General features: G+C 52.0%; 170 protein-coding genes, 5 tRNA genes and 1 pseudogene (1 of these 176 cut by a window edge). 102 read left to right on the forward strand and 74 right to left on the reverse strand.

Annotated features, from left to right (window positions below):
• The 3 genes from serS to proS all read left to right on the forward strand — a co-directional run.
• Positions 1-127, forward strand: the 3' end of a protein-coding gene (gene serS / locus GZZ87_RS07860) for a serine--tRNA ligase (protein ID WP_162027647.1). 1,145 nt of this gene lie to the left of the window's left edge; 127 of the gene's 1,272 nt are visible here — the last part of the coding sequence; its start codon lies beyond the left edge, outside the window; it ends in the stop codon at positions 125-127.
• Positions 128-227: 100 nt separating this feature from the next.
• Positions 228-431, forward strand: a complete 204-nt coding sequence (locus tag GZZ87_RS07865; protein ID WP_162027646.1) for a hypothetical protein — start codon at positions 228-230, stop codon at positions 429-431.
• 61 nt (positions 432-492) lie between these two features.
• Positions 493-2,013: a proline--tRNA ligase gene (gene proS, locus GZZ87_RS07870; protein WP_162027645.1), complete on the forward strand. Its 1,521-nt coding sequence runs from the start codon at positions 493-495 to the stop codon at positions 2,011-2,013.
• An 82-nt stretch (positions 2,014-2,095) separates the two neighbouring features.
• On the opposite strand, the gene GZZ87_RS07875 is transcribed toward proS, so the two are convergent.
• The 4 genes from GZZ87_RS07875 to GZZ87_RS07890 all read right to left on the reverse strand — a co-directional run bounded on the left by GZZ87_RS07875 (position 2,096) and on the right by GZZ87_RS07890 (position 4,607).
• The gene (locus GZZ87_RS07875; RefSeq protein ID WP_162027644.1) at positions 2,096-2,455 is read right to left on the reverse strand and encodes a hypothetical protein; all 360 of its coding nucleotides are present in this window, start codon (positions 2,453-2,455) and stop codon (positions 2,096-2,098) included.
• A gap of 122 nt (positions 2,456-2,577) precedes the next feature.
• Positions 2,578-3,579 (reverse strand): DNA/RNA non-specific endonuclease, encoded by a 1,002-nt coding sequence (locus tag GZZ87_RS07880; RefSeq protein ID WP_162027643.1) that lies wholly within the window; start codon positions 3,577-3,579, stop codon positions 2,578-2,580.
• A 30-nt stretch (positions 3,580-3,609) separates the two neighbouring features.
• A complete protein-coding gene (gene msrA / locus GZZ87_RS07885; RefSeq protein WP_162027642.1) occupies positions 3,610-4,251 on the reverse strand; it encodes a peptide-methionine (S)-S-oxide reductase MsrA in 642 nt (213 codons plus the stop codon).
• Positions 4,252-4,331: 80 nt separating this feature from the next.
• A complete protein-coding gene (locus GZZ87_RS07890; RefSeq protein ID WP_162027641.1) occupies positions 4,332-4,607 on the reverse strand; it encodes a DUF493 family protein in 276 nt (91 codons plus the stop codon).
• 150 nt (positions 4,608-4,757) lie between these two features.
• Between GZZ87_RS07890 and GZZ87_RS07895 the strand changes: the two genes are divergently transcribed.
• From GZZ87_RS07895 to GZZ87_RS07920, 6 genes are all read left to right on the forward strand, one after another.
• Positions 4,758-5,243, forward strand: coding sequence for a MarR family transcriptional regulator (locus GZZ87_RS07895; RefSeq protein ID WP_244653998.1), 486 nt, complete (start codon positions 4,758-4,760; stop codon positions 5,241-5,243).
• Positions 5,244-5,258: 15 nt separating this feature from the next.
• Positions 5,259-5,624, forward strand: coding sequence for a hypothetical protein (locus GZZ87_RS07900; RefSeq protein ID WP_162027639.1), 366 nt, complete (start codon positions 5,259-5,261; stop codon positions 5,622-5,624).
• Between the two features lie 58 nt (positions 5,625-5,682).
• The gene (locus GZZ87_RS07905) at positions 5,683-6,480 is read left to right on the forward strand and encodes a hypothetical protein (RefSeq protein WP_162027638.1); all 798 of its coding nucleotides are present in this window, start codon (positions 5,683-5,685) and stop codon (positions 6,478-6,480) included.
• Complete coding sequence (locus tag GZZ87_RS07910; protein ID WP_162027637.1) at positions 6,477-6,653, forward strand: NAD-dependent epimerase/dehydratase family protein; 177 nt, start codon at positions 6,477-6,479, stop codon at positions 6,651-6,653. Before GZZ87_RS07905 ends, GZZ87_RS07910 begins: the two co-directional genes overlap by 4 nt.
• 115 nt (positions 6,654-6,768) lie before the next feature.
• Positions 6,769-6,954, forward strand: a complete 186-nt coding sequence (locus GZZ87_RS07915) for a DUF1731 domain-containing protein (RefSeq protein WP_162027636.1) — start codon at positions 6,769-6,771, stop codon at positions 6,952-6,954.
• Positions 6,955-7,178: 224 nt separating this feature from the next.
• Complete coding sequence (locus GZZ87_RS07920; RefSeq protein ID WP_162027635.1) at positions 7,179-7,487, forward strand: DUF1778 domain-containing protein; 309 nt, start codon at positions 7,179-7,181, stop codon at positions 7,485-7,487.
• On the opposite strand, the gene GZZ87_RS07925 is transcribed toward GZZ87_RS07920, so the two are convergent.
• The gene (locus tag GZZ87_RS07925; protein ID WP_162027634.1) at positions 7,462-8,061 is read right to left on the reverse strand and encodes a GNAT family N-acetyltransferase; all 600 of its coding nucleotides are present in this window, start codon (positions 8,059-8,061) and stop codon (positions 7,462-7,464) included. The genes GZZ87_RS07920 and GZZ87_RS07925 overlap by 26 nt on opposite strands.
• A 167-nt stretch (positions 8,062-8,228) precedes the next feature.
• Here GZZ87_RS07925 and GZZ87_RS07930 point away from each other — a divergent pair.
• Positions 8,229-8,304, forward strand: a tRNA-Ile gene (locus GZZ87_RS07930).
• Positions 8,305-8,934: 630 nt separating this feature from the next.
• On the opposite strand, the gene GZZ87_RS07935 is transcribed toward GZZ87_RS07930, so the two are convergent.
• Positions 8,935-10,233, reverse strand: coding sequence for a valine--pyruvate transaminase (locus GZZ87_RS07935; protein WP_162027633.1), 1,299 nt, complete (start codon positions 10,231-10,233; stop codon positions 8,935-8,937).
• A gap of 285 nt (positions 10,234-10,518) precedes the next feature.
• On the opposite strand from GZZ87_RS07935, the gene GZZ87_RS07940 reads away from it, so the two are divergent.
• The 5 genes from GZZ87_RS07940 (at position 10,519) to GZZ87_RS07960 (ending at position 14,111) form a co-directional block, all read left to right on the forward strand.
• Positions 10,519-11,292 carry a basic amino acid ABC transporter substrate-binding protein gene (locus tag GZZ87_RS07940; RefSeq protein WP_162027632.1) on the forward strand — a complete coding sequence of 258 codons (774 nt, stop codon included), beginning with the start codon at positions 10,519-10,521 and terminating at the stop codon, positions 11,290-11,292.
• 182 nt (positions 11,293-11,474) lie between these two features.
• Positions 11,475-12,143: an amino acid ABC transporter permease gene (locus GZZ87_RS07945; protein ID WP_162027714.1), complete on the forward strand. Its 669-nt coding sequence runs from the start codon at positions 11,475-11,477 to the stop codon at positions 12,141-12,143.
• Positions 12,140-12,862, forward strand: a complete 723-nt coding sequence (locus tag GZZ87_RS07950; protein ID WP_162027631.1) for an amino acid ABC transporter ATP-binding protein — start codon at positions 12,140-12,142, stop codon at positions 12,860-12,862. Before GZZ87_RS07945 ends, GZZ87_RS07950 begins: the two co-directional genes overlap by 4 nt.
• 313 nt (positions 12,863-13,175) lie before the next feature.
• On the forward strand, positions 13,176-13,460 hold the full coding sequence (locus tag GZZ87_RS07955; protein WP_162027630.1) for a hypothetical protein: 285 nt from the start codon (positions 13,176-13,178) through the stop codon (positions 13,458-13,460).
• A gap of 12 nt (positions 13,461-13,472) precedes the next feature.
• Positions 13,473-14,111 (forward strand): trimeric intracellular cation channel family protein, encoded by a 639-nt coding sequence (locus GZZ87_RS07960; protein WP_162027629.1) that lies wholly within the window; start codon positions 13,473-13,475, stop codon positions 14,109-14,111.
• A gap of 157 nt (positions 14,112-14,268) precedes the next feature.
• Here GZZ87_RS07960 and GZZ87_RS07965 read toward each other — a convergent pair whose 3' ends face one another.
• The 9 genes from GZZ87_RS07965 to GZZ87_RS08000 form a co-directional block, all read right to left on the reverse strand.
• Entirely contained in the window at positions 14,269-15,159 is an 891-nt protein-coding gene (locus GZZ87_RS07965) for a hypothetical protein (protein ID WP_244648001.1), read from the reverse strand.
• Positions 15,160-16,557 (reverse strand): glutamate decarboxylase, encoded by a 1,398-nt coding sequence (locus GZZ87_RS07970; protein WP_162027627.1) that lies wholly within the window; start codon positions 16,555-16,557, stop codon positions 15,160-15,162.
• A gap of 143 nt (positions 16,558-16,700) precedes the next feature.
• Positions 16,701-16,835, reverse strand: coding sequence for a hypothetical protein (locus GZZ87_RS19890; protein ID WP_280178262.1), 135 nt, complete (start codon positions 16,833-16,835; stop codon positions 16,701-16,703).
• 332 nt (positions 16,836-17,167) lie between these two features.
• The gene (locus GZZ87_RS07975) at positions 17,168-18,661 is read right to left on the reverse strand and encodes an efflux transporter outer membrane subunit (RefSeq protein ID WP_162027626.1); all 1,494 of its coding nucleotides are present in this window, start codon (positions 18,659-18,661) and stop codon (positions 17,168-17,170) included.
• The gene (locus tag GZZ87_RS07980) at positions 18,658-19,755 is read right to left on the reverse strand and encodes an HlyD family secretion protein (protein WP_162027625.1); all 1,098 of its coding nucleotides are present in this window, start codon (positions 19,753-19,755) and stop codon (positions 18,658-18,660) included. The genes GZZ87_RS07975 and GZZ87_RS07980 overlap by 4 nt, the downstream gene beginning before the upstream one ends.
• 6 nt (positions 19,756-19,761) lie before the next feature.
• Positions 19,762-19,974 carry a DUF1656 domain-containing protein gene (locus tag GZZ87_RS07985; protein ID WP_244648000.1) on the reverse strand — a complete coding sequence of 71 codons (213 nt, stop codon included), beginning with the start codon at positions 19,972-19,974 and terminating at the stop codon, positions 19,762-19,764.
• A gap of 216 nt (positions 19,975-20,190) precedes the next feature.
• The gene (locus GZZ87_RS07990) at positions 20,191-22,356 is read right to left on the reverse strand and encodes an FUSC family protein (protein ID WP_162027624.1); all 2,166 of its coding nucleotides are present in this window, start codon (positions 22,354-22,356) and stop codon (positions 20,191-20,193) included.
• Between the two features lie 19 nt (positions 22,357-22,375).
• The gene (locus GZZ87_RS07995) at positions 22,376-23,590 is read right to left on the reverse strand and encodes a cation:proton antiporter (RefSeq protein WP_162027623.1); all 1,215 of its coding nucleotides are present in this window, start codon (positions 23,588-23,590) and stop codon (positions 22,376-22,378) included.
• A 386-nt stretch (positions 23,591-23,976) separates the two neighbouring features.
• Positions 23,977-26,520 carry a plasma-membrane proton-efflux P-type ATPase gene (locus GZZ87_RS08000; protein WP_162027622.1) on the reverse strand — a complete coding sequence of 848 codons (2,544 nt, stop codon included), beginning with the start codon at positions 26,518-26,520 and terminating at the stop codon, positions 23,977-23,979.
• A gap of 424 nt (positions 26,521-26,944) precedes the next feature.
• On the opposite strand from GZZ87_RS08000, the gene GZZ87_RS08005 reads away from it, so the two are divergent.
• The 4 genes from GZZ87_RS08005 to GZZ87_RS08020 all read left to right on the forward strand — a co-directional run bounded on the left by GZZ87_RS08005 (position 26,945) and on the right by GZZ87_RS08020 (position 30,093).
• On the forward strand, positions 26,945-27,574 hold the full coding sequence (locus GZZ87_RS08005) for a PEP-CTERM sorting domain-containing protein (protein WP_162027621.1): 630 nt from the start codon (positions 26,945-26,947) through the stop codon (positions 27,572-27,574).
• 729 nt (positions 27,575-28,303) lie between these two features.
• Entirely contained in the window at positions 28,304-29,236 is a 933-nt protein-coding gene (locus tag GZZ87_RS08010; RefSeq protein ID WP_162027620.1) for a DnaJ C-terminal domain-containing protein, read from the forward strand.
• A 56-nt stretch (positions 29,237-29,292) separates the two neighbouring features.
• The gene (locus GZZ87_RS08015) at positions 29,293-29,604 is read left to right on the forward strand and encodes a chaperone modulator CbpM (protein ID WP_162027619.1); all 312 of its coding nucleotides are present in this window, start codon (positions 29,293-29,295) and stop codon (positions 29,602-29,604) included.
• 75 nt (positions 29,605-29,679) lie between these two features.
• Complete coding sequence (locus GZZ87_RS08020) at positions 29,680-30,093, forward strand: hypothetical protein (protein ID WP_162027618.1); 414 nt, start codon at positions 29,680-29,682, stop codon at positions 30,091-30,093.
• Between the two features lie 471 nt (positions 30,094-30,564).
• On the opposite strand, the gene GZZ87_RS08025 is transcribed toward GZZ87_RS08020, so the two are convergent.
• Entirely contained in the window at positions 30,565-31,176 is a 612-nt protein-coding gene (locus GZZ87_RS08025; RefSeq protein ID WP_162027617.1) for an OmpA family protein, read from the reverse strand.
• 107 nt (positions 31,177-31,283) lie between these two features.
• Between GZZ87_RS08025 and GZZ87_RS08030 the strand changes: the two genes are divergently transcribed.
• A complete protein-coding gene (locus GZZ87_RS08030; RefSeq protein WP_162027616.1) occupies positions 31,284-32,117 on the forward strand; it encodes a CbiX/SirB N-terminal domain-containing protein in 834 nt (277 codons plus the stop codon).
• Positions 32,118-32,276: 159 nt separating this feature from the next.
• Here the strand turns inward: GZZ87_RS08030 and GZZ87_RS08035 are convergent, their stop codons facing one another.
• The 3 genes from GZZ87_RS08035 to GZZ87_RS08045 all read right to left on the reverse strand — a co-directional run bounded on the left by GZZ87_RS08035 (position 32,277) and on the right by GZZ87_RS08045 (position 34,695).
• A complete protein-coding gene (locus tag GZZ87_RS08035) occupies positions 32,277-32,930 on the reverse strand; it encodes a response regulator transcription factor (protein ID WP_162027615.1) in 654 nt (217 codons plus the stop codon).
• Positions 32,931-32,943: 13 nt separating this feature from the next.
• A tRNA-Ser gene (locus tag GZZ87_RS08040) sits at positions 32,944-33,031 on the reverse strand.
• A gap of 116 nt (positions 33,032-33,147) precedes the next feature.
• Entirely contained in the window at positions 33,148-34,695 is a 1,548-nt protein-coding gene (locus GZZ87_RS08045; protein ID WP_162027614.1) for a YifB family Mg chelatase-like AAA ATPase, read from the reverse strand.
• A gap of 101 nt (positions 34,696-34,796) precedes the next feature.
• Between GZZ87_RS08045 and coaE the strand changes: the two genes are divergently transcribed.
• From coaE to GZZ87_RS08090, 9 genes are all read left to right on the forward strand, one after another.
• Positions 34,797-35,378, forward strand: coding sequence for a dephospho-CoA kinase (gene coaE, locus GZZ87_RS08050; protein ID WP_162027613.1), 582 nt, complete (start codon positions 34,797-34,799; stop codon positions 35,376-35,378).
• 80 nt (positions 35,379-35,458) lie between these two features.
• Positions 35,459-37,525, forward strand: coding sequence for a transcription termination factor Rho (gene rho, locus GZZ87_RS08055; protein WP_162027612.1), 2,067 nt, complete (start codon positions 35,459-35,461; stop codon positions 37,523-37,525).
• A gap of 39 nt (positions 37,526-37,564) precedes the next feature.
• Positions 37,565-39,289: an ATPase, T2SS/T4P/T4SS family gene (locus GZZ87_RS08060; RefSeq protein WP_162027611.1), complete on the forward strand. Its 1,725-nt coding sequence runs from the start codon at positions 37,565-37,567 to the stop codon at positions 39,287-39,289.
• Positions 39,290-39,331: 42 nt separating this feature from the next.
• The gene (locus GZZ87_RS08065; protein WP_162027610.1) at positions 39,332-40,414 is read left to right on the forward strand and encodes a type IV pilus twitching motility protein PilT; all 1,083 of its coding nucleotides are present in this window, start codon (positions 39,332-39,334) and stop codon (positions 40,412-40,414) included.
• A 32-nt stretch (positions 40,415-40,446) separates the two neighbouring features.
• Positions 40,447-42,135, forward strand: a complete 1,689-nt coding sequence (locus tag GZZ87_RS08070; protein ID WP_162027609.1) for a GspE/PulE family protein — start codon at positions 40,447-40,449, stop codon at positions 42,133-42,135.
• 24 nt (positions 42,136-42,159) lie between these two features.
• The gene (locus GZZ87_RS08075) at positions 42,160-43,413 is read left to right on the forward strand and encodes a type II secretion system F family protein (protein ID WP_162027608.1); all 1,254 of its coding nucleotides are present in this window, start codon (positions 42,160-42,162) and stop codon (positions 43,411-43,413) included.
• Between the two features lie 129 nt (positions 43,414-43,542).
• Positions 43,543-44,793, forward strand: a complete 1,251-nt coding sequence (locus tag GZZ87_RS08080) for a M48 family metallopeptidase (RefSeq protein WP_162027607.1) — start codon at positions 43,543-43,545, stop codon at positions 44,791-44,793.
• A gap of 31 nt (positions 44,794-44,824) precedes the next feature.
• Positions 44,825-45,754 (forward strand): endonuclease/exonuclease/phosphatase family protein, encoded by a 930-nt coding sequence (locus GZZ87_RS08085; RefSeq protein ID WP_162051172.1) that lies wholly within the window; start codon positions 44,825-44,827, stop codon positions 45,752-45,754.
• Between the two features lie 72 nt (positions 45,755-45,826).
• Positions 45,827-46,606 carry an MBL fold metallo-hydrolase gene (locus GZZ87_RS08090; RefSeq protein WP_162027605.1) on the forward strand — a complete coding sequence of 260 codons (780 nt, stop codon included), beginning with the start codon at positions 45,827-45,829 and terminating at the stop codon, positions 46,604-46,606.
• Between the two features lie 373 nt (positions 46,607-46,979).
• On the opposite strand, the gene GZZ87_RS08095 is transcribed toward GZZ87_RS08090, so the two are convergent.
• Positions 46,980-47,957, reverse strand: coding sequence for an acetyl-CoA carboxylase carboxyltransferase subunit alpha (locus GZZ87_RS08095; protein ID WP_162027604.1), 978 nt, complete (start codon positions 47,955-47,957; stop codon positions 46,980-46,982).
• Between the two features lie 54 nt (positions 47,958-48,011).
• Positions 48,012-48,371, reverse strand: coding sequence for a tetratricopeptide repeat protein (locus tag GZZ87_RS08100; RefSeq protein ID WP_162027603.1), 360 nt, complete (start codon positions 48,369-48,371; stop codon positions 48,012-48,014).
• A gap of 59 nt (positions 48,372-48,430) precedes the next feature.
• On the opposite strand from GZZ87_RS08100, the gene GZZ87_RS08105 reads away from it, so the two are divergent.
• The 9 genes from GZZ87_RS08105 (at position 48,431) to GZZ87_RS08145 (ending at position 55,576) form a co-directional block, all read left to right on the forward strand.
• Positions 48,431-49,135: a hypothetical protein gene (locus GZZ87_RS08105; RefSeq protein ID WP_162027602.1), complete on the forward strand. Its 705-nt coding sequence runs from the start codon at positions 48,431-48,433 to the stop codon at positions 49,133-49,135.
• A 137-nt stretch (positions 49,136-49,272) separates the two neighbouring features.
• Entirely contained in the window at positions 49,273-51,942 is a 2,670-nt protein-coding gene (locus GZZ87_RS08110; protein ID WP_162027601.1) for a tetratricopeptide repeat protein, read from the forward strand.
• 33 nt (positions 51,943-51,975) lie between these two features.
• A complete protein-coding gene (locus GZZ87_RS08115) occupies positions 51,976-52,626 on the forward strand; it encodes a MotA/TolQ/ExbB proton channel family protein (protein WP_162027600.1) in 651 nt (216 codons plus the stop codon).
• 3 nt (positions 52,627-52,629) lie between these two features.
• Positions 52,630-53,175 carry a biopolymer transporter ExbD gene (locus tag GZZ87_RS08120; protein WP_162027599.1) on the forward strand — a complete coding sequence of 182 codons (546 nt, stop codon included), beginning with the start codon at positions 52,630-52,632 and terminating at the stop codon, positions 53,173-53,175.
• Positions 53,175-53,945, forward strand: coding sequence for a hypothetical protein (locus GZZ87_RS08125; RefSeq protein WP_162027598.1), 771 nt, complete (start codon positions 53,175-53,177; stop codon positions 53,943-53,945). Before GZZ87_RS08120 ends, GZZ87_RS08125 begins: the two co-directional genes overlap by 1 nt.
• Before the next feature lie 114 nt (positions 53,946-54,059).
• Positions 54,060-54,515, forward strand: coding sequence for a cytidine/deoxycytidylate deaminase family protein (locus GZZ87_RS08130; protein WP_162027712.1), 456 nt, complete (start codon positions 54,060-54,062; stop codon positions 54,513-54,515).
• Positions 54,516-54,528: 13 nt separating this feature from the next.
• Positions 54,529-55,101, forward strand: a complete 573-nt coding sequence (locus GZZ87_RS08135) for a YqgE/AlgH family protein (RefSeq protein ID WP_162027597.1) — start codon at positions 54,529-54,531, stop codon at positions 55,099-55,101.
• An 81-nt stretch (positions 55,102-55,182) separates the two neighbouring features.
• On the forward strand, positions 55,183-55,308 hold the full coding sequence (gene ykgO / locus GZZ87_RS08140; protein ID WP_162027596.1) for a type B 50S ribosomal protein L36: 126 nt from the start codon (positions 55,183-55,185) through the stop codon (positions 55,306-55,308).
• Between the two features lie 22 nt (positions 55,309-55,330).
• Positions 55,331-55,576 carry a type B 50S ribosomal protein L31 gene (locus tag GZZ87_RS08145; protein WP_162027595.1) on the forward strand — a complete coding sequence of 82 codons (246 nt, stop codon included), beginning with the start codon at positions 55,331-55,333 and terminating at the stop codon, positions 55,574-55,576.
• A 275-nt stretch (positions 55,577-55,851) separates the two neighbouring features.
• Here the strand turns inward: GZZ87_RS08145 and GZZ87_RS08150 are convergent, their stop codons facing one another.
• The gene (locus GZZ87_RS08150) at positions 55,852-57,528 is read right to left on the reverse strand and encodes a ComEC/Rec2 family competence protein (protein WP_162027594.1); all 1,677 of its coding nucleotides are present in this window, start codon (positions 57,526-57,528) and stop codon (positions 55,852-55,854) included.
• A 93-nt stretch (positions 57,529-57,621) separates the two neighbouring features.
• Between GZZ87_RS08150 and GZZ87_RS08155 the strand changes: the two genes are divergently transcribed.
• The 4 genes from GZZ87_RS08155 (at position 57,622) to lpdA (ending at position 61,527) form a co-directional block, all read left to right on the forward strand.
• Positions 57,622-58,974, forward strand: a complete 1,353-nt coding sequence (locus GZZ87_RS08155; RefSeq protein WP_162027593.1) for a replication-associated recombination protein A — start codon at positions 57,622-57,624, stop codon at positions 58,972-58,974.
• 127 nt (positions 58,975-59,101) lie between these two features.
• Positions 59,102-59,512 carry a hypothetical protein gene (locus tag GZZ87_RS08160; RefSeq protein WP_162027592.1) on the forward strand — a complete coding sequence of 137 codons (411 nt, stop codon included), beginning with the start codon at positions 59,102-59,104 and terminating at the stop codon, positions 59,510-59,512.
• Between the two features lie 6 nt (positions 59,513-59,518).
• Positions 59,519-60,010, forward strand: coding sequence for a phage holin family protein (locus tag GZZ87_RS08165; protein WP_162027591.1), 492 nt, complete (start codon positions 59,519-59,521; stop codon positions 60,008-60,010).
• Between the two features lie 119 nt (positions 60,011-60,129).
• Positions 60,130-61,527: a dihydrolipoyl dehydrogenase gene (gene lpdA / locus GZZ87_RS08170; protein ID WP_162027590.1), complete on the forward strand. Its 1,398-nt coding sequence runs from the start codon at positions 60,130-60,132 to the stop codon at positions 61,525-61,527.
• A gap of 169 nt (positions 61,528-61,696) precedes the next feature.
• On the opposite strand, the gene GZZ87_RS08175 is transcribed toward lpdA, so the two are convergent.
• The 5 genes from GZZ87_RS08175 to cls all read right to left on the reverse strand — a co-directional run bounded on the left by GZZ87_RS08175 (position 61,697) and on the right by cls (position 67,309).
• Complete coding sequence (locus GZZ87_RS08175) at positions 61,697-62,221, reverse strand: hypothetical protein (protein WP_162027589.1); 525 nt, start codon at positions 62,219-62,221, stop codon at positions 61,697-61,699.
• A gap of 7 nt (positions 62,222-62,228) precedes the next feature.
• Entirely contained in the window at positions 62,229-63,116 is an 888-nt protein-coding gene (locus GZZ87_RS08180; protein ID WP_162027588.1) for an ABC transporter permease subunit, read from the reverse strand.
• Positions 63,109-64,026, reverse strand: coding sequence for an ABC transporter permease (locus GZZ87_RS08185; RefSeq protein WP_162027587.1), 918 nt, complete (start codon positions 64,024-64,026; stop codon positions 63,109-63,111). Before GZZ87_RS08185 ends, GZZ87_RS08180 begins: the two co-directional genes overlap by 8 nt.
• Positions 64,027-64,070: 44 nt before the next feature.
• On the reverse strand, positions 64,071-65,729 hold the full coding sequence (locus GZZ87_RS08190) for a peptide ABC transporter substrate-binding protein (RefSeq protein ID WP_162027586.1): 1,659 nt from the start codon (positions 65,727-65,729) through the stop codon (positions 64,071-64,073).
• A gap of 98 nt (positions 65,730-65,827) precedes the next feature.
• Positions 65,828-67,309, reverse strand: coding sequence for a cardiolipin synthase (cls, locus tag GZZ87_RS08195; RefSeq protein WP_162051170.1), 1,482 nt, complete (start codon positions 67,307-67,309; stop codon positions 65,828-65,830).
• A 137-nt stretch (positions 67,310-67,446) separates the two neighbouring features.
• Here cls and GZZ87_RS08200 point away from each other — a divergent pair, with 137 nt between their 5' ends.
• The 3 genes from GZZ87_RS08200 to GZZ87_RS08210 all read left to right on the forward strand — a co-directional run bounded on the left by GZZ87_RS08200 (position 67,447) and on the right by GZZ87_RS08210 (position 69,579).
• Positions 67,447-68,214: a hypothetical protein gene (locus GZZ87_RS08200; protein ID WP_162027584.1), complete on the forward strand. Its 768-nt coding sequence runs from the start codon at positions 67,447-67,449 to the stop codon at positions 68,212-68,214.
• 17 nt (positions 68,215-68,231) lie between these two features.
• On the forward strand, positions 68,232-69,017 hold the full coding sequence (locus GZZ87_RS08205; protein ID WP_162027583.1) for an endonuclease/exonuclease/phosphatase family protein: 786 nt from the start codon (positions 68,232-68,234) through the stop codon (positions 69,015-69,017).
• A 118-nt stretch (positions 69,018-69,135) separates the two neighbouring features.
• On the forward strand, positions 69,136-69,579 hold the full coding sequence (locus tag GZZ87_RS08210; protein ID WP_162027582.1) for a 23S rRNA (pseudouridine(1915)-N(3))-methyltransferase RlmH: 444 nt from the start codon (positions 69,136-69,138) through the stop codon (positions 69,577-69,579).
• Between the two features lie 203 nt (positions 69,580-69,782).
• Here GZZ87_RS08210 and GZZ87_RS08215 read toward each other — a convergent pair.
• From GZZ87_RS08215 to GZZ87_RS08230, 4 genes are all read right to left on the reverse strand, one after another.
• A tRNA-Ser gene (locus tag GZZ87_RS08215) sits at positions 69,783-69,873 on the reverse strand.
• Between the two features lie 94 nt (positions 69,874-69,967).
• Entirely contained in the window at positions 69,968-70,822 is an 855-nt protein-coding gene (locus GZZ87_RS08220) for a glycine betaine ABC transporter substrate-binding protein (RefSeq protein ID WP_162027581.1), read from the reverse strand.
• Positions 70,823-71,304: 482 nt separating this feature from the next.
• Positions 71,305-71,496 (reverse strand): DUF1289 domain-containing protein, encoded by a 192-nt coding sequence (locus tag GZZ87_RS08225; protein ID WP_162027580.1) that lies wholly within the window; start codon positions 71,494-71,496, stop codon positions 71,305-71,307.
• 186 nt (positions 71,497-71,682) lie between these two features.
• Positions 71,683-72,129 carry a DUF5069 domain-containing protein gene (locus GZZ87_RS08230; RefSeq protein ID WP_162027579.1) on the reverse strand — a complete coding sequence of 149 codons (447 nt, stop codon included), beginning with the start codon at positions 72,127-72,129 and terminating at the stop codon, positions 71,683-71,685.
• A 198-nt stretch (positions 72,130-72,327) separates the two neighbouring features.
• Between GZZ87_RS08230 and GZZ87_RS08235 the strand changes: the two genes are divergently transcribed.
• Both GZZ87_RS08235 and GZZ87_RS08240 read left to right on the forward strand, forming a co-directional pair.
• Entirely contained in the window at positions 72,328-72,756 is a 429-nt protein-coding gene (locus tag GZZ87_RS08235; protein WP_244647999.1) for a hypothetical protein, read from the forward strand.
• Positions 72,757-72,773: 17 nt separating this feature from the next.
• Positions 72,774-75,365 (forward strand): DUF4132 domain-containing protein, encoded by a 2,592-nt coding sequence (locus GZZ87_RS08240; RefSeq protein ID WP_162027578.1) that lies wholly within the window; start codon positions 72,774-72,776, stop codon positions 75,363-75,365.
• A 35-nt stretch (positions 75,366-75,400) separates the two neighbouring features.
• Here GZZ87_RS08240 and GZZ87_RS08245 read toward each other — a convergent pair whose 3' ends face one another.
• Both GZZ87_RS08245 and GZZ87_RS08250 read right to left on the reverse strand, forming a co-directional pair.
• Positions 75,401-76,255: a transglutaminase family protein gene (locus tag GZZ87_RS08245; RefSeq protein WP_162027577.1), complete on the reverse strand. Its 855-nt coding sequence runs from the start codon at positions 76,253-76,255 to the stop codon at positions 75,401-75,403.
• Positions 76,256-76,839: 584 nt separating this feature from the next.
• Positions 76,840-78,177, reverse strand: coding sequence for a PEP-CTERM sorting domain-containing protein (locus GZZ87_RS08250; protein WP_162027576.1), 1,338 nt, complete (start codon positions 78,175-78,177; stop codon positions 76,840-76,842).
• A 626-nt stretch (positions 78,178-78,803) separates the two neighbouring features.
• On the opposite strand from GZZ87_RS08250, the gene GZZ87_RS08255 reads away from it, so the two are divergent.
• Positions 78,804-79,283: a DUF1456 family protein gene (locus GZZ87_RS08255; protein WP_162027575.1), complete on the forward strand. Its 480-nt coding sequence runs from the start codon at positions 78,804-78,806 to the stop codon at positions 79,281-79,283.
• A gap of 179 nt (positions 79,284-79,462) precedes the next feature.
• Here the strand turns inward: GZZ87_RS08255 and uvrA are convergent, their stop codons facing one another.
• Positions 79,463-85,183 (reverse strand): excinuclease ABC subunit UvrA, encoded by a 5,721-nt coding sequence (gene uvrA / locus GZZ87_RS08260; protein WP_162027574.1) that lies wholly within the window; start codon positions 85,181-85,183, stop codon positions 79,463-79,465.
• Between the two features lie 205 nt (positions 85,184-85,388).
• Between uvrA and GZZ87_RS08265 the strand changes: the two genes are divergently transcribed.
• Positions 85,389-86,567, forward strand: a complete 1,179-nt coding sequence (locus GZZ87_RS08265) for an SIR2 family protein (RefSeq protein WP_162027573.1) — start codon at positions 85,389-85,391, stop codon at positions 86,565-86,567.
• Positions 86,568-86,669: 102 nt separating this feature from the next.
• Here the strand turns inward: GZZ87_RS08265 and GZZ87_RS08270 are convergent, their stop codons facing one another.
• Positions 86,670-88,994, reverse strand: coding sequence for an AAA family ATPase (locus GZZ87_RS08270; RefSeq protein WP_162027572.1), 2,325 nt, complete (start codon positions 88,992-88,994; stop codon positions 86,670-86,672).
• Positions 88,995-89,114: 120 nt separating this feature from the next.
• A complete protein-coding gene (locus tag GZZ87_RS08275; protein ID WP_162027571.1) occupies positions 89,115-90,500 on the reverse strand; it encodes a hypothetical protein in 1,386 nt (461 codons plus the stop codon).
• Positions 90,501-90,735: 235 nt separating this feature from the next.
• Between GZZ87_RS08275 and GZZ87_RS08280 the strand changes: the two genes are divergently transcribed.
• The 4 genes from GZZ87_RS08280 (at position 90,736) to GZZ87_RS08295 (ending at position 97,798) form a co-directional block, all read left to right on the forward strand.
• Positions 90,736-92,043, forward strand: a complete 1,308-nt coding sequence (locus GZZ87_RS08280; RefSeq protein WP_162027570.1) for an outer membrane beta-barrel protein — start codon at positions 90,736-90,738, stop codon at positions 92,041-92,043.
• A 17-nt stretch (positions 92,044-92,060) separates the two neighbouring features.
• Positions 92,061-93,017 carry an SLBB domain-containing protein gene (locus tag GZZ87_RS08285; RefSeq protein ID WP_162027569.1) on the forward strand — a complete coding sequence of 319 codons (957 nt, stop codon included), beginning with the start codon at positions 92,061-92,063 and terminating at the stop codon, positions 93,015-93,017.
• A gap of 50 nt (positions 93,018-93,067) precedes the next feature.
• The gene (locus GZZ87_RS08290; RefSeq protein ID WP_162027568.1) at positions 93,068-95,242 is read left to right on the forward strand and encodes a polysaccharide biosynthesis tyrosine autokinase; all 2,175 of its coding nucleotides are present in this window, start codon (positions 93,068-93,070) and stop codon (positions 95,240-95,242) included.
• Between the two features lie 210 nt (positions 95,243-95,452).
• Positions 95,453-97,798, forward strand: a complete 2,346-nt coding sequence (locus tag GZZ87_RS08295) for an O-antigen ligase family protein (RefSeq protein ID WP_162027567.1) — start codon at positions 95,453-95,455, stop codon at positions 97,796-97,798.
• 310 nt (positions 97,799-98,108) lie between these two features.
• On the opposite strand, the gene GZZ87_RS08300 is transcribed toward GZZ87_RS08295, so the two are convergent.
• From GZZ87_RS08300 to GZZ87_RS08310, 3 genes are all read right to left on the reverse strand, one after another.
• Entirely contained in the window at positions 98,109-98,582 is a 474-nt protein-coding gene (locus GZZ87_RS08300) for a glycine zipper 2TM domain-containing protein (protein ID WP_162027566.1), read from the reverse strand.
• A 64-nt stretch (positions 98,583-98,646) separates the two neighbouring features.
• Positions 98,647-99,843: a sodium/glutamate symporter gene (gene gltS, locus GZZ87_RS08305; RefSeq protein ID WP_162027565.1), complete on the reverse strand. Its 1,197-nt coding sequence runs from the start codon at positions 99,841-99,843 to the stop codon at positions 98,647-98,649.
• Between the two features lie 167 nt (positions 99,844-100,010).
• A tRNA-Lys gene (locus GZZ87_RS08310) sits at positions 100,011-100,086 on the reverse strand.
• 134 nt (positions 100,087-100,220) lie between these two features.
• Here GZZ87_RS08310 and GZZ87_RS08315 point away from each other — a divergent pair.
• Both GZZ87_RS08315 and GZZ87_RS08320 read left to right on the forward strand, forming a co-directional pair.
• The gene (locus GZZ87_RS08315) at positions 100,221-100,823 is read left to right on the forward strand and encodes a sigma-70 family RNA polymerase sigma factor (protein WP_162027564.1); all 603 of its coding nucleotides are present in this window, start codon (positions 100,221-100,223) and stop codon (positions 100,821-100,823) included.
• Positions 100,820-101,491 carry a hypothetical protein gene (locus GZZ87_RS08320; protein ID WP_162027563.1) on the forward strand — a complete coding sequence of 224 codons (672 nt, stop codon included), beginning with the start codon at positions 100,820-100,822 and terminating at the stop codon, positions 101,489-101,491. Before GZZ87_RS08315 ends, GZZ87_RS08320 begins: the two co-directional genes overlap by 4 nt.
• Positions 101,492-101,512: 21 nt before the next feature.
• On the opposite strand, the gene ruvA is transcribed toward GZZ87_RS08320, so the two are convergent.
• Genes ruvA through dapA form a run of 3 tightly spaced genes read right to left on the reverse strand, consistent with a single transcriptional unit; the run spans position 101,513 to position 103,803 of the window.
• Positions 101,513-102,112: a Holliday junction branch migration protein RuvA gene (gene ruvA / locus GZZ87_RS08325; RefSeq protein ID WP_162027562.1), complete on the reverse strand. Its 600-nt coding sequence runs from the start codon at positions 102,110-102,112 to the stop codon at positions 101,513-101,515.
• A 39-nt stretch (positions 102,113-102,151) separates the two neighbouring features.
• Positions 102,152-102,889: a 4-hydroxy-tetrahydrodipicolinate reductase gene (gene dapB / locus GZZ87_RS08330; RefSeq protein WP_162027561.1), complete on the reverse strand. Its 738-nt coding sequence runs from the start codon at positions 102,887-102,889 to the stop codon at positions 102,152-102,154.
• Positions 102,890-102,912: 23 nt separating this feature from the next.
• On the reverse strand, positions 102,913-103,803 hold the full coding sequence (dapA, locus tag GZZ87_RS08335) for a 4-hydroxy-tetrahydrodipicolinate synthase (protein WP_162027560.1): 891 nt from the start codon (positions 103,801-103,803) through the stop codon (positions 102,913-102,915).
• Positions 103,804-103,924: 121 nt separating this feature from the next.
• Here dapA and GZZ87_RS08340 point away from each other — a divergent pair, with 121 nt between their 5' ends.
• Together GZZ87_RS08340 and GZZ87_RS08345 are read left to right on the forward strand one after the other, a co-directional pair.
• Positions 103,925-105,025 (forward strand): PilT/PilU family type 4a pilus ATPase, encoded by a 1,101-nt coding sequence (locus GZZ87_RS08340; RefSeq protein WP_162027559.1) that lies wholly within the window; start codon positions 103,925-103,927, stop codon positions 105,023-105,025.
• 12 nt (positions 105,026-105,037) lie between these two features.
• On the forward strand, positions 105,038-106,243 hold the full coding sequence (locus GZZ87_RS08345; RefSeq protein ID WP_162027558.1) for a glycosyltransferase: 1,206 nt from the start codon (positions 105,038-105,040) through the stop codon (positions 106,241-106,243).
• 13 nt (positions 106,244-106,256) lie between these two features.
• Here GZZ87_RS08345 and GZZ87_RS08350 read toward each other — a convergent pair whose 3' ends face one another.
• The gene (locus tag GZZ87_RS08350) at positions 106,257-106,844 is read right to left on the reverse strand and encodes an ACP phosphodiesterase (RefSeq protein WP_162051169.1); all 588 of its coding nucleotides are present in this window, start codon (positions 106,842-106,844) and stop codon (positions 106,257-106,259) included.
• A gap of 52 nt (positions 106,845-106,896) precedes the next feature.
• Entirely contained in the window at positions 106,897-109,185 is a 2,289-nt protein-coding gene (locus tag GZZ87_RS08355; RefSeq protein WP_162027556.1) for a Tex family protein, read from the reverse strand.
• Positions 109,186-109,840: 655 nt separating this feature from the next.
• Between GZZ87_RS08355 and GZZ87_RS08360 the strand changes: the two genes are divergently transcribed.
• Genes GZZ87_RS08360 through GZZ87_RS08385 form a run of 6 tightly spaced genes read left to right on the forward strand, consistent with a single transcriptional unit; the run spans position 109,841 to position 139,337 of the window.
• Positions 109,841-110,773, forward strand: coding sequence for a hypothetical protein (locus tag GZZ87_RS08360; protein WP_162027555.1), 933 nt, complete (start codon positions 109,841-109,843; stop codon positions 110,771-110,773).
• A 10-nt stretch (positions 110,774-110,783) separates the two neighbouring features.
• On the forward strand, positions 110,784-113,153 hold the full coding sequence (locus GZZ87_RS08365; protein ID WP_162027554.1) for a hypothetical protein: 2,370 nt from the start codon (positions 110,784-110,786) through the stop codon (positions 113,151-113,153).
• A 20-nt stretch (positions 113,154-113,173) separates the two neighbouring features.
• Entirely contained in the window at positions 113,174-121,642 is an 8,469-nt protein-coding gene (locus GZZ87_RS08370) for a hypothetical protein (RefSeq protein ID WP_162027553.1), read from the forward strand.
• 54 nt (positions 121,643-121,696) lie between these two features.
• Positions 121,697-124,324, forward strand: coding sequence for a Calx-beta domain-containing protein (locus GZZ87_RS08375; protein WP_162027552.1), 2,628 nt, complete (start codon positions 121,697-121,699; stop codon positions 124,322-124,324).
• Positions 124,317-125,240, forward strand: coding sequence for a peptidyl-prolyl cis-trans isomerase (locus GZZ87_RS08380; RefSeq protein ID WP_162027551.1), 924 nt, complete (start codon positions 124,317-124,319; stop codon positions 125,238-125,240). The genes GZZ87_RS08375 and GZZ87_RS08380 overlap by 8 nt, the downstream gene beginning before the upstream one ends.
• Before the next feature lie 54 nt (positions 125,241-125,294).
• Entirely contained in the window at positions 125,295-139,337 is a 14,043-nt protein-coding gene (locus GZZ87_RS08385; protein ID WP_162027550.1) for an Ig-like domain-containing protein, read from the forward strand.
• A gap of 56 nt (positions 139,338-139,393) precedes the next feature.
• Here the strand turns inward: GZZ87_RS08385 and GZZ87_RS08390 are convergent, their stop codons facing one another.
• The 3 genes from GZZ87_RS08390 to GZZ87_RS08400 all read right to left on the reverse strand — a co-directional run bounded on the left by GZZ87_RS08390 (position 139,394) and on the right by GZZ87_RS08400 (position 142,075).
• The gene (locus tag GZZ87_RS08390; protein WP_162027549.1) at positions 139,394-140,683 is read right to left on the reverse strand and encodes an MFS transporter; all 1,290 of its coding nucleotides are present in this window, start codon (positions 140,681-140,683) and stop codon (positions 139,394-139,396) included.
• A gap of 97 nt (positions 140,684-140,780) precedes the next feature.
• On the reverse strand, positions 140,781-141,677 hold the full coding sequence (locus GZZ87_RS08395; RefSeq protein WP_162027548.1) for a 3-methyladenine DNA glycosylase: 897 nt from the start codon (positions 141,675-141,677) through the stop codon (positions 140,781-140,783).
• A gap of 5 nt (positions 141,678-141,682) precedes the next feature.
• On the reverse strand, positions 141,683-142,075 hold the full coding sequence (locus GZZ87_RS08400; RefSeq protein ID WP_162027547.1) for a DUF983 domain-containing protein: 393 nt from the start codon (positions 142,073-142,075) through the stop codon (positions 141,683-141,685).
• 170 nt (positions 142,076-142,245) lie between these two features.
• Between GZZ87_RS08400 and GZZ87_RS08405 the strand changes: the two genes are divergently transcribed.
• Positions 142,246-143,361: a DEAD/DEAH box helicase gene (locus GZZ87_RS08405; protein WP_162027546.1), complete on the forward strand. Its 1,116-nt coding sequence runs from the start codon at positions 142,246-142,248 to the stop codon at positions 143,359-143,361.
• 8 nt (positions 143,362-143,369) lie between these two features.
• Complete coding sequence (locus GZZ87_RS08410) at positions 143,370-143,852, forward strand: c-type cytochrome (protein ID WP_162027545.1); 483 nt, start codon at positions 143,370-143,372, stop codon at positions 143,850-143,852.
• 3 nt (positions 143,853-143,855) lie between these two features.
• Here the strand turns inward: GZZ87_RS08410 and GZZ87_RS08415 are convergent, their stop codons facing one another.
• From GZZ87_RS08415 to GZZ87_RS08430, 4 genes are read right to left on the reverse strand one after another with little or no spacing between them, the layout of a single operon-like run.
• Positions 143,856-144,542 carry a hypothetical protein gene (locus GZZ87_RS08415; RefSeq protein WP_162027544.1) on the reverse strand — a complete coding sequence of 229 codons (687 nt, stop codon included), beginning with the start codon at positions 144,540-144,542 and terminating at the stop codon, positions 143,856-143,858.
• Entirely contained in the window at positions 144,514-146,685 is a 2,172-nt protein-coding gene (locus GZZ87_RS08420) for a hypothetical protein (RefSeq protein WP_162027543.1), read from the reverse strand. The genes GZZ87_RS08415 and GZZ87_RS08420 overlap by 29 nt, the downstream gene beginning before the upstream one ends.
• A 2-nt stretch (positions 146,686-146,687) precedes the next feature.
• Complete coding sequence (locus GZZ87_RS08425; RefSeq protein WP_162027542.1) at positions 146,688-147,353, reverse strand: prepilin-type N-terminal cleavage/methylation domain-containing protein; 666 nt, start codon at positions 147,351-147,353, stop codon at positions 146,688-146,690.
• 4 nt (positions 147,354-147,357) lie between these two features.
• Positions 147,358-147,885 (reverse strand): hypothetical protein, encoded by a 528-nt coding sequence (locus GZZ87_RS08430; protein WP_162027541.1) that lies wholly within the window; start codon positions 147,883-147,885, stop codon positions 147,358-147,360.
• 764 nt (positions 147,886-148,649) lie between these two features.
• Here GZZ87_RS08430 and GZZ87_RS08435 point away from each other — a divergent pair.
• Genes GZZ87_RS08435 through GZZ87_RS08450 form a run of 4 tightly spaced genes read left to right on the forward strand, consistent with a single transcriptional unit; the run spans position 148,650 to position 154,978 of the window.
• Positions 148,650-150,227 (forward strand): DUF1553 domain-containing protein, encoded by a 1,578-nt coding sequence (locus tag GZZ87_RS08435; protein ID WP_162027540.1) that lies wholly within the window; start codon positions 148,650-148,652, stop codon positions 150,225-150,227.
• Positions 150,228-150,238: 11 nt separating this feature from the next.
• Complete coding sequence (locus GZZ87_RS08440) at positions 150,239-151,585, forward strand: DUF1501 domain-containing protein (protein WP_162027539.1); 1,347 nt, start codon at positions 150,239-150,241, stop codon at positions 151,583-151,585.
• Positions 151,586-151,589: 4 nt separating this feature from the next.
• Positions 151,590-153,788, forward strand: coding sequence for a hypothetical protein (locus tag GZZ87_RS08445; protein WP_162027538.1), 2,199 nt, complete (start codon positions 151,590-151,592; stop codon positions 153,786-153,788).
• Positions 153,785-154,978, forward strand: coding sequence for a Rid family hydrolase (locus GZZ87_RS08450; protein WP_162027537.1), 1,194 nt, complete (start codon positions 153,785-153,787; stop codon positions 154,976-154,978). The genes GZZ87_RS08445 and GZZ87_RS08450 overlap by 4 nt, the downstream gene beginning before the upstream one ends.
• 7 nt (positions 154,979-154,985) lie before the next feature.
• On the opposite strand, the gene GZZ87_RS08455 is transcribed toward GZZ87_RS08450, so the two are convergent.
• From GZZ87_RS08455 to yihA, 3 genes are all read right to left on the reverse strand, one after another.
• On the reverse strand, positions 154,986-155,951 hold the full coding sequence (locus GZZ87_RS08455) for a type II secretion system F family protein (protein ID WP_162027536.1): 966 nt from the start codon (positions 155,949-155,951) through the stop codon (positions 154,986-154,988).
• 71 nt (positions 155,952-156,022) lie between these two features.
• Positions 156,023-156,532 (reverse strand): hypothetical protein, encoded by a 510-nt coding sequence (locus GZZ87_RS08460; protein ID WP_162027535.1) that lies wholly within the window; start codon positions 156,530-156,532, stop codon positions 156,023-156,025.
• A 345-nt stretch (positions 156,533-156,877) separates the two neighbouring features.
• Positions 156,878-157,531 (reverse strand): ribosome biogenesis GTP-binding protein YihA/YsxC, encoded by a 654-nt coding sequence (gene yihA / locus GZZ87_RS08465; protein WP_162027534.1) that lies wholly within the window; start codon positions 157,529-157,531, stop codon positions 156,878-156,880.
• A 162-nt stretch (positions 157,532-157,693) separates the two neighbouring features.
• On the opposite strand from yihA, the gene GZZ87_RS08470 reads away from it, so the two are divergent.
• Complete coding sequence (locus GZZ87_RS08470; RefSeq protein ID WP_162027533.1) at positions 157,694-158,668, forward strand: bile acid:sodium symporter family protein; 975 nt, start codon at positions 157,694-157,696, stop codon at positions 158,666-158,668.
• A gap of 209 nt (positions 158,669-158,877) precedes the next feature.
• Here the strand turns inward: GZZ87_RS08470 and GZZ87_RS08475 are convergent, their stop codons facing one another.
• Entirely contained in the window at positions 158,878-159,216 is a 339-nt protein-coding gene (locus GZZ87_RS08475) for a DUF3127 domain-containing protein (protein WP_162027532.1), read from the reverse strand.
• A gap of 85 nt (positions 159,217-159,301) precedes the next feature.
• Positions 159,302-159,970, reverse strand: coding sequence for a hypothetical protein (locus tag GZZ87_RS08480; RefSeq protein WP_162027531.1), 669 nt, complete (start codon positions 159,968-159,970; stop codon positions 159,302-159,304).
• Between the two features lie 196 nt (positions 159,971-160,166).
• On the opposite strand from GZZ87_RS08480, the gene GZZ87_RS08485 reads away from it, so the two are divergent.
• Positions 160,167-160,805 carry a GPR1/FUN34/YaaH family transporter gene (locus tag GZZ87_RS08485; protein WP_162027530.1) on the forward strand — a complete coding sequence of 213 codons (639 nt, stop codon included), beginning with the start codon at positions 160,167-160,169 and terminating at the stop codon, positions 160,803-160,805.
• Positions 160,806-160,986: 181 nt separating this feature from the next.
• On the opposite strand, the gene GZZ87_RS08490 is transcribed toward GZZ87_RS08485, so the two are convergent.
• The 3 genes from GZZ87_RS08490 to GZZ87_RS08500 are packed head-to-tail and all read right to left on the reverse strand — an operon-like array spanning position 160,987 to position 165,607.
• Entirely contained in the window at positions 160,987-161,745 is a 759-nt protein-coding gene (locus tag GZZ87_RS08490) for a MotA/TolQ/ExbB proton channel family protein (protein ID WP_162027529.1), read from the reverse strand.
• Positions 161,742-162,809 carry a hypothetical protein gene (locus GZZ87_RS08495; protein WP_162027528.1) on the reverse strand — a complete coding sequence of 356 codons (1,068 nt, stop codon included), beginning with the start codon at positions 162,807-162,809 and terminating at the stop codon, positions 161,742-161,744. The genes GZZ87_RS08490 and GZZ87_RS08495 overlap by 4 nt, the downstream gene beginning before the upstream one ends.
• Before the next feature lie 2 nt (positions 162,810-162,811).
• Positions 162,812-165,607: a tetratricopeptide repeat protein gene (locus GZZ87_RS08500; RefSeq protein ID WP_162027527.1), complete on the reverse strand. Its 2,796-nt coding sequence runs from the start codon at positions 165,605-165,607 to the stop codon at positions 162,812-162,814.
• Between the two features lie 180 nt (positions 165,608-165,787).
• On the opposite strand from GZZ87_RS08500, the gene GZZ87_RS08505 reads away from it, so the two are divergent.
• A tRNA-Pro gene (locus GZZ87_RS08505) sits at positions 165,788-165,865 on the forward strand.
• Positions 165,866-165,983: 118 nt separating this feature from the next.
• Entirely contained in the window at positions 165,984-166,952 is a 969-nt protein-coding gene (locus GZZ87_RS08510) for a metallophosphoesterase (RefSeq protein WP_162027526.1), read from the forward strand.
• 15 nt (positions 166,953-166,967) lie between these two features.
• On the opposite strand, the gene GZZ87_RS08515 is transcribed toward GZZ87_RS08510, so the two are convergent.
• Positions 166,968-167,507, reverse strand: coding sequence for a Pycsar system effector family protein (locus tag GZZ87_RS08515; RefSeq protein WP_162027525.1), 540 nt, complete (start codon positions 167,505-167,507; stop codon positions 166,968-166,970).
• Between the two features lie 257 nt (positions 167,508-167,764).
• Here GZZ87_RS08515 and hrpB point away from each other — a divergent pair, with 257 nt between their 5' ends.
• Both hrpB and GZZ87_RS08525 read left to right on the forward strand, forming a co-directional pair.
• A complete protein-coding gene (gene hrpB / locus GZZ87_RS08520) occupies positions 167,765-170,320 on the forward strand; it encodes an ATP-dependent helicase HrpB (protein WP_162027524.1) in 2,556 nt (851 codons plus the stop codon).
• A 57-nt stretch (positions 170,321-170,377) separates the two neighbouring features.
• Positions 170,378-172,489, forward strand: a complete 2,112-nt coding sequence (locus GZZ87_RS08525) for a TonB-dependent receptor (protein WP_162027523.1) — start codon at positions 170,378-170,380, stop codon at positions 172,487-172,489.
• Between the two features lie 225 nt (positions 172,490-172,714).
• Here GZZ87_RS08525 and GZZ87_RS08530 read toward each other — a convergent pair whose 3' ends face one another.
• Both GZZ87_RS08530 and GZZ87_RS08535 read right to left on the reverse strand, forming a co-directional pair.
• Positions 172,715-173,686, reverse strand: coding sequence for a hypothetical protein (locus GZZ87_RS08530; RefSeq protein ID WP_162027522.1), 972 nt, complete (start codon positions 173,684-173,686; stop codon positions 172,715-172,717).
• A 63-nt stretch (positions 173,687-173,749) separates the two neighbouring features.
• The gene (locus tag GZZ87_RS08535; protein ID WP_162027521.1) at positions 173,750-174,766 is read right to left on the reverse strand and encodes an undecaprenyl-diphosphate phosphatase; all 1,017 of its coding nucleotides are present in this window, start codon (positions 174,764-174,766) and stop codon (positions 173,750-173,752) included.
• 133 nt (positions 174,767-174,899) lie between these two features.
• Between GZZ87_RS08535 and trpD the strand changes: the two genes are divergently transcribed.
• The 3 genes from trpD to GZZ87_RS08550 are packed head-to-tail and all read left to right on the forward strand — an operon-like array spanning position 174,900 to position 178,771.
• On the forward strand, positions 174,900-175,958 hold the full coding sequence (gene trpD, locus GZZ87_RS08540) for an anthranilate phosphoribosyltransferase (protein WP_162027520.1): 1,059 nt from the start codon (positions 174,900-174,902) through the stop codon (positions 175,956-175,958).
• A gap of 17 nt (positions 175,959-175,975) precedes the next feature.
• Positions 175,976-177,328 carry a phosphoglucosamine mutase gene (glmM, locus tag GZZ87_RS08545; protein ID WP_244647998.1) on the forward strand — a complete coding sequence of 451 codons (1,353 nt, stop codon included), beginning with the start codon at positions 175,976-175,978 and terminating at the stop codon, positions 177,326-177,328.
• A gap of 39 nt (positions 177,329-177,367) precedes the next feature.
• On the forward strand, positions 177,368-178,771 hold the full coding sequence (locus GZZ87_RS08550) for a tetratricopeptide repeat protein (RefSeq protein WP_162027519.1): 1,404 nt from the start codon (positions 177,368-177,370) through the stop codon (positions 178,769-178,771).
• Positions 178,772-178,856: 85 nt separating this feature from the next.
• Here the strand turns inward: GZZ87_RS08550 and GZZ87_RS08555 are convergent, their stop codons facing one another.
• On the reverse strand, positions 178,857-180,149 hold the full coding sequence (locus tag GZZ87_RS08555) for an RsmB/NOP family class I SAM-dependent RNA methyltransferase (protein ID WP_162027518.1): 1,293 nt from the start codon (positions 180,147-180,149) through the stop codon (positions 178,857-178,859).
• A gap of 136 nt (positions 180,150-180,285) precedes the next feature.
• Here GZZ87_RS08555 and GZZ87_RS08560 point away from each other — a divergent pair, with 136 nt between their 5' ends.
• The 6 genes from GZZ87_RS08560 (at position 180,286) to GZZ87_RS08585 (ending at position 185,627) form a co-directional block, all read left to right on the forward strand.
• Positions 180,286-182,070, forward strand: a complete 1,785-nt coding sequence (locus GZZ87_RS08560) for a GreA/GreB family elongation factor (RefSeq protein ID WP_244652056.1) — start codon at positions 180,286-180,288, stop codon at positions 182,068-182,070.
• A 162-nt stretch (positions 182,071-182,232) separates the two neighbouring features.
• Positions 182,233-183,009 (forward strand): ABC transporter permease, encoded by a 777-nt coding sequence (locus GZZ87_RS08565; protein WP_162027516.1) that lies wholly within the window; start codon positions 182,233-182,235, stop codon positions 183,007-183,009.
• Positions 183,009-183,788 (forward strand): ATP-binding cassette domain-containing protein, encoded by a 780-nt coding sequence (locus GZZ87_RS08570; RefSeq protein ID WP_162027515.1) that lies wholly within the window; start codon positions 183,009-183,011, stop codon positions 183,786-183,788. The genes GZZ87_RS08565 and GZZ87_RS08570 overlap by 1 nt, the downstream gene beginning before the upstream one ends.
• The gene (mlaD, locus tag GZZ87_RS08575) at positions 183,785-184,243 is read left to right on the forward strand and encodes an outer membrane lipid asymmetry maintenance protein MlaD (protein WP_162027514.1); all 459 of its coding nucleotides are present in this window, start codon (positions 183,785-183,787) and stop codon (positions 184,241-184,243) included. Before GZZ87_RS08570 ends, mlaD begins: the two co-directional genes overlap by 4 nt.
• Before the next feature lie 12 nt (positions 184,244-184,255).
• Positions 184,256-184,879: an ABC transporter substrate-binding protein gene (locus GZZ87_RS08580; protein ID WP_162027513.1), complete on the forward strand. Its 624-nt coding sequence runs from the start codon at positions 184,256-184,258 to the stop codon at positions 184,877-184,879.
• Entirely contained in the window at positions 184,860-185,627 is a 768-nt protein-coding gene (locus GZZ87_RS08585; RefSeq protein WP_162027512.1) for a VacJ family lipoprotein, read from the forward strand. Before GZZ87_RS08580 ends, GZZ87_RS08585 begins: the two co-directional genes overlap by 20 nt.
• Positions 185,628-185,630: 3 nt before the next feature.
• Here GZZ87_RS08585 and GZZ87_RS08590 read toward each other — a convergent pair whose 3' ends face one another.
• Both GZZ87_RS08590 and GZZ87_RS08595 read right to left on the reverse strand, forming a co-directional pair.
• Entirely contained in the window at positions 185,631-186,080 is a 450-nt protein-coding gene (locus tag GZZ87_RS08590; protein ID WP_162027511.1) for a DUF983 domain-containing protein, read from the reverse strand.
• A 16-nt stretch (positions 186,081-186,096) separates the two neighbouring features.
• Positions 186,097-186,888, reverse strand: coding sequence for a TatD family hydrolase (locus GZZ87_RS08595; protein ID WP_162027510.1), 792 nt, complete (start codon positions 186,886-186,888; stop codon positions 186,097-186,099).
• A 94-nt stretch (positions 186,889-186,982) separates the two neighbouring features.
• Here GZZ87_RS08595 and GZZ87_RS08600 point away from each other — a divergent pair, with 94 nt between their 5' ends.
• Genes GZZ87_RS08600 through GZZ87_RS08610 form a run of 3 tightly spaced genes read left to right on the forward strand, consistent with a single transcriptional unit; the run spans position 186,983 to position 189,258 of the window.
• Positions 186,983-187,996 (forward strand): zinc-binding alcohol dehydrogenase family protein, encoded by a 1,014-nt coding sequence (locus GZZ87_RS08600; protein ID WP_162027509.1) that lies wholly within the window; start codon positions 186,983-186,985, stop codon positions 187,994-187,996.
• Positions 187,997-188,051: 55 nt separating this feature from the next.
• On the forward strand, positions 188,052-188,342 hold the full coding sequence (locus GZZ87_RS08605) for a putative quinol monooxygenase (protein ID WP_162027508.1): 291 nt from the start codon (positions 188,052-188,054) through the stop codon (positions 188,340-188,342).
• A 40-nt stretch (positions 188,343-188,382) separates the two neighbouring features.
• A complete protein-coding gene (locus GZZ87_RS08610; RefSeq protein WP_162027507.1) occupies positions 188,383-189,258 on the forward strand; it encodes a DUF4437 domain-containing protein in 876 nt (291 codons plus the stop codon).
• 5 nt (positions 189,259-189,263) lie between these two features.
• Here GZZ87_RS08610 and GZZ87_RS08615 read toward each other — a convergent pair whose 3' ends face one another.
• Positions 189,264-189,683: a SufE family protein gene (locus GZZ87_RS08615; RefSeq protein WP_162027506.1), complete on the reverse strand. Its 420-nt coding sequence runs from the start codon at positions 189,681-189,683 to the stop codon at positions 189,264-189,266.
• 175 nt (positions 189,684-189,858) lie between these two features.
• Between GZZ87_RS08615 and GZZ87_RS08620 the strand changes: the two genes are divergently transcribed.
• A complete protein-coding gene (locus GZZ87_RS08620; protein WP_162027505.1) occupies positions 189,859-191,415 on the forward strand; it encodes a phospholipase D family protein in 1,557 nt (518 codons plus the stop codon).
• Between the two features lie 124 nt (positions 191,416-191,539).
• On the opposite strand, the gene eno is transcribed toward GZZ87_RS08620, so the two are convergent.
• The 4 genes from eno to purU form a co-directional block, all read right to left on the reverse strand.
• A complete protein-coding gene (gene eno / locus GZZ87_RS08625; protein WP_162027504.1) occupies positions 191,540-192,823 on the reverse strand; it encodes a phosphopyruvate hydratase in 1,284 nt (427 codons plus the stop codon).
• Positions 192,824-193,145: 322 nt separating this feature from the next.
• Positions 193,146-193,919, reverse strand: coding sequence for an SdiA-regulated domain-containing protein (locus GZZ87_RS08630; RefSeq protein ID WP_162027503.1), 774 nt, complete (start codon positions 193,917-193,919; stop codon positions 193,146-193,148).
• 155 nt (positions 193,920-194,074) lie between these two features.
• Complete coding sequence (locus GZZ87_RS08635) at positions 194,075-194,761, reverse strand: tetratricopeptide repeat protein (protein ID WP_162027502.1); 687 nt, start codon at positions 194,759-194,761, stop codon at positions 194,075-194,077.
• Between the two features lie 84 nt (positions 194,762-194,845).
• On the reverse strand, positions 194,846-195,697 hold the full coding sequence (gene purU, locus GZZ87_RS08640; protein WP_162027501.1) for a formyltetrahydrofolate deformylase: 852 nt from the start codon (positions 195,695-195,697) through the stop codon (positions 194,846-194,848).
• A gap of 212 nt (positions 195,698-195,909) precedes the next feature.
• On the opposite strand from purU, the gene GZZ87_RS08645 reads away from it, so the two are divergent.
• Positions 195,910-199,056, forward strand: a complete 3,147-nt coding sequence (locus tag GZZ87_RS08645) for an SUMF1/EgtB/PvdO family nonheme iron enzyme (RefSeq protein WP_162027500.1) — start codon at positions 195,910-195,912, stop codon at positions 199,054-199,056.
• Positions 199,057-199,130: 74 nt separating this feature from the next.
• Here GZZ87_RS08645 and GZZ87_RS19960 read toward each other — a convergent pair.
• A pseudogene (locus GZZ87_RS19960) lies at positions 199,131-199,356 on the reverse strand (DUF3160 domain-containing protein); the annotation flags it as partial.
• A gap of 295 nt (positions 199,357-199,651) precedes the next feature.
• Positions 199,652-202,888, reverse strand: a complete 3,237-nt coding sequence (gene carB / locus GZZ87_RS08660) for a carbamoyl-phosphate synthase large subunit (RefSeq protein WP_162027709.1) — start codon at positions 202,886-202,888, stop codon at positions 199,652-199,654.
• Between the two features lie 143 nt (positions 202,889-203,031).
• On the opposite strand from carB, the gene GZZ87_RS08665 reads away from it, so the two are divergent.
• The 10 genes from GZZ87_RS08665 (at position 203,032) to GZZ87_RS08710 (ending at position 215,571) form a co-directional block, all read left to right on the forward strand.
• Positions 203,032-204,630, forward strand: a complete 1,599-nt coding sequence (locus GZZ87_RS08665; protein ID WP_162027497.1) for a hypothetical protein — start codon at positions 203,032-203,034, stop codon at positions 204,628-204,630.
• Positions 204,627-205,370: a hypothetical protein gene (locus GZZ87_RS08670; protein ID WP_162027496.1), complete on the forward strand. Its 744-nt coding sequence runs from the start codon at positions 204,627-204,629 to the stop codon at positions 205,368-205,370. Before GZZ87_RS08665 ends, GZZ87_RS08670 begins: the two co-directional genes overlap by 4 nt.
• A 44-nt stretch (positions 205,371-205,414) precedes the next feature.
• Entirely contained in the window at positions 205,415-206,116 is a 702-nt protein-coding gene (locus tag GZZ87_RS08675) for a hypothetical protein (RefSeq protein ID WP_162027495.1), read from the forward strand.
• Between the two features lie 434 nt (positions 206,117-206,550).
• A complete protein-coding gene (locus GZZ87_RS08680; protein ID WP_244648132.1) occupies positions 206,551-207,714 on the forward strand; it encodes an efflux RND transporter periplasmic adaptor subunit in 1,164 nt (387 codons plus the stop codon).
• 3 nt (positions 207,715-207,717) lie between these two features.
• Positions 207,718-210,882 carry an efflux RND transporter permease subunit gene (locus GZZ87_RS08685; RefSeq protein ID WP_162028211.1) on the forward strand — a complete coding sequence of 1,055 codons (3,165 nt, stop codon included), beginning with the start codon at positions 207,718-207,720 and terminating at the stop codon, positions 210,880-210,882.
• Complete coding sequence (locus tag GZZ87_RS08690) at positions 210,872-212,284, forward strand: efflux transporter outer membrane subunit (RefSeq protein WP_162086475.1); 1,413 nt, start codon at positions 210,872-210,874, stop codon at positions 212,282-212,284. The genes GZZ87_RS08685 and GZZ87_RS08690 overlap by 11 nt, the downstream gene beginning before the upstream one ends.
• A 69-nt stretch (positions 212,285-212,353) precedes the next feature.
• Positions 212,354-212,608 carry a hypothetical protein gene (locus GZZ87_RS08695; RefSeq protein ID WP_162028213.1) on the forward strand — a complete coding sequence of 85 codons (255 nt, stop codon included), beginning with the start codon at positions 212,354-212,356 and terminating at the stop codon, positions 212,606-212,608.
• 156 nt (positions 212,609-212,764) lie between these two features.
• Positions 212,765-213,730: a D-2-hydroxyacid dehydrogenase gene (locus GZZ87_RS08700; protein WP_162028214.1), complete on the forward strand. Its 966-nt coding sequence runs from the start codon at positions 212,765-212,767 to the stop codon at positions 213,728-213,730.
• Between the two features lie 179 nt (positions 213,731-213,909).
• Positions 213,910-215,154: a glycosyltransferase family 4 protein gene (locus GZZ87_RS08705; protein ID WP_162028215.1), complete on the forward strand. Its 1,245-nt coding sequence runs from the start codon at positions 213,910-213,912 to the stop codon at positions 215,152-215,154.
• A 15-nt stretch (positions 215,155-215,169) separates the two neighbouring features.
• A complete protein-coding gene (locus GZZ87_RS08710) occupies positions 215,170-215,571 on the forward strand; it encodes an Hpt domain-containing protein (RefSeq protein WP_162028216.1) in 402 nt (133 codons plus the stop codon).
• Between the two features lie 32 nt (positions 215,572-215,603).
• Here the strand turns inward: GZZ87_RS08710 and GZZ87_RS19895 are convergent, their stop codons facing one another.
• Positions 215,604-215,726 (reverse strand): hypothetical protein, encoded by a 123-nt coding sequence (locus GZZ87_RS19895; RefSeq protein ID WP_280178267.1) that lies wholly within the window; start codon positions 215,724-215,726, stop codon positions 215,604-215,606.
• A gap of 27 nt (positions 215,727-215,753) precedes the next feature.
• Positions 215,754-217,472: a sodium-dependent transporter gene (locus GZZ87_RS08715; RefSeq protein WP_162028217.1), complete on the reverse strand. Its 1,719-nt coding sequence runs from the start codon at positions 217,470-217,472 to the stop codon at positions 215,754-215,756.
• A gap of 101 nt (positions 217,473-217,573) precedes the next feature.
• Here GZZ87_RS08715 and GZZ87_RS08720 point away from each other — a divergent pair, with 101 nt between their 5' ends.
• From GZZ87_RS08720 to GZZ87_RS08730, 3 genes are all read left to right on the forward strand, one after another.
• Positions 217,574-218,689, forward strand: a complete 1,116-nt coding sequence (locus GZZ87_RS08720; RefSeq protein ID WP_162028218.1) for an LptF/LptG family permease — start codon at positions 217,574-217,576, stop codon at positions 218,687-218,689.
• A gap of 11 nt (positions 218,690-218,700) precedes the next feature.
• Positions 218,701-219,849 (forward strand): RsmD family RNA methyltransferase, encoded by a 1,149-nt coding sequence (locus GZZ87_RS08725; protein WP_162028219.1) that lies wholly within the window; start codon positions 218,701-218,703, stop codon positions 219,847-219,849.
• 791 nt (positions 219,850-220,640) lie between these two features.
• The gene (locus tag GZZ87_RS08730; RefSeq protein ID WP_162028220.1) at positions 220,641-220,823 is read left to right on the forward strand and encodes a hypothetical protein; all 183 of its coding nucleotides are present in this window, start codon (positions 220,641-220,643) and stop codon (positions 220,821-220,823) included.
• The last annotated feature ends 958 nt before the right edge of the window (positions 220,824-221,781 follow it).

Here is a 221,781-nt window from a genome sequence, read left to right on the forward strand (position 1 = left end):
TGCGCTTGCGGTGCCACGTGTGCTTGCTGCGATTCTTGAGAACAACTTGCAGGCCGATGGCCGTGTGAAGGTGCCCGCATGTCTCCAGTATTGGATGCAGCAGGAGTTCATCGGCGTCGCTAAGTAGTGTTCGCTAATCTAAGGTCAATTTCGTAGCGGCGAAGGCTTGCTTAGTTATTCATCGATCATAAGTATCCTCCTTCATGGAAACGCTAAAACAAGCTCTCATGTCACAAAACATTTTAGCATGGGTCATTGTGATCGTGCTGTTTGTGCTTTGCTTGAAGTTTATCAAAAGCGCAGGTAAGGGGATCCTTATTTTTATCGGGATCATGATATTATGTGCCATACTGGGCAAATACTTCCCCGGTTTCGTGGCACCCATGGTTGATTTTGTGCAGGGCGGCTGGCTTGGCGAGAACCGCCCCTGAGTCATCTTGATGTAAATTTGGCATTGCAGGGGAGGGCGCGGACGATTTGCTTCCTTGCCTCATGGCTAAACAGGCAAAAACCGCAATTACTCCCACCCGCGAAGAAGACTATCCGGAATGGTATCAACAGGTCATTAAGGCCGCCGATCTCGCAGAGACCTCGCCCGTGCGCGGCTGTATGGTGATCAAGCCTTGGGGCTACGCCATCTGGGAAAACATTAAGGAGGATCTTGACCGTCGCTTTAAGGCCACCGGTCATAAGAACGCATATTTCCCGCTCTTCATTCCGATGAGCTACCTCCAGAAAGAGGCGGAGCACGTTGATGGCTTCGCTAAAGAATGCGCCGTCGTTACGCACTCTCGTCTAGAGGCCGATGCCGATGGCAAGCTCCAGCCTGCTGGTAAGCTCGAAGAGCCACTCATCGTGCGCCCGACCTCCGAGACCATTATTGGCGAGCTTTTCTCGAAATGGGTGAAATCCTATCGCGATCTACCACTTCTCATCAACCAGTGGGCCAATGTGGTGCGCTGGGAAATGCGCACGCGCCTCTTCCTCCGCACTGCAGAGTTCCTCTGGCAAGAAGGTCACACCGCGCATGCTACTTCTGAAGAAGCACTCTTTGAGACGCGTCAGATGTTGGATACCTACGCCGACTTTGCGGAAAACTTCATGGCGATGCCTGTCATCACTGGCGAGAAGACTGCTGCGGAGCGTTTCCCTGGAGCCGATGCAACCTACGCTATCGAAGCGATGATGCAGGATCGCAAGGCACTTCAAGCCGGCACCTCGCACTTCCTCGGTCAGAATTTCTCGAAATCCAGTGGTATCAAATATCTCAGTGCCGAGGGTAAAGAAGAGTTTGCTTGGACCACTTCTTGGGGTGTTTCGACACGCTTGATCGGTGGCTTGATTATGACGCACTCCGATGACGATGGCCTCGTGCTGCCGCCACGTATTGCGCCGTCACACTTGGTCATCATTCCATTTACTCCGAAGGAGGAGACTCGCGCCGAAGTGCTTGATTATTGCCATAAATTGAAGCAAGAGCTTGAAGGTCAAAGCTACATGGGTGCACCAGTGAAGGTGGAACTCGACGACCGCGATATGCGTGGTGGTGAGAAAGCGTGGGATTGGATTAAAAAGGGCATCCCACTTCGTGTTGAAGTCGGGCCACGCGATATCGCTAGCGATAGTATGATGGTCGGACGCCGCGACCGTGCGCCGAAGGATAAGCAAAGCGTTGGCAAAGATGCATTCGTATCAGGCATTGTTGATTTGTTGGATAATATCCAAGACGGGCTACTCGCGAAGGCGAAGAAGTTCCGCAAAGAGAATACACGCGATATCACAACTGAGGCAGAGTTTGTCGAATTCTTCACTCCGAAGAACAAAAACAACCCTGAAATTCACGGCGGTTTTGCCTCGATGGGCTTCTGCTGCGATCCTGAGCTCGAAGATAAAATTGCAAAGCAATATAAAGTCACCGTGCGCTGTATTCCAAATGCATCGCTCAAGGAAGAAGTGGCCTGCGTCTTTACCGGTAAGCCAGGTAAGCGCGTGATCTTCGCTAAGTCTTACTAGCAAACGGAGCGTGGGTGACTTGCCCACGCTCCTTTACTGTGACACGACTTTTTCTAGCCAAGCGCCATTTGCCCACGCTCCGTTATTTATCGTGCACCCATGCCAGTGCGGCTTCCATGCTATTAAAGTCTTGAGTCGGCCAGTGTGACTCGCAGGCATTGTCACTATAGATTTTATTGAGCTGTTCGCCGCCGATGACTGCTACGCGAATATGCGGATTCGTGTGTGCCGCTGCCATGTCAAGGTGGGTGATCTTACGCATGATCAGTGGTGTGACGGTTACTGACTTCACTTCCGATAGATCCACAATTTGATACCAGAGATCATCAAAGCGCTCATCGCCGTAGATATTAATATTCGATTGGAGCAGCTCTTCACCGGTCAGGTTTCCGGTGTATTTCCAAGTGACTCCATGCTGAGTCCATTGTGTGGTGTAAGGCATGACAGGGATGACAGGGATGTCGCGAGGTGTTAAAACGGTTAAGCAAAGGGGAGTGAATGCTTATCGTTCTTTAATAGTTATAACTGTTTACTGATAAAATTCGACCTAGAATTGCCTTTTTATTACCAGAGTTGTGGGCTCGCCGCTCCGCTGAGCACTTCACATGCATGATAATCCACTTCTGGTAGAAACTTAAGGCCTGTGACTTTTTCGATCTGGGCAATTGAGCTGATGTAATTCTGTAGTGCGGTGTCTTCAGCATCTTGAGGCGCTAGAAACGCAATCGCTCGCAGGGCTCCCGTATCGGTCAGATCAAATACGATCGCGTAAAAACTATCGGGAATGCGTATTCCAGATTCGAGCTTGAGGCTGTCTTTGCTTATGACTGACCCCACATAGACCCAGACCTCGCCAAAGCGATTGGGGTAGTTGACCGTGGTTTCCTGCATGAGTCGCTGCCATACGCCTTCGCTAAACTTCGCTGACATTGGAGCTAGGTTTGTCACCAGATGAGCCTCGTTTGCGCCCACTTCGCCAAACTCACCAGCCAACGCGGCGGGCGGTGCAATCGCTTTGGGCGTCCACTTGCCGAATTGCATGTCGCGGGCGCGTAGTTGTTTGATACGCGGATCTTCAAAGAAACCATCTGGCACCGCCGCGTCTTGGCGGTCGCTGTTGCTTAGTTTGAAGGCGATACAGGAGGCTTGGCGTTCCTTTTCGTTGAAGAGGTTGATATAGCTCTTGTTGTGGAGCACGCGAATCGGAGATTTTGATTGAGGCACGCCTGCGATTAGCGGCGACTCCTCATGCCCAAGTTCGCCACCTTCGACTGCCAGGCCCAGGCTGCCGGGAATGGCGTCGTAGCCTCGATTCAAGAGGCTCGTGATCGGGCGGGGCATCCACTCTGGAGTGCGCGCGGCGTTGATTGCTTGGATTGCGACGCGTTCCATCTGAGTGCGCAGTGCAAAGGAGCCGAAATAATAGGCTGCCGCCAATCCGCAGATCAGAAGTAGTAAGACGATGAATACGGTGCGTAAGTAAGAGCGACCCTCTGGTTTCGTCTTGCTGCGTGCCCGCTTGCGAGCGGTCGTCCGTTTTTTAGTTGCGCGTTTTTTTGCTGCCATTCGTCGTCTAGCAAAACGCACCCACCTGCCTTATTCAAGGTCGAGCTTCTTTAACTTTGGGCGGATCACCATTTGGCAATACGGTGCGGCCTTATTTAAGCGGTAGTAATCCTGATGATAGTCTTCGGCAGGGTAGTAGTCCGAGGCCTCAGTGATCTCGGTCACTATTGGGCGATCAAAGGCCTTTTGGGCTGCAGCTTTCGATGCCTCGGCGATTTCACGTTGAGCCTCGCTGTGGTAGAAAATAGCAGAGCGATATTGCGTGCCTTTGTCCGCGCCTTGCTGATTCAAAGTCGTCGGGTTATGTGAGCGCCAGAGCCAGTCGAGCAATGTCTCATAGGAAATGACCGCTGGATCAAAAGTGATTTGAGTGATCTCCGCGTGCCCCGTGGTGCCGGTGCAGACTTCGCGGTAGGTGGGATCTTTGACCTCGCCACCCATGTAGCCGGATTCGACATCCTGCACACCGTCGAGGTTTTCAAATACCGCTTCGACACACCAGAAGCAACCTGCCCCAAAAGTGGCGATTTCAAAAGAGGAGGGATCTGAATCTGTCATAGTTGTGTCGTTCGTGGTGGGAGCGGCTTTTTCAGCGCAAGCAATTAAGCTAAGTGCGCTGGCGAAGCAGAGGCATCCGGCTTGGATGAGACGGGGCAATGTTTTCTGGAGCATAGGAATAGGAGTCGTTCGCTGTGAAAATATTTCCCAATTTCCCTGCCTTTCAGCTTTTCAGTGTTCTAGCTTTTCAGAACTTACAGTGATATTACGTTCGGGACCTTTGCTACACGCTCGTAGACTTCGAGCACTTCGTCGCTCGATGCCACCTGGATTTCCATGGTGTAGGCCGTGAACCGACCACTAGAAGACTCTTTCGCGCGGATCGGTTCCACATCGAAGAGTGCGAGCACCTCTTCTGTTTTGTCCTTAGGCACAATAAATTTAAACGGAAAGAGGCAGGGCCATTCGTAGTTGGCGTCCAACGAGGAGCGAAAGGATTCGATCGATTTTTGGTCAGCAGTGTCTGTCATAGTCGCAGCACTGTGGTGACTGCGCCACAAATTGTCAAAAGTGGGGTGCTGAATACTTCAATTTTTATCCACTGTCATTTTTAACTTGCTAAACTTTCAGTAATTACTGAAAGTTTAATCATGAACGATACGGACTTTCAAAAAACTCGCATGGAATTTATCGCACAGTGGGGCACACTGGGCAGTAGTTGGGGGATCAATCGCACGATGGCGCAGATCCATGCCTTGCTAATGATCGCAGTGGAGCCCTTGCACACCAATGAGGTGATGGACGAGTTGAAGGTGAGCCGTGGCAATGCCAATGCGAATTTGCGAGACTTGGTAGGTTGGGGGCTCGTGCGCCGTGTGACCTATCCCGGTGACCGCAAAGAATACTTTGAAGCGGAGAAGGATGTGTGGACGATTTTCTGCACCGTGGCTCGCGAGCGTAAACGTCGTGAGATCGATCCGGTGCTGAAGCTGCTACAGGACTCGTCCTCGCAGTCACTCAATAAGAACGACGCCGCACAGAAGCTGTTCGCCGAGCAGCTCTCGGATCTAGCCGATTTTGTCGGCACTGCGGATCAGGTGCTTGGTAAGGTCGCTCGCTCAGAGAAGAGCAAGGTCATGCCATTTTTACTCAAAAAATTTATATGATAAGGAGATACTACAATGAATAATCTAATGCTATATACTTACGCGCTCTATGCGCTCGCAACCATTGCAATGACTGTCTGGGTCGCTCAGACACTTTACCGTGCAGGACATATCTTTCTGCGACACACGTTTCATGGAGATCAAGAGATGGCGGGTGCAGTGAATCACCTGCTGCGGGTCGGATTCTACCTAGTGAACCTCGGCTTTGTCCTGATGTTCTTAAAATATGGTCACCACCCAGAGACAGTGGTGGGAGCGGTCGAGTATTTGACGACTAAGGTCGGTATCGTGCTGATCGTGCTCGGTGCCATGCACTTCTTCAATATGTTCAACTTCGATAAGATGCGTAAGAAGGCGCGCCCACCTGCACTCAAAGCTTAAGGCTTCTTTTATTTGACCTTAAGTTTCACAAATTACTGAAAGTATAGGATTAATAGCTATGAAAACGCTCACTGCGCCTCTAAGTATTTACGATGCGAATACTGATACGACTTGGACGATTCCACGGCGGCATGTCAATGCGGTGGTGGCAGAGGTGAGTGAGCGTTGGGTGGCGAATGTGATCGTGCCGGAAGCGGTCTGCCGTGAATTGATACGCGTGCCATTTCTTGAACCGATTCGCACAGAGGCGGGCTACGTGCTCAGCCTCTGTGCAATCTTCATGAAACATGCGGCACCACTCTGGGCGCCACTGAATATGGGCCCTGCGAGTCAGACCTGCGCACTGCGTATCGCATGTGTGGATACACGTGATGGCAGCCAGGCTGTGTGGGTGGATCATCGTTACAGTGACAGCATTTTGGTGGAAGCGTTAGCGAAGCTAGGGTTTCCACAAGTGCACGCTCAGTTGCAAGTGGAGCGGGGACGCGATTTCTATCAGCATTGCCAGTTAGTCATGAGCACGGACGATAACATGATCGATCTACGCTTGATTGAATATCCGGAAGCGCCCACTGCAGAGCCGCAAGCATTTACCGATGTGCAGGCATTCGAGGATTACTTCATTGCCGGCGTTCGTAGTTATGGGCCTGGCGGTGAGGCGGGACGCGTGGCGATGGTGGACCTCCACAAACGCAGCGATAATCACTTTGAGGCGATGGACAATTACCATGGCTATTTACGAACCGCATGGGGCAACTGGCGAGTCGACGGCGTGTATCGCACGTGCAATGGACGCTATGAGTGGCGCTACGAGGGGGATGTGGCGGCTGAACGGGAGGAAGGTGTTACGCTATGAGCAAGCGTAAATTGATTTTGGCCGGAGGTGCTGGTTTTCTTGGTCAGGCATTGAGTCGGCATTTTGTGCGTGCGGGGTATGACGTGGTCGTGCTGACGCGGCGGACGAAAGCGGATTGTCGTGGGGTGCGCTATACCGAATGGGACGGTATGAACGTCGAACATCGAACGTGAAACGTCCAATTTTGAATAGAAATTCGCTTTTCATTCCAATGTGCATTGGACGTTCGATGTTAAAAGTTCAATGTTCGATGTTTGTAGCCAAGCCATAGGATTTGCGCAGTTTTGAATGTTACAGGCTACTGGTATTTGGTTGCCTAAATGGCTGCTCACAATCGGAGCCTGGATGATTCGCACAGAAACGGAGTTGGTGCTGAAGAGTCGTAAAGTCACTCCAGAGCGTTTGCTGCAAGCGGGGTATACCTTTCAACATGAGACCATTGAGTCGGCGTTGAAGTGCTGCAAAATAGTTTGAGAGACTCCCAGTGCAACTCATCGCGCAGTAGCGCTATCACAGGCTGCACGACAAGCTGATCTTTTGTGTCGGCGGAGGGCATGTTCGATCGTTCTTAGCTCCTAGTTCTGTGTTCTCTTTGATAAGCATGTAATCAGCGACGTGGCGCCGATTACATGCATCTCCGGCCAGATTTTACAGATTACAGCTTGAGTAATGTGTCACTCCGTGGCACACATTAACACATGGCAACAGTAATCGCACAACGCAGAACTGAGCGCTTAGTCGCTCGGATAAACCCTCAAGAAAAGGCACTGATTCAGAAAGCGGCCGAAATTGAAGGGCGTAACGTTGCGCGTTTTGTTGTTCAAAATGCGGTGGAAAGAGCCCGCAAGGTGATTCAGGAAGCAGAGACCATTCGCCTCAATGAAGCAGAATCTCGCGAATTCGTCGAAGCGCTCCTCGCCCCACCAAGAAAGCCAACGCCTGCATTCAAGCGAGCCTTCAAAGCTTACCGTGACACTGTCATTAGCGACGTGAATCCAGCTCGTTAAATCGGGCTTCCAATTCCAACAAAGTCACGGCCATACGACCTGCGGTCAGTGCTCGAAACCCGAATCGTCCATACCAGTCAGCTGCTTTTTTGTCTTTCGGGTCAACCACGATCACAACGACCGGAATCTCCATCACAAGGCAACGATGGAACGCATCCATTAACAATAATTCCCCGATTTCTTGCCCTTGTTGAGACCGCGCAACAGCAAGCCGTCCCAGCAAAGCTGCTCCAAAGCGGCGATAACCAGGAAGCTTTTTACTAATCGCCTTAGGCACCTCAGGTAGATCCACCGCATCAATCGCCTCTGCCGACAGAGTATAGTATCCCAATATCGTGCACTCGGCGACCGTTGAGGTCATCACCCAACAGCCAGCAGCCTTACGCTTAACGTCGAGTGCGGCTTGCTTCTCCAGATAATCGTTCAGTGGCGGCACCCCACAATCGAAATCTTTCCGATTATGACGCGCCTTTTCTAACTGCTGTATCTGTAGCCGCTCTGCCATCGACCATAAGTTTTGAACGGACGCTTTGGAGTGATCAAGAGTGAAGGCATTGAAACACTTTAGTTTCATTCACCCACGATTTATGAAAAGCCTGTATTTTTATGCCATCCGCGACTCATTGCCTGAAATGATCGAGTGTGGAGCTGTTTTTTTATAGAAGTATCGCTTTGGGGCAATCAAGACTTGCGATTCTGCTAGAGAGTCGATTTTTTCCCGCAATCCAGAACACAATTTCTGGGCCTGTAGCTCAGCGGTTAGAGCAGGGGACTCATAATCCCTTGGTCGTGGGTTCGAACCCCACCGGGCCCACCAACTCGAAGAGGTGCTGGTTATGAGCGAAGCGAAAGTGAAGGCTGTCACGCCGAAGCTTCGAATGAAGCGTAGGAGGATCTTGGCTTTTTTAGGAATCGCGCTCAAGCTACGGCTTGGCATGCTCGGACGTTTGAGTCGATGAGTTGAACCGTTAATCAACGTGAATGCACGTTATCAGAGATCCTAAATGCATATTTTTATCCACTTGAACGACGTCTCTAACTAGGAGTCGAGTGTTAGCTCATTCGCCATTTTTGCAGCGGATTGGATTAACGTAAATTAACGTCCATTAACGGTTTAACGTAGATTCAGGAGTTAGAAGTTAGTCCTTCGTGATGAAACTCTTACGAACGTATTCGCTGCTGCCAATTTGGCGAATCGGAGATTCTTCATAAAGCACTGATATTCAGCTTCTTACTGCTGGATTCTGACTTGCTTCGCCATCTACGGCAGACCTCCGTCTAACTACTCTTTTAAGCATAATATGATGTGTCTCAGTATAGTCTTCGGTCTCGTGAGAAAGCTGCTGTATTTGAAAAATACCTTCAGTCTGGCTCTGGTCGGGCATTCACAATCGAACACTTCTAAGTTCCTTCGCTTGACGCCTTCGCGGGTGCCGCAAGCAGCACCCTACTCGCCTTCGGCGTAGGCCTTTGAGACTTCTTCGCCGATGATGCGGATACCTATTTCAACATCCGCTGCGGGCATGGTGAAGTTGATGCGGATACACTCATCACTGTGTTTCCAATCGCTGTCGTCTTGGCCAAAGAAGAAATAACTGCCAGGCACGACGAGCACGCCGCGGGCTTTGAGGCGTTCATACAGTTCGCGAGAAGTGATCGGCAGTCCTTTGAACCATGCCCATAGGAAGAGTGCACCTTCGCTGCGGTGGATGTGATAGCTTAGAGCGGGATCAAAATATTGCTTCACCCATGCCTGTGCCTGCGCGGACTTTTCGCGGTAGAATGGCTGCACGACTTCGTTGCTGAGTCTTAGGATCTCACCGCTTTCGATGAGTGGTTGGGCGATGGCTTGCCCTGTATTGGTATTGGCTAAGCCCATGATCGAGGTCATCGATGCGACGGCCTTGATGATTTCTGGCTTGGCGATGACGATGCCGGTGCGGGTGCCGGGGAGGCCTATTTTTGATAGGCTCAGCGTAAGGATGATGTTCTCATTCCAAATCGGCTTTGCTTCAGTGAAAATGACATTGGGGAAGGGGGCGCCGTAGGCGTTGTCGATAATCAACGGGATACCGTTGGCTTCGGCTAGCTCCGCTAGGTGGGCGATTTCGTTGTCGGTGAGGACGTTGCCGGTTGGATTGGTGGGGCGGGAGACGCAGATCGCGGCGATGTCGTCGGTCACTTCTAAGTTTTCGAAGTCCACGCGGTATTTGAATTCGTGGTCGCCGGTATGCTCGATGCGCGGCTTGACACTGCGAAACATTGATCCGCTTACGGATTGGTCGGCGTAGCCGATGTATTCGGGCACGAGCGGGAGTAGGATCTTTTTTTGTTGCCCGTCGGTAGTGCGTCCTGCGAGTGCGTTGAATAAACAGAAAAACGCGGTTTGCCCGCCCATAGTGATGGCGACGTTGTCCGCGCTGAGATCCCATTCGAATTCTTTACGGAAGAGATCGGCGATGGCTTGGCGAAAGCTAGTGCGCCCAGCGGGCGGCTCGTAATTGCCGAGCATGTGCTCCAGTTCGCCGGGTGTGGCTGTGATCTCTTCGATGCGCTTGCGCCAGAGTGCATCCATTTCTGGGATGTGTGCGGGTTGGCCGCCACCGAGCATGTGAACTTTATCGCCGCCTGCTGCGAGCGCGTGTCCGAGGTCATCCATGAGCTCGCCGATGCCGCTGCCGCAGCAAAGACGCTGTCCGAATTCGGACCATTCTGAGGGAGTGGAAGCGTTGTCTTGGTCGGGCATTTTACGGATTAAAGAGGCTGTCGGGTGGTGCTTTCGTCAAGCATGGACGCATCGTAGTTGTTGAGAGAGCACAGTCAATGCGATGGTTGTTCAAGATGACGCTCTTAGCCTGGTGTGTCGCTCGTGGAGTGTTTCGTATGAGTGCGATTGATGTATTTGGGCTACTGCTTGTGAATCGTGCAGCTTATCAGATGTTGAATTTTATTACTTTTAGCTAGACGGCGATGGTGCAAGCAGGTCTTCTGGTGCCTTATTTATATTTGCAACAATATCACCATCAATATTATGAGAAAATTCAATCGTTTCACTTATCTCCTCCTTGCTGCACTCGTCTTTATCGTGGGTTGTGGGAAAAAAGCTACCATCAGTGAAGATGGTAAGCCGGTCATTACTGTGGCCTGCGAGCCGACTTTCCCTCCATTCGAAATGATTGACGAGCAGAGCGGAGAAATTATTGGCTTTGATATTGATTTGATCAAAGCGATCGCAGCCGAAGCGGGCTACGCGGTGCAGATTCAGAACCTTGGTTTTGATGGGCTCATTGCCGCGCTACATACAGGCTCGATTGACGTAATTGCATCTGGTATGACGATTACTGAAGAGCGTGCAAAGCAGGTCGCATTTACGAACCCATACATTGATGCAGGTATTTCTGTCGCAATTGGAGCTGACTCTACCGAGTTCACGACACTTGAGCAGCTCAAAGGCAAGAAGGTCGCTGTGCAGATTGGCACAAGTGGTGCCGAAGCTGCAGAAAAGCTAGGCGCCGAGATTGGCGGCTATGCCAAGTTAACGAACTATGAGAGTATCAGCCTTGCATTTCAGGAGCTTGCCAACGGCACTGTCGATGCGGTGATCAACGACACGCCTGTTAATCAAGCCTTCGCAGCGCGCTATCCTGGGAAAATTAAATTTCTAGGGGAGCCACTCAACAGCGAGACATACGGATTTGCCGTTAACCTCGAAGATGTCGAGTTGCTTGAAGCACTGAATGCTGGCTTAGAGAAAGTTAAAGCGAGTGGGCAGTATGATACGATCGCTGACAAGTATTTTAAGTAGTGGTCTTTCTCTGAACCTTTACGCCATTTGCGTGCACGAAGCGCATTCTATAGAAATCGCCTATGCTCAAATTCTTGCTCATCCTATGCGTCTTGTTACTTAGCACGACCAGCCCGTGCGAAGCCGCTGAGGCCGTGAGTGCTAGTGTCGTGGAGCAGGAGCCCAGCCTTATTGCTGAGTATATGCATCACATCACGACTGTGATGCCGAGCCTGATTAAAGGCGCTCGCATCACAGTGCTGGTGACCGGGATCTCCATATGCTTCGGGGTTTTCATTGGGCTCAGTATGAGCCTAATGAAGCTCTCTAGTCGTTGGTGGCTTCGGTTGCCCGGAGTGGTGTATGTCGACTGTGTGCGTGGCACCCCGTTACTGGTTCAGATTCTAATTGTTTATTTCGGTCTCCCTGGCCTCATCCTCGGGCTCACGGGGCAGCGCTTCCCCATTGATCCGATCCTTGCTGGTGTGATCGCATTTAGTTTAAATAGTGGAGCCTACGTGGCTGAGATCTTTCGCGCGGGCATCCAATCCATCGACCGTGGCCAGATGGAGGCAGCAAGGTCACTTGGCATGGGGCACGTGATGGCAATGCGCCTGATTATATTACCGCAAGCATTTCGCCGTATTATTCCACCATTGGGCAATGAGTTCATCGTTCTATTGAAAGACAGTTCACTGCTATCAGTGATCGGGGTATCCGAGCTTCTCATGGCTGGTAAGCTCTATGCGGCTCGCACCTTTGCTCCGTTTCCGACCTACATTGGTATCGCACTGGTCTATCTCGTTATGACGGTCACGCTTTCGAGACTGGTTGCTCTTTCTGAACGTAAACTGAGCCCAAAAAAATCATGATCAAAGTCGAAAATTTACATAAATCCTTCGGTGATCTCGAAGTGTTAAAGGGGGTGACGGCTCATGTGAGCGAAAGCGAAGTGATTTGTGTGATCGGGCCATCGGGATCTGGGAAAAGCACTTTTTTACGCTGTCTCAATGGCCTTGAAGAGGCCAGTCAGGGCGAGGTGCGGATCGGTCGGCATGCCGTCACTGCGCCTCAGGCGAATATTAATCAAATTCGCAGGGAGGTCGGTATGGTATTTCAGCACTTCAACCTGTTCCCGCACATGTCGGTGTTGAAGAATATTTACCTGTCCCCAGTTAAGGCCCTCGATGAGCCTCTCGAAGAGGCCAAGGCCAATGCCTATCGACTCCTGAAACAGGTCGGGCTAGAGGAAAAGGCCGATCACTTTCCAGATTCACTGTCGGGTGGGCAAAAGCAGCGTGTTGCGATCGCACGTGCTTTGGCGATGCGTCCGAAAGTGATGTTGTTTGATGAGCCTACTTCGGCGCTCGACCCTGAGATGGTCGGTGAAGTGCTCGCAGTCATGCAGCAGCTTGCTAAGGATGGCATGACAATGGTTGTCGTGACCCATGAGATGGGGTTTGCTCGTGAAGTGGCCGACCGCGTCTTGTTTATGGATGGTGGCGTCATTGTAGAAGATCGAGAGCCAAAGGGGCTGTTTGATGCCCCAGAGCATGCCCGCACCAAGAGTTTTCTACGCATGGTGCTTTAAGGCTATATTTAGGAGTTAGAAGTAGGGCGTCAGGGGGTAGTCTTTGGTTATGAGTCCCCTTACGGACTTATTTGCTGCCGCCTGCCGAGCGCAGCGACACTTTATTATGCCCTTGGGTGCAGCCAAAGGGCGAAGCCATTTGGCGAGACAAATGTTTTTTATAAAACACTGATATTCAGCTTCTAATTACTCTTTTAAGGTTAATGCGGCGTTGAAGCAGCTTTGATTCTGAATAGATGCTTTGCCGGTATAAACCACTGAATTGACAGGGTTTGATGTGCTTCGCATTGTATCCTCAATGCCCCGGTTCTTTATGATTTTGTTATTACCTGCTGCCTTGCTGTGTTCGGCATGTTCAGTCGTCAAAGCACCGATTGATTTGGCGGCGACTACGATTTCGACTACAGGTAAAGTGGCCTGCGCTGCATGTGATGCAACGGGTGCGGTGGCGTCGGCGGTTGGTAGCACTGCGAGCGGGGTGGCCACGGTCACTCGTTCGGTCGCAGATGTGGCAACGAGCCCTGCGGTGCAGGAGGTTGCGCTGGAGTCGCAGGGACACACGGCGAAGGAAATTGTTAGAGGTGTGGCGCGACGTTAGCGTTTATTGAGTATGAATTACGACTCACTCATTTATTGGATCGGGATGATTGGTATCGCAGCGTTTGCAGTGACGGGGGTGCTCGCTGTATTGCCTAAAGGGGTTGATATTTTAGGAGCCACTGTGATTGGCATGTTGACTGCGTTAGCTGGTGGCACATTGCGTGACCTAGTCTTAGATGTGCCCGTGTATTGGTCGATCGATTCGTTGTATATTTGGGTGGCATTGGTTGCCAGCGTGATTGCTTTCTGGGCAAAGGAGCTCTTGTCGCGTGCGGAGATTTTTCGATTGATGCTGTATTTAGACGGTTTGGGTGTCGCACTGTTTTCGATACAGGCGATGAGTAAGGTCTGGGATTTAGATTATGGACCACCTGTGACGCCTGTCGTGCTCGGTGTGGTGACTGCCATTGGGGGCGGCTTGATCCGTGATGTTTTATCCGGGCGCACCAATTTGTTAATGACTTCGCACGAATTGTATCTGACGCCTATCGCGTTTGGCTGTGTGTTATATTCGCTCGCGCGGCACTATGTGCCACAGCATGGATCGATGGCTGCGATCTTTTGTGTCGTCTTTATTTTTTGCTTTCGTGCTGCGGCGATACATTGGAACTTAGCTGTGCCGCGACGCTTAGTGTCGGAGGTGAAGTGAGTGGGGGATGGCTGCTTTAGCTGCCGAATATTTTTAGGTTTAAAAGGCAATCCTTTCGTATCGCGGATGGCAACGTGAGGAAGCTAAAGCAGACGGGAATTATGAATTTAAACGAGAGCGAGGCTCTACCTCAGAAAGCCATTCTGGAACTATGGCGTTACTGATCCGCATGTGCCACGATGGACTCTGGCCACATTAGATAGGAGCCTAGCAAGAAGCAGAGCGCTCCGGCCAAAGTAAAGACGATGGAGATTTCCACAGCATCGAAGCTGGGCGCATGCTCAGGCACAAAGGCGAAGCAGGCGGAAATCATGAAAGCGATACAGCCGAGTAGATTAATAAAGGTCACCCACCAGGAGATTTGTTTGGGTTTGATGGCCCAGTGGCGGTGACAGATTTCGATGAATGCGATGTAGCCGGAAAGTAAAAAGAGTATGGAACCGAGGACGTTAGGCGTCCAAATGAGTAGCAGTTCTGCTTCGCGGTTTAGATTCGAGAGGAGGGCGTCGAAGGTGTTGAAGTTAAACATCACCGTGCCGACAAATTGCAGCGCGCAACTGAGCCAACCAGCGTCCTTGGGCTTCCAGCCAAACCAGTGGCGTTTGCCATCCGTGCGTCCCGCATTGGCGGCTTGATACAGCTGCAGATAGCCTGCGGTAGTAAAGGGGATAGAGGCTGCGAAGAAGATCGCATTGATCTCAGTCTCGCTCAATCCCCAGGCTTTCGGCCAAGCTGGAATGAGGCAGAGTAGGCTGCCGAGTGCAAAGCCAGAGGCTCCGATGATGAAGACTAAGCCGATCCACCAATTCAATACCTTCGGTTGCCATAGGCTGCGTGCTAATACCGAGGCGATTGGATAACGCTCGCCGGCTTTCGGGAGGTTCAGTCCTTTGCGATGGTGGCGTGAATGCCACGCGCGTCGCGCGCCATCGACGTGCCGATAAATGCGGTGCGTGATAAAAGGCCAGGCACCCGCAGCTTTGATGAGCTGAGGTGCCTGGTGCTTGGATGGATTGGCTTCGGACATGTCGCGTGAGCGATGCTTCAATTAGTGATGGAAGCCTGAGCCTTCGTCACCCGTCATTGGGGTGCTAGACGGGTGTTTCTCTAAGTGAGCCATGGCTTGCTTCATGTCTTTTAAGAGTAGATCGCCGAGGTCACGGCTGACACCGTGGCGCACGAGGATACGCTGGATCGAAAGCTCTTCACGGTTCGCTGGCAGCGAATAGGCCGGGACTTGCCAGCCGCGCATGCTGAGGCGATCTGCTAGGTCGTAGAGGGTGAAGCCCGGATCGGTATTCTCTTTGATTTTCCAGCAAAGTGCTGGAATGCCCTTGTCGCGTTCACCGTTGTAAATGATCTCGAAGGGACCGAGCTTCTCGATTTCAGTAGCGAGGTAAGCGGCTGTATCGTAGCAGGCATTGTGAATCTTGGCGTAGCCTTCTTTGCCTAAGCGTAGGAAGTTGTAGTATTGGCAAGCGACCTGACCGCCCGGGCGTGAGAAGTTGAGCGCGATGTCACGCATGTTGCCGCCGAGGTAGTTGACCCAGAAGACCATTTCTTCAGGGAGATCGCTTTCTTCGCGCCAGATTGCCCAACCCACACCGAGTGGGGAGAGGCCAAATTTATGACCAGAGGCGTTGATGGATTTGACGCGCTCTAGACGGAAGTCCCATGTCAATTCAGGTGCACTGAACGGAGCGAGGAAGCCGCCGCTGGCGCCATCGACGTGGATGGGGATGTCGAGGCCGGTGTCGGCTTGGAGTTGGTCGAGTGCTTTGGAGACGGCTTCGACGGGTTCGTATTCGCCAGTAAAAGTCACGCCGAGGGTGGGCACGACGCCGATGGTATTCTCATCGCAACGTTTGAGTGCTTCTTCAGGGGTCATGATCAGGCGCGGATCATCCATTGGGATTTCGCGGTGCTCAATGTTCCAGTAGCGGGTGAATTTGTGCCAGCAGATTTGGACGGGGCCGGTGACGAGGTTGGGCTTATCGTAAGGTTTGCCTTCGGCTTTACGTTTGGCTTCCCAACGGCGCAGCATCGCCATGCCACCAAGCATGGCGGCTTCACTTGATCCGGTGGTGGAGGTGCCGACGGTATTCGCACCTGCTGGCGAGTTCCAGAGATCGGCGAGCATGTGCACGCAGCGAGATTCGATCTCGGCGATTTGAGGATACTCATCCTTATCGACGATGTTCTTGTCGATACACTCATCCATGAGCTTATGGATTTCAGGCTCTTCCCATGTTTGGCAGAATGTCGCTAAATTTTGACGGGCATTGCCGTCGAGCATCAGTTCGTCGTGCACGACAGTATATGCGTCGCGGGGGCTGTGCTCGTTGTTTGGGAATTTAAACTTCGGCATGGATACCGAGAGGTTGGTTGAAGCATAGACTGCATCGTCTATTTTACCTTCGATGGATTTCTTATCGTGAATGGCCATGGTGTGGTTTGGGTTTGTTGTGCTTGTAGGGTCGTGCTTGTCTCCTAACCATGAGTTTGTCGAATGGCGCGAACCGCGAAGGCAGGAGATGTTACGTAGATTTTTGAGTTTTGGTGTTGTCGCGGTCTTCGCAAGCAAAGCCCCTACGGGTGGGGAACAGTGTCGGCGTCGCGTGGGCTGTGCGCTTCGTCGTTGATGTTACCTTCGATGGATTTCTTGTCGTGAATGGCGATGGTGTGGTTTGTTAGTTGTAGGGGGCGTGCTTGTCTCCTAACCATGAGTTTGCCGAATGGCGCGAACCGCGAAGGCAGGAGACGTTACGTAGATTTTGCGGGGTTTGGTGTTGTCGCGGTCTTCGCGAGCAAAGCCCCTACGGGTGGGGAACAGGGTCGGCGCCGCGTGGGCTGTGTTTTTTATTCGGGAAGTGTTGTCGGAGGGCACTTTTAGTGTGGTGCTACAATGTTGTCAAAGGAGGTATACGTTACGTTTTTGCGGAGGCTCGGTCGGCTGTAGGGGCTCTGCTTGCGGAGCCCGCGGTAGGATTTAACTGTCTGGGGAATTTGATGAGGGTTGGTGTTGTCGCGGTCTTCGCGAGCAAAGCCCCTACGGCTTAGTCCAGGACGTCCTCCCAATACTTGGTGCGTTCTAGCATTTCTTGTTCGGTGGATGCTGGTAGGAGATCGACGGGGTCTTGGCCGTTGCGAATTTCCCAGGCGCCGCCGAGTGCTCGGTAAACTTGTATCAGGTTACTGGCTACAGTGCCTTTCGCTGTCGCGAGCAGGTCTTGCTGTTGGGCGTCGGAGGTGAGGGTGTTGATGACGGTGTTGAAGGGAATGAGTCCGTTGGTGTATTGCGTCTGCGAGATATTCACAGCGCGCTTTGAGGCGTCGGCGGCGAGCTGGTAAGATTCCAATTGCTCGTGTGACTTGAGATAAGCAACGATGGTGTTTTCCACATCGGCCTGTGCGTTGATCACGGTGCTTCGGTAGTCGGTGAGCAGTTGTTGGAAAGTCGCGTCTTGGAGACGAATGTTGCTCTGCAGGCGGCCGTAATTAAAAATGTTCCATTGAAACATGCCTGTGATATCCCAGAGCTCGCTGTCGCTTTCGAAGAGGTTGCCTTCATTTTGCGCGCTGGTGCCGACGCTGCCGCCTATGGATAGGTGCGGGTAGAGTTCTGTAATGGCGTAGTCGATCTCGGCGCTTTGCGCGGCGAGTCGGCGTTCTGCGGCACGAATGTCGGGGCGTTGACGAATCAAATCCTGTGGCATGCCGAGCGCGACTTCTGCTTGCACGCTTGGGATTTCGCTACTTTCGGTGACATAGCTTGAAAACGCTTGAGGTGGTTGTCCGAGCAGGACGGCCTGTGCATTCTTGAGCTGTTGTAGCGAGACTTCGTAGCTGGAGATCGTCGCTTTGGTATTGTTGAGCAGGCTCTGTGCTTGATTGACGTCGAGCTCACTGACCTCACCGGCATTAAATTTTGCCTGTGTGATGTCTAAGTTACTTTGCTGTAGTTCGATGTTGTCCTGTGCGACTTTCACGCGATTGCGGAAGGTGCGGATGAGCACATAGTTTTGAGCGACTTGGGATACGATGGAGACGAGAGCGCCATCATAGTCGGCGACGCTGGCATCCATGGCGGCCGAGGCGGATTCAACTTGGCTGCTGAAGCGCCCCCAGATGTCGGCTTCCCAGCTAAGGTTCATGCCCAGGCTGTAGTTGTTGGCGATGTTGTCGTTGGCCTTTGAGCGTGTCACGGCGCCGGTGGCTTGTTGCTGTTGCGGATATTGACTGCCGATCGCAATGGCGAGTTGTTGCTGCGACTGTAGGACGCGTAGGCTGGCAGAGCGCAGTGTTAAATTATCGTCGAGGGCGAGCTCGACTAGTCGGTTGAGCTCTGGGTCGTTAAACGCATTTTTCCACCATACCGTGTCATTGGGCATCGTGTAGTTCATGAGTTCGTTGGTCTCGGTATTCCAGCCCGTGGCGACGTTGGCGCTGGGGTCGACATATTCTGGGCCGACTTTGAGGCAGCCGCTGAGCGCAACGCTAGCTAGTAGCACTGTGCAAGCGATGGAAGTGTGTTGATATGCGCGCTTCATTTCGAGTTGCCTGCAGTGGTGTGCACGATGATGGACGCGGTGGTGCCGACGCGAAGGGAGACGCCGTTTGGAATGGTATCAATATGGATGCGCACGGGGATGCGTTGTGCGAGGCGTATCCACTCGAAGGTTGGGTTGACGTTGGGCAGTAGTTCAAAGCCGGTGCTGCCGTCCTGTTGTGCAATGCCCCAGCCGAGACTGTTGACGGTGCCCGTTAGTGGCTGGTCGGGGTAGGTCATCAAAGTGATCTTGGCGTCATCACCGGCTCGCATGTTGGCGATGGTGTTTTCTTTGAAGTAGCCGACCACCCAGTAGCTCTTGATGTCGACCAGCGCGAGCATCGGTTGATTGGCGACGGCTTGGGTGCCTTCTCGCAGATTGAGGTTGGTGATGAAGCCGTCGACGGGGGCTTTGACGGTGGTGAATTCGAGGTTGAGCTCGGCGGTGCGCACGGCGGCCTTGGCACTGCGTAGGCTGGCATTGGCCTCCCCGAGTGTGCCGCGGTTGGCGATGGCTTGGGCGAGTGCCGCTTCGGCTTGGCTGAGTCCGGCTTTTGCTTGAGCCAGGCTAGCGACGGCGCCTTTGCGCTCTTCGATGCCGACGTCGCGGTTGGCTTTGGCACGTTCAACGGATTTCTGCGAGGTGGCTTTGAGTGGTAGGAGTTCTTGTTGGCGCTTGTATTCGGCTTCGACTTGTTGGATCTGCGCGTCGACTTGCTTGATATAACTTTCGGCCTGCACCACAGCAGCGGTGGCGACTTCGATATCGGCCTGCGCGGACTCGACTTGTTTTTCGAGTGCGGTGTAGTTGTCCTTGGCCTTGTCGTATTGTGCTTGAGCCTGAGCGAGTGTGGCTTCGAAGGTGCGTGGGTCGATTTGGAAGAGCACGTCGCCGGCTGTGACGTGTTGGTTGTCCTTGAGCGGTAGGCTGACGATGGGGCCGGAGACACGTGGTGCGATTTGGATGATTTCGGCGCGCACTTGTCCGTCGCGGGTGCGTGGATTGATGGATTGATCCTTGACCATCCAGAGGACGGCGAGCACGGCAACCACGACAACGATGGCGGTAGTTAGATATTTTAGAATGTGTTTCATGTGTGTTTAGACTTTAATCACAAAGGTGCCGATCAGGACGGTATAGATGACGGTGAGTGCCATGAAGACCAGTGGCGGGTAGAAAAAATATTTGGAGAGTTGGCAGCGGTTGAGCACTTTCGATGTGATGACTGCGGCGAGGAGCCCGAGCGCGGCGGCAACGAGTAGCGAGGGCATATAGACCCCGCCTATACTGAATTCATGTGGCATGTGGTTCATCGTTGATTCAGAAGTTAGAAGTTAGAAGTTAGAAGTCAGAAGTTAGCCTGTGGTTGTGAGGTGCTTAGGATTAAGTATGTCGCCGACCATTGGCTTCGTTCTTCGATTGAGTGTCGGAAGGCGGGCTGCAATATATATAAGATTCTGATCATCAGTTTCTAACTTCTGTCTTCTACCTCCTAACTCCTTTTTTAAGGTTCATCGTGTATTCTACGCTTAATAAAAGCGCTCTTCCTTCCATGGTGTCCAGTTAATCGCGTCGGTTTGTTTGGCGTAATTGAGCAGTGCTTCAGACAGGCCTCGGTAAGTGCTTAGGCGACGATAGAAGGCCTCGATTTCGTGTAGTTCGGTGTTGGTTCCAGTGCTTTGGTTTGCAATCGTGCTCATGCGCGCCTCTAGATGCTTTTGGATAGCTGATAATTGATCTAGGACTTGTTGGTAATTCGCGGAAGCGGGGTCTCTCAATAAGTTCTGTGTGATGGATTGATTATAGTCGCGCCACTGGGTGAAGTCATCTTTGAGTTGCGCTTCCAGATGGTAGGATTGTCCTGCTTCGCGAATCTCAATGAGTTCGTTCATTCGGTCGCTGAGTCCTTGCACACTATTGATCGTCATTTGCACTTGTGCCTTATCGGTGCCCTCCAGAGGGGCTGGGTTTAAGAACTGTGCCCACGTGCCCATTTTTGCAGGTAAGGTGCTGACTTCGTAACGGTGGAAATTCTGGTGTAGTCGACGAAACGCGTTGGCGATGCAATTGCCTGAGGGTGGAGGTATTTCGACGAGGGTGTGGTAGCTTTTGAAAAAGCGGCGTAGTAGTCGAAGAATCATTCGCTCTGGGCGCGGCGAATACGGGATGTTCGCTGTGATGAGTAGAATAAAGAGGAGAATCGCAAACATCATTGCAGTGTTGGAGACGACCGCGAAGCTATAGCTTTGGTGGTTCGATACCGACGCGATGGCGAGGAGCATGGCGAGGCTGCAGGCTCGATTGAGCATTTGCTGAGGGGCTGCGAATAAGTAGCAAAACGCGAAGGTCGCGATGAAGAGGAGTATCCCGAGTTCTGCAAAGCCTGAAAGTCGTGGCATGATGCAGAGATAGATGAGGCTGGCGGCTGCGATACTCAGCATGAATGGTGCAACTAATTTTCGAACGGGTAGCTGTGGAGTGGAGGCACAGACCATACCAATAGAGGTTGCCATGGTGACTAGCCCGCTCCCGCCGGGGAGTGCTTCGATGTAGATTAGGCCTATGCAAGCGATCCAGAACGTTGTCATTGCTTTGACTGCACTGATGCCTCGGTCGATGTCGAAGGCCGCTGGGACTTTGCTGGTGGGAGTGCTGGTTGGCATGGGGCCGCAGTCAGTGATGCCTGCCATTTGTTCTAGTAGGGCTTGGCTAATCTGAGCAATAGAGTTGATGCGTTGATAGGCGATGACAACTGCCGCGCGTTGAAAGTGTGGGAGTGCTTTGAGCTGCTTTGGGTCCGGGGAGTATTCGATGGCTGGCTGAAGGGGCGCGTCAGGCGCGTGCCCTTTGACCATCTGTTCCATTGCGTCGAAGCGTTGTTCTGTCTCTTGGATGAGATGCTCGATGTCAGGGAGTTGCTTCGCGATCTCAGGCGTTTGGAGTTCGGCAAAACCATGGCTCAAGCGTTCAACCGCTTCGGTGAGTTGACCGACTAGGCTGGCGTAACTCTGCCATGCGGCACTCTTTTCTTTGACCTCAGTGGTATCTCTTAGCGCAGCTCCGAGTAGTTGCTTAAAGCGCGCTTGTGCTTGGGCTGTTTGCGTTTTGGCGGGGGCGTAATTCTCGTGGTTCCCTGTGCCGACAGTATGGAACGCGGCCAGTGATAGGTCACGTTGCTTGTTGATCTGATCGCCGACCGAGGCGATGAAGGCTGAGCGTGATGACACGGGCCAGAGTAGTAATGCGATGACGCTATAGACTAGAATTCCCAGAGCGGTTTCTTCGGTTCGTAGCACTGCAATATGAAAGGCATTGCTGGGGTCTGGCCCAGTGTCCATGCAGATGATGACGGCGACGACTCCCGTAATATTCCAAAAATACGGTTTATTGGGGCCGCTCATCATATAGGTGCAAAAGCCCACGAAGAGCGATAGTGTGCCCATGAAGAGCCAGCGCTCTTGTGGGAACATTGAGATCAATAGTAGCGAGAGAACCACTGCTACCAGTGTGCCAGACATACGGTAGGCTGCTTTGGTGAAGGATTGTCCGATCGTCGCTAGGCTGCAAAACGCTACGACGAAGCCCGCCCACAGTGGCCTTTCCCATCCGAACCCGAGCGCCAGCCCATAGGCAATGACCATCGCCAATGCGGTCTTGATCGATTCTTTGGCTCGTCTGGAGGGGAAGTCAGTCACAAGTGTCGAGCGCTAGCGCCTAGTTTACTTTAGCCTCCTCGCGCTTGGAGCGAGTGGCTAGCAGTGCGATGAACGGGTTGGCGCTGATTCCGTGGAGGATCACACTGAGTAAAATCGTGCAGACCGCGGTCATTGAAATGGTGTCGCCGTGTGGTAGCTTGTCGTTGAGCACGATGACTGCAAACACGATACTGGCCAAGCCGCGTGGGCCGAACCAGCCCATGAACAGCTTTTGATCGGTGCGGTAGTTCATGCCCGTGAGCACGAGGAAGACTGGCAGCATACGAATGACCGTGAGGCTGAGGATGGAATAGAGCAGCACTTGCCAAGTAAAGGCGCCGAGGCTCTGGCCGACCACGGCCGCACCGAAGCAGACCCATGTGATCAGTGAGAAAGTGTCGCCTGTGCTCTCTGCGGTGACTAAATAATCGTGTTTGTATTTTTTGGCCAATGCACCAAATAGCAGGCCACCGGTGAAGCAGGCAATGAAGCCACTGCCTCCGAGGAGCTGTGCGCCGGTGAAGCAGCAGATCGCCAGAGTGACAACCGGAAGTTGTTCCCAACTCTCGGTGATCCATTTTTTGACGGCAGCGAATTTGATCAAATAGGTCGCGATGAGTGTGAAGCTGATGCCGACACCCATGCCGATCCCGATTTCTTCAGCAAATAATTTTAAAGCCAATACATGTGGCCCTTGCTCGGTGCCTTCGCCACTGATCAATGCGAGAAACAAGAAGATGATCGGCACGCAGATGCCGTCGTTGAGTCCGCTTTCAACATTGAGACCTTCGCGAATGTCGGAGGGCACGGAAGGGTTTGAGACGACAGCCTTGCCCAGGGCGGCATCGGTGGGGGCGAGCATGGTGGCGATGACGGCGATTTCCAGCATCCCCAGTCCGTCAAAAAGTAAGACCCCCGCGCCGTATCCGAGAGCGATGGTGAGCGGCAGACCAATGAGTAATAGTCGGCGTGGCAGTTGCGCGTTTTTCTTGAGAATGGTTAAATTCGCGTTGGAAGCATCCGTGAACAGGACCAGCGCCAAGGTGACTTCCGCCAAAGTGCGCAGTGCCTCGGCGGTGATTGTCATCTTTAGCAGGCCGAGGCATTCGGGCCCCATGATAACCCCAAACGCTGTAAATACCACCGCGCCATTGATCGGGGTGCGCTCCAGCCCCCCGTTGAGTAGGCTGTAGATGAAGATGAATGCGCCAAAGATGGCTAAGTTTTCATACATAGCATTTTGTTGTTAGAACTGGGTAGACCTTGAAGTTTTAGTCTCTAACATCAATTCAAAACGAGTTATTCTACCTGTATTCTGCTTCGTTCATTTTACTTCTTTGAAAAGAGAACAGGTTGGTGTCGATTCTCCCCGCGATCTAGAGGCAGGCCCAGTCGTAACAAGGGATTTCTCGCACTCAGAACATGGTTAATGGTGCCATCTTTGCCAGCGGCATCGCGCCCCTACAAGCAGATGAGCAAGGAGCGTTTGCCCTCCGCATTCATCAGATACTGCAGGTCGTGTAACTGTTGATTGTATTTTAAACTGTTCAGTATCGTTCATGGCTTATTTATTCTCCGATGTTAAGTTCTGTGCCGCTATTATCCTTTCAGGAACCGCTGCTACCAACTTGGATGCGGCTGCTCATCTGCGTTGATTTTGCGGTAGAGCGCGAGTTTTACGACGTCAAGAACCAGCATCCAAACCAACATATATACCCAAACTAATCCAATGATGGTCCATGGAATGGCAGGCACAAACCAACCAAATCCGCAGATTAGCACTGCGATGATCTGTGTGCCAACAATCGCTATAAATAATGGTTTCGCGGGCCAAGGGCGAGTGAACAAGGTCGAGCGTGAACGCATTACAAATAATAGTAAGTGGCCACCTGCAACGATTTGCAGGAAGATGACTGTTTGTAGTTGGTCTTTTGTTAGGTGGATCCAGGACTGCCAGTCGGGGTTACTGAGCCACTCCATCCCGATTAGTAAGAGACCAAAACTTTGCATTATCGCCATTAACCCCATGAAGCCTGAAACGAATAAGAGCCGTTTCATCTGCCATCGCACAGGTCCCTTGGATAATACGGTGTTATCGTAAGCGATGGTCATGATCGGCACGTCGTCCAGCAACGCGATCAGAATAATCATCACCGCCGTTAGCGGAGAGAAATTGAAGAACAGTGTGCTCAGGACTACGACAAACATAATGTCGAGTGTCATGGCCACGCGGAACATGATGTAGTTAAGGATACGCTCGAAAATTCTGCGGGACTCTTCGATGGCATCGATCACTGTGGACAATCCTGGCGCTGTCAGAATCAATGCCGCCGCTGCGCGTGCCGCGTCCGTGGCTCCACTCACTGCGATGCCGCAATCGGCTTGTTTCAGCGCCGGGGCATCGTTGACGCCGTCGCCCGTCATGGCAACGACATGGTTGCGTTCTTGTAGGGCTTTAACGATGCCGTATTTGTGTTCGGGGAATACGCGTCCAAAACCGTCTGCTTTTTCCACGCACGCACCGACTGTATCGGAGAGGCGATCCATATCCATGTCTTTGGTGAACATGTCGGCTGCCGCGATGAGGTGTGTGCCCATCCCTAGTTGTCCTGAAATCTGACTGCCAATTGCGACGTCATCACCCGTGACCATCTTGACTGATAAACCGTGCGTCTTCGCTTCTTCAATGGTCGCCTTGGAGTCATCGCGTGGTGGGTCGAGCAGCGACAGGATGCCGAGGAAGCTCCATGTTTTGCCGTCGTCCTCAGATTTGGCAATTCCTAGTGCACGCATACCGACTGCTGCCAAATCAGCGACCGTCTTGTTGGCCTTTGCTTCGGTTTCAGTATCCAGCTTGCAAATCTCTACAATTACCTGTGGTGCGCCTTTGGTGAATTGTAATGCCTTGCCCTGAGCGTCCGTCGCATGCCCTTCTGAGCGTTTGCCGACTGGATCGAATGGTATGAATTTTGTGACCTTGTAGCTGTCGAAGTCCTTGGTTTCTTTTAAACCACCGCTGACTGCTTTATCCATCGCGTCCTCACTGCCTACCTCAGAGGCGAGTGCGCCTGCGAGAATTAGCTCATCCTCTGAGGCTGCTTTGAATAGTGTCGGATCGCCGAGCGTCAGAATGTTTTTGGTAAGTGTGCCAGTTTTATCGGAGCAAAGGATATCGACCCCAGCGAGTTCTTCAATGGCTTCGAGCCGCGAGACAATTGCTTTTTTCTTTGCCAATTCCTGAGCGCCTAGCGAATTGTTGACTGTAATGACCGTTGGCATCGCTACTGGAATGGAGGCAATCAGTAACACCAACACCATGCGGGCGATCACTCCAATGTCGGACCAAACCCAGTGTGCTTGCACTACGATGTCTTGATACAGCTCAAACCCTACCAATATGGCGCAAAGAATGACCGATGTAATAATTAAGAAATTGCCGATTTGTGTCGTGGCCTTTTGAGAATTTGAGGCCCCGCCGCCCGCACTCGCCACTAAGTTGGCTGTGCGTCCGAAGAAGGTGTTATTGCCTGTGCCGATTACCATCGCGTGCATTTCGCCCTTCTTCGCGATACTGCCGGAATACCCTTCGTCTCCGATTTTCTTGTTCACTGGTAGGGACTCGCCAGTCAATGCCGCCTGATCGATGCTAATATAGTCGCCTTCAATGAAACGCACATCGGCGGGGACGACCTCGCCCAATTTGATGCGCAGGACGTCGCCAGGGACGACTTCTGCGGCATCGATCCCCACGATTTTCCCGTCGCGTAATGCCGTGGCCTTCGGGGCCATTCCCGCTTTTAAAGCGGCGAGTGCATCGGAAGCTTTCCGCTCCTGCCAAAAACCTGAGATGGCATTATAAAAGAGGAGGGTAAGAATGATCGTGAGATCTGCCCAGTGCCCCATGAGTAATGAGAGCAAGGCTGCGACCTCGATCATCCAAGCAATCGGGCCCCAGAAGAAACGCAGCAGCCGTTCTAAATTACTGACCTCCTTGTTAACTAATTCGTTGCGGCCGTAAGTTTCAAGGCGCGCTTTCGCATCGCTTGAAGAGAGTCCTTTAGGGGATGAGCCAAGCGTTTGGTATAGCGTATCAAGGCTTACCTTTTCTAGGTCTGCGTCCGCAGTTGGTGAGTCTTCTGCAGTTTTTGGTTTGCGAGTCTTCATGGCGCTTATTGATAGCATCTTCTACCGTGGTTTTACAAATCTTAAACGATTGATGGACAATAGATATTCGTTGCAGTGTTTGCTGATTAGGGGAAGTGGCGCAGAAATTGCGATGCCATCTCCGGACTTCGGCAGTTCGGCAAGCTCACCACAGGCGAGCTCAGTCGAGTCGCGGACCTACGTTTCGTCTGTCCCATCAGAGTCAGTCGTATCACTATGAGTCGAAGTTGAGCGTTTAAAAGATGAGCAATTATAAGAATTACGGAACGATCCCTTATTTCACCTCAGGGAATTTGTAATCTGCATATTAGACGATAAGGTTAATAGACCTCGGGCGATCAATTTAACCTCAACGCTCGGCAATTTAACCCCAAACTTTCCGTCTTTTAATATGCATAATTCATTCACTCTTGAAGGTTGGTCCATGAAACGTAGTCTTGTTGCATTCGTTATTTCGATATCGAGTCTGAATTTCGCAACTGCAGCCATCATTGGATTTGAAATTACCGGAACCTTCAATACATCGACTACGTTGAATGGGGTTGCTCTTGGAGCTGATCGAGCATTCACCGCAATTGGCAACATTGACAACACGGCTAGCACACCTGTTGGGAATGACTTAGGCATTTTCACGCCTCTTTCACTTATTATTAATATAGCTAACGAGGGCACCTTTAATTGGGTGGGAGGCAGTGATCCTTTGCGCCTGTATGTTACCGATGCTCCCAGCAACAAAAGTCTGCTGTTTGCTGATCCATCTAATAGCACCCAAACATGGGGCGTTGGTTCAACTGAGTGGAATGTCGGAGGTGATATTGACCAAAACGTGCCAGTTGCCGGAACGTCGTTGGCGGGCACCGTGGTAGGTGTGAATGGTGGTGGAGTGTTTGATCTCAACTTGGTCGGGGGCGGCAGCCTCGTAGTCGATACCAGTTCGCCATCCGGTTCGGTAAGCGGAAGATTTACTGACGCTGTGCCAGAACCATCCTCATCAGCCCTTCTTCTGGGACTTGGCGCACTTGTTCTTTCCGCGAATCGCCGAAGAAAGCGATAGGTCGAACAAGACAGTGGACTCAGCGCTACCGCGCGTGAGGAGATCGTAGGAGTTCATGCCGTTGTCTTTGGGGCTCACGATACGGAAGGGCACTAAACGTAGAAAGTAGAATACTTTAAGTGCTCTGCCTGATGATGTTCGTTATGCGAGGTGACTCGTAGGGGGGCATGTCGTTATCTTTAAAATTCGTCTTTATAGTAAGTAATTGTAAGAGTTGCGGAATGCCCCCTTTTTTTGCTTTCGTCTTGCGATGTGTTGGTGCTTTGGTTCGGCAAGCGTGTCTAAAGACACGCTCTACTTTTAGGTTAAATAGATGGAGTATTTATAGGGGGCATTTATGGAGCGTAGGCCTCCGGCCTACGGTTGTGGTGGCGAGCCGCTTAGGTTCGGTTCGTGGGGCGAGACGCCCACGCTCCATAGCATGTGAAAACCGAACCGCTCGAACGTCTCAGCGCTACGTCTTGGATGGTTCAGGCTCGGATGAACCGCCCATCGTTACATCAGACTAGCGGAGGCACTCATCGAAACGATGGCTAGATTGTGGATGCTGACGTCTTTTTGTAATTAAATATGTCGTTACCTATTTTGTAACTTTCTCAGCCTGGATTGATGTCTAAATCATTATGATTCTATTTGCGATTTCTATGAATTGTATATGCTATGTGTTGCAGCTTTTGACTGCCAATTATATCAATAATCAGGTGTGTGTTATTAGCATTAAAGTCATCGATGGCAGATAAAGACTACTATAAAATACTTGGGGTGTCGAAGGGCGCCGATGAGGCGACGATCAAGAAAGAGTATCGTAAGCGGGCTCGGAAATATCATCCGGACGTGAATGAGGATGCCTCTGCGGAGCAGCAGTTTCAGGATTTGGGCGAGGCCTACGAGGTGCTGAAAGATCCCGAGAAGCGGAAAGCGTATGACGCCTATGGCGCCGACTGGCAGCATGGAGCCGAGCGGGCGAAGCATCAGCAGCAATACCAGCGCTCACACGCCGGTGGTGGCGGCGGTTTCGGTGGCTTTAGTTCAGGCGGTGAGGATTATAGTGACTTCTTTGAATCGATGTTCGGTGGCGGCGGTCAGGGCCGAGCGGCGCATCGTCAGAAGGGCGAAGATGTCGATGTTTCCGTTAAGATTCCACTGGTGGATGCCTATCGTGGGAATTCACGAGAGATTACGTTTCAGATGCCCAGTGTGTCCGCAGCAGGGCGGCGGGAATATAAGAAAAAGACGCTGAATATTAAAATCCCGAAGGGGGTGAAGCAAGGTGGGCGCATTCGCCTGAAAGGCCAAGGCGGCGAAGGCTTTAATGGAGGTGAGTCTGGTGATATGTATCTCAAGATCGATTTTGAGCCGCATGCGCGTTTCAAAGTGGAGGGTGCCGATGTGCATTTGACTTTACCGGTGGCTCCCTGGGAAGCCGCGCTGGGGGCTAAGGTCAAAGTGCCGACGCCGACTGGATCGATTCACCTGACCATTCCCAAAGGTTCGGCCAGTGGTAAAAAGATGCGTCTGAAGGGGCAGGGGATTCCAGCCAAAGTGCCGGGTGATCTGTATGTCTTGCTGCAGGTGGTGCTACCGCCGGCTGAGGATGCGAAGGCCACCGAAGTGTATGAGGCGATGAAAGAGCTAGGCTTCGATCCTCGACCTGATTTTTAGGGATGAGCCGGAGTGCGTGTGAAACTGCAATGTGTCATTGAAAGGAGATAAAAATTATGAGCTCAGACTATAACATTATCAAACTGCACGAAGGGAAGGTCGTTGACGATGAAGCGATCTCGTTGATGCAGTTGAGCCGTATTTGTCATTTGCCGCCAGCGTTCGTGGTGGAGTTGGTCGATGAGGGCATCCTGGAGCCTGATGGGGAGAGTGCGAGTAATTGGCGGTTTTCGTTTTCAGTCGTTGAGCGCGTGAAGACGGTTGCGCGGTTTCAGCATGATTTGGATGTCAACCTTGCCGGTGCGGCATTGGCGCTGGAGCTTTTGGATCGTATCGAGACCTTACGTGCGCAGTTGAAGCAGCAGTGATCGTTTCAATGCGAGTCCGTTGAGGAGGGGATACGTTACAATATTATTAATAGCAGATACAGGAGGTATAAAACTATGAGTGATCAAATGGAGCACAGTCGTGAGCGTTTACAAGCTGGAATCAGAACTGCAGAGGTTCATTTAAAGGATGCGAGCTCGCACGTGGAGTCCGCGGTTGAGCATGGCATCGAGGTGCTGGATCAGCAATGCACCGAAGCGCTCGCGAAATGCGATGCCTCACGTGCGAAGGCGGATGAAGCGGGGGTGCGCATGACGCACTTTTTGGCTGAGGCCAAAGATCAAGCGATCGCCAAGTTTGAAGATTGGAAGACCGATCGTGATATTGCGAAGCTTGAGAAGCACGCAGACAATGCAGAGCAGCAAGCGCTCGATGCCCTAGAGCTCGCGGCCTTTGCCATCATCGAGGCAGAAGTGGCCGTCGTGGAAGCCTTGCGGGCGCGTAAGGTCGCAATTGAAGTTGCTGGGTGAACCGAGGTCAGCAGATGGTGGTCTTGAGCATCTCCTGATAGATATCTGTTGAAGCTGGACGACCGAACCTGGGCCATTCAACTCATTCAACTGCCCGCTTCGCTCGAGTTCACTGAGGGGAATGGCACGATCTTAAGGCTCTAAGTCGACAGTAGAAGCGTGCTTCCAGCCGCTTTTTTACACACACATGAGTGGCAGGATGCCGCTGCTACTTTAGCTTAAGAGTCTGTGCCATTCGGATATGAGTGTATTCGTTGTCAAATTTCGTAGCGTGAAGCTTTAGCGATCGTGCGTCGTGCTGGCTTTCGTGCTAAGGCACTGAACGCTCGCTAAAGCTTCACGCTACCTTTTTACGGGCAGGTGAATTTCGAGCGAGTGCATGCGATCATCACTGTAGTGGCTCACTGGATGATACAAAAAAGGCCGTTCGAGATGAACGGCCTTTTAATGTTTAAGATGTTTTTGCTCTGACTACTTCTTGAGGATAATCAAGTCAGCACGGCGGTCTTGTCCGGATTCGGACTTGGATAGGCCGGAGGTGGCTTCGAGGCTACCTTTGGAAAGTGTGTTGATGCGGTCATCGCGCACTCCGAGTGTGAGTAGGTAGTCGCGGGCGCTGTTGGCGCGGCGCTCGCCGAGGGCGAGATTGTAATCGGCGGTGCCATACCAGTCGCAACGACCTTCAATGAGGATCGCATCGGCTTGGTTAGCGCTCAGGTGATCGGCAGCAGCTTGTAGCTTGAAGCGTTCAGAGGCGGAAATTGAAGAGGAGTCGAAGCCGAAGTAGACTGAGTCGAGTTGGCCACGATACATGGTGTAGTCACCATAAGTGTTGTCGCCGGTATTCATGCCGGCGGGGCGTTCTGTTAGTCCGATGTCACCGAACTCTCCTCCGTCAGGATTGCCCCAGCTCGAGTCTTCACCGTTTGCCATGATGTCTAGGCCAGTCCCACCATTGTCAAATTGCGAGGCGTTGCTGCCTAATCCGCCGTCCATGACGGGGGTCGGTGGCTGCTTGCGGCAACCTGTGAGGACAAATAAGGCGAGAATTAAAGGTAAGGTGAAGCGGAGCATCTTAAACATAGTGTTGAGAATTTGGTGTGATGATTTGTAACGCGCAAACATTTTCCTTTGCTTCTTGGTATTAATTCGACAGAGCACGCATGTTGTGTGCTCTGTGCACTTTAAAAATGACAAGCTCAACTCGTATTTTCTTGATTGATAATGGTTCGCTCCGTGCGGAGGCAGTGTTGGCTCTGCGTGGGCTGGCTGCGCAACTCTCGGAGCAGGTTGGGCTGCATGTTGAGCCTGTGAGTCTGCTGCATTCTAGTAAAGTGCCAGCCTCGGAGCTGGGTGGTGTGCCGGCGCGAATCGTTAAATCTAGGTTACGCCAGCTGGTGGAAGCGGGAGAACGGCACTTTGTTCTAGTGCCGTTATTTCTTGGGCCGAGTCGTGCAATTACGGACTATTTGCCAGAGTTGATCGCAGAGGCGCGGGTGATGGCGCCGGATTTAAATGTGGTAGTGGCGGATACTTTGGCAGGTGCGAATGTGGAACAGCCGGATCTTCGATTGGCTGAAATGCTCGCGGCGCATGTTCGGAAGGTGCTCCTGGGGGCAGGGATGGACTCTGCGCGAGTTGCCATGGTCGACCATGGGACACCTGCGGAAGTGGTGAATCGGGTGCGTAATGCGGTGGCGCGTCAGTTGGCTGAGTTGCTCAAAGGTGAGGTCGCTGCGGTTGAGCCGTGCTCGATGGAGCGGCGCGAGGGGGTGGCGTATGATTTTAATGAGCCGCTGCTGGAGCGCGTGGATCAACTCGAGGGGTGGTCGGGCTGTGATGTGGTGGTCGCCTTGTTCTTTCTGTTACCAGGGCGACATGCGGGGGAGGCCGGCGATGTGGCGCAGATTTGCGATGCGTTGTTGGAGCGCCGAGGCGTTCGTTCAACCGAGCGCACATCCTTATTGTGTGAGCACCCGCTGCTAATCGACCTCTTAGCGGATCGTTTGAGGGCCGCTCTTTAGGAACGTTGAACATTGACCGCTCAGCTTTGAACTTTGAATAAGCTGAAGAATCTACGTTGGACGTAGCACGTTCGATGTTTGTGCCGCCGAGGGGCGTGTCACTTCCTGAATTGATTCAGGAGAGCATCAACAATATAAGTTGATGTGAGAGGCTGGGTGCTAGTGGTGGTGGCCGCCCATGACGATCAAACCGTTGTTGATCGCGTAACGAGTGAGGCTGGCGACGTCGTGTAGGTCGAGCTTGCGCATTAAATTGGTGCGGTGGTTCTCGGCCGTTTTGACGCTGATGCTGAGCTTGGCTGCGATCTCTCGCGTGCTGTTGCTCTCGGCAATCAGTTGGAGGATTTCGCGCTCGCGTTTAGTTAAAATATTGATGCCAGACTCTTTGGATTTTGGGTCAGCCATCGCTTCGCGTAGCAGTAGGGCGACTTCGGGGCCGAAGTAACTGCCGCCATTCGAGACGATCTCGATCCCTTTTTTAAGTTCGGCGAGTGGTGCGGACTTTTCGACGAATCCGTGGGCACCGGCTTGGAGCAGCTCGCGAACGAGTCCAGGAGTTTGATAGCCAGAGAAAATGAGCACCCGTGTTTCTGGGATTTCTTTGGCAAATCGACGTAAGACCTCGGTGCCGTTTAGGTTAGGCAGCATGACATCGAGTATTGCGAAGTCAGGCTTTTGCTGTATGCACTGTTCGCACCCGTGCAACCCGTCGCCGCTTTCAATGATGACCTGATAGGACTCACCGTTTAGGATCGCTTGGCTCAGCATCTCACGGATGGCGGTTTGGTCTTCGATTATAGCGACTGTTTTCATGAGGTATACAAAGTGGCGGAGAGAGAGGGATTCGAACCCCCGGAACCTTTCGGCTCAATAGTTTTCAAGACTACCGCATTCGGCCACTCTGCCATCTCTCCTGTAGTTGAAGAGTGATTTCCTAGGTGATGATTCGGTAAGTGCAAGACGTTATATTAAAAACTGCCGATTTTATGATATTTCGCGTGAATTTTACGTATTTTAGGGCAGACAGCATTTAATAGAACAAGTTTCTATCTAAACTACGATATTGGATGGCTTCAAGCAAATGAGGTGTCTCGATGGATTCGCTTTCAGCTAGGTCGGCGATAGTGCGTGCGACTTTGAGGATACGATCATAGGCGCGTGCGGAAAGTGCCAGCTGCTCCATGGCTTGTTGGAGTAGGTCGCCTTGCTCTTTATTAATCGCGCAGTATTTGCGGATCTCGGAGTGCGACATACGGGCATTGCAGCTGGCGGAGGAGTCGCCATTGCCGGCAAAGCGCGACTGCTGCCGTTCGCGGGCGGACTCGCAGCGTTCACGAATGGTCGCCGAGCTTTCGGCTTCTTGTGTGCTGCGTAATTCCTCGATCCGTAGCGATGGGGCTTCAATGTGTATATCAATGCGATCGAGTAGGGGGCCACTGATTTTAGAGCGGTAGCGTTGGATTTGCGGCACGGAGCAGCGGCATTCGCGCGAGCTATCGCCAGTGTATCCACACGGGCACGGATTCATGGCGCAGACCATCATGACCGAACATGGCAGATTTATTTTGCCTGCGCTGCGTGAGATGGTGACGTTGCCGTCTTCGAGTGGTTGACGGAGCACTTCGAGCGCAGAGCGTTTAAATTCGGGTAATTCGTCGAGAAACAGCACGCCATTGTGAGCGAGCGAAATCTCGCCTGGGCCTGGGATGGTGCCTCCGCCTAATAGTCCGACATCACTTATAGTATGGTGCGGAGATCTGAAAGGTCTTTGGAAATAGCGGTTTTCGTTGTTCAGGGTCGTGCCTGCGGCGGACTGAATGCTGAGGATTTCGAGGAACTCATCGATGCTGGGGCGCGGCATGATCGTGGGGATGCGCTTGGCGATCATGGATTTACCAGAGCCAGGCGAGCCGATCATCAGGAGATTGTGGCCGCCGCTGACTGCGATCTCTACGGCACGTCGCACCGCGTGCTGGCCTTTGACTTCGGAGAAATCGATGCGTTGTGACGCGGGTGGGGCTTTAAAGAAGCTACTATCGCGAGATTTGACTGGGAGGATGGCGCGTTCGCCATTGAGGAAGCGCACGGCCTCGTCGAGGCTGGTGACTGGGTAAATCTCGACATCGTTGACCAGCGCGGCTTCGTCGGCTGATTCTGCGGGGACGATCAGGCCTTTTTTGCCAAGCTTGCGAGCGAGCATGGCCATGGCTAGGGTGCCGCGCACGGGGCGAGTTTTGCCAGAAAGGCTTAGTTCGCCAGCGATGAGGAAGTCGTTGAGGCGATCTTCGGTGCATTGTTTCATCGAGGCTAGGATGCCGATCGCGATGGGGAGATCGTAGGCGGGGCCTTCTTTGCGTAGTCCGCCAGGGGCGAGGTTGATGGTGGTGCGCGTGGCGGGCATTCGGTAGCCACTGTTGCTGATGGCCGAGAATACACGATCTTGCGATTCTTTGACGGCTGCGTCGGGCAGTCCGACTAAAATAAATTTGAGTTCACCGGCTTCACCTGTATTCACTTCTACCTGAACCGAGTGGGCATCGACCCCGACGAGCGCTGCAGACTGTGTAATTCCTAGCATATTGTAGTATTTTTACCTTAAACTTAATGTGAACACCTTTTCACCTATGTCTAGGTTTTACTGTGCGGCTCCCATTTATATATCGAAGGATCATTAGAATTTTGAAAATAGGACTTACAGGAGGGATCGGTTGTGGCAAATCGACCGTGGTGCAATTATTCGCAGAAGCTGGCTGGCGCACTGTAGAAACAGATGCCGTTGTGCGTGATTGTCTTGCGGATGACAGCGAGGTGCATGTAGCGCTGCGTGAGCGTTGGGGCGAATCGGTTTTTGATGCAGATGGCGCGGTCGATCGTAAGGCAATAGCAGGGCGCGTTTTTACTGATTCCGGCGAACTGGCGTGGTTGGAGGCGCTGTTGCATCCGATCGTTCGACGTGCGTGGGAATCGGCAATTGCCGAGGAGCCCGAGGCGCACTGGTTAGTTGAGATTCCGCTGCTGTTTGAGAAAAGGCTTGAAACCGAGTTTGATTTGATTGTGTGTGTTACCAGTCCTTCCGAGATTGTTGAACACCGTATGGTGCACAGAGGTTACTCGGGAGAGGAGATCAAGCAGCGTCGTCTACGGCAGATGCCTCTTGAGGAAAAAGCCCGACGTGCGAACTGTGTGATCTCAAATGCAGGCAACCTTGAATTTTTAAAACAACAAACGAAGCGATTAATCGCACAGACCCAGACGTATTAGCTCGTTGCCGCATGTCGGTGGAACGCTGAGCGTCCTTTCTTTTACTAAAGACCCCGCACTCCGTGCATTACCACTAGCCCATGAGCTCAGAAGACGAAACTAAACCAGCTGTGAACGTTAATGCATCCGCTGAGGATGCGCCAAAGCCAGCGCGTAAGAGCGCGGTGAAGAAGACTGCTGCAAAAAAGGTAGCAAAAAAAGCGGCGAAGAAAGCGGCGAAGAAAGCAGCGAAAAAGGCGACTAAGAAGGTCGCTCGTAAAGTTGCCAAGCCTGCTATGGATGCTCAGCCTGAGCTGTTTGTGTCTTCGACAGCTGCGGAAGCGCCGAAGCCACGTGTTGAGCGGGAGTTTGTGCCCACCGAGGTGACTCCTGGTGAAATAAAGCCGTCGGAGGTGAAGCTAGTTGAACGCACTCGTAAGCCGAGCGTTGTCTGGTCTTCGGATGATCCAGACCCTGTGGCGGAGTCTCCTAAGGAATCGAAGCAGGAGTCGTCTTCGGATGGCGCTCGCAATGATGCTCCATCGGGAGGCGAGCAATCTCAGGGTGAAAAGCCCAGAGAAGGTAAGCCGCATGGACGTCGCAATGAGCAAGGGGGCGGACACCGCAATAATCGCCGTGATCGTAATGATCGTGGCGATCGCAATAATCGCGGTGAGCGTGGCGAGCGACCAGCCCGCAATGCTAAGTTTAAGAATAAGGGCGGACCTGCACCGCATCCCAGTAAGAATAAAAAAGGCAAGGGCCGTTGGCAGGATAAAAAGAAGCGTGGTCGTGAGGAGGATTCTCCGGTTGAGTTTGGTGAGCTGCTTGAGTTTGAGACACTGAAGAATTTCGACGAGGTTCTAGTCTTGGCTACGGACATGCGCTCGGGAGAGGGGGATGCGCTCGATTTTAACCGTATCTACGATATGGGATTACCTGAACTCCGTGAAGAAGTGGCCGCTGCTGCTGTCGAGACGGCGCATGCTCCGAACCGTGATCAGCTATTGAATGCCTTGGTCGCTCAGGCGGGCGAGCAGAAGCGTTGCATTACTTCGGTCGGTATTTTTGAGCCGCTAGAGGATGCTGCTGGCGGGTTGCTTGTCTATGAGCGTGATAGCTATCGAGTGAAGGCGCTGTGTGCTTATGTGCCTCAGGTCTTTGTTGAGCGTTACGGTTTACAGCGTGGTCATATCGTTAAGGGGCAATTGCACCCGCACCGTGAGAATGAGTCCTGCCCATTCGTGGTTTGTATTAATGATGTGATGGGGCGTGATCCTGAGACGCTGAGCGAGATCGTGCCGTTCACTGAAGGGGTGCCGTATTACCCGTTAGAGCGTATTTTGATGGAGTCTGACACGGAATCAAAATCGGACAACCTCTCTATGCGTGTGGTCGATTGCTTAACGCCCGTTGGCTTTGGTCAGCGTGGGTTGATCGTTGCTCCGCCGCGCACTGGTAAGACTGTGCTGATGCAAGGCATGGCGAATTCCATTCAGAAAAACTACCCAGATGCTCACTTGATTATTCTTTTGATCGACGAGCGCCCCGAGGAAGTGACTGATTTTCGCCGTCAAGTATCGGGGGAAGTGATTAGCTCGACCTTTGATGAAACTGCAGAGAGCCATGTGCATGCTGCGGAGATGGTGATCGAAAAGGCACGCCGCATGGTCGAAGTCGGCCGCGATGTCGTGATTCTTCTAGATTCGATTACCCGTTTGGCACGTGCGTATAATACGACGATGCCAAGCAGTGGTAAGATTCTTTCTGGTGGTGTTGAGGCGAATGCGCTGCAAAAACCGAAGCGTTTCTTTGGTTCTGCGCGTAATATCGAAGGCGGAGGTAGTCTTACTATTATTGCGACAGCACTGGTCGAGACCGGCAGTAAGATGGATGAAGTGATCTTTGAAGAGTTTAAGGGCACCGGTAATATGGAGCTTCACTTGGATCGTGGTCTCTCCGACAAACGTATTTTCCCCGCCTTAAGTATGGATAAGAGTGGCACCCGTAAGGAAGAACTGCTCTACCACCCAGATGAAATGCTTAAAATTTATTCATTGCGCAGAGCAATGAAAGGGCTACCGTCCACTGATGCTATGGAAATGCTCATCCAACGTATTAAGAAAACCAAGACGAACGCGGAGTTCTTAATGAGTGTATCTCGCTAGTTTTTATTACTTTTTTAATCCCCACCCCATTTAACATCTGTGACCTCAGCCGACGAATTTGTTCTCCAACTTTTAATTGATAAAGGAATCGTAGATTCCGCTGTAATTGACGATGCCCGCGCGAAAGTCGCGGAGCAAGGGAGTGATGGTAATCCGGATACGGATACGCTGGATCTTTTGGTCGATGAGCATTCAGTCACTCAACTGCAAATTGCCACTGTGCTTGCTGATGAGTTTAACATGGATGTCGTGGACCTCGCCGATGTGCGCGTCTCCACCGAGGCGTTGGAACTGGTGCCTTATGATTTAGCGAATCGCTATAAGGTCTTTCCGTTGGAAGCGGACGATAATGAAGTGGAGCTCGCAGTCTGTGATCCACTGGACATGGATGCGATTGATAGCATCAGTCACGTCATTCAGCGCTCGATTACCAGTCGAGTCGCACCGCTTGAAGATATTGAGAAGGCCATTCATCAGTATTACGATGGTGCGCATGCCGAGCCCGTGGATGGTATGTTTTCCGGGATGAATGAAGAGCTGGGCGAGGGGGAACTTGATTTGCCAACTGGTGATGAAGCCGACATCGCCGCAGATGAAGCGCCGATTATCCGCTATGTGCACATGGTGATTTCGGAGGCGTTAAAGCGTCGTGCGTCGGATATTCACATGGAGCCTTTGGAGAAGCGCTTCCGTGTGCGCTACCGTATTGACGGTGTTTTACACGAAGTCGAGAATCCGCCAAAGCGTTTGCAGCCTTCGATCATTTCGCGTATCAAGTTGATGTCGGATGTGAGCATCGCTGAAAAACGCGTGCCTTTGGATGGTCGTATTAATATTAAAGTCGGCCCGAAAGTGATCGATTTACGTGTCTCCACGTTGCCGACTGCTTTTGGTGAGAGTATTGTCATGCGTATTTTGGACAAGGAAGGCCTGAACCTGGGTCTGCCTCAACTTGGTTTCTTTAGTGATGATCAAGCGAGCTTCGAGCGTATTATTGCTATGCCAGACGGTGTCTTTCTCGTGACGGGACCGACCGGTTCTGGTAAGTCGACCACACTGTATTCTGCGCTTAACTGCATTAACCACCCTGACCGTAAGATCATTACAGTTGAGGACCCCGTGGAGTATGAGATGGCCGGGATCAATCAGGTGCAAGTGCGTCGCGATGTCGGTATGACATTCTCCGCGGCCTTGCGCTCGATGCTGCGTCAGGCTCCGAATATTATCATGGTCGGGGAAATTCGTGATAAAGAAACAGCTGAAATCGCTATTAATGCGGCGCTGACGGGGCACATGGTGTTTAGCACCTTGCACACCAATGATGCTCCGAGTGCGATTAGTCGTTTGGTCGATATCGGTATTAAGCCTTTCCTTGTGGCTGCAGCTTTGCGTGCCGTGCTCGCTCAGCGACTCGTGCGTCGGATTTGCCCGAATTGTAAGGAACCGCACTCGCATGATGAGAAACTGCTCAGCTCTTTGGGGATACGTTCCGACCAGACATTGGATGCTAATTTCATGCTCGGTAAAGGTTGCTCAAAGTGCAGTTCGACTGGCTTCCGCGGTCGTGTGGGTGTCTTCGAGATGTTCACGATGAACGAAGAGTTGCAGCAAATGGTCTATGAAGATGCGAGTCTTGTGGCATTACGCACCAAATCCAAACAGATGGGTATGCGAACGATGCGTGAAGATGGTGTCCGTAAAGTCATTGCTGGTGTGACCACTCCTCAGGAAGTCCTGCATGCGACTGTGGCTGAACCGGTTTAATTTCCCTATCCTGTAAACTAGAATTTCTATCCCGCTAAAGCTATGAGTTATGAAATGAACGATCTGTTGGAACTGATGGTTGATCAGGGGGCTTCTGACCTACATTTGCAGGTAAAGCAGCCTCCGACGCTCCGTATGTCTGGCAGTCTGGTGCCAGTCGAGGGCGAGCGTTTAACTGCTGAGGACACGGAAGATTTGATGAAGGCGATTACGTCTTCGAGTAATCAGGAGCAATTGAAAACCACTGGTGGCGCCGATTTCGGTTTTGCTTATATGGAGCGTGCGCGTTTCCGCGTTAGTGTGTTGCGTGCGAAGGGAGCCTATGGGATCGTCCTACGTCAGATCCCAAATGATTTATTTACCCTCAGTGACATCGGCCTGCCTGATAAGATTAAAGAGCTAATTAGCCGTCCGAGAGGATTGATTCTAGTGACTGGGCCTACTGGTTCTGGTAAGTCGACCACCTTGGCGTCGATGGTGAACTGGGTGAACGAGCACCATGATGGCCACATTATTACGATCGAAGATCCGATCGAGTATTTTCATGAGCATAAGAAATGCATCGTTACTCAGCGTGAGGTGGGGAATGATGTGGTATCCTTTTCCGGTGCTATCCGCGGTGCCTTACGCCAAGACCCTGACGTCATTCTTGTCGGAGAAATGCGTGACCTTGAAACGATTGAAGCAGCGGTGAGCGCCGCAGAGACTGGACACTTGGTTTTCGCGACATTGCACACCACTGGTGCCGCTCGCACGGTCGACCGTATCGTGGATGCGTTTCCAGCAGATATGAAGGATCAGATCCGCACGCAACTTGCGTCGTCCGTGGTCGCCGTCATTTCACAGGTGCTCTGTAAGAAAGTTGGCGGAGGGCGTATTGCCTCCTTCGAGATCATGGTGACTACCAGTTCGATTGCTCAGCTTATTCGTGAGAATAAAACTTACCGCATTGCTTCCGATATCCAAACCGGTGCCGCTCATGGCATGATCGGCCTCGATGCCCACTTACTGAGTCTCTATAATCGTGATTTGATTACTGCGGACGAGGCACTTGCAAAATCTCAACACCCCAATGCCATTCGCGAGAAACTTGTCGAGAATGGCGCTCATTTTACAAATTCATAAGTTAGACGCCGGTTCCCGGCTTACATACCCCGATGTTCGAAGATCATAACGATACCGTATACGAAATAATCAAGTCCGCTGAGCTGCTCGATCTTGCGCAGCTTGAGGAGCTGAATGAGTCGCACCTGCACACTGGTAAATCGCTCGCCGATGCGGTGATTGATTCAGGTGTGGTCGAGCGCACTACTGTCCTATCTGCAGTGGCAAGTTACCTTGGTTATTCATATCAAGAGACAGTGCCGAATTCTGTTCCTGAGGATGTCGCCTCGGCGGTTAAGGCCAGCACGGCTCGGATGTATGCCGTCGTGCCTTTTGCCGCGGATGCCACATCAATTTCATTGCTGGCTAAAGATCCGTTTAATCCGAGCATCATCGATGACCTGACCTTTACCTTGAATAAGGATATTGAGATCGTGGTTTGTGATCCAGAGTTCATGGATGATCTGATTGTCGCAACCTATGGCGAAGAAGACTCCTCCATCGATGATATTCTAGGTGATTTGGGCGATAGTTTTGACTCCGTCGATGAAGATCTGTCGGGCTCTGACTTGACTGATATGGCGAATCAAACGCCGATCATTCGTTTTGTGAACTTAGTGCTACAGCAGGCGATTAAAGATCAGGCATCTGACGTTCACTTTGAGCCCTTTGAGGACCAGTTCCGTATTCGCTATCGTATTGACGGTGCGCTGTATGAAATGGCTCCGCCGCCTAAGAGTCTCGCAATTCCCGTTATTTCGCGTATTAAGGTGCTGTCTAATATGAACATCTCGGAATCTCGTATTCCGCAGGATGGTCGTATTAAGATGACGATTGCCGGGCGCCCCGTTGATTTACGTGTGTCGACTCTGCCGACACAATTTGGTGAGTCTGTGGTGCTTCGTGTCTTAGATAAGTCGGTGGTGAACCTCGACTTGGAAGCCTTGAGTTTGCCGGATGATATTTTGCAGACGATTCGTGATCTCGTGAATCGCCCGAACGGTATTTTCATTGTGACTGGGCCGACAGGGTCGGGTAAAACGACTACGCTCTATAGTGCGCTTCGTGAAGTAAATAGTGTCGAGACGAAGATTCTAACTGCGGAAGATCCCGTGGAGTATGAGATCGATGGTATCATGCAGGTTGCGGTGAACCACCAGGTGGGGCTCGACTTCGCCCGTGCGCTTCGCGCCTTCCTTCGTCAAGATCCGGACAAGATTATGATCGGGGAAATTCGTGACTTGGAGACTGCTCAAATTGCGGTGCAAGCGTCCCTGACCGGTCACGTTGTGTTGAGCACGCTGCACACGAATGATGCGTCTGGTGCGGTGACGCGTCTCATTGACATGGGGCTTGAGCCATTCCTGATTTCCGCTTCACTTGAAGCGATCCTAGCACAGCGCTTGGTGCGTCGTATTTGTAAGACTTGCCGCACTGCTTATGAGCCTGGACATGATTTGATCGAGTTGTTGGATGTTGATCCACTTGAAATTGCAGAGAAAGACTTCTTCTACGGAGATGGTTGCCCTGAGTGTAGCAACACTGGCTATAAGGGACGTGTTGGCCTCTTTGAAATGATCGTGGTTTCCGACGCTGTTCGTGAATTGATCAATAACCGTGCCCCAACGCTCGCGATTAAGCAAAAAGCTCTGGAGCAGGGCATGCGAAGCTTGCGTGATGATGGTCTACGTGCCATTTTCGACGGCAATTCTACGATCGAAGAAGTTCTTAAGTATACTTAATTCATAAACCTCAAATTATCCCCCATGGCAAAATTTAAATACACGGCGATTGATCAGAACGGTAAGCAAAAGGCCGGCTCGATTGATGCAGCTAGTCAAGATGAAGCGAGCTCGAAGGTCAGTGCAATGGGCTTGATGCCCACGAATATCACTGCAGCCAGCGGTTCCGTATCTGCGAAATCGAAGAAGTCCGCTAAGACGAAAGGCAAGCCTTCGGGCTTTTCTTTTGGTTCGGTTGTTAAGCCAGAAGAGCTGACAACTTTTACACGTCAATTGGCTACCTTGCTACAGGCTGGTTTACCGCTTCTCAGAGCGCTCGAGGTCATGACTCGCCAAGAGAAGAACCTTCGCTTTAAGGCATGCTTGGAGCAGATTGCAGATCAAGTAAAGTCAGGTAATACATTTTCCGATGGTTTGCTTCAGCATCCTAAGGTCTTCGATCGCCTTTATGTGAACATGATCAAAGCTGGTGAAGCCGGTGGTGTGCTTGATGTGGTGCTGTCGCGTCTAGCGGGCTTCATGGAAAAAGCGCAACGCACGAAAAAGAAGGTCAAGTCTGCGATGGTTTATCCAATTGTGGTCGTCGGCGTTGCCGTTGCGATCGTCGTTCTTTTGATGGTCGTGGTGGTTCCTAAGTTCCAAGCGATTTTTGATGACATGCTTGGTGGCGCGGCATTGCCTGGCCCGACTCAGTTGGTCGTCGGTATGAGTAATTTCCTAAAGGAAAATATTCTGATTTCGATGGGACTGATAGTTATATTGTTTTTTGCGATGAAGTTTCTGCTTCGCACGGAGGTGGGTTCGAAGGCCTTTAATTGGTGCGCGATCAACCTTCCGAAGATCGGTGATCTGGTGACTAAGGTGAATATTGCTCGTATTACACGCACGTTTGGAACGCTGCTTTCCAGTGGTGTGCCAATTCTGCAAGCGATCACCATTACCAAGGACATTACTGGTAATGTCTTCTATACCAATGCGCTGTCTCGTATTCACGACTCTGTTCGTGATGGTGAGTCACTCTCTGCACCGATGGCTCGCGAGAAAGTCTTCCCTGATATGGTGACTAGTATGGTCGATGTGGGTGAAGAGACAGGTGAGCTATCTGAGATGTTGAATCGTGTTGCGGATAATTACGACGAAGACGTTGATAATGCCGTGGCCGGTATTACCTCAATCATTGAGCCGATCATGATCGTGTTCCTTGCTGTGGTTGTCGGTTTCATCGTGATTGCGCTGTTCTTGCCAATCGTCGAGATTATCAAGCAGTTGACTGGTTGATCCGATTGCAATCGAACTTTCAAAAACCCGCGACCTTGTGTCGCGGGTTTTTTATTGTCTGCATGTATGTGAATGCGTGTGAGGATTTGCTTTACCCTTCGCAGCAAAGTCTCTGTTGTTGGCGGTTCGATGAATACGATTTTGATAGCTTTTGTAGCCCTCCTTGTCCTGAAGTATGCCACCAGCACGATTCTGGATGTCATCAATATGAGGCATGTGAAATGTCAGTCTGCGGCGGTGCCGGAGAGCTTTCGTGATTTTATCGATTTGCCGACCTATCAGAAGTCGATCGATTACACCGTAGCTAAGACGCGTTTCGGTCTGGTGAGCGACTTGTATGATACTGCGGTGCTAGCCGTCGTGGTTCTATCGGGATTGTTACCTTGGCTCTACGTGAGCTTGAGCGGTGTGTTTGGCTCTGGTCTCTGGGGGCAGGCGTTGGTTTTGTTCTTAGTGGCAATATTGCTTGGTTTGCCAGGGATGCCGTTTGAGTGGTGGAGCACCTTTCGCTTGGAGGAGCGTTTCGGATTTAACAAAAGCACCCAAAAACTTTGGCTGGTGGATAAGGTCAAGGGTTTCGCGCTTGGCTTTGTGATTGGTTATCCATTACTCGCACTATTGATTTTTTTAGTCACCAGTGCGGGGTCGCTTTGGTGGGTGTGGGGCTTTGCTGTCTTCTTTATCTTTCAACTGGTGATGGTCGTTGCTTATCCGATGTTCATTATGCCGCTATTTAATAAAATGGAGCCGATGGAAGATGGAGAGCTAAAGAATCGGCTGTTCGCACTTGCGGATCGCACTGGCTTTAAGGCGCAAACGATTCTGGTGATCGACGGGAGTAAACGCTCTGGTCACTCCAATGCATTCTTCGCAGGGTTCGGTCGCTTTCGCCGTATCGTGCTGTATGATACATTGATCGAGCAGATGGGGCACGAGGAGTTAGAGGCCGTGCTCGCGCATGAGATCGGGCACTACAAAAAGGGGCACATTCCTAAGATGATTGCACTTTCGGGTGCCACGACACTTGGCATGTTTGCCTTGCTCGGTTGGTTAGCTGGAGGCACGTGGTTTGCCGAGGCGTTTTCTTTTAGTGGAGAGGCCGCAACTGAGTTTGTGCCAGTGTTGTTGCTGTTCATGCTGCTGAGTGGTTTGTTGACGTTTTGGCTGTCGCCTTTTACCAGTCTGTGGTCGCGTAAGCATGAGTATGAGGCAGATGCGTTTGCACGCGATGCGATGGACACCGCAGAGCCATTGATCCGCGCGTTGAAGAAATTACACAAGGAGAATTTGAGCAACTTAACGCCGCATCCCTCGTATAGCCGATTCTACTATTCGCACCCGACGCTGCTCGAACGCGAAAGTTCGTTGCTAAATCGATAGCGGTATATAGTATATTTAAGTTATGCGTTTGATGTTGAGTCAGTTATATCTGTGTTGTTTGGGGCTTCTTTGCCTGTGTTCGGCATCCGCAGAATCCGTTCGTTTAGCGACTTATAATCTGAATAATTATTTAGTGATGGATCGACATGTCGGTGCGGTCTGGCGTCCGTCTTATCCGAAGCCAGAGGCGGAGAAGGCGATCATTCGTGAAGTGATCAAAGGCTCATTGCCAGATGTATTGGCGCTACAGGAGATGGGGACGCTGCCGTTTCTTGAGGAATTACGTGCGGATCTTGCGCAGGATGGCGTGCATTATCCCTACGCGATCCATATGGAGGGAGTGGATGAGGTGCGTCATTTGGCAGTGCTCTCAAAGTTGCCTCCAGTTGAGGTCGTAAAGCACGAAGACTTAGATTTTAAGTATATCGACGGTCGCGAATTAGTGAAACGAGGCATGCTTGAAGTCTCTTTTGGACGTTCAGATGGTAGTCGATTTAAGTTGTTTGTGGTGCATTTGAAGAGCCGTTGGACGGATGTGAAGGCGGATCCAGATTCTCAACTGCGTCGCACGCGTGAGGCCGAGGCTTGCCGAAATCGAATTGTAGAGCGCACGTATGATATGGGTGTGGCGGATTTTATTATTGCCGGCGACTTTAACGATCATCCTGGCAGTGGCACCTTGCGTCGTTTCTATCAGCGGGGACGTTTGAAGATTGGTGCATTAGTCCCAGCTTCTGATTCGAGAGGGGAGCAGTGGACGTATTATTACCATAAACAAGTGGTCTATTCGCTCGTCGATGGCTTTGTCGTCTCGGGCTCGCTTTCACCTCAGATAGAGGCGGGAGATGGGCATATTGTGGATATTCCTGGCGCATTGATTGGTAGTGACCATCGTATGGTGTATCTTGATTTGGTTGAGTCAGAGACCACGCCGAGCGTCGAAGATGCTCCGATCCATTAACTTTGGTTAATTTTTCGTGGAGCTGAGATACTCGGTTGCCAGCTTACGGGGAAGTAGCAACGGTGTGAATATATGGAAATTGTATTTTTAGGCACGGGCACATCTCAGGGGGTGCCGATGATTGCACAGCCGGATGGAGGATGTGATTTAGATAACCCGATGAACTGGCGCACTCGGACCTCGATTCATGTCGAGATGGGCGGTCACCATATTCAAGTTGATGCGGCTCCAGAGTTTCGCATGCAGTGTATCCAAAATCAGGTGACACAAATCGACACCTTTATTTTAACGCATCCACACGCTGACCATATTCTGGGGATGGATGATCTTCGTCGCTTTTGTGATCTGAACGGTGGCGTTGCGCTTCCTGTTTATAGCAGTCCGGATGGTCTGCAGCGTATTCGGGAGATATTTCCGTATGCGATTTTGGATAAGCCAGTGGTCAAGGGTTACCCTGCGTTCAAGCTGGAGGAAATGCCGCAAGTGCTGGAGGTGCCAGGTGGTAGTATTGAATCTGTGTATTTGCCGCATGGGAATATGCAGGTGATTGGGCTGATCTTTACAGAAGCAGAGACAGGCAAATCATTCGCTTACTATACGGATTGTAAAGAAGTGGGCGAAGAAGCGCGGCTTCTTGCTGAAGATGCCGATGTGGTGGTGTTAGATGGTTTGCGTCCAGAACCACACCCTTCGCATATGTCTGTATCCGAGGCAGTTCAGACGGCCAAGGAGATGGATGCGAGCCTTTCGTTCCTGACGCACATGACGTATATGGTCGACCATGAGACGACAGAGGCAGACTTGCCGGATAATATTCGCCTAGCTTACGACGGTCTTCGAGTGAGCTGGTAGCTAGGGACTTTTGTTTTTTGGCAGGGGTGGCCTCCGTGCTGAGCTTTACCCATAAGTGTGTATCTTCTTGTTGTCGCGATGAACGCGATTCTTTGAGCTCCTCCCCTGCCAAGCATATCCTTCTATATAAGTCAGAGAGTCGTGAAGTTAGAAATCAATGGCTCCTTCCCTTCGCAGGGAAGGAGCTTTTTTACCACTAACTTCACACATTCTCAACTTATGGGTAAAGCTCAGCCTCCGCGCCGTCCGCCGAGCCCAGCCGCTCAGCACCAGCACTCTGTAGGACGAGGCGGAGCTCGTCCCTCCCGAAATGAACACAAAAAAATCCCCGTCAGTTACCTGACGGGGATTTGAGTAGTAGAGTGGTTGTGCCTTACGAGGCCGCTGCTGTATCTGCGTATTCCCCGAGCTTGCGGAATTTTTCGTAGCGGTCGTCGAGCAACTTCTTGAGGCTCTTTTTCTCGAGCTTCTTCAGTGTTTCGAGGATCGCAGCCTTCATTGTCGCTGCAGCTTCATCGTGATCGCGATGAGCGCCGCCAGTCGGCTCAGGCAAGATACGATCCACCACGCCGAAACCCTTGAGGTGGGTCGGGCTGAATTTCAGTGCGTCCGCTGCGTGTGGTGCTGCCGCGCGGTCCTTCCAGAGAATCGCTGCGCAACCTTCTGGTGATATCACTGAGTAGTAGCCGTTTTCAAAGATCATGACTTCGTCGGCCACTGCGATGCCGAGTGCCCCGCCAGAGCCGCCTTCGCCGATCACGATGGTGACGATCGGCACTTTGAGTGCGCTCATATCGCGAATGTTCACCGCGATGGCTTCGGCGACGTGGCGTTCTTCAGCGCCGATGCCTGGATAGGCGCCCGGCGTGTCGACTAGAGTCACGATGGGCATGTCGAATTTCTCTGCCATTTCCATGAGGCGCATCGCTTTACGGTAGCCTTCTGGGTGTGGGCAACCGAAGTTGCGGAGTAAATTTTCTCGTGTGTTGCGGCCTTTTTGTTGGCCAATGACCATGACTGGCTTGCCGTCAATAAAAGCAGGGCCGCCGACGATTGCAGCGTCTTCGCGAAAGCGGCGATCACCGTGCAGTTCTTCGAAGTCGGTGAATACACGCTCGATATAATCGAGTGAGTAGGGGCGCTTCGGGTGACGCGAGAGTTGCACGCGTTGCCAAGCGGTGAGATCCGAGTAGATGTCGGCCTTCATCTGCTCGATCTTCTTTTCGATCGTCGCGATTTCGCTGCTGACATCGACCTTCGATTCTTTCGAGACCTGGTTGAGGGTGATGAGTTGCTTCTCTAGCTCGCGCAGAGGTTTTTCGAATTCAAGAGTGTAGGTTACGTCTTCCATGGTAGTTTGTATAGTAGTCGATTTAGCGGGTCGATTTATCGGCTGTCAATGCCGCTAAATGCCGTCCTTCTCGGGGGGTGATTTAAGTTCGTCTTTCCAGCCAAGCATTCGTGCCTGTGCGCCGTAGTGCTCTGCCTTGTCTTTATCGCCGCGCTCGACCCAGATTCGAGAGAGGCTGGTGTTGATGTGAATGTCGTCCGGCTTCAGTGCGTGCGCTTTCTCTGCAGCTTCTAGTGCATTGTCGTAGTGCCCCTCCGAAAAGTGGATTTCAGTCAGGGCGTGCCAGGTTTCAAATGAATCCGGGTGAGCGGCGCTAAGTGTCGCTAGTTTGGTGAGTGCTGCCTCGCTTTCGCCCATTGTGAAGTCAAATGTGGCATCGTCGATTTGGTCTTGGAGAGAAGTGTCGTCCGTCATGTCTTTAAGGTTGCCCTAAGAGGGAGGCAGTTTTGAGTAGACAAGAGTTATCTCATCTTATGGCCGACCCGCAAATCGAAAAACTCCTTATTGTTCAACATCGCGACGTATCGCTCCTAAAAATCGAGCAAGATCTTGCTCGAATACCGATAGAGCGCGCGGCAGTTGAGTCTGCGATTGCGGAAGAAGAGGCGAATATTGAGGCCGCGCGTCAATCGCTGATCGCTAAGGAGGTCGAGCGTAAGGACTTAGATCTGGAAGTTAAAGGGAAGGAGACTGCACTTCAGCGTTTTCGCACTCAGCAGGTGGAGGTGAAGAAGAACGACGAGTATCAGGCGCTCACACATCAGATTGAGCAAACTGAAGCTGAAATTTCATCGCTGGAAGAGCGCGAGATCGAGTTGATGCTGGATATTGACACGGTCAAAGAAGCATTTGAGGCCGAAAAAGCGGTCATTTTGGTTCGAATTGAAGAGCAACGTAAAGAAATCGCCCTGCTGACTGAACGGGAGCAGAATCTACAAGCATCGGTCGATGCGGCTCGGGCGGAAGTTGAAGCCGCGCGTGTTGGCGTTGATGCAGACTATCTCCAGCAATACGACCGAGTGAAGAAAATGGTAAAGCGTGCGCCTTTCTTAGCGAAGGTAGAGGCACATAAATGCGGTGGCTGTCACTTGAGAGTCTCGAATGAGGTCTCTCGCGGCGCTCAGGATGCAGGCGAGCCACATTTCTGTGATCAGTGCGCGCGCATGGTTTACGCTTAACTGTTCTCAGAGTGACCATCGCGCTTGCGAGGCGTGTTGCACTGTTGGCTCACCATTTTAGTGCTGCGGCAATTGTCGAATCGGGTGAAAATCCTTTTGCAACCTGTGGCGGGACTCTTTGTCATTCACACCCTTAGATGTTGTTTAACTTTTCTGTCTTTATTCGTTTGAAACGACGCTGTGCGTTCGCAGTGCTCTTAATTGGAGCGCTCGTTCCTGTTGTGCATGGGCAAGCGCCGTTGGTCACTGATCAGGTGGATGTGCTGGATACGAATGAGCTGGTTGTTTTTGAATGGAAGGCGGATGCTGCGGGTCGTGCGCTAGGGGCGGGGCTTGCGGTGTTGGCGGAGGGTTTGTATCGTGAACTACTAGAGGTTCCGGGGGTGGCTCCAGAGGACAGGGCTAAGCTGCAGGTGCAACTGGCTGCTTCATTGATTGCGCAACGTCGTTTTGTGGTGGCTCGCTCGGTGTTAACTGAGGTGCCAGAGGCGGAGCAGGGGGATCGCTATCATTTGTATTTGGCGGTGTGCGCGTATGGCAGTGGGCGCAATGTGGATCAAGAGACTCTGAACAGTGCGCTTGCAAAGGTCTCTGAGTCTGAGTTGCCACCAGAAGAGCTTCCTTGGTTATACTTATTACGAGGCTTGCGGGCTGAGCTTTCGGGGCGACCGGCAAGGGTGGCCCCGGCCTTTAGAAAAGCGAAGGCGGCGTCGGTTTCCGAGGCGCAGCGGGCGTTTTTTGATAGTTTGCTACTGCGCGAGCAGATTTTAAGGACGCCTTCAAGCGAGGAGTATGCGGCGGCGGCGCGGGAGCAATTTGAACTGCTGATGGGCACTTCGGCGGCGTATCCTTATGTGCGAGAGTATGCGATTATTCTTCACAATCAAGGGCGTAGCGAAGAAGCGATTGCGTTGATTACTGCAGAATTGGCAAACGCGCGCTCTGGCTATGGCAGTAGTCAGCGCGAGCAGTTGTTGCTGTTGAAAGGGCTTTTATATGGAGCGGATACTTTGAGCGGCCGTGATGCGTTACGGGCGTTGGTGCGTGAGGGGAAGAATCGTGATGTGATGGCAGTGGCGCTTCAGTTGCTGGCGGGTGCGAGCACTTCGTTGGAGCGGGCGGAGTTGATTGATTTTCTCAATGGTTTTATGCCCGGGCCAGGGCAGGATCCCAGGCTGCAGGCGGGGGCGCACCCTCTGTTGGGACAGATGTATTATATTCGTAGTCAGCTTTCGCTTGCTCGCGGCGAAACGACTGCGGCCGAGGAGGATGCACGACGCTTATTGGAGCAATTTCCGGGGTTGAGCGAGATTACGAATGTGTATCGTTTGCTGGCGTATGCGGCGTTGCAACGGACGCCAGCTCAATATCGTGCGGCGGCCGATTTCTTGATCCAATTGCGCGATCAAACGGAGAGCCTCGAGTCGCGCCAGATACTGAACCGATTGATCGGTGATTGTTATTTCCTGAATAATGACTACCGCAATGCAATCGATTTCTATCAAGCGGCGCGCTATAAGGGAGTGGGCGTGGATCATAATGGGGCACTCTTTCTGCGTTTAGTCACGGCGGAGGTGAGAGGTGGTCAGATCGAGGCGGCCTTACAGCAAATCGATGAGGCGGATTTTAGTGGGACTGTGGCGCCTGCGGATCGGTGGCGGGCGGAGTGGAATGTTGCTCTGGCCTTGCAATCTGCTGGTGAATTGGAGGCGGCATTGAACCGTGTGCGCTTAATACTGGGAGATAATAGTGTGAAATCGGTGTCGACTGCGTTGGAATTACGCCTGCGCTGGCTAGAGGCGCGGTTGGCATTAATGGCCGGTGATACCGAGGGGGTGCTGGAGCGAGTTGATCAGCTGTTGGCACGAATTATTTCTCTACCAGAGAATGCTGAGGACCCTAGTCCAGCCGAGGTGCGGTTATTGCGCACCGAGGTGTTGCTGTTGCAGGCTGACATCTTGATGGGGTCTGGTGAGTCGACGGCAGGCATGGAAGTCTTAAGCAGTTTGCGCACAGGATATGCTGAGAGTTCGGCTGCGGAGCGCTCGTATATCACAGAGGCGGACTATCATGCATCGATTGGAGATTTTGAGGCGGCTCAAGCGACGTTGCTAAAGTTGGCCTCGCTGTATGAGTCCAGTGAATTGGCTTCGCAGGCATTGTTCGAGGCGGCATTGTATTGTGAACGTCGCGGGCCAGAGCATTTTGCAGAGGCGGTGCGTGTGCATCATGATCTGACGGTGCGCTACCCAGCGGATTCGCTGTATTTCGCGGCTCGCTTGAAGCAAGGGGACTTACTTCGGCTGATGAATGACTTTGCTGGTGCACAAATCATTTATGAGGATTTGATCCATTCATTCCCCGAGCATGCACGTCGTTATGTGGCGGAGTTATCGCGTGCGGACTGCATGTTGGCGCTGGCCAAGGATAATGACGAGCAGTTGAAGGATGTGGCCTTGGCGTTGGAACGCCTAATGGATATGCCGAACCTGCCAATCGACTTTCAGGCAGAGGTGGGCTACAAGTGGGGCTTTGCGTTGATGCAGCGTGGTGCCTTGGCAGAGGCGCAGAAGATTTTTACGCTCATCGCCAGCAACTTTTTGCTCGATGGTGAGAATGCGACGCGCTTGGGGCGGACTGGTCGTTACTGGATGTCGCGGGCATTATTGGAGCTGGGAGCTGGCCTCGAGGCGAGCGGTGAACTGGCGGAGGCGCGTCGTGTTTACCGGAAAATGGTGGCTTATAATCTTCCTGGTCGAAATCTTGCGCAGTCGCGTGCGAACCGATTACCAGTGGTCGAAGAGTAGGGCGACTGCTATCATTTTAGAAAAAATCATTTCATGGATTACTTGCAACATACATTCATTCTTCAGGGCGGACCAGTCATGTATCCGCTGCTCTTCGTCAGCCTATTGGGCTTTGTGTTATTTATTGAGCGCGCGTTATTTCTGCATAAGGGGCAGGTCGGCACAGAGGATTTCCTGAGTGGTATTAAGAACTTGGTGAGTAAGAAGCGCCTAGTTGAGGCGTTGACGCTCTGCGAGGATACGCCAGGGCCGATGGCGCGTATTGTGAAGTCTGCTTTGCTGCATTATGGTGAATCCAGTGCGAGTATCCGCTCGGCGATTCAGTCGGCTGCGATTGTTGAGATTCCTGTGTTAGAGCGGCGAATTGGCACTATTGCTGCCTTGGCGCGGGTGGCGCCGTTGTTGGGTTTTTTGGGCACTGTGATTGCTGCGCTTCAGGCGCTCTATCACCTCGAGGCTGCGAATGGAAATAGTGGCGAGTTTAGTCGGTTATTGGCAGAGGCGTTGATTACCTCGGCTTCGGGGCTAGCAATCGCGGTGATGGCGACTTTGGCGCATCACTTCCTCTGTGGTCGCGTGCGTGCTCTGGTGCATGACTTCGAGTGGGTTGGGCACAATATCCACGAATTTTTGACGGTTGAGGCTGAGAAAGAGTCAACACCGATTGAAGGGGGAGACGCATAACGCATGAGTGCGCATGAAGAGAAGAGCGGGATCGATCTCGCTGCTCCTGTGGGGGAGTTTACCGCGTCATTCGGCTTGCTGGAGCGATTGAAGCGTCCAGAAATTAAGGTAGATTTTATTCCAGTGCTGGATCTGATGTTGTTGGCGCTGTTGATCAGTCTGTTGTTTACGCGATTTGTCATGCTGCCTGGTGTCCGAGTGAATCTGCCGGAGACGGAGTTGCGCATGCAGCATGATGCTTCGGAGGTCGCGGTGTTGACTATTGGCAACCAAGGCATGCTGTTTTTTGCGGGAAGTGTGTATGAGCACGGTTCGATTGAGCGAGCATTTCGAAAGCACTTGGAGGATCGCGACGAGCAGGTGTCTGTCTTGTTGGTAAAAGCAGAGGCTTCGATGGAGTTACAGTTGTTTTTGGATCTCTGCCGCATGGCTCAGGTTGCTGGGTTTGATGAGGTGCAAATTGCGGGCGACCAGGTGGAGGAACCTCTGGATCTGATCCCTGGAGATACGCTGCAACAGGGGAGTAATCTAGTGTTTCCTGTGTTGTGATGCCGAACGCGACTCAGCAACCCTCGAGTGCGACGCATCGCTCGCAGAAACTGATCTCACCGCTGTTGTGTGTCGGGTTGTTGTTTGGAGTGGCGCTACACCTTGCTGGGTTCTTGATCTTTCGTGTGATCTCTAGTCCGTTGCCGGATAGAGCAGAGGCGCGACCTTATGTGGAGTATGTTTCGGCTGGTTCCTTGGCGAGTGACCTCGAGTTGGAGGAACAAGCTGAGTTGTTTGATTCCGCACCATTGTTTATTCCAACTCATTGGAATGCCTCTCAGCTGACTTTTGTGGAGTCCGGGGATGTGCTGCGTGAGCAATTCCCAGAGTTTGAGCCGAACATTGAGCTGCAGCTTGAGTTGCAACCCTCGAGCTTTCTTGTGGTTGAGGGGGAGCAGGTCGATGATCCTCTAGATTTATTGGCGTCACGGTTTTGGCGCTTCTTCTCTGGGTTTGCGGAGTCTGCGGAGCGAGTGGAGGCATTTGCGGATGAGCCGCCACTGGCCGAGGTGTCTATCGTGGGGCAGCCGTCGCTACAACCGATCTCGATTCCTGCGATGCTGGATTACACGACCGCATCGCCAGTGGCGCGGCCTGTTCTGTATTATATACGTATGTCTGGGAGTGGCGCGGCGTTAAGTGCACCGACGCTGGGGCAGTCATCTGGGAATGAGGCGTTTGACCTCGCTGCGCTGAAATGGTTGCGCACTCCGGAGGTGCAGGGCTTGTTGCCGAAGGGGTATCTGGCTGTGAAGGTCTTTCCTTGGTAGTTGCCTGTCTTCGTTAACTTCACGATTGCGGATACGGCAATCTGAGCAATAAATGAATCTATTATGTGTAACGAATCTCAGTCATCTGATGCTCCTGAGCCTTCCGAATCTACGATGTTGAGCCAATTGGAGACCTTAACTGAATCGTGGGTCGAGCGCCCGTCGTGGGATGCTTATTTTATGGCGACTGCGCTGCTGATGGCTTCGCGCTCTAGTTGTGAGCGTTTGCATGTGGGCTGTGTAATCGTTTCGGGAGGTTCGCAGAAGAACCGTATCATCGCGGCCGGGTATAATGGCTTTTTACCTGGTGCACCGCATGCGTCGCGTGTGCGTGATGGGCATGAGCAGGCGACGGTGCATGCCGAGCAAAATGCGATTTGCGATGCAGCGCGGCGCGGTGTATCGCTTGAAGGCGCTACGGTGTATATTACGCATTTCCCGTGTATTAATTGTGCCAAAATCCTCGCGGCAGCAGGGATCAGTTGCATCAAGTATCACCGCGATTATCGTAATGATGAGTTGGTGAAAGAGATTCTAACTGAGAGCGGGGTTCGCCTCGGGCAGTTGTAGTTTAAGTCGTATTATGCGTTTTAATCCAGATGATCGTCAGAGTGATGAGGAGCAGCATCTTGCTGGTTCTTTGTTGGTGGCGCACCCTTCGTTGTTAGATCCGCAATTTAAACGCACTGTCGTGTTATTGACTGCGCATTCGGGCGAGGGGTCTTTAGGAGTGATCGTGAACCGTCCGCTGCATCAGACCCTGGGGCAGTATGATTCTGAGCTTGCTGGCTCTGAGTTCGCTGATGTGCCGCTTTATGTAGGCGGGCCAGTTGCGTGCGATCAGATGATTCTGGTTGCTTGGAAGTGGTCTGGAGAGGATGGCACATTTAAACTGTATTTCGGGATTGATGAGGCGAAGGCGCGCCAAATCCTACTGGATGACCCTCATTTCGAACTGCGGGGGTTTATTGGCCACTCCGGATGGGGCGAAGGTCAGCTCGAAGGTGAAATAGAGGCGGACTCTTGGGTGGTATCCCCCTTAAACCCTGATATCGAAAATGAGGAGGGGGATCCGGCTTGGCGCTCGATTTTATCTCAAGTCGGCCCTGAGATGCGCTTGCTCGCTGAGGAACCAGACGATCCGTCGGTGAATTGAAATTAACAGGCTTATTTCCGCGTTTGCCATTGACAGGAAGAAGCCTCGACCTTTTTTTCTCCAATTCTCTCTTTTCTTGTTATGAAAGTTGTATCTTCAATCAAATCTCTCAAAAACCGTCACCCGGACTGTCAAGTAGTTCGTCGCAAGGGTCGTGTTTACGTAATCTGCAAGTCTAACCCTCGCTTTAAAGCGCGTCAGGGATAGCTCAAACCTTTAGGACTTTACCGTGAAAGCTGATATTCATCCAAAGCTCAATCCTGTTGCATTCGTCGATGTCTCGACAGGCACTAAATATCTGACTCGCTCCACTATGCGTGGTAGCAAGACTGAAACAATCGATGGCGTTGATTACCAAGTGGTAATTTGCGACATTACTGCCGATTCGCACCCTGCCTTCACTGGTGAGAAGCGTTTCGTCGATACCGCTGGTCGCGTCGAGAAGTTCCAGAACAAGTTCTCTCGCCGTCGCTAAGACGCGAGTTAATCTCAGATCTCAATTTCAACAAAGCCCACTGCGTCTTGCAGTGGGCTTTGTTTTTTTGTGTTTAGAGGCGTGTTGTTAATCCTAGATTCAGGAGTTAGAAGCTAGGAGTCAGAAGTTAATCCTTGGTGATGAAACTCTTACAAACGTATTCGCTGCTGCCAATTTGGCGAATCGAAGATTCTTCATAAAACACTGATATTCAGCTCCTAACTACTGCCTTCTAACTTCTCTTTTTAAGTTAATAAAGCGTCAGGGTGCCGCTTTTACTGTGTCAGTAGGCCTGCTCCAACGGCGCTGATGATCACCAGTGGCGGGAGCCACATAGCGGCACGGCTGTGCAATCGCTCCGAGCGATGGTGGAACCATAGGAGTGCGGTGAAGTAGGCGGCCAGTGAGGCGTAGCTCAGTGAGGGCGGAAATCCTTCGCTCGGTAAAATGGCTCCGGGGATTTGTGCACAAAAGATTACAGATTTATCCATCAGGTAGATGACGACCCACGCGGAGTGGTTAAGGAATTCGGCCACCGGCGGCATGAGTGCAGTGGCACAGGCGAGTGAGATCACCCCGCCGCTGATCGCGATGGCGACCAAATTGACAAGTAGCATATTCAGCAGGATCGCACCAGGAGCGATGAATTCGAAAAGTCCTGCACTGAGCGGAGTGCTGGCCAGCCATGCAGAAAAGCTGATAGCAAAGAGCATAAGCACTTTATCGACCAAAAAGGCAAAGGCGCGTTGGCGGCGGTTCCAATCCTCTTCCGGTAGCCAGCGGTAGGGGTGAAAGTGGCGTGTTAAGCGTTCGTGCAGCGGCAGACCGAATAGTAAAATGCTAGCAACGACCGTGTAGGATAGTTGAAATCCGAGGCTCCAGAGCTGGTTCGGATTGATCATCAGCACGAAGACCGCCGAGGCAATCAAGGCCGCAAAGGGCGAACGTTGCCGTCGAAGGGCGTAACTGAGCCAGAAAAAAGTCGCCATTTGGAAGGCGCGCATGGCCGAGGGCGAACTGCCCGTGATTTCAACATACAAGTAGAGGAGTGGCAGTCCGATGAATGGCCGCAGCACCTGCGGCACACGAATCAGGAGTAGAAATTGCGCAATCACCGCTGCGATCACGCCGATATGTAGACCGCTGATGGCGAAAAAGTGCATGGTGCCGGTCATGCGGTAGCGCTCTATTTGTGCTTTGGTGAGCTCGATTTTACGCCCGAGCAGCATGGCGACGTAAACATTCGGTAGTTCGGATTCGGGGGGTGCGCCGAGGCGGAGTGTTTCCTGAAAGCGCTCATTCATCGTCGTGCAGAATTGATCAAAGGCTGCTGGTTCACGGAGGGTGTGGAGCTTACCAGTTCGATCGAAGCGGTAATGCACGCCAATATCTTTGAGGTAGGATTCGAAATCGTTGCCGTCCGCGTGCTTCGCTGGCGGTTGGATCGGGGTAAGCACGCCAGTGGTTTGCAGCTGTAATCCACGCTGGAAGTTGAGTGCCGATTCATCTTCGGGCTCCGCTTCTGTGCGCAACTTCATTCTAAAGTAGACCTGGTCACCCGGATGCATGCGGCTGGTAGTGGGAGCAGTGAGGACGCGAGCGATTCCGCTTGGCTGACCGTAGCGCTCGCCGAGATGCATGATGCGCACGATTTCAAGGGATAGCTGTGCTTCGCGTTCCGGCATCGCCAAATGATCGGGGGGTGGTGTCGATGGGAGGCGAATGTGCCCATACGCCCAGAAGCAGTAGACCGAACTGATGATGAAGCACAGCATCCATAGTTTGCGGAGCCTTTGGGTGCGTGTGAGTAAGAGCGTCGCAATGCTCCCGAGCAGCGCAGCAGAGAGGAGCAGTGGCAGCGGGGCGTCGATATGACGTGCCAGAATGAGGCCGAGCACCAGTCCTATGAGTAGCGCTAGCAGTGGCGCTCTGGCTGTAGTCGTTGCTTGCATTGGGGTATGGGGGCAGGGCGCTCGTGTTAGTGTGAATGTGTTCCTTTGCGTTCTAACTTGCAAGGCTGCGTTGTGCTGCAGATGGTAGCTGCGATGTCTGCAAATATTGAACAGGCCGGCTTTTTTGATGCCGAGAAGGACGCTCCCGAAGGCTCGGTGCTGCGCCCCTTGGCGGTGCGAATGCGTCCGCAGAATCTTAGTGAAATCATCGGGCAGGATCATATTGTCGGCGATGGCTGCTTGCTGCCGCGTCTGATTCAGGCAGATAACTTTGGTAGTTTAATTTTTTATGGCCCTCCGGGCTGCGGTAAGACCTCGATGGCTGAGGTGATCGCTGCTGAGACGCAGAGTAAGTTTGTGCGGATTAACGCGGTGCTCTCGAATGTGGCCGAAATGCGTGATATCCTGCGCATGGCACGCTACGAGCCAGATAAACGCACGATTCTCTTCATCGATGAGATTCACCGCTTTAATAAATCGCAACAGGACTTACTCCTGCCCGACGTCGAAGCGGGTAACATTCGGCTGATCGGCGCAACGACGCACAATCCCGGGTTTTATGTGAACCCACCGCTATTGAGTCGTAGCCATTTGTTTCGACTAGAGCCAGTGGACGTTGAGTCGGTTGCGACGGTGCTGGAGCGCGCGTTGTTGGATGCCGAACGTGGCTTGGGCACACATCGTTGCACGGCTGATGCAGCCGTCTATCAGGCTGTGGCTGACTTTTCTGGAGGCGATTTACGCCGAGCGCTCAATGCGATGGAAACACTGGTGCTCAGCCAGCCCCTCGGCTCGCATATCGACGCCGATGCGGTGGAGGTCTTTGCCCGCGAGCGTCAGATTCGCTATGATCGGGACGAGGATGAGCATTACGATCATGCTTCGGCCATGATTAAGAGTATTCGCGGTTCCGATCCGGATGCGGCGCTCTATTGGACCTTTAAAATGCTGCAGGGCGGGGAAGATCCACGTTATATCGCGCGACGCCTGACGATTTTAGCCTCAGAGGACGTGGGGCTGGCAAATTCTCACGCACTGACGGTGGCCGTGGCGGCATTTGAGGCGGCAGAGAAAGTCGGTATGCCTGAGTGTGAGTATAATCTAGCGCATGCGGTGCTGTATTTGGCGACTTCGCCAAAAAGTAACTCGGTGACGCGTGCGATGCATGCAGTCAAAAAGTCGCTACGAGACAGTCCGATTCAAGCGGTTCCGCTCTGGTTGCGCGATGCACATACTAAGACAAACAAGGCGCTTGGGCATGGCGACGGCTATCGTTACAGTCACGATTATCCCTCGGGAGTCTCCGGTCAGGAGTTTATGTTACAGCCACAACAGTTTTATGTGCCCGGCCATTCGGGTGCGGAAGCTGCTACGGCTCAACGCCTAGAACAGTTAAAAAAACTTAAAGCGGAGATTCAGCGCCGAGATGGCACTGAGCAGGATTGATCTCTGTGCTATTATCACTATATTAAAGCCTATGAAATTAAGAAATATTACCTCCTGTTTTGTGTTTTCTGCCTATGCCCTGTGCCTTTCGTTAGTTGCGGACGAGACTAAACCTGAGGTTTCCGCCGTGGAAATAGTCATTCCCACCGAGATTTCTGAGCCACCCTATGAGGTGGGAGAATTACCGTCCACGCAGGGCTATTACATCGAGCGCGATGATCAGACTGCTATCAATTTTCGGATTGTTGGTAATAGAATGCGCGTTTACTGGATCGATGAAAATGGTCTCATTGCTGAGCCAGAGTCGACCGGAGGCTCAGTCCGCCTGAAAGGGCAGCCTAAGATTCGGGATTTCTTTGGGCTATCACCCGTAAGTGGCGACGCAGGCCTAGGAAGTGCTGGAATTGTAAAGCCACCGCACCTTTTTATGGTCTATCTTAGTTTGGAGCAGGCCGACAGCAAAGAACTGGTGACTCACAGCTTTCGTTATACAATAGCGATGGACACGCCGGAACCAAACGCAGATTCGGCGAACTAAGTAGGCATGGATTTTAAGCAAATGCTCAAAAGTTGGGTCGTCGTAGCATTCGGCGTCCTGATTGCATCAAATACGGCCTCAGGGATACACTATGACAGTCGTGAAGCGCTGATCATCGTCGTGATCCTGCTCAGCGCGTGTAATGTCTTTATTAAGCCATTGCTCATGCTCTTCTCGTTGCCGTTCATTATTTTGACTTTCGGGATCGGGATATGGGTGATTAACGCTTTGCTCTTCCTATTTGTCGCAGCGCTCGTTAGCGGGTTTCACGTCGACAGTTTCGGTAGTGCGCTTTGGGGCGCATTGGTCGTCAGCATCACTAGTGGTATGGCGACGTTGCTCTTTGGTAGTCCAAATCAACGCCGTCGCGTGAATATAAACGTGGGGCGCGTCGGGCCTACGCCTACGCAGAACGCTGGTGCGCAGCCTCGCGGTCGAGCCGAGCCACGTCGGGCTAAGCCAGTCATCGAGAATGATGACGATGTCATCGACATTTAGTGCACCCAAGAATTTCGGCGCGGCATTGACGACAGGTGACTCCTCTGTTTTCTTCTCGTGCGTTTCGAGGATCGCCGCTCTTGCGGCATTATTTCTAGTAACTTTCAAATTACCAATTTATGTCAACTAACTCAAAATACGATCTCGTAGTGATCGGCGGTGGCCCCGCTGGTTACGCGGCAGCCATTCGCGCGGGGCAACTCGGTAAAAAAGTCGCCTGTGTTGAGCAGGAGCGCCCAGGTGGCACTTGCTTGAATTGGGGATGCATCCCGTCCAAGGCATTGCTGAAAAGCGCCGAACTCTTTAATAAGATCAATCATTGTGAAGACTTCGGTATCACAGTGAAGGGTGCTTCGTATGACTTTACTAAGATCATTCAGCGCTCTCGTGGAGTCTCCTCTACGATGGCGAAAGGCATCGAGTTCCTCTTCAAGAAGAACAAGGTCGATTACATCAAGGGTGTCGGCACGATTACTGTCCCAGGAATGGTCGAAGTCACTGACGGGCCGGATAAGGGTAAGATCCTTGTCACTGATAAGACGCTCATCGCGACTGGCTGTAAGCCACGCCAACTGCCTGATCTCGAAGTCGATGGCGAACGCATCATGACCTCCCGCCAAGCGCTGGAGATGAAGACACAGCCGAAGTCCATCGTGATCGTTGGCGCAGGTGCGATCGGTGCTGAGTTTGCGTATTTCCTCAATGCGTTCGGCACGAAGGTTACATTGGTCGAGATGCTCGATCAAGTGCTTCCAGTCGAAGACCACGAAGTCGCTGCAGTGGTTGAAAAAGAGTTTAAGAAGTCGGGCATCGATTGCCGCACTTCCACCGCGGTGCAAAACATCAAGGTTGCGAAAAACAACGTAAAGATGGATCTCGTTAAGGGAGACAAGACTGAGTCCATCACTGTAGATGCGGTGTTGATCGCGATTGGTGTCGTGGCGAATACGGCTGGTCTGCTTTCTCCGCGCACTAAGCTCGCGCAAGATCGCGGCTACATTACAGTCGATGCCAACTACGAATCATCCGTCAAGGGCATCTACGCTGCGGGCGACATCATCGGGCCGCCTTGGCTCGCGCACGTTGCGACTTATGAAGCGATCCAAGCGGTGCAAGGTATGTTCGGTCATGGTCAAGCAAAGCAGGTCACTGATTTCCCAGGTTGCACGTATTGCATTCCTCAAGTCGCTTCGATTGGTAAGACTGAGAAAAAGCTTAAGGAAGAAGGCGTTAAATATAAGGTCGGAAAATTTCCATTCATGGCATCCGGTAAGGCTGTTGCTTCTGGTGCACCTGAAGGCTTCGTGAAATTGCTTGTCTGTGAAGAGTATGGCGAAATCCTCGGCGCACACATCGTCGGTGGCGATGCGACTGAGATGATCGGTGAATACTGCCTCGGTAAGAAGCTTGAGGCGACTGCCGAAGAGATTCACAACACGATCCACGCACACCCGACGCTCAGTGAAGCGACGATGGAAGCCGCAGCAGCCGTCTTCGGCGAAGCGATCCACATTTAGTCGATTTCTTTAAATATTCTAAAGGCCGGACTTCGCATTGCGAGCTCCGGCCTTTTTTGTGGCAAGGACTACGAACGTAGGGGCTTTGCTTGCGAAGACCGCGCAAAGGCCACCCGCACGCGAAGTTTTGTAACGCCTACCACACTCGCGGGTGTCGCAAGCAACATCCCTACGACTCCGCCAGTGCAGCTTGCCAGACTGCGACTTCGTTGGAATGTCCGATGCATCCGAGTTCCGCTTTGATCGTGTGAAGATCCGGTTCTTCGATGCCTTGTGTCGGATCTCCAAGTAGAGATGGTCTGGCTTTGCAAATGAGTGCCCACACCGCCCATGCACGGGCACGGCGTAGTGCTTGGCGCTCACCGCGTAGACGTGTCGCTTGATGTTGAAAGCTGATGCGTGGATTGCCTGGGAAGTCATCGCTTTGGTGATTGGAGGCGATCCAATACAGCGCGGCGTAGGGGAGCGCCCAGTCCTTTAGGATGACAGCGCCTTCAGGGACGTCCGCATAGAGCGCCCGTGTGATTGCTAAAATGCTGCGCCCTGCGTGACCTTGCAGCCAGAGGGTGTGCCCATATTTGAGGGCCGTGTGGTAGAAGACCTCGCGATCGGCACCTTTCAGCTCGGTTAAGCAGCGATGCGTCATGTGTGCATCTGGCTGTGGCAAATGAGGACAGATTGACGGTGTATTCATTTCGTCACTACTTTGACTCTTTGGGGTCGAGCGCGTCGCGCAGCCCATCGCCGATGAAGTTGAGCGAGAAGATCGTGAGTGAGAAAAAGAGCGCTGGGAAGAAAAGCATCCACGGGTAGATGTCGATTTTTTCAGCACCATCACTGATGAGGATGCCCCATGAACTCATTGGAGGTTGCACGCCGAGCCCGAGGAAACTGAGGACTGACTCAAGGAGGATGACTGCGGGAATCGTCAACGTGGTATAGACGATTACGGGGCCGAGTAGGTTGGGCAGGATGTGTCGCAACAGAATATGGCTTTGCTTGGCGCCACTGACGATGGCTGCGTCGACAAAGGTTTGTTTGCGTAGTGCGCGTGTTTGACCACGCACGATACGAGCCATCGTTAACCATTCGACCGCACCAATGGCCATGAAAATGAGAAAGATGCTCTTTTTGTCGAAGGTGACGGTCAGGATAATGACCATCATCGTAAATGGGAGCGCATAGACGGCATCGACAAAGCGCATCATAGCGGCTTCAGTCGCACCGCCGCGGTAGCCCGCGAATGCTCCGTAGCTGACCCCGATGATGAGTGCGATGAGCGTCGCGGCGAAGCCGACACCGATGGAGATTTGACCGCCAGTGAAAATGCGCACCATCAGATCGCGGCCGAGGTCGTCTGTGCCGAACCAGTGCTCGGCCGACGGGCCTTGCGCGCCATAGGCGAGGTCTTGCTGGTCGAAACTATAGCTACTCAGTGACGGGCCGATTAAGCAGAGTAGTGTGATACAGATGAAGATCGTGCCACCAATCTGTGCCATGCGGTTATGCTTGAGCCGATCCCATGCGTCTTGGCCTAAGGATTTCGAGGCGACTGAGCTCGCCGCTGCTTCGCGTCGTTGCTTAATCATTACGTGTCCTTGGGTTGAGCCACATTTGGATGATGTCGACGAGCAAGTTGAAGCCGATGATCAAGGTCGCGTAGAAAAGCACCGTGCCCATGACCATGGTATAATCACGATTGAGCGCGGCATTGACGAAAAACGGCCCGAGGCCGGGAATGAAGAAAATCGTTTCGACCACAAAAGATCCGCTAATCAACCCGGCAGCCGCTGGCCCCATGTATGCAACAACCGGATACAACGCAGTGCGCAGTGCGTGCCGCATGACGACCGCTCCCTCTTTCAGTCCTTTGGCGCGCGCGGTGCGGATGTAGTCGTGCTTCATGACATCGAGCATGCCGCTGCGTGAGAGGCGTGCGATGTAGGCGGCATAGAATAGGCCGAGTGTAACTGCAGGCAGCACGCGGTCGCTGGCATAGCTCCAGCCCAGTGGATTGAACCAACCTAAGTGAAGGCTGAAGACCATCAGCAGGATCGGGCCGATGACAAAGGACGGCAGGCAAATGCCAATCATTGCGACGCCCATCAGTCCGGTTTCGGCGGGCTTGTTATGTTTGAGCGCTGCGATGGTGCCGATGGGGATGCCAAGTGCCAATGCGATGAGCAGCGCCCAGAGCCCGAGTTCCAATGAAACCGGGAAGGATTGTGCAATGATCTCTTGCACATCCCAACCTGGGTATTTGTAGGAGGGGCCGAGGTCGCCTTTGAATAGATTGACGAAGAAATGGTAGTATTGCTGGTAAAGCGGTTGGTTCAGTCCGTAGTGCGCTTCGATCTGTTCTTTAATCTCAGGCGGCAGTTTTTTCTCGTCGTCAAAGGGGCCACCTGGCGCGAAGCGCAAGAGCACAAACGTGACTGTGGCCACGACCCACAATGTGGGGATGGCTTGGAGTAAACGTCTGGCGATGAGGGTGAGCACGGGGAGAATTAGGAATTAGGAATTAGGAATGTGGAAAATGTGACTTAATTCTGAGGTTGAGCGTTCGACGTTGGATGTTCGACGTTCAACGAGATCGCTTGGTAGGGATGGTTGTCGAGTAGGCTAGGATACCAGCCTTGCACGGAGGGTGCGATCAAGCGGCTGGTGACGTAAAAGTAGAGCGGGATGACTGGCATTTCATCGAGCAGCAGTGCTTCGGCTTTTTGGAATATCGCTTTGCGCGCTTCGATATCTGGTGTGTGAGCGGCTAGAGTAATCAGGCGGTCATATTCGGCGCTACTCCAGTTCGTGTGGTTGTTGCCGTTCTCGGTTTCGCCTAGGCTGAGGAAGGTGTTGGGGTCGTCGTAATCGCCAAACCATGAGGCACGTAAAATGTCGAATTCGCCTGCCTCGCGAGTAGAGAGGTAGGCCTTCCATTCTTGGTTGTGTAGCTCGATCTCGATGCCCAACTCGCTTTTCCACATTTGTTGAATGGCGACGGCGAGTGCGCGGTGGGATTCGCTGGTGTTGTAGAGTAGTTCGAACTTCGGGAAACCTTTGCCTTCGGGAAAGCCTGCTTCGGCGAGCAGTTGTCGCGCGAGTTCGGGATCGTAGGGCAGTCGCGCTTCGGCATTGTAGCCACCGGTGTTGGGCGGGGTGAAGTGGTAGGCTGGTTGTTGGCCCGCGCGCAAAATGTGTTCGGTGATTTTCTCGCGATTGATGCTGTAGGCGAGGGCTTTGCGCACACGGACATCAGCGAGTGCGCCATGCGCGGTATTGAGCATGTAGTAGTAGACGCCAAGCGTGGTATCGAAGCGCAGGCTGTCTGGTTGATGCTCGCGATACCAATCGAGTCGATGAATCGGCACGGTGCTGGAAACGTGGAGATGTCCTTTGCGGAAGGAGCGTTCTTCGGCTTGGGGATTGATCGGTAGGAAATGAATACCATTGAGCTGCACACTCGCTGGATCGCGGTAGTGTGGGTTGCGGGTGGCGTAGATCTCGTTGTTGAGTTTCCAGCTGGTGAGCTGAAAGGGACCGTTGCCGACGAAGTTTCCTGCCTTGGTCCATTTGGAGATACGGTCGGTCATCGAGCCATGCTTCAGAATCGTTGGCGGATGCACGGGCCACCATGTGTTATGTGCGAGCAAGCTGAGGAAGTAGGGGGTCGGTGTTGATAGCTCGATCACGAGCGTATTGGCGTCTGGTGCGTGTGCGCCGACCTCTGAGAAGTCGGTGAGCTCGCCTGTATTAAACGCCTCGGCTCCGCGCATCGGGTAGAGCATATACGCATAGGGTGCGCCGAGCAGTGGGGTGAGGATACGCTCGAAAGAGAATAGGAAGTCTTGAGCAGTCACTGGCTCGCCGTTGGACCAGCGCCCATTCGGGTCGAGCTTAAAAGTATAGGTGAGGCCGTCTTCGGAAACTTTCCACGATTGTGCGGCGCCAGGTTCCGGAGCCATCGTCTTGGCATTCAATGTGGTGAGGCCTTCTAAGAAGGCGACCATCACCGAGTATTCCGTGAGCCCTGTGGTAATGTGTGGGTCGAGCGCCGAGGGTTCGGTGCCTAGGCCAATGAAGAGTTCTTGGTCTCGGTTCCCCGCCTCAATATTGGTCGTTTTGCGTGCGCAACCAGCGAACAGTCCGAGCAGGCTGATGCTGAGTAGTAGTGCGCAAATTCGCTGAATTTTCGAGAAGACCATGGTAGTCTTTTCGATACGTGGGCGACTGCGTGCGGGCAAGGCGAAACGACGTCGGGGTGCGAGATGGTCGTAATTGATTCCCAGCTCTGCGACGGCTTTTACAGCAGCGGGACGAGCAGGTGCACGAGGCTTTCGGTGAACTTCGCAGGCATCAGCTGTTTGTCGGCGGTGGCCTCTGCGTAGGTGATGCTGTCTTCGATGATCCCCTGCGCCCATTGCTCCAGCTTTTGAATGTCCTGTGGAGTGTAGTGTAGCAGCGCGATCTCGAAATTTACGAATAGCGAGCGCATGTCGATATTGGCGGAACCGACGAGGCCGACTCTGCCGTCGGCTAAGATGACTTTACCATGCAGCATGCGCGGCGTGTAGAAGAGGATCTCGACGCCCGCTTGGTTCAACTTGCGCAGGTAGTGGTGGCGTGCGATGTCGGCAATGGAATGGTTCGACTGCAGTGGTAGCACGAGGCGAATATAGCGTCCTGTGTGTGCTTTCACGATGAGCGATTGAAAGAGCACTTCATCGGGAATGAAGTAGGGCGTGATGATCGTCAGGTTCTGCTTGAACTCTTGGATGATACGGATGATTTGCTCCCAGAGTGGGTCGTTCGGGACGTCCGGGCCACTGGCGATGACTTCGATGGTGCTGTCGCCGGCTTCCTCGGGGACGTGACAGAGGATTTTTCTGTGTTTTGTAGGTGATTCTTTGGCGGCAAATGCCCAGTCCGCCAGAAAGGTGCGGGTGAGGTGGGCGACCGCTGGCCCCTGGGTCACTACGCTGAAATCGGTGAAGCGCTCGGGCGTCGGCGTTGCTCCCATAAAGCGCATGTCGAGGTTTTGGCCACCAGTGATGGCTCGGTAGTTGTCGAATATGGCGATCTTGCGATGATTACGGAGATTCGAGGAAATCTGCGTCTGGATCGGCAGCACAGGCATGAACATCGCTACGTGGCCGCCAGCCTTGCGTATTTTGTAACGTGCGGCGCGGGTCTGATTCCAGCTGCCGAGCGAGTCGAGCAGGAGGCGCACAGTGATGCCCTCGGCGGCGCGTTTTGCTAGGAGATCGACGATTGTATTCCCCGTGGCATCGCGGCTCAAGATGTAGGTGGCGATATGGATGGTGTGCTCGGCCTTCTCAATTTCCGCGCAGATTCGGTGAAAGGCAGTCTCGCCGTCGGGCAATAGTTTGAAATGGTTACCTGTGGTCACTGTGTTGCCGCCTTCGTAGGCGAGCATGTCATGTGGTCGTGGTCGCTGGGCGTGTAACTCGTCGGTTAGAGCCCGCGCGGCTTCGGCGATTTCGCGTTTAATACGCGATGATTTACGGCTTTTACGTCCGCCGAACATAAAATAGAGCGGCACGCCCACGAGCGGGAAAAACAGGACGAGAAAGAACCACGCGAAGAAGTTGCTGGGGTTACGTTTCTCCGTCAGCACGCGGCGGATGATGAGTAAGGCGAGGATGAAACCCACCACAGTTGTGGCATTTGCTACGAAAAACGCCAACGCTCCGCCCAACCAAGAGGTGAGGGGGATGATTAGCTGTTCATTGAGCCATGCCCACATAAGCGTTACTGTAATCAATAAAGCAGGGCAGACGAGCCTTTACGCGAGTTGCTTCCAATCATTTTTCGCATAAGTTGAATACGAGGTTGTCCCTGCTGCCAGAATTCGTTGAGTGAAGGGCTTTTCCCAAAGTTACATTATTAAAGAGAATTTTTATGACAGCTGAATCCAATCCCAACGGCGGGCAACCGCAGCAAGTTAATCTCCAGCAAATCGCCCAACAGTTCATGTCCGGGCTACAGCGCCATTTCGACATGTTGGCGTTTAATCTCGCTTCGCGAGAGGCGGTGCAGGAAGAGACTTACAATCAACATGTGAATGCGCCCCGCATCATGCCAGCGGCTCCACGCCACCAAAACTTTGAACAAATGCAGGCCTATGCACGCGATCTTCTCGTGCGTCAGGTGATTGGAGATTCCCTGAATTTGACCGTGACTGCGATGAACAACGCGCACTTCTTCCTCGCTCTGGTGAAAGCCACGAATGCGAATAAGGACGTGACGCCTGATGCGCAGAAGGCGGCACAAGAGTCGCAGCAAGCATTCATCCCAGCTCAACTCGACGAGAAATTTAACCGCCTGGAGAAGGATTACGGCATCATGTGCGAGCTAGAGGATAGCATTACCTCACTTGGTTTCGTGATGCAGATTCTGATGCAACAGAACGGTGTCGTTAAAGCCGAGCAAGTCGATGAGCAAGGCGAACTTGCTATCGAACTGAAGTCCGTCGAGATCCAAGAAGCCGCTGTCGAAGGGCAGCCTCAGGGCAAGCTGGTTGACCTGCGTAAGGTATTCCGCGCAGAGGATATCGTGTTCTTCAGTGATGTAGAGCTTCAGCTTGTGCTGGTTTCTGTCGCATCCTTTGCGGATTCACTATTTAAATCCGTAGCTGAATACGCGCGCTCCGTTCAAGAAGGCGCGTAGTCACCACCTCATTGCTTATGTCACCTCGTTCGCTCCGCATCCTTACGCTCAATATAGCGCATGGGCGTGGGCTTTCGACGTATCAGGGCTTTCATGGTGCACGGGGAATCGAGCGTAATCTCATGCGTATCGCTCGATTGCTCAAGCGCGAGGGGGCAGATATCGTGGCAATGCAGGAGGTCGATGAAGACTCGCATTGGAACAAGCGTATCCATCTGCTCGATTTCTTAAAAGCCGAGGTAGGCTATGAGCACAGTCATCTCGGCGTGCATAATCGTCGAGGTGGCCGTTTGCCGCTGGCTTATGGCAATGGTGTGTTATCGCGCTTCCCTATAGAGCATGCCGATCATCGAGCCTTTGGCACCGCAGAGCTCGGCGAGAAAGGCTTTCTCTACACTGAGCACACCCTGCCGCACGGGCATCTGCCAATCGTCAATCTGCATCTCGACTATAAATCACGACTGCGCCGGCTTGAGCAAATCGAGCGGCTCATCCTATTTTTAGAAGAGCGCCATGCCCAACGGGGCGGCGAGACGTATCTATCGCCGATCGTCTGCGGCGATTTCAATAGCCGGTCTGGCAAACCCAACGACGCCGTTGCGCATTTATTTAATTATTTGGAAGAGCGCTGCGCCTATCAGCTCTATCCGATCAAAGGCCGCACCTTTCCCTCGCTCATGCCCATTCACGGCTTGGACTTCATTCTCGTGCCACCCAGCTATAAGGTGCGGCATTGCGAGATCCTCCGCTCCTATGTGAGCGACCATTGCCCCGTCCTTGTTGATCTGGAGATTCCCGACTAAACAGAGTAGAAGCGGCATCCTGCCGCTTGAGCATTTGATTAAGTGGCAGAGATCTCGCCTCATTCTCATTCACTGTCAGTCTCCGCACTCTCACCTTCACTACCACTTTCACTCTCTCATGTATCGTTACACCATCATTGCCATCGGCCGAATGAAGAACAAGCCACTGCTAGCGCTCACCGATGACTTTTCAAAGCGTCTCAAGCGATCTGGCAATTTTGAGCTGATTGAGCTCAACGATGGCACAGTCGAGAGCGAGGGCGAACGCATTCTCGATGCCTTAGCCAAGCGCAAAGGTGCCCGCATCTACGCAATGGCTGAAGAGGGCAAGACCCGCACCTCCGCTGGCCTCGCTAAAGAGTTGCTCAACCTTCAGGGGCAACCCGCCGTTTTCATAATCGGCGGGGCATATGGGCTCAGTCCCGATGTCAAAGCAAAGGCAGATGTTCTCTTTGCCCTCTCACCGCTCACGTTTACGCACGAAATCGCCCGTATGCTACTCTGCGAGCAGCTCTACCGTGCCGTATCGATCAATGCCGGTTCTAAATACCACCACGTCTAGGAGGTCGCGGCGTGCGTCCCGCACGCCATCCGTCAGAGTCAGTCCTTCATCTTAATCCTACTCATCATCTTATTCTTAATCTAAGGGCGTATCCATTGAGGATTATGAGTAAGAGTCGGATTATGATTAATACGAGCGGCAGACCGCTCAATCTTGTCACTCAGGCAAAAGAAAACCCGCTCGTTAGAGCGGGTTTTAAAAGGTGGCGGAGAAGATGGGATTTGAACCCATGGAACCCTTTTGAGGCTCACTTCTTTAGCAAAGAAGCGCTTTCGGCCACTCAGCCACTTCTCCATACCAATGGAGACGAAGAAAGCGGCCTTTTCAGTAAGATCAACCCTTATTTACGAGGAATATTAAGAAATATAACGAATCCCTGAAAATCTGCCTAAAAGACCTTTTGCCACCACTTCTTTTCTGGGGCAATCCATGCCTCGATGATCTCGGGGTGATCCATCATCCACTTGCGGGTGACTTCTTTCGCGGTGCTCTGACTATCATGGACTTCCAGTAGGAGGGCGTTGAGCTGATCTTCCGTCAGTGCGAAGCGTTTAAGGAAGCGATTCGCGTCCGGTTGGTCTTCAGCAAAGCCAGGTCGCGCAAATTTTCGGATGCCGTCGGGCTGATAAACATTTCTCGTATCGACCAACATCTTGAGGTCGTAGCGAGCGAACATCCAGTGTGGTGTCCATGCTGTCACGACGATTGGTTCGTTTGCTGCAATCGCTTTATCCAACGCCGTGGTCATTGCGTCTGTGCCCGCGCTGACTTGTGTGAAGTCTAGCTCGTATTCGTTAATCGCGCGCTTAGTCATCTTGGTGAGTCCCGCGTCCACCTCGATGCCGATTATTTTGCCGCCAAACAACTCTCGGTTGTTATTGAGTTGGTTGATATTCGTAATATCGACGTAACTCGGCACCGCCAAGCCGATATGTGTCTGTTCAATAATGGTGCCTAGCCGTTCCAAGCTGAATGAGTGTTCTTTCCAGTAGGAGGCATGCGTGAAGGGAAGCCAGGCATCCAGATAGACATCCTGCTCGCCCGCTGCGACTGAATCGTAAATCACTGCGGGTTCTGCCAGTGTCAGTTCGACGGTATACCCCATTTTTTCTTCTAGCACGACTGCGGCCAAGTTCGTTAATACCACACCTTCAGGCCAGTCGGGATAAGTGATTTTTACAACATTCGCGAGTGTTGGAAGTGCTAAGAGTGAGCAGGAGAGTAGGGCAGCTAGGATTTTCATATGTAAATATTTTGTATAAAAATCGAGCAAACTCAAACGTAGAACGTTATTTTTTGGTTCATCGTCGTGTAGCGGGATGGCTGTTGAGGCTCCCCGCGCACTGGGGAATCTCTGATTCAAAATTGTGGTGTATACTTCTCCTGCTATGGCAGGCGAGCATGGATTCGATAGCGCAAACAGGCTTTCTCCGAGAAGCCCGTGCCACACCAGTGAACTGGAGAACCATCTCAGAACAAACAATGCCGAAGCGACCACTCACGCTAATCGGCGCGGAAGCTTTTTTAGGGGGTGAGCACCTTCTCTCCTTTATTTGGTAGTGACTGCGCTTGCGCAGGTCTGTGTGAAATCGCTTAGAAGTCAGCTTGATTGCGCATCCAGGGTGCGAGTCAATTCGCACACTGCGCCCATACATGTCACGGGAGTCTCGGACTGCGAGATATGTGGAATTATGAAACGGTATTTAGGCGAACCATCGCCCTTTATTAGGCTTCCGCTTTACGCTGTTGGCAACGCACCAAAATATCTCGCTTACGGGATTCGCTCAGCCGTGCCCAATCGATAATCTCGTCGATCGTCCGATAGCAACCTGTGCAGATGTTCTGACGGTCGGTCACGCACGCATCGGTGCATGGGCTTGCGACTGGTGTGCTGGTTGATGTAAGCGGGCGGTTCATTCTGAATTCAGGAGTTAGAAGTAAGGAGTCAGAAGTTAGTCTTTGGTAATGAAGTGCTTAGGGCGTCGTCTGCCGAGCGCAGCGACACTCAACCAATTGCGAGCGGCAGAGACTGCATAAATCACTGATGATCAGCTCCTAACTTCTGTCTTCTAACTTCTAACTACTCTTTTTAGGTTCGTAGCGCTAAATGCGCTGCTCTTCGATGTCATAGACGTCGAACCAGTTGTAAACGATTTTATTAGATGGAATGAACTCTGCAATGTAGCCTTCGAGGTATACCTGCAGTTCAATCGGCATTTCGCTAATTCGCTTGAAGCGTAGATCGTTGTTCCATTGGACCAAGGCCTCCTGTGTGTGATCGGCTGCGTTGGCTTGTATCCATTCGGCGACGGCGGCGTCATCGGCACCAGTTGCGACAAAGGCCTTAAAGTCCTCCGCTGAGATCTCTGCGAATTGGAGAAAAAGTTGGTCGAGCGGGCAATCGAAGTGATACTCGCCTGCGGTTCCTGCGATCACGGCGCGGCATTTATCCAGCGTGCGTCCTGCGATCACGTAGCCGCCAAGCGTTGCGCGCGGACTGCGTGGAAATGTGTTACTGAGGTCGAGTGCGTTTATTTCTGGTTTTGTCATATTGGATAGGAGAGTGCTCGTGGGAGTGATCTATTCCGTATTATTTGAGCCATTGGATCTATCGTAATACCGACAGGCTTAAGATACAGGTATCGCTGATGGCACTTTCGCGTCAATTAGTTCACTTGTAATCAAGTAGTTGACGTGTGACTCTAACGACTATTTGATCGGATTAATCTTAGACTTGGAGGAAACCATATGGCTACAATTACAATATGCGATGAGCGCGTCGGGAGTGAGAAGGAAGTAGTCCTGACTCTGAATAGTTTGACTGAAACACTGACGGTTCGAGAGTTGATTCGTCAGCGCGTATATCAGGAAGTGGAGGATTATAATCGTCAGCTGATTGAAGCTCCGAGCGAACCATTGAGAAAGCTATTAGTTACGCCGACGAAGGAAGAACAGCACTTGAATTCCAAGGCGAGTAAGATTGCGAAAGGGAGAGTGACATCTCGTAGGGCGATTGATTGGGAGCTACAATTCCAAGAGGCATGTAAGGCCTTTGAGAGAAATGGATTCTTTGTTTTAGTCGGAGATTGTCAGGTCGAAAGCTTGGATCAGGCCTTTAGCGTAAAGGTCGATACAGATGTAACATTTATAAAATTGGTGGCGCTAGTCGGCGGTTGAACAAAAAGGATAATTAGATGCTTAAGCGACTCTTTGGAACGAAACCTGTAGAGGTGAGTGAACTCACCGGTTTGTTGAACCTCTACCTATGCCCTATTGAAGCCGAGGATGGTTGGCTTTGCGAGGAACTGGTTCGCTTAGAGCCTAAGTTTAAGGAGTTGTTGGAACTGGATACTACGCGGCAGGCCGAGTTGCTCTTGTTGGTGGCGTGTGCGATTTCAAAAAAATCCATATCGAATCAAGCCCCCTATCAATTGCCGAATCGTGATCGTTCGACTAATCTTCGGGCTCGTTTCTTGGTTTCCGCTTTGCTTCGGCGTAAGCAATCATTGAATGAGTCGCAATTTACTAAATTGTGCGTGGCATTGATTGAGTTAGGTGGTTTTCCGTGGGTAGATCCACGGGCGTATTTTCCTGCGTTTGCAAACAGATACCTGAAAGCTCAAGGATCATTTACGGATGAACAGATCAAGCTGCTAAAGGAGTTGATTGAACATTTTGATGGTGAGAATGTCGATTCACGTAAATGGGCAAAGAAATTGAGAGAGCTTGTTTTAGAGGAAGGCGAAGCACCTCTTGTTCGGATTCTTAGAAATGGTGAGGTTTTCGCGAATCAGTTATTGGATGATCTCGAGGCGATGTCGGATGCCGCACGAGGGCAGTGGGCACATTTATTGGATCACGCGAGTAATTGTAGTGCGGGGAAGCCTACTAAGAAATGGGAGAAGCGGGCATGTGAATTGATCGGTGAAGTCGGAGAGGAGCGCTTTGCGCAGTTTTCCGAGCAATGGTTGCTGCTTGTTGATAAGCCAGCACTTGAAGTTCGTGAAATAAAATATGGTGGGAGCTATTCGGTTCAGTTCGATCCGATGTCATTCTCTGAGCCGAACCTGGATGCATTGAAGGGGCTGGCATGGATGTCTGGGCTCGTTAATGTCGATGAGCTCACTCGGGCGTTGGGATTTGTCGGAGTCAGCGCTTACAAGAAAATTCCAGGGATTGGGCCTCGGGCGACGCGTTTGGGTAATGCCTGCGTCTGGGCGTTGGGAAATGTCGGCTCCGAAGCTGCGTTGTCTCAATTGGCGATGATGAAGGTTCGCGTGAAATTTGGAACTGCGCAGAAGAGTATTGAGAAAGCGCTACAGCGTCTCGCAGATCAAGTGGGTGTCTCTACGGATGAACTGGAGGAAATGAGCGTGCCGAGTTATGGACTGACAGATGTCGGACGGATGGAGGAGTCGCTAGGCGATTATACGGCTGTTCTTGAGGTCGTCGGACAGAAGCCGGTTCTGAGCTTTCTCAAACCAGATGGTAATCCGCAGAAAACGCTTCCAGCTTCATTGAAGCAGAATTTCGCGGATGATATTAAGGAGATCAAGGGAAGCGCAAAAGATCTAGAGAAGATGTTGGTCGCTCAAAAGGAGCGTATTGATAATTTGTTTTTGCTCCAGAAATCGTGGCCTTTGCCGCTGTGGAGGGAACGCTATTTAGACCATCCCGTCGTAGGGGTCTTAGCGCGACGGTTGATATGGTCGTTTGAAAGTGAATCGGAAGATCTAGCTGTTAACGGAATCTGGTATGAGGGCACTCTGCGAAATTCATCGGGAGAGGAGTTAAGCCTTCCAGCAGATGCGGTCGTTCGGCTATGGCACCCGATTGAGAGTGCAATTGATGAGATTGTGGGCTGGCGAAGCTGGTTGTTTGAACACCTGATTCAACAACCGTTTAAACAGGCGCACCGTGAGATTTATTTATTAACCGATGCGGAGCGAACGACAGGGACGTATTCAAATCGTTTTGCTTCGCACATGTTGAAGCAGCACCAGTTCAATAGCTTGTGCGCGGTTCGTGGTTGGAAGAATCGGCTACGGCTCATGGTGGATGATGAGTATCCGCCAGCGTTTAAACTGTTACCTCAGTGGGGGATTCGTGCGGAATACTGGGTCGAGGGTGTTGGAGATGACTATACCGAGGAATATGTTCTAGAGTCAGGAGCCTACCGATATTTAGCGACTGATCAGGTTCGGTTCTATCGTATCGATGCCGAACAGGCCACTGCGCACGCTGGAGGCGGAGGTTATAGTGGCGGTTATCATCAAGAGCTTGAGGAACCGTTGGCGGTGGAGTCGATTCCAGCAATTGTGCTCAGTGAGATTTTGCGTGACGTAGATTTGTTCGTCGGTGTGACTAGCGTCGGAAACGATCCCAATTGGGTGGATGGTGGTCCAGAGGGGGCGCATCGAGACTATTGGCAGAGCTACTCGTTTGGTGAACTTGGGGAAAGCGCAGAACTACGTAAGCAGATGCTGGAGTTACTATTGCCGCGTTTGAAAATAGCCAAGCAGTGTAGTCTGATTGGTAAGTTCTTGGTGGTGGAGGGCTCTGTCAGAACTTACAAGATTCACCTAGGGAGTGGAAATATCCTGATGGAACCGAATGATCAGTATTTGTGTATTGTTAAAGCACCAGCTCGGGCAAAAAAATCCGAAGTCTTTCTGCCATTCGAGGGAGATGGAAAGATGGCGATGATTTTATCCAAAGCATTTTTGTTAGCTGCAGATGATAAGATCAAGGATAGCACAATCCTATCACAGATCAGGCGTCAGTAGCTTAGGAGATCATAACAGCGGCACTCATGTCGCTGCTACGCTTCACTCACGTCCACCTGGACATGCAGTTCGGTTGACACTTTGCTGCTCGACATAAAAAAGCCGGCAACTGGGGGAATTGATTCGGCATGACGATGCACAGCGGTCGCAATATGCGCACTCCCCGTTACCAGTCCGCTGGTATTATCAAATCCGATCCAGCCGGCTCCTGGCAAATAGACTTCCGACCATGCATGGGTTGAGCCGTGTTGGGTCGATCCGGGGTTGTGCAAGTAACCGCTCACAAACCGCGCTGGCAGGCCGAGGTAGCGACATGCTTCGATAAAAAATGCGGCGAAGTCACGACAACTGCCGGTCTTTAACTTCAGAGTCTCTGTCGGGTTTTGCACTCCCGCCTCTTCTCGCATCCCATACATGAAGTCACTGACGATCGCCTTGTTCATCCGATCCAATAGCAGAAACGTCTCAATCGACTGACCGGGTTGCCAAAAGCGAGCCACCCAAACTTTCAGGCTGCGCGTCTCATTCGGCCAAGTATGTGTTGTATAGGGCAACAAATCCAAGCGATCTTCCGGCTCCATCGGAAACGGGAAGGTCACCGCCCGATTGTCCACGATGAAATTTAAAGGGCTTGAACTGTAATGCTCGATGACCACCTCACTTTCGATTCGCAAGTGATCCGACGCCTCCTCTAACGTCAATAATCCAACCGAATTACCATAAATATCACGATGCCACTTTACCTTGTGCGCCGGACTCACATTCAACAGTGAAGACGCGATACGTATATCATGCCCCTCACGTGGTCGCAGCAATAAGCGATGCTCGGAAAAATTGACCGATTCCGAAAATCGATACTCAGTCAGGTGGCTAATTTTTACGCGCTTCATTGTGCGCAAATATCACTGCTCTCTGCCGAATAGCAAGCTATGACCACGCTCCGCCGATCGAGGACCTTTAACCTAGATTCGGCAGTAGGCTTAGGTTCAATTTTATAAATTACGAATCCTCACTAATTTACGCGAATCTGACAGGTCGCCAAAATGGCGAAGAGCTTCTTACTCTTAGCTCACATCCATGAGCTATATAAGTATTTGTGAGCATGCGCTTTCTGGGATTTATTCGCGTGGATCTGCGTAGATTGCTACGCCATCTACGGCAGACCTCCGTCGTAGTTTTAACTCACCTTTTTAGGTTTAAAGAGTTACGAAATGACTCTTTCGCAATTCACAGAGCAACTGATCTCCCTTCACAGTCTCGCTACAGTTCAATGGCACAGGCTTCTCGCAGAGAGCCTTAGGCATGTTCTCTCCTGCAAGCGGCATGAAGCATACTCCACACTTAACAGCCATATGTGCTAGGCCACAAATGCCGATCTCGCTAAAGGACAATGAGCCGAAAAAAGGCCGCACCCTAGGGCGCGGCCTTGAAATTAAATTGAACCAATCAGAAGTCCGACCGTGGCAGCATCGAACTAGCGACGGCGACGAACGGTCACAAAGCCGAGCTTTAACAGGCCCGCAAGCAATGCATAGGCACTTGGCTCAGGAATGGTCAAGATGTTCAAGGTTACATTATTATCTCCACCAACACCGAAGCCTTGAACTATCTCCCAATCGACTCCCTCAACGCCCAAACCAGACACCGCAATATTTCCAGACTCAATGATTGATGTTAGGTTAGCTGAAGTAAATAGGTCGAAGGATGCAATCCCACCCGCATAAGCAGATCCATCTACATTTAGAGTGACCGCTGATAGCCCCATAAATCCAGTATTGGTGACCGTTTCAACTCCGTCATCATCAAAGGTGAAATTAAACGTAGCAGTGCGAGTGTTAACAAGATTTAGATTGTTCATTTCGATTGAAGTGGTTGCATCACCGACAATGTTGAAGATTGCTAAGCCATTTGTAATCACCTGACCCGCTGCGACAGAAAAACTACCACCACTGATCGTCACTTCACCATTGAATTGAACCGTATCATTACCTGCTGTCTGCCCTGTCACGATGAAATCGCCTCCAGCGATGTTCAGTTTGCCTGAGCCAGTGCCGGTCGCATTTGTCGTGCCACCACCCGCTGAGTTCTCATTGACCGTAATACTACCTGAGGTCAGATTGATGTCACCACCATCAGCCTTCAAAGCGCCGGCTGTGGCAGATGCCCCACCAGTGACTGTCACAGCACCGCCGTTCACATTGAAACTGCCGCCAGTCACCGAAATTTGATTCGTGCCAGTCGCGAGAGTTCCACCAGTGACATGTGTGGTTCCAGCATTGGTAAACGCCCCAGTGGTAGTCACTGCGCCAGTGCCATTCACAGTCATGACGCTGCCAGTTTTCACCGCTATCGTTGTAGACATCAAGGACCCTGAACTAACCGTCGCCGTGCCGTTCTCATTGATATTTAGTGCTTCAGTGGTAAGTGCTCCGCCCTGAACCTTAAGATCACCCGCGTCTAAAGCCGCGGAGACGGTGAGAGTGGCGGTTGTCAACGAACCGCCAGAGTTAACTTCCAAAAAAGTTTCTGGTTGACCGCTGGCAGTATTGGCGATGATCACATCTCCTGCAGCAACGGAAATAGTGGTGTCCACTTGGACCACTTTGCCTTGATTAATAATCGCGAGGTCACCGGCGGAAGCCGCTGGCACAAGCCATGTGCCATCCTCAAGAACAGTCGCATTGGCCCAATTTTGCTCCCAGTTGGTTGTGCCTGGTCCGACCGTGACAGTCGCAGCTGAGCCGACAGCAGGAATCGCCAAGCCGCAGACCAGCGAGGCAGTGAGTATTTTTGTAATGGGGGTTCTTTTCATGATTTTACTTAGTTTTGGGGGATTGTGTTCGTTTAAAATAATATGCCCAAAATAGGCTTCCGCATATCCCAATATGTTGGGGGATAGCGTAATAATGTTAGTATTAATATCAGATCACCATCTCGACTGCACCATGCCCACAGTTCCGCCTCCGTGGAGCACCAGGCTCCGTTCAATAGTCCATCTTTGGCATCTGCGCCGACAGCTTCAAAATAACCAAGATGAGGCATACTCATTCAGCATATAATACTGCGGTGCCTGATGATTTGTAAAAGTGCAGGGACTCATGCTTAACGATCGATTGTCCAGTGCACCTCCGAGTTGATTACGTGAGTGGCCGTGCTCGAGGCTCTAGCGCCCAACGTCAGCAGCTGGACGCGGATGCGTTTCGATTGAGCTGACGTATCTCAGTAATGCGCGTGGTGCAGATACGCGAACTTCAAGGGCAGCGCTTTACGCTGAGTGAGATCAAGGGCCGGCTCGAATCGTAAGTGAACTGGGGGCTGTCCTTAGGGGGGGGGATTCAAAGCTTTACGGACTGAATCCTTCGCAAATCTCTGCAAATGATGACTGGCGTCTTTTCTTAATTCAGCTCAGAAACGACGAACCCAACAATACGAAATAGAATGACAAACAACGAAGTGATGAGGAGCGTGCGCTATGCGCTTGAAGCAAAAAACAGAGAAGTGGTCGCAATGATCAAAGCTGGTGGCATGGAACTGTCGGTTCTCGAGGTCGTCGATCTCCTCAAAAACGAAGAGGAGGAAGGATTTCTGGAGTGCCCCGCAGAAACCATGCACGCCTTTTTAGATGGACTGATCTATGAATGTCGTGGGCCGAGCGATGGCCCCGCTAAAAAGTTCTCCACGGCTACCATCAATAATAACATGATCCTTAGAAAGTTACGGATCGCCTTTGAAATGAGAGATATCGATGTCGTCGATATACTCAGAGACGTAGGGTTTACAGTCTCAAAAAGTGAAATAACGGCACTTTTTCGAGCACCCAACCATCGGCATTATATGGAGTGTGGAGATCAATTTCTCCGTAATTTTCTCAAAGGGATCACTCGCCGATTTCGGGAAAGTGAGGCGGGAGAGGGTTGAGGGAGGAGAGAGCTGAGGGTGGAGACTTGAGAGCTGAGACGTGATACAGGCATTGCTACGCCATCTCCGGCAGACCTACGTCCTGCCTGTTTTTAGTTTGTGGCACTCTGGATGCCCTGTCGGAGGTGGCGTCACAATGCCTGTATCACGCTGAGGACAGACAGCAATGTCTGTTTCACTTATAAGAACTTCGCTGTCACGCTGCCTTTGGTTTTCTTCAATCCCGCAACATCGCCTTGATAGAGTAATTCACCACCGGCATCGCCGCCGTTGGGACCGATCTCGATCGTGTAGTCCGCATCGGCGATTACGTCAAGATGGTGCTCGATGGTGATCACTGTGTGGCCTTTGTCGACGAGTCGGTGGAGTAGCTCGGTGAGGCGCTCAACGTCGCTCAAGTGTAGCCCGATGGTCGGCTCTTCTAGGATGTAGAGATTACCTTGGCCTTTGTTGTATTGGCGCTCTTTGAAGGTAGGCATGCCTTTGGCGAGTTCACTGACGAGTTTCAGGCGCTGCGCTTCACCGCCTGAAAGGGTCGGTGAGTATTGGCCCAGCTCAATGTAGCCGAGGCCGGTCTCGACCATGGCGTCGAGCAAGCTTTTGAGGCCGGTGTGGAAGCTGAAGAACTCAGCGGCTTCTTCGAAACTCATGGCGAGGGCATCGGCAATACTTTTGCCGTTCCAACGCAGCTCGTCGAGCTCAGCGCCGTAGCGACGGCCGTTGCAATCTTCACAGGTCACATAGGTGTCGGGCATGAAGTTCATTTCGAGCTTCACACGTCCTGCGCCCTTACAGGTTTCGCAACGACCACCTTTGGTATTAAACGAGAACGTGCCAGCTTTGTAGCCGCGGAAGCGTGCTTCAGGGAGGTTGGCGTAGATGTCGCGAATGATATCGAACGCGCCGATGTAGGTCGCTGGCGTGGAGCGTGGTGTTTTGCCGATGGGGGATTGGTCGACTTCGATGACCTTTCGAACGCTCTCTGCTCCGCAGAGCGTTCGAAAGCTAGTGGAAAGTGAGGAGTGAGAAGTGGGGAGTTGTTTCTGCGTGAGTTTATCTGACTTCGATTCAATCGCGGCTTCGACCAGTGGTTTGAGTAGGTCGCGGGTGAGGGTCGATTTGCCAGCGCCGGAGACGCCGCAGATTGCGGTGAGGCGTTGCTTGGGGATTTGCACATCAAAGCCCTTTAGGTTTCTCAGCTCTGCGCCTTGCAGACTGATCCATTGCTCGTTGCTTTTCTTTTTGCGAGGGCTCCATGCTGCGGGGAGTTCGCGATGCGTGCCGCGTAAGGGATGGGGCATGCTTTTGCGCAAATATTTGCCGGTAATCGAGGCCTTGTTCGTGCGTAGTTGTGCGAGCGTGCCGGAGGCGACGATCTCGCCGCCGTGGATGCCAGCTGCCGGCCCGATGTCGATGATCTGATCGGCATGCTTCATTGTCTCTTCGTCGTGTTCGACGATGAGGAGTGTATTGCCGCGGTCGCGGAGTTGCTCCAGCGCAGTGAGGAGTTGAGCGTTATCGCGGGCGTGTAGGCCGATGGATGGCTCGTCGAGCACGTAGAGCACGCCGGATAGATTGGAGCCGAGTTGTGCGGCTAGGCGGATGCGCTGGGCTTCGCCGCCAGAGAGTGTTGCGGTTGCGCGATCAAGACCGAGATAGTCGAGCCCGACGCGATCCATGAAGCGGAGCCGCTCTTCGATTTCGGGCATGAGCTCTGCGAGGATGGGCGCGCTACGTTTATCTGTCTTTACGCGTTTGAGTGTCTTGAGCAGTTGCGAGGGGGCGAGCGAGAGTAGGTCGGGTAAATTGACCGATCCTTGAACGCGTTGAACGTCGAACTTTGAACGCTCAACATCGAACGCTGAATGTTTTTGCTTCTTACTCGACGTTGAAAGTTCGACGTTCGATGTTCGACGTTCCTTCAGAGGCAGTCGCACTGCACTGCTCAATGGATTGAGGCGTGCGCCTTGGCAGTCGGGACAGGTGTCGCCATGTTCGACGCCATCGGGCAGGTCGATCGCGGCTTCTTCGTCTTTGTTCATCCAGTCGAAGATTTGCCCATAGCCGCGGCAGCTTGGGCACCAACCACGTGGGCTATTCCACGAGAAGTGCTTCGGGTCGAGCTCCGGAAAGGCTTCGCCGGTGGTGGGATCGGTGCGTCGAGTGGAGAGCCAGGAGACGATCTCGTTTTTGGCATTGAGCACAAAGGCGGTGCCCTTGCCGAGTTTGAGAGCGAGCGTGAGTTGTTTGTTGAGAGTTGTTTGTTGCTTCAGGTCTGCGATGACGAGTTCGATGTCGTGCTCGCTATAGCGGTCTAGCTTTTTGAAGTTTTTGATCGGCACGAGTTGGCCATCAATGCGCAAGGTTTCATAGCCGTGGTCGCGTGCCCAGTCGGCGAGTGGTTGATGGTGTCCTTTGCGGCCTCGAATTAATGGCGCGCAGAGCTGAAGAACGTCGAACATCGAACGTCCAACTTTTAACTTCGAATTGGTGGCAGCAGACTTTGATTCTTTAATGATGGTTTGCAGGCGCTTGAAAAGTGCCCCTTCGCTTTGGCTGACGACGGCTTCCCCAGTTGTAGGGGAATGTTGGATACCAATTCTGGCAAACAGTAGGCGTAAGTGTTGAGCGACTTCGGTGATCGTGGCGACGGTGGATTTACGTGTGCCCTTTGTGACGCGTTGCTCAATGGCGACAGTGGGTGCAATTCCGCTGAGTTCGTCCACATCGGCACGCGGCATTTGCTCGACGAACTGGCGTGCGTAGGCGGACATTGACTCCATGAATCTTCGCTGGCCTTCGGCAAATATAATATCAAAGGCGAGCGATGATTTGCCTGAACCAGAGACGCCAGTGACGACGCTGATTTTATTGTGCGGGATCTCGCAGTTGATGTTCTTTAGGTTGTGCTCGCGGGCACCGCGGACGGTGAGTGATTTTGAGTGAGAAGTGAAAAGTGAAGAGTGTGAAGTGTTATAGCTGGCCTTAGGTTCGGCGGCTATTAGTTCGGGCTTCGGTTCGGCGGACGAGGCGGAGCTCGTCCCTCCCAGCGCTTCGCGCAGATAGCTGGCGGTTTCGCATTTGGCTTTTGCGATTTGTTCGGGTGTGCCTTGTGCGGTGATTCTTCCTCCGGCTGCGCCGGCTTCGGGGCCGAGCTCGATGATCCAGTCAGCGACTTTGAGGATGTCGATGTTGTGCTCGATGACGATGAGCGAGTGTCCTGCGTTGACGAGGTTTTGAAGCACGCCGATGAGTCGTTTGACGTCGGCGCGGTGTAGGCCTGTGGTGGGTTCGTCGATGAGGATTAAGGCGTGCCCGGATTTTTCGGCGACCTTGCCTAAGTAGCGGACGAGTTTGAGGCGTTGCGATTCGCCGCCGGAGAGCGTGTTGAGTGGTTGCCCGAGTTTTAAATAGCCGAGGCCGACATCGATCAGGGGCTTGAGGCAGCGGGTGACTTTGGGATGCTCGGCAAAGAAGGTGAGTGCGTCGTCGACATCGAGATCTAGAATGTCTGCGATAGACTTCCCGTTGAATTCGATCTCAAGGACTTCAGGCTTAAAGCGCTGGCCTTCGCAGGTTTCGCAAGGCACGAATAGATCGGATACGAATTGCATCTCGATGCGCTCGAAGCCGAGTCCGGAGCAGGTGTCGCAACGGCCTTCGCCGCTATTGAATGAGAAGTGACCGGGCATCATGCCTGCGGACTGAGCGGCCTCTAGTTTTGAGAAGAGTTTACGTATCTCAGTCCATGCGTCGGAGTAGCTGGCGGGGTTGGAGCGTGGTGTTTTACTGACGGGACTTTGATCGATGAGCACTACATCAGAGAGTGGTAGTGTGGACTCAATATCTTTGAGCGGAGCAGGGTCGTCTGCGATCAGTCCTTTTTGCGCGAGCAAATTTTGGTAGATGACGTTGTTGAGTAGAGTGCTCTTACCCGATCCGGATACGCCACTGAGACAGACGAACGATTGTTGCGGAACGTGTAGGTCGACGTTGTCTAGGTTGTGCTTAGTGGCGCCGTAGATTGAGAGGGTGGGAACTTTGAACGTTGAACTTTGAACGTCGAAATTTGAATGCTTGCCTGTGGTGATACGGCGATCAGCAGGGGCTTCAATGTCTTCACGGCCAGAGAGGAAGCGTCCGGTAGTTGTATCCGAAAAAAGGATACTGTCGTAATTGCCGTTGAAGATGAGCTGACCTCCGTGAATGCCTGGTTTCGGGCCGATCTCGATGAGATTGTCGGCTGCGCGCATGACTGCTTCGTCGTGCTCCACAACGACGACGGTGTTCCCAAGCGCGGTGAGCCGTCGGAGGATCGCAATGAGGCGATCCATGTCGCGGGCGTGCAAGCCGACGGAGGGCTCATCGAGCACGAAGAGTGTGTCAACGAGTGCCGATCCGAGGCAGGAGGTAAGGTTCACACGCATGGTCTCGCCGCCAGATAAGGTGCGCGAGGTGCGGTCGAGTGTGAGGTAGCCGAGGCCGACTTCCCTCAGAAAGCAAAGTCGTGCCAATATTCCGTCGAGTGCGTTATTCTGCTGCGACTTTGTTTTCTGAGGAGTGAAAAGTGATGAGTCGGGAGTGATGAGTGAGATCAGCTCGCTGACACTCTTTTGGTAGAGGTCGGGGAGTGTGTGTCCTTTCCACTTCCAGTTGAGTGCTTCGGACTTTAGGCGTGAGCCGTTGCAGTCGGGGCAGGTTGAATAACTTCTGAATTTGGATAGGAAGACGCGGACGTGCATCTTGTAGATTTTGGTCTGCAGCCAGTCGAAGAATCGATAAACGCCATACCATTGGTTATGGTCTTCTTTGTAGTTCGGTTCGCCTTCCATGATGAAGGCGAGTTCCTTTTTGCGTAGTTTTGACCAAGGCACGTCGGTGCGTATCTTGTGCTTCTTTGCTGCGCGTTGCAGGTCGCGTAGGCTTTCGCTGTAAACGGCGCCTTGGAATGCGCGGATGGCGCCGTCGTCAACGGATAAGCTTTTGTCGGGGGTGACTAGATTGTAGTCGATCTCAATCACTCTGCCGAAGCCGCGGCATTTGTCGCAGGCGCCGATGGGGGAGTTGAAGGAAAAGAGCGGCGGTGTGGCTGGGCGATAGGTGATGCCCGTTTCTGGAGAATGCAGGCCGTGGGTGAATTCTGCGACAGTGGTGCCTTCTGTATCCAGAATGTGAATGCGCCCTTTGCCAAAGGAGAGGGCGTTTTGTGCGGCTTCGATGAAGCGCGAGCGGCTCTTGTCGTTGATCGCGATGCGATCTTGAACGACTAGAAGAGAGCTGAGACTTGAGGGCTGAGACTTGAGGGGGGAGACTTGAGGGGTGAGATCTTCGATTCGGGTGATTTTTCCATCGAAGACTGCTCGGGTGTAGCCTTGGGCAGAGAGGGGCTGTAGGATCTCGCTCCATTCAAACTTTTCGGGGCGTGTGATGGGAAAGGCGATGATGCGGCTGGTGTCGCGATGGTCTTTGAGGAGCGCTTTCCAGATGGATTGTGGATTGTCGTCGGTGATTGGTTGGCCAGTGGCTGGGTCGATCAGTGTGGCGACATTGGGGAACCAAGCTTTAAAGAAGTCGCAGAGTTCGGTAATGGTGCCGACGGTGGAGCGCGATGTTTTGACGGTGTTGGATTGCTGGATCGCAATGGAGGGGCGGATGTTTTCGACCGAATCGACTTTGGGGCGATCCATCAGATCCATGAATTGACGAGTGTAGGGCGAGAAGGTCTCTACATAGCGGCGCTGGCCTTCGGCATGCAGCGTCTCGAATACCAAAGAGGATTTACCTGCTCCGCTAAGACCGGTGACGACTGTGAGTTGACCGATGGGTAGGTCGAGGTCGAAGCCTTTGAGGTTGTTTTGGCGGACGCCGCGTAGGTGGATGGTTTCTTTAGAGGAAGGCATGTCGTGTGACGGGATGCGAAAAGGAAAGTCGTGGTGTATGAGTATGAACGCTCTAGGCTGAGATACCTTACAGCTCCGTGTATTCCTGAAAAGAAAAGAATAGTGCTTTTTTGTTCATAGTATTAATGCGTAATGGAAGTTCGCCCCTTTTTTTTGTTTGCACAGATCGTTGACTCTACTGGAATAGCCGTTAGCTGATTATACAATGGCTGAGTCTAGTAAACGTGTATTATTCGTATTGGGGTCTGGTGTGTCTAAGGAATCGGGAGCACCGATGGTTATAGATGTGACGAATCTAGTTTTCTCTAAGGACGATGATCGTCTACTCACAGGAGACCGTCATGGACGTTCCTTCAAGCGTGAAGAGATCGATCATATACAAGGTTTTTTGAAAGTGCTTAAAAAAGAGATTCATCGGATGGGTGAAACCGAAAATTACGAATCGCTGTATTCTCTAGCTCAGCGCATCTCTGAATTTGAAGTTGGGAAACTGAAAGATGCTTCGATGGTGCGTTTTCGGGATTATGTTTATCGTGAGACTGCTAGTTTTTGGGCATATTACAAACGCGCTGCTGTTTCTGGGGGACAACCGTTCGGTGCGATCGCTAGTAAGGCATGTGAGTATATTGAAAAATGTGTTCGTAGATTATTGGACCCTCTAGATGCTCCTAAAGGGCTCGAATTGATCCCTAGTCTAATTGATAAATATGGAGCTGGAAATGTCGATGTCTTGACTTTGAACCATGATCGGCTTGTTGAAATTTTACTGAAAAGTCGGGGGATTCCTTACACAACAGGGTTTGATTCTCAGGAATCGAATGATAGGCAGGTTGATTTTTACGATGATACGGCTTTCGATGACGAAAAATGTGTTCGTATAGTGAAGCTGCATGGCTGTGTCAGTTGGTGGAAGTTTGGTAAGCGGATGAGTGATGGCAACTATCTGTATGATTGGGGGATAGTAAATGATCCGGAGGTTCATGGCTGGGAGGCTATAGATCGTGATGAAGAGAAGTTCAGCTGTCCTACTCATGAGGAGCCAGTCACTACGGGCAATACGACAAAGACAGAAGCCTATACGCGTGGAATTACTGGAGAGATGTATCTCCAGGCTCGGCGTCTACTAAAAGAGCATGATCGAATTATCAGTTCGGGCTATGGTTTTGGTGATGATGGTTTTAATCACATGCTGGCCGAGTGGTCTCGGCGTATGCCTAAGAAGAAAATGCTGCTGTTGTATAATACTTCAGAGGTTCCGCTTGAACAAGGTTGCTGGTTTTGGCCAGAGGATTGGAAATCGAACCACTCTGATGGCTGGTTTAAGCATCATCCTCAATGGTTGAGTGCCACTAGTTGTTCGGATGTGGAGCGCCTGATCTTTTAGTCCATCGTTCGGCTGGATTCAAGTAGGTGGAAAGCTGGTCACCCTATGGGGAGTTTTCTATTCGCTGGAACTGTGGGTCGAGCACCTAAAGGAACTCGACTACTATTCTTCGCTGATCTTTTGGCTGTCTTCCACGGCTCTACGTAATCGGCGGCGCAGGTGGGTGCGGCGGATTTGTTGATCGTTGTTTTTAATGGCCATGGCGTAGGCGTCTAGAGATCCGACTAGGTAGACTTTTTGACGAGCGCGGGTGATGCCGGTGTAAACGAGGTTACGCTGCAGGAGCATGAAGTGCTGTTTGAGCAGCGGAATGATGACGACGGGGTATTCGCTGCCTTGGCTCTTGTGAATAGAGATGCAGTAGGCGAGTTGGACTTCGGAGAGTTCGCCTTTAGTATATTCAATCGTCTCGCCTGAGAATTCGATGGTAAGCCCTGAACTGTCTGCGGCGATCGCGCGGATGATGCCCATGTCGCCGTTGAAGACGTTTTTGTCGTAGTTGTTGCGGGTTTGGATCACTTTGTCGCCGATGCGAAAGGTGCTGCTGCCGTAGGGGATTTCGGCGGGGAGTGGCTTGCGGGTCTGCTCGCGGAAATGTGTTTGTTTGGCAGGAGCGTAGTCGGGGTCGGAGCGCAGTTTGGACTCGGCGGCGGATTTTGAGTTGAGCGCTTCTTGGATCTCGGTGTTGAGCACGGTGATGCCTCCAGTGCCACGGTGCATGGGGGACATGACTTGAATGTCACGGACTGCGTTTACTTTGTGGTGTTTGGGGATGTAATCCCGTGCGAGATAGATGATGGCCTTGACGCATTGTTCGGGTGTGTTGGCTTCGATGAAGCTGAAGTCGTTGGAGGCTTGTAGGTCACGCAGGCTGCGGTAGGTGGAGCCAGGGTGGCACTCGCCCTTGAGGATGCCGTGGGCGGTGGTGACGATGCCGCTTTCTTTGCCTTGGCGGTAAATGGTGTCGAGTCGAGTGACGGTGGCGGGTGGTGCGGCCATGAGGTCGCCGAGAATATTACCTGCCCCAACGGAGGGAAGTTGGTCGGCATCACCAACCAGTAACAAATGTGCGCTACTGGGCACGGCTTGCATCAAGCTGGCGGCTAGGCGTGTGTCGAGCATACTGGTTTCGTCGAGAATCAGTAGGTCGCAAGGTAGTGGGTTGTCTTCGTTGTAAGTGAAAGTGCGTGTCGCTCCGTCGTATTTGAGCAAGCGGTGAATGGTGCTGGCGGGCGCGCCTGAGGCTTCGGCTAGGCGTTGAGCGGCGCGGCCTGTGGGTGAGGCGAGCAGGATGCGGGTGCGCTTGGCGCGGAGAATGTCGACGACTGCTCGGAGGATGGTGGTTTTTCCTGTGCCGGGGCCACCGGTGATAATGGAAACCTTGCAGGTGAGTGTCTTACGCAGTGCTTCGGCTTGTTGATCGGCAAATGCAAAGCCGGCTTTTTGTTGCGCCCATTCGATCGCTGGCTCCAGTTTGATCGGTGGCAATGTAGCTGCGGTGCTGTGGATGCGGGCGATGGACTCTGCGATGCGTTTCTCGGCGCTGGCAGTGGTCGGAATTTGGCAAGCGGGTCCGATGAATTCGTTTTTCTCGTCGTATGCTTTGATGGCGAGCAGCTTTTTTGCGTCGGTCAACCCATGAATACGACGTTGAATATCGACCGGATCGACGCCGAGGAGCTTGGTGGCGTGTTCGAGGATCATTTGCTCGGTGCCTAGCGTATGGCCTTCGTCTTCGAGGGTGCGCATGGTGTGGACGATACCTGCATCGATGCGTTCTTTCGAGTTGGTGGGGAAGCCTAGGTTGAGGGCGATTTTATCGGCCGTTTTGAAACCGATGCGTTCGATGTCTTCGGCGAGCTTGTAGGGCTCGTCTTGTAGAATGCGCTTGGTGGCATTGCCGTATTTCTTGACGAGTCGCACGCATTGCGAGGGGGTGATGCCATAGGTCTGCAGAAACATCATGACGTCGCGCACGGCACTTTGCTCGTCCCACGCGGCTTTAATGGATTTTGCGCGTGTTTTGCCGATGCCGGGGATCTCATGGAGTCGGCCAGAGTCTTCGCTAATGATCTGCAGGGTGTCGGCTCCGAAGTGGTCGACTATTTTTTTGGCGTAGGATTTACCGATGCCGTGAATGAGGCCGCTGCCTAGGTATTTACGGATGCCATGGACGGAGGCGGGAAGCTGGGATTTGAAGCTGCCGACTTTAAATTGGTCACCATGTGTGGCGTGGCGCGTCCATTGGCCGTTGAGTTGCAGTGTTTCGCCGCATTGCACGCCGGGCAGTGGTCCGAGGACGGTGACTGGGCGTTTGCCGTTGGCGACACTGACCTCAGCCACGCAATAGGCATTCTCTTCATTGAAGAAGATGATCCGTTCGAGGACGCCGGTGATGGTTTGGTCGTTTGAGTTGTTGTCTGCCATGGTTGTGGGCGATTGAAAATATGGCTACATACGCGGGGCAGAAGGTCAATGCATGGTGTGACTTTGAGCACGAAAAAGCCCTCGCTGGTGTGCGAGGGCTTTCGATTTTTTAAATATCGGTTATTGCGAGAATACTGGTGGTGGCGATGGTGGCGGTGGCGGTGGAGGCCCCGGTAGCCCAGGTTCGGCGTCTGCGGTAAAGAAGATATCCTCATAGGGCACATCGCCGATTACGTCGATTCCGCCGAAGCTGAATGGGGGGGGGGCTGCTTGCGCTTTGTGGATACGTAGATCAGTAGAGCCTGGCGTATATTGTGCGGTTTCGATCTTATAGTCAGATTGAAGATTTTCTGGTGTGAACCGGACAATGACGTATCTGCGCTCAATCTCGTCGAAGATATGGTGCAAGCGGGTGTTTTCGCCTTTCACGTAGACGCTGTATGAATCCTCGATGTCGAAGAAGAAATCATTTGGGACGCGGACGATTTGCTGAGGTGTCGTCGCTGCCATTAGGTATTCGAAGTTCGAATCGTTTTTGGCTGCGAATTCGGCGCGTTCTACATGGCCAAGTTCATTTGTGTAGGTGGCGACGCCCGTTTGGTTGTCTTCTGTGAACTCACTCGGCAAGTGGTTGGTTAGGTAGATTTGCAGCGTGCCAGATTGACCTGAGTTGAAGCTTGAGGCGATGGAACGCATTTGTGTTTTTTTGCGCAGATCTATGATCACGATAGACTCTTCATCACTTGGGAATTGGTGAGTAGTGGTAGGGTCATCATCCTGAAGGTGGTAAATTTCTTCCAGAGCTCCCCCGCTGGCATAGATGATGCGGCTGCCTGTGTAGGCGGCTCCAAAATCGTAGTCGATGATGGGGGACTGGGCTTTGATGGTTTCTTTGGTCTCCTCTCCTTTGCCGATTTGAATATTGGCTTTGGTGATGTCCATGGAGCCAGTTGCTCCGAAGTGGCCAATGCGCCCTTGGTTGAGGATGTTAAATCGCACCAAGAGGTAGCGAGTGTCTACTTCTGCGAAGGATGCAGATGGGATGACGCCTTCACTGAAGCTGACTGGTTGTGTGAGTGTGACCCATTTTCCACTGTTGAGCGGATCCAGCGTGTTAGACGACATGATCTGCATGGTTCCACTGGCACTCTCATTATTAAAGAAAAAGCGTGAGACCTTCATGAACTGTCCAAGGTCTATGATGTAGTCGTGTTGCCCTTGGGGAATCGTGTAGGTCAGTGCTGAATTGTCGCTGAGAAGCACAGATTCGTCAAAGTATCCAACATCTGGAACTTGAATGCGTAGGAATTGCTCGTCCTTGACGAGGACTAGAGTGGCTCCCATATGCCAACGAGCTAGATTTTTCTGGATGCGTTGAAGTCGTTGTTCGCTGGGGGCGGACACGCGGTAGAGGTCTATCGGCGGAGCTGGTTGCGCTTGCGCTGTAATGTTAAGTGCGAGGGCAACTCCAGCGAAAAATAATCCGGAGATTATTTTTTGATGCATGTGAGTATGTGTGCTCATTTGATTAGTGGCTTTTTTGGAAGGCTGAAATATGGTTTTTTCTTTACTATTTACTAAATATTAACAATTGGTAAATTGCAAACATCTAATTCTATTGAGGTTATGCTTAGGATTTTGAGCTTTACTGTTTAGGCCTTCAGAATACTATACCTCACGGATTGCCAATATGGCGATTGGCCATATTGTAGCTAGACTTCACCCTCAACTAACTTGCCTTGTGACTGCTCCACTATTCCAAATCGTTCGACATATCAGCGGGTCTTATACTGCTGCGATCCTGCTTGGTTCTGTTCTGGCGCTTCCGCTTTCAGCTCAAATTTACGGAATTCCAGATTTCGCACCCTTCGTATTAGATCAGCGGGTTGAGCGTGAAGATTATAATCTCCGAGTTGGCCCAGTTATGGTTGATGTTGTCGGCACTTTCGAAGTCGAATATAACGACAATATTGGCTATTCAGAAAATAATGAGTTGTCTGATTTTATTTTGAAGCCGGGGGTTCTGTTTGGTTTAAAATGGCAGGTGAATGAAGACAATGAGCTGGATTTGAACCTTGGGGCGGAATATTGGCACTACGTAGATCACAATAAGTATAATAATGTGTCTAATCAGGTGTCGTTGTCGCCAGACACAGAATTGTCCTACCGAGTTTTGGTCGGTGACATGGTTTTTCGTGTGTTTGATCGGCTTGAATATTCATTCGATACTGCCGATGCGGTTGTCGTTGATCGTAATGGGAATGTAGACGAAGGGGCGGATCCGACTTCGTTTGCTCGTTATCAAAATACCTTTGGCCTTCAATCTGAATGGTTTATTGGTGAGAATGTCTTTGCGGCTCAGTTGAGTCGGGAAGATATCTGGAGCCCGGATGATGAGTATGAATATATTAATAGTGAGGTGTATAAGATCGCGTTGAATGTGGAGCGTGATTTGGCTGCGAATTTTATGGTTGGTGTGGGCACTTCGTATGCGACGTTTGATTATGATAAGGATGTGAATAATGATGGATCTGAGTTTTCCATTGGCCCGTATATCGATTGGAATATTACAGAGGTGATTGGTTTGTATGCTGGATTGTCATGGAATCATCTGGATTATGATTCTGGTGGAGAGGCTGATAACACAAGGTATGGAAATGATGATCAGCCGAGCCACTTTACTTGGACCACGCGCCTCAGTCATATGGTGAATGAAGTATTTAATCACCAACTTGAGTGGTATCGTGCGATCACTGGTGGCACCACATCGAACTACAACGAGATCGACGGTGTTCGCTATACTGCTGCGTATAACCTTACCGAACGCGTCCGTCTCGATGGCACCGTTGGTTATGAGGAAAACGACAGCTCGGGTGGCTTGATTAATGACGACTTCGATCGCTGGGTCTGCGGGCTTTCAACTGAATTAGTTCTGGGGCCGAGGTTAACGGCAGAATTGGGCTACCGTTATACGGATAAAGATTCGGATGCAGAGTTTCAAAGTTATGATCAAAATCAGTTTCGTCTTCTCTTAAAATATGACTTTTAAGGAAGTTCTACGAAAATATGTTTGTAACAATTAAGCGATGGGCGCTGTTAAGTGCTGTTCTACTATCGAGTCTGTGTCAGGTGCGTGCCCAAGTTGCGGAGGTGGTGGATTCCGCAGTGCAAGTTGCAGATGCTAGAGTGGCCGTTGCTGCTAATTCGCCGACTCAAATGGCGTTGCTTGATGACGACTGGGAGCTACAGATCGGAGATCGTTTGGTCTATAAAGTTTTGGAAGAACAGGAGGAAGGACAACTGCTTGCAGTCAATGGAAACGGCGAATTGATGGTGCCTCTGCTGGGCTCAATTCCAGCAGAAGGAAAGACGAGTAAAAACTTGGCCTTCGAAATTAAAAAACAATTGGAGGTGGATTTTTTTAACCGAGCGACGGTGTTGATTACGCAGCGTGAGGTAGACCGTAACCGAGGTCGGGTTAAGGTGATTGGCCAAGTCAACCGTCAAGGCGAGCAACTGATTCCGGCTGATTCGCCGCTGACACTGAGCCAGGCGATTCTGGCTAGTGGTGGTTTTACCCTGCATGCCGATCAGTCAAAGGTGAGTGTGGTTTCGGCTGGGCAAGAAAATGCACGTTTAGAAGTGGATCTTGGAGCGATGCTTTCGAGCGGTGATCTGTCTAAGGATCCAATCTTGAATTCTGGTGATGTCGTCATTGTTGCGCAAGCAGACCACGCGGGGAGTCAGGTGTATGTGCTGGGTGCGGTGAATGCTCCTGGGCTATATTCGATTCGAGGTAGTCAATTTACGCTCAGCCAAGTGATCTTAATGGCCGAGGGGTTTACTCGGTTTGCTCGGAAAAATAAGGTTCGTTTAGTCTCGAAGGACGAAAAAGGCGAAAAGGTCGAGTCCTTGGTAAATATTGATAAAATACTCGATGGAGGTGATCGCAGTGAAGATCCGATCGTGAAGCCAGGGGATATGATTATAGTAGATGAGAAGATGATCAGCTTTAGTGGGTGATCGCAGTGGCGAATTATTGACGATTAGGGTAGTTTCGGGATTTCGAATACATGGACGATTTATTTCAGGATGAAAAACACACAAAGACGGTCGATTACACGGAGCTATTTCAGCAAATTGTTTATCGAACGAAGATCGTGTTGCGCCGCTATTGGTGGGTGATTCCTCTGGCGGTGGCTCTAGGGGTCTGCGCTAAAGCGGTCCAGAGTCATTTTAAAGAGCCGTTCTATCTGTCAAAGGCTCAAATGATTGTCAGTGGTCGGATTGATTTACCTGAGAATGACGTGTATGCAGAGGAGCGTGATAACTTCTTTGGGACTCAAATCGAGCTCATGTTGAGCGAGCAGGTGCAGGTGCGGGCCGTTGAGCGTATACGTTTATCAAATCCTGAATTGGACGCTGCGTTGAGGGAGACTGAGGCGTATCAGGTCAATGGATTGAACTCGTTGGATATCGAAGCGTATGTAAAGCGAGACACGTCGATCTTTGTCCTTCGAGCGTATACTCCGCACGCTGAATATACTCAGGCATATTTGGATGCGGTGATGGAGGAATACATCAACCGACGAGTGGAAATGCGCTCGAAGACCTCGGAGCGAACCTATGATGCGATTGTTGCGCAGTTGCAGATACTGGAGAAAGAAGTGGATGAGGGGGAAGATGCGATTGTCGAATTTCAGCAGCGTAACAATATCGTCTTTATTCAGGAGCAAGGTTCCGCTGCGGGAGTGTATCTTGCTGAGTTGAAACGTGAAGTCGCAGAGTTGAATACCGAGAGCCGCTCGTTGACTTCGATTCTCAATGAGAATCCACAGCAAAAGAGTTTGTTGATCGATCAGTTACAGGGGGCAGGTCGCGGGGAGGCGCCCTCGAGCGAGGCGTTTAATGGTGGAGGCGTCGATGAGAATCAGAAATATATACAGAGCAAAGAGCAGTTGCAGTTGTTACATGCCCAGTTGGATGAATTCTCAATTTATTTAAAGCCGAAGCATCCGAAAATAATCGGTCTTAAAAATCAGATTGAGCGCACTGAGAATCAATTGAAAATACATCGCGCTCAGGCGCTGGAGCGTATTGCAGAGCGTCAGCAGGTGGTCGGGAATCAGATCAAGAATCTCAATGCAGAGATTGAAATCTGGGAAAAGACCGCGCTGGAAAATGGGCGTTTGATTGCTGAATTCGAACGTTTGCAGTCACGCCTGAAGCGTTCAAAGGAGGCGTATGCGAGTAGCCAGGACTCACTGCGTGCGATTGATACGAATCAGAATCTACAACAAGACACAGTTTCGATTTTGGTGAATGCGCGTAAGCCAGTCCCTGCAGGGGTAGGTCTTGTGCGTCAATTTGCGATGGGAGGCTTGTTTGGATTCGTCTTGGCTGGCGGCGTGCTTTTTCTGTTGGGTGCACTGGATAATCGAATTTTGTCTGCGAATGAGTTAAGTGCGCAGTTTCAGCATCCCTTGATCGGGGCGATTCCCTATGAGAAGGTAAATGAGGGGGATGTGCACTCGGTGTTGTTGCGTAAGAATGATGATCGCTATGTGTTTGCAGAGGCTTGTCGTAACCTGAGGACGTCCGTGTTCTTTATGGGGGATGAGCATGTGAAGCCTAGTGTTTTTGCTGTGACGAGTGCGGTGCCTTCAGAGGGGAAGTCCACTGTAGCGGCGAACTTGGCTGTGGCATTATCCTTTGCACATTCGAAGGTCTTACTCGTAGATGCTGACTTACGTCGTGGGCGTCTGCACCATTTACTTAAGTTGAACCGAGAGAATGGGTTTTCTGATATTTTAGATGGCCGACTGACACTCGATACTGCGCTGCAATCGAGTCGTTATGAGCATTTAGATTTCGTCTCTATTGGTGGGTATCCCGATCATCCGGCTGAATTGCTGATGAGTGAGAATATGGATGCGTTTATCCGCGAGGCGAGAGAGCGGTATGATTTTGTTATCTTTGATACGGCGCCGATACTTGCGACTGATGATACGTCTGGATTTGCAGGGAAGGTCGATGCTGTATTGTTTACGATTCGGTGTGCATATACTCAGGTTCGTCAGATCAAACCCGCGATGGCTCGTCTGCGTGAGCGTAATATCGATGTTTCAGGGTTGATCCTTAACTATGTCGATGCGATGCAGCCGGGGTATTACTACTACAAATATTCGGAGTATTATACTGATTCAAAAAGTGGTAGTAGCTCGTCTTCTAAAACTACCAGCACCTAACCTCGGTTTGTGCGTGGTTATGAATTTAATAGGGCAAGAGGCTTAGGTATGGATTCAGATCCACGAAAAAAGTATCGACGCATAAAGCATCGAGATGAGAGTTCGTCTCGGAGTCGCGGGCGCTCAAAAGGTATGCGCCGCAGGTCCTCGCCGCCCGCTACGTCGTCTTTCGCTGCAGTAAGTGTTTCGCCATCGAAGGCGCCGGTTTCATTGCCAGAGCCTAAAGGTGCGCCTGCTATCTGTAAGGGCTTCATCTTGGGCTTGCTGGGCGTGTGCGTTTTAATCCTGCTTGGAGGTGGGCATCATGTGCATGCGTTGGGATTCGCTCTGGTCTTGCCGGGAGTAGCTTTGCTGTTACGCCCTCCGACACGTAGCCTTGGTAAGTGGCTGGATGTGGGGCTGTTTGGTTTATTGGGCTCTCTATTGTTCGCTTTCTTGCCCATGTTTTATTGGAAGACTCCAGCGTGGAGGACGACTGCGGTTGATGTTTTTGGGTTCGAATTGCCGTGGAGCTTGTCGGTGCAACCGTGGATTAGCTTTGAGGCCTTCTTGTTGGCTGTGGCTGGTTTTAGTTGGTTGTATGCGGCATCCAGTTGGAAGGTGAACTATTCGGGGCGGAAGTGGATATACTTTTGGCTGTCCTGCTTGATTGCTGTCTTCGCCGTGGTGGTTTTGGTGGGTAATCTTTTTGGGTTGCGCTATCCTGGGGCAGAATCTGCGACTGCGTTTAGTTTTTTCCCGAACCGCAACCAGACGTCTGACTTTATTGCGATTGGGGGAGTGCTGACGTTTAGCTATGCGATGGAGGGCTTGAGGGGGCGTAGGCTGATTCAACTGGTTGGCTTTGTTGGATCGTTCTTATGTTTGGCTGCGCTGATCTATGGGGTGTCGCGAGCGGGAGTGCTATTGTATTTCGGCGGCATTGGTTTGTGGTTTGTCTTTAGTCTGCGTCGTTCGGTTATGTCGTTGTTCTTAAAGGTCGGTGTTCCAGTCGTGCTGCTGGTCTTCAGCGTTTTCATTACGAGCCATGAACCGGCTGTGGAGCGTGCGACGAAGTATCTATCGTCTCCGTCAGAGTGGGGGCAGGGCAACCGAATGTTGATCATGCATGATGCGGTGGATATGATTCAAGCCGCGCCGTTGACTGGGCACGGAGTGGGGAATTTTGAAGAGGTGTTCCCTCAGTATCGTGATGTGTCGCGCAATTATCAGCGGGCGGTTCACCCTGAAAGTGATTTATTTTGGTTGGGTGCTGAGGGTGGTTTAATTGCAGTGTTCTTTTTGGGGCTCTTGATTGTATCGTATTTTAGAAAATGCCGAACTTCTAGGTCAGGGCGCAGTGGTGCATTTCGTATGATTGCGTTGACGGGGGTGGTTTTATTTTTGGTGCACGGTTTGTTTGATGTGTCGGGGCATCGCCCAGGGACTGCTTATTTTGCGATTTTATTTGCGACGCTGGCCTTGCCGCGTGCGACTTCTGCGCCGCGTGCCACCTTTAAGCCTGTGGTTTGGCGCAGTGTGGGAGGTGTTTTGCTGCTCTTCGGCGGGCTTTGGATTCTCGGGGGTCTGTTTGGACTGCCGACGCATTCGTCCGTGGCGTTGGATATTCAAGAGCAGCGTGCGACTGAGAGTAGTGCTGTGGCGGATCTAGATCGAGCTGAGGGTGCGATAGATAAAGTGATTGCGTTGCAACCGTTGAGTTGGCGTGGGTATTTTCAGCGTGCTCAGATCGGCTTGTCGCGTGGTGACCTGCGATCAGAGGTCGCTCAAGATTTTCGTCGTGCTCGCTTTGCGGAGCCAAATATTGGGATGATTGCTTATGAGGAGGGGCTGGCATGGCTACCTTATGATGTGAATCGCACCGTGTCTGCATGGCGCGAGGCGTTGATTCGTTATGTCGATTCGAAGGAGGATCTTTATCGCAGAATGCTGGAGAAGGCCTCTAAGAATGATGCGTTGATGGAGGGCATGATTGAAATGTCTCAAGTCGATGCGACTGATCGGGCGCGCTTGCTGCTGTTCTTGTCTGGTTCGGCGTTTAAGCGAGAAATAGAGAAAGAGCTGCGTGCGGAGGCGTCGTTGGCGCGGTTTACGAGGGAGGACCGGACAGCAATATTGAGACGATGGGCTGATGTTGGAGAGTCGGATCAGCTGGAAGCATATCTGGAAGAGTATGGTGATACCTTGGACTCGACTTGGTTGTTATATGCCATGCTTCGTCAACATCAGGCTCGGTATAAGGAGGCTGTGGATTTGATGCGGAAGGGGCTTCCCGCGCCGCAAATTCCCGAGGTGAAAATTGACTTGAGCAGAATTGATCGCCTGAAGCGCGGCTTCTTTGCTGCATCAAGCGATTTGTCGAAGGGCACTGCATTGATGAGGTATTATATAGAAAACGAGGAATACTCGGAGGCGCTACTTATTGTTAATCAAATACTCAAGCAATCGAACCCGCCAAGATATGTGTATTACTGGCGTGCTGAGATTCTCTATAAGTTACAGCACTATTCTGAGAGCTGGTATGCGTTTGAGGACTATTGGAAGCAGACTCAGTAGGCCGAAGGGGGCTGGATTCAAAAAAAAGGTTCATCGTCGATTAGTGGGATCGCTGTTGAGGCTCACCGCACACTGGGGGAATATCTGATTCAACATTGGGGTGCATGCTTCTCCTGCTTGCAGGCGAGCATGTCTTCGACTGCGCAAAACAGACTCTCTCCGAGAAGCCCGTGCCACAATGCAATTGAGCTTTGTTCTATCTCAGTGATTTACTGTCGAACGAGTCCGCTCCCTGTCATCGTCGATGAGCCAAAAAAAGCCGCTACGATCATCGCAGCGGCCTTTAGGAAAGGGTGGTATCAACTGGTGCTTACTGACGAACGCGGCTGACGCCCTTGTTGTCGGTGATGACGCGCACGCTGTCACCTTTGAGGAAGGCATCATCGGCTTCTTGGACGATGACTAAGATACGGCCGTCCTGGAGTTCGACTTCGAGCTCGTGGCCTGCGACTGTGCGCATGTTTTTCTCAGACTTTGCCCCAACTGCTGCCCCTGCCAGTGCGCCCCCCATGGCTGCGAGCGTGCTGCCGCGGCCGTTGCCTAGCATCGAGCCTGCGATGCCGCCTGTTGCAGCACCAACTACTGCGCCACCACCTGTTGTCTCAGGTTCGATGGTGACTGCTGCAACATTGAGTAGCACACCATACTGGACATTCATCTGTTGTTGGGCTTGGCCACGTGTGTATGTTTTGCCGCCTTGACTGGCCGTGTCACAGCCTGTCATGGCGATGGTTGAAAGAGCCACTAGTGCAGAAAGAGAAAGAGCGCGAGTTGTGTTTTTCATGATATAAGAATGGTGAGTGTAGAGCCTAAGCAGAGAGCTATAAAATAGCTAGATAGCTGTAAAATCAAGCGAACCAATTAAGGAATACCTGAATAATCAGTGCATTGGCGATATCTACGAAGAAACCGCAGACTAGAGGCACTATTATGAACGCTTTGTGAGCTGCTCCATAGCGTTTCGAGACCGCCGTCATATTTGCCATCGCAGTCGGAGTGGAGCCGAGTGAGATGCCTCCAAAGCCCGAGCATATCACGGCGGCTTCGTAATCGCGTCCCATGAGGCGGAACACCACAAAGAGGGCAAAGCAGAATGCGAGTATGAATTGCACGCCGAGGATGGCGACAATCGGCCCTGCAAGGTCAGTCAGGGTCCAGAGTTGTAGACTCATTAAAGACATTGCTAGGAACATTCCAAGAGCGACGTCCGACATCAGGGCAAGGGCAGGAGTGCCTGATGGCCATTTTAGCTTAGGAAACAGTCGAGGCACGGTATTGGTCAAAATAATTCCACCGAAGAGGCAGCATACAAATAGCGGTAAGTCTAGGCCTGCACTTTCTAAGCCTTGCTGAATCGCAGCTCCTAGAGTCAGGCATAGGTTGAGTATCAGCCAAGCACTGAGGATGGAATACATGTCCACTTTTGTGTGTTCATGGTTGTGTGTGAGTCCAACGTCTGGCTGCTCGCAGGTTTTGGGCTCCAATTTGTGGCGCTTGATGAGGATATTCGCGATGGGGCCACCCATTAGGGAGGCGAGCACTAGGCCAAAAGTTGCGCAGGCGATTCCGATTTCCGAAGCATTGGTGATCCCGTATTGCTCCACGTAGACCGGGGTCCATGCAATTGCGGTGCCGTGTCCGCCGATGAGCGAGGTGGTGCCGCCAAGCACGCCAACCGCACCGTCTAGGCCGAAGAGTGAGGCGACTCCGACTCCTGCGATGTTTTGCAGAAACATGAATACGATGGTGGCACTCAATAAAATAACTAGAGGCAGGCCGCCAGAAAGGAGAGAGCGCAGATCCGAGTTGAGGCCGATGCCTGCGAAGAAGTAGATAAGCAGCACATCGCGTGCGTGTAGGTCGAACGAGATTTCAATGCCAGTGGTCAGGTAGAGCACGAATGTAATCAAGCAGATTAATAATCCGCTACTGACTGGCTCGGGAATATTGTAGCGCCGTAAGATGGAGAAACGGGTGCTCAGCAGCTTGCCTATAAATAAGACAATGATGCCGAGGTTGAATGTGGTGAGCATTTCTAATTCCATAAGTTTTGCTAGAGGGAGTGGTATCGTTGGCCTGAGTGACTGTGAGGTCAAATATGGATGGTAGGGGGGATTGGGTCCCGGATCGAACTAATAGAACCTAAGACATCGGAATCTGTTGGGCACAAAAAAGCCTGTAAATCATTGAGATTCACAGGCTTTTAAGAAAGTGGTAGACCGTCGGGGACTTGAACCCCGAACCAATTGATTAAAAGTCAACTGCTCTACCGATTGAGCTAACGATCCGCTTTAAAAACGCAGGATGGAAGGCATCTAGTCGGGTCTTGTCAAGTTCAGGAAACATCTTTTTTATCTTTTTTGAACGAAATACTTTGGAACAAATCTAAGCTTTAAACGATCTAGCTTACATGAACCCTACAATGAGAGTAAAAAGCGAACCAGCCTGCCAAGACGATCTCTTGATCGAACGTATCAAAAACGGTGATAATGCCGCCTATGAAGATATGGTTACGCGCTATTGGGATCGTATCTTTGCGCGCGTGCATCATCTTTTAAAAAATCAGCAAGATGCTGAGGAAGTGACGCAAGATGCCTTTATCCGTGCGCACCGCGGGCTAGAAAGTTTTCGCGGGGATGCTTCATTTTCGACGTGGCTCTATCAAATCGCTACGAACTTGGCTCACAATCGCTACTGGTATTGGTTCCGTCGCAAGCGGGATTACTCCGTCTCACTGGATCAGCCTCTGTCTGCAGAGGGCGATTTGACTCTTGAGAATGTGATGCCTAGCGAGAGCGAGACGCCTGCTGAGTCAGCTGTAACGCAAGAGTTCGTTGATCGCGTGTCTGAATGCATGAATGGGCTTGGCGATAAGCATCGCGAAGTGCTGACCTTGCGTAATGTCCAAAATATGAGCTATGAGGAGATTTCTCAAGAGCTAGATATCAGTGTCGGCACGGTGAAAAGCCGTATCGCACGCGCTCGTGAGAGTCTGCGTGAATTGATGGGTAGCGATTTCTCATGAACGACACTGAATTTTCAGAGCTGGTAAATTTGTATTTCGACCGAGAAATTACCTCGGACGATCTTGAATGGTTGCAGCAAGAGCTCGCCGCGAATCCTGCGCGTAAGCGTGAGTTTCAGGCACGTTTTCGTTTGCACCAAGCGATGCGCATGGCGGTGGCGCCTGAGGTGGAGCAAGTTGCCAAGTTTCGTGAATTGGGCGCTCGTCAGGCGTCTCAAGCGAGCCGTCTTACGGTTTTAGTCTTTGGCTCAGGTATTGCTGCATGTGCCGCTGTAGGCTTTGTTTTGCTGAAACCAGTGTTTCGGGAGTCCGAGGCGGTCGCCTCGACCGAAGAGATTTCAGGGCTGGAACACTCTGATATCCAGCGTTTTGCTGATAATCAAGTCCTGCCAGAGTCGCGTCGCGGGAGCTTAGCCTCGCACTTACGCTTGCTGGGGCTCACCCCAGATATGGCTCCTGATGAGCGTCAGCTCCGAGGGGTGGATCATGAGGCGCTGCGTCAACGCGAAGCACGCCGCCAGTATGAGATTGATCGCATCAATCAGTTTAAGGCCTTTTCGGCTATGCCAGAGCCACGATTGTTTGAGTCGCTGGATGATAGTTCACCCCAAGAAACGCAGGCGCAGCGTTGGCCCGCGGGTTTTCAGAGCTCTTTGGCTAGTTTCTAGCCACCCCATCTCACGATTGCGCTATGACAGCGCTTTTTTGACGAGTGCTTCGACGCTGGCATCCGCCGGCAATAGGCTGGAGGCCTTGCGCACAAATTTATCCGCATCCGCTGGCTTGTAGCCCAAGATAATAAGGCTGCTGACTGCATCTTGAAATGCACCTGGGCTAGCGTTGGCAGCGACGCTTGACGTCTCACTTGTGGAAGCTGTGGCACTGAGGCCGACTTTGTCTTTGAGCTCAATGACTAGGCGCTCGGCGGTCTTTTTGCCGATCCCGGGGCACTTTGTGAGGAGTGCGATGTCCGATCCAGCAATCGCACCGCGTAGGAGATCAACTGACATGCGGCTTAGTATCGCGATGGCGATCTTTGGGCCGATTCCAGACACTTTCTCGACGATCAGGCGAAAGAAATCGCGATCCTCCCTTGTGGCAAAGCCATAAAGCGAGGCGCTGTCTTCGCGGTAAACCGAATGGATGAATAGGCTGCATTGATTGCCCTCGGCTGGCACTTTTTCTGCCGTCGTGATCGGGATATGCACCTCATAGCCGACACCGCCTGCGTCGATGACGACCATCAGTGGGGTGGTTTCGAGGACGGTTCCTTTTAGGCGAGCGATCATTCAGTGAGAGTGAGAAGTGGCAGTGAGAGCGGAGTCTTGCTAGTCAACGAGACCGAGCACGTCTTCCATGTTATAGACACCTGGAGCTTTGCCGACTGCCCAATGTGCAGCGCGGACGGAGCCCTGGGCAAAGATCTTGCGGTCAGTCGCGCGGTGGGTGAGTTCGATGCGTTCGCCTTCGCCGCAGAAATAGACGGTGTGTTCACCAACGATGTCGCCGCCTCGGATTGCATGCACACCGATTTCTTTACGTGGGCGTGCACCGACGAGGCCTTCGCGACCATGCACGACTTGTTCGTCGTTGAGCTCGTAGGACTCCTTAAGAATCTCGATTAGGCGCTCAGCAGTGCCGCTGGGGGCGTCTTTTTTGTGGTGGTGGTGCATTTCCAGCACTTCCGGCTCGTATTGTTCACCCAGAATGGCAGCAGCCTTGCGGGTCAAATAGTTCAGTGTATTAACGCCGACTGAGTAGTTGCCTGCCCAGACGACGGGGATCTTACCTTCGACGGTGGCGAGAATCGCCGCTTTTTCTTCTGGGGTGTGACCAGTCGTGCCGATGACTAGAGGAATGTTGTTGGCGACTGCCAACTCCGCGATGCCAGGAGTGATTTCGTGAAAACTAAAGTCGATGATCGCATCGCAGTTGGCGACGTTTGCGCTAGGATCGTCGCCTGCGTCACATGCGGAAGCGATGACTGCGTTATTAGATTCGGCGACTTCGGAGATGGCGAGACCCATGCGTCCGCGTGAGCCGTTGAGTAGAATGTTAAGAGCCATGTTAAATAGTTATTTGAGCGTGATTAGACGAGACCGAGGTCTGCGAATAGTGTGTCGAGCACTTGGCGTGTGCCATCGGTGAGACCGGCAAGCGGGAGTCGGACTTCATCGGATTGGATGATGCCTGCTTGCTTGAGTGCATACTTGATTGGCACTGGGTTCGGTTCGAGGAAGATGGCCTTAAAGAAAGGATAATACTTGTGGTAAGTTTCGCGGGCGGTCGCGTAGTCGTTGTTGTTCGCGGCCTGCACCATCTGCACGAGGGGAGATACGACGAGGTTTGACGCGACGCTGATGACACCAGTTGCACCGGCGGACATGAAGGGAAGGATCAAGCCATCGTCACCACTCATTACGGAGTAGTCCGGGCCGAGCGCGCGCACGTATTCGGTGACCTTCTCGCAAGAACCTTCGGCAGCCTTCATGCAGCAGACGTGCGGATACTTCTCATAGAGGCGGGCGGTGACATCGACTGAGATCTCAATGCCACAGCGGGATGGGATCGAGTAAAGCACGATGGGCTTCTCTGTGGCCTCAGCGATCTTGCTGAAATGTAGAAACAGTCCTTCTTGGCTAGGCTTGTTGTAGTAGGGCGCGACGATCAGAAAGCCGTCTGCACCAGCGGCTTCAGCTTGTTGCGTCAGATCGATGGCTTCGTCGGTTGAATTCGAGCCAGTGCCTGCGATTACGGGCACTTTACCGCCAGCGGCTGCGACCGTTGCGCGAACCACTTCGATGTGCTCCTTATGGTTGAGTGTCGGAGACTCGCCGGTGGTGCCCACGGATACGAGCCCGTCGATGTTGCCTTCAAGTTGATGGGCGACGAGCGCTTCGAGATCTTCGAAAGAGACGGCACCTTGGCGCAGTGGTGTGGCCAAGGCTGTAAAAACGCCTGAGAATTGATTTGTCTTCATGTTCTGTTCGGAAAGGATTGTAGTTGGTCGTATGACTACAGATTTGCTCTAGCACGTCGATATCGTCCTGCTTGTTCAATAGAAATTTTCGTATTCATTTTAATCTACCCCTTTGCACATTATGTCGGTTCTTGAAACAATTCACGGTCTTCTCTCGCTCGCTGTCGAAAATGGAGCCAGTGATGTTCACATTAAATCCAATAAGCCTGCCTTTTTAAGGCTCAGCGGTCGACTTGAGCTGGTTGAGATGGATCCGATCGCGCCAGATGAGGTTCGCGAGTTTATTGAACAAACTGTGCCAGCGGAGTTTTATGATATTTGGGTGAAGAACCGTCAGGTAGACTATTCGTATAATTCCCCCAATGTCGGACGTTTTCGTGTGAACGGATTTTTGCAACGTGGTCTGCCTAGTATTGTGATGCGACACGTGAGTGATCATCCGCCAACATTTGGGGCCTTGAACCTCGATGGCACCACTTTGGCTCAATTATGTTCAGCGAAGAATGGCATTGTGCTACTGTGCGGGGCGACTGGTTCTGGTAAGAGCTCCACGTTGGCCGCTATGCTGAATCACATTAATCACAGCTATGATAGGCATATTGTGACCTTGGAAGATCCGATTGAGTATACTTATACGGATGTTAAATCGATCATTAATCAGCGTGAGATCGGTATCGATTGCCCTAGCTTCGCCCAAGGCATGCGCTCAGTGCTGCGTCAGGATCCTGATGTCATTCTTATCGGCGAAATGCGTGACCGCGATACATTTGAGACAGCCCTGCAAGCTTCGGAGACGGGGCACTTGGTTTTTGCCACATTGCACGCATCGAATGCGCAGCAAGCTGTTCAGCGACTCTTTGAGTTTTTTCCAGAAGAACGTAGGGTGTCTCTGCAACGGCAACTTTCGGGTGTATTGCTCGCGACGATTACCCAGAAGCTGTTGCCAGCATTGGAGGGAGGCGGGCGTATGCCAGTGTCGGAAGCCTTTGTGCTTGATGCATTGGCTCGTAAGACGATTCAAGATGGACAGTTTGAGAAGATCGAGGCTGTCATTGAAGCGTCGGAGGATAATGGGTCGAAGACATTTAACCAGGATCTATTCCGCCTCGTCAAAGGCGGGCTGATCTCAAAAGATGATGCAATCAACAACTCGCCGAACCCGCGCCAATTGGAGATGAATCTGAAGGGGATCTTCCTCAGTAGCGGTGGAATCGTGGAATAAGTCTGCTTGGCTGTGCATTGTCTTATTATCGGTAAAGTGTGGCCCGAGCCTAGCTCGACGGCGGCCGGGCGACGCACGCAAGATATTATTCATGCGTTACAGTCTGCGGATTATCGTGTAAGTTTCGCCTGTGCGGCGCACCCGTCGACGCATTGTTTAGATCTGACGAGGATCGGAGTCGAGTCGCACGCAGTGCAGCCGAACGATGCGAATTTTGATACGTGGATTGCCGCGCTTGATCCTGATGTGGTGATTTTTGACCGTTTCATGATCGAGGAGCAGTTTGGTTGGCGTGTGGAGACTGCTTGTCCTCAGGCGCTGCGTGTGCTCGATACCAGTGATTTACATTGCTTGCGTGATGCACGCCAGACGCAGCTAAAGAAGGGCGGGGAGCTCGATTTGTATAACGAGATTGCGCTGCGAGAAATTGCGGCGATTCATCGCTCAGACTTTACGTTGATGATTTCTGAATATGAGATGTCTGTGTTGCGCGATACCTTTGCTATTCCCATGGAGCAAATTGTGTATTGGCCGTTTATGTTGGAGCGACGCGACGCGACGTTTGCTGGATTCGATGAACGACAGCATTTTATTATGATTGGCAGTTTTATGCATCCGCCGAATGTGGATGCCGTGCGTTGGTGTCGGCAGGCTATTTGGCCTTTGATTCGCAACGAGTTACCACAGGCCGAGCTGCATTGTTACGGCTCGTATGGTGATAAATTTAAAGGTGAGTTACACGCACCGAAGCAGGGTTTTTATTTTAAAGGGCGTGCGGATGATGCCTTGGCAACGATGGTGAACTATCGGGTGAACTTGGCGCCGCTCCGCTACGGTGCCGGCTTAAAGGGGAAGGTGTTTGATGGTTTTCAATCAGGCACGCCGAGTGTGACGACACCAATAGGTGCTGAGGGCATCGCAGGGGCGATGGATTGGGGCTGTGCGGTTTCGGCGGACCCGCAAGTGTTTGCCGACGCAGCAGTTAAGGTTTATACCGATGCGGTGCAGTGGTCGCAGGTGCAGGAATGTGGTCAGCGAATTGCTCGGGGGCGCTTTAGTTCAGTGGAGTGGATGTCGCAGCTTTCGCGGGCAATAGAGCAGGGAATCACTTATCTGACAGAGCGCCGGAAGCAGCAATTCACTGGTCGCATGTTACGGCATCATCATCACCGCAGCACCGAGTTTATGAGTCGCTGGATTGAGGCGAAGAACCGGTAGCGTTGACTGTTTTTTATCTGTGCTGAGCGACGTGCTGCTGTAGTGACGGGAAAAACTCTAGAAAATCGATCTCGATATTGGCGTATTCTCGAATGACATCGTCAAAGTAATCGGTGGCACACTCTCTGCGCAATACGCGTTCGGATAATCGTAAGTCGACTTTACGCATGCCGCGTTGGATGCCGTTGACTTTTGCATAGCGACCGAGTGTATCTGCGGCGATGATACTGCTTACGAAATAGTTGATCTCGTCGGGGTATTGATCGAGCACTTGCTCGGCACGTTGGTAAAAGTCGTTGAGGAATTCCCTCGCGGTAGTCGTGTTGTTATAACGTGCCCAGTTTTTAATGAGCATATGATCGTAGCTCAGGTCGATCGCAACCGCACGTAAGAAGCCTTTAGCGCGGAGTCGCTGTCGACTTCTGTGGAAGACCTCGTGGCTGTCGGTAAATGCATCAATTTTTCGGTGCATCCGAAGTCCAGCCTCAGTCGACGGATGAATGCCTGACCACGTTTTGCCCTTTACGAAATCAGCGATCAAGTTGCCGAGTTGAAAGTGAACGCATGGTTCTGAGAGAAAGACGTGCGCGACCCAATTCATTGATTTGCAGGGTGGGTGGATTGGTCCGAGATTATCATTTCTGCCGCTATGTTTACTTCTTCAGCGCTGCATCGAACCAGTTGTTACCGAAGTCGTTACCGCCGCCGCGATTATTGCGGCCACCGTTATTGCCGCGTTGCTGATTGCCTCCGCGTGGTTTGCTGCTTCCGGGAGTGCCAGAGCGCTCTTTTTTGCCGCCGATCTCGGGTTGCTTCTTCATGGAGAGCGCGATGCGGTTGCGCTGCATGTCGACTTCGGTGACGGTTACGTTTACCTTGTCGCCGACTTTCACGACTTTGTTAGGATCATCGACGAATTTATCCGCGAGTTGGCTGATGTGAACGAGGCCGTCTTGGTGCACGCCGATGTCGACGAAGGCTCCAAAGGCGGTGACGTTGGTTACGATACCAGGAAGCTTCATGCCGAGGGTAAGGTCGGATGGTTTCTCGACGCCGTCGGCGAATTGAAAGATTTCGAATTGTTTACGCGGATCGCGGCCTGGCTTGGCTAGCTCGTCCATGATGTCGCGCAGGGTCGGCAGGCCGACTTCGTCGGATACGTAATTCTCGAGTTTGATTTTCGCGCGTGCTGCGCTGTCTTTGGTCAGGTCGGCGAGTTGGCAACCCACGGCGGCAGCCATTTGCTCGACGAGTTTGTAGCGCTCCGGGTGCACCCCGCTTTGGTCGAGCGGGTGTGCGGCATCGCGAATGCGTAGGAAGCCGGCGCATTGCTCAAAGGCTTTTGGTCCGAGGCGACTGACTTTAGAAAGTTCCTTGCGCGATTTGAATGGGCCGTTCTCTTGGCGGTGTGCGACGATGTTGGTAGCGATCGTTTCGTTCAGACCCGCGACGTAAGAGAGTAGTTGCTTACTCGCGGTGTTCACTTCGACGCCGACTTTGTTCACGCTAGAGATGACGGTGTCGTCCAGGATGCGTTTGAGGGCGTATTGGTCGACGTCGTGTTGGTATTGTCCGACGCCGATTGATTTCGGGTCGAGTTTCACAAGCTCGGCGAGTGGATCCATTAGGCGACGACCGATTGAAACGGCGCCGCGCACGGTGATGTCCTCGTTGGGGAATTCCTCGCGCGCGGCTTCGGAGGCGGAGTAGATGGACGCGCCAGATTCGTTGACGCTGACGATCACTATCTTTTTAGAGAGCCCGAGTTCGCGGAAGAATGCTTCGGTTTCGCGGCCGGCGGTGCCGTTGCCGATGGCGATCGCTTCGATGTCGTAACGCTCGACGAGTGCTTTGGCCTCTACCTTTGCGCGATCGACTTGTCCGGCACCACCAGTGCAGAAGAGCACGTGGTTGAAGAGGAGTTTGCCTTGTGCGTCCAAAATTACGGTTTTGCAACCAGTGCGGAAGCCGGGGTCGACTGCCATGGTGCGCTTTTGCCCGAGCGGGGAGGCGAGTAGGAGTTCGCGTGCATTGTCAGCAAAGACTTGGATTGCGGCCACGTCAGCCTGCTTTTTGGCGCGAAGGCGCACTTCGGTTTCCATCGATGGCGCGAGTAGGCGCTTGTAGCTGTCGCCGATGGCTTTCTTGACTTCACTTGCTGCCGAGCCACGGCCATTGAGGAATTGCTTCTCCAAAATGATAATAGCGGATTCTTCCTCAGGCGTGATGCGGTGGAAGAGGAAGCCTTCTTTCTCTCCGCGGCGGATGGCGAGCACACGGTGTGAGGGGGCGTTCTTGATCGGCTCTTTCCAGTCGAAGTAGTCGCTGAACTTTGCGCCTTCGACTTCTTTGCCTGGGAAGCCTTCAGATACGAGGGTGCCTTGCTCCCAGAAGAGCTTGCGTAGGGACTCGCGCGCATCGGCGTCGTCACTGATCCATTCGGCGATGATGTGGCGTGCGCCTTCGAGCGCAGCGTCGGCACTGGCGACTTCCTTTTCGGCGTCGACGTAGGTAAGTGCTTGCTCGGCGGTGTCGCTGGCGTCTTGGTTTTCGAAGAGGTGCGTGGCGAGTGGCTCGAGGCCACGTTCGCGTGCGATCATCGCTTTGGTGCGGCGTTTCGGGCGGAAGGGGAGGTAGATGTCTTCCAGTTTCGCGAGTGTGGCTGCGGCATCGAGTTTGGCGTCGAGTTCGTCTGTGAGTAGGTTGCGCTCTTTGAGTGAGGTCTTGATCGAGGCGCGGCGGGAGGCCATGTCGGCCAGTTGCTGCAGTCGATCACGGATACTTGTGATCTGCACTTCGTCCAGTTCGCCAGTTTGCTCCTTACGGTAGCGAGCGATAAAGGGGACGGTGCCGCCGTCAGCTATGAGTGCAGCTGTGGCCGTAACTTGTTGAGCGCTAAGGCTTAGTTCTTCTGCGATTTGTTCGATGAATTCGGTCTGCATGTGCTGTGTGACTCTAAAATATTACGCGTGATGTTTTAAATTGAGCGCACAACTTACAGGTGGAGTGGCTGAGGGGAAGACTAAGTGTGTTTAGATGTTTTTTTACAGAAGGATCAGGGGGGATCTTTAGGTTTCGGTATCAGCTAAGGTAGTAGAGATTTGCTTTAAAGATCCCTTAGTCTTTAAAGGATAGGGTGTTATGAATGTGCCAAAACTTACATATTTTTAATTTTATAGTCGTAATTTTCTGAGAAGTAGGGATTTTCATTGGTCAATCCATTAAGCTGAACTACTTAGATCGAGTAGTTTAGTTACTTACTAGCTGCCTAACTCCATTCTCTTTCTCTGAACTCTATGCATCATTTTTGTGCCTTTGCATTGTCTCGCCCAAATCGAGCGGTGAATGCGGTGTGCTTGGTGGTTGCCTGAGAACTCACATTCCTTTGCTCGAGATTTTATACGAAGCCTAATTTATATGTCTGCAATGGTTATTCCTTATCTTTATAGCGTTATGAAAAATCGGTTTTGGCGAAGTGTTCAAGCGAGTTCCGCTCTAGTGCGGTATTGTTTGTATTTATCTAGGCAGTCGCTCTGCCTTAAGTTCTCATGCTTGGTAGCTACGCTATTTTTTAGCGTCCACCTGTGTCACGCGGTCGTGCAATCAGTAGATATTAGGGCTGGTTGGAATGCGGTTTATTTAGAAGTAGAGCCCTATAGCACTGCCCCGTCCGATGTATTTGAGGGCCTGTCGGTTGAGTGTGTGGCGGGCTATGTCGGGGGTGGCGCAACACGCCAATATGTTACCAATCCTACGGTTGACCTATCGCGTGCGTCGGGTTGGCTTCGCTGGTATCCGAGTTCTGAGGAGCACTCATTCCTCTCAGATCTCGGTGAGATTTATGGGGGGCGGGGCTATTTGATAAAGGCAAGTGAGTCTTTTACTTTGAAAATCGAGGGACGGCCGGTCGTGGCGCGGACGGAGTGGGTTCCCGATTCTTATAATTTTGTTGGGTTTTCAGTTGCAGAACGTGGGGGGCCCACTTTTTACGAGTTCTTCGAGGGTTCAGCGGCTCACCGTGATCAATCGATCTACCGGATGCAGGATGGAGTCTGGAAGAAAGTGATAAGCATGACTTCAGAGGCGCTTGCTCCAGGCGAAGCCTTCTGGGTCTTTTGCAATGGTAGTTCCGATTTCCAGGGGCCGCTTCAAGTTGCCGCTCCCGATACTAGCGGACTGGTGTTGATGGATAGCCCCCTAGATTTGATGCTGACTAATCGTTCTCCGAATCCGGTCAGCTACAGTGTTCAGCATGTCATCGAGAGTGGTAAGCCGGGCGTTCCGCTTTCATTGCAGATGACTATTCTAGGGGATGTTAATGCGCCCCTTCGTAGTGTGCCGGTCGATTTTCCATCGACCTCGTGGTCGCAAGATTTTCCGCCAATCGATGGCGGTTTTTCGATTCGGATGCCTGTCGCACTGCGACGTGGCGATCTAGAAATTGACGCTGCCCAGTCTTATCTCCTGTTCGAGTCCAGCTTGGCGACTCGAATTTGGGTGCCAATTAAGGCGCTTTCCACCTCCAACTGATTCGCTTTAAATGAGATACCATTTTCCAGTTCTTTTTTCTCTGGCTGCGCTAGTTGCTTCGGCCCAAGCCAACGAGCCCTTGACAGGCCTGTGGGTTGGTGAGGTCGTTTTAGACCAGGTGAATGAGGTCACGGTTCCTTTGGACGCGAATAACACTCCGCGTGCTCCGGATCCCCGCGCCACGACATCAACATACGACGCTGCGAGCTTGAGGCTCATTTTACATGTGGATAGCGAGGGTAAAACTCGACTGTTAAAGCACGTGGTCGTCGCCGCTAGGGACGAGGTTACAGTCGATAACGATGCTGATGTGGTCTTGATTACTGACCCATTGCTCTACAGCAACATTGGCGGGCAGCGAGCCTCACGTATTTCGAGCGCGACTTTCGACTTTGCAGATCCGATTGCGACAGCTGCGCTTGAAACTTTGGTCGATGACTTAGCCGCAAGTGCGGCAACCATTGCGAATGTGGCAAGCCCGGATGTCACTGCGGTTGAGAACGCTGCGTTGAATGCGGCAAATTTGGTCGTTCAAAATGAAGCGGACGCGGATGCTAGATTTATTGATTTTTATACGACTAACTTGACGCCTGGAAAAGTCGACGACATCGCGGTCGGTGGAACCGGCTCTGGTCCTTACACGACTGCTACGACTGAAGCAAATGCACTCGAAACAGGTTCATTTGTCAAAGACACGCGTGGCCAAGAGATGTTGGCAGCCATTCATAATGCGGCGAGCGCTGCTGTTGGTGATGATGCCAAAAAGCGTGCTGCCAAGCTAGCAGCCGCATCCTTTATCGAGGAGGATGACGGTTATAATCAATTTCTAGCGAGTGAGACGATGCGTGCGATGGTAGACGGCGTTGCTCAAGACCTCGTGGGTTCTTTTAATTTGGTAGATGTGGTGGACTACTCGCCGATTGTTTTCGAAACGATCATCACATCCGCCGCACATGGATTGACTACTGGTGATTCAATCACGGTCGCCAATTCTGCTGCGATATACAATGGGGCGATGCCAGTCGAAGTCATTGACGCCGACACATTCAGTATTTCAGTTCCGTTCGAATCTCGAGTGGCCGCTGAAGATTACTGGACAGGCGACGCAGTTGGTGGTGGAGCTGTTGGTAGTTTTGCGAGCGGTGGTGCGACTGTAACCCAGATAACTGCAACTGATCACGGTCTCAGCGCAGGAGACATTATCGAAATCACTGATTCGGATCCAAGTTACAACGGCTTGCATACCGTAACTGTAGTGGATGACGACAATTTCACCATCCCGGTCGTCTACGCTGATCGAGTGATCGTCGGGGATAACTGGGCGGGGCCAGTTTCTCCAATTACTAACTACGCAACTGGTCCGATTTTTGTTAACGCTGAGCTGGCTTCGGATGTCTCGCTCTCGTCTACCAATAGCCTTTATATTTTTGAATCTGGTTTGCCACTGTATAACCAGAGGCACGACAACATCATCGCGATTGATTCTAGGAATCTTGTCTTAGATCTGCTGTTCGATACTAATACTAGCAACCCAACCTTTAAGGGGCAGGTTGCTGTTATCCCGAATCGAGCGGACTTAGAGTCTGCGACGAACACACCTTCTGCCGACGCCAAGAATGCCGCATTGCTGGTCAATGTGTCAAACTACGAAAGTAGCGTCGGGCAACCAGAGATCGGCAGCCGTTCCTCGGATGCGGTCGACGCGATCCTCGTATCCATGGTTGATTTTGTTGAGGCTCAAAATGAGCTGCCAGTTGCCGGAGATCTCGCCAGTGTAGGATTTGCGACCTTAGACGACCCTATTTTAGTGGCTCGCTTTGCTCAACCCACGAAGAGCCCGAGCGATGCATATCAGGAGTTTATCGCCTCAGATGAGTATCTTAACGCGCCTGAAATCGCTGCCGAGGCTGCTGCGATTGCCGCAGTGAATGAAGCTGGAGAGCTCCTGGCCAATGAGGCTTCGATTCGTGACAAGGCTAAGGCTGCAGCGCTCACAGCCCTGCGTGTTCCTTATGCGACAGCTGCTCGTGTTTCGATGAATGAGCAGCCAGTGTCTGGAACCTTTGCTCTGGGCTCGACTGATCTGACTACCACCCTAACACTTCCTGCTAGCCACCCGACGAACCCATTCCGACACCGACGTCACCCTGACCATACTGTCGGGCTGGATATAACACGCGTCATTGACCTGACTCTCGACACTGAGCCGGACACCTTCCGGCAGACAGGTTACGGTGTGTTTGTCGTGAGTGGCACATACACGGAAGAAATTTTCGGTCTCCATAAAAACCTTGGACCCGATTCTGATATCGGTCTCAGGGTTTCTGGGTCGTTCACACTGAACCGGGTCAGCACCGTCGATACACTCAACGCCTTTTAACTGCTGGACGCAATTGATACATGAAACACTTCCGTCTTAGACTTCTCCTCTCTATTCTCTTCTGCTCGCTGCCTGCTAGCCTGTTCGCGGTGCTAGACATCAGCGTCACCATCCAAAATGATGTCGACACGCCGCAGATCACCGTCACCAACTTGGGCGACGAGTCGATTAGTCGGTTTCGTATCATAGCGGATCCGCTCGACACCCAAAAATTCAACGACACTGGTGATTGGTTTAATCGTAATTTTACACGTCCAGCTGGTTCGACAGACGCTGACACCACTCAGGTGCTACAAAGCTCAACGGAAAAGCATATCCTCGAGTTCGTATTTGATAGTTTTGATCCAGGCGAATCTTTCTCCGCTGAAGTCGACATCGTCGCTGGAGCCGGTAACTGGCCGACATGGTTTTTTGACGAGACGACGCCAGCGGTTATTGAGGTCACTAGCGCGAGCGACCCCACAAATCCAAAGACTTACACACTTCCTACCAGTAATCCAGGGCCTGCCAACTACACCTTCCGCGGTCCGCAGCGATATACCCTGAATTTTGAGCACCGGACTGAGGCGAACCTCTCACTCAGTAACATGAATTTTATCAGTGTGGAAATTGACGGCACTACTGTTCCCTATACTGAGACAGGTTATTCCGTAACTAGTGGGGACTTAGTCCGAGTGACAGTTCCTGAGTATATCTATCGTGATATGAATGGAGCCAACATGCCTCTTGCCAACGCCGCCGATGCTGAGGAGAGATTTCAAGCGGTGGCGATGACCGTCAATCAGGTTGCAGAGGCTGCGAACCCGCTTCGCTATACATTCGAAATCAAGGAGGATACAACGCTGACTATGATCTGGCAGCATGAGTTTGCGATTACGATCGACAGCGACTTTACCAACACACTTGGACAGGTTAACGGAGCCGATTTTGTCGGACTTCTTTCCTCTAAGGCTACAGGTAATCCAGATCCAATTGTCAATAAGCACTGGTTTGAGGCGGGCACGGTTCCGGTTTTAACAGTCGACAACTTTGTCGAAGATATCACCTCGCACCCTGGCTTGAAGATTCGCTACAAGGTTAAGGAGTATGAGGTCTATGGCTTATTCAACCCGAACACAGGCACTGTTCAGAATGACGAGGCACGTAAAGGGGGGACTGATATTTCGACGGATGCTGCTTTCGTTGATACGATAGTAAATATCAGTATCGATGGTGCTGAACCGCGTATCCAGATTCCAGCGCGGGATGGGTCAACGCTTGGCAATCCGAGTGGTATTAAGTTTATTTGGCAGCTCCAGTATGGCATTGATGCCCAGTCCTCGAACGGCGATGGGGACGATTTGGTTGTTGTTAAAACGAAAGCATCAATAGCAGCTCCTTACGTCGAAACCGCATCTCGCTGGTTTGATCCAGGCACCGCGATTCAGGTTCTGTTTAAAAAGGTAGACTCTGGCGGCGACCAGATCGTTAGTTGGTTCAATGGCGATACCTACTACTTCAATGTGGATGCCGACATCGATCCATCCTCCTACAATCTAGAGGATTCAACTGACCTACCTGATCCGAACCGTGCCAGCTACGTGAATCAGGCCAACTATGTGGGGCTCACTATCCCTTCGCTATTGAGACCCGTTCGTGCGATTACCAATTACGGTCAGGCTCCGATCTTTATCCCATTGGTCGAGATTGGTCAGCCTCTGTTTTCTCCGGTTGTTTACCCTCAATTTGTCACAAGGTTTAATTTTAAGCCAAATGAGTTTGCAGACCAAGAGAGTGCGGTGTGGGACCCAGCGCAAGGCAGGCTCTATCCGACTAAGCCGGGCACTTTTAAATTGGAGTGGACGGAACCCGATCGCACAGATCCGACTCAAGTTATTTACACTGCGGTGCTACCGTTCGACTCCGAGCGTAAGATCTCCGGCCACTATCCACACATCCATGGTGCACCCCCAGTGAATGTCGATCCGGTTGCTGATGATGATTTGATCTTCAAGGAGGTGAAGTATTCAACTGCGGGCGCTGCAGTTGACCAAAGTAACCTATTTACGACAACTGACCCTGGTATCTCTGTCCTTGTCTTTACCGAGCTGAATGATTTCGGACGTAGTGGTGAAACGCGTGAGTTTGTATTCGTCCGCGTAGTCCATTCTCGTAATTGGGATGCCGACCTTGGAACGACTCAGGTAGCCACCATTGGCACAAAAATCACTGAGTCTAACGACATCGACCGGGCTCGATTGGACACCGGGTATGTGATCGACCCGAACCAGCTCAATACTGTTTTCAGTGATGCTGGGCTAGGACGTTATAATGTGAACATCTATGATGGTCAGCGCCTTGATGGTATTATTGCAACAGACATCTATGACTTAACGAACTATGAGAACCTCAGCCTGACACTGGCAAATCCGGATGCCCTTCCTGGACCAATCATTCCTGTGAATGAATACCATGGCCCTGGTCAGGATCAGGATGTCCTTCCTGTCGTCGTTTGGTATGACAACCCGCTCGTTAATCAAAACATCTTGTGGCCTTACGTGGCTAAGATATACCGACCTGAGTGGCCTTCTAAAGCCTCGCTTCCAAAGATTGTCATCGCATCCGAATTTGGAAGTGAAGCTCAATACCCTGAGGGAACGGATCAGATTGTTCGTGGTGCATCGAATGGATTCCCAGAGGCAAATACATTTGACCCGTCTCGTTTCCAATCGGTGAGTATCTACTCACAGAACAATCTAAATGCTCCGGGATACAATCCGAACGAGGAGCACGCCGTGCTGGCGCCTTCCTTGCGTAATGTAACCGTATCTCCGCGCCCACCTGCAGCCTATGCATTGCGAGAAGGTGATCTGAATACTGCGGTCAACACGATTGATTACACTTCAGATCCATTTGTTCTGGTGGAGTTTGTCGACCAAGCCACTGGCGAAGCAGGCATGCAGATCTATGACATCCTCAAGACCGACGGCACTCGGAACTTTGTGCCTCAGGCTATTTTGAACAAATCCACCGGCGCTAGTTCGATCGCAACGACGCCTTCCCAGATGGCGAGCCTAGGCTATTTGAATGTGGTCATGAACGCTGGCGAGCCGGTGATTCCATTCTATCCGCTTGGCTTTGTTATTGGTGCGTCTCCTCCGCCGGAGATTGAGGGAGAGGATCTTTACACTCAGGCGACATACTGGGAAGACTGGCGAGGTTCCTATTGGGCCATTTCTGGTGGAGAAAACGCATGGTTTTCAGCCTCCTTCTATTATCCGCTCCTTCCTAACTTCTACTGGCCCGACGATGCCTTTTCTTATGTGCAGCGCCGTGACGAGCGCGGGGTTCCATTCCGAGAATGGGCAGTTCCGTCCGTCGGGGATTCGGTGCCATTCTTGCCAACAAACCCGAGGCTGCAGGATACTTCAAACAATGCACCTACAAAGATTGTCTACAAGTCCGAGTGGCCAGAAAACCCACCAGTGCTTAAGGCGGGTGAGACTTTAACCTTCTCCGGTGGAGAGTATCGAGCGGATAATCCTACCACTGTCCTCGTTGAGGATGGCGAGGCGTCTACGGTCGAAACACCTGGCCTGCCTCAGGTGGTTGCATTCGCCTCAGCTGAGATTGTTTTCGATTCAACCAAGAGCACCTCACCTAGTAATACATGGGAAGACGATTGGACAGCGCGTATCGTCAATGCGCTCGATGTCCGCACGACGCCGCTCTCGACTCTTAATCTTCCGGACGAGCTACAACCCGCAGCTGGAAACGTGACGATTCGACAGGGTAAATATTACTTCGATGATCTACCCGCGTCTCTCCAGCGCCGCGTTCGTTTCAACCCTATTGGTGGACCGACTGGAACAGGTCAGCTGGAGATGATTGGTCTCCTCAACGATAAGGATATCGGCGAGAGCACACTGACCGCAGCTCCGCCTGCAGTTTACGTTCTTGAACCAAACATTCTTAACCAAAATGATGGCTTGGCCCTTCAGAACATAGTTTCCGCGACGAATACGACTCAAAAGCAGACATGGGACACAGCGGTTGCGAAGCTCTACAACGCGACTCGCAACCCGCGGTTGATACCGGTTGATGAGACCACTGGTGCGGCTGCACGTGAAGCGTATCTCGCTGGTCTGATGCGTGAGCCAGTCTATGAGGATGGCGAGATCAAAAAGGACAATTTCGGCAATATCGTCTACCCAGACGGACCCGTTGAGGTTGTGCCGCTTCGGGCTTTTGGTCCTGGTCTAGCCGTGGTTCCAAACGGGGACTACCTCGATCCGAACGGCAGTCCTGACGTTAGCTACATTACGATCGTTGAGAATAACGATGCATCTCTTGGAAGTCTGCCGATCACACCACACATCATCAAGGTTGACCGACGCGAGCGTTATCGTGGGGCGATCAAAACAGTGGAGGCTGAGAATGTTTTTGATGAGAACGTAGTCGTGCGCTCGACAGGTGACTTTGGCGGTAATGCTGACGATCTCTACTTCGAATGGTGGTATCGCCCCGACGACGGCAGCACAAATGTTGCGCCACCTGACCTAATTCCTGCTGGGCAGACCAACCCATGGAAGTTGTTCCCCGATCCGAATGGTAATCGCGGTTTGGGACTTTCTGAAATTACAATTAAAGGAAACCCGAATTCGCCTGAGATTCTGTTGGCAGATTCGTTCTGGTTCCTTCGCTACCGCCATAAGGACGATCAGGTTTCTGGAACGAATTGGTCCACTGTCAACTTTACGTGGGCAGGTGCAGGTAATTCGGACCCATTCAATGACTTCGACTTAAATGGCGTAAACGACTATGCAGCGCAACTGGTCCAAGGTTGGATTAAGCGTGTCTTGGATGCTGTTAACCCATACGAAGCTCGGATTCGCGAGTTTGAAGGGGACAATCCAGCTACGGTGACCTCGATGATCTCCCAACTCGGTCCACGCTTTGAAGGGCGCGTTGCGCTTAACCCAGACAAGGACGTAATTGAGAATGTCGGCTTGATCGAACTCTACGGCACGGTCCTTGATCGTGCGCGTTCATTGAGTATCGATCTCTCTCGTCCAGTTAGCAGCCCTGCGATCGCGAACGCTCTCCAGTTGGCTTCGACTCGTCTAGCAGACTTTTACACGCTTCTGGGTAACGAGGCCTACGTTGATGCGTTGGATCCGTCGACAGGATTTGGCAGCTCAGACGTCGGATCAGGCAGTGCAGGAACTGGTCGATTCAGCTTCCAAAACCAAATGTCTTCTCTGCTTCAGGAGGAACTGTCACTTCTCCGCGGGGTGGATGACAACTTCGCCCGACCTGTTTACAACCGACTCTTCTGGAACTTTACCAAGGATCAGGGGGAGGCGATCTACGCGACAAACTATAATATCACGGACGTTAACCAAGATGGCTTTATCGACGAGGATGATGCAATGACGCTCTTCCCTCAGGCCCATGGTGACGCTTGGGGACATTATCTGACTGCGCTTCGTAATACCTATGAGCTTCTTAATCACCCTGCGTTTAACTGGGTGTCTCGCTCGGAGTCTTACAATTTGCAGGATATCGTCATTTCCGTCGATTTCCTAGATGAGCGTAAGTTTGCGGCAACCGCTGCGCAGAAGGCAAAAGCCGGCGCCGAGATTGTTGACCTAGCCTACCGTGCCGAGTTCGTTTCGGATCCTTCTGCACAATGGCAGGGGTATGTAGATACAAATGTCGATCGTGCTTGGGGTGTCGATGGCTGGACACGTCGTGTTGCACAGGGTGCCTATTTTGACTGGGTGACTGCCAATGCGTTACTGCCGTCTGAACATCCGAACGACACGCTCGAAGGCATTTCAAAGGTCGACCGTAAGTCGAACAGCGACATCTCAGTTATCTCATCGAATCTCAATTCTGTTCAGCGGACACTCGATAACTCGGACAAGGGGTTCAACCCACTTGGTGTCTCTCAGGATGCATTGGTCATGGATATTGATCCTAATTTCCTTGAGGTAGGCTCAGATATTCAGGGACAGTTACATTTTGAGCAGATCTACGAGCGTGCCGCTCTGATGCTTGCCAATGCCCAGGCCTCAAAGTCTGCTGCAGACGCTTCTGCGGCGCGTTTACGTAATATTGGTGTCAGCGAGGCGGACTTCCGCAATGCGACATTCCAAGAAGACCTGACATACCGTAACCGCTTGATTGAAATCTTCGGCAAGCCCTATGAAGGAACGGTTGGTCCAGGCCGTTTCTACCCCGCTGGTTACGAGGGGCCTGACCTCGCACTCTATTCTTACGTGAAAACAAACCAGATCACCTCTGAGACAGTTCCTGGTCCTGCCTCGAGCTATGCGTCGTTCGACTCCACGAATGGCTATGAACTCAATGGTGGTGATCTCTACAACGCGTTTGAGGGTAACTCCGAGCTCCAAGGTGATCCAGATGGCAAGTTATGGAGCAGCGCCTTTGCCGACAGCTTGGACGAGGTTGGTGGAGATTTGCGTAATCTGTTTAATCCAACCTTTGCATCCAGCACCAATAGCCTGACTTGGGGAGAAAGTGTGGATGGCGGATTGTTCGGCGTCGATTACACGGATTTGACAGCCCCGAAGGTGGATTTGGATAACCTGACCGAGTTGATGCCTGTGACGGCTGGTCAATACACCTTCATTGCTCCCGATAATTGGGGCACGCGGCCTGCAGTGGGTAAACTGCAACAGCTCATCAATCAGATGCTGCAAAAAGAGGCGGATGTCGCTCGCGCGATCGCTGATTGGGACGCGCTGACGGGCGAACAAGTGCGTATCTTACGTTTGGTGAACGCACGCCTCTCGACATCGGGCGAACTACAAGAACGCGACGAGGGTTTTGTTCGAGTCAAGTATGTCGTGAACGCCATTATCGCAGCTCTTGAGACTGCTCAGGGAGTCTCAGCGACGACCAAGGAGACCGCATTTAAGTTGTCTGCCGCAGCGGCCGCAGCGATCCCTAGCAATCTGCCGACTGGTGGTCTCGCTGTCTCTCCCGGAGACGCGATCAGTGCCGTTGGTGCAGGTATTCGACTGAGTTCAACCGTTGTCGAGACCGGCCTATCCTTTGCTGAGAAGGCATTCTTAGTTGGTAAGTTAATCGCTGAGCAAGGGCTCGCAATTACTGAAGCTGAGCTCGAACTAGCAAAGGGGCGCGATGAGCGCAGCTTGAACATTGCGGAATGGTTGAAGGAGTTCGAAGACAGCTTGGGAGATGAGCCATCCAAGCGGATCGCTGTCTTCAAGGAGTTGCAAGCCCTTGAGGATCTTTCGAACCAATACCGCTCTTTGCTGGACGAGGGTGCGCGACTGATTGACGAACGGGCGGCCTTCAATAAGCGCGTTGCTGCCTCCACTCAGTTACGTCGTTACCAGGATATGACTTTCCGTATCTCTAGGAATCACCAAATCCAAAACTACCGTAGTTCATTCGATCTGGCCGCACAGTATGCTTTCTTAGCCGCACGTGCTTACGATTATGAAACGAATTTTGCGGAGGGCGATGCAGGATCTGCCCGCAGTTACTACGATGCCATCGTCAAGGCACGCTCACTCGGCACGATTGTTGATGGTCAGCCGCAGATCGGCACCGGCCTTGCAAATATCCTAGCCTCAATTAATCTGAATTATCAGTCGCAAGAAGGTCAGCTTGGTCTAAATAATGTGCAGAAGGAAACCAGTGATGTTTCCTTGCGCACCGAGCTGTTCCGCATCCTCCCGAAGGGAAGTGCGCAACCGATTGATAGCACCGTATTGGTGCCGAACCCAGGAGTCGATTCTGATGAACTTTGGAAGCGCACGCTAACTAAGGCGACAGTTGATGACTTGTGGGATATTCCTGAATTCCGTGCCTACTGTCGTCCGTTTGCGCCTGAGTTTGACGCATCTGGAGCACGTGTGCCACAGCCAGGGATCGTCATTCGCTTTAGCACTGAGATCAACCCCGGCCGTAATCTCTTCGGTCAGGCGTTGAGCGGTGGTGATCACTACTTCAGTGTAAGCAATTTCGCTACTAAGATTGCAAGTGTAGGTGTGGCGTTCGACGACTACGTGGACTCCTCTCTAGAGGCAGACCTCGCCGCAACGCCACGTGTCTATTTGCTGCCAACAGGTGTGGATATCATGCGTGTCGCACGCAGTGACGATGTCGATGAGACGCGCGAGTGGCGTGTCTTCGACCAGCGTATTCCGGTGCCATTCCCTGCGTCGAATGCGGCTCTGCAAAATAGCGGTTACATTCCTGTGATTGATTCGCTCAATGGTAACTTCGGCGAGCAGCGTAGATTCTCGGACTTCCGTGCATATCCGAGCGACTACTTGGAGCCGGCACAAGACACGCGCTTGATCGGTCGCTCGGTCTGGAACACCAGCTGGGTATTGATCATTCCAGGCCTCAATCTCAACTCGGATTCGGAGCGTGGTCTTGAACGCTTCATCGAAAGTGTCTCTGACATTAAACTCTCACTATATACCTACGGGCAAAGTGGCGGCTAAAAGATGAGAAAACTACAATCTAAAACATTCGCTGGACGCGCCAATTCGCACATCATGAATCACTTACAAAGACTGTTCGGTATTTTTATCGCCCTGGGTATGCTTGTCATCTCCGGCAATTCCCTGCATGCCGATGCTGAGGCCGAGGTGATTGTCGAGCCTCCAACAATTTTGTTCGGTAAGATCTACAATCGCGCCGCCAATAGCGAGGTGCTTAACCAAGGAGAGCTCACCGCCCAGATCCAGATCGAAGGTGGGACATCTGTGTCCATGGCCACCGATCTGTCCGACTATTCCAACGGAGAGTATTCCTATGTGCTGGAGATACCACATCAGGCTTTGAGTCTAGGCTTGGCTGACAATGCTCAATACCTGTCGCTTCACGCCTCTTCGAGCACGCTGACGCTCCAAGCGCTGGCAGTGGATGGCTACACTGCATCCGTGGTGACTCCAGCCCGGTCCACCATTGAATTGTCACAAGAAGATCGTGGTCGGGTGCTTCGCTTGGATTTAGAGGTTTCTTTGCCCGAACAAGATTTCGATGACGATGGTATTCCTGACTGGTGGGAGGATGTGCACGGCCTCGATAAACAGTTTGCCGGTGATGCGACTGGTGATGGTGATGACGACGGCTTGAATAATCTAGCTGAGTATCTTCGAGGAACCGATCCGAATCGTAGCGATTTAAAGCCTTCGATTCTTACCAGTGAACTCGTGGCTTATGCAAGTGGCACTTCAATCATGCTCCTGCAAAGCGCGGATGTTGATACGGAACCAGAGAACCTGACCTATCAGTTTACCTCGATGCCAGCATCGGGTATACTTGCTCGGTGGGATCCGACTAGTCGTATCTTGACTGCACTCGAGGCGGGCGCGCAGATGACTCAGGCTCAAATCAGTCAAGGCCAACTTCGTTTTAAGCTTGAAGACGCGGCTGAGAATCCTGTGGAACGCTTTTCGATCGCATTGAGTGATGGAAGCGCGGCCTATGCCGCAACCACTGCGGAGATTGCGATCTACATCACTGAGCCGGTTGATCCTGAGGCTAGTTTGAAGCCACTCGAATCGATCCGTGCGGATCTCTCAGCGGATGTCGCGGCTGGCGTGATGGCCCTCGATCTCGGACGTTCGACGACTGCTTCGAGTTTAGACCTGAGTGCTGAGACTGACTCGATCGTTCCTGAGGGCGAAGTAATCGGCGCGCCGTTTGCCTTCGTTCTTATTAGCGGCTCACCTGCGGCAGACCTCACCGGTAGTCCGTTGAGCGACTTTATTGTGGCGAGTCAGTCCGCTTCTGGTTCGTATTCGGGCGGAGCAGGTAGTGACACCTTTTATTTCCTTGCGGCGAAAGAACAGCAGACTGTAGAGGATTTCTCGATCGCTGAAGGTGATGTTCTGGATTTTTCCGGTCTACTAGTAGAGCCATCTAGTCAATTGTTTGATTACCTAACTGTCACGCTCGTCGGCGACGATACGCAGCTCAATGTATATGCAGGGGGAACCCAAGCTGGGCTGCCTGATTTGACTATCAATCTCCCGAACCAACATCTTGCGCAGAGCGATCTAGTTGAGCTTTATTACAATGGTCAATTAGCGTCTGGTGATGTGGCCCTCGACCCGCGCATTTCAATCGCAGCGGTTAAGAATGCTGAGGAGAAAAATGAATCCTCTGGTTCCTTCGTGTTAACCCGTGAAGGTGATTTGTCTTCCGAATTAACTACGAATATCACGCTATCTGGAACGGCATCAAACGGCAGTGACTTCCGCACGATTCTGCCCACTGTCATATTTGGCGCAAATGAGTCGGAAGCGACTCTCTCAGTCAGCCCATTTGCTGATGGCATTACTGAACCGACTGAAAAGCTGATTGTCACTCTGACACCGAACGCTGGCTACACACTTGGCGAAGCTTCGAGTGCGGAGATTGAAATCCGTGATCAATTACCAGAGCTGTATTTTGAAGTCTTGGCTTCTAAGGCCGTTGCAGATCCAATCCAACCCGGCTTGCTTTTGTTACACCGGACTTCATCGCTCGGCGCTTCACTGTTTGTTCCTTTAGAGATCACCGGCAGCGCGAGCAATGGTGTAGACTACACTTATGTGAGCCCGTTTATTGAATTCTCTCCTGGCGTATCCGTTAAGCCGATACAGTTTATTCCATCGGCGCATCTCGCGGCGCTTCCTGATAGTTTCGTGAAGACGATTCGCGTCGCCGTCAAAGAAGGTGCCACTTATGATGTGGTCGGAGACAGCGAGAAGCTGTATCTAATCAAGGAGCAAATGACCTTTGCCGAATGGACAATTTCGAGGCAGAGCGGTGAGGCTGTTGCGGCAGCATTTGTCGCATCTCCGAGTGCACCGACGGATGGGGATGCCACACTGCTCCATTACGCGCTTGCAGGTGATATGAATACTGAGCCGAAGTCTGAGGACTTGGCAGCCAATCTCACTCTGCTTGGCGATTACGTTGAGATAAGCTATCGCCGTAATCTGCTAGCTTCTGATGTTGTCGCTACTGTTGAGTATATGCTTCCCGGAGGCGACTGGGTGGATGCAGGTTCTAAGTTCGTGCTTTCTGACGAAGATGGCTCGGATCCTAGCGTCATGGTCTATCGCTCTTCTATGAAATATACTGAGCAAGACGTTATGCTCGTCCGAATCCGTGTTGATATCAATGAGTAAAATTATCTCTAAGACGGGCGTGAGGATCGTCCTATGCATCTTGACCATCGGATTCTCAGGGTGCTCACAGTCACCACAATCGGAGTCTGCGCAAGATTCAACCGTGCAGGTTTATGCGGTTGTTGGTAGCCGAACGATTACCGAGGCCGATCTTGAACGTGAGTATGCGCGTAAAAAATTACTTGGGTTGCCCAAACTTACAGAAGAGGAAACCCTTGAGGAGTTGATCGAGCGTGCCGCACTGGTGGAGTATGCACGAGACTTGGGTCTCGCAGATGATCCAGTGGTGGCACATCGTATGGACAGCTTGCTAATTCATGCGTTGCGACAACAGTCGCAAGGCAGAGATCCTGCTCTAGAGCAAGTCAGCGAGGAAGCCGTGACTGCTGCATATCGCGAGCGTTTGGACGATTTTACGATTCCTGGAGCGACACGTCTGGCGGTTCTTTTTATCGAAGTGAGTAACAAGCTGTCGTCCTCCCAACAAACCGAGGCGGAGGAGCGGTTGCGCGAAGCAGTATCGCTCTTTGAGTCGCAAGGCTTATCCGGAAATCAAGGATTTGGCCGAATCGCCAGTGAATATTCTGACGAGCAATTGAGCCGCTATCGAGGGGGCGATGTGGGTTGGATTCCTGATACTATGACGAATCACCGTATCCCGAGTGCCGTCTTGGAGGCTGGTCGTGGGCTCGATGTGGGTGTCACCAGTGACGTGATTACTCTCGGGGATGGTTGCTGGATCGTTATGAAAACGGGGGCGCGTCCAGCGACAGTCCGCCCGCTTGAGGCGGTGAATGATTTAATCCGCAACGAACTAATTGCACGTAAGCAGGCGGAGAGAGTAAACGCTCACCTCGCCGATGCGCTGAGTGCAGTCACGATCCAACGTCTTACTACCCGCTCAGACGACAGTTAACCTGCAGCTCTTTCCTTTTATCATTTCGTAAAATAACGCGAATCTAATTTACCTATGAAACTAACGTTCAATTCTTTCCGTTGGCTCCTGCTCTCTCTTGCTCTCACACAAATTGCTAGTGCGGCGGCACCGGTGCTTACGGGGTTCAACAACCTAAGCGGGACAGAAGATTCTGATGTTACGTTTTCCTTCACCTTGGTCGATGGTGCAGCCACTATCTCGAATCTGCCAGCCGGCGACCCCACGGGGTATGACCGCATCAGCGTCCTTAATGGTAGCCTAGATCTCAATAGTGAAGGGCAGACGCTGACTTCAGGCGAGTCGTGGATATGGACGCCGCCTGCAAATGTAACTGGGGTCGTCGAGGCGGTCAGTCTTCAAGCGACGAACGGTGACGGAGATTCGGTCACTCGAACGCTTTCCGTTAACCTATCTGATGTCAATGACGCGCCGACATTCACAGCCGGTAGCGCTGTTACTGTTCTCGAAGACTCAGGGGCATACAGTGCCACATGGGCGACTAATATTTCTTCTGGGGCGAATACTGCCAATCCGGATGTCGGTCAGAACGTAAGCTTCACGATTACTAATATCAGTAATTCGAGTGCGTTCTCCTCCGTTCCGGCGATCAGCCCGACCGGCACGCTCACGTTCACTCCGGCAGCTGATGTTAACACTAGTTCTGCGATCACTATGACGGTGACCCTTAATGATGGTGTCACGGCGAGCGCATCATTGCCGACCGCGACGCTGAGAATCAACATCACACCGGTGAATGACACCCCTTCGTTTACAAAGGGTTCGACTGTCACCGTTAACGAAGATACCGCATATACGAGTCCTTCACCGTGGGCCACCGCGATTTCGGCGGGCCCCGCTGATGAAAGTGGACAGGCGCTTTCCTTTGCTGTCTCGGTGCCGGTCGCGGATCAGTCTTCTTTTTCCGTCCAGCCCGCAATCAGCTCCAGCGGTATCCTTACTTTTACACCATCGCAGGATTTCAATACCGGCTCTCCGAGTGACCCGATTTTATTGACGGTTAGTCTTTCTGATAATGGCTCGCCCGTCAAAACGTCTTCCCCGCAAATGGTAAGTGTCAATATTACTCCAGTGAATGACGCCCCTGTCTTTGGTGGCACTATACCGACGAACAAGGCCTTGACGAATGTGTCGATTGATATCGGAAATAGCCCTGTTGTTACGGTGTCGCCGACCACGGACTTGACGCTCTTTTCGGGCCTGACCCCAAATGACGTCGATGGTGATAATATCACGATCACAGTTTCTGTTCCGACTTCTGCGGACAACCTGATCGATGTATTCACTCCAGATGATACGAGTAATCCGGCGACTGGAAGTGTTAGCAGTGGGAACCGAGTCTTTTCTAAATCAGGGACGATTGCCGCAGTTCGAACATGGTTTAAGGGCGTTAAGTTTAAGCGTGATCCACTCGTTACGGATCGAACATCGGCAGATATTTCGGTGACGACCTCCATTACCGATGGTAACATTCCATCACCCGTTACACAGAGTGAATCGTTTCGTCTCAATTTCGAGCCCCCTGTCGATATCACAGTGATCCCTGGCACAGTGGTCGAGGGGGATTCAATCCGCCCATTTAGCGGACTTCAAGTTGCAGGTCGTGCTGCCGCGACACAGACTGAGCTGACACTTAGTCTGGCAGACGATACCTATGCTTCGCTTAACGGCACGAATTCGGTGGTGCTGAGTGGCACTTTGACGCAGATCAATTCGGCGCTCAGCAATGTCGAGTTTTCTGGTAAGAATGTGACCTCAACCCAAAGTGTTAGTGTAACCGTTGCAGTGACCGGCGTAGATACGATCACGAAAACGATCACTGTTACAGCGATCAACTTTCCGCCGACAATCACAAGTGTGCCTACGGTGGCGGAACGAGTGAACGACGACAGCACGGTTAAACCATTGGCACCGGTTTCGGTTCAGGATCCTGAGGACGATACGGTGACCTTAACGCTCCGACTCCTCGGTAACACACTGGGTTCCTTCGGTCTCGAGGCGGGCGCATCGGGAACCATCACTACGGTTTCGTCGGTTGGTAGTATCACGACTTACAGCATTAATGCTGCTGACAAAGGGTTCCTCGTGTTTACGCCGACTCCGGATGTGATTCCCTTGGGGCAGTCTCAGACCGTTCAGTTCGAATTTTTTGGCACCGACCCCAGTGGTAACACGACGACCACTTTCACGATAGATATTTTGATTACTGCGGTTGCAGGTGCTCCTTCGATCACCTCTACAGATCCGGCGTTCGGCTCATCCGAGCCACTGAAAATCGACCCAGTTGACCCGAAGCCATTCGCTAGTGTGAGTATTATCGATGAGCCTGGTAACATTGAGGTGACGATCACATTGGATGATGAGGATAAAGGAGTGCTGACTACCCTCGGAGGTTTTACAGACAACGGCGGTGGCGTCTATTCGTTTACCGGAACTCTTGCGAATGCGAATGCGGCGCTTCTGGCGATGGTTTTTGAGCCGAGCTCGTCCAGTGGTCTCTTCGCTCCGAACGAACCAGGGCGCACTGACTTTACGATCGAAGTGCTCGATGAGTCCAGCAACCGCGACACTGAGGTGATCCCGATTGTTTTGATCGGACCACCGAAGAACTTCCTTGTCGTAAACAGTTTTGATGTGGCGGGGGCACCTATATTAGGATCGCTTCGCTACGCAGTTGAGAATGCGGCGTCCGGAGATACGATCACGATCGCTTTAGAGACCTACCCGGCGACGATTTTTTTGAATCGCTCTCTCACTATCAATGAGAATGTCTCCATTCGTGGACCAGGCGCGGATCTATTTATCATCTCGGGAGACAAGGATCGCAACGGTATCGTCGGTGCCGGTGATATTCAGATTTTCAGAGTATTTGCAGACCTTAAGCTGCAAGGGCTGACGCTCTCTGGTGGTTATGCAAGTGAGTTTGGAGGTGCGATTAGCATCGCTCGACAGCAGCCATCGTTTCCTGCTGTTAATGTTGAGATCAGAGACTGTGTGATTCGCGACAGCGTCGCGGCTCGCTTCGGTGGTGCGATTGATAACTTTAACTGTTCACTCCTGATCGACCGCTGTTCGTTTGTCGGTAACTCGACGACCTCGAATGGACAGGGTGGAGGCGCGATCTCACTCTACACGAACGAAGACTGCGTCATCACGAACACGACCTTCGCTCAGAATGTTCAGGCAGGTGCTCAAGGATTCGGGGGCGCAGCCCTTTATGTCGAAAATACAGTTCCTCTAAATCTGTTTCGCGTTGAGATTCAGCATTGCACATTCTCGGAGAATACTGACGCAGCAGCAGCTGCGACGTCATTGTGCGCAGTTACCGGTAATACTTTGGCATTGGTTGGTAATAGCATTTTTGCGGACGGCGCGGGGCACAATCTGTTGATCGATGGCGGCGCGGAAATTGTATCCGAAGGTGGAAATATTTCGGACGACGATACGACGACACTACTCGTGCGTAGTGGTAGTTCCCAGCAGATCAAGCTTCTATCAAAAGACAGCGATATCACTAGCACAGATCCTGGGTTGGGTTTGCTGACTCAATACACTGGCGGCCTCTATGCATACCCCTTGATCGGCGGTGGCGCGGCTGCTAATCTGGATGCGCATGAGTCCAATGAAGCGCTTGATATTCGCCGTGTGCTCCGACTTGCAAGTGCCAACGTGGGTGCGCTCCAGCAGGATGGAACTCTCGGTCGCATCATGATCAATGAAATTTTACCTGATCCAGGCACTACATTAGGCAAACTAAAGGATTTCATTGAGCTCTATGTGCCCCGTGATGCGGGTGCTGTTAATTTGGATGGATACAGCCTGGTCGTAGACGGCACTTTACTCTTTGAGTTCAGCAGTGTGAGCATCAATCCAGGGCTTGGTCATATCGTCAAACGAGGCACGACGATTGCCAGTGTGCCGACCACCGAAGAGAGCGGTCTCGACCTATTGAAATTTGGCACAGTTGAGCTTCACGACGAAACTGGAAATACCGTAATCAGCGAAAGCTATGTTGCGGATTTCTGGGACCCTAGTGCTGTGGCTACACCACTGATTCTCGCTGCAGGTGAGTCTATCACGCTAGCCCCTCAATTCTTTGGTCATGCCTACGTCCCGCATGCGCTCGTGAAGACCGCCGGATACCGTGATGGTGTAGATATGAACAAGACCGGTGGTAGCGTTTCATCCGAATACAAAGACTCTGATGGTAGCCCCATTGATGGCAGCAATGGAGCGCCAATCGGCAACCCAGACGAGTATAGCTTGTTCGAGGGCCAAGTGATCTTGCTTGATGTTCTAGCCAATGATTTTGATCCGGATGGTGATCTGCTTACGGTAACAGATGCTAACATTACAAACAATGGAACCGGTCTCACTATGACTTCAGTAGGCACTGGCATCGAACTCACGGTTGGCTCTTCGTTTGACTCGATGTCAGTTGGGTCTAAACGTGATCTGGTATTTACCTATAAGCCGCAGGATGATTACTCTCCGGTTAATCTTTCACTGAATCCCGCGACTGTGAGTATCTCCGTGATTGGTCGTAATGATTCTCCAGTCGCAGTTTTAGATACTTACACCACTGGCGAGAGCCAGTATCTGGAGATGTATGCTGACGGAGCCGAAAGTCTACTGATCAATGACACCGATGCAGACACCGATGACAATTCGTCGACGTTGAATGTTGCTGGCGTTGTGACTCCGATCCCCATTGATTCCTACTCTGCCAACGGGACTTCTGGAAACGTGGATGCAAATATTACCGGTCACGGTCTAAATGCGGGCGATGTTATTAAGATCTATGACCTGGGCTCACAATACTCTGGTCTGCAGACTGTGGTAAGCGTCATCAATGCGAATACGGTCGAGCTAGATGTCACATACGATTCCAACGCGGTGCCCGATGATCACTGGCACCTCGTTCAGAGAGCGGCATCTGTTTCAGCTTACAGTGAATCGGTCTCTGGGTTGCTTCGTGCTACCTTGCCGAGTCATGGTCTCAGCACGGGTGACTTTATCACGATCACGGGTGCTAGCACGAATTCATACGATGGATCGCATGCGGTGACTGTCGTCGATGCCAACACGGTTGATCTAAACGTCGACTATGTTGATGCGAGTGGAAGCCTTGGCCAATGGACCTTAGACGGGGCCTTCGACCGGTCTGTTATTACCGACTCTACGATGAGCGCTTACGGTGCGGAAGTTAAGTTCTTCTTACGTCAAATTCGTGCTGAAACATTCGTTGGTTATGATCCTGACGCATCGCCGATCTTGAATGCTCTGGCGCTTACGGAGTCAGTCACTGATCGTTTCTTCTATGCCATTGAAGATAGCCATGGGGGCGTTTCCGTGTCTGAGGTCCGAATCACTGTAAATGGCGAGAATGATGATCCAATCTTAAAGGACGATCCCGGTGAGCTCGAGAGCCTGAAGTCTTTTTCTGTAGTAACAGACTACCGCGATTCAGCTGGCGAAGCGGTGGCAACCTTGGCTGCGCACGGACTTGAGAGTGGAGATGCGATCATCATTCAGGGCTATCTTGGGGACGCTTCATATAACGCTATGCATACTGTGACTGTTATTGATCAGAATACAGTGAACCTTAATATCCCGTTTGTTGACGCTCTGCTGCCTGCGGGTGAATGGCGCCCTGTCGATCAGGTGAAGGACTTTCTCGCAGATGCCCGCGTCGTTTATGCTGTGGTGGGATCGGTTCCAAACACAGTCAATACCCGTATTGAGAATAGCGAAGGTGTGGGCCTTGTCATGATTGATACTCCCAGCACGACACAAGAACAGAGCATCACCATTAGTGGACTCGTTCTTCTGGAGAACGACAAAGATCCTGATACTTCGGACGAGCCAAGTATTGTGCCGACTTTACCGTCTGCGACTAGCCGACTCGGGGCGAGCCTGACACTTCAGGGGGCAAATATCACATACGATCCAAGTGATTCCTCTGTCTTACAAAACTTGCCACGCAGCGGTGCGATTGTTGACAGCTTTGAGGTAACCGTAACTGACGGCACTGTCTCGGCTAACACCACAGTTGCCGTCGTCGTCTTCGGAGATAACGATATGCCTGTAGCGAGTGACGAGAGCTACAGCTTTACGGAAAATGACCTTTCCAAGGTCAATGGCGGCATGCTCGGGGATGGCACGATCAGCATTGATGTGACGAACCAAGGGCTTGTGCGTAATGCCGCTGACGACGATCAGACTCAGTCTGGCTTGCTCTTTGCGGTTCCGTCTGCGTCTCAGACGCTTTCAGACAGCAGCACAGCAGCAATTGATTATGCGACGCGGACAGGAGAGATCACTGGTTTTGCCGCAGTCGCAGGACAAGGGGGACTCACTCAAGTGACTTCGCCGGGGCATGGTCTTTCCTCAGGTGATTCCGTCTTCATTCGCGCTGTTCCAGGCTTTTACGGCAACTTTATTGTGACGGTTGAAAACGATAATCAGTTTACAATCAATCAGGCACACGATGTTTCATACAACTCGCTCATCGGTCTGTGGTTTTACCATCAGGGGACTTTGTTCATTGATTCAGTGGTTGATTTCGACTCCCTTTCAGACGGGGAAACGCTCGAATACACTTACGACTATTCAACGACTGATGGTAGCTTGCTCTTTGCGACCAATGATCTGTTCTTAGTCAATACCGATAGCGGCACGCACACGCTGGATGTCTTAGCGAACGACTTGAACTTCAATGCACTGCAATCAGATTTCTTGATCATTGGAGTCGAACAGCCCAGTGAGAGTGGTATCGTCGACATTACTGAGGATGGGCTTGCGTTGGAGTATAGCCCTTCGGCTGGATTTGTCGGCACCGAGGTAATCGTCTACACGATACAGGATAGCTACGGAAATATTGACCGTGCAAATGCCTTAGTCCGTGTGACGACTGAGGCTATCAATGGTCGCATTTTTGCCAAGTCGGATGTCTTCTCCGTTTCCAAGGGTGCGATTAGTGCGGTCGAACTAGACGTGCTTGCCAACGATGTAGTCCTTCCCTCGAACGCTGCGGACGAGGGGCTACAGATTACGAGTATTGATAATACTGGTGTCGACGGCGCGCTTTCATTTGATGGTAACGTGATCTTCTACGTTCCGAATTCGGTATCTACAAAGACAGCAGAGACCTTTAGCTACACGGTCAGTGGAGGCGGATCTGTTTCCGAAGAGGTTGGTGTCACGCTCAATATCGTGGATAATACGTTGTCGCTCATCGGGGATGTTTTCCATATCCCGACTGATTCTGGCCCTGTATCGCTGGATGTTCTGTCAAATGATGTAATCCTGCCTGATAGTGCCGATGCGCTGACGATCCAAATTCTGGATGATGATTCGACTAAAGGCACCGCTGAGATTCTCCCAGGCGGTGGTGCGATACAATACACTCCAAAAGCCGGGTTCATTGGTCGAGACACACTGACATATAACGTCATTGATGCAAATGGTGCGACTGGCATCTCAGAAGTGACGATCAATGTTGGCTATCTGGTATCCAATCCCGATTTCTATAGTCTTCCAGCTAATAAGACGGTCGTATTCGATGTCCTTGCTAATGATGTGCTCATTCCTGGAGACGCGACGGGTCTGACACTCAATGGAGTGCGTGCGGCCGATTCGCCCGCTGGTTCTTTTGTTTCCACCATGACCTTCGGGACCGCCCCCGAGACACTGGACGTTGAGGTCACCTCGGAGCATAAGCTCGAAGTCACGAGCACAGCTTCATGGAGTGGTGAGCTTTCATTCGAATATAAAGTTCAAGCTGGGCTCGAGTCTTTCACCGAGCTCGTAACCATCAGCGCGACATCTGCGCCGATTCGTGCGAGTGGCGATCTCTTTGAGGTGCTTGCTGGAAGCACGGAGGTATCGCTTGATGTCGTTGATAACGATTACGCCGTTGACGAAGTCGCTGTCGGGACTCCAGCCAAAGTGCCGACGATTATTTCTGTGACGAGTCCAGACCGTGGCGGCAGCGCAACCATTGATTCGTCGAATAATGTGATTCTTTACACGCCGAGTGTCGGCTTCACTGGAGTCGAGACCTTCGATTACACGATATCTAACGGTGTCTCTATCAATGTGGCGCGAAGCACTGTTAGCGTTTCCGAAGGAAAGCTATTTGCGAACAATGATGGCTATCAGATTTTCTTCGGTAGCGTCGATAATGAGCTTCGAGTGCTCTCTAATGATCTGCTGCTGCCGAATAATAATGGTGCCTTGGAGATCGTCAGTATCGACACCATGCCTGCGGCAAACGGCACCGTGGCTCTAAGTCCAGATGGCGCTTCCATTGTTTACAATCCTCCGTCAACACTTCCAAGCTCAGCGGTTACTTTTGGTTACGAGATCAGCGATGGTTCCTCTCGCCGTGCGCGGGCCACAGTGACCTTGAATGTCAGCAATCGTTCGAACACCTTGAGTTCGGAGACCAATAACGACTACTTCCGCGTTTCTAGAAACGCGTCGTCGATCCTCCTTCCGATCCTCTCGAACGACAACGTTAAGCCGGCTTCTGCAGGAGGCTGGGTCATCACCTCAATTGATAGTCAGGGCACCAGTGTCGTGAGTGCTGAAGGTGGGCAGGCGGTCGTGACGGCTGACGGCATTATATACACGGCACCAATTGATTTTTCCGGAACCGAGAGCTTTACCTATACTGTTTCAGACTCACTTGGTGGCACCGGAGATGGAATGGTCACCGTGCGTGTGGGTGATCTGCGGCTAGTTGATGATATCTTTACTCTGAGCAATGAGGCCGTGCCAGTCTCACTGGATGTCCTCGCCAATGACGGAATCTTTAAGAATAGCGCTGTCGCGGATGCGTTCATCGAATCAATTAACGCAGCATCGGTCAGTTCAGGAACTGGTCTAGTCTCAATTGGTCCTGATGATGACACCTTGACTTACACTCCGGACGGTTCGAGCACAGGACAAGTGATATTGACCTACACGGTTGATGACGCTACCGGAAATGAAGAGACGGCAAATGTTGTCATCAACCTAGTTGATAGCGTTAGTGATCGTGATGAGGCGACACTGACGATCACAATCACTGGTGTGAACGATGCACCTGTGCTAGGCGGCACAGAAGACGATGAGATTACTGATAAGGAATCTACCTTCCCGTTCGATACAGTCACACTTAGTGATGTAGATGAAGATGGTAACCAGCAGCAGACGGTTACGATCTCATTTGATGCAAGTCATGGAGAACTCTACTCGAGTGATATTCTCTTGGTGACACCAGGCGGGGTTTATCAAATTATGGGCACACCTTCTCAGGTGGTTGCAGCGCTTCGTTTGATCGAGTTCAGACCATTCGAGAATTTGATTCCACTCTTGAACCCAGGTTACTTTGACTCGGTGTTCACGTTGTCAATTGATGATGGTGATCTAGTGACGCCAATCGTAGACCTTACGACGATTCGTGTGTTTGCTGTGAATGATGCACCAAATACATCTCCGGATGTCAGTTCAGATGTGGCGAACGATGCATATGGAACGTTCGAAAATCAAGCGATCCGCTTGCTCGTCGATGAAACCTTGTATGCACAACCATTGTTCAATTTCGGTGATTTAGCGCCAAAATGGCAGGAGTTTGATGCGATGGGCGAACCTGTGACATTGCTTCCTGTTCTACGGACTCCGCATTTGCTCGATAACGATTTCGATGTGGATGTCGATAATGACACGGATCCGTTAGATGGTGGTCTCGTTGATAGTGTTCCTACACTTGAGATTATCAATATCCACGAGACTGCGACACGAGTTGACCAAATCACGGCAATCAGTGCGCTGGGTGCAACGGTTAAGTTAGATATCCGTGCAGTCCGTGCAGAGAGTAGCATCGTTTATGATCCACGTTCTTCTGCGATACTGGATGCATTGAGTGCCGGTGAGACGATTGTGGATACGTTCTACTACACTGTAGTCGATCAACATGATGCAGAAGATCAGGTTCTAGTCTCGATCACTGTGACAGGTGTGAATGATGTGCCGACAGCAAATAACGATGGCGGCTATGAGACGGGCGAAGATAATTCGATCCCATTGCTTTCTGTCGATATCTTGTTGAACGATACGGACCCAGACCAAGATACTTCCAATCCGGATGATGCTCCAATCATCGTGGACGACTTCCCGAAGACCAGTAACCTTGGTGCGAATCTGACATTCGATGGCACCGCGATTACATACGATCCAACAGGTGTGTCTGTCTTTGAGTCGCTTGCGCGTAATGAGTTTATCGATGATTTCATTACCTATACGATTAGCGATGAGAATGGTGGCACCTCGCAAGCAACGATCTCACTCGAGGTCGAAGGCTTTAATGATCGACCAATCGCAAGCGATGACCTCCTCGAGATCCTCGAAAACGATACTCAGAGTCGCGTCCGTGGAACTGGCCTGATTTCCAACGATATCGAAATCGATATCGATGGTTCAGTTCCAGATGATGATCATTGGATCATTCCTCAGCGTGAAGTGACGACACTACTTGGTGCTGCGCTCGACATTGAGACTGACGGTAGCTATTCTTACGATGCGAATTCTCGTTTGATCGATAGCCTGATCGAAGACGAGCTAGCCGTGGAAATCTTCCCATACATCGTGATTGATAACTTCCGCACGTCGTCTGCGCCGGATACTTATAAGGTGATTACTGATAGCACAGATGTGGTGCTGCCTGTGCTCTCGAATGATGATGTGGCAGGTAGCGTTCCAGTTGCAGTGGGTGGTTATACTGCTGACTCTGGGGACACTGATCGTGTGATTATTGAAAGCGCGAATCATGAGTTGCGTGATGGCTTGCTCGTTAAGATTCAATCTTACGTTGGGAGCGCGACTTACAATGGAGTCTTCCCGATCACTGTGATTGACCGTGACCACTTCAGTATCCCGACTGCTTATGTGGATGATCCTGCTGCCACACGCGGCACATGGCGCCCTTGGTTTAATATCACTGCAGTGGATGTGACCGACCAAGAGGGGGTCGTGACGATTAGCTCGGATGCTCAGAGCATTCTCTATACTCCAAAGGCTGGTTTCTATGGCACTGAGACGTTTGAATACACAATCGAAGATGGTGTGGGTGGTCAGGATGTAACGCTAGTCACACTCACCGTCTTGCAACATGCGCTCAACACCGTGCTCTCTGCGAGTGATGATCGCTTCCAGATCGGCTCAGGAGAGTCGGCCGTCGAGATCGATGTGTTGGCGAACGATAACACCTTGCCGCTTGTTGGCTCTGCGTTGACTGTCACGAGTGTGGTGACTCCTGGTTCGGCGGGTGGTGCGCTATCCATTATTAATGGTGGTAAGTCACTTCGCTATTCACCAGCAAGCCCAAGCTTCGCTGGCACGGAAATATTCACTTACACCGTTTCCGGTGGTGGCAGCACAGAGGCGCAGGCTTCGATTACGATCGATGTGCTGGATCGTGTCGACTACCTGGATGGTTCAGATGATGCGTTCTTTGTTGTGCAAGACTCGAGTAACAACTTACTCGATGTCGCGGCGAATGATGCCAGCCTGCCAAGCTTCCCCGTCAGCTTTGAGGTGGACTCAGTTACAACTCCGAGTGCGGGTGGTTCTGCTTCAGTCATTGCTGGTAAGGTCAGCTACAGCCCAGCAGCAAGCTACGTTGGCACAGAGACGTTCGATTACACGATACGTGACGCGAGCGGTGGTTACACCGTAAAGACTGTCACGGTTGAAGTTGTTCCGACTGGATCTGATTTCTATGCACTCAATGATCATTACATCGTCTTGCTCGGTTCTGTTGAACACAGCTTGCCGGTCTTGAGTAATGATGGTGCGACTGGTAGTAACAGTGCGAATTTGAGCATTGAGAATCTCGGTTTGGATTTAGAAGCGCCAGGAAATGTGGATCGTGTCAGCTTCACTGATACCACTGTCCTATATACTCCGCCGACCAGCCTAGGCACTGAGATCTTCAATTATGAGATCACCGACGGCACGGATCAGCGTCGTGAGGCGACCATCACAATCGTGGTCGTAGATGCATTGCCGACGCAGCCAAACGCACTGGACGACAATTTCCATGTCGAAAAGAATGCGCCTGCTGTTTCGCTCGATGTGCTGCTGAACGACATCCCGCTTCCAGATGCTGCATGGCAATGGTCGATTGATGCCGTCACCACGCCGAGCCAAGGTGGAGTCGCGGTGAACGATGCGGGCACTGCGATCACTTACACGCCTGCTGAGGGGTTCTATGGTGTTGATAGCTTCGACTATACGATCAGTGATAGCTTCGGTGAGACATCGACAGCTACGGTTACGGTCGCAGTCGGCAATCAACTGACTGAGGCAGATGTGTATGTTGTGCTTGAAAATAGCACTGCCAATGACTTCCCAGTCTTGGTGAATGATGACATCCTCGCTCGTTTCCCCGCCGATTACACAATCGATGCGGTGAGCGTTCCAGATCAAGGTGGTGCCGTCGTGATCGATGGTGATGGACCAAACAATCAATTGCTCTACGCGCCATTGGCCGACTTCGTCGGTGTGGAAACTTTCACTTATACCGTGATTGATGATACCGGTGCGACTCTGACCGAGACCGTTACCGTAGAAGTGATCGCAGCAGATAGCGACCGCGGCTTCTCCGATTTCCGAGTCGAGATTACAGGTATCAACGATACGCCGCAACTGAGCGGTGTTGCCGATGGTGCTACAACCGATAAGTTGTCGGTCCAGCCGTTCCCGAATCTTTCGATTACTGACCTCGATGAGTGGGCCGGGAATCCTGCGAAGTGGGATGGTGAGCAGCTCCAAAATATCACTGTCGAGTATAATGAAGCATACGGAACTTTGTTCACTCCGGGCATGACTCGCACGAGTGTGGGTGTCTACCAGATGACTGGCACTCCGGCTGATGTCACAGCCGCACTGAATGCGATTGTCTTTACGCCATACGAGAACTTCATCGATTACATGGAATACCGTGCAGATAACAGCCTCGGTGATCTAGACTTCGACCTCGTGATTGACGATGGTTACACGAATGGTCGCGTCGATCACACGACGGTCGTGAATATTGAACCGATCAATGATGCTCCCACAGTGAGTGACTATTCCGATTGGGTGCTTCCGGTGAATTCGCCGACACGTGCACGTCAACTCGCTCCGTATTTTGCGGATGTGGATGACGATATTCCAACTGGTGAAATCATTTGGACTGTCACCAGCAACAATCAGTCGTTGTTTACTTCCATCACGGTGGATGCTACCCAGCAGCTGTTGGTCGTCGATTTCGCTACGGATCAATTCGGTGTGGCCGATATCACAGTGAGGGGAACAGACCGAGGTCTCCTTTATGTTGAGACAACCTTCAATGTTATTATTCAAGGGCCACATAATGTCAATGCGGCTGCTAGTGGGTCGGCGGCATTCGTGAGTAGCGGAGGATTCCTTGATTTACACCGCTATCGTCATTCTTTCCGCGTGACGAATAATGGACCATTGCCTGCCGATGCGTTTATCGTCGACTTGGCGAACCTGAGTTCACCTCAAGGTATCCAGTTGAAGAGCGCTCAGCGTAGCACAAACGAGAAGGGAACGCCGAATAACTATTCAGATGATTCGGTAACGACCACAAGCATTCAGACTATTAAGACATCTAGTGCCCCGAGATATTCGGTGAAGTTTAATGTGCCGCTGCTTGCCGGGGAATCGGTTGTAGTGCATTTCAACTATGAAGTCGGTGTCAGTGCGACGATTCGTCCTGCGGTTACTATTCGCTGGGCAACTGCTTCCGCCTCGCAAACCGGGGTCATGACAACTTCACACGATCCCGAGACGGGTGAGATCGAACTGACCTTTATCACTGAGGCTGGGCGTTTGTATGAATTACATTATACCTCAGATTTCATCACGTGGAATGTGTGGGCCGAGGCGATACCGGTCAGTCAATTCGATGCCGTTATTACGGTTACCGATGACGGACTGAATACTGAGACGCATCCAGCCGATGAGGGTGCGCGCTTCTACCGCTTAGTGGATATTACACCGTAGAGCAGCTCTACGAGCTTTTATACAAAGGAGCGAGCTGTGATGGCTCGCTCCTTTTTTTAAGCAGATTTAGTGCGTGGGAAGGGGGCTTTGAGGGCAACGAAGAGTGAGGGGATTGTCGCAACGCAGACGAGAATAAAGAAATAGCGGTAGCCCATCATATCGGCGAGGTGACCGCTGATCATTTGTGTTGGCACTAGCACGAGATTCATCAGTGCAGTGCAATAGGCGTAGTGTGTCATGTGATAGCGACCAGGGGAAATTTGCTGCATCATGTAGAGCATGTTCGCGACGAAGCCGAAGCTATAGCCGAACTTTTCGATCGTCACGAGTGTGGCAATCGTCGTGAGCGAAAGTGGTGCTTCAGGTGTTACCATCCAGCTCAGATACACATAGCAGAGGTTGGGCACATTCAGGCAGAGCGCCATAAAGAAGAGGCTACGCTTAAGCCCGAAGCGGGAAATGAATGCGCCGCCGATCATGCCTCCTGCGAGGCTGACGATCGTGCTGACAGTGCCATCGATCATGCTCTTTTGCATGAGGCTGAGACCCAGTCCGCCTTCTTCCAGAGAGGACTGCATGAAGAGCGGCGCTTCCAGTAATAATAAACCTTCAGCACTGCGGAAGAGGAAGACGAAGAGGAGCATGCCCCAGATGTGTTCTTTTTTAAAGAAGGCTGCCAAGGTATCGAGAAACCCTCGTAAGACTGCGCTGGGGCTCTCGACTTTCGTCGCTGGCGAACCAGTAGGAAGTGCTAGTCTGTGCCAGGCGGCGAGTGCGATGAATGTCGCACCGCCAAAGAACCATGCGATGGACCATGCCGAGGCTGCGGTGTGTGCATCGCCTTCCTTTAGGCTTCCGGCGATCCATACGACTACGGCAGTCGAGAAAATGCGGCCGACATTCCAACCGACGCCTTGTAGGCCGATGTATTTGGCCTGATCTGATTTCTCCAGTGTGGTGATATAGATGCCATCGACGCAGATGTCTTGCGTGGCGGAGGCGAAGGCCATCATCCACAGCACCGCGATGGTGATTTGAAAGTAGTTGTCAAAGGGCAGTGCCAGCGCAACTCCAGCACAGAGCGCAGCCATGAGCACTTCCATCAGCAGCACGAAGAATCGTTTGCTGCGGAACATATCGAGAAACGCTGCCCACAGTGGCTTGAGCGACCACGCGATGCCGACGCTGGCAGTGGCGAGGGTGATCTGCCCGTCGCTGTGCCCCATATCTTTAAACATCGTGCCCGCTACCCAGATCACGAGGGCGAAGGGGATGCCTTCGGCAAAATAAGAGGAGCTGACCCACCCGAGCGGGTGCTTGAGGAGTTTTGGGGGCAGACGGAGCATGGCTGTGTCTGAGTTCAACACGATACTCGCTCGCGACCAAGTTCACATAGCTCTGAGTTTTTACTCGAAGTGGGTTCGTATGTGCACTGATGGCGGATTACTCTGGAGCTAATTCGAGGAGCGCTTCCAATGTGGCGATCAGGCGTGCTCGTAGTGGCTTACCTGCTTCAGTGAGCGCGCGTTGTTCGCGTTGGTATTCTTCGCGGCCTGACTCGGTTTCGATATAGATGGCTTCGAATCCGAGTGCGCTGCAATCGTAGGGGCTGGCGCGCATATCGATCTCGCGGCAACGGATCGCGTATTGAAAGGTGTCCCACAGTAGATTTGATCCGACCCAAGGCATCGCTTTGGCGGTCCACTTATACAGATCCATATTGGTGTGTAGGCAACCCGGTTGTTCGTTCTGCATGCGCTCGTCCTGCGTGGGGTTGAGCTTGTTGAAGGGCTTCGCTGTCTCAGTGAAGAAGCGGAACGCATCGAAATGGCTACAGCAGGTCGGTTGGCGCTCAACGATGGTGTCGATCTCTGCTTGAGAGAGGCGCATGGGCAGCTTCCCTTCGTGACGCGGGCGACCTTCGGGGCCGCCTTGATAGACCATTGCCCATTCGTGCATGCCGTAGCAGCTGAACTGCGCGGGCTTGCGTTGAATCGATCGGCAGAGGTCGAGTTGCCACTGCAGGCGCTTGCGCGCTTTCGCGTCGAGTTTCGAGGGGTCAAGGGAGAGTGTGTTGCCCATGCGGGTGTAGTATTTCTCGCTGTATCCTTCGATGTCTTCGGGCGCTTCAAATGTAACGCCGAGCCCTGGGTGCCAGCCTTCTAGGAGTGCGGGTGCGAAGCGAAAATAGATAAAAATGAAATCATAGCTCGGGTGCATTGTGCCTGACGCACGGCGCGAGCGGTAGGGGAGCGTCCATTGCTGCGCTTTCTTTAAGTGAGCCTGTGCGGTGGGCTGCCATGTGGCATAGGGCAGTGCAGGTTGTTCGGTTTCTGGCATCGGAGCTAGTTCGATTCGTCGGTTGGCTGGCTGTTGGCTGGCAGTTCGTGCGGGAACATGGTGTAGTAGCTCATGATGACCCAGCTGAGCATCAACGGGTAGAGTAGGGTCGTCAGGAGCACCGAGCCGACGATACCGATGATCACGCCTGTCCACATCGCGATGATGTCTTGCACGACTAAGATGCAGATTGGGATGATCACGACGATGATCGCTAGCACATAGCCGATCGATGTGGTGCCGAAGTAAAACCCAGAGTCTTCTTTCTCGAGTGGCATCTCACAATCCGAGCAGTGCTTGTTGAGCCGAAACCAGTGCTTAAACATGCCGAAGGCACCGCAATTTGGGCAACGCCCCGTCAGGCTGCGTGTGATGATTTCTCCTCGTTCAACTTTCATACGTAGAGGCAGACGCAATAGGAATCGAGCGGGGCTGACAAGCGTGCATCCTAGAGAACCTGGCCAGCTTTTACGCGATTCATGGCTCGTCATTTGCCTCGGAGTGCGCAGAGTGCCTCTTATTCATGGTTCCGCAGAGATGATTTCGCGAGCCGACAGCAGACAAAACGATGGCAACTACATTTAAACAACTCGGTATTCCTGACGACCTGATTCAAGGCATTGAGGAACTCGGTATCCACACACCTACGCCCATTCAGGAGCACGCGATTCCTTTTTTGATGGCTGATGGTGGTGATTTGATCGCTCAGGCGCAGACTGGCACCGGCAAGACTGCGGCCTTTGGCCTGCCACTTTTGACGAAGGTCGACCCGACTTTTAAAGAGATCCAAGCCCTGATTGTCGCGCCGACCCGTGAGCTTGCGCTGCAAATCGGCAAGCAACTCTTCCGCTATACGAAATATTCGGCTAAGATTTTTACCGAGGTGCTCGCAGGTGGTGATAAGATCGACATCCAGGTGAAGAAGCTCCAGCGCCCGACACAGATCGTTGTGGCAACGCCGGGGCGCTTGATGGATTTGCTCAAGTTGAAGGCGATTCGTTTACAGTCCGTGAAGCATCTAATTTTGGACGAAGCCGACGAGATGCTCAGCATGGGCTTCCAGTCCGAGTTGGAGACGATCTTTAAGGAGACGAAAGACCGTAAGAGCACGTGGTTGTTTTCGGCGACGTTTCAGGCGCGTATCAAGAGCCTTGCGGAAGCGAACATGTCGTCCAAGGCGCACATGCTGAAAATTGATAAAAAGCACGTGGTGAATAAGAATATCGATCACCAGTTCGCGGTATGCTCGCGTGAGGATAAAACCGATTTTATTTATAAATACCTGAAAAACTGTGGCGAGGACCGTGGCTTGATTTTTTGCCGCACGCGCGCAGGAGCTGTATCGCTCGGGCAAGATTTGACCAAGCTCGGATTGGCCGTTGGCGTCTTACAGGGGGACCTGAGCCAGAAGGATCGCGATAAGGTGATGCGCTCGTTTAAGAAGGAGCGCACACAGTTTCTACTCGCTACCGATGTCGCCGCACGCGGCATTGATGTGGAGGGGCTTTCGTTTGTGATCCAGCACCAGTTGCCAGATGCGATGCAATACTACACGCACCGCAGCGGACGCACCGCTCGCGCGGGTAAGAAGGGCGTATCCATCACATTGATCGAGCCGAACGAGCGTCGTAAAATCACTCAGTTAGAAAAAGAACTCGGGCTGAATTTTTCGATGGTTGAGTAGTCTTTCGCATGCGGAATCGTCAGCGTCGTTTATTGCTTTGGAGCAGCCTACTTTGCGGGGCATTCGTTGGCTGTGAGCCTGCTGATCGGCATGCCTCTGTGCAGCCGTTGACGCTCACCCCTGAGGAGATTCAAGAGGGACAACGCGTGGTGCGCTTACACTGCGCGACCTGTCATGGTATCGACGATAAAACACGCGAGACGATGTTGTCGCCGTCGCTCTGGGGGGTGCGTGAGCACTATATTCGCAAGTATCCAGAGCCGGAGGCATTCGTCTCGGCGATGATGGCCTTTCTCGATCATCCGCAGACTGAGTCGAGTTTAATGCCTCTAGCCTCCCAAGAATATGGGTTGATGGCGATGCTACCACTCGATGAGGTGCAACTACGTGCGGCAGTGCGATTAATTTATGCGGGGCACGTGGCTCGCCCACCGTGGGCACGCGACTATGACAAAGCGCATGCCTCGTGTTACGACACGCTTGCTGATTGATTCCTATTCGCTCGGGCTAAACAGGCTCATTGACTTCAAGTAGTTACGAGCATCTTTGTAGTATTGGTCGAAACTGTCACTTGGAGCTTCGATGATAACAATGTGTATCACATCATCGTATAGCACCCAGTTCTCGCCCCGGGTGATGCGCTTTAGTTCATCGGTGCCCACTGGGCCTACGTCCCATGAGTAGCGCAGTGTCAGCGCACGTTTGCCAAAGATTCTGAATTTCGAGCGGCCAGTGGTCACTTCGGGGACTTCTAAGATTTCGAATTGTTGCTGTTCGAATTTGAGACTCAGTCCATTGAGATACGCAGTTAATGTTGCTACGTCTAGTGGATACTTAAAGGCGCTCTTCGGGAAAGAGATCAATTTGATTTTAAAATCCGGAGCTAAGGGGATCTGAAAGCAAGCAGAGACCCCTGGTTCGTTTCTCACCAATCGGTGAGAAGGGATGGGTTTGAGCAAAATGTCAGTTCGTCCTTTTAGCCGAGTTCGATCCAACAGCATGGATTCGTGTTGTTCTTTGTAGTTCGATACAGTATAAGTATCGATTGCCTGCACTGGAATCGTCGGAGGTGTGTTTGCGGCATGTATGGCACTGCCGACTAAGCATAGGCCGCAGAGTGTGATCGCCGCAAGTGCGAGCGAAGGCCGACGGCTAGTAGTAAGTTTTGATGCGTTGCACATATTCTTCGTAAGTATCTTTATTGATGATCTCAAAGTCGACTGCGCGGTATTGTCGAGTGTTGGGGGTGCCTGGTGGCAGGTAGCCTTCGCCAAATTTTTCATGAAAGCCCCAGGCGCGGTTGGGCGGACTGTATACTTCCCCGCCAGCCCAAGGGGCTGTGCCGACTTCACTTTCGAATAGGGCAACAATCGAGCCGCGTATGAGGAAGGTTTTATTACTCCATTTTTCTAGGAAGCGGGGGAAGTTTTCAAGGCCGCCGCTATAACTATTTGATCCTGATTCGCCGGAAGGCACGAGGCCGGTGAGTATCGCTGCGGACACTTCGGTATCTCCTGCGACCCGGTGATCCTTTTTGCCTTTATTACTATCGGCATCATCCCAATCGACACTGAGGAAAGTGATCGAATCTGCGATTAATGCGGCAGGTGCTTCTTCGTCGACTGCGCCGAAATTACTGTTATCAGCCTCTGTCGGAGAACCTGTATCAAGATCGCCATCGGCATTATAGTTACCTTGGACATAGAGCATTTGGTTGGTCGCTAGAGACATGCCATATATGTTGTCATCTTGTGCAAAGCTTGGGTTCGGAATCGTCTCGGCGTTGACGAGCTTAACGCCCCATCCTTCAATGGCTGGGTTTACATTATCGTCTCGATCAGAGCTGCTGTTTTGCTCCGGAAAATCGACATAGACGATCCCATTCCACCATTCTTCGGGCTGGCTGTCGTCACTGCCTGTATCGTCCCAGTCCGCAGCATCATTCTTATCCACCAAGTCTTTGAGGGCACCCACATCAATTTCAATCATATCTAGATCCTCGCCTAAGCGTGCATCATACATTCCGCTGGTGATTGTGCCATCATCCTCAGTGAACGGCTTATACGTTGCGATGTCCGTAGTCGGCTCAAGGCGTCGTGTCGATTGCTTGCCATTGTCATAATATAGTATTGTGTCGTCACTATCGCGGCGAGCAGCTCTATAGCTGATGTTGCCGCTGCTGTCGACCCGAATGATTAGCCCTGCTTTGTAGGCGTATTTCTGCTTTTCAATTTCGTTGAGCCTGGTCGCTTCTGCATAGCCTTCTGGGTCATCGGTCGCTGAGGGGTATGCCAATTCAGATTCGTTGAGTATCGGTTGTATCAGGTTGTAGGCACTGTTGTAGGATTCTTTTTGATCTGTGGAAGAGTCGGTGTCTTCGATATAATCGTTCACACCAACTGGGTTCTGGGCTGATACTCCATGCTCAGATGTCTGAAGGTTTCCACCAAATGCTTGGTTGGTTAGATCAACGAAGTCGTCTACGCCTGTCTCCATCCAGCCGTCAGTGGTTTGTAAGCTGGTTTGCACGCCGCTGCTATTGGTGATCGTGATGTCGCCATTGGAAGTGCCCCCAGTGGCGTCTGGGTGGCGCCCGTGGCTTAGGTCGCCAGCAATGGTTAGTTTTGAGTAGAAGTCGAGAGAGTCGCTTGATTGGAGCCATGTGCTTGTATTGGCATGCACAGGGCCATGAATTTCCATTTGAGCGCCTGGGGCGATTTCGAGTGGAACGTTGTAGAAGATCGCATAGGCGAATAGTGGTGCATCACGCACTTGTAGGAATTGTCGAGCATAGACGGTTGAGGTGCCGACTTGTGTTTGCGCTGCAGTCGCCTTGCTAATCATCTCAATGCTACGCTCGAAGACACGTGTGCCTTTGAGTTCGTCTTGTTCGTTACCTGGAACGAGTGGGTCGATATAGCGCCATTCTCCAGGCGGGATTTGACCACCGATGATCTCAGTGGGCTCAGTGTTGAAGTCGCTTTCAGAGGTGAATACAGTCTTAGTGGGTAGGGTGAGGTGACTGAGGCTGTCAGTATCTGAATGTATCTGTATGAATTCCGATGAGATGTAGAGTGGACTTTTTTCTGGGGATAGTGTGTCAGTTGGAAAGGCGCTTTGATTCTCGAAGCGGCTTTTTAAATCCGCCATACTGGACTGTAATAGGCTTTCGGCGGCCTGTTTTGCTTCATTGTATACGATGGCCTTTTTGTTTAAGCGGAACTCGGTGCTGACGAGTCCGATTACCGAGTAGATCCCGACTCCTATGACAGTCGCGATGATGAGGACTAGAATAAGGCTACTGCCTTGCTTGCGATTGTTCATGATTATCCTCTCGGTGAGATGGTTAGATTGTAGGTGTTCGTGACTTCTTTGACCTTGTTGCCGTGGAGGATTTCCCCATTCACAATAAAGGTGCCATTGCCAAAGTTGCGGAACAGATTGCCGTCGGCGAGCCCCCGGGAAAGCTCTAATACGACATCAGAGGTATCATCACTGTCAGGGAAATGGGTTGCTAGAAATTGCTCAAAATGACTGATGCCGTTAGTGGTGTCGATGGACTGGGGCGTCGAAAAGGTTTTCTCTAGCCGATAGACGGGGCTCTCACCATTCTCATCCGGCGATCTGAAGTATACCACTAGTTTTGTGTAATGCTTGTCGTCATCTTCGTCAGGGTAGGGGTCCATATGGACTAGAACCAGGCAGTCGCCTGTTAATCCACTTTCTTTTTGATCACTTTTGGTGTCACGATCCGAAGGGGCGAAGCTCTCATAGACATAGCCATGGTTGGCTCCTAGGGTTTCGTTGCTGATGCGTGTGGTGAAGCTCCGCACATCGCTACTAATTAAAGACTTGTTAGTCGCCCAGAAGAGATCCTTTGTGCTGCTTAGCAAGAAAGAGGTGAGCGAGCCTAACACAAGGGTTAGAATAGTCGCGGCGACGATGACTTCAGTGAGTGTGAAGCCTTGTTTTTTTTTGAGGGTAGAGTTCATGTGGTCAAAAAGCCTTGATTGTGCTGCGTGCGTTGTGAACCGTGTAGGTGCGTGTTCGTCCGTTGCGCGGATGGTCGTAGGAATACTGAATGGATAACCAAAAACCTTCGTTGTTATCCATTTCTTGTATGTCGGGGATGATCGTCACGTCTAAGGTCTTGGACACTGAACCTGTTGAGTTGGTTACGATTGGCACCTGTAGGAGGTTCGTTTCGCCGAGGAAAACAGTGTGTGGAGTGTTGTCTTCGATGATCATTTCGAAGGTCTCTTTACCTCCGCTCGTGGGCGGACTCTCGAGCAAACTTATGCTGGCACCTTTCATTTGCTCGATCGTGCTGATGGCGACCGTGAGTGCCGTGGCATCATACAAGTTGTCCTCGGCAGTCACTTTGCAAAAGAGCAACCCCTTCATGAACGCAAGTGCAAATAGTGTGAAGAGAAACATGCTGCCCATGACTTCCACTAAAGTGAACGCGGCTACTCGAGAGGAGTTGGTCTTAGCGCTTAAGTGCGTGTTATCTGGAGAGTGCATCGTCTGTTTCTTAGAAAACTCAGGGCATCGGATACACTAAGCAAAGTATGGTGAGTGTAATGATCGGTATGATAGTTCGTCTGCCTAAATAACAGAATTGAACATGTCGTATGACTTACTTGGACTATTTAAGTGTTCGCAGAATTGGCTTGTATGGTGCTGCTAGTTGATATAATCGTTTAGCAACTATTATATGGCACGTGTCAATAAGCGCTGTAGCTTAATGGAGGGTAGGGCTTTGACTTTATTTTTTGACTACGTGGATGGACTTGGATCACCGTCTTGGGCTAGATTTACCACTCGCGCGCCTTTGGTTGACTACTAGGTCTGCTACTGTTGGTGGCATTGATGAAGTCAACGGGGCATGTCGACGATCTGGTGCACTACATCGAGTGGCTTCTTGCTTTTTGATGTTTAGGGCTGATCCGAACCGGGTGAGGCGACCTTTGATCTAGATCATGGTTTCATTCGGCATTTGATGCAGTGGGGGAATGCTCTTGAGAGCATCGCTGTCGTATGCGGATTGGTGGGATGGTATGCGTGATTAGATTTGCCTTAAAACACCAGTCGGTATTTTAATGGGAAGGTCTGCGAAACTTTTCTAGATACTTGTATATTATAGAAGTGGCCCCAGGCGTCTTTTTGGGGCTATAGGCTTTTTATGGTTCTGTCAGTTTCGGGATTTGCCTCAGTCCGCTTTGTCTCATTTTTACCCCCATTGATATTTAACTACGCACTTGTTGCTGACTCTCATTGTGAAATTTATGCGCTCAAGTCTTTCGACATTTTACATGCGTATGCTTTGTGTCGTCGGCCTGCTGTGCTGCGTGCATGCTCAGGGGGCGAAAGAGCAGATCGTCGAGCCGTATGAGTCGGGCAAGCCTGCTCAGATGACCGAGCTGGATCGCCTGTTGCAGTCGAGCCTGTCGGCGGCGGAGCTTCAGTTTGCTGCGAATTGCTCGGATGCCGTTTTTTTGCGGCGCGTGTATCTCGATGTCACGGGGAGTTTACCACCGGCTGATGGGGTGCAGCCCTTTCTGCAGGACCAGAGTGTGTCGAAACGTGCGGAGCTGATTGATGCGTTGCTGGCGAGTGAGGGGTATGCGGTGTATTGGGCGATGCGCTGGAGCGATCTGCTTCGAGTGAAGTCGGAGTTTCCGATCAACCTGTGGCCCAACGCGGCTCAAGCCTATCATGAGTGGATTTATCAATCGTTGCGCGAGAATAAGCCCTATGATGTGTTTGCACGCGAGTTGTTGACCAGTAGTGGAAGCAATTTCAGGCGACCGGAGGTGAATTTCTATCGGGCAGTGCAGGGGCAGGATGCTGCCTCGCTCGCACAGGCGGCGGCGTTGGCCTTTATGGGCACACGCTTGGAAAACTGGCCGGAGTCGGAGCGCCTCGAATTTGAGCAATTTTTCAGTCGTATCGCATTTAAGCCGACGGCGGAGTGGAAGGAAGAGATCGTGTATGTTGATCCTGAGCCGTTTACCGAGCTCGCTCTGGTCACGCCGGATGGCGAGGCGATTCAGATGCCAGCCACGGGCGATCCGCGCGAGGTGTTTGCGGATTGGTTAATCCAGCCGCAGAACGCATGGTTCGCGCGTAATATGGTGAACCGGCAGTGGGCCTGGTTGATGGGGCGCGGGATGATTCATGAGCCGGATGATATCCGTGCGGATAACTTGCCGACGCATCCCGAGCTGCTCGGCTACTTAGAGCGTGAGTTGGTCGAGTCGGGATACGATATGAAGCATGTCTTACGTGTGATTCTAAATTCTCGAGCCTATCAACAGTCCTCGTTGCCGAGTGGCGATCCTGTCTCGGCAGCGGAGCACTTTGCCTGCTATCCTGTGCGCCGCTTGGATGCTGAAGTGCTGGCGGATGTGCTCTGTGGATTGACGGGGACGGAAGAGACCTATGTGAGTATGATCCCCGAACCGTTTACTTACATCCCCAGTGATACGCGCACGATAGCGATTGCGGATGGCAGTATTAGTAGCCCGTTTTTACAACTGTTTGGCCGACCTTCGCGTGATACGGGTTTGTTTGCGGAGCGGGATTCTTCAATGACTGATAAGCAGGCACTGCACATGCTGAACTCTTCGCATGTCTTGAAAAAAATTAATAAGTCGACGTGGATTCGACAGGTGTCGAAGGGGACGCTGGATCGTGAGAAATTGACGCCGCTGTATCTTGCATTTTACGGGCGCAAGCCAATGGATGCGGAAGTGCGTATTGCTCAACAATATTGTGCGGGGAAGGGCAAAAAACGTTGGGCCGCGACTCAGGATCTAATCTGGGCGATGATGAACTCGAAAGAATTTCTGTATAATCACTAGGAGGCGCTGTTATGAAATATAGTTACGAAACTCTGACACGTCGCGAAGCAATACAGCGTGGGCTCCTCTATGCTGCCGGAGCCGCGGGGTTGAGTCGCCTGCCGCTGTCGGCGATCACTACGCCGAATCAGATTAAGCCGCGGGCCAAAGCAGTGATCCAGATCTGGCTCTGGGGTGGCCCTGCGCATTTGGATACCTTTGATCCAAAGCCGGAAGCGGGGGCGGATTACTGTGGCCCGTTTGCGGATCCGATCGAGACGAATGTCTCGGGGATGCGGATCAATCAACTCATGCCACAGCTCGCGCAGCAGGCGGATAAATACAGTCTAATTCGTGGCATGACGCATGGTGTGAATGCGCACGAAACGGCGTCTTACCTGACGCAGACTGGCCATATGCCGAGCCGCTATGTGCACCCGACGATGGGTGCAGTGGTGAATTATTTTAAAGGTGAGCGTGTCGGTTACGATGGAGTCGTGCCGCCGTATGTGGTGCTGACTCGTCCGCAGGGGCGCTTTTCAGAATCAGGCTTTCTGGGCTCGCAGTATCAACCGTTCTCAACGGGCGGCGACCCGAATAAGGAGGTGTTTGCCGTAGAGGGCATCGTGGCCGAAGGGATCTCAGATAAGCGACAGGCCGCGCGTCGTCAGCTTCTCGGGCAGATGGATCTGTTGGGACGGAACCTGGGCGAGTGTGTGGAGTTTCAGCAGTATGATTCAGCTCAAGCGGAGGCGTATCAATTAATCCTCGGTGAATCGCGTGGCATTTTTAATTTAGGCCAAGAGGATGATGTGATTCGTGAACGCTATGGTCGCAACAACTTCGGACAAAGCTGTCTGATGGCGCGGCGCTTAGTGGAGAATGGCGTGCCTTACGTGACGATTAATTATCGAGGATGGGACACGCACAAGGGGCACTTTAATTTAATGAATCGGATGCTTCCGGAACTGGACCAAGGCGTAGCGAATTTACTGCAGGATCTCTCAGCTCGTGGTTTGCTGGATAGCACGATTGTTTGGGTCGGTGGTGAATTTGGGCGCACGCCTAAGGTGCAGTGGGAGCCGCCTTGGAGTGGTGGCCGTGGGCATTTTGGAAATTGTTTCTCGACGATGATTGCTGGCGGCGGTTTTGCGGGTGGCAATGTGGTCGGCGAGTCCGATGCGCGTGGCGAAGAAGTGAGCGATCGTCCCGTTTATCCGGTCGATCTACTTGGCAGTATGTATGAGTTGATGGGGATCGACCCTGAGGCGAAATTGCCGAACCCGCATGATGTTGAGATGACTGTGCTTGCGAAGGAATCGGATCAGTCAGTCAAGCGTGCGGGGCTTCTGCGAGAAATCATGCCCAGCGTGTCGTAATCAGATGAATACGATACGGTCACTTTTTCTTTTCTTGGTGCTATTGCCTTTCGGGGTATTCGCTCAGCAGGCCCAGACCAATGCGTATCTCGGCTATGCGTATCCTTCTGGCGGGCAGGTCGGGGAGACATTTCGAGTGTTGTTGGGCGGGCGGTATCTCAATGGTGCGCAGTCTGTAATCGTGAGCGGCGAAGGGGTGGAGGTGAAGGTCGTTCAACACTATGGCGCGCTTCGAAATCTGAACGGTGGGCGTAAGACGATACTCAAGATGTCTATCGCTAAGCGAGAGTTCGAACTGACTGGTAAGGCGATTCCGAAATATATCATTAAATCCTATGAGAAGCTGACTCCTGCCGAGCTTGAGAAAGACAAGATGCCACCGAGTGCCGTGTTCGATGGTATCGAGCAGATGGATGAGCAGGAGCTGTTGGCATTGAAGGCGTATCTGGACACATTTAACTTGCGGCAGTATAATGCGCAGATCGCTGAGCAGGTTGCCCTTGAGGTGACGATTGCTGCGGATGCATCGCTAGGCTATCGGGAGATGCGTATCCTCTCGAAGTCCGGGCTGAGTAATCCGATTCGTTTTCAAGTGAGTCGTGTGTCTGAATTTTTCGAGCGTGAGCCGAATGACGATGCCAGCTCATACTCCAGCTCTGCGCTTGTGGAACAGTTGCCTGCTGTGATCAACGGGCAGGTGATGCCTGGCGATGTGGATCGTTTTTTGTTTCACTTTGAACCAGGGCAACGCGTCTGCTTCGATTTGATGGCGCGCCGATTGATACCGTATGTGGCTGATGCCGTGCCTGGCTGGTTTCAAGCCACGTTGGCCATATTCGATCAGAATGGCACACGACTGGCCTATGTGGACGATACCTATGGCGACCCGGACCCTCGGCTCGACTTTACGTTTACACGTGGTGGCACGTATTTGGTCGAGGTGCGTGATGCGATTTATCGCGGACGCGAGAATTTCGTGTATCGACTATTTGTCTCCAGCAATCCGCTCCCTGAAAATACGCTGCAGCATACGGACGTCGATTATAAGGCAAAGCCGTTGCCGTTGCTGAAAGAAGACGAGCCGAATTACACCCCCCTCAATGCAGATACTGTGAGTCTGCCGCAAATGGTGGTTGGGCGAATCGATGAGCCGGGCGATGTCGATCTGTATGCTTTTAATGGGCGGGCGGGCGAGACTTTGATCGCTAAAGTCGAGGCGCGCTATTTTGACTCGCCGATGGATTCATTGCTACGCCTGTTCAGCCCGCACGGTGAGATGTTGGCGTTGAATGATGATCATGTGGATAAGCGTAAGCACTTGCATCTGGGGCCAGGTTTGATGACGCACTATGCAGACTCGTATTTGTCGTATGAGTTACCCGAAGATGGACGGTATTTGATCTCGATCGAGGATGTGCAACGTAATGGTGGAACCGCTTATAAATATCGCTTGCGTCTTTCGAATCCGATTCCGGACTTTGAAGCACGTGTTTCGCCATCGAGTCTCAATGTTCGGCCGACAGGTTACACCCCGTTGCGCTTCTATGTGAATCGGATGGACGGCTTTGATGGGGCGGTTGAATTTCGCTTAGTGGATCCGCCCGAAGGTATGTATTTAAACCATGCTCGTGTCGAGTCTGGGCAAAATGAAGTGTGGGCGACCTTGGAGTGGCATGGTGGGGCTAAATTGAAGTTAGAGAAATTCCAGCTGGAGAAATTACAGATCGAGGCTGTCGCTGGATCTGAAGATCGAACGGTTAGCCGACTGGCTGTCCCTGCGGATAATAGCATGCAGGCCTTTCTCTGGCGGCACTTGTTGCCAGCTCAAGAGCTCTATGCGTTATCGTTTTCGAACTACCAACGACTGGTATTTGCGCCAGATGTCGTGAAGGTGTCGATTGACTTTTCTGCGGGTCAAACTGTGAGTGTCGTGCTTCCAGTCTCGCGTATGCCCAATAAGGCCAAGTTGATTAAATTCCGACTGTTGCAGGCGCCTGAAGGAGTGACGCTGTCTGAGTCTGGTATCGAGGAAGATGGTATTCATCTACAGTTTAAGTGTGCGGAAGCACTCGCTATAGTAGGCTCTAAGGGGAACTTAATCGTTGAGGTGGTTGATAGTCGTTCGAATCAAAAAACGAAGAAGACTTCCAACTATTCGATCGGCGTGTTACCAGCGATACCGTATCAAATTTCTAAACCATGAAAACGCTCCATCCGCTCCAATTAGTGAAAGCATCGATTCCGTATACTTCAGACGAGGCCTTGATCCACGCTGCATCGTTCATTGGACGAGGTGGGCTGACGGAATATCATTTAATGATTCAGCCTAACCTGAGTGGCAATTTTGAGTTGCAGCTGGAACGTGTTGCAGAGGCATATGCGTATGCACTTTCGCACTTAGGACTCGATCCAGACGGAGCCGTGCTGCGGCGTTTTTTCTGTAGTGATCCTGCCAATCAGCAAGCGATCTTGGAGGGGCACCCATTGGCAGATCTTGAAGCGCCATGCGTGGCGTCATTCGTTGGGCAACCGCCGTTGACTGGTGGCAAAGTCGCGCTCTGGGCCTATCATGTGCAGTCGACCGACGGTGATTTGCGCAAGCGTCGAACGGGCAACACGCTAGCGTGGGAGCGTGGAGCGCTAACGCATTATTGGACAACGAATCTCGTCGATGCCACTGCGTCAGATTCGTATGCGCAGACGCATACCATCTTCGAAGACTATGTGAGTTTCTTGGAGCAACGTAAGATGACGCTCGCGCTCAATGTCGTGCGCACATGGTTGTATGTGCGCGATGTGGATTCGAATTATGAGGGCTTGGTCGATGCGCGCCGTGAATTATTTCTGGAGCATGGCTTAACGCCACAAACGAACTATATCGCCAGCACCGGTATTGAAGGCCGCTCGGCGCAGGCCGCAGTGAAGGTGTCGATGGATGCGTATGCTGTGGCAGGATTGCTGCCTGAGCAGATCCGTTTCTTGCAGGCGCCAGACCACCTCGGCCCGACGCACCTGTATGGGGTGAGCTTCGAGCGTGCGACGGCGACGCGTTATCGTGACCGCCAGCACATTTATATTTCTGGAACCGCGAGTATTAATCCCGCAGGCGAAATACTGCACGAAGGCGACGTGCTCGGTCAGTTGAGCCGAACACTTCTAAATATCGAAGCGTTGCTGCAGGATACGTCGGCCGATTTGGATGCGGTCGCACACTTTATCGTGTATCTGCGCGACCCCGATGATGCCGAACGAGTCAACGCCGTCTTAAAAGCGCGCTTCCCCGATACACCAATGGTCGTGGTCTGGGCACCCGTGTGTCGTCCTGGTTGGTTGATCGAGATCGAAGCCATCGCGATCACCGGGTATGAGGATGAGGCGTTGCCAGTGTATTGAGCTAGTGTTATTCAGCTAGTTCGCTGAGCAGATCCAAATAGCCGCCGTAAACTTGGAAAATCGTGAAGACGATGAATGCGGCGACGCAGGCAAAGAGTAGTGTGGGATAAACGATGGAGGCGTAGGTCATCGCGTGGTTGGCCTGTGTTTGATATTGTTGGCCGCTCTTAAGCATCATCTGGTCGAGTTTGCCGCTTTGGGTGCCGGCTGCGTAGAAGGCGACGAAGTCGGGCGGAAAGATTTTATGTGATTTCAGCTGTGTGGCGGGGTCTGCGCCTGCGGCAAAGGTCGGCTCCATCGCGCGGTAGGCGCGTGTGATGGATGGATCGTGTGCGATGCGTGCTGAGCCTCCCCATGCGCTGTCCATTGGCACGCCGGCGTCGATGAAGGTGCCGAGTGCGTAGGCGAAGTCGGCGAGTGCCTGTGCTTTGCTGTAACGCCGGAGCAGAGGAATGCCGCGCAGAATACGCGGCAGCATCGGGTTGTCGGTTTTAACTAGAAAGAGTATGAGTGCGATGAGTGCCCAGAGTGGGCCGATGAGTAGTGAGCTTTGCAGTAGGTGTTGTTTGGCATCCCAAGTGAATCCTACTTCGTAGTCGATCATTCGAACGACTGGCAGCACGAGGGCGGCGATGTGATAGACGCCGAGTGGGTAGAGTATGCCGAGTATGACTTTGAGCTGATTCGCTCCGATACGCTCGTGGCGGTCGGAGAGGTTGCGTAAGGTCTGTGGGAGCCGACCGGTTTCCATTGCTGTGCTGATGAAGACGCGGTCGGCCTTCGGTAGCCAAGCAGGTGCAGTGTTCATGACTGCCTCTATTGGAGTGCCTGCTTCGATTAAAGCACTCATCCTGAATCGATCTTTGACTGATGGGCCAGTGCAGACTGAGAGCGCCTCCGCTAGCATCGTGCCGGATTCGAGGTGCTCGGCCAGTTGCAGATACCAGTTGGACAGCAGTTTGTGGGAAATCATTTCGGGGAAGTGGGAAGTGGGAAGTGGGAAGTGGGAAGTGAAAAGTGGAGAGGTAGACTGGAGAGCCGAGGCTACTTTTCTAGTTCGCGCTCGAGTTGTTCGAGGCGCTTGAGCTTTTCTTTGACGCGTTGGCGGTAGCGGTGTTGCCGTTCGGCGTTGTTCTTCAGTTTGTGAGCCTCGCTCTTCTTCGGGCGTCCTCGGCGTAGTTGGATTACGTTTGTGGGGATCGTGAAGAGATTTCGCTGTCGAAATGCTTCTGGTGTGAGGCTTAAGTCGATTGCGTCGTCGGTGATGGGTGTATCCGCCACTCGGTGGGACTGTGTCACCCAGTCTGGTGCGGTGGTATTCGTGAGTTGGCAAATCCAGTCCACGTAAGCGGCTAGATACGCATCACAGTAGCCTTGGTCTTTGAGACGTGAACGTAGTAGCGGTGGTGCGTCTTGAATCCGTTTGAGCAGTTCTTTGCGTGAGGATACCTCCTTTAACTCGGCCTGCCAGAGGCGCAGATTGCTTGCTAAATCACTCGCCTGATTGATATCGAAGGTGACTTCGGCGGCGGTTCTGGGAGGCGAGAGAGGCATGGGCAGTGATCTAGTCAGGTCGTTTTTGTTTTTATGCTATTACGTAACGTAAAAATAAAGAATAAAGTGCAGAGATGCATCTCGACCCTTTCATTGGGCAGTCATCCTAAACCGATTTACGCATGGGGTCAAATGCTGTAAGTAGCTGAGAGTCATTGCATTGATGTGTATTTTTAGGAGCCGGGAATGGACGTTGATTCACGTGAATTAACGAGGTCGCCAGATGGCGCCTGACTGAATTCCGCTTCTTGACATTCAGCATATCAAAAACTCGAAATATCAGTGCGAACTGATCCTGTAGGTTTGAATGAGAGCGCCCCGTCGATGTGGGAATCCCGCGCGTGCCTACCGCTTCTTTTTCTGCATCCAACCCAAAGATATGGGCTGCTGGTTTTTGGTCTTTTTAACCTTCGGTAGCATCGTCTCAATGAATTGGAGGATCTCGTTGCGCCCGGCGCGGGTTTTCGCAGAGCAGCTAAAGGCTTTGACGGCTTGAATGCCCCATTCGTCTAATTTCTGGAGGAATTGTTGCGCGTGATTCTCTACAGTCGTATCCGAGCTTTTGTCCGATTTGGTGAAGACAATCGAAACGGGGAGTTTGCAGGCTTGCAGCCATTCGATAAAGGCGAGGTCGCCTTCGAGTGGTTCCATACGGGAGTCCACCAGCGCAAACACATGCTTTAGGTTTTCCCGCTCCGTGAGATAGCCGCTCACATTGATGTTGAAATCGTTTTGCTTGGCCTTGGAAAGCCGTGCGTAGCCATAGCCGGGGAGATCAACGAGGCTCCATGTCTTGTTGATGTCGAAGAAATTGATGAGCTGCGTCTTGCCGGGCACACTGGATGTTTTCGCGAGCTCTTTCTTGCCAGTGAGCATGTTGATGAGCGAGGACTTGCCTACATTAGAGCGGCCGACAAATGCGAATTCAGGCTGCCAAGAGGGCGGGCATGCTTCGAGGTCGAGTGCGCTGGTGCGGAAGGTGGCGGTTTCAATTCTCATGATTGTCGAGGGGATTAGAGTGAAAGTAGTTCAAATGCAAAATATAAAGAAAGCGCGATTTTCGCAGGTCGTGTTTGTAATGCAGGTGAACCCTCTTGTCCATTCGACTGTGTGTGAGTGCTTTACTCGTAGGTTGCTTGCAACATAGTCGCAGGTTTGGTGATGAAGAAATTACTACGGACAAATGGGTTTATACTGTGCCTCTTGATGGGGGTTGGGCTCGCCATTTGCTGTCCTGAACCCGCGACCAAGGGTGGCTTTCTGCATACTGAGTGGACGACGCAGTTAGGTGTGGCTCTAATTTTCTTCTTGCAGGGGCTTTCCTTGCCGACGCGTTCGTTGGCGGCGGGCTATAAGCCGAAGCGTCTCCATGTGTTCGTTCTTTCGTGGAATTACCTCTGGTTTCCTGTGGTGATGGGCGTGTTGCTCATTCCGCTGTCTTTACTGCTAACGCCGGAATTGTGCGTTGGCTTTTGGTTGTTGTCGATTTTACCAACGACGGTGGCCTCGGCGATCGCATTTACTTCGATTGCGGAGGGCAATACCGCCAATGCAATTTTTTCGACGATCTTTTCGAATCTATTGGCGGTGTTGATCGTGCCGACTGTTGCAGTGGCTTATTTGGCGAGTGAGACTGCGATTGAGATCTCTTTGACGGGGATTTTTGTGAGCTTAGCTCGGCTGTTGGTGTTGCCACTGATCGTCGGGCAGGTCGCTCGTCAATTTATGCGTGCGTTGGCAGGTCGTATGGCAAAGACAGCGAAGCCGATCAGTAGTGGCATTATTATCTTTATTGTGCATGCCGCGTTTGCGCAGAGTGTGAGCTCGGGACTGTTGGATGAGCTATCCATCGGGCTCATCTTTGCAGTCGCTGTCGGCATTGGGGCGGTCATGTTGGCTACCTGTGCACTGGTTTGGTGGAGTTCGTCGTGGTTGAGCGTGACACGTTCGCAGCGAATTGCCGCCTTCTTTTGCGCGAGCCAGAAATCCATGGCCACGGGCTTGCCGCTGGCGTCCTCCATTTTATTGGCTGCCCCAGGAGTGATTGACCCTGCGATGGTGTTGATTCCAATGATCTGCTTTCACCCCTTGCAATTGATGTTTGCCGGAGTGCTTGCCGGGCGATTGCGGAAGTAGGGGCGAACTTGGGAGGGATGGCCTCCGCGCCGTCAGCGGAGCTTCAGCACAGATCCCACGCACTCAACCACAGCTCCAGCACGCCGCCAGACGAGGCGGAGCTCGTCCCTCCCCAGAGTCAAGCGGTTGGAAGCCGCTCCTACTTTATTGATACGCACAAAAAAGGCCGCTCAGTGTTGAGCGGCCTTTTTGGGAAAGAGTGTTCGAGCTTAAAATGGTGGCTCTTCGTCGAGGACTTCGTCGGCTGGATCGAAGGGAGGCGGTGTGCTGCTATCGCCACCACCTGCAAGGCTTTCGATCTTCCATGCTGCGAGATTGACGAAGTAACGACCCTGCCACTCACGACCATTGATGTCGAAAGTCACTTTGACTTTGTCACCTTTGTTCAAGCTGCTGACGAGTTGGACTTTATCCTTGAGGCATTCGAATTGAACGTCTTGGGGGTATTTGTCGGCCTCTGTGGTGACCACGAAGGCGCGCTTGTTAAAGCCGCTGCCAAAGGTTTGTTCTTCGAAGATTTCTTTTACGGTTCCGGATAGTTCGTGCATGCACCGGATCAAACCGAACACAGCCACAGAAGCAAAACTTTTTCTTCTGGAATCGCGGTTTTTACTGGGATTATTTTGATGAGTTTTAGATGCCTGCGCTGCCGTCCAGAATTGCGATCACCTTCTTGCGCGCGCCGCCACGGCTGGCAGCGACGGCTTCTAGGAGGTCGTCACTCTCTTTCGGGAGCGGTTTGGCCTGCCCCTTTTGTAGTAGGTAAATGTGGTAGGCGAGTTTGAAGAAAATGTCGCGACCGTAGCTTTCGAGCAGATCGGGGGTGCCAGCTTCGGGTTTGTGGATAAATTGATACGGGTCTTCCAGGAGTTTTGCGGAATCAAAGCTGAAGTCTTCTTTGCGGTAGTAGTAGAGTCCGCTCGGGCGATCTGGGTTGCGAATCGAGTCGGGGAGCTTTGCCGAGTAGTGGATCGGATAGGGGCAGATGTCGGGGCGCTTCGTGTCCACGGCGGTGAATTCCTTGAAGTGCGAGGTCATGTGATGCGTGGTGATACTGGCATCGAACAGGCGGTCATCGTAAATCAGATTCCACGCATGGCCGAGCGGGATAGTTGCCAGCGTGTGTTTGCCGTCTTGCATGATCAGTAGGCCGTCGACCACTTTCGTCGGGTGTCCGAGCATTTGCAGCACCGCGTCGACGATCACCGCATGTTCGCGACTAAACCAGCCCCAGTCGCCGTCTTCGCCGGGGGCTTCGTGGAGGATGCTATTGAGTTCTTTTAAGGCACTGGAGCGGATCATAGCCTAAATCGCTAAATGGAAAAAGTCGCCGAAGCAATGCTGCGAAGCTGAATAATATCTAATTTGTAAATCAAAATGCTTATACTATAGTTGATTAGTATTAGTGTTAGTTATCAGTTTGCGTGCTTATTATTGAGCAGATCAGTCGTAAATAGATGGTGTGGTGGCGCGGTGTATGTAGTTACTTCGCCGCATTATGGCAGAGAATAAAGTTCAATTAGGAAACCCTGCAGTCGTCGGACTTGCTGGATTTGGTCTCACAACACTGTTGCTACAGTTTCACAATCTTGGGTTGTGCGGCCTCGGGCCAGTCGTCGCAATGGGCTTTGCGTTCGGTGGCATGGCTCAGTTAATTGCTGGCTTCATGGAGCAAAAGATGGGCAACAACTTCGGTTTTGCTGCGTTTTGCAGTTATGGTGCGTTCTGGATCGGGCTGAGCATTATTTTTATGCTCAACCACTTTGGGATCTATGCATCCTCTGGAACGGATGTCGGCTTCTTCCTGATTGCATGGACACTGTTTACGCTCATTTTGTGGGTGGCTTCTTGGTTCATCCACACTGCGATGGCGACCACTTTTACGACACTTGTGATCGGTTTCCTACTACTTGACGTCGGCCACTTTGGCTTCCCTGTGCTCAACACAGTGGCTGCGTATGTGCTGATCGTCTGTGCGCTCTGTGCATGGTATATGATGGCTGCCATCATCATCAACGGTGTCGCTGGCAAGCCACTGCTTAAAGTCGGTAAGCCTTGGATCAATTTGAATAAAGCCCCTGAGCCAACCGAAGCGCCTGCAGGAGATCTCAAGTTCGCTAGCGAATCTGCTAGCTAGCGGAAGCGACGGCCTCTGCGCCGTTCGCGGTTTTTAGAAGCCATTTTTTAACAAACAGCACAGGCGTTTTGCCTGTGCTGTTTTTGTATTTGGACCTAAGTGGCACAGGCATTCTTGCCTGTTACGTCGGAGTGGTCACTCTGAGTGGCTCACACGGCAGAGACAGACAGGAATGTCTGTTTCACTTTTCTGCCTCGTCCGCTTCGTCTGCGGCTTCGATCAGGTCGGTGCCTGCTTGGGCGGTGGCGATCATAGCGGAGTTAAGACGATTGCGTAGAATGAAGTAGGCGATCATCGCTGGGATGCCGATCACTAGGCCAGTGGCGGTGGTGATGAGGGCTTCGCCAATGTCACCTGCCAGTAACTCAGGGCGCCCCATACCCCCGCGGCCAATGGTTTGGAAGGCGCTAATCATGCCGCTTACTGTGCCAAGCAGGCCGATCATGGGTGCGACGGACGCGACGACGTTGAGGTAGGTGACCCATTGTGAGACGCCGTTTTCCTCGGCTTCCAGGTTTTCGATGAACAAATTTTCGGCTTTCTCGCGGCCTTTTTTGATCTTCTTTAACGCAGGTGAGAGGGCGCGGGCGAGTAGGTTACTACCGTCGTCGAGGTGTTTGCGGCCTTGCTCGATATCGCCGCTTTCCAGTGCGTTGCTCGCGGCGCTTAATTGATCGGCTGTAAAGAATTTCTTCGGGGCGGTTTCTTTCCACGAATAGAATATCAGGAAGAACATGATCAACGAGCAGGTGCCGAGTGGATACATTGCCCAGCCGCCTTGTTGAATGAGTCCCCAGAGGTTGAGGCTGTCTTCGGCAGCGGTCGCGGCTGCTTCGGGCGCGGCGTCTTGAGCGTGCGCGAGTGAGGTGAGTGCGAGTGTGAGTAGGCTAGCGGGGGCGTAGCTTGCGAGTGTCCGCCAGTTGGTTGCGTATGGTTTCATAGATTGGTGACAGGAGAGTTTGAGATTTGAGAGCTGAGACTTGAGGCCTTGGCTTTTGGGTCTTTCGCTTTGTCTGCTTGTTTCTCTAGGTGCTCATTGAGTTGTTTGAAAGGAGCTTCAAAGGTGGGGTCTTCAGCTGGCCAGCTGAGTGCGCGTTCTTCCATCTCGTAATAGAGAGTGAGTGCGTAGTCTTTCTCGCGCAAGCCTAGGGCTGCGCTGATGGCGACGGCGTAGCAGTGCGCGAGCTTTTGGGGCGGATTCGGGGTAGAGAAGACGATCGGTTGGAGCGCGGTGTCGAGTGCTTCGTCGTAATGCTCGCTGCGTAGTAGGTCGGCACTGTGCGTGTAATAGCCGAGCGCTGAATCACCGTAGGGATCGCGTTGAGCCAGCCACGCTTCAGTGAGCGGACGCGCTTTTTCGTAGAGTTGCAAAGTGTTGTAGCTGTCGAGCACGGCATCGTCGAGTGCTCGGAGTGCCGCGGGATGAGTGATTTGCGGTTTGAGGATCGCGGTCACCGCGATGGCACGGGCTGGGTTGTCTGACTCTAGGATGAGATCGACGTAGTAGATGAAGAAGTGCGATTCCGAGGGCGGCATTAATGGTAGGATTTTGACGCGCTGCAGGTAGAGCAGTTGCATCAGCTCTAGGGCATTCTCAGTTTCGCCTGCCTTCATCCATTCGACGGCGAGGCTCTTATAGCTCTCGCCAGGAATGGTGAAGTGATCGACTTGATTAACGTTGAAAGTGTGGATGATTTCTCCGGCGCCTTCCGAGGTGGCGACTTGTATTTGATCGCCGGATACATCGATGGAGTGCCCAGGGATGGTGCGGCCATTGTTCAAGTGCACGTCGATCGGTTGATGCAGCTCTGCGTAGATCGCGTCGTATTCAGCGGTGGGAATGGCGGCGGTTAAGGGAAGTGTGACTCCTAGGAAGGAGAACAGGCAGAAGAACGTCGAACTGAGATTGAACGTCGAACGGAGATTGAACGTCGAACGTCCAACGTTGAACGCTGAACGTCGAAGTCTTTGTCTGAGAGCTGATTTTGTGCGTGGTGTGTTCAAATTCAATGTTCGAAGTTCGACGTTGGATGTTGGACGTTCAAGGGGGTCGATGTTCGACGTTCCCTCGCTTCGAGCTCGGGAAGCTTTGCGGTTGCTAGTTGATAGGCCTCGTAGTCTTGCAGGCGCTCGTCGCTTAGCATCTCGCGTAGGGTGTTAAGTGCTGCCGTGCTGTCGCCGATTTGCTCGAACAGCAGGGCGCTTTCCCAATACGCATCAATGATGATTTCGGGATAGGCGCGGTAGAGGGTGTAGATGCGTTGCCAATAAGGGATGGCGCGTTGAGGGTTCTCGAGTTCGGTTTCGAGTCGGGCGAGGCCAGCTAGCGCGCGGGCATGTGGACGGCCGCGCATTGCTTTAATCTGCAAAATTTCGTTGAGCACGTCGCGTGCGCCTTCGTAGATGCCTTGTTGGGTGAGGATGTCAGCGGTGAGCAGGCGCACATCGGGGGCGAGTGGATGTGTGGGCGTCTCTTCGAGAAAGCGGAGCAACCAGCGGCGGGCTTCTTCGAGGCGTTCAGCATTGGCGGCGAGTTGCGCTTTGCCGAAGTAGGCAGTGCCGCGTTCGAAGCGTTTTGGGAATTCGGTGAGTAGTTGCTCGCAGTAATCGTCGGCTGAGTCGTAGCCGCGTTGAATCAGCACGAGACCGACGCTGGCGAGGGTTTCGGCGTCTTGCTGATCGATCGGCACAAAGCGATGGATGGAGAGTAGGGTGGCTTCGGCGCGCTCGTCGCCGGCTGTGCGGCGCTGGCGATTCGAATTAAAGAGTGTGAGTCGTGCAAACCAAGTGGGCTGTCCGTCGGCGAGGCTTTGCTCTGTGGCGTCTTGAAGCCATGTTTCAAAGGCAGGCAACGTGCTGTCGGTTTTGCCTAGGCGTTTATAGAGATCGGCGTAGGCGGAGAGAATGGAGCCTACGCCCCGAGACTTTGGATCGTTGCCGAAACGGATGAGGGCTTCTTCGAAGAGTGGGAAAGCTTCGGTTCCGCGCTCTTCTTGCTGGAGCGACCAGCCGATCCAATAGAGCGCTTCGCTGACGCGTGGGCGTTCGTTGGCATCGTCGCGGTCGATGTAGGCTTGCAGATGCTTGCGTAGTAGGTCGTAGAGTTCGAGAGCCTTGTAGATCTTGGATGCTTGGAAGATTGCGTAGTCGTAGAGCTGTGCGTCGTCGGGCGGCACTTGACGGAAGGCGTCAGCAGCGCGGATGAGTTCGCCTTGTCCCATGAAGATGTCGCCGCGTAGGGCTTGCGCCTCGGGCACGCGGTGATGGTCGGGGAATTGTTTGATGAGCGCATCTGCAGTTTTAAGGGCGGCATCGTAGTTGCGTTGTGCGTAGAGCACGTTGGCGATCCGGTAGTTGATTTCCGGATACAGTGGGTGCTTTTTTGCTTTCTTTTTAAGTGCTGTCAGTGCGTCGAGGCTGGCGGGGTAGTTGCGCTCGAAGAAGTAGGTGAGACCGCGCCACATTTCGAGTTGTTCGGCGAGGCTACTCTTCGGATAGCGCTCGAGTGCGGTTTCGAAATCAACGCGGGCGGAGGCTTGTCGCTCAAGCACGCTATAATTGTAGCCGCGGGTGAAATACCAACGAGGGGCTTGTTGGTCGTCGGGGAAGTTATCGATCAGATCATCGAGCACCGTAATGGCTTCGAGGTATTGCCCTTCGCCTTGGTATGCACGAGCGATCAGGAAGAGCGCGCTGTTGGCGAGTTTGTGGGCAGGATGCTCGTTGAGGAATTGTTGAGCGGTGGCGCGGGCGTTGTTCCAGTCCTCGGCTTCGCAGAGTGTGAGTATCCATCGGTAGTGGGCTTCGGCGCGGATGTCGGGCTCGAACTCGGGTGTTTGCGCGACGGTGCGAAATAGGATCGCGGCTTCACGGAATCGTTGTCCGAGTAGATAGGCTTGGCCTGAGCGCAGATAAAGCCCCGGAGTGTAGTCGGCCATGTGCTCGAGCAGGTCGAGTTGGCGTGTGAGACGTGCGACCAGTTGCTGGGAATGGCTCTTCCAGATACTTGAGGCAAACAGGGATTGTTGAGCTAGGGCCGCTTGCACGGCTTGGAGGCGGGCGCGTTGTTTCTCGATCAATACAGTGCGAGGGAGTGTCAGTCGATAGGCGCGCACAGCCTCGGTGTAGTGTCCTTCGCTGAGGAGCAGGTCGCCAGCGTCCAGAGCGGCAAAACTGAGCACCGCGATGTCGGGCATCGCGGCAACGTTCCAGTCGGTGTTGAAGAGAATGTCACGTGTGCGGTCGGTCGAGCCAGTTTCGCCGGCGATTTGGAGCGCACGTAGCCGTGCTTGCATACGCAGTGTCACGGGCGCATCTGAGGCGTAGAAGGTGTCGAGTAGCTCGGTGGCTTGCGCGGCATCGCCGATCTCGTAGCGCAGATCCGCCTCTTGTAATAGGGCGAGCGCCGATTCGTTGGAGTTAGGGAAGGTGAGTTGGAAGTTATGAAAGGTCTGTGCGGCTGCCGCAAGTGCGTTGGTTTGCGACTGCGCAATCGCTGCATTGTAGAGTGCGAAGGCCTGCAGGCCTGGGTGTGGCTCGTATTGGCTGAGCAGTTCGCCAAAGTAGATCAGCGCGTCCGTTGGGCGATCTGCCATCAGTGCGGCATAGCCACGCACGGGGAGGATGGTTTGTTGAAAATTACGCGCTAAAAACTCAGGTTCGGTGCCATAATCGAGCTCCATGCTCTCAAATTGCCAGTAGCTGGAGGCGTAATCACCTTGGCCGAAGGAAGAAACTGCTTGCTCTAATTGTTCCTGCAGAGTCGCTGCATGGCCGAATTGTGTCACTAGGAAAACGAGCATGGCAGTCGCTAAGTGGCGGACTGTTCGGGCTTTAGATACTGTCGGTGGACGCTGCCTCATGCTTTCGGCGTCAGGTTTGTTTAGATGGGCTCAAAGCGCGAACAAAAATTGATGAAAAATATTTTGAAAGAGCATTGACAGGGTGCAAATTTGTGATGGTTTGTCGTCTTCTTTTGGAAACGGGGCGTGGCGCAGTCTGGCTAGCGCACCTGGTTTGGGACCAGGGGGTCGCAGGTTCGAATCCTGTCGCCCCGACCAAATGAATTAACCCTTCTCGCTTGCGAGAAGGGTTTTTTTGTATCTACAGTCAGAGACTGAGGGCTAGGCGTTTTCAATTGGCAACGGTCTGCTTGTTGCGTTCTCTTTCGGGTGTAAAATGCATACCGACCTAACAAATAACCCTGAGGATCCTGCGCTGATTGCATTGGCGGAACGTATGGGAGCGGCTGAGTTTGCTCATCGGCTGGAGAAAGAGCAGATCATGCGCGCGCGCCGTGGTGCAGGACAGGGGCGCGGTCTGTTTCGTTTTGAGCATCTTTGGGATTTGTATGGGTTTATACGTGGGTGCCTGAAGGTGAGCGGTTTTTGGAACCGAGCGCATCGCAATTATTTTGATGTTCAAGTGGTGCGCAATGAAGTGGTGCTGGATCGGTTGCCGGCTGCGTTTGATGGTTTTACGATTCTTCAGCTCACGGATTTGCATGCAGATTTGCACCCGGACTTTCCTGAGGCGGTGCGGCGAGTGATTGAACCGCTGCAGTATGATTGTGTGGCGGTGACGGGAGACTTCCGCACGTGCACCTTTAGTGATCACTCGGGAGCGACTGCAGCATCGATTGAGATTTTAAAAGATGTGACGGGCACTTGTTACGCGACACTGGGCAATCACGACTCGCTGGAAAAAGTGCCGGTGATGGAGGCGGCGGGGATTCGATTTTTATTAAATGAGAATGTCGCAATTCAACGAGGTGAAGACGTGCTATATCTGGTCGGGATTGATGACCCTAATTTTTACCAGAGTCATAATTTCGAGCATGCGCTGCGGGGAGTGCCGGTAGATGCGTGTAAGGTCTTGCTATCACATGCGCCGCAAACGTATCGCGATGCAGCACGCTTGGGCTTCGATTTTCTGATGGCAGGGCATACACATGGTGGTCAGATCTGTCTACCGGGTGGAATGGTCGTCATGCATGACAAGAGCTCGCCGCGGCATGTGTTGTCAGGTGTGTGGCGTGAGGGTTCGCTGCAAGGCTACACGAGTCGTGGCACGGGCGCATCCGGGCTTCCTGCCCGCTTAAACTGTATGCCTGAAGTGACGCTGCATGTGCTGCGTTGCAGCAAGTAGGCGAGAGTTTTTATTTTAAAACGATAAAAACAAGGGGCCGACGACCAAGATTAGCGAGGCGGCTAGCCCGGAGAGGAATGCGTAGAAGCTAAGGCGTATCCAAAAGAATTTTGGTCGCAGCACATCATTACTCAGGTGATAGATGTCGGACACCATGTATTCGGTAATGGTGGTGCGGTCGTCGAGTGCGACGCGCATGTGTTCGAGGTATTCCGCTTCATTATGCCCCCATATGCCCGAGAAATGTAGCAAGCCTCGGCTGCCCTGATGGTTGCCCTTAAAGCGTTTGGGCATTAAACTCATGACGGCGAAAAAGATACTCAATGCGGCGCAGATCACCACGATTAGGCTGCCTAGTCGGATTTCTGGCATGGATTTGTAGCCAGAGAGAATGAGCGGGATGAGGAATGCGTTGATGGTGATGATGACCTGTGCGCGACGATCCGCTAAACTGATGTATTGCACGTGCTTCGACTGCACACTGCTCAAGACGGAGCCACGTAATAATGCCGGCCAATTGGTCGTCTCTGGTGTGTTTTTGGATTTTTCGGTCATGGTATATGTGGATGCCCCATTGTCTGGCAGCTTTGCCGCGGAAAGCAATATCGATGCCAGTTGGTGCTTCGCGCTTGTGGCTCTGGTCGAAACGACTTCGTCAGTCCGCTACGGCGTGTGTGTATTTTGTAGCGGAACCCGCGACTCGTCCTCCGTAGCCTTGGCCTAGGTGTAAGCGGTTCCGTGCGGTGTTGAGTGTTCCCTACGACGAGATGAAGATTGATCGTCGTGGGGAATGTAATTTTAACAGTCTGGATATGGCTGATTCTCATCTATCGCTCCCGATTCACTCTGTCGCCGATCAACTCGTTGCTGGCCTCGCTGAGCACGGGCGGGTGGTGCTGAGTGCGCCGACGGGCTCGGGTAAGTCGACGCAGGTGCCGCAGATTCTGATCGATGCGGCGCAGGTGCAGGGCGATGTGGTGGTGCTGCAGCCTCGGCGTTTGGCGGCGCGATTGTTGGCGAAACGTGTGGCGCAAGAGCGTGGTTGTAAGCTGGGCGAAGAGGTGGGCTATCAGATTCGCTTTGAAAATGTCGTGGGGCCGAAGACGCGTATCCGCTTTGTGACGGAAGCGATTTTGTTGCGGCAGATTTTACAGGATCCCACGCTCAAAGGTGTGGGCGCCGTGGTGTTTGATGAATTTCATGAACGGCACCTGACTAGTGATTTAAGTATTTCCTGTGCGTTGAAGTCGGTGCAATCCGTGCGACCCGATCTGAAGATCGTGGTGATGTCGGCGACGTTGGATATTGATACGCTTGAGGGCTATTTAAAGCCGTGTGCCCGTGTGGAAGCGTCGGGGCGGATGTATCCGGTGACGACGCGCTATATGGGGGCGGCGTTGAATCGGGATGCGGCTCCAGTCTGGCAACGCGCGGCTTCGGCGTTTCGCACCGCGGTGCGTGAGGGGATTGAAGGTGACGTGTTGATCTTCATGGCGGGAGCCTTTGAAATTCGTAAAACCATCGACGCAGTGGAGGCATTGCCTGAGTCGCGAGGTTATGATGTGTTGCCGCTGCATGGGGAACTCTCGCCAGATGCGCAGGATCGGGCGGTATCCTCGGGCGGGCGTCCAAAGGTGATCGTATCGACCAACGTTGCGGAGACTTCGATTACGATAGAGGGGGTGCGCGTCGTGATCGATGGCGGACTGGCGCGGATTGCGCGGTATGATGCGCGGCGCGGGATTAATTCGATTTTAGTGGAGCCGATCAGTCGCGCATCGGCAGAGCAACGAACGGGACGTGCGGGGCGCACGGGGCCGGGTGTGTGTATGCGGCTGTGGAGCGATGCCGAGCATGGCGCACGCGGCGAACGCGATGAGCCGGAAGTAAAGCGGGTGGATCTCTCGGAGACATTATTGCTCTTGGCTGCTGCGGGGATTTCGAAGCCTGAGACGTTTGCATGGTTTGAAGCGCCAGAGCCCAAGGCGCTAACGCGTGCGCATGATTTGTTGCAGGATTTGGGCGCATTGGATGCTGAGGGTGCGATTACTGCGATGGGACGCAAGATGGCGGGCTTTCCGCTGCACCCGCGTTATGCACGAATGCTACTTGAGGCGGATCATCGCGGTGTGCTGCCTGAGGTGGCGCTGATCGCGGGTCTGAGCCAGGGGCGTTCGTTCTATCGTGCGTCGAGGGATGCGCGTGTGCGTAAGGAGCAGTTGCGGCAGGTGGAAGATCATGTCGATGAACGCTCGGACTTTTTTGTGCAGCTGCGTGCGTGGGATTTAGCGAAAGCGGCGAAGTTTAATGCGAACGCGTGTGGGATGCTCGGGATTCATGGCGGTTCGGCGCGGCAGGCGGGCGATACGGCGCGGCAGTTGTTGCAACTCGCGCAGCGGCAGGGCTTGGACACGCGTGAGGCCGCGTTGCCAGATGAGGCGGAGCGCATTTGTAAGTGTTTGCTGGCGGGGTTTTCGGATCATTTAGCGAAGCGCAATGATACGGGAACACGTCGTTGCCGCATGGTGCATGAACGCACGGGGGAGTTGAGGCGTGAGAGCGTGGTGGACAGTCCGTTGTTTGTGGCGGCTGAAATCGAAGAGCGCGAGGTGCGTGGCGAGGTGACGGTGTTGCTTGGTTTGGCGACTGCGGTCGAGCCTGCATGGTTGGATGAACTCTTTCCGGAAGATTTCTCTGATGGCAATCAGACGACCTACGATCCGAGCCTGCGCCGAGTGGTGTGCCGTAGTGAACGTCGTTTTCGTGATTTGGTGTTGTCGGCGACGGATAAGGGAGAGCCTGATCTCGATCAGGCGGCAGAGCTGTTGGCGGCGGAAGTGGTGGCGGGCACTTTGAATTTAAAGGCGTGGGACTCGGTAGTGGAGAATTGGATACTACGAGTGAATTTCGTGGCGCTGCATTGCCCGGATGCGGAAGTGCCGCCGATTGACGATGAAGCGCGGCAGTTGTTGATTGAGCAGATTTGTCACGGCGCGTTGAGCTATAAAGAGATTAAGGATCGGCCAGCGCTGGCGACGGTGAAGGAGTGGATTAGTCCCGAGCAGCACTATTATATTGATACGTATGCGCCTGCGACGATGGAGCTGCCGCGTCGCCGCAATCCCGCAAAGATTCGCTATGAGGCGGATGGTCGCGCCTTTATCGCGTCGAAGCTACAGGACTTTTATGACGTTCCTGGCGCGAGTTTAGTCGTCGCAAATGGTCAGGTGCCACTATTGGTGGAGTTGCTTGCACCGAATCAGCGGCCTGCGCATTTGACGGATGACCTCGATGGATTCTGGGATGGTGCGTATCATCATGTGCGCAAAGATTTAGCAGGGCGCTACCCGAAGCATGAGTGGCGGTAGTGACTGTTTGATGGAAGCTTATAGCTCGGGGTAAATTGTCTAATAAGCTGGGGAATTGTGCAAGATGCGCTTGAGGGCGATGACGATGCACATTCTATCGATCAGATGCTGAAGTGTGTTACCCCGATGCTTTTGTGCGCGTCTTTCTTTGTGAATGGAGTGCTTGTGGGCAGTAGTCTTGAAGTCGTTGAATTGGAGCCGTTCTTAGTGAGAGCCTATGCCCCGCAGGTTCCATACTCTGATACGGCATTGGTCGGAGATGAGTGGCGAAGTCGCGGTGCGGTTGGGCTGGCCGAGGCCTTGGAAATGGCTCAGCCAGGAATCTCTTTGGTGCGTAAGGCGGGGATGTCGAACGATGTGGTCGTGCGTGGTTTAGGTGGCGATGACGTGAGTGTGACGCTAGACGGTCGTAAGATTTATTGTGCGTGCTCCAATCGAATGGATCCTCCATTATCACATGCAACAGCTGAAAATGCGCAGCGTGTCGAAATTGCAACGGGGCCTTTTAGTCTGAAGCGGTCAGGCTCCTTGGGTGGGCATATTAATATCGTCAGCGCGCCGATTGATTCAGGCATACATGGCGCTGCGACGGCAGGTCTTGGGAGTTTTAACCAGCAGCAGTATTCCGCTTGGAGTAGTTATTCCGAGGGGCGCTGGGCGGGGCGTGTCACTGGTGGTTACTTAACCGGAGATCCTTATAAAGACGGGTCTGGGGATCGGATTACGGAGTTGCCGACAGGGCTGGCTGCTTATTTGCCTCAATATAAGAATGACTCTGCGTATGAGGCATGGCACGTGGGTGGTGAGTTAGAATACTTGCTCGAAGAGGGGCGCACTTTGCGGTTGAATGTCGTGCGCCGAGAGGATCAGGACGTCCTATTCCCCGGTTTGAGTATGGATGCGGATGAAACGCATACGACGCAGGTCGGTGCGCGCATCATTCAAGAGGAGCCGGCCGGTGTGTTCGAACAATGGGCTGCGGATTTTTATTTCAACGATACGGATCATAAGATGACGGACAGCAAGCGGCTGAGTAGCCAAAAGGGGATGAACAATATGAATCGTCCCGACTACGTGCTGGAGCGGGGGTATTTTATGCGAACTGATGCCACTGCGAGGAACTGGGGGGCTACCTTCGATTCGGAACTTGATGCGGCAGAATGGGGCTATTGGAGTCTCGGCGGTGAATTCGGGCAGCGTGAGTGGGATAGTGATAATACCATTCTAAACATTGATAATTCGATGTTGCCCAATGTGCTTTCGACCACGGTGGGTGTTTATGCGCAGGGACGTTACGAGTTTGACACTGATTGGAGTATTGAGACGGGCGTGCGCTTAGACTACTTCAATATAGATCCACGGGGGAATGCTGACTTTCTGGAGTCGGAGGTGGGTGATGTGGATCGCTTCTCCGAAGTGGAGCCTAGCGCGTGCGTCTCTGCGCGTTATCAGTTGACCGATACGACTGCTTTATTTGCCGGTGTCGGTTCCGTGGCGCGTGCGCCCAATCCTCAGGAGCTATATCTCCAAGTCGATAAACCTGGGATGAGTAACGATTGGATTGGCAATCCGAACTTAGATGCGCCGCGTTCGACTGAAATTACGAGTGGAGTCGAGTTTCTGACGGACGATTGGGACTTACGACTGCGCGCGTTTCATAGTTGGCTGGATGGCTATATCTATCCAGTTGCGGAGGGCACGGTGCAGACCTATGATAATATTGATGCGCGCCTCTACGGATTGGAGTGCAGTGCAGCTTATCGGATCAATGCAACTTGGAGCTTGGCGATGGGTATGGCTTGGCAAGAGGGAGTTAAAAGTTCCGGTAACGGAGACAGCGATTTGGCGGAAATTCCACCACTACGTGCGCAGGCGGCCTTGCAGTATGAAACCGAATTGAGCTTGCTGAAATTCGAAGTGCAGGCCTCTGCCAATCAAGACCGGGTGGACACCGACTTGCACGAACAAGACCTTGGCTCTTGGGTGACCGCATCCATCTATGGTCAGCGTAGAATTAAGACAAATTGGACACTCTCGTGCGCCGTGACGAATTTATTTGATGAGAACTATGCCATGCACAATGCGCAGGTGCGTAATCCCTTTAGTGACTTTACCGTAGTGAATGAGCCCGGGCGGATGCTGAAGGCGAGCCTGAGTTATACGTTTTAGTGGAGCTGGTGAACGTCGAACATTGAACGCTCAACTTCGAACGTTGAATAATTCGCTTGTTTGGCCTTTTGGGCTGTTTATCTGGCTTCGATGTTCGATGTTCGATGTTCGATGTTCGATGTTCGATGTTCGATGTTCGATGTTCGATGTTCGATGTTCGATGTTCGATGTTCGATGTTCGACGTTCTCTAGTTCGCTACTTCATCAACGCGAAGATGGCGAGGGCTATCGCTCTTCGCTAGGGAGGGCGGTTTCAGCCACTTTCCAAGTGACAGAGTTCTTTTTGAAGTCCTTTAAACTGATCCTAAAAACGTGTCTCGCATGTTCTCCGTCTAGCGGATTGGTGAGATCAGTTACTAGTGTTAGAACGTCATCGCCTTTAATTTCAGGATCTACAGTCATCTGGAAAAAAGTCACATTTTTCTTTCCTGAAAATCGGCGAGGCATGTGGCGGTATGGATCCTCACCGAGCACAAATCTCATGATCTCTTTATTGTGATGGGTCTTAGTATAATTAACCCATTTAATTTGATATGGTAGAGACTCAGGTTGCCATATCAGCACCTCAAAACGGCCTGCATTCTCTCTAACCTGAATTTTAAGGTCATCTAACTGGTTTTCAAAGTTCCAGTCTGGATCCTCCCTTTCGTCATGTCCTTTAGTAATAAGCCATTTGTGGATGCTCAATGTGGCGAGGTCGACGGAAACGTAGTCTCCAATTGAATTATAGAATTCAATCGAACTGTCATCTAGCTCAATCCAGCCTGAAGAATAGAAAGTTCTAGGGTCTGTCGACAGGGTGGAATAATCGCTAGGGCGATTGATGATTTTATCCGTCAACTTGCCAGCTTCTATTGTCGAAAGCTTCTGCTCGGGTGAATACACTTCGATCGCTGCATCTGTTAAATTTTCGACTTGGTGATTTCCTCTTAAATGCACCAGTTTAGTTCCTCCCTCTATGACCCTGAACCTTGAGAATATCGGTGAGTAACCTTCGATCGTAAATCGACTGATCGGCTCTTGAAGTTCGCTCTTACGATACACTTCAATTATTTTTTCATCGTTCAGCTTCTTGATGTCATATCGTTCATGGGAGCTAGTATCCCAAGATACGGGTCCAGGTATAGTCCAGCAGGCGTTGGCCTTAAGCCCGATTACAATTAGAAGGACTAAGACTGATTTCTGTATGATATTCATGGTGCGGGGTCTTAAGGTCGGGGTGACTCTGATGTGACAGACAGGAATGTCTGTATCACTTCACTACTTCATCAATGCGAAGATCGCGATGGCCAGGGCGATACGATACCATGCGAAGAGGGCGAGGCCGTGTTTGCTCAAGTAGCCGACGAGCCATTTGACGGCGAGTGCTGCAGAAATAAATGCGACGATGCAACCGACGAGGACGGGGCCGATATTGAGCGCGGCTAGCATTTCAGAACCATCAGTCAGGAACTTATAGGCCGATGCGGCGCTGAGAGTTATTAGGCCTAATAAAAAGCTGAACTCGGCTGCGTGCGCGGGTGACAGACCTGCGATGTAGCCGCCGACGATGGTGGCCATGGAACGACTGGTGCCGGGCCACATCGCGAAGCATTGAAAAAATCCGATCATGACGGATTTACCAACGGTGAGTTCGCTCAGCCCAGGGCCGTCTTCCGCGGGCACGGCGCCTTTGTTGCCATGGTGGCGCCAGCGTTCGACGCCGAGCATGACGAAGGCGCCGACGATCAGTGCGCCAGCAACGGCAAAGATGTTATCGCCGAGGAGTGACTCTATTAGGTCATTCAGTAGCAGACCGATGACTGCGGCTGGTAGGAAAGCGGCGGTGAGGTTGATCGCCAGTTTGAGTCCTTTGCTGTCTTTGCCCAAGCAACCGAGGATTAAAGTGAGGATCGTGCGCCAGTAGAGCAGCACGACTGCGACGATGGCACCGGCTTGAATGACGATGACGTAGGCGTAGGCAGCATCACCGATCGTGTAGGCTTGCATGGAGCCATCGTCAGCCTTGACGAGGATAGGCGCACCGTTCTTGTCCGCCATGGGGGTGTCGCCATCGAGGCCTAGAAGGGCATTGGCGATGATAAGATGCCCAGTGGATGAGACGGGGAGATATTCCGTCAACCCCTCGACCAGGCCTAGAATGACGGCGTCCGTGTAGCTTAAGCCCTCTGAGACAGGGCTGTGGTCTTGCTCGCTTATGGTTTCGGTCGTTGCTGCGTAGCTCAGCGAAGTGGCAAGTAGAGAGATGGCTAGTGTGATGACCCCAATCAATTTCATAAGGAGAAAGCTAGTGCTATTCGGTGTGGAGGGAAAGCGGAAAACTGGATTTCTAGTGCTTCTAATTTATGTATGATAGGGTTTTTGCTTGAGATTGGACGGGGATGCCTTTGCTTTCGGAGCCATACTTCAAATGCAAGCACTCGAACCACTTACAGAGATTCTATTAACTGGCGCTGACCTGGAGGCAGATCAGGCGACTGTCGTGGCGGAACTTTTGATCCGTTCAGATGTTTCAGCATCATCAAAGCGAGATTGTTTGCTGGCGTTAGCACGCAAGGGCGAGACGGCGACTGAGGTGGCTGCCTTTGCACATGCCTTTCGTGAGCATGCGCTGAATCCAGGGGTCGAGGAATGGGCGAGTCGCGCGATCGATGTGTGTGGCACGGGTGGTGATGGCTCGGGCACCTTTAATATTTCAACGGCGGTTTCCTTCGTCGTGGCAGCAGCAGGCGTTCCGGTTTTCAAGCACGGGAATCGCTCAATCACTTCGAAGTGTGGCAGTGCGGATTTACTGGAGGCACTCGGTATTCGCCTGGATGCGCCGCATGATATGCTGCGTCAGTCACTACGTGAGTTGAATTTTGGTTTCTTTTTTGCGCCAGCGTATCATCCCGCGTTTAAGGAGATCATGCCAGTGCGGCGTGCCTTAGCGGAAGAGGGCCAGCGCACTATTTTTAACCTGCTCGGCCCATTGATTAATCCTGGGCGTCCTGCTTTTCAACTGTTGGGAGTATTCTCGCAGGCGTGGGTGCAACCGTTGGCCGATGCGCTGGGTGAGCTCGGTCTGTCGGGCGGGTTAGTTGCGCATGGTCGACCTCAACCAGGGAGCGCGTTGGATGAGTTGAGCTGTGCGGGAGAGAATTTTGTAGCAGGGTTTGGCGCACGGGCGTCGGTGCCAAAGACTTTGAACGTCGCAGATGCTGGGCTGAGCGCATGTGAATTTTCAGAACTGAGTGGTGGCGATGTGGCTGAAAATTTAGCGACAATGCATGCCTTGCTCAGTGGCGCAGAGGATGCGGTGCCTGCAGGCTTGCGAGACAGTGTCTTGTTGAACGCGGGCGTGGCGCTATGGATCGCAGGTGCGGCACCAGATATGGCTGGCGGAGTTACGAAAGCGCGTGAAACGCTGACGAGTGGTGCGGTAGCGCAATGGCTGCAACGTGTGCATACATTTTATCAACAGGGCTAGTTTTTTAAGATTCTATTATGGGTAAATATTTTGGCACAGACGGAATTCGTGGCCCAGTGGGCGGCGATTTAATCAATGCGGATGCCGCGTATCGTTTGGGTTCCGCGATGGGGCGCTATTTGAAGGCGCGCAAGCCTGAGTTACCTTTAAACGCAGTGATCGGTCGAGATACTCGTGCGAGTGGTCCTGAACTGGCGGATGCATTGATCCGAGGGCTCAATCAGCATGAGGTGTATGTGCACGATCTAGGCGTGGTTCCGACGCCATCAATTGCGCAGTCTTTACTCGAGCAACAGGCGGATCTCGGTATTGCGGTGACGGCATCGCACAACCCAGCTTCGGATAATGGCATCAAATTATTCGACAGTCGCGGTCATAAATATGACGCCGTCGAAGAGGCGCAGATTGAAGCCTTGATGGATGCTGAGCCTCCTGCTCCTGCAGGTTTACCGAAGGTAAAGTCCTATCGATTGGATGCGGCGGCGTTTTATGTGAATTATGTTCGTTCCTTGATGGACCAGAACTGCTTGTCGGGCTGGAAGATTGTGTTGGATTTGGCGAATGGTGCGACCAGTGAGACGACGCCAGCTGCCTTTAAGCGTTGGGGTGCGGAACTCATTCTGATTGGCAATCAGCCAGATGGTGAAAATATTAATCAAGGTGTGGGCAGTGAGCACCCGGAGTTGCTAGGTGAAGCTGTGGTCAAGCACGGTGCGAACTTGGGCATTGCGCACGATGGTGATGGTGATCGCGTGGTTGTCTGTGATGAGACGGGCGTTGCCGTGGATGGCGACATCCTGCTAGGGCTGTTTGGGCTGTATGCATTACGCTCTGGGGCGCTTGGAAACAATACCTTGGTCGCCACAGTGCAAAGTAACCTAGGCCTCGACTTGGCGATGCGTGAGGCCGGCGGGCGCGTCGAGCGGACGGATATCGGTGACCGTAATGTGGCGCGAGTGATGCGTGAAATCGGCTCGAATATTGGAGGTGAATCGTCCGGTCATATTATTTTTTCGGACTTTGCGACCACTGGTGACGGCCTGTTAGCTGCCGTAAAGTTGATCGGTGTCATGTGCCACGCAAAGAAGCCACTGTCTGAACTTCGACAGGAAATTCGTTTATTTCCCCAAGGCACATTGAATTTAAAAGTCGCTGAAAAGAAGCCTTTGGACACGCTCGATACGCTAAATAAAGCAATTGCTGCGGTTGAAAAGGACTTCGGTGAGGATGGTCGTGTGTTGGTTCGCTACTCCGGAACGGAGCCTAAGCTTCGCTTGTTGGTGGAAGGAAAGGACGAAAAGCGTGTCTCAAATGCATTAAAAGACTTGGAAAAGGCGGCATGTTCGGATTTGGATGTAATAGCGCATTGATCGCCCCTGATCGACGCGTATGTTTTAAAGTTTAAGATTATGGAAGAAGTTGCTCTCAAGGATCTCGATCCCCGTCTCCAGAAGCAGATTGAAAACGCCCGTAAGGCTGTGGATAAAAATCCGTCTTACGCCGTCGATATCATGTCAAACATTGTAGCCCGTCATCCAGAATGTCTGGATGCACGTAAAATCCTTCGCCAAGCGCAGCAGCGGGCGAACGGAGGTAAGTCCAAGGGCTTTGGAGGGTTTCTCTCAAAAGTAACCAGCATCCCGTTCTCCATGGGGAGCGATGCTAAGATCAAAAAGGATCCTGTCGCTGCGATGGCTTCGGCAGAGCAGATGCTCAATGCAAACCCTTCCAATGTGAAGGCGCATCAGGTGATCGGCAGTGCTGCCGAAGCGCTAGAATTGTTTGAGACTGCAGCGTTTGTGTATGATGAGGTTCGCAAGATTGAGCCAAAGAATGCCGAGAACGTTAAGGCACTGATGTCTGCCTATATCAAAATTGGTAAGAGCGAGGAGGCGATTCGTATCGGTGATGCCGCCTATCACGAGCATCCTGCGGATGACGAAATTCAAGGCTTGATTAAGAAGGCTTCGGTTGAGCAGTCCATTAATAAGGGTAAGTGGGAAGAGGACGAAAGCTTCCGTGATAAGCTTAAGGACGAAGAAGAATCGCAGAAGTTGGAGCAGGCTGGTCGTGCAAAGACAGGTGATGCTGGGCTGCGTGCGATGATCGAGGATGCCAAGGCCGCGGTCGAAGAGGAGCCTGGTAATATTAATTACTATCGGGATATTTCCAATAATTACCGTAAGCTCGGCGAGTTGGACAACGCACTGGAGTGGATTGGTAAGGCGCGTCAACTCGAAGCGGGTAGTGCCGATGTGAATCTAGAGCGCCTCGAAGGCACATTGAAGCGTGAGAAAATGGCAGCTGGAATCATCGCGAAGGAAGAAGCGCTTGAAGCGAATCCTGAGAGCGCTGAACTCAAAGCCGAGTTGGAGGCGCTTCGCCACGACGAACGCGTCTTCCGTCTCACTCAAGCTGAGGATCTTGTCCAACGCTATCCGAATGAATTTAGCTACCGCTACGAACTCGGCGAACTTTACCACGCTGAAGGCGAGACTGATAAGGCGATTAAGGAGCTTCAGCTCGCGCAGCGTAGCCCGAAGGTGCGTATCAATGCACTGATCCTTCTTGGTAAGGCCTATAAGGTGAAGGGCTTTGCTGACCTTGCCGCCGAGCAGCTGACTCTTGCGAAATCTGAAATTCCGGGTGTCACAGACCAGAAGAAGGATGTGCTTTACGAACTCGGTTCTTGCTACGAAGAGCAGGGCGACATGGAGAAAGCGATGGTTGAGTTTAAGGCACTGTATGGTGCTGATATCAGCTACCGCGACGTATCTCAGAAGATCGACGATTTCTACTCGAAGAAATCATAAGCCTGATTTTTCGAACAGATTTACACAACAATGGCGCGGGCTTTCACCCGCGCCATTTTTTGTGTCTGCTGATATCGGAGGATGGTTACAGCTCGGCGACGAGTAGAAATGCCCCCGCTCCATCGTGGCCGGTTTCCCATGGCAGGCTGATTGCGCTGTCTTTTAGGGCAAAGCGTTCGCCTGCTTCGCTCTTTAAGAAGGCGTCGACGACTTCTTGATTTTCATCGGCTTCAATACTGCAGGTGCTGTAAACCAATCGACCACCCGGCTTCACGCAATGTGAGGCGGCTTCGAGTAATTGCTTTTGCAGGTAGGCGCAGTTACTTACGTCGCGCCCGCGCAGGCGCCACTTGACGTCGGTTCGGCGCTGAATGACTCCAGTGTTGGAGCATGGCGCATCGAGCATCACGGCGTCATATTGTGTTGGGAGTCCTTGTTCTTCGAATGCTTCATCGCTGAGTTCCAGCAAGTCGCCTTCGAGAATCGTGCATTCTAGGTGCTCGGTCGCCAGGCTCTTCAAGTTTTGGCTCAGGCGGGCGATGCGGTTGCCTGGTAGGTCGAGTGCCACGATGTGGCCTTCGAGCTCCATTAAATGAGCCATGTCGTAGGCTTTACCGCCAGGAGCAGCGCAGAGATCGAGCACGTCGTCGCCCTTTTTGGGTGCGAGCAAGCCTGGGGCGAGTCGAGTCGATGGATCTTTGATATAGGCGTTTCCTTTATTCAGGAGCGGGCGCAGGTCATCCTTCCATGAGGCGCCAGCTACTTTGTAGAAATGCTCCCATTCGGTCTTTTCGAGACCATTGGGGATTTCGGACGGAGTTTCGTAGAGTTTAATATAGGTGGCGGGGACGCGCTGGTTCCATTCCATCAATTTAATGGTGGTTGGAGGGCCGAACTCTTTGTTCCAGCGTTTAAATAGCCATTTAGGGTGACTGAAATGTGCGTCAGGGCGATTGCTTGGATGTGTCGCGCCAAGTGCTTCTGGTAATTTACGAAGCACCGCATTTAGCAATCCGGTCTCGGATGCGGCCGCCAAAGCCTTGCTGCGTTCCACTGCATGGTGCACGATTTGAGGGTGTTTTTCTTCGGGGCTGGACAACATTTCGTAGCCAGCGACGAGGAAAATGGCCTCGATCATCGCACGCGGTTTTTGTCGGAGCATTGGCTGTAGTGCATGCTGGACTCGGTGTCCGTGCCGCAGTGCGCCTAGGAATAGAGACTGGCAGCTGGATCTGCGGTCGCCCGAGAAATCTTCAGGTAGTCGCTCTAAAAGCTGATCCGCCTTGAGGTTTTCCGTCAGGTAACTCTCCGTTAGTGTGATGGCGCCATCCCACCCTGTAGCGGTGGCTGTAGATAAATTGAACTTAATACTTCTCATTGGTATAAAAACTGTGCATATTTCATCGTTTACGACTTAAGAACAGCATTCGCAATCTATTATGAACAAAGAGGCAATAGACGCTCTCATTGAAAAAAATCCAAAGCTAGTTTCCGCACGCGCGAAACTTGAAGCCATGGCTCCAGGTAATTACTGCCTGCATCGCAGCTGGGGCTTCGGCAAAATCGTGGATTATGATCCCGCTCAGGCGAAAATCATCATCGATTTTGAAGAAGGTAAAAAAGGTCATGCCATGGCGCCCGCATTCTGTGTGGACAAATTGGACGTGCTTAAGCCGAACGATATTTTGGTTCGTTCCCGCATCGAAGCTGATGTGATCGATGAAATGATCAAAAAGGCTCCGGGTGATTTGATGTGTGAAATTATCGCAGCTGCGGACGGTCAGGCGATGACAACTGCTGAGATCGAGCGCGTGTTGTCACGTGTGATCGGTCCGATCAAATACAAGAAGTGGTGGACTGCTACCAAGAAGGTATTGGTTAAGGATCCACGCATCGGTGTGCCGATCAAGAAGTCTGATCCATACATTTTCCGCGACGAGCCAGTGAAGCCTGAGCAAGAAATTCTTGAGCAGTTTCATGCGACTAAAAACTCAAAGCAAAAGATCCTTCTCGGTGAGAAGCTTTATGCGCTGTCTGAAAATATTTCAGTCGTTCGAGACGAGATGCCACAGATTCTCGATGAATTGACTGAGGCGATTAAGAATGCGAAGAGCCTGAGCCAAGCAGACCGTTTGCATGGTGTGTGGGTGCGTAATAATCTCGCCCGCGATCTTCACGAAGATGTTGAGGCGCTTGAGCCGTCATCCGCATCGATCCTTGATGCCACGAATGACTACTCGGAACTCGCAGCTGAGCTGCCTGCGCTCTACTTTAAGCGTTACCTGGATCTGATCCGCCGCACGTATCCTGATAAGTGGCAGCAGATGGTTGAAGACTTGCTCCGTAATTCGAGCGGTAAATTCACCACTGAATGTATCAACTTCATGTCCGAACAGGAGCAACAGGAGCGTATCAGCTACTGCCTGGATCGTTGGCTCAACGAGCAAACCATCAAAGGACCGCTACTCTTCTGGGTGGTTAAGAATCGTAACTCGAAGAAGTATGCGCCGATTATTAATCCGTTGGTCACACCGCGCCTTCTCGCTGCGATGTTCTACGCGATTGACTACGAATCCTTGCAGAATGCGAGCACTCGCCGCATCCCATTGGGTGATCTTCTGAGTGATGATGTCGAGTTGATCCCTGACTTGCTTGCAGATGCGAATGTTGAGACTGCTCGTGACCTCGCGCAGACGCTGTTGCTCAATCAAGGATTTGAAGAGTTGACCAAAAAGTCACTCCTCGCACGTTTCATTAAGAAGTTCCCAACCGTTCAGAGCCTGTTGGCTGGTGAGTCGGCTGATACTTCTGAGGACGATGCATTGATCGTATCTCAAGAGAGCTTCAATGAGGCGAAGGCTGAATACGAAGATCTAATTGCGACGAAGATTCCTGAGAATAAGCAAGCAATCGTGACTGCACGTGAGCATGGTGACTTGAAGGAAAATTCCGAATACAAGATGGCTCGTCAGGATCAGGACATCCTCCTGTCTCGTAAGAATGAGTTGGAAGTCGACCTCTCTCGCGCTCGTATCACGGACTTCACTGAAGCAACTACAGAGAATGTCGGTATCGGCTGTATCGTAGAGTTGAAGGAAGCTTCCACTGGTAAGCAGCATAAGTATGCGATTCTTGGCGCGTGGGATAGTGATCCTGAAAACGACATCCTCTCTTACAAGACACCGCTTGCTCAGCAATTGCTCGGTAAGGAGAAGGGTGCGACTGCTGCCACTAAGATCGGTGGTAACGAAGAAGAGTGGACGATCCTTAGTATCGCTCGCTGGCTCGACAAGAAATAGGTCGAATTTACCGTTTTATACAAAAGCGCCTTCTCCGGGGGGCGCTTTTTTGTTTATTAATATCAGAATACACGTTTCTTTTATACTTCACTTGCAAAGGTGAGGCACCGCATAACTCTAACGAGTCCTTCGTTTCTACCCCCATTTTAATCCTATTTATCCATGATACGCACATTTGGCCGCTCGGCGTTGACCGTAGTTCATGAGCTGGGAGAGATTAGTCTATTCGGAGCAGCTGCCATGCGTGGTTTTCTTGGTCAGCGTCATCGTTTGGCGAAGTTGATTCAGGCGACACATGAAGTCGGTGTGCGCTGTTTTCCGATCGTGGCGATTGTGGGCCTATTCACTGGTTTGGTGATGGGCTTGCAGCTCTATTATACTTTGGTGAAATTTGGTGGTGAGTCGGCGCTGGGCACTGCGGTGGCGTTGTCGCTGATCCGTGAGCTGGGACCGGTGTTGACTGCTTTGATGGTGGTCGGGCAGGCGGGTTCGGCGATGTCCTCTGAGTTGGGGATTCAGCGTAATGATGAACAGATCGACGCGTTGCAGACCATGAGTATCGACCCGCTCGGCTATTTGGTCGGACCGCGCCTATTGGCTGCGTTGTTTTGTTTCCCGATGCTGACGGCAGTATTTGATTTAATCGGTATTTTTGGCGGCTATATTACAGGTTCTGTGCTGTTGCATGTGGATGCTGGGGTCTATTGGAACCGTGTGTTCGAAAGTGTGACTTGGTCGGATGTGCAGGGCGGTTTTATTAAGGCAATTGTATTTGGTTTCGTGACGATGGCGATTTGCACGTATCGTGGGTTTAATACGCATCGCAAAGCATCATATCCTGGTGTGCGCGGCGTGAGTGAATCGGCCACGCGGGCAGTCGTCTGGTCGAGCGTGATGGTGCTCGCGACGGATTATTTGATTACTTCTTTTCTACTGTAATGGACGACGTCTTTCTAAAAATTAGTGGGTTAAAGAAGCACTTTGGCGAGCGCAAGGTGCTGGACGGCGTAGACCTTGAGGTGGCGCGTTCTTCGGTGACGACCATCATTGGTAAGAGCGGTATTGGTAAGTCGGTGCTATTAAAATGTATCGCAAATTTGATGGCGCCAGATGGTGGTGAGATTGAGCTAGACGGTAAGCCTATTGCGCGCAGTCGTCGCGGATCGAAGGGGAATGATGCGGTGACGTTTAGTTACATGTTTCAGAACAATGCGTTGTTTGATTCGATGACCGCAGCTGAGAATGTGGCATTACCGTTGTTGGAGGCCTCACGCCTCAAGAAATCTGAAATTCGTGAGCGTGTGGCTACGATGTTGGCGCATTTGGAGCTGACAGATTCGGCGCAGCGCTACCCTGGTGAGTTGTCTGGTGGTATGAAGAAGCGCGTGGCTCTGGCGCGGGCGTTGATTACGAAGCCTCAGGTCGTGTTGTTTGATGAACCGACGACTGGTTTGGATCCTGAGCGTAAGTTCAGTGTGTTTGAAATGATCGCAGATTATCGTGAGCGTTTCGGTTTTACTGCGCTGCTGGTGAGTCACGACATCCCCGAAGTGTTCGAGATTAGCGACCGCGTCGCGTGGCTGGATGAGGGGATTATTAAGTTTTTCGGCAAGCCGTCGGAGTTGAACGCGGATGCCGAGTCGGCGCTTTCGGGCTTTTTAAGTAAAGCGAACTACGGGCGTAATAAGGAATCTAAAACAAAAGGATGTGAGGTATGAATAATCGGAAGATCGAATTTTTAGTTGGGTGCTTTGTGCTCATTGGTTTTGGGGCGATCCTTTATTTGGCGATTCAGGTCGGCAGTGCCCGTTTCTTTGCGAGTGATAGCTACGAGCTGCAGGCACGTTTTCGGAATACCAGCGGTGTCAATGCTGGGAGTCGCGTCGAAATCGCCGGTGTGCGTGTTGGCACGGTGAAATCAATCGTGCTGAATGAAAATTTCTATTCGATCGTTACCTTTGAGGTGCCAAATCGCATTGAACTGGATGACGATACGATTGTTTCGGTGAAAACGGCAGGTTTGATTGGGGATCGTTATCTGAGCCTGTCGCCAGGTGGTTCGGGCTTTCCCCTTGAGGCTGGAGATATGATTGTAGATACAGAATCGGCCTTAGATATCGAGAGTCTGATTAGTCGTTTTGCTTTCGGCGGTATTGACGGCAAAGAAGAATAGGTTATAGGTTATATGATGAAAACTTGGATAATCATCGCCTCGCTGGCGTTTTGCTTACTAGGAGCGCCGCTTTATTCGCAAGAAGGCGAGGCTGAAAAGTTGAATAATGCAATGAGTGCCGCGCTAGATGTGATGTATCTAGATGCGTATCAAGACTACACCTATGAGCAGCGACAGGCCGCGATTAAGGTGCTCTTAGAGGACAATTATGATTTATCAGTCATCATTCGACGTGCCTTAGCTCGGAATTGGGGCTTGATGAGCGCCGAGGAGCAAGTGCGTGTGACAGATTTGATTGAGCGCTTGATCGTGAAGGCGTATGTCGAAGGCATGGCAGGCCAGCAGCGGCCAGAGATTGATTGTGGGGAAACAGTTGAAATCACCAGTAAGCGTATTGAGATACCGGTCGTTGTCCGTTTTCCAAGCGGCAAAGTCTTCAATGTGGTATATCGTTTGGGGCGTTTGCAATCTGGATGGCAAATTTATGACATCGTGGGCGAAGACATTAGTATGGTGTCGAATTATCGCCAACAGTTTGATGATCATTTCCGTAAAGGAAACGGGCAGCAACTGATCGAGAAGTTGGAAGATCTACTGAAGAAAGAGGGGGAATTGAATGCCAGCACTCATCTCTAGAACACAGTCGCTGCGTTGGCTTGCATGGGTTCTGGCGCTGATGGTGCCAGTGGTTGCGGTGCAGGCTCAAGATGACTTCCTCAGCGAGGAAGATCTTTACGGGGATTTTGAAGAAGAGACCGTCTTTACGGTGAGTGATCCGTTTGAATCGGTGAATCGGGTGACCTTTAAGTTTAATGACTTCGTCTACATGAAGATCATGCAGCCTATTTCTAACGGATATCAGAAGGTGACGCCAGATCCAGTGGAACGAGGGGCATCAAATTTTTTCACGAATTTGGGGTATCCCGTGCGTCTCGTCGGTAATTTACTGCAGCTAGAATTGAAAGGGGCATGGTTGGAGACCGAACGTTTTGCAGTGAATACGACCCTTGGTATTGTCGGCGTGCGTCGCGCCGCAGACCAGTTCGAGCGCTTGCAACCGATCCCGCCTGAGGATATCGGATTGGCTTTTGGTGCGTGGGGGGTCGGTTCTGGGCCTTATTTGGTGCTGCCGTTTTTTGGGCCTTCTAACTGTCGTGACTTAGTTGGACTTGTTGGCGATCGTGCGGTAAATCCACTAAAAAAGCCGTTCAGTTTAATTGAAGACTATCAATGGCAATTTGCGTATGATGCGACAGAAACCATTGTGAATAGCCCTAAGCTATTAGACATCTACACGCAGCTGAAAGAAGGTTCAATTGATCCATATAGCGCGATGAAAAATGGCTACGAGCAAAAGCGGCGTTCAATGATTGAAGACGAGTAGAGCTTATGCTCCAGGGGATCGGCGATCTTCCTCGAAGGAGAGATCATCGCAGTCTTCGGATCGATTGGCATGTAGCTCATCAGGTAAGCACAGGTAGTAGATGGTGAGCCAGCAGCTCCAGCTGAAGCGGTAGAGCAAAAGTGGAAGCAGTAGTGCGCCTGCCGCAGCAATTGCGAGTGCTGGTTTGATCGCAATCCATTCGAAGAATCCCAGCAGTAGCACGGGTAACACAAACGTGAAGACAACGACTCCGTAATTGATACACAGCGGTCCAAGATAATAGCCGTCGCCGCGCTCGAGACGCATGCCGCACTCGGGACAGTTGTAGTGGATGCGCAGCATTGACCGAAACAGTTTGGCATGTCCGCAGTTCGGGCATTGGCAACGCAGGCCGCGCAGTAGTAGCTGGCCATGCGTGACTTTTGGGAGTGGTTGAAGTTTCGGATCGAGCATGACGAGGTAGAGGAACCTATTTTAGGAAATAGGTTTCGAAGTTGTTCGCGACCTGTTCTACCAATTTTTCGAGCGATGTGGTGCGGATTTCTGCAACCGTGCTGTAGCCATCGATTAATGTGGCGGGGTGAGTCAAGCTGGAGTCAGGCAGCTCGAAGGATCGATGCTCAGCGGGCGGGAGCATGTCAGGCGCATCGGTTTCGATGAGCAGGCGGTCGTCTGGCACGGCTTGGATGCGTGCTGTGACTTTGCTGGAGCCTGCTTTGAGTTGGCCTGCATTAAACGAAAAGTAGGCGCCGAGCTGCACGAGTTCGGGTATGAGTTCGACTGGGCCGTTATAGGCGTGTAGGTGGGAGCCTCGCTGTGGGAGCGGCACTGTTCGGAGTGTGTCCATGAGTGGGCCGATGGCTTTGAGGCAGTGGATGGAAACGGGTAGGTTGCGCTCGGTCGCATGTGCGAGTTGCCATTGAAAGGCGGCTTGTTGCCGGTCGATGTCGTGGCCTTCGATCCATTTATCCAAGCCGATTTCGCCGATGGCTTGGGCGCCTGTGTCGAGTGCTTTGAGGAACTCTGCTTGCCAGTCGGCGGGTGCGTGATTGACCTTCCATGGATGCAGTCCGATCGCGGGGATGTGACGCAAGTCGCGCTGTGCTAGAGCGAGCACGTGTGGCCAGTCTTGTGGGCAAGTGCCATTCACGACTGCTTGTTTTAAGCCGATGGCTTCGTAGTCCGCTTCGATTTGCTCACGGTAGCGTTCGAGTGCAGGATCTGCCAAGTGAATGTGAGCGTCGTAGAGGAAGGGAGGCATTGAGGTGAGGAGGTGAACCTTTTTGCGTTTCTATATAAAGCATGCATAATTGATTCCTCAAACAAAACAAGATTCCTAAAGGAGATAGATTACTATGAAAGCAATTGGATATAAGCAAAGTGGCCCCATTACCGCAGTCGGTGCACTCGTTGAATTTGAAGCGCCGAAACCAGAGTTACGGTCGCACGACTTACTGGTCGAAGTGAAGGGGATTTCAGTCAATCCAGTGGATGTGAAAGTCCGCTCGGCAATGGCGCCGGAGGCTGGTCAAACCAAAGTGATCGGTTACGACGCTGCAGGCGTAGTTCGTGAGGTCGGCAGTGATGTGAGCCGTTTTAAAGTGGGCGATGCGGTGTTCTATGCTGGTGATCTCACTCGTCCTGGCACGAATGCCGAGTTGCATGCCGTGGATGAACGCATTGTCGGTAAGAAGCCGACCTCGCTCGGGTTTGCTGAGGCTGCTGGTTTTCCGCTCACCTCTATTACTGCGTGGGAGCTTTTGTTTGAGTCGCTCGGCGTCAAGGAAGGCTCGGGTGAAGGTGAGAGTCTCTTGATCATTGGTGGAGCAGGTGGTGTCGGTTCGGTCTTGATACAACTCGCAAAGCAGCTCACTGACCTGACAGTGGTCGCAACGGCATCTCGCCCCGACACGGTCGAATGGGTCAAGCAGATGGGAGCGGATCATGTGATTAATCATCGCGAATCATTGGTGGATCAAATGAAGGCGCTAGAGATTGAGCCGCGTTATGTTGCCTCACTCAATGGCACTGAAGGTCACTTTTCCGCGATCGTCGAGTTGATCCAGCCGCGCGGTCACATCGCGCTGATTGATGATCCGCAAGGACTCGATATTAATTCGATTAAGCCTAAGGCATTGAGCTTTAGTTGGGAATTTATGTTTACACGATCGATGTTTCAGACCGACGATATCGAGCAACAGCATGTGTTGTTGAATCGTGTGTCAGCCTTGATTGATGACGGCACACTTATTTCTACTGTGACTAATAATCTCGGCGCCATGAGTGCTGAAATGATGCAGGAGGCACATGCGCAGCAAGAGAGTGGGCGCGTGATAGGTAAAAACGTGCTCGATGGATTTGATTCCTAATACAAGGTCTAGATTCATCCATTCGAGCAATCGACACCCCATACGAAAGAAAATTATGCCAAACTTAACCATTATCGCGAATATCACAGCCAAGCCAGACAGGGTCGGATTCGTCAAAACTGAGCTTGAAAAGCTCATTGCGCCGACACGCCTCGAAGAGGGGTGCATCGACTATAACCTACATCAGGATAATAAGAATCCCACGCACTTCTTGTTTTTTGAAAACTGGGAGTCTCGCGAGCTCTGGCAGGTGCACATGGGGAATCAGCCGCTACAAGATTTTATCGCCGCAACCGAGGGCGCTCTCGAAGAACTGACGGTCAATGAGATGACTCAGATCGGATAAGTTGAAGGTCAATCCTCCCTTCCAATTACCAATGACTCCCATGAAAGTAAAAACGACACTGCTATTAACGGTCGTGCTGGCTGCGAATGCAGCCTTTGCCGCAGCTAAGATTCCTAAAGACTCGGCTCCAGAGGATTTGAACGTCGAAGTCGTCCTTGCTTCTGAAGTCGAATGGACGCATCTCAACCCCAAGCGTGGGGATCTAGCGCCCAAGGCTGGGACGTTGTGGGGCGATCGAAATGGAACAGTTCCAACAGGCTATTTGCTGAAGCCCCCCGCTCAGTTCGAGTCGCCGCCGCATATTCATAATGTGTCGTATCGTGCCGTCGTGATTCGAGGCCTCTTTCACAATGATGATCCGGATGCGGCAGAGCTATGGATGCCCGCGGGCTCTTTTTGGACACAGCCTAAAGGAGAGGTGCACATTACTGCGGCGAAGGGCGCGGGTGCGATGGCTTATATCGAGATTGAGGCCGGGCCGTATCTCGTGATGCCTGCTGATGAAGCCTTTGATAGTGGTGAACGGCCGGTGAATGTCGTGCCATCCAACATGGTTTGGCTAGATGCCTCAGATGTGACGTGGGTGGAAGCTGCGAAGGGAAGCGTTGCAGGTAATGGTCCACAAGTCGCGTTCCTTTGGGGCAACACACAAGATGGCGAGTTAAACGGCACGTATATCAAACTCCCAGCTGGATTCTCGGGCACGATACGGAGCCACGGAGACAGCTTTCGTGCGATCGTCGTCGATGGGAGCCTGCACTACCAAATGCCTGGCGAGTCGTCTGAAAAAGTATTGGAGCCTGGTAGTTACCTCAATGCGCCCGGCACTGCCGTGCTGCAACTCTCGTCCGATGCCTCGACGGAAAGCATCGTCTATGTGCGCACTGATGGGCGCTACGAGGTGTTACCCGAGTAGCTTGACTACGATTCGGTTAAGCAGGACTGAGCGAAGCGTTGAATCGACTCGACGATGCGGCTCAGGCCGTTGCGGCGGTTTGGGGACAGGTGCTGTGTGATGCCGACCTCGCCGAGGAATTCGGCGTCGGTGGCGATGATTTCCTCTGGTTTGGCATCGCTATAAAAATTGCAGAGCAACTCGGCGATGCCTTTGACGATGGCAGAGTCGGACTCGGAGCGGAAGGAGCAGAGACCGTCTTTGAACGCGGGCACCACCCATAGCTGCGACATGCAGCCTTCGATTTTGAAGCTGTCGATACGTAGATCTTCGGTGAGGCCGGGTGCTTTTTTTCCGCAATCGACGATGTAGCCGAGGCGTTCGTAAGCGTCTGGGATGAGGGTGATCTCTTCAACGAGTGCGTCTTGTTTCTCTTTTAAACTCATGATTGTTATAAGTCAGAAGCAAGAACCTTGCCGAGAGAAGTCCTAATTTCATAGAAATTGTTGCTGTTTGTTACGCGGAGTATCGAAGGGTAAGGTTTCAATTGCGCTTCATTCGACTTTGGTGTCTCTAGTAGGGCTGCCTGTTTCAAAACTACGGGAGTATTTAACTATAATTATGTTCCAGAAATCGATTTTACAGCGAGCTACCCTTTGGCTTTCGATTTTTACTCTCCTATTACTTTGTAGCTGTGCCAGTGTCGATTTTGATACGCCGAAGGCTGAATCGTTTGCGCTATCAGACACACAGGATACTTCGCTCGGGCAGAGTGCGCTGAGAATGCAGTCTCAGCATCCGGCGGAGTCGGGCTTTTATTTGTTGATCGATGGTATTGATTCATTGGCTACCCGTATCATTCTAGCCGAGCGTGCCGAGCGCAGTATTGATACGCAGTATTATCTGATTTCCAATGACATGGTGGGCTATGCCTTTGTGCATGTATTGTTGCGTGCTGCGGACCGTGGAGTGCGCGTGCGTTTGTTGCTCGATGATATTCAGACTAAAGGCTATGATCGCGGTCTGGCAGCGTTGGATGCGCATCCCAATATCGAGGTGCGTCTGTTTAACCCCTTTGCGCGGCGTGATTGGCGTTTTTTTGATGGGGTGACTGACTACCCTCGAGTGAATCGACGGATGCATAACAAGTCCTTCACTGTGGACAATCAGGTCACTCTGATTGGTGGGCGTAACATGGCGAGTGAGTATTTTGGCGCGAATCCAGCGGAAGATTTTGGTGATTTAGATGTGGCGGGCGTGGGGCCTGTTGTAGGCGAAGTTTCCTCGATGTTTGATGCCTATTGGAATAATCGTTCAGCGGTTCCAATTGCGGGGTTTACTGAAGTTGCTGAGGATCCTGATGCTGCGTTACTGGTATTACGTGAGCGGATCGAGGAGTCCTATCAGGAGTTATTGCAGAGTCCGTATGTGGAGGCATTAGCACCAAAGATCACGGAGATCTTTGGTGCGGATGGTCATGGTTTTACGTGGGCGCCGTCTCGTCTCGTTTACGATTCTCCAGATAAGGCGCAGAAGCGTTTGGCAAAGGAGTCCGAGCTGATTCTGACTTCGTTGGCCGAGTCGATTGAGACGGCTGAAGATCATTTGGTGCTGATTTCGCCTTACTTTGTGCCGACGAAGCCTGGTGTAGCGCGGTTGATCGAGATTCAAGAGCGCGGCGTGGAAGTGATCGTCGTGACGAACTCCTTGGCTGCGAATAATCAACCCATCGTGCATGGCGGGTATGCGAAGTCGCGCAAGGCCTTGTTGCGGGCAGGAGTTCAGCTCTATGAGGTGAGCGCCGATGCAACTTCTGGCGTGGAGGCGGCGGTGCCTATCGGCGCGAAGAAGGGGACGTTGCATGCGAAGGCTTTTGTGGTGGATCGCAAAGAGTTGTTTATCGGATCCTTCAACTTTGATCCACGGTCTGCTTATATTAATACTGAGCTCGGTGTGATTATTGAATCGCCTGAAATGGCGGGACATGTGCTCTCGTTGCTTGAGGAGAAAGGGCCAGAGAATACCTATGAGGTGTATTTGGATGCAAAGGAGCGCCTTCGCTGGAAGCGACTCGAGGCAGGTGAATGGGTCGTTTACGATAAAGAGCCCAATACTGGTTTCTGGAAGCGCTTGACCGCGCGTGTGATGGGTTGGTTGCCGATTGAGAGTCAGTTGTAGAAGCGGCATCCTGCCGCTTTTTCTCAAGAAGCAAGCGGCTGGAAGCCGCTTCTACTGTGATATCTACACAAAAAAGCCCGACGGTCGAAACCGTCGGGCTTTGTATTAAATCTTACGATTCGGACTACTTGAGTGTGCCGGCGTAGATCGCGTTTTCACCCAACTCTTCTTCGATGCGAAGGAGTTGGTTGTATTTTGCGATACGGTCGGAGCGGCTCATGGAACCAGTCTTGATTTGCCCAGCGTTAGTCGCAACAGCGATGTCAGCGATGGTCACGTCTTCTGTTTCACCTGAACGGTGAGAGATGACTGAGTTGTAGCCGTTTACCTTGCCGAGCTCGATTGCTTCGAGTGTTTCGGTCAGTGTGCCGATTTGGTTCACCTTGACCAAGATCGAGTTAGCAACACCGAGGTCGATGCCCTTCTGGAGGAACTTAACGTTTGTTACGAAAAGATCGTCACCCACGAGCTGCACCTTGTCGCCGATTGCGTCTGTGAGAGCCTTCCAGCCATCCCAGTCGTTTTCGTCGCAACCGTCTTCGATGGAGTCGATTGGGTATTTTTCAGTGAGCTCTTGTAGGTAAGCTGCTTGCTCGTCGGAGTTGCGCTTAGCACCACCTTCGCCTTCGAACTTAGCGTAGTCATATACGCCGTCTTCGAAGAACTCAGAGGAAGCACAGTCGAGTGCGAATGTGATGTCAGAACCGACCTTGTAGCCAGCTGCTTCAACAGCCTTTGTCAATGTGTCGAGCGCATCTTCGGTGCCTTCGAACTTAGGAGCGAAACCACCTTCGTCACCCACAGCTGTGCTGAGGCCACGATCGTGAAGCACTTTCTTGAGGCTGTGGAAGCACTCAGCACCCATGCGGATTGCTTCGCTGAATGTTGCTGCGCCGATTGGACGGATCATGAACTCTTGGAACGCGATAGGCGCGTCAGAGTGTGAACCACCATTGATGACGTTCATCATAGGCACTGGAAGCACCTTAGCGTTTGGTCCGCCGATGTATTTGTAAAGTGGAAGTCCCATTGCGTCTGCGGCTGCGTGTGCAACTGCAAGGGAGACACCGAGCATAGCGTTTGCGCCGAGCTTGCCTTTGTTGGCAGTGCCATCGAGCTCAAGCATGATCTTGTCGATCGTGAGCTGGTCGCAAGCGTCGAAGCCGATCAATTCAGGAGCGATGAGGTCGTCAACGTTTGCAACTGCTTTGAGGACGCCTTTACCGAGGTAGCGAGCTTTGTCGCCGTCACGAAGCTCGACTGCTTCGTGCTCACCGGTGCTGGCACCAGATGGAACAGCTGCACGGCCGACGATGCCGGACTCGAGTTCGACGTCGACTTCAACTGTAGGATTGCCACGTGAATCAATGATTTCGCGGGCGCGGATGTCTGTGATGATTGTGCTCATAATAAAAAAGCGTTGTATTTCTAGGTGAGATGAGTGCCCTGCCTCCGTTTAATCAGACTAAGCGGATAATCGGACAGAGCGGTTGTTGTTGTGCACTAAGATTAGAAACTGTCAACGATTCCTCGATAAGTATGCTTAATGATAAGGGTGGGCTGATCTTATTGATAAGTCGTGCTAATTTAAAAATTAATTAAGATTAGATCGTGTAGTGCGGTGAGAGGAGACTAGTTCAGGCAACCACGCTTTACTGGTAAAGATCGCAGGGTAGGGACAGTGCACCGCATCTAGCGGTCTTGTCTCTATTAAGAATCAGAATAGTCGTTTAGTATGACTCGAATTCTAATACATAGAGGGTTTCGTCGGGATCTGAAATGATGTAGATCAGACGGTTCTCGTGGTCGACCGCCAGTCCTTCCATTTGCTCAATGTCTGCGGAAAAACTTCCGAGTATTGTCGAGTTTTCATCCAGCACATTTATATTTCTCGATCGGTCGCTCAAGACCCATAGATGCTTGCTCTCAGAATCAAAACTGATGCTGGAGTAGTCTTCGGCGACGTTGAGATTACGTCTAGAGATCTCTTCGAGTTGTCGATTCAACTTGATCAATAGCCCCGGGGATTCCTGCATAATATGAAATTCTTCGGCGTCTTCGTCGTAGGTCAGTGCTTCGGGGCCTTTGTTATCAAAGCCTGGTATATCGATAATGGCTTCCTCCAGAATCGTGCCGTCCTTTCGGGCAATTACGATTTTGCGATCACGCTCTGCAATGAAGGCCAGATGCTGTGCGTCAATCGTTGAGATGGCCTCTAAGTCGTCATAACCTGTGGGGAAATGATTCAACACTGCACCTTTTAGATCTATTTGATAGATGTGGCCATTGGTGTCGCTGACGGTCCAAAGGCTTTGGTTGTCTTTCGCGAGGCTTAATCCCGAAGGTTCTTTGACTGCAATTGGATAGGCGCCGATCAGTTTGAGGTTTTGACTGGTTGCGACGTCGGCTAGATTAATTTTGTTCTTTTTGCATCCTGTATTGCCGAAGGTCAGGCAAAGCGTTGCCAAGTAAGCTGAGATTTTTAAATAATTCGGTATAGCCATATCAGTAGTCGTTGTGATTTTAGACTATGGGCTCCCTATTTGGTTCAAAGTTTGTTGGTGGTATCGGGTGATCTGTGAGTCGGTGTAGCTGTGCCGGCACAAAAAAGCACAGCTCTAACGAGCTGTGCTTTTAGGAAATAGGATTTTGCTAAGACTTACTGTCCTTGTTGCTGGTAGTAAGCGAGGCGTTGCTGCCATTGACCCGAGAGTGGGGATTCATTGATTTGAGCGGCGAACGCTTCGAACTCAGCAGTGTTGCCAGTGGTGTCGGCTTCCACTGCTAGGTGGTAGGCTGCCTCGGCGCGAGCAGCTAAAGCGAGGTTGGTGTCTGCGGTGATCGCATTGAGTTTGGCGAGGCCTTCGTCGGTGCTGCCAGTTTGGTAGAGTGCGAAAGCTTGTCCGAGCTGAGCACGGCCTGCGAGTGCGGGCTCAGTGAGTGCGCCGGCGGCAAGGTTGTAGAATTCGAGCGCTTTTGCGTAGTCTTCGTCTGTGTAAGCGGCATCAGCGGTGCTGAGTGCGGCAAATCCGCCGAGCTCTTTGCCGCTATTGGCTGTGGCGAATTCGGCAAGTGCTCCGTTCGTGTCGGCTTTAGCATATTCTGCTTGAAATGCCATTTCCGCACGGTCTTTGAAGATGCGCATACTTTGGTAGCCAACCACTACGAAGAGGAGGACGATGATGCACCCGACGATGAAGCTTTTGTTCTCGATCCAGTAAACACTGGCGCGATCTTCGAATGAGATTTCGACTGATTCCTCTAGCTCAACGAGGTGACGTTCGTCGACGACGTCGTCTTCTGGCATGAGAGGGTTTTTATGTTTCTTTTTTGGTGGGTGGTTCATAGCAAAGTGATAGTGAAAGTGATGGAGTGAAAGTGAAAACTGGGGAATTGAGGGACTCGAAACGGTTTAGCCGATTTGAGTCGTTTAGTCGAAAACGACTGTTTTGTTGAGGTAAACTAGAATGCGGTTGTCTAAATGGAGGCGAATCGCTTGGGCAAAGACGGCTTTTTCGAGGTCTTTGCCTTTGCGAACTAGATCAGGCACCGCGTTGCGGTGATTGATGCGGGTAACGTCTTGGTGGATGATTGGGCCTTCGTCAAGGTCTGCGGTCGCATAGTGTGCGGTCGCTCCAATCAATTTGACGCCACGTGTGTGAGCCTGATGGTAGGGTTTGCCGCCTGCAAAGGCGGGTAGAAAGGAGTGGTGAATGTTGATCACCGGGCAGCCTGCTTTAGTTAAAAAGTCGTCGGACAGCACCTGCATGTAGCGCGCCATGACGACGAGTTCGGCGCCATAAGAGTGCACGATTTCAAGTTGCTTGGCTTCAGCCTCTGCTTTGGTCGCTTTCGTGACTGGCACATGGTAGAAGGGGATGCCGTAAGTCTCGGCGTCGCCTTTGAGCGTTTCGTGGTTTGAAATAATGCAGGCGAGTTCGCCTGCCATCTCGCCGGAGCGGAAGCGCAAAATGGTATCGTGAAAGCAATGATCGATCTTGGAGACAAAGAGGGCGACTTTCGGTAGATCCGTCGACTTGGCGACCTTCATTGTCATGCCGAGCTCATCGTGGGCAAATTTTTCAAAGGCGGCTGCCTCTTCGTCGATCTGCCCAGAAGGCGTCCATTCCACACGCTGGAAGAAGATATTGGCTTCTTGGTCTTTGTGTTGATCGGCGTGGTGAATATTACTGCCGCGTAGGAAGATCCAACTGGACACACGCGAAACGAGCCCCGGTTGGTCGGGGCCGTGCAAGAGTGCGATGATGGTGGGTGATTTCATTTTTGAAAAACGTCGTATCATGAGTGGCTGAAGTCACTCTGCAATTCTTAAGTCATGGTGTGAAACGCCTTTTTGCGCCTTTCTTGCAGAATGATTGAACAATTGACTGAACCCTCGTGTATGCCCTAGGTTTTTGGGCTTTGGCGCAGTCGTTAGAGCGAGCGCTATACTTGAGTTCTACCCCAGTTCTATAAAATGCAGTCCCTTCGCTTATGAAAACGTTACTACTACCATTGTGTGTATTATTTGTATTGGTTTTCGGCTCGCAGTTGTTTGCTGGACGTGGGGAATCTGCGGCGACGGATGCGCGGATGCTTCCCATGCGCCGCGCGATTGAGGCCTTGGGGGCACGGTATGTCGATTTTCCTGCTTCGACGTTTTTGAGTGAGCTCGAGGGGTTGCAGCAAAAGGATGCTCCGATTGCTGAGATTGAGGCCTTTCGCTATCGTGTATTAGTGCTGGAGAATCCAGATGTGGATTTTACTCAAGTGCTCTTTCGTGCGAGTCGAAACCGGAAAATGCCAGATAATTGGCAGGGGAATGCCAATTATCTTCGTAGCTCAGGCAAAGAGTATCACACGAACTTTAACGATGCGATTCAAGTGCTGGACCTAGAAACCAAGAAGGTTCAGACAATCCATCGGGGTGCGGACGCTCGCGAGGGCCTGATGGATTTATGCCTGCATTTTGATGCAGAGCGCTTTCTGTATACGGGGGTCGATTTGGAGAGTAATACCTTTCAGATTTTTGAGATGAGCATCGATGGGTCTAACCAGCGGCAAGTGACATCAGTCGCTCCGGAGATCGATAACTACAATGCGGCTTACTTGCCCTCTGGAAAACTGCTGTTTTGCTCGACCGCATCTTTACAGGGAGTTCCTTGTGTCGGTGGCAGTTCCTATGTTGGCAATCTGTTCGAGATTCATGCGGATGGTTCTGGAATGCGACAGTTAACATTTGATCAGGAGAATGATTGGTATCCATGGGTGATGGAGGATGGTCGGGTGATGTTTTCGCGTTGGGAATATACTGACAATGCACACTATTTTACGCGTATTTTGATGCATATGAAGCCCGACGGCACTAGCCTGCGCTCGTTGTATGGTTCGAACTCGTATTGGCCGAATACCTTATTTTATGCCAAGCAGATCCCAGGTAGCCCGTCGAAGTTCGTAGCAATTTGCTCGGGGCACCATGGAGTGGGCCGCGCAGGGGAGCTGATCTTGTTCGATGCGGCAAAAGGTGATTTCGAAGCGGATGGTGTGATTCAGCGTATTCCTGGATTCGGCCAGAAGGTCGAGCCTGTGGTGATTGATAATTATATGCGCAATCGCTGGCCGCGTTTTCTGCATCCATATCCGCTCAGTGAAGACTATTACTTGGTATCGGGCAGAATGAGTGAGAACGAGCGTTGGGCCCTCTATCTGGTTGATCGTTTTGACAACATTATCAAGTTGGCAGACGCGAAGAAGGAGCACCTGTTCGAGCCTATTCCGCTCAAGGTGCGCCCAACGCCACCAGTGCTTCCCGACCGGCGCAATTTCGATGCCGATGACTCGACGCTGTTTATTCAAGATATTTACGAAGGGCCGGGCTTGAAGGGGATTCCACGTGGGACTGTTAACTATTTGCGGCTGTTTACCTATGGCTACTCCTATCGCCAGCATGGAGGACATTCTCAACTCGCGATTGAAGGTGCTTGGGATACGAAGCGCGTGTTAGGCACGGTGCCCGTCGAGGCGGACGGATCGGTGGCGGTGAACATTCCGCATAGTTTGCCGATCTCGATTCAACCTTTGGACGAAAAGGGGCGTGCGCTTCAGCTTATGCGCAGTTGGGTTACGACGATGCCTGGAGAGCGTCTTTCTTGTGTGGGGTGTCATGAATCTAGCAATACTGCACCTCTCTCGCACGTCGCGCTTGCAGCCCAGCAGGCACCCAAGGAGCTGACGCCATGGGCCGGTATCGACAAGCCCTACGGCTTTGGCTTTGCGCGCGAGGTGCAGCCAGTGCTTGATCGGTATTGTGTTGGATGTCACGACGGCACGCATGCCGAGCTTCCGAACTTCAAGGACACTTCACGGGGCAACGGTGGATTTGGTAAATCCTATCATGCCCTGCATCCTTATGTGCGTCGACCAGGGCCTGAGAGTGATATGCATCTACTCAATCCGATGGAATACCATGCGTCGACCAGCGAGCTGATTCAGATGCTGGAGAAGGGGCATCATGGTGTGCAGATGGATCGCCTTGCGTGGTCGCGGATTGTGACATGGATCGATCTCAATGTGCCCTATCATGCCACTTGGACGGAGAAAACAAGAGATGCTAAACGGACCATTCAGCAGGCGAAGCGACTGGTTGAGTATAAGAAGACCTATGCCGGCATTGATGATGATGTTGAATGGGCTCCGCCTGAATTAGAGCAGCGGCTGGAATTTGTTGAACCAGCGAAACCCACGCAGCCACAAGCCGTTCATTTGGAAGGCTGGCCGTTGAGCGAAGACGCCGTGCGTAGTCTGGCCGGAGAGACGCGGTCGGTCAATATTGGTGGGCAGTTGATCACCTTTGCCAAGATCCCGGCCGGCCGTTTTGTGATGGGGTCGATCTCTGGGGCAGCTGATGAGGCACCCCAGGCAGTGGTTGAGATTGAGAAGGCTTTCTGGCTTTCGGTCAAAGAGGTCACAAACGCAGAGTATCAATACTTCGATTCCGAACACGACAGCGCTTACATCGATCAGCAGTGGAAGGATCACGTTGATCCGGGTTATCCCGCGAATGAGCCTACAATGCCTGTCATTCGTGTCAGCTGGAGCGAGGCAAATGCCTATTGTCGATGGGCTTCGCAGCAGACGGGGCTGAACATTACCTTGCCCTCAGAAGCTCAATGGGAGTGGGCGGCACGTGCCGGTCGTGATCAGGCATTTTGGTTCGGCGCGACTGGATACGAGCAGCATGCAAACTTGGCCGACCAGTCTATTGGTTTGCTCGCAGTCAAAGGTGTGAACCCTAAGCCGATACCTGAATCGTCGCGTCGGCCAACGAACGATTTCGTGCCGCGTGATGCATCGTTCAATGACAAAGCGCTGACACCTCAGGGAACCGGGCACTATCAGGCAAGCCCGTGGGGGCTCTATGATATGCACGGTAATGTGGCCGAGTGGACCCGTTCTGATTATGCACCTTACCCCTATGTTGCGGATGATGGGCGTAACGACTTGTCCACTGAGGCACGTAAAGTCGTGCGTGGGGGCTCATGGCGCGATCGCCCGCACCGTGCGACGGCGAGCTTCCGTTTGCCCTATGAAGCACATCAGAAAGTGTTCAACGTCGGGTTTCGGATCGTGATTGAGGAGTAAACGAGACGTTGCCGATGGCATTGGGTTTTATTCGGTGGCTCAGAGGAACCCGTATGCTGTGTGGATGACTGTCGCTATTGAGTATTTGTCTCTACATCTGACACGTAGATTGGCAGCGCCGACTCTGGAACGGAAGGCGGGTTCTTCTTGAGTCGTTCTAGCCACTCGTCGTCGGTTAAACGAACTGATGGTTCTATGAACTCATAGTAGGGCATGACTGCTCCTATACAGGAATGAATACGACCTTTGTGAGGATAGAGGACGTAGAGTATTCTGGGATGTCCGATGCCGACATGGAAGATGGCGTCCAGTTCTTGACTCTTAACAATACCGGCGACTCGAGGCGCATCGGCTTCGAGTTGATCCGACTGTGAGATGAATCGTTTGGAGCCAGGTGACTGCTTGATAGTATCGCTGCAGGTGTGGGGCGTTTGTGTAGAATCCGACTGGCTTGAATAAGCGATCGCATTCAAATGAGTGTCGTTTCGTTTTGTAGGCAATTAGATTGCTTGGGCTCTCTGTCAAAATAAAGCGGGCTGCTCAACTTGCGTTGGGCAGCCCGTCGGGTTGAAACTGTATTCGTGCAAGTCTCGCTTTAGCGAGGGTTCGCTTCGTTGCTGTAAGACTGAATCGAGCGCACGTCGTAGCCTTTTTCACGGATCGACTTGATGCCGTCAACGGCTGCAGAGGCGGCGGAGATCGTCGTCATGATGCAGATGTTGTGCTTCACGGCTTCGGTGCGAATCTGATTCTCGTTTTGACGGGGCACGGTGCCTTGTGGCGTGTTAATGATCAACGAGACCTTGTTGTTCTTGATCAAGTCAATCACGTTCGGGCGACCTTCACTGAGGCGGCAGACGTTTTTCACTTCGATGCCATTATCTTTGAAGAGTTTGCCGGTGCCAGCTGTGGCGAGGATGCCGAAGCCGAGTGCACTGAGACCCTTCGCGATTTCAACTGCGCGCTCCTTGTCGGCGTCTTTCACGCTGATGAAGACGTCGCCTGAATCCGGAAGCGCTGGTTTCGCGGCCATTTGAGACTTCGCGAATGCGACGCCGAGATCCTTATCGAGGCCCATGACTTCACCGGTCGAGCGCATTTCTGGGCTCAGCATGATCGGAGCACCTGGGAAGCGGTTGAACGGGAAGACGGATTCCTTGACTGCCCAGTAGGGGGGAATGATTTCCTTGGTGAAACCGAGGTCGACCAGCTTTTCGCCTGCCATGATACGGGAAGCGAGCTTTGCGAGTGGCACGCCGATCGCCTTGGAGACGAATGGCACGGTGCGCGATGCGCGTGGGTTGACTTCAATGATATACAGCTCGTCGTCCTTGATCGCGTATTGCACGTTCATGAGGCCGATCACTTGGAGCTCCTTCGCGAGCGCGTAGCTGGCGACGCGCACTTTCTCCAGCATTGCTTCGGAAAGCGTGTGTGGAGGCATGACCATGGCGGCGTCGCCAGAGTGCACCCCTGCGAATTCGACGTGTTGCAACATGCCGCCGATGACTGTGGTCTCGCCGTCGGAAATGCAGTCGACATCGAGCTCGTAAGCGTCTTCGAGGAACTTGTCCAAGAGCACTGGTGTGCCAGGTGCAACGTCGAATACTTCGCGGACGATCTTCTTCATCTCGTCCATGTCATAGACGATGAACATACCACGTCCGCCGAGCACAAAGGAGGGGCGAAGAAGAATCGGGAAGCCAATTTCACCCGCAAGTTCGTAGGCTTCTTCCAGTGAATTCGCGATGCGGTTCTCTGGTTGCTTCAGGTCGATGCGGCTGAGGATGTCGCGGAATTGGTCGCGGTCTTCGGCTGCGTCGATCATCGAAGGCGAAGTGCCGATGATGTTGACGCCGTGTGCTTCGAGCTCCGTTGCAAGATTGAGTGGTGTTTGTCCACCAAACTGAACGATCACGCCGTCGCAGTCGGTCTGTGTGTAGATTTCGAGCACGTCTTCCAATGTGAGCGGTTCGAAGAAGAGCTTGTCGGACGTGTCGTAGTCAGTCGAAACCGTTTCTGGATTCGAGTTCACCATGATGGTCTCGTAGCCAGCTTCACGCAGTGCGAAAGAGGCGTGCACACAGCAGTAGTCGAACTCGATGCCTTGGCCGATACGATTCGGGCCACCGCCGAGAATCATGATCTTCTTCTTGTCACTGTTTACTATCTCGTTTTCGGAGCCGTAGGAAGAGTAGTAGTAAGGTGTGAAGGCTTCGAACTCGGCCGCACAGGTGTCGACGAGACGGAAGTTTGTGAGCACGCCGAGTTTTTCGCGGCGCTTACGCACGGACTGGCGGTTGGAGTTTACCAAGTCTGCGATCAGCGCGTCGCTGAAGCCAGCTTCCTTGGCTGTCTTCATTAGACCTTCGTCGAGCTTGCCGAGGCTGCTCTTGCGGAGATCTTCTTCGATTTCGACGAGCTCACGTAGTTGGTTGATGAACCAAGGATCGAGTGCGCAGAGGTCGAAGATTTCCTCATCGGTCATGCCGTTGAGGAATGCGTGGCGGAGCCAGAAGACACGTTCGCACGTCGGGATCGAGATGCCTTGGCGAACAGCCTGCATATCGGTGATCTTGTTTTCAAACTTAGCTGGACCCACAAAGCCCTTCGCGCCGATTTCGAGCGAGCGCAGTGCCTTTTGGAAGGACTCCTTAAAGGTGCGGCCGATCGCCATGGCTTCACCGACCGACTTCATCGCAGAAGTGAGTGTGGTGTCTGCGCCGATGAATTTCTCGAATGTGAAACGAGGGATCTTGGTGACCACGTAGTCGATCGTCGGCTCAAAGCTGGCCGGTGTCTCGCGGGTGATGTCGTTTTGCAACTCGTCGAGGCTGTAGCCGACTGCGAGCTTGGCTGCGATCTTAGCGATCGGGAAGCCAGTTGCCTTGGACGCGAGTGCAGACGAGCGAGAGACACGTGGGTTCATCTCGATCACGACCATACGGCCGTTCTTCGGATTGACGGAGAACTGAATGTTCGAACCACCAGTCTCAACACCCACTTCGCGGATACATGCGAAGGATGCGTCACGCATAAGCTGATATTCTTTATCAGTCAGCGTCATGGCAGGTGCCACGGTGATGGAGTCACCTGTGTGGACGCCCATTGGGTCAAAGTTTTCAATCGAGCAGATAACGACGCACTGATCCTTGTGATCGCGCATGATCTCCATCTCGTATTCCTTCCAGCCGAGTAGGCACTCTTCGACGAGCACTTCAGTGGTGGGGGACAACTCGAGGCCGTTTTGCACCATCTTCTCATATTCTTCGCGGTTGTAAGCGATGCCTCCGCCAGAACCGCCAAGCGTGAAGCTGGGGCGAATAATGATAGGGAAGTCGCCGATTGTGCGGTCGATCGCTTCGATTGCTTCAGCGAGAGAGTGCACTGTCTCGGAGCGAGCCACGTCGAGGCCGATTTTGAGCATGGCCTGCTTGAAGATGTCGCGGGCCTCGCCTTTAATAATGGCTTCTGGCTTTGCGCCGATCATCTCGACGCCATATTTTTTCAGGATGCCTGCATCGTTTAGGTCCATCGAAAGATTCAGACCTGTCTGACCGCCAAGTGTCGGCAGTAGTGCGTCAGGGCGCTCTTTGTCGATGATCTTTTCCAGTGCGTCGACTGTAAGTGGCTCGATGTAAGTGACATCGGCGAACTCTGGGTCCGTCATGATCGTGGCAGGATTGCTGTTCACAAGGACGATCTTATAGCCTTCTTCACGTAGCGCTTTACATGCTTGAGTGCCGGAATAGTCGAATTCACAGGCTTGGCCGATTACGATCGGGCCGGAGCCAATGATAAGAATTGTCTGAATGTCGGTGCGTTTTGGCATAAATTGGTCGAAAGGGTGGATTTTTTGGATGCTCATGCAAGCACGAAGAAGCGATTGATTTGAGGGAAATGCACTTTTTTCGCGTCGCAATTTTGCACTTGGCCTGTTGTTGTGGATGTTAGTTCTGATTTACACCACTACCTATGACCCATAACAAGAAGCCAGTCATCCTTGTCGCCATCGTATTAATCGCCCTGATGATCATCCCCGTGATCGTTCTCATGATGTCGAAAGACGATGGCGATTCACCTGAAAATCGTTCTGAGGCGTCGATTTCTACTGGCTCGAGCGTCGCGGCACCCGTGGATTACGATCTGCGTCAATTAGCCGAGCGGGCCGAAAAGTTATTGAGCGATGACTTGGCGGTGGCTCTGCGTAAGGGAGATGTGTCGCTCGATTTTATGGCAGACTTAAATAAGGATGCCGAAAAGGCGCGTGATGCGCTAGAGGATGGTAAACTCGAAAAGGCTGAGCAATATTATCGTAGCGTGGTTGAAGCGGCGGAAGCTCAATTGGGCGCGCTGACTTTAGCCGAGACGGCGCGTGCGTTGAACGACTCGACCTATACGGAGCTTAAAAGCCTCGAGTATTTGAAGGCTGCTTTTGAAAATACCTACCGTGAAGCGGTGGAGACATACAACAAAGGGCTACGCGATCTGAACGCTGGTCAATATCAAGAGAGTATTTCCGGGTTCGAAATGACCAGCGCGATTCTTGGCGATCTTGAAGGGCGTGCGATTCAACAAGTCGGTGGTATGCTGGAAGCCGGGAATGCCGCGTTGGCGGAGTTAGACTTGGCCTCTGCGCGCTCTGCCTTTGAGAAGGTGCAGCAAATCGATTCGGCGAACATCGCAGCCAGCGATGGCCTTGCGATGGTGAATGCATTAGAGGGGATTGCTGCGGAAGTGGAGACGATCAAAGCGCTCGTCGCACAGGGGGAATTCAACACCGCATTGGGGCAGCTCGACGCATTGCTCACGCAGAATCCAAACAATCCCTTTCTGCTGAATGAGCGAAAAGTGATTGAAGCTCAGATACTGGAGCTTGAGTTTAACGCCGCGCTGGAACGTGCGACTGCTGCGGAAGCTAGTGGTGATTTGATTGCTGCGGTCACTGAACTGGAGGCTGCAATTGCAATGCGCCCCAGTCCAGAGTTGAGCGCTCGTCTTGAGGCTTTGAAGAAAAAAGCAAAAGCCGCGCGCTTGGAAGTTTTGCTGGAAACCAGCTACAATGCGTTGAAGGCGGGACGCTATGACGCGGCACGCAAGTCGTATCGAGAAGCCGTTGCGCTGGCTCCTGAATCTAAAGAAGCCCGCACGGGGCTAGAGAAGGCATCGAGCCTCTATCTTGCTAATATTCGCTACAGCCAGAACATGGAATCGGCTGCGAAGTATATGAAAGAGGGGCGCTTTCCGTTGGCCGCGAAGTTCTTTAATGATGCCATGGCGAGCCGCCCGAGTTCCGTGCCGCCAAGTCAGATTCAAGAAGAGTCGCGCATTCGCACCGAGTTGGCAGTGCAAAGTAAGGAAGTCGCGGTGCATGTCGTCTCTGATAAGAAAACGTATGTCAGTATGATCGGTGTCTTTGCGCCTGAGCGCTTCAAGGAGAAGGATCTAACGCTGTATCCTGATATCTATAAATATAAGGGCACCCGCAAAGGCTACCGGACCGTTGAAGTTGAATTTAAGGTCGATGCTCGAAAGCCCGTCGAACTTGAAGTGATTTGCACTGATAAACTATGAGCCATCGCTCTCCATTCGCCACTACCGTGTGGTTTTCCATCGGAACATGGTTCGTTGCGTCACTGAGTCTCAGTGCTGCGCCGGATCCGGATTTGTTTGATGGCCGTGTAGCGTCGTCTCCGCCGCCGTCAGAGTCTGCACCGAGCGTGGAGCCTCAAGCTGCCGGTGGTGAGGCAGCGCAGAGTGAAGGCGGTGGGCCGGAGGAAGCAGCATCCGCGGCACGCGACCTCAGCGAAGTGGATGGCGTGACTGCGGGTGAGCAGGTTGCTGCTGAGAGTTCCAAAGCAGCGGAAGCTTCACCGGATTCTGCATCGACTGGTGAAACTGCGCCAGCTCCGACAGGTGGTCGTGATTTCGAAAGCATCGGTCAGGCTGGAGTGGGCGAATCGGTTGAGGTCGATAGTTCGAAATCGGGTGGCACCGTCGCGGGCGGCGGTGGAGGAGGTGTTCCAATAGAAGAGATCCCCGCGGGCGCTAGTGGTGGTTCGGGCGGTGGAGCTGCTCCTTCGGAGCGTAGTTTTGAAGACTTTGGTTTCGGAGCCGCAGGCGGAGCGAGTAGCCCTATTGAGGTGAACCAATCCAAGCAGACAAGTTTTCCTCCTCCAAGTTCGTCCAGTAGTAAGATACCGCCTGCGGAAAAGACTTCGCCGAAAAGCGGTAGTGGTGGCACGGGGGGTAGCGCGCCGGCAGTGGGTAATGCTAGTGGCGACTATGGTTCTAATTTACCGTCAGGCCTTTGATAATTAGGAATTAGGAATTACGAATTAGGAATTACGAAAGAGAGATGAATAGACAATTACATGGGGTCGGGGGGCTGTTGCTATTTTTACTTGGTTCGCCACGTAGGGGCTTTGCTTGCGAAGACCGCGAACGCTGTCTGGGCCTGCGCATCTTCGAAACCTCTCGCCAATTCGCGGGTTCCGCCCCTCGACCAAGACTGGGCCTTGAGCTTGTCGAAACGGCAAGCAGCACCCCTACAGATTCCCGTGGCCGATCTAATTTGTGCAGCTTCTTGTTATTGCTACTTGTGGTATTGGTTAGCCCCGTTGCTGTGCACGCTCAAAGCAGTTCAGGCATTCGCGTAATCGAAGAATCTGCGATTCCTTATGCGGGCTTTCTTTCTAGGGCAAATTTTGACCAGCGCTTCCCTGGGCAGATGAAGTCCGGGCCTGCGGATTTAGATAGCGGTTGGTATGTGATCTATGAGCATGAGAGCCTGAGCTATTACTTCGGGCCGATCCTGCTCGAATCGACTGGTCAGGATTATTTGGAGCAATTGAGGAAAACCGTCGATGCCGCTGTGCAGCAGCGCCCGACAATTACGGACTATCGCCTTGAGTTGAGTTTTGAGCCGAGCGCCAGCGCTAGTCAGGGAAGTGAGAATGACAGTGACAGTGAAGATCCTGACAGTGACTATGGCTCTCCGCCGCCCCCTGAGCCTTCGACTGATATTTGGACGCTCATTCGAGGGGTTTTTGGTTTTTGACGGGTGAGTTGTCCGATTAACTACCGAGTTATATTCACGCGCATCATGATTTGTGAAAAGTGCATTCATACTATTTCGCTATCTTGCTGTAGGGGCTTTGCTTGTCCCCGACCATGAGCTCTGTCGAATTGGCGAAGACCGCGCAAAGGCCACACGCATAGGAAGTTGTAAAACTTTAGCTGCCTTCGCGGGTGCCGCCCTTCGACAAGCTCTGGGCCTTGAGCCTGTCGAAACGGCAAGCAGCACCCCTACGCCAGATTCTTCGATTTGACAAAGTCACAATATTTGATGCGCGTGAGTATATCGCTTGCATGCTCTTATTTATGTAATTGAGATGTTGCTCGATTTTTGGATCCATTCTTTGGGTCTTGTATGGGCCTTTTACCCTCTCATTTATAGTGCGAAATTACCTACGTTACACATTCTCTATGCTCATGGTTTGTCTTATCGCGGGCTGTCGCCAAGAAGAGCCAAAAGTAGTCGAGCCGTTGGAGGTGGTCGTCGCGCCAGTGGAGCAGCGCTCTGTTCCGATCTATGGCAGATACATTGCGACCATGCTGCCGTCTTTGGATGTTGAGGTGCGAGCGCGTGTTAGCGGCTTTCTCGGGGAAATGTCATTTAATGAAGGCTCTTTGGTGCAGGAAGGTGATGTGCTCTATCGAATCGATGATCGTCCTTATCAGGCAAATCTTGAGCGAGTGCGTGCGCAGTTGCAGCGTTCCGAGGCGGCTCTGGCGAAGGCTCAACGCGATGTTGCGCGATTGCGCCCGCTCTATGAACAGGATGCAGCGAGCCAGTTAGATTTTGATAATGCCATTGCGGCACAAGAGCAGGCGGAAGCCGATGTGGCAGAGAGTCAGGCGAACTTGGTCGATGCTGAATTGAAGTTGGAATACACTGAAGTGCGCGCGCCCATTTCCGGTTTGATCGGTGCTTCGAACGTCGATATTGGTGCTTTGGTTGGTTCCGAGGGAGAGTCGCTGCTCTGCACGATTAAGCGAATTGATCCCATGTTTGTTGAATTCCATATGTCGGATTTAGACTATTTGAATGCACGGCGTAGTAAGCAGACATACCTTGAACGCCGGAAAGCCGAGACCTCAGGTAAGTCCGTTGAGGGCTTTGTAAATATCACGCTACCGGATAAGACAGATTATAATTACCTCGGGGATATCAGTTTTACTGATCCTCAAGTGAATTCGGATACTGGCACGTTCACTGTGCGTGCCGTGGTGCCTAATCCGGATCGAGTCTTATTGCCCGGGCAATATACGCGCGTGCGTTTGCGATTGGATACGATTCCGAATGCGTTGTTGGTCGATGAGAAGGCGATTCAGATCGAACAGGGCGGGAGCTTTGCGATGGTTGCCATGTCTGATAACACGGTCGAGCGCCGCTTCCTCGTGGTTGGAACACGATTTGATGGCAGTGTGGTGGTTGATTCAGGCTTAGAGGCGGGGGAGCTTATCATTGTCGAGGGGATGCACAAAGTGGATCATGGTGATTTGATCGTGCCTCTGACGGTTGAGGCATTTCAGGCTCGATTGAGAGCAGAAGAGGCCGCAATGGATGAATTGGAATCAAACGAGAGCGAGTAAGCGATGATATCCAGAATCTTTATTGGACGTCCGATTTTCGCATCGGTGATTTCGATCGTGATCATGCTCGTGGGCGTGATTTCGATGTTTATTCTGCCGATTGATCAATATCCTTACATTACGCCGCCCGGCGTAAAGGTCTCTGCTTCTTTTTCCGGTGCATCTGCAGATACGGCGGCTGATTCTGTCGCGATTCCTTTAGAGCAGGCATTGAACGGGGTGCCTGACATGCTCTACATGAGTTCGAGCAGCAATAAAAGTGGTAGCTCGACGGTGAAGATTACTTTTGAGGTCGGCACGGACTCGGATCTGGCGACCGTGAATGTGCAGAATTATGCGAAAGATGCGGATAGTAGTCTGCCGGCTGATGTGATGCAAGATGGCGTGAGCATCGAGAAAGAGGCCGCGATTGAGCTGATCAAAATCGCGCTCACTTCGGACGATCCAAAATATGACGATGTCTACCTGAGTAACTTCTTGAGTATCAATATTTCCGATTCGATACGCCGCATTCCTGGTGTGGGACGGACGCGAAATACCGGTGCGCGTAGCTATGCGATGCGCGTGTGGTTACAGCCAGATCGAATGGCTGGGTATGGGCTTACGACTTTGGATGTGAAGGATGCGATTCGTGAGCAAAATACCGAAGCGGCTGCAGGCACCTTGGGAGCTCAACCAGGTAATTCGGATTTGACGTTTCCGATTCGCACCCTGGGGCGTTTGTCCACCGCTGAAGAGTTTGGTGAGATTATCATTCGCGCGAATCAGGATGGTTCCATGATCCGTTTGCGTGACTTGGCGAGAGTCGAACTCGGAGCGAAGGCCTATAAGCTAGAGACGAAATTAAATGGGAAAAATGCGGCGATTTTGCAGATCTATATGTTGCCCGGTGCCAATGCGCTTGAAGTCGCGGAGCAGGTAAAGCTGACGATGGCGGATCTGTCTAAAGGCTTCCCGGATGGAATTGACTGGGATGTTTGGTTTGATGCGTCGACTTTTATTAAGGAGGCAGTGAAGGAGGTCGCGGTTTCTTTGGTCATCGCGCTGGTTCTGGTGGTTTTTGTCGTCTATATTTTCCTTCAGGACTGGCGTTCGACTTTGATTCCAATCACGGCCGTTCCTGTTTCGATCATTGGCACATTCACTGCACTTGCGGTATTAGGGTTTAGTCTCAATACGGTGAATCTATTGGCCTTGGTGCTGGCGATTGGGATCGTGGTGGATGATGCGATTGTGCTGGTGGAAAATGTCGAGCGACTGATGGCAGAAGCCGGCTTGAGTGCGGCAAAGGCGACTGCACGCGCGATGGAGGAGTTGACTGGTGCATTGATTGCGACGTCCTTGGTATTGGCTGCCGTATTTGTGCCCGTGTCGTTTTTACCTGGGATTACAGGCATCATGTATCGTGAATTTGCGCTCTCGATCACGGTGTCCGTAATTATTTCGACAATCGTGGCACTGACTTTGAGCCCCGCTTTATGTGCTTTGCTTCTGAGACCCAAAGATACCGAGTCTAAGCCGAACCCCGTGTTTGGCTTGGTGAATCGATTTTTAGATTATTGGGGCGCGCACTATACCAATGCGGTGAGGTCGATCGTTAAACGCTCGAAGTTGTCTTACTGCTTTTTTGCGCTGCTGATTGCGTTGTCGGCCGTTCTCTTTCGAGAGGTGCCTGCCAGCTTTATGCCAGACGAGGATCAAGGTCGTTTCTTTGTGGATTTAGAACTGGCAGATGGTTCTACGGTGGCGCGCTCGAAGGCGATTGTTGACCGTGCCGCACGCTTAGTTAAAACGCATCCAGCAGTGGATTATGTCTTCAGCCTTGCGGGTGAGAGTAAGCGATCTGGTGGCAATGAAGGCTCGGGCACCTTAGAGGTGGTGCTGAAAGATTGGGAGCAACGTGCGGAAGCAGGTTACACCGTGGAGCAAGTGATCGCGGAACTATCTCCGCAGCTAGAAAGCTTTGTAGAAGTTAGCGTGCGCACGTTTACACCGCCGGCGATCGCGGGGTTGGGCACAGGTAGTGGTGTTGAAATGGAGTTGCAGGATCGTTCTGGCACAAATGCCGAGGGGCTTGCGGCGATGGCTGAGGCGCTAATTGATGTGGTTGAAAAGAATCCAGCCGTGGAGGAAATCTCAAGTTCAATCAAATCCGAGGTGCCTTTGCTTGAACTCTCGGTGGATCGTTCGCGGGCAAAAGCTCTGGGTGTGCCGCTGAAGGATATTTATAGCACGATGAATGACTATACCGGTTCTTCGTCGGTGAATGACCTAAATCTGTTCGGCCGTGTCTATCGAGTCTATATGCAGGCTGAAAGTGAGTATCGTGATCGAGTGGAGTCGCTTGATTTATACCATGTGCGCTCTGCGTCGGGTGCAATGGTGCCGATCAATGTGGTCTCAGACTTGGCCTATTCGACGGGGCCGGCATCGGTTGACCGTTATAATATGTATCAATCCGCTAGTATTTCTGCGGTGCCAGCGAAGGGGTATTCGACCGGAAATGTGTTGGATGCCATCGAAGCCGGTATGGAGGAAGTGCAAACGCCAGGCTTTGGCTACGAGTGGACTGGGGTGACGCTGCAGGAGGTGAAGTCCTCGGGGCAGACTGTGATTGCCGTCGCGCTGGCGCTGACTTTTGTCTTTCTCTTTCTATCTGCCTTGTATGAGAGTTGGACGGTGCCGATGGCAGTGCTGCTGATTGCGCCGATTGCGTTTTGCGGAGCGCTGGTAGCCGTGTGGTTACGAGGATTAGATAATAATTTGTTCTTTCAGATAGCCTTGATCTCGTTGATCGGTTTGGCGGCGAAAAACTCGATTCTAATCGTTGAGTTTAGTTATGACCTTTACCAAAAGGGGCGTGATCCTGTGGATGCCGCCATTGAAGGCGCGCGCTTGCGCTTTCGTCCGATTTTAATGACGGCCTTTGCGTTTATTGTGGGAGTCTTACCGTTGGTCCTGTCGCAAGGGCCGGGTTCGATGGCACGTAAGAGTTTGTCGACTCCTTCGTTTGGAGGAATGATTTTTGCCAGCACGATTGGTATCTTGTTGGTGCCGCTGTTCTTTGTGTCTGTGATCCGATTGAGTGAATGGATGCGAGGTGGACGTTTAAAACCGGTTGGTGCAGATTCAGCCGTAGAAGAGGAGGAGGTTTCCAATGAGGTTTAAGTATTGCATCCCGTTGATTTCCTTGTGGCTAGGAGGGTGCATGATTGGCCCAGATTATGAGAAGCCTACCGAGAGTTCGCTACAGGTGCCTGAGCATTACTATGTTGAGGACGGTGCTTCGGATGATGCCTCGCTGAGTGAGGATAGTTTGGCGCTGAAAGAGTGGCGATCGGTGTATAAAGATCCGTTTTTGGTTGGACTGATTCGAGAGGCTTTGGATGAGAATTTGGATATGGCCGCGGCGCAATCGCGCTTGCGTCAGGCGTATGAATTAATCGGAGTGTCACGTGCAGCCCTCTTTCCTTGGTTGGATGGGGATTTGAATTCGAATGCGGAGCAAGCAACGGGCTCGCATGAAACCGATGAGACTTATACGGCCGCGGGGCTATTGAGTTGGGAGCTGGATGTGTGGGGGATACAGCGACGAGAGATTGAAGCGGCTCAGGCACAGGCGATTCAAGCCGAGCTCGATGTCAATGCGGTGCAGGTGTCGTTGATTGGCACGATTGCGGTGCAGTATTTTAACTTGTTAAGTATCGATCATCAATTGAGCGTCACGCAGTCGACGATTGATACGCGCCGAGAAGCGCTGCGCATTTTAGAGCTTCGTAAGGAAAGTGGCGTTATTTCTGGTGTTGAAGTGAGTCAGGCGGAAGTGTCGTTGGCTCAGGCAGAGCGCAAACTTCCTGAGTTGAAGCAGGCGCAGCTTGAGATCGAAACGATACTGAGCGTGTTGCTCGGGCGCGCGCCTGGGGAGATTGTGCGCGGTGAGTTGTTGATGGATATCGAGGTGCCCGACGAATTACCAGTCGGTATGCCGAGTGATTTACTGCTGCGGCGTCCTGATGTGCGCGGTGCTGAAATGGCGATGGTTGCAGCCAATGCGAAAGTTGGTATTGCGGAGGGGCGTTTTTATCCCCGCTTCAAACTGACAGGGGAGTTCGGCTATGAAAGCGATAAGCTTGGAGACCTGTTGGATAGTGGCACCGACTTTTTCGATTTTGATGCAAACATGACTGCGCCGATCTTTAATGCAGGAGCGAATAAGGCGAACCTCGCTGCCGAGAAAGAGGCGTATGAGCAGAGCCTGATCAGCTATAAAAAAATCGTGCTGAATGCGCTGCAAGAGGTCAGTAATGTGCTCAGTGGTTATCAACAGGCTCAACTACAGGAGGCCGCGGATCGTAAGTTGCTCGTTGCCGCGCAGAAGTATAATCGTCTGGCATTACTGCAGTATCGCGGTGGTGTGCTCGGCTATATCGATGTGCTAGATGCCCAACGCCAACTCTTCGATGCGCAGCTTTCAGTCACCCAGTCGCGTCGAGATCGTTTGCGGGCGCTCGCTGCATTGTATCGAGTGCTTGGCGGAGGCTGGGATCCGCAGAGTGTTGCAGTTAAATAGTGCAAGGCTATTGTATGGATTCACTTTTCGGGTTTGCTATCGAGTGCTAGCTCGACATCTCAAAGTGAGATGCAGGAGAAGAATATTTATTTAAGAGCCTTGGAGGCCGAGCAGGGCGGAGACTGGGCGAAGGCGCACGAACTAGTGCAAGACATGGTCACCGCTGAGGCGGCGTGGGTGCATGCATATTTGCATCGAGTCGAAGGTGATGAGGGGAATGCCGAGTATTGGTATAACCGCGCGGTGCAGCCGGTGTGCGCGACCAGCTTGGATGCTGAATGGAAGGTGTTGTATGCCGAGTTCGAAGGCTTGGATCGGTATTAGAGATTTTGAGATATTGATAGTGAGTGCCTGCCTGCAGTAGGGGGCTTTTAGGTGCGCGAACAGTCGGGATATCTTGTTTATTCCGCTCACCCGCGGGATCGACTCTTCGGTGAAAGAATATTGCATCTAAAACGAATGTGAATTGATTCTATCGCTATGAAGATTGTTGTGCTTGATGCTGGAACTTTGGATTTTGAAGATACTGCTTGGTTGGCGCTTCGCGAATTAGGCGATGTGCAGCTTTATGCATCGACACCAGCAGATGCGGCGACGATTCAGGCGCGCATCTGCGAGGCTGACGTCGTGTTTACAAATAAGGTAGTGCTCCGTGCTGAGGCGCTCAAGGCTGCGGCACAGTTGAAATTTATCGGCGTATTAGCGACTGGCTACAATGTTGTCGATGTGGAGGCCGCGACGCAGCTGGGGCAGACGGTCTGCAACGTGCCGACCTACGGCACAGCTACGACCGCGCAACATGCGGTGGCTCTGATTCTTGAGCTGTGTAACCACGTCGGACAGCAAAGCATCTCGGTGCATGCTGGGGATTGGGTGCGTAGTGAGCTTTTCTCATATTGGCAGCAAGCTCCGCGTGAGCTGGCTGCGATGACGGTTGGAATTGTCGGATTCGGCACGATCGGGCGCCGAGTGGCTGCAGCGCTACATGCCATGGGTGCTAAGGTGATCGCTTCGGCACGCACCGAGCGTAACGCGCCTGACTATGAGGGCTTTGAATGGGCGAGCAACGAGACGATTTTTGAGCGTGCGGATTTGGTGAGTCTACATTGTCCCGAGACGCCTGAGAATACCGGTTTTGTAAATGCGGAGCTGCTGGCGACCATGAAGCCTGAAGCAATGATCGTGAATACCGCGCGCGGTGGACTGGTTTGCGAAGCGTCGCTCGCGGCAGCTCTACGCAGTGGGACGCTTGCGGGCGCTGCGCTCGACGTGCTCCGTCAGGAGCCGATGCCGGCTGATTGTCCCTTGTTGGGCGCACCGAATTGTTTGATTACGCCGCATGTGGCATGGGCGAGTGAGCCTGCGCGCCGACGTCTGTTGGCGACATCGGTTGAGAACTTGCGCCAGTTCTTGGCGGGGCAGCCTGTGAACGTGGTTTCGGCGTGATTACTAACTTGTTTGTAAATGTGACGAAAAAGTGGGATTATTGAACGATTTGGCTGGATTGCTGCTTTTCAAAGTGTCTCAGTCTTCCGCTTCATAGCTAGTTGCACTGATACTAGATCGTCACAGTTTCCTTTTTTGCTAATAGGGTCGCCCCTTAGTCCCCCCCGTATTCTCAGTTCGTGAAGGTTCTAATTTTAACAGCTTTATATCCACCGCTAGGTGCCAGTGGACACGATGATCGTTGCCGTCAGGTCGTTGAAGCGTTGTCAAAAAGTGGGCATAAGCTTCAGGTGCTGACTTCGGATTATCGTTTGCCGCCGATGGGGGTGTTAGGTGAGAAGGGTGTCTACCGGCAGTTGCAGTTGCATGATGCGAAGGATCTTGAGAATGCTGCGGATGCGCCTTTCAGGGAGAAGTATGAGTATGAACTCGCGCAGGCTCGGGTGTTGTATAAGCGGATTGAACGCTTTCAGCCGGACGTGGTTTATGTATGGAATGTGAGTGGGGTGTCGAAGTCGCTCTTATTTACTCTACAGGAGCAGGGCACGCCGCTCGTCTATGATTTGCACAATGATTGGTGTAAAGCTGAAGTGTTTGATCGTGACCCGTGGATCCAATGGTGGCAGGGGAGTCGAGCCCTAGGCACGAAGTGCTACCAATTCTATTTAAAAATGATTGGCGCGGCGCGGCGACACTTGCGGAACCTTCCAGTTGGGCAGGTGAATGAACTAGATTTGTCGAATGGTTACTTAGCAAGTGAGAGTTTACGTGAGCAATTAAAGGCCGCTGGCTTGGAGCAAGCGGCCGCGCTGCCAGTGCTTTATCCAGCATTGGATGCGAATCATTTGACATTTAAGTTTAGCTACGAGCCTGCACGGAAGTTCGTGTGGGCGGGGCGCTTGAATGCCGAGAAGGCTCCGGCTGTTGCACTGCGAGCGGTCGGCGTGTTGAAGGATCGCGGTGTTAATGTCTCGTTGGATTTTTATGGTAAGGGTGAGCCGTCTGACCGAAAGGCGATGCGTAGTTTGATTAACTCCTCAGGGCTCAGTGCTTCGGTGCGGATGATTGGAATTCGTCCAGGCGAGTTGGCCGCGAAGTATGCGGCGTATGATGCCTTGTTGTTTACTAGTCATTGCAATGATCCATTTCCGATAACGCCACTGGAGGCGATGATGTCTGGCTTGCCGACGATTTTATCGCGCGATGGTGGTATAAAAGAAATTGCCGAAGATGGCGAGACCGCTCTGCTCTATGAGGCAGGTGATGCGGAGGCGCTGGCGGATGCGATGCAGCGTATGATGGCTCTGCAGGATGGTGGAGCTGCGATGGCAAAGAAATGCATGGAAAGATTGCAAGCTCAGCATTCGCTCGATACTGTAGCCTCTCGAATCGAAGCACTCCTTTTTGCTTCGGTTAAGTCGTGAGGCGCACTTTTTGCTATGTCCCAAGAATTTGATATCCCCGGAGTGGATTTTGATCAGTCGATCCCCGCGATGGATCGCGAGCAAATCGACATGTTGCTGATGGTTGATGATAGTGAGGATGACTCGTGCGCCTTAGTGCGTGAGTTGTTTGATCTCTTTAAGGGAGAAAGTGTCGGCAAACTATTGGAGTTGAGCGATGTTTGTGCTGCGAATGACGCTGACGAATTGCGGAAGATCGTTCACTTTATCGCTGGGAGTGCTGGTAATCTCGGCCTCTCTTACTTGTCAGGGTTTTACCGTAGCATTGAACAAGCGCTTGATGCGGGGACGCTGACAGAGCTATCGCCTTGCGAGAAGCCGATTCGTATCGCATTTACCGATGCGTGTGAAGCATTTAGCTCTGAATTTAAAGTCTAGGTGAGCTGCTGGGCCAACTGCTACGAGCTTGTTTATTGTATGTCGGGCGGGTCTTGCTCAAATCCGTGGACGTGCTCGGATTCTTCGGGAACTGTGAGGACTTTATAGACGCACCACGCCAGCAGAGAGCTGACTGAGCCGATTGAGAGTGCCATGATTATCCATCCGCTGCTTGTCATGATTTAGTCCTTTTTCGTGAGTTTTTTGTAGTCTGGGTTGAGAAATGCGATAAACCCAAACAAAGCCGCGACGGAGCCGATGAGGCAGATTGTCAGCCAAGCGACGGTATTTGGCTCGATGAATAGGTCTCGAACGTAGGCGCTGTATTCTGTTTCGCCAGTTTGGAAGTTGAGCCCGAACACATTCGTGGCGATCCACATCGCGAAAATCACAATGAGAAAGAGCGGGCTGACGTATTTCATGATGAATTTAAATGCGCTCGGAATTCGTATGGCAGAGCCTTGATGGGCAAGCTCAAAGCCTTTTTCGATGCCTAGTATCCAGCCGAAAATGATAATCTGCACGGTCGATAGAGCGAAGATTAGGAAAGTTCCGATCCAGAAGTCCATCGTATCGAGTGCTTTCACGCCCTCGCTGAAATACACGACGAAGCCGCACCCCACCACCGTGATCATCCCGAGCAACACGACGGACTGCTTGCGGTTGATCTTTAGGGCTTCCTCGAGAAATGAGATGCCTGGTTGCAGCATTGAGAGCGAGCTGGTGACAGCAGCGAGGAATAGTAGGAAGAAGAATAGCGCGCCAAATAGCCCACCTAATGGCATATTTGCAAATACCATAGGTAGCACATTAAATCCGAGGCCGAAGGTGCCCATGCCTGCCACACCAGCAACGCCAAGGAAGGTCACTGCCGCAGGCAGCGTAATGAGGCCGCCGAGTCCCACTTCGAAAAATTCGTTTGCGCTGGCGGCTGCCAAACCACTGAGGATGACATCGTCCTTTTTTGTTAGGTAGCTCGAATAGGTGATAATGACGCCGAAGCCCACGGAGAGTGAGAAGAAAATCTGCCCAGCTGCGGCGAGCCAGAGCTGTGGATTCATGAGCTGTTGAGTGACGGTAATACGCGTCACACGTGTGGTGCCTGTCTTTTGGGCTGTGGCAAGGGCAGCGTTGAGCTTTTCTTGGTCGACGATTTCATGGTCTTTGACCCAATTGCCCGACTCATCTTTGATTTCTACCACGTTTTTAACCGGATTCCACATGAAACCTAGGCCGTTGCTAACATTGCGGTGTGGTAGCTCAGGGTTGGGTGTGCCAAGCGTCAGCACGCGCACTAAGATGATGACTGCGATGATTGCGAGGGTTGGCATGGCAAACTTGCAAAACAGCTCGATGCCCTTTGAGAGTCCACGGTAGATCAGGATGAAATTGAGAATAAAGACTAGGATCAGGTAGAAGCCGACTTGCTTAAGCCCAAATCCCAGGGCGCTGCCGTTTTCTTGGACTCCTATAAAGCCGCCCCAGAAATCGCTCGATTCACTGACCGCGGAAAATGACATGTCGCTGACGAGGAAATTGACCGCATACCCAAGGCACCAAGCCTCTATGTAAACATAATACATGTAGATGATGACGGGAATCAGCACGCCGATGATGCCAATGTATTTAAAGGCAGGATTGCGCGTGATGTAATTAAAGATGCCTGGAGTGGAGTTGAAGCCACCTTGACCGCCCATCCGTCCCATTGTCCATTCTGCCCAACAAATGGGTAAGCCTATGATGATAAAGGAGATGAAGTAGGCGAGCATGAAGGCGCCCCCGCCGTATTCAGCTGCTTGTCCGGGGAAGCGGAGGAAATTACCTAAGCCGACGGCGCTGCCGGCTACAGCGAGAATGACTCCCAAACGGGAACTCCAAGATTCTTTAATTTTTTTAACCATGTGGTATACGATGATCAAGTAGTAGACCCATTATTCATGCCAGTAAAAAAACTTCTCAAACGGAGTGACTTTATGTGAGGTTCTGTCGTAGAACATACGCAATGTCTTTGATTGATCGATATATTCTGAAGGAGTGGGCTGTTGGCTTCGCTCTCACGCTTGGTGTGATCGTCGGTATCTTGATCCTTCAAAATATGTATGACAGCTTGCCTGATCTGTTGGAGATCGGTGCCAGTGTGGGCGAAGTCGCTTTCTACTACGTGTTGGCATTGCCCGCTTATCTGCCTGCGATTCTACCTATTGCGTTTTTGGTGTCGCTATTGTTTTCGCTGGGCACACTGCATCGCAATAATGAGATCACCGCAATGCGTGCCTCTGGCGCCGGCTTATTTCGTATCACTCGCTCGCTCTGGGGTGCGGGCTTGGTGCTCTCCGGCTTGTTGTTTTATTTGACGGCTTCACTGGTGCCGCAGTCGGTGGAGCGTGCGCGCACGTTTTTTGAAAACCTTGAGTATGCTGCGCTAGCTGATGACAATACGCAGGCTAAGGAGTTAGGGCTCGTCTACAATTTGGGTTTCGATAATCGGAAGGACGGTCGCTTGTGGTTTATGGACCGATTCAGCGAGCGCGCATGGTTAGGGCTTGGCGTGAATGTGCACACGCGGGGGGCTGACGGTCAGGAGCTAAATCGGATTTCTGCAAGTGAAGCATATTACGATGATACACAGAGGCATTGGGTGTTTTTGAATGGGCGCGAGTTGATGCTCGACCCTGAGACCGGGGATCCCTTGCGCACCCTTCAATTTAAAGAAAAGACCTTTGAGGCGTTTGATGAAGATCCGACCCTCATGCTGGCGCTTCATAAGAAGCCCAAGTCGTTGTCTTTATTTGAGCTGCGCCGCATTATTGAGACGGTGCCACCAGAGGAGAATCCCGCTGTGGATGCCTATCTAGTGCGCTATTATTCTCTGCTAGCGGCGCCTTTTAGTTGCTTGGTCGTGGTCGGACTCGCCGTGCCGTTTGCTGTCTCTGGCGTGCGGACCAATCCGATGATCGGAATTTCAAAATGCATGGGGTATTTCTTGGTCTTTTATATACTCATGAGCGTTGCGACTATTTTGGGTGACCGGCAATTGATTCCCGCTCTTATGGCTGCATGGCTTCCGAATGTCGTGATGTTTGGTGCCGCGGGTTGGCTCTATCGCCAAGCACGCTAAGTTTTTAATTTATGGATATTTCAAAGGTAAACGTGCTGCGCTTAAAGGCAATGACTGCGGGCGAGGCTTCGGGGCACCCGTGGGTTCACCTGGATGCATTGGATCTAACGGATACGACGCTGCCAGATGGCGCGGCGGCGACTCTGGTCGCTACGGATGGCCATGTGCTCGGTAGTGGCGTTTTTGACCGCCGTCATGCGGCTGTAGCTTGGCGTCGTTTTAGTTGGGCTGAAGGTGTGGCATTTGATGAGACTTATGTGGCCGATGCATTACAGGAGGCGCTCGGGCGTCGCGGAGATGAGAGTTGTTTGCGACTAATCTGTTCCGATGCCGATTATTTACCAGGTCTGATTGTTGAGAAATATGCTGACGTGCTAACCATTACGGCAGAAACGGTCGCAGTAGACGCACATCTTGATATGATCGCGGAGTTGCTGAAAGAGCATTTCTCGCCGCTGGAAATAGTGTTCCTCAATGATTGCGAGCGCCGTGCAACTTATGGACTGGAGCGCAGTGTGCGCACCATGAGTGGCAATAATTTAAAGGGGCGTTGGGTCGAAATCGATGAGGTGAACTATCGCTTGGATTTGATGCAGTCGCAGAAGCCGCGCTTTTATTTGGATCAACGCGAGCAACATTCGCTGGTGGGGAGCTTGTGCGAGGGGCGTGTGGTGCTCGATGCCTTTTCGCACTCAGGTGCCTTTGCTCTGCAAGCCTTGCGGGCAGGCGCGGAGCATGTGGTGGCGACTGATCTTTCGGAAATCTGCGTGAAGGCGATTGGCGCAAATGCGCAGCGCAACGAATGCTTTATTGAGACGATTGACTGCGATGCAGCTGCCTTTTTGGCGGAGCGCACTGTCGGCGACTTTGACTGTATCATCCTCGATCCGCCGAGCGAGATGGCGGCAGATATTGAAGCGTTGAAGCAGTTACACGTCAGCGCATTTCGTTGCTTGCCTGACGGTGGCGTGTTGGCGACTTATTGCCGATCTGAGTCGATCGGACTCGAAGCTTTTGAATGTATGGTATCGGTCGCTGCCGCAGAAGTCGGCCGTGAAGGGCGTATTTTCGCACGCACGGGACAGCCGTTTGACTTCCCGACATTACTGAATTTTCCCGAGAGTAATTTGCTCAAGGGCTTGATTCTGCAAGTGGATTAAGCAATCGCGTATTAGTTTCAGGCCTACCTCCTTACCGTGAGCGGGCGTTTGGTGTTGTTGCGATGGACTGACCTGAATCAACTCAGACTTTCCTTTGGAAAGAACCGCGTGTTAGATTATGGATTAAAGATCGGGCATAACTTGGTAGCGGCGTTCGTCCGGCGCGCCATCCTCTTTATTTAGGTTCAATTACGGGCCGCGACATGTGCGACTTCTAATGAAGTTATTTTAAACTTTCAAAACTATCAGAAATTATGCGAAAGCATGACCATGGACGACGCAGACTTTAAAGAAACTCGCTTAGCTTTTATCGCTCAATGGTGCTCGCTAGATAGCAACTGGGGAATTAACTGGACAATGGCGCGCTTCTGGCGGTCGCGGTCGAGTCGATACATGCCAGCGAGGTGATGGAAGAACTCAAACTGGGCGGTGGAAATACCAATGCGAACCTTTGAGATCTTCTCGGCTGGGGCTTGGTGAAGCGTGTGACTTACCCAAGTGATCGCAAAGAATTCTTCGATGCTGAGAAGGACCTATGGGTGATCTTCTGCACTGTTGCCCGTGAGCGTAAGCGTCGTGGGATTGATCCGGTTTTGAAGCTACTGAGGGACTCCTTGTCACAGTCCTTGAATTAAAACGATGCAGCGCAGAAATTGTTTTTAAGGACAATTCTCTAGTCTAGCCGACTTCGTTTCCACTTCAAAGCAAATACTCGGTAAAGTCGCCCGGTCGGAGAAGAATGAGGTGATGCCTTTCTACTCAAAAACTTTTATATGATAAGAAGATAAAAAATGAATAATCTAATGCTATATACCTACGCGTTCTATGGTCTCGCAATCATCGCGATGACTGTCTGGGGTGCTCACGCTCTATGTCGCGTAGGGCATCTCTTACTGCGTGAAACACTTCACCGTGATCAAGATGTGGCTGGCGTGGTCAATCATTTACTGAGCGTCGGCTTCTATCTCTTGTGAACCTTGGTTTTGTGCTGATGTTCTTAAGGTATGGAAAGCACCCGCATAGGATCGTGGAAGCGGTGGAATGCTTTATCATGAAGGTGGCATCGTGCTGATCGTGCTCAGGGTTATAGATGTCTTCAACATGTTCAACTTCGATAAGGTACGTAAGAAAGTGCGGCCGCCTGCAATCCGAGCTTAGCGCTTCTTTTATTTTGCACGAATTGTCATTAATTACTGAGTATGTAGAATCTATGATCTGTGTAAACTGCAACTGAACCAATGCGTATCTATGTTGAGTTAATGATACCACATGGAGGATTCCGCGCAGTCGCACGGACGCGGTCTTCGCTGAGGTGGGTGAGCGTTGGATAGTGAATGTGATAGTGCCGGTACATGCGTGCCGTGAATTGATTCGTGTGTGGTTTCTTGGGTCGATTCGTGTCGAGGCGGGCTACGCCTTTGGTCTCTGTGTTATCTTTATGAAGCATGTGCGCCAACCGGTGCTTCGCTCAGGAGTGAGCCAGAAAGCCAGACTGGTACGTTAGGTATTGCTTGTGCCGATATGCGAGATGGGAGTCAGGCAGTTTGGTTGGATCATGGTTATAGCTAGGCATTCTGGTTGAAGCTTTCGCGAAGTTGGGCTTTCCTTAAGTGCAATTCTATATTGAGCGTGGGCGGGATCGTTGCCAGCGCTGGAAGCTGGTTATGGGCACTACTGGCAATACGATCGATTCACGGTTAATTGAATACCCCGAAGTGACGACCTTAGGGCTTGAGGCATTCGCTAATGCTCAAGTAGTAAAGGATGCTTTATCGCAGGTTTTCATGGCTATGGGCCTAGCTGAGTGGAGAGGAAGGTCGCTGTGTCGATTTGCATAAGCGCAGTAATAATCGCGTTGTGCAGATAGAGCTCTAGCGTTGTTATTGGCGAAGTGCTTGGGGCAACTGGCGCGTGGATGGAGTATATCGTACG

It is taken from the genome of Lentimonas sp. CC4 (genome assembly GCF_902728235.1).
Classification (GTDB): Bacteria; Verrucomicrobiota; Verrucomicrobiia; order Opitutales; family Coraliomargaritaceae; genus Lentimonas.

Bases quoted from the DNA above. Each gene is read 5' to 3' on its own strand.
- GZZ87_RS07865 (WP_162027646.1), top strand. From the start codon at position 228: ATGTCACAAAACATTTTAGCATGGGTCATTGTGATCGTGCTGTTTGTG.
- proS (WP_162027645.1), top strand. From the start codon at position 493: ATGGCTAAACAGGCAAAAACCGCAATTACTCCCACCCGCGAAGAAGAC.
- GZZ87_RS07875 (WP_162027644.1), bottom strand. From the start codon at position 2,455: ATGCCTTACACCACACAATGGACTCAGCATGGAGTCACTTGGAAATAC.
- GZZ87_RS07880 (WP_162027643.1), bottom strand. From the start codon at position 3,579: ATGGCAGCAAAAAAACGCGCAACTAAAAAACGGACGACCGCTCGCAAG.
- msrA (WP_162027642.1), bottom strand. From the start codon at position 4,251: ATGCTCCAGAAAACATTGCCCCGTCTCATCCAAGCCGGATGCCTCTGC.
- GZZ87_RS07890 (WP_162027641.1), bottom strand. From the start codon at position 4,607: ATGACAGACACTGCTGACCAAAAATCGATCGAATCCTTTCGCTCCTCG.
- GZZ87_RS07895 (WP_244653998.1), top strand. From the start codon at position 4,758: ATGGAATTTATCGCACAGTGGGGCACACTGGGCAGTAGTTGGGGGATC.
- GZZ87_RS07900 (WP_162027639.1), top strand. From the start codon at position 5,259: ATGAATAATCTAATGCTATATACTTACGCGCTCTATGCGCTCGCAACC.
- GZZ87_RS07905 (WP_162027638.1), top strand. From the start codon at position 5,683: ATGAAAACGCTCACTGCGCCTCTAAGTATTTACGATGCGAATACTGAT.
- GZZ87_RS07910 (WP_162027637.1), top strand. From the start codon at position 6,477: ATGAGCAAGCGTAAATTGATTTTGGCCGGAGGTGCTGGTTTTCTTGGT.
- GZZ87_RS07915 (WP_162027636.1), top strand. From the start codon at position 6,769: ATGTTACAGGCTACTGGTATTTGGTTGCCTAAATGGCTGCTCACAATC.
- GZZ87_RS07920 (WP_162027635.1), top strand. From the start codon at position 7,179: ATGGCAACAGTAATCGCACAACGCAGAACTGAGCGCTTAGTCGCTCGG.
- GZZ87_RS07925 (WP_162027634.1), bottom strand. From the start codon at position 8,061: ATGAAACTAAAGTGTTTCAATGCCTTCACTCTTGATCACTCCAAAGCG.
- GZZ87_RS07935 (WP_162027633.1), bottom strand. From the start codon at position 10,233: ATGCCCGACCAAGACAACGCTTCCACTCCCTCAGAATGGTCCGAATTC.
- GZZ87_RS07940 (WP_162027632.1), top strand. From the start codon at position 10,519: ATGAGAAAATTCAATCGTTTCACTTATCTCCTCCTTGCTGCACTCGTC.
- GZZ87_RS07945 (WP_162027714.1), top strand. From the start codon at position 11,475: ATGCATCACATCACGACTGTGATGCCGAGCCTGATTAAAGGCGCTCGC.
- GZZ87_RS07950 (WP_162027631.1), top strand. From the start codon at position 12,140: ATGATCAAAGTCGAAAATTTACATAAATCCTTCGGTGATCTCGAAGTG.
- GZZ87_RS07955 (WP_162027630.1), top strand. From the start codon at position 13,176: ATGATTTTGTTATTACCTGCTGCCTTGCTGTGTTCGGCATGTTCAGTC.
- GZZ87_RS07960 (WP_162027629.1), top strand. From the start codon at position 13,473: ATGAATTACGACTCACTCATTTATTGGATCGGGATGATTGGTATCGCA.
- GZZ87_RS07970 (WP_162027627.1), bottom strand. From the start codon at position 16,557: ATGGCCATTCACGATAAGAAATCCATCGAAGGTAAAATAGACGATGCA.
- GZZ87_RS19890 (WP_280178262.1), bottom strand. From the start codon at position 16,835: ATGGTTAGGAGACAAGCACGCCCCCTACAACTAACAAACCACACCATC.
- GZZ87_RS07975 (WP_162027626.1), bottom strand. From the start codon at position 18,661: ATGAAGCGCGCATATCAACACACTTCCATCGCTTGCACAGTGCTACTA.
- GZZ87_RS07980 (WP_162027625.1), bottom strand. From the start codon at position 19,755: ATGAAACACATTCTAAAATATCTAACTACCGCCATCGTTGTCGTGGTT.
- GZZ87_RS07985 (WP_244648000.1), bottom strand. From the start codon at position 19,974: ATGAACCACATGCCACATGAATTCAGTATAGGCGGGGTCTATATGCCC.
- GZZ87_RS07995 (WP_162027623.1), bottom strand. From the start codon at position 23,590: ATGTATGAAAACTTAGCCATCTTTGGCGCATTCATCTTCATCTACAGC.
- GZZ87_RS08000 (WP_162027622.1), bottom strand. From the start codon at position 26,520: ATGAAGACTCGCAAACCAAAAACTGCAGAAGACTCACCAACTGCGGAC.
- GZZ87_RS08005 (WP_162027621.1), top strand. From the start codon at position 26,945: ATGAAACGTAGTCTTGTTGCATTCGTTATTTCGATATCGAGTCTGAAT.
- GZZ87_RS08010 (WP_162027620.1), top strand. From the start codon at position 28,304: ATGGCAGATAAAGACTACTATAAAATACTTGGGGTGTCGAAGGGCGCC.
- GZZ87_RS08015 (WP_162027619.1), top strand. From the start codon at position 29,293: ATGAGCTCAGACTATAACATTATCAAACTGCACGAAGGGAAGGTCGTT.
- GZZ87_RS08020 (WP_162027618.1), top strand. From the start codon at position 29,680: ATGAGTGATCAAATGGAGCACAGTCGTGAGCGTTTACAAGCTGGAATC.
- GZZ87_RS08025 (WP_162027617.1), bottom strand. From the start codon at position 31,176: ATGTTTAAGATGCTCCGCTTCACCTTACCTTTAATTCTCGCCTTATTT.
- GZZ87_RS08030 (WP_162027616.1), top strand. From the start codon at position 31,284: ATGACAAGCTCAACTCGTATTTTCTTGATTGATAATGGTTCGCTCCGT.
- GZZ87_RS08035 (WP_162027615.1), bottom strand. From the start codon at position 32,930: ATGAAAACAGTCGCTATAATCGAAGACCAAACCGCCATCCGTGAGATG.
- GZZ87_RS08045 (WP_162027614.1), bottom strand. From the start codon at position 34,695: ATGCTAGGAATTACACAGTCTGCAGCGCTCGTCGGGGTCGATGCCCAC.
- rho (WP_162027612.1), top strand. From the start codon at position 35,459: ATGAGCTCAGAAGACGAAACTAAACCAGCTGTGAACGTTAATGCATCC.
- GZZ87_RS08065 (WP_162027610.1), top strand. From the start codon at position 39,332: ATGAGTTATGAAATGAACGATCTGTTGGAACTGATGGTTGATCAGGGG.
- GZZ87_RS08070 (WP_162027609.1), top strand. From the start codon at position 40,447: ATGTTCGAAGATCATAACGATACCGTATACGAAATAATCAAGTCCGCT.
- GZZ87_RS08075 (WP_162027608.1), top strand. From the start codon at position 42,160: ATGGCAAAATTTAAATACACGGCGATTGATCAGAACGGTAAGCAAAAG.
- GZZ87_RS08080 (WP_162027607.1), top strand. From the start codon at position 43,543: ATGAATACGATTTTGATAGCTTTTGTAGCCCTCCTTGTCCTGAAGTAT.
- GZZ87_RS08085 (WP_162051172.1), top strand. From the start codon at position 44,825: ATGTTGAGTCAGTTATATCTGTGTTGTTTGGGGCTTCTTTGCCTGTGT.
- GZZ87_RS08090 (WP_162027605.1), top strand. From the start codon at position 45,827: ATGGAAATTGTATTTTTAGGCACGGGCACATCTCAGGGGGTGCCGATG.
- GZZ87_RS08095 (WP_162027604.1), bottom strand. From the start codon at position 47,957: ATGGAAGACGTAACCTACACTCTTGAATTCGAAAAACCTCTGCGCGAG.
- GZZ87_RS08100 (WP_162027603.1), bottom strand. From the start codon at position 48,371: ATGACGGACGACACTTCTCTCCAAGACCAAATCGACGATGCCACATTT.
- GZZ87_RS08105 (WP_162027602.1), top strand. From the start codon at position 48,431: ATGGCCGACCCGCAAATCGAAAAACTCCTTATTGTTCAACATCGCGAC.
- GZZ87_RS08110 (WP_162027601.1), top strand. From the start codon at position 49,273: ATGTTGTTTAACTTTTCTGTCTTTATTCGTTTGAAACGACGCTGTGCG.
- GZZ87_RS08115 (WP_162027600.1), top strand. From the start codon at position 51,976: ATGGATTACTTGCAACATACATTCATTCTTCAGGGCGGACCAGTCATG.
- GZZ87_RS08120 (WP_162027599.1), top strand. From the start codon at position 52,630: ATGAGTGCGCATGAAGAGAAGAGCGGGATCGATCTCGCTGCTCCTGTG.
- GZZ87_RS08125 (WP_162027598.1), top strand. From the start codon at position 53,175: ATGCCGAACGCGACTCAGCAACCCTCGAGTGCGACGCATCGCTCGCAG.
- GZZ87_RS08130 (WP_162027712.1), top strand. From the start codon at position 54,060: ATGTTGAGCCAATTGGAGACCTTAACTGAATCGTGGGTCGAGCGCCCG.
- GZZ87_RS08135 (WP_162027597.1), top strand. From the start codon at position 54,529: ATGCGTTTTAATCCAGATGATCGTCAGAGTGATGAGGAGCAGCATCTT.
- ykgO (WP_162027596.1), top strand. From the start codon at position 55,183: ATGAAAGTTGTATCTTCAATCAAATCTCTCAAAAACCGTCACCCGGAC.
- GZZ87_RS08150 (WP_162027594.1), bottom strand. From the start codon at position 57,528: ATGCAAGCAACGACTACAGCCAGAGCGCCACTGCTAGCGCTACTCATA.
- GZZ87_RS08155 (WP_162027593.1), top strand. From the start codon at position 57,622: ATGTCTGCAAATATTGAACAGGCCGGCTTTTTTGATGCCGAGAAGGAC.
- GZZ87_RS08165 (WP_162027591.1), top strand. From the start codon at position 59,519: ATGGATTTTAAGCAAATGCTCAAAAGTTGGGTCGTCGTAGCATTCGGC.
- lpdA (WP_162027590.1), top strand. From the start codon at position 60,130: ATGTCAACTAACTCAAAATACGATCTCGTAGTGATCGGCGGTGGCCCC.
- GZZ87_RS08175 (WP_162027589.1), bottom strand. From the start codon at position 62,221: ATGAATACACCGTCAATCTGTCCTCATTTGCCACAGCCAGATGCACAC.
- GZZ87_RS08180 (WP_162027588.1), bottom strand. From the start codon at position 63,116: ATGATTAAGCAACGACGCGAAGCAGCGGCGAGCTCAGTCGCCTCGAAA.
- GZZ87_RS08190 (WP_162027586.1), bottom strand. From the start codon at position 65,729: ATGGTCTTCTCGAAAATTCAGCGAATTTGCGCACTACTACTCAGCATC.
- GZZ87_RS08200 (WP_162027584.1), top strand. From the start codon at position 67,447: ATGACAGCTGAATCCAATCCCAACGGCGGGCAACCGCAGCAAGTTAAT.
- GZZ87_RS08205 (WP_162027583.1), top strand. From the start codon at position 68,232: ATGTCACCTCGTTCGCTCCGCATCCTTACGCTCAATATAGCGCATGGG.
- GZZ87_RS08210 (WP_162027582.1), top strand. From the start codon at position 69,136: ATGTATCGTTACACCATCATTGCCATCGGCCGAATGAAGAACAAGCCA.
- GZZ87_RS08220 (WP_162027581.1), bottom strand. From the start codon at position 70,822: ATGAAAATCCTAGCTGCCCTACTCTCCTGCTCACTCTTAGCACTTCCA.
- GZZ87_RS08225 (WP_162027580.1), bottom strand. From the start codon at position 71,496: ATGAACCGCCCGCTTACATCAACCAGCACACCAGTCGCAAGCCCATGC.
- GZZ87_RS08230 (WP_162027579.1), bottom strand. From the start codon at position 72,129: ATGACAAAACCAGAAATAAACGCACTCGACCTCAGTAACACATTTCCA.
- GZZ87_RS08235 (WP_244647999.1), top strand. From the start codon at position 72,328: ATGGCTACAATTACAATATGCGATGAGCGCGTCGGGAGTGAGAAGGAA.
- GZZ87_RS08240 (WP_162027578.1), top strand. From the start codon at position 72,774: ATGCTTAAGCGACTCTTTGGAACGAAACCTGTAGAGGTGAGTGAACTC.
- GZZ87_RS08245 (WP_162027577.1), bottom strand. From the start codon at position 76,255: ATGAAGCGCGTAAAAATTAGCCACCTGACTGAGTATCGATTTTCGGAA.
- GZZ87_RS08250 (WP_162027576.1), bottom strand. From the start codon at position 78,177: ATGAAAAGAACCCCCATTACAAAAATACTCACTGCCTCGCTGGTCTGC.
- GZZ87_RS08255 (WP_162027575.1), top strand. From the start codon at position 78,804: ATGACAAACAACGAAGTGATGAGGAGCGTGCGCTATGCGCTTGAAGCA.
- uvrA (WP_162027574.1), bottom strand. From the start codon at position 85,183: ATGCCTTCCTCTAAAGAAACCATCCACCTACGCGGCGTCCGCCAAAAC.
- GZZ87_RS08265 (WP_162027573.1), top strand. From the start codon at position 85,389: ATGGCTGAGTCTAGTAAACGTGTATTATTCGTATTGGGGTCTGGTGTG.
- GZZ87_RS08270 (WP_162027572.1), bottom strand. From the start codon at position 88,994: ATGGCAGACAACAACTCAAACGACCAAACCATCACCGGCGTCCTCGAA.
- GZZ87_RS08275 (WP_162027571.1), bottom strand. From the start codon at position 90,500: ATGCATCAAAAAATAATCTCCGGATTATTTTTCGCTGGAGTTGCCCTC.
- GZZ87_RS08285 (WP_162027569.1), top strand. From the start codon at position 92,061: ATGTTTGTAACAATTAAGCGATGGGCGCTGTTAAGTGCTGTTCTACTA.
- GZZ87_RS08290 (WP_162027568.1), top strand. From the start codon at position 93,068: ATGGACGATTTATTTCAGGATGAAAAACACACAAAGACGGTCGATTAC.
- GZZ87_RS08300 (WP_162027566.1), bottom strand. From the start codon at position 98,582: ATGAAAAACACAACTCGCGCTCTTTCTCTTTCTGCACTAGTGGCTCTT.
- gltS (WP_162027565.1), bottom strand. From the start codon at position 99,843: ATGGAATTAGAAATGCTCACCACATTCAACCTCGGCATCATTGTCTTA.
- GZZ87_RS08315 (WP_162027564.1), top strand. From the start codon at position 100,221: ATGAGAGTAAAAAGCGAACCAGCCTGCCAAGACGATCTCTTGATCGAA.
- GZZ87_RS08320 (WP_162027563.1), top strand. From the start codon at position 100,820: ATGAACGACACTGAATTTTCAGAGCTGGTAAATTTGTATTTCGACCGA.
- ruvA (WP_162027562.1), bottom strand. From the start codon at position 102,112: ATGATCGCTCGCCTAAAAGGAACCGTCCTCGAAACCACCCCACTGATG.
- dapB (WP_162027561.1), bottom strand. From the start codon at position 102,889: ATGGCTCTTAACATTCTACTCAACGGCTCACGCGGACGCATGGGTCTC.
- dapA (WP_162027560.1), bottom strand. From the start codon at position 103,803: ATGAAGACAAATCAATTCTCAGGCGTTTTTACAGCCTTGGCCACACCA.
- GZZ87_RS08340 (WP_162027559.1), top strand. From the start codon at position 103,925: ATGTCGGTTCTTGAAACAATTCACGGTCTTCTCTCGCTCGCTGTCGAA.
- GZZ87_RS08350 (WP_162051169.1), bottom strand. From the start codon at position 106,844: ATGAATTGGGTCGCGCACGTCTTTCTCTCAGAACCATGCGTTCACTTT.
- GZZ87_RS08355 (WP_162027556.1), bottom strand. From the start codon at position 109,185: ATGCAGACCGAATTCATCGAACAAATCGCAGAAGAACTAAGCCTTAGC.
- GZZ87_RS08365 (WP_162027554.1), top strand. From the start codon at position 110,784: ATGAGATACCATTTTCCAGTTCTTTTTTCTCTGGCTGCGCTAGTTGCT.
- GZZ87_RS08370 (WP_162027553.1), top strand. From the start codon at position 113,174: ATGAAACACTTCCGTCTTAGACTTCTCCTCTCTATTCTCTTCTGCTCG.
- GZZ87_RS08375 (WP_162027552.1), top strand. From the start codon at position 121,697: ATGAATCACTTACAAAGACTGTTCGGTATTTTTATCGCCCTGGGTATG.
- GZZ87_RS08380 (WP_162027551.1), top strand. From the start codon at position 124,317: ATGAGTAAAATTATCTCTAAGACGGGCGTGAGGATCGTCCTATGCATC.
- GZZ87_RS08385 (WP_162027550.1), top strand. From the start codon at position 125,295: ATGAAACTAACGTTCAATTCTTTCCGTTGGCTCCTGCTCTCTCTTGCT.
- GZZ87_RS08390 (WP_162027549.1), bottom strand. From the start codon at position 140,683: ATGCTCCGTCTGCCCCCAAAACTCCTCAAGCACCCGCTCGGGTGGGTC.
- GZZ87_RS08395 (WP_162027548.1), bottom strand. From the start codon at position 141,677: ATGCCAGAAACCGAACAACCTGCACTGCCCTATGCCACATGGCAGCCC.
- GZZ87_RS08400 (WP_162027547.1), bottom strand. From the start codon at position 142,075: ATGAAAGTTGAACGAGGAGAAATCATCACACGCAGCCTGACGGGGCGT.
- GZZ87_RS08405 (WP_162027546.1), top strand. From the start codon at position 142,246: ATGGCAACTACATTTAAACAACTCGGTATTCCTGACGACCTGATTCAA.
- GZZ87_RS08410 (WP_162027545.1), top strand. From the start codon at position 143,370: ATGCGGAATCGTCAGCGTCGTTTATTGCTTTGGAGCAGCCTACTTTGC.
- GZZ87_RS08415 (WP_162027544.1), bottom strand. From the start codon at position 144,542: ATGTGCAACGCATCAAAACTTACTACTAGCCGTCGGCCTTCGCTCGCA.
- GZZ87_RS08420 (WP_162027543.1), bottom strand. From the start codon at position 146,685: ATGAACAATCGCAAGCAAGGCAGTAGCCTTATTCTAGTCCTCATCATC.
- GZZ87_RS08425 (WP_162027542.1), bottom strand. From the start codon at position 147,353: ATGAACTCTACCCTCAAAAAAAAACAAGGCTTCACACTCACTGAAGTC.
- GZZ87_RS08430 (WP_162027541.1), bottom strand. From the start codon at position 147,885: ATGCACTCTCCAGATAACACGCACTTAAGCGCTAAGACCAACTCCTCT.
- GZZ87_RS08435 (WP_162027540.1), top strand. From the start codon at position 148,650: ATGCGCTCAAGTCTTTCGACATTTTACATGCGTATGCTTTGTGTCGTC.
- GZZ87_RS08440 (WP_162027539.1), top strand. From the start codon at position 150,239: ATGAAATATAGTTACGAAACTCTGACACGTCGCGAAGCAATACAGCGT.
- GZZ87_RS08445 (WP_162027538.1), top strand. From the start codon at position 151,590: ATGAATACGATACGGTCACTTTTTCTTTTCTTGGTGCTATTGCCTTTC.
- GZZ87_RS08450 (WP_162027537.1), top strand. From the start codon at position 153,785: ATGAAAACGCTCCATCCGCTCCAATTAGTGAAAGCATCGATTCCGTAT.
- GZZ87_RS08455 (WP_162027536.1), bottom strand. From the start codon at position 155,951: ATGATTTCCCACAAACTGCTGTCCAACTGGTATCTGCAACTGGCCGAG.
- GZZ87_RS08460 (WP_162027535.1), bottom strand. From the start codon at position 156,532: ATGCCTCTCTCGCCTCCCAGAACCGCCGCCGAAGTCACCTTCGATATC.
- yihA (WP_162027534.1), bottom strand. From the start codon at position 157,531: ATGAGAATTGAAACCGCCACCTTCCGCACCAGCGCACTCGACCTCGAA.
- GZZ87_RS08470 (WP_162027533.1), top strand. From the start codon at position 157,694: ATGAAGAAATTACTACGGACAAATGGGTTTATACTGTGCCTCTTGATG.
- GZZ87_RS08475 (WP_162027532.1), bottom strand. From the start codon at position 159,216: ATGCACGAACTATCCGGAACCGTAAAAGAAATCTTCGAAGAACAAACC.
- GZZ87_RS08480 (WP_162027531.1), bottom strand. From the start codon at position 159,970: ATGATCCGCTCCAGTGCCTTAAAAGAACTCAATAGCATCCTCCACGAA.
- GZZ87_RS08485 (WP_162027530.1), top strand. From the start codon at position 160,167: ATGGCAGAGAATAAAGTTCAATTAGGAAACCCTGCAGTCGTCGGACTT.
- GZZ87_RS08490 (WP_162027529.1), bottom strand. From the start codon at position 161,745: ATGAAACCATACGCAACCAACTGGCGGACACTCGCAAGCTACGCCCCC.
- GZZ87_RS08500 (WP_162027527.1), bottom strand. From the start codon at position 165,607: ATGCTCGTTTTCCTAGTGACACAATTCGGCCATGCAGCGACTCTGCAG.
- GZZ87_RS08510 (WP_162027526.1), top strand. From the start codon at position 165,984: ATGCATACCGACCTAACAAATAACCCTGAGGATCCTGCGCTGATTGCA.
- GZZ87_RS08515 (WP_162027525.1), bottom strand. From the start codon at position 167,507: ATGACCGAAAAATCCAAAAACACACCAGAGACGACCAATTGGCCGGCA.
- hrpB (WP_162027524.1), top strand. From the start codon at position 167,765: ATGGCTGATTCTCATCTATCGCTCCCGATTCACTCTGTCGCCGATCAA.
- GZZ87_RS08530 (WP_162027522.1), bottom strand. From the start codon at position 173,686: ATGAATATCATACAGAAATCAGTCTTAGTCCTTCTAATTGTAATCGGG.
- GZZ87_RS08535 (WP_162027521.1), bottom strand. From the start codon at position 174,766: ATGAAATTGATTGGGGTCATCACACTAGCCATCTCTCTACTTGCCACT.
- trpD (WP_162027520.1), top strand. From the start codon at position 174,900: ATGCAAGCACTCGAACCACTTACAGAGATTCTATTAACTGGCGCTGAC.
- glmM (WP_244647998.1), top strand. From the start codon at position 175,976: ATGGGTAAATATTTTGGCACAGACGGAATTCGTGGCCCAGTGGGCGGC.
- GZZ87_RS08550 (WP_162027519.1), top strand. From the start codon at position 177,368: ATGGAAGAAGTTGCTCTCAAGGATCTCGATCCCCGTCTCCAGAAGCAG.
- GZZ87_RS08555 (WP_162027518.1), bottom strand. From the start codon at position 180,149: ATGAGAAGTATTAAGTTCAATTTATCTACAGCCACCGCTACAGGGTGG.
- GZZ87_RS08560 (WP_244652056.1), top strand. From the start codon at position 180,286: ATGGCTCCAGGTAATTACTGCCTGCATCGCAGCTGGGGCTTCGGCAAA.
- GZZ87_RS08565 (WP_162027516.1), top strand. From the start codon at position 182,233: ATGATACGCACATTTGGCCGCTCGGCGTTGACCGTAGTTCATGAGCTG.
- GZZ87_RS08570 (WP_162027515.1), top strand. From the start codon at position 183,009: ATGGACGACGTCTTTCTAAAAATTAGTGGGTTAAAGAAGCACTTTGGC.
- mlaD (WP_162027514.1), top strand. From the start codon at position 183,785: ATGAATAATCGGAAGATCGAATTTTTAGTTGGGTGCTTTGTGCTCATT.
- GZZ87_RS08580 (WP_162027513.1), top strand. From the start codon at position 184,256: ATGATGAAAACTTGGATAATCATCGCCTCGCTGGCGTTTTGCTTACTA.
- GZZ87_RS08585 (WP_162027512.1), top strand. From the start codon at position 184,860: ATGCCAGCACTCATCTCTAGAACACAGTCGCTGCGTTGGCTTGCATGG.
- GZZ87_RS08590 (WP_162027511.1), bottom strand. From the start codon at position 186,080: ATGCTCGATCCGAAACTTCAACCACTCCCAAAAGTCACGCATGGCCAG.
- GZZ87_RS08595 (WP_162027510.1), bottom strand. From the start codon at position 186,888: ATGCCTCCCTTCCTCTACGACGCTCACATTCACTTGGCAGATCCTGCA.
- GZZ87_RS08600 (WP_162027509.1), top strand. From the start codon at position 186,983: ATGAAAGCAATTGGATATAAGCAAAGTGGCCCCATTACCGCAGTCGGT.
- GZZ87_RS08605 (WP_162027508.1), top strand. From the start codon at position 188,052: ATGCCAAACTTAACCATTATCGCGAATATCACAGCCAAGCCAGACAGG.
- GZZ87_RS08610 (WP_162027507.1), top strand. From the start codon at position 188,383: ATGAAAGTAAAAACGACACTGCTATTAACGGTCGTGCTGGCTGCGAAT.
- GZZ87_RS08615 (WP_162027506.1), bottom strand. From the start codon at position 189,683: ATGAGTTTAAAAGAGAAACAAGACGCACTCGTTGAAGAGATCACCCTC.
- GZZ87_RS08620 (WP_162027505.1), top strand. From the start codon at position 189,859: ATGTTCCAGAAATCGATTTTACAGCGAGCTACCCTTTGGCTTTCGATT.
- eno (WP_162027504.1), bottom strand. From the start codon at position 192,823: ATGAGCACAATCATCACAGACATCCGCGCCCGCGAAATCATTGATTCA.
- GZZ87_RS08630 (WP_162027503.1), bottom strand. From the start codon at position 193,919: ATGGCTATACCGAATTATTTAAAAATCTCAGCTTACTTGGCAACGCTT.
- GZZ87_RS08635 (WP_162027502.1), bottom strand. From the start codon at position 194,761: ATGAACCACCCACCAAAAAAGAAACATAAAAACCCTCTCATGCCAGAA.
- purU (WP_162027501.1), bottom strand. From the start codon at position 195,697: ATGAAATCACCCACCATCATCGCACTCTTGCACGGCCCCGACCAACCG.
- GZZ87_RS08645 (WP_162027500.1), top strand. From the start codon at position 195,910: ATGAAAACGTTACTACTACCATTGTGTGTATTATTTGTATTGGTTTTC.
- carB (WP_162027709.1), bottom strand. From the start codon at position 202,888: ATGCCAAAACGCACCGACATTCAGACAATTCTTATCATTGGCTCCGGC.
- GZZ87_RS08665 (WP_162027497.1), top strand. From the start codon at position 203,032: ATGACCCATAACAAGAAGCCAGTCATCCTTGTCGCCATCGTATTAATC.
- GZZ87_RS08670 (WP_162027496.1), top strand. From the start codon at position 204,627: ATGAGCCATCGCTCTCCATTCGCCACTACCGTGTGGTTTTCCATCGGA.
- GZZ87_RS08675 (WP_162027495.1), top strand. From the start codon at position 205,415: ATGAATAGACAATTACATGGGGTCGGGGGGCTGTTGCTATTTTTACTT.
- GZZ87_RS08680 (WP_244648132.1), top strand. From the start codon at position 206,551: ATGGTTTGTCTTATCGCGGGCTGTCGCCAAGAAGAGCCAAAAGTAGTC.
- GZZ87_RS08685 (WP_162028211.1), top strand. From the start codon at position 207,718: ATGATATCCAGAATCTTTATTGGACGTCCGATTTTCGCATCGGTGATT.
- GZZ87_RS08690 (WP_162086475.1), top strand. From the start codon at position 210,872: ATGAGGTTTAAGTATTGCATCCCGTTGATTTCCTTGTGGCTAGGAGGG.
- GZZ87_RS08695 (WP_162028213.1), top strand. From the start codon at position 212,354: ATGCAGGAGAAGAATATTTATTTAAGAGCCTTGGAGGCCGAGCAGGGC.
- GZZ87_RS08700 (WP_162028214.1), top strand. From the start codon at position 212,765: ATGAAGATTGTTGTGCTTGATGCTGGAACTTTGGATTTTGAAGATACT.
- GZZ87_RS08710 (WP_162028216.1), top strand. From the start codon at position 215,170: ATGTCCCAAGAATTTGATATCCCCGGAGTGGATTTTGATCAGTCGATC.
- GZZ87_RS19895 (WP_280178267.1), bottom strand. From the start codon at position 215,726: ATGGCACTCTCAATCGGCTCAGTCAGCTCTCTGCTGGCGTGGTGCGTC.
- GZZ87_RS08715 (WP_162028217.1), bottom strand. From the start codon at position 217,472: ATGGTTAAAAAAATTAAAGAATCTTGGAGTTCCCGTTTGGGAGTCATT.
- GZZ87_RS08720 (WP_162028218.1), top strand. From the start codon at position 217,574: ATGTCTTTGATTGATCGATATATTCTGAAGGAGTGGGCTGTTGGCTTC.
- GZZ87_RS08725 (WP_162028219.1), top strand. From the start codon at position 218,701: ATGGATATTTCAAAGGTAAACGTGCTGCGCTTAAAGGCAATGACTGCG.
- GZZ87_RS08730 (WP_162028220.1), top strand. From the start codon at position 220,641: ATGAATAATCTAATGCTATATACCTACGCGTTCTATGGTCTCGCAATC.